This is a genomic window from Bradyrhizobium sp. USDA 4369 (assembly GCF_054056435.1).
Genome location: NZ_JBSRYH010000001.1, coordinates 3,799,887 through 4,030,572, shown reverse-complemented (window position 1 = coordinate 4,030,572; position 230,686 = coordinate 3,799,887). Strand labels below are relative to the sequence as shown.

Sequence of the window (230,686 nt, the reverse complement as noted above, 5' to 3'; positions counted from 1 at the left end):
CGTGATGGGCACGCTCGCGGTCGGCGGCACCGCCTATGCGCTGATGCCGCGCCAGCAGAACTGTCCGCAGCAGGATCCGGCCATCGACGGACAGCCGCTGAGCACCGAATGTACGCCCCGCCGCTCCGGCGGCGGCAGCAGTGGCGGCAGCGGCTCCGGACGCTGGGGCTTCTCCAGCAGCGACAGCGAGTCCAGAAGCGGCAGTTCGACCCATGTCGCCGACGCCTCCTCCGCCCACGTCTCGCGCGGCGGCTTCGGCGGCTTCGCACACGCCTTCGGCTTTGGACATGGCGGCTGATTGCCATGCAGCGCATTCCCTGCCCCGAGCGCGACGATTGGCGGGAGACGGCGGCGCGATGCGGGTTCGACTTCTACGAGCTCGACGGCGAGCGCTACTGGGACGAGCGCGCCTACTACGCGTTCACGCTGGCCGAGATCGAGCTCGGCCTCGAGGAGCCGACCGGCGAGATCGAGCAGATGTGCCTCGAACTCGTCAGCCGCGTGGTGACGGACGAGGCGCTGCTGCGCCGGCTGAAGATCCCGGATCCCGTCTGGCCGCTGCTGGCTTCGAGCTGGAAGCGGAACGACAACAGCCTCTATGGTCGCCTCGACCTCAGTTTCCAGGGCGGCCGCGCGCCAGCGAAGCTGCTCGAATATAATTCCGACACGCCCACCTCGATCTTCGAGGCTGCCGTGTTCCAATGGACCTGGCTCGAACAGGCGATCGAACGGCGCATCCTTCCTGGACGCGCGGATCAGTACAATTCGATCCATGAGCGCCTGATCGAACGCTGGCGCCTGCTTGGCAAAGGACGCCCGCTGCATCTGGCAGGACTCACCGACACAGCCGAGGATGCCGCCACGCTGGCCTATCTCGCCGACACGGCGACGCAAGCCGGCCTATCGACAACCATCCTTGACATGGCCGACATCGGCTGGCGTGAGGCCGGCGGCTTCGTCGATCTCGACAACAAGGATATTGCGCTCGCCTTCAAGCTCTATCCTTGGGAGTGGATGTTTCAGGATGCCTTTGGCGCGAAACTGGCGAGCGCGCCGACGCAATGGGTCGAGCCGCCCTGGAAGGCCATTCTCTCCAACAAGGGCATTCTGCCGCTGCTCTGGCAGATGTTCGAAGGCCACCCCAACCTGCTGCCGGCCTATTTCGAGGATGATCCGAAGGCCGCCAGCCTCGGTCCGAGCTTCGTGCGCAAGCCGATTTATTCGCGCGAGGGCGGCAATGTGAGCCTCGTCGCCGAGGGCGTTGCCGTATCAGAACAACAAGGGCCCTACGGGGCGGAAGGCTTTATCCGTCAGGCGCTCGCGCCGCTGCCGGATTTCGGCGGCGTATTCCCGGTCGTCGGCAGCTGGCTGGTGGCACATGCGCCGTGCGGCCTCTCCATCCGCGAGGATGTGACCCCGATCACAGGAAATCGCTCACGCTTCTTGCCGCACGCGATTCTGTAGTCCGTTAACGAGCCGGATCGAAAACGGCTCGACACTCCGTCCCGGATGGTTAGATAGAAAGGGGATCGGAACTCCCGGACGCGCTTGCGACCGGATGGAGGCCATGGCAACGGACAAATCTCAGCTCGAAGGCCTGCGAATCCTGGTCGCCGAGGACGAAGGACTGATCGCGCTCGAACTGGAAACCGTGCTGCAGGGATTCGGCTGCGAGGTCGTCGGCCCGGTCTCTCGCGTCGCCGAGGTTCTACGTCAGGCGGAGCGCGGCGACCTCGACGGCGCGCTGCTCGACGTCAACCTGCGCGGTGAGCAGATCTTCGACGTCCTGCCGCAACTCATTGCGCTCGGGCTGAAGATCATCATCACCTCGGGCTATGACGACGCCACCCTGTTTCCGCCGGAGTTCCGAAACCTGCCCCGGCTCGCCAAACCCTTCGACGAGCGCGCGTTGCGCGCGATGTGCGAGACGACCTTCCTGCGCAGCTCCACCAATTAGATCATGACCGTTTCGGAAAACCGGTTTCCGCTTTTCCGGATCTAAAGCGGGATGAGAATAGCCTGAATCGATTTGGGATTCCCAAATCAGCGTGTTTTCTGATTCACCGTGTTGGCTGGGAAGGAGGCCAGCACGGATGGGCGCACCATATTCTCTGGACCTTCGAAAGCGGGTTGTCGCCGCGATCAAGGGCGGGATGTCTCGCAATAAGGCGGCCAAGCAGTTTGGGGTCGCGATCAGCACAGCGATCAATTGGGCCAGGCTTGAGAAGGAGACAGGCAGCATCGAACCTGGCCAGATGGGCGGCCATAAGCCCAAGGCGATCTCGGGTGAGCATGCCACGTGGCTGCAACAGCGAATCAGAGCGAGCGACTTCACCTTAAGAGGGCTGGTGGCCGAGCTCGCCGAACGCGGGTTGAAAGTCGACTACCGTTCGGTCTGGGAATTCGTTCATGCCGAGAAGCTCAGCTTCAAAAAAAAGCGTGGAGGCTGGCGAACGCGATCGTCCTGACGTGGCGCGGCGACGAGAGCAATGGAGGAAATATCAAGATCGCATCGACGCCACGCGCCTTGTCTTTATCGACGAAACCTGGACCAGGACAGACATGGCGCCGTTGCGAGGATGGAGCCCGCGTGGTAGCAGGCTGACCGCCAAAGTCCCTCACGGACGGTGGAAAACAATGACCTTTCTGGCGGCACTGCGCCACGACCGCATTGATGCACCATGGTTCATTGAAGGGCCGATCAACGGCGAAAGCTTTCGCACCTATGTAGAGCACGTTCTTTTGCCGACCCTTCATCCGGGCGATATCGTGATCTTGGACAACCTCGGCAGCCACAAAAGCAAAGCCGTCCGCCAATTGATCCGCTCGGTAGGAGCCAGGATCTTCTTCTTGCCCAAATACTCGCCCGACCTGAACCCAATCGAACAGGTCTTTGCCAAGCTCAAGCACCTTCTACGCAAAGCCGCGGCGCGAACCGTCGACACGGTTTGCGCCGCAATTGCTGGTGCCCTCGACGCCTTCTCCGCAGAAGAGTGTGCCAACTACCTCAAAAACTCAGGATATCGAACTTAATCTCATCTCGCTTTAGTCTGGCTGCACGGCCGATGCCGGCAGATGTTCCGGTGTCGTCTCAGCCGTCAGGGCAAAGATCAGCTTGCAGCGAATTCCTTCGGGCTCGAATGCCAGCACGGCGTCACCATCGAGATCGAAGCGCACGACCCGATTGATCAGCGTGGTGCCGAAGCCGCGCGATCCACCGCCTTCCACCAGGGGACCGCCGCGCTCAAGCCAGATCAGTTCGAGCCGTTGCCGATCATCGCGCAGGCGCCATGAGATCGTGACTTGGCCGAGCGGCGCAGAGAGCGCGCCATATTTCGAGGCATTGGTTGCGAGCTCGTGCAGCACCATCGAGAGCGGCAACACCAGCCGGGCCTCGAGCAGCACCGGCGGCCCCTCGATGACGATACGGCCCTCCCCGACGCCATAGGGCGCCAGCACCGTCGTCAGCAGCTCGTTGAAGCCGATGCCGATCCAGCGCGTCTGGGTCAGGATGTCATGCGCGATCGACACCGCCTGAATGCGTCCGGAAAACGCCTTGTTGAAGGCCGGCAGCGAGGGCGCGGTGCGCAATGTCTGGCCGGCCACCGACTGCACGATGGCGAGGATGTTCTTGACCCGGTGATTGAGCTCCGCGACCAGCATCGTCTGCTGCTCCTCGGCGCGCTTGCGCTCGGTGATATCGGTCAAGGTCACGATCGAGCCGACAGCATCCTTGGCATCGTTCACCAGCGGCCCGGCCGAGAGCAGGAAGGAACGGCCGGACATCAAGGGATCGCGCAGCCGGACCTCGACGCCGTGAAACGGCTTGGTCGCCAGCGCCTGATCGAGACTTTCACGCGAGAACCGCGCCAGCGTACCTTGCTGACTGGCGCTTTCGGCGTCGAGCGCGAACGCCTCCGAGAACATATGTCCGACGGGGGATCGCCCTGCGAGCTGCTCAGCCACCCAGCTCGCATGGGTGATCCGCCCATCGAGCGCCAGCACGACGATGGCGTCGGTCGCCTGCTCCAGGATCGAGCGCGCGAAGCGCTCGGCCGTCGCGACCTCCTCGGCCCGGCGCTGGATCGACATGTCCGTCAGGGTCACAAGCGTGGCGACCACGCCCCCCATCGCCATCTGCCGCATCCAGACCGACACCGGCAGATCGCCGCCGTCAGCCCGGCGCAGCTGCGCGTCGCTCGCCGTGTCATCGGCGCGCTGCTGCGGCACGGCTCCGATAAACAGTGACGCGAAGCTGCGTCCGACCAGCTCCTGCGCGCCAAGTCCGGTCAGGGCGCAGAGTCGGGAATTGACATAGACGATGCAGCCGTCCGCATCGAGCGTCAGGGCGCCGTCGCTCATCCGCTCGACCAGGACATGGTAGGGGGCATCCGCGCCCTGCAGCATGATGACCTGAGGCCCGCTCGGGCCCTGCACCACCACGGCATCGACATTGCCGCGGTGAATGGCCTCGACCGTCTCCTCCGCCTCGTTGCGCGGCCGTGCCGCCTGCATCGCTTCGTTTGATGCCACGCGTCCTCCGTTCAGCTCGGGGCGATGTCCAGACCGACCAGGACCTTCTCCGCGTTGGAAAGATCACCGATGATGCGCTTGAGCGGCTCCGGCAATTGGCGGATCAGCGTCGGGATCGCGACGATCTGGTCGCGCTGCGCCAAGGCCGGGTCCTTCATCAGGTCGATGACCTCGATCGTATAGCGGCCGGGCAGATGGGTCTCGCAGAGCTTCTTGAGGTTGGCGAGCGCGGCCAGTGATTTCGGCGTCTGGCCCGCGACATAGAGCCGGAGATTGTAGCCATCCTGTTCCATCGGCGCGGCCGTCATTTGCCTGACGTCATCAGCTTCGACGACGAGCTCGCCGCCCGTCGCGACGCACGGCTCTGAGCCAAGGCGATACGATCGGCCGCGCGTTGATCCTCGCGGGCGCTGCCTTCCAGGTTCAGAAGCTCCATCTCCCCCTCCTCGCTCGCAAGCTGCGCCTGCAATGTTTCGATCTGCGCCGCGATCTCACGACGGCGACGCTCGATCTCCCGGGTGCGGCGCTCGACCTCCTGCGTCCGCAGCAGGCGGTCGGCGCGATCTTTAGCCTCCTGCGCTAGGCGCGCCGATCCCGTCAGCACGCCATCGGGACCGACATAGACCTCACGCAGCGAAATGCCCCCGGCGCCCATCAGGAACTCGCGAACCTGGTTGGAATGCGCCATGCCGCGGGATTTCAGCAGATAGAGCTGACGATTGTGCTCGCCATTGGTCTCGCGATTATAGAGCAGCAGCCAGGTATCGGTGAGCGAGGAGATCTGCATCTCCGTGGTCGCCGTCTCGGCGCTGCCTGCGCCGAGATTGGTGAACAGCGCCGTGACGCCACGCGATTTGAGAAAATCGATCAGCCGCAGGGTCATCGAATGCAAGTCGCCGGCGATGCCTGCGCCCATCAGCGCGGAGATCGGATCGAGCACCACGGCCGCCGGATCGAACTCCTTCACCTCGCGATGCATCGAGGCCAGATGCGTCTCCAGACCATAGAGATTGGGGCGCCGCGCCGAAAACCGAAGCAGCCCGCGATCCACCCATTGCTGCAGATCCAGACCGACCGATCGCATGTTGCGCACGATCTGCTGCGGCGATTCCTCCAGCGCGAAATAGATGCAGCGCTGCCCGGACTGGCAGATCGAGTTGGCGAAATGCGCCGACACTGTCGACTTTCCCGAGCCGGCCATCCCCGAGACCAGAATGCTCGAACCCTTGTAGTAGCCCTCGCCCTCGAGCATGTCGTCGAGATCGGCGATCCCGGTCGACACCCGTTCGGTCCAGGCATCATGGGCCAGTCCCGACGAGGTGATCGGCATCACCGTGATGCCTTCCTGGTCGATGATGAACGGATATTCGTTGGTGCCGTGCGCCGTGCCGCGATATTTCACGACACGCAGCCGGCGCGTGGACAACTGATCGTGCACGCGGTTGTCGAGCATGATCACGCAATCGGCAACATATTCCTCGAGCCCGTAGCGGGTCAGGGTGCCGTCGCCGCGTTCGCCGGTGATGATCGCGGTGACGCCCTTGCTCTTCAGCCATTCAAACAGCCGGCGCAGCTCGGAGCGCAAGACGGCCTGATTGTCGAGACCGCCGAACAGCGTCTCGATGGTGTCGATCACGACGCGCTTGGCACCGATGGAATCGATGGCAAATCCGATGCGGATGAACAGGCCGTCCAGATCATAATCACCGGCCTCCTCGATCTCGTTGCGGTCGAGATGAATGTGGTCGACGACGATCTTGTTCTGCTCGACCAGCCGCTCGATATCGTAGCTCAGCGAACCGACATTCTTGATCAAGTCCTCGGGCTGCTCCTCGAACGCGATGAAGACGCCCGGCTCATTGAAGGCAACCGCGCCATTGTAGAGAAAAGTCATGGCGAACAGCGTCTTGCCGCAGCCGGCGGCGCCGCACAAAAGGGTCGGCCGTCCCTGCGGAAGGCCGCCGAAAGTGACCTCGTCGAGGCCATCGATCCCGGTCGGCGATTTCGCGATGACTGGAAGATCCCGCGTCACAATCCGAGGACGCACACTCGTTTTCATAGATTCCCCCGCCGTCATCCGACCACGCACAGGCCCGCACCTGGGCGTGAGTAGACGCGCCGGGACCTCAAAGGTTCCAGCGCGTCCGGAAAAATTCGGCGATTTGGGAGTCTAAGCGCCAAAACGACGCAGGATGGCCCGTGCGGCGTCCGAGAGCGTCGCTTAAGGAACGGGCGGGCTCAGCGCGCCGCCACGACCTTGAGGCCCGGCAGGAGCGCTGCTCCGCCGCGCGGGCTGCGGACCGGATTGATCTGATACAGACCGCGCCGTTCCTGGTTGGGCCGGAATGCATCAGTGATGCCGACAACCGACTCGGCGGCGCCGAGGAACAGCGTGCCATCGGCCTCCAGCATCTTGGACATCCGCTCGAAGATCGCGGACTTGGTCTCCTGATCGAAGTAGATCAGCACGTTGCGGCAGAAGATCACGTCGAACTTGCCGAGATGTGAAAAGTCCTGCAGCAGATTGAGCTGGCGATGCTGAACCATGCCGCGGATATCGGCGCTCAGCTGCCAGAGCTCGCCCAGCTGCGTGAAGTACTTCACCAGCAGCTGGATCGGCAGGCCGCGCTGCACTTCGAACTGGCTGTACAGGCCCGCCTTCGATTTCTCCAGCACCTCCTGCGACAGATCGGTGGCGACGATCTCGATGCGCCAGCCGGCCAGCGCTGCGCCGTACTCACGCAGGCCCATCGCGATCGAATACGGCTCCTGACCGGTCGAGCAGGCCGCGGACCAGATCCGCAAGCTGCGGCGGCTTGCGCGCGCCTGGATCAGCGCCGGCAGCACATAGTCGCGCAGATGATCGAACGGGATCTTGTCGCGGAAGAAAAAGGTCTCGTTGGTGGTCATGGCCTCGACCACCTGGGTCGTGAGCTGATCACCGCCGCTTCTCAGCTTCTGGACCAGTTCGGGGATGCCCGCCAGATTGGCCCGGCGCGCCAGCGGCAGCAGCCGGCTTTCTCACCAGGTACTGCTTGTCCGCCGAGAGGTCGAGACCGGACCGATCCTTCAGGAGCTTACGCAAGAACTCATAATCCAGGGGGGTCACGAGCGGTCTCCTGCAAACAGACGCACCAGCTTCGGCGCGATCTGGTTCAAGGGAAGGATGGCAGCGCAAATGCCGGCATTGGCAGCCGCACCCGGCATGCCCCAGACGACACTGCTGGCCTCGTCCTGCGCAATGACGCTGCCACCGGCCGCGACGATATCCTTGCCGCCGCGCATGCCGTCGGAACCCATACCGGTCAGGATCACCGCCAGCGTGCCGCCTTGCCAGACGTCCACGGCGGAGGTGAACAGAGGATCGACCGCGGGTTTGCAGAAATTCACCGGCGGGCCGTTGTCGAGCGCGATGACGGCATCAGCGCCATGACGGGCGACGCGCATGTGGCGTCCGCCCGGAGCGAGATAGATCTGGCCCGGCTTGATGACTTCGCCATCGATCGCCTCGTGGGCCGGCCGGGCGGCTCGAACGCGCCAGATGTTCGGCGAGAATGGTGGTGAAGGTCGGCGGCATGTGCTGCGTGATCAGCACCGGGAAGCGATCGATGACCGCGCCGAGCTCGGTGACGACGGACATCAGGGCCTGCGGGCCTCCGGTCGACGAACCGATCAGCAACACTTTCGGCATCTGCGTGCTGAAGGACCGGCGCGTGAGCTGGACCGGGGCCGCCGGCGCGGCCGGCGCCGGAACGGGAGCAACGAGCGGGCGGAGCGCCTGGGGCTGAATGTGAGGCGCTGCCGGTGCCGCAGCCGGCGCGTGCGACCCAGGCGCAGACCGACGCGCCTTGGCGCCGAGGGTGCGGATCTTCTGAATCAGGTCGTGGTGGAAATTGTCGGCCGCCGACGCCTCGCGCGTGCTCTCGGGTTTCGGAATATAGTCGGCGGCGCCGAGCGACAGCGCCTTGAAGCTGATCTCGGCGTTGCGACGGGTGAGCGTCGACGCCATGATGACAGCCAGGTTCTTCTTCTTCGCAAGCAGCCTCGGCAGAGCGGCGATGCCATCCAGCTCAGGCATCTCGATGTCGAGCACGGCGACATCGGGATTGACCCGATCGATCTGGTTCACGGCCTCGAGGCCGGTGCGGAGCGACGCCGCCACGACCATGTCGGGCTCAGACGCGATCCAACGCGAGATCATGCCGCGGATGACGACGGAATCGTCCACGACCATCACCCGAAGAGGTTCCTGCCTGGTCGAACTTGGGATCGAAGAACTGGCCAACGCGACGCTCATAGTTCACCAACAGGACAGAGGCACAGGATGTCGGCAAGCCCGGGCAAGCACGGGCTATCCGAACCGACGGAGCTCAGATCAGCCCGACTTCCTGGAATTTCGCCGTGACGATGTCCTTGTCGAACGGCTTCATGATGTACTCATTGGCACCCGCATGCAGCGCCCGCGCGATGTGCGCGACATCGTTCTCGGTCGTACAGAACACGACCTTGGGCGCGTCGCCGCCAGGCATGCGGCGCAGGTTGCCGAGGAACTCATAACCGTCCATCACGGGCATGTTCCAGTCGAGCAGGACGGCGTCCGGCAGGGCGCGCTTGCAGATTTCCAGCGCCTGCTCACCGTCTTCCGCTTCGACGATCTGGAAATCCAGACCCTCAAGAATGCGCCGCGCCACTTTTCGAATGACGCTCGAATCGTCAACTACCAGACACGTTCTCATATCAGCCTCTCGAAGTCAGGGTCCAATCCACCTACGCGGTCTCGCGTAGGCGGGCTTACGCGGCAGCCGCTAGGCCGCCATCTTGTCGGCAGCGAGTTCGAGTACGCGATCGACATCGAGGATGACCATCAGCTGGCCATCGAGGCGGTGCACGCCGCCGGCGAGCTTCGCCATGCGCGGATCGAGGTTGACGGGATTTTCCTCCCGGCTTTCCTCGGGCAGCCGCAGCACCTCGCCGATCTGATCGATCAGCAGGCCATAGGACTCGCCGCGCAGGTCGACGCCGACCGCCATCGGCGGCTTGCCGTCGTCGGCCCTGGCGAGGCCGAGCCGCGCCCGCATGTCGATCACGGTGACGATGCGGCCGCGCAGGTTCAGCACGCCGGCGATCTCGACAGAGGACAGCGGCACCCGCGTCAGCCGCTCCGGCATGAACACGTCCTGCACCCGCGAGATCGGCAGGCCGAACAGCTGACCGCCGATCACGGCGGTGACGTATTCGGCGACTGCGCCGTCGGTTGTTTCAATCTTGCTGCTGCTCATCGCACGCTACTCCTGAGCCTTGCTGTCACGCCGCACGCTTGGCCGCGTCGGCGCGAGCCCGTTCCTCGATCTGTTCCTTCAGCGCCGCGATCAGACCGGGCCGATCGAACTTGGCGATGTAGTCGTAGAGCCCGGCCTGGCGGCCGCGCTCGATCGCTGCCGGCGACACCAGTGACGACACCGCAATGACCGGCAGCTGGTGCAGGTTCTGGTCTGCGCGGATCGCCTCGGCGAACTCGAAGCCGTTCATCTCCGGCATCTCGATGTCGGTGACGACGATGTCGAACGTATGCCCCGAGCGCAGCGTCGCGAGGCCTTCGATCGCGGAAGCCGCCGTGCGCACCTTGTAGCCGGCCGACTTCAGGACCGGCGCCAGCATGTTGCGGAAGAACGGCGAGTCATCGACCAGCAAGACCGATTGCGTTTGCGCCTCGGTGGCCATCTCCTTGCGGATGAACCAGTCGGCGAACGCCATCGGCAGGAAGTGGCCGACGTCGATGACTTCGGTCGCCTGGCCCTTGATCACCGCCGAGCCGAGGATACCGTCCTTGGCGCCGGACACCTGGATGTGGAGCCGCTCTTCCACGATATCGATGATCTCGTCGACGACGAGGCCCATCGCGCGGGTCTCGTCGGCAAACACCAGGATCGGCTGCGAGCCCGAGGTCTGCACCGAGACGCCTTCCATCTGCACCAGCGGCATCAGCTGATCGCGGTACTGCACCATGTAGCGGCCGTTGGAGATCTCGATCTTGTCGGCCGCGATCTCCTCCAGGCGCGTGACGAGCGCCAGCGGCACCGCCTTGGGATGCGCCGTGCCGGCGCGGAACACCAAGAGCGAGGTCAGCTGCTCGCCGCCGATGGCGTGATGCGCGGCATGCTCGTCGGCGACCGCCTGCGAGGCCGAGCCGGCGGCGCCGAGCGCCTTGGCGATGCCGTTCGGATCGATGATCATGATGACCGCGCCGTCACCGAGGATGGTGTTGCCCGAGAACATGTCGATGTGCCGCAGCTTGGTCGACATCGGCTTGACCACGATTTCCTCGGTGTGGAACACGCAGTCCACCACGATGCCGAAGGTCTGGTTGCCGACCTGCGTCACCACGATGAAGCCGTTCTCCGGATCGGACGACGAGCCGTCGTCGATCTTCAGGAGCTTCTTCAGATGCATCAGCGGCAAGAGCTTGTTGCGCAGGCGCAGGACGGCGGTGTCCTTGATGCGCTCGATGCGATGCTCGGAATTGGCGCGGGCGCGCACCAGCTCGACCACCGACAATTGCGGGATCGCGAAGCGGTCGCCGCCGGCTTCCACGATCAGCGCCGAGACGATGGCGAGCGTCAGCGGGATCTTGATGGTGACGGAGGTGCCCTCGCCGGCCACCGACTTGATATCGATGGTGCCGCCGATCTGGTCGATATTGGTGCGCACCACATCCATGCCGACGCCGCGGCCGGACACCGAGGTGACCGCGGCGGCCGTCGAGAAGCCCGGCTCGAAGATGAATTTGTGGATCTGCGCTTCCGTCATCTTCTCGAGTTCGGCCTCGGTGACGAGACCGTTCGCGACAGCCTTGGTCTTGATGCGCTCGGTGTTGAGGCCGCGGCCATTGTCGGCGATGCAGATGATGATGTGGCCGCCTTCATGATAGGCGGAGAGACGGATCGTGCCCTGCTCGGCCTTGCCGCTTGCGGCGCGCTCCGCCATCGTTTCCAGGCCGTGATCGGCGGAGTTGCGCACCATATGGGTGAGCGGGTCCTTGATCAGGTCGAGCACCTGGCGGTCGAGCTCGGTGTCGGCACCGTGCATCTCGAGCTCGATCTGCTTGCCGAGTTCGGTTGCGAGGTCGCGGACGATGCGCGGCAGCTTCTGCCAGGCATTGCCGATCGGCTGCATGCGCGTCTTCATGACGCCCTCCTGCAGCTCGGCGGTGACATTGGACAGCCGCTGCAGCGGTACCTTGAACTCGGTGTCCTCGTTGCGGCGGGCGATCTCGAGCAACTGGTTGCGCGTCAGCACCAGCTCGGAGACCATCGTCATCAGATGTTCGAGCGTGTCGACATTGACGCGGATCGACTGGTTGGCGACCTTGTCGTTCTCATGCACCTCGCCATCGGCATTGGCCTTGGCGCGCGCTGCCTTTTTCGGTGCTTCGGCTTTGGCCTCGGCCTTTGCCTCGACCTTGTTTTCGACCTTGGCCGGCTCGGCCTTCGGCGCAGGCGCGGCCGCTTTGGGCTCGGGCGCCTTCTCATGCGCGGGCGGCATCTCGATCGCGGTCTCGCGGAAGGCGCGCTCCAGCTCGTCGAGCGACACCTCGCCCGGACGCAGCGGACGCTCCAGGGTCTGGTCGATCAAGGAGCCCTGCGTCACCGCGGGCGCAGCCGGCGGCGCTGCGGGCGCGGCCGGCACCAGCGGCGGCGCAGCCTCGCCGGCGGCCATCGCGGCCATGCCGCGCTCGACCATCGCTTCGAGCTCGCTGATCAGATCGCGGTCTTCGCCTTCCGGCTCGGACTCATTGGCCTCGAGCTGCGCCAGCAGATCCTTGATGCGGTCGATGGTGGTGAGGATCAGCGTCACGGCCTCGCCGGTCACCGGCATGCCGTCACGGAATTTGCCCATCAGGGTTTCGGCGGCGTGCGCCAGCGCTTCGAGCCGCGGCAGGCCGAGGAAGCCGCAAGTCCCCTTGATCGTGTGCACCAGGCGGAAGATGTTATCGAGGATCTTGGCGTTGTTCGGCTCCTGCTCGAACCGCACCAACTGATTGTCGACGGTATCCAGGCTCTCGCTGGTCTCCGTCAGAAACTCACGCAACAGGTCATCCATGAAACTGGCCTTCGCACGCAACGGTACGCGACATGACGCGACCTTCAAACCGTGGCCAGTTTCGGTGCAAAGCGTTTAATATTAGTTGAGTAAGCGCAAATGAACGGACTCAACAAAGAGATAAGGCGTATCCGGACAAGTCCGGATACATCGGCAAGAGTTCATTAACCATGAAGAACGGTTCTGGCGCCGGACCGCACCGCAGCGATCGCAGCCAGGACGGGCGATGATCGCAGACTCCCGGCGCGCCGCAGCGCGCGTCTGACCATAAGCCCGTCGATCAGGCGGCCTGCACGACCATCGCTTCGCCATCGGCCGCGAGCGTCACCTTGAGGCCGCAGGCATCGGCCAGCAGGCGCGTGTAATAAGGCTGCACGGCGTGGGCATCGATGGTCGACTGCTGCGTACCGGCGAGCAGGTTGACGATGTTCTGCGGCAGCCGGGCATTGAGCCCGGTCGCGGCGACGCGGAAGCTCATCGTCTCGCCCTCGCCGATCGGATCGACCGTGAGGACGCCGCCGCGTGGAATGGTCTGCTGCGCCACTACCATCATGTTGAGCAGCAGCTTGACCCTGTTCTTGGGCAGCAGCAGCCGCGGCAGGTTCCAGGTGATCGAGGTCTTGGCGTCCTCGATATGGCCGCGCGCCATGGTCTGCGCATCGCCGAGATCGATCTGCGCGCCGGCCGAGCCGGCGGCCCCGAAGGCGAGCCGGCAGAACTGCAGGCGGGCCGAGGCGGTCTTGGCGCTCTTGCGGATCAGCTCGAGCGCAAAGTCGCGATCCTCGGGCTTCGGATTGTCGTCCAGCACCTCGAGCCCATTGACGATCGCGCCGACCGGACTAATCAGATCGTGGCAGACCTTCGAGCAGAGCAGCGCGGCAAGTTCGAGGGTGTCGGGAGCGGGAATCGGATCTGCGATCTCTGAAGACGAGGTGCCGGACATTCGGTGTTCCTGAAATCCGCGAACTTTGACGAATCATGCTTGCCTGTTGGCTTGATACACTGCGAGAGCATCAACCGCCACCGAGCTTAGAGCATGCCACGGGAAAGTACGTAGCGGTTTTCCAGGCAGTCACCGCTCAATAGAACGTCAGACGGCAGTATCCGGATGCGCCCCATGGGCGGTCCCAGACGAGGAATTCGACCATGCAAGCTGCTTATGGCCCGGACAGGGGGAGCGCACCGCGATGACGGCGGGTCCGACGCCAGGAACCGTCGACGTCGCGGCGGCCGCCGCCCTGATGGCGCCCTTGACCGAGCTCGTGGTGCAGGCCGCGCATGCGATCATGGCCATCAACCGCCGCGCGATGGCGGTGACCGACAAATCCGATGGTTCGCCGGTCACCGAGGCCGATCTCGCGGCCGATCGCGTCATCGCCGACGGGCTGGCGCGGCTTGCGCCCGACATCCCCGCTTTGTCGGAAGAGCGGGTCGGGGCGAGCGCGCCGCCGTTCAAGGGCAGCTTCTTCCTGATCGATCCGCTGGACGGCACCAAGGAGTTCGTGGCCGGCCGCGGCGAGTTCACGGTCAATCTGGCGCTGGTGAACAATGGCCGTCCGCTGCTCGGCATCGTCTGCGCCCCGGCGCTGGGCCTGATCTGGCGCGGGCTGGTGGGACGCGGCGCCGAGCGGCTGTCTTATGACGACACCGGACTGGGCGCCGCCGTGCCGATTCGCACCCGCCCGCTCCCGGCGGCCGGCGAGGCCTGGGTGGCGGCGGTCAGCCGGTCGCATGGCGATGCCCGCACCGAGGCCTTCATCGCCGCGCGCCCCGGCGCGGTGCGGCTGCCGCTCGGCTCCGCCGTGAAATTCGGCCGGCTGGCCGAAGGCATGGCCGACATCTATCCGCGGCTCGGCCCGACCTCGGAATGGGACGTGGCGGCGGGACATGCCGTGGTGACGGCCGCCGGCGGCACGGTGACCAGCGACACCGGCGCGCCGCTGCGCTTCGGCGAGCGCAAGGACGATTTCATCGTGCCCGCTTTCATTGCCTGGGGCGATCCTGCGGCCGTGCCCACGCCCTGAGGATGCGACCTTGCCGTGTCATTGCGGCAGATCCTGCTCGAGCGCCGGCCAGCGCGCCTCCGCGCGCGGCAGATAACGCGCCGGATCGGCCACGAAGGCATCCCGGCTGTCCTCGCGGTTGAACAGGAACAGCCGGTCCTCGATGACGGCAAAGAAGCGTGGATTGCCGGCCACGGTGACGCCGCGGGCGACATCGGTCGGGTCATAGCCGCCGAATTGCGGACCGTAGACCTCGGGATGAGCCAGGAACGAGGCGCGGTTGCCCTCGTTGCGGAACCGCCAGACCACGCCGCCCTGCGCCGCCTCGAAATCGGGCAGCCCGATCAGGGCCTGGCCGTCGACGAAATAGGAGACCGGGTCAAAGCCGTCGATCGCCAGCCCGCTGAAGCGGTTGGCGATGATTCGCTGGGTCGTGGCCGCGGGCGCCGCGAGCGGTGCCAACAGCAGCGGCGCGAGCGCGATCACGGCGATGGCACGGCGAAACAGCGGCTTTGACCAGCTCCAGTTCCATTGTTGCCGTTGTGCCGTCATAGTTGGTGCCGATAACATGGGAGTCCAAGGGCTGAGGCCCTTTCCCGACAATCGCCCGATGTGGTTGGCGTCAGGTTAAGGCGATGGTCGGACAGCCGTTAGCAGGGGATTTCCATCGATGAGTTTCGCATCACGCCTCGCCGCCACGACGCTCGCGGCCGTCCTGGCCATGACCGCGTCGGTCGCCGCGCAGCAGGCGCCCCCGCCCGCGGCGCCGCCCTACCAGGCTGCGCCGCCCTATCAGCAGCCAGCCCCGCCCTACCAGCAGCCGGCGCCGCCACCGCGCCCTGCTCCGAGCCCCGACAGCTTCAATCCGGACGAGCTCGTCAATGCCGGCCACCGCTTCTTCGGCAACGTGTCGCGCGGCCTCGCCTCGGTGATCGAGCGCGCGGTCAGCCAATGGGGCCTGCCGAACGGTTACGTTCTCGGCGAGGAGGGCGCCGGCGCCTTCGTCGCCGGCCTGCGCTATGGCGAAGGTACGCTCTACACCAAGAACGCCGGTGATCTGCGGGTGTACTGGCAGGGCCCGTCGCTCGGCTTCGATTGGGGCGGCGACGGCGCGCGCACCATGACCCTGGTCTACAACCTGCCCGCCACGAGCGCGATCTATCAGCGCTTCGTTGGCATCGACGGCTCCGCCTATATCGTCGGCGGCTTCGGCATGACGGCGCTGACCGCCAACAACATCGTGCTGGTGCCGATTCGCTCGGGCATCGGCCTGCGCCTCGGCGCCAATGTCGGCTACCTCAAATTCACGCCGACAGCGACCTGGAACCCGTTCTGAGACCGCCAGCTGATACCGCGGCGCCACGTTCTCCCGTGACGGATCAAGGTTAACACGGCAATGGGCTGGCTTTGAGCCGGCCCGCCGTGGCATTGTGATTCTGTTAATCATTCTGACCGGGAGTTGTGCGTCATGGTCGAGCCGATCATGTATTTCGCGATCGGTTTTCTGATCGCCATGCTGTGCGCCCTGATGGTCGTGCCGCTGGTGCACAATCGTGCGGTGCGGCTGACGACACGCCGGTTGGAGGCGGCCACGCCGCTGTCGATGGCCGAGATCCAGGCCGACAAGGACCAGCTGCGCGCCGAATTTGCGATGTCCGCGCGGCGGCTCGAGCTGAGCGTCGATGCGCTCAAGAACAAGGCCACCAGCCAGCTCGCCGATCTCGGCAAGAAGACCGACGCCATCAACCGCATGAAGATCGAGCTCGGCGAGAAGAACGCCGCAATCTTCGCGCTGGAGGCGCGCGAGAAGGCGCTGAAGGACCAGCTGCGCGCCACGGAGGAAGAATTCGCCGCCAAGACCGAGGCGCTGCGCGCCGCCGAGCAGGCGCTGAAGGACAAGCAGGCCGAGCTGGTCCGGCTCACCACCGAGCTGAACGACAAGTCGCTGCTGGCCGACAGCCGCCAGGTCGAGCTGGTGTCGGTGCGCGCCCAGGTCGAGGAGTTGCGGACCCGCGTTGCCGAGGCGGAGAAGGAATTCGCCGCGACCCAGGCCCGCTTGGCGCTGGAGCGCGACGAATCGGACACCGCGACCAAGGCGCTCAACGACGCCCGCGCGCGGGTCGAGAATCTCAGCCAGCGCGTCACCGAGCTCGATCGACAGCTGATCGTCCAGGTCAAGGAAGCCGAGATGCTGGCCACCCGCGTCGCCGACCTCGAAGGCCGGCTGGCGACCCAGGGCAAGCTGCTCGCCGAGCGGGAGTTCGAGAACAACCAGCTGCGCGAGACCAATGCCGCCGCCGACCGCGCGCTCAAGGAGCTGCGCGACGAGATCGCCGGGTTCGGCAGCGGCAAGCCGGCCGCGCTGGAGCGGCTCAAATCGGAGAAGGCGGCGCTGGAAGAGCAGCTGCAGGCGGCGCGCGACGAGCGCACCAAGCTGCAACGCGAGATGAATGCGATCCAGCAGCAGGCCGAAAGCACCTGGGCCCAGGAGCGCATGGAGAATGCGCTGCTGCGTGAGCGCATCAACGACATCGCCGCCGAGGTGGCCAAGCTCGCGATGCAGATCGAAGGCCCCAACTCGACCATCGAGGCCATGCTGGCCGCCGAACCGGTCTCCGCCAAGCCCGCCAACGCCAATGGCGCTCCGGCCCCCGCCGCGGCTGGCGCGCAAGGCGGCACGCTGGCCGACCGCATCCGCGCGCTGCAGTCCCACGCCTCGCGCGCCCGGCAGATCGGGGCTTAAAGCGAGACCGGTCGCGGCCGGACCTGCCTGTCGTCCCTCGGCAGGCAGGAGACGAACCAGAGAATGCACCGATTTCGACCGCGATCGAGGCTTTGCGGCCATCCGCAGCAGTTTTCCTCGCCCGGAACGCCGCAAATCCTTGACACCTACCGCCCGCGCTTCGTAAATCGCGGGCTCCGACGGACTGCTTCGGCGGCTGCCTCCAAGCCTCACGGCCAGCAGCCCCCAGGATCCGGGCGCATAGCTCAGCGGGAGAGCGTTCCCTTCACACGGGAGAGGTCCAAGGTTCGATCCCTTGTGCGCCCACCATCCAAGTCCCTGAAATCATTCATAAATTTGGACTGAGGCTGGGATACCAGAAGGCGTTTTTGTGCCTCTGAGGGGAGCTCAAAGTAAGAACATCCGTGCATATACGTGCATGGGACGTGCATGGTGTTCCGGCTGCGTTCTCACCTACGTGTTCCGTCGCCGCCTACTGTTAAAGGCGGCGGCGACCATACCGATCACGCCAAGCAGGCCGAAGAATAGGACCACCGGCCAATATTCGAACGCGTACCAGACGGCCAGAGCCAGCGCCGCAGCCACGTATTGCGTGTAGTCAGTCATCGCGCCTCCGCACTGCGGCATCCACCCGCACAGGTCTCCCCGGGGGGTCTTTAAGTGGCCGGACGCCTCTTCCATCCGGTCGGGGGCGGGAGCGCATCGTGCGCCTTCGCCAAAGTCTCAAGCCAAGCAGCGACGCTGGCGGGGATGTCCGCCTGATCGGACGCCCACCGGCGAATGAGACGATCATCGCATTCGAGGACCGCAGCGAGGCCCCGCTGCGTCCACCGCAGCGAGGCCAGACATTCGGTCAGGCGCGCTCCGGTCATGGCCCGAGCAACTTCGTGAAGGCCGCGCCCGCACCGAACAGAGCGGCAGTGAGATGCGAGACCAGATCGCACAAGATCACCCCAGCAACCAACAACCAAGACGCCATAGGCCCCAGCCACTCAGCAGAAGGCCAGCAGCCAAAGCCTTCGACGCTCGTAGGGTGACCTCACGGAACGTCACCTCGGCGGCTGCCGATCGAATGAGGCTTGTTCCAGAAGTACTGGCGATTGCCAGTGGCTGCCTCCGCATATTGGTCGATTGAAACGATGATCGCTTGCACATGATGATAGCACCAGCCTTCATGCGTCGCGATCCGACGCGCCTCACCCAAAGCCTTTAAGAACGGTGTCGCGTTTTCGCGTTCGTCATCAAAATATCGAATCGCCGGATTCACCATGAGCGCCCTCCAAGCACACGCCTTGGTGCTGGCTCCCGCAGCTCCAAGGCCTTCAGGCGGTTGCGCTCCCCTATTAGGGAGTCAACCCGATCGAGCATCACCTGCAAGTCGTGCTCGGCGGCTTTGGTTGGCCGACCGCCTCTTGTGTTCAGAAAGTCTGTCAGAATGTGCGAACGGGCGGTTCTCGCAAAACCGCCCGTCGCAGGATCTGAGCCCGTAACGCCCCAAACGCGGCAGAGCCTGTTTCAGAGCGAGGGACAGCTCCGGTGCGGATTCCGACGAAGTCGCCCAGGCGTACCGATATGAAGTCGCCCGTGGATTCCGAGACGATGTCGCCCACCTTTCCGATTTGATCTCGCCCAGCGGCGAGGCGTTCTGGCCGGCTGGTTCTCTGGCATCGGTCAAGCCGCGCGGTCAATCTGGAATCGCGACTTCAACCTTTTTTCTTCTTCTGCGGTTGCTGTGGGCATGTGGACAACGCGATTGCGTTGTCCAAGCGCAGCGGCATGTCCACGGCGCTCAGGTCTTTCGGGCGGATTGCCGAGTTCGGCGCAGGCTCTCACCGGTGAGGTCGAGCCGATGGGCATTGTGGACGAGGCGATCGAGCACGGCGTCGGCATAGGTGGGATCTCCAATGAGCAGATGCCACTGGTCCACGGGGAGCTGGCTGGTGACGATGGTGGAGCGATGACCGTAGCGATCTTCGAGGATTTCCAGGAGGTCGTGACGGGCGCCGGCATCGAGCGGCTCGAGCCCCCAATCATCGAGGATCAGCAGATCGACACGGCCAAGGCCGCGCAACAGGCGTGGGTGACGACCGTCGCCGCGGGCGAGCGCCAGATCGTCGAACAGGCGCGGGACGCGTTGATAGAGCACGGAGCGATTGTCGCGACAGGCCTTGTGGCCGAGCGCCGAGGCGAGCCAACTCTTGCCGACGCCTGCCGGGCCGCAGATCAGGAGATTGACGTGGTCGTCGATCCAACGGCCCTCGACAAGCTTGGCGAACAGCGGGCGGTCGAGACCGCGCGGGGTGCGGTAGTCGATGTCCTCGACGCATGCCTGCTGGCGCAGCTTGGCGTAGCGCAGGCGAGTGGCGAGCCGTTTGTCGTGCCGCAGCGAGGCTTCACGTTCGAGCAGCAGAGCAAGCCATTCGGCGTGACCGAGGCTGCCAGCCTCACCGGCGGCTTCGATGTCGGCGAAGGCCTTGGCCATGCCGTGGAGGCCGAGGGCGTTGAGGCGGTCGAGGGTCGGATGGGTGAGCAAGGGACGGTCTCCTAATTGTAGTAGCGCGGTCCGCGGATGTTGGCATGCAGGATCGGCGCATCGTCCGCGGAGCGCTGGTGAGCGGGACGCCGATCGAGATTGTTGGCGAGGATCGACTTGACCGAGCCATAGGTGCGCGCGCCCGATGTCGATCGCCCGCGCAGCCGCCGCGTCCAGCCGTTCGCGCCCATAGGAGGCGGCGAGCCTGAGGATGCCGAGGCAGGCGCGGAAGCCTTGTTCGGGGTGCGAGCGCTCGTCGAGAATGAGGTCGCACAATGCGCTGGTTGCCGGCCCGATCGCGGCGGCGTCCTGACGGATACGCCCGATAGTCCAGCCGGCGTAGCGCCGATGGCTGGAGGCCATGTGCTCCGGCACGGTGGTGTGCTTGTGATTGCCACTCATGCGCTGATGCGCGGCAATCCGCTCGCCCTTGTGGAAGATCTCGACGGTGCGGGCGGTGAACCGCACCTCGACCTCGGCACGCGCGAAGCGATGCGGAACGCTGTAATAATGCTTCTCCACCTCGACGTGGTAGTCGAGGCTGACGCGGCGGATCCGCCACTCGGCGAGCACGTAGGGGCTCGCCGGCAACGGCTTGAGCGCCGGCCGGTCGATCTCCTCGAGCAGCCGGCGGCGCGTCACGCCGAGCCGCCGGATCGGCCGCTCCTCGTTGAGCCTGGTGAGCAACTCGCCGATCGCTGCGTTGACCTCGGCGAGGCTGTAGAAGACGCGGTGGCGCAGGCGACCGAGCAGCCAGCGCTCGATGATGAGGACGGCCTGCTCGACCTTGGCCTTGTCGCGCGGCTTGCGAGGTCGCGCCGGCAAGACGGCCGTGCCGTAATGCGCGGCCATCTCCGCATAGGTGCGATTGATCTGCGGGTCGTAGAGGCTCGCCTTGATGACTGCGACTTTGGTGTTGTCAGGCACCAGGAGCGCCGGGACGCCGCCGATCGCCGCGAAGGCGCCAACATGGGCGCTGATCCAGTCGGCGAGCCCCTGCGTCCACGTCGCCTGCGCGTAGGTGAAGCTCGAGGCGCCGAGCACGGCGACGAAGATCTGCGCCGTCCTCCGCTCGCCGGTGAGGCGGTCGACCACCACCGGCACGCCGTCGCCCGCGTAGTCGACGAACAGCTTGTCACCGGCCGCGTGCGCCTGGCGCATCGTCACCGACAGGCGTCCCTCCCAGGCGCGGTAAAGCTCGCAGAAGCGCGAGTACCGGTATCCGCCGGGCTCGGCGCCGATGTACTCCTCCCACAGGATCGACAGCGTCACGTGCTTGCGCTTGAGCTCGCGGTGCACCGCCGCCCAATCGGGCTCGGCGATGCGGCGATGACCCTGCCGGTTACCGTTGCCGGTCTTGGCGAACAGGCGGGCCTCCAGGGCCGCGTCCGTGAGTTCGTCGGGCAACGGCCAGCTCAGGCCTGCGGCCTCGAACCGCCGGATGGTCAGCCGCACTGTCGAGGGCGCCGCGCCCATCCGCCGAGCAATCTCGCGGCTCGGCAGCCCAGCCGCCTTCATCCTGATCACATCGCGCACACGGCGCATCGCAAGCCTCTCCGTCGGCATCCAGGGTCCCCCTTCGCAAAGCCGAAAGGTTGACCCTATGGGAGCCAGAAGAGGTCTCGTCACCCCGGGTTCGCTCTTGCGATACCCGGGCGACATCATCCCGGAATCGTGGGCGACATCATCTCGGAACGGGTGGGCGACTTCAAATCGGAATGGTGGGCGAGATCATCTCGGAATCCTGGGCGACATCGATCGGAATCCGCACTCCGGTGATCTTCCTCAACCCGAACAGTTGCAAGGGCCTCGAGCCCATACAAGGCAAGGAAGGGAGTGGATGATGACACAGATCGCAAACGGTGTCGCCGGCATCGATGTGGCCAAGGACAAGGTGGACGGCTGCATTCGCGGTCTCGGACTACGGCAGACGTTCCCGAGCACTCCGCAAGGGCACCGCCAGCTGTTGGCCTTGCTTCGCAAGCACAAGGTGAACAAGGCCGTCATGGAGGCCACTGGCGGCTATGAGCGCGAATGGGCCAAGGTGTTGCGCCAGGCAGGCGTGGAGGTGCGGATCGTCGATCCCAAGCGGGTTCGCAACTTTGCCCTATCGGCCGGTCGACTGGCGAAGAACGACACGATCGATGCGGAGATGATCGCCTGGTTCGCCGAGACGTTCAACGACGCACCGAGCCAGACCTACGACGCTGCCCGCGAGGAACTGGCGGGACTGGTGAAAGCACGCAAGAACCTGATGGATCTGAAAACCCGTCTACAGAACCAGCACGAACATGTCGTGCCGGGATTGGCGCAGAAGGCCCATTCCCAGGTGTTGAAGACGCTCGCGGCACAGATTGCAAAGCTTGAGGCTGCGATCTCGGCCAAGGTCAAGGCCACACCGGAGTTTGCCGAGCGCGCCGAGATCATCGAAAGTGTTCCAGGGCTTGCCGGAACGACCTCCGCGATCCTCATTGCAGGAGCGCCGGAGCTCGGCAAGGTGAGCGACGAGATCGCCGCCGCCCTGATCGGGGTCGCTCCTTACGACGATGACAGTGGCAAGCGCCGAGGCGAGCGCCACATCAAGGGTGGCCGGCGCTGGGTGAGAAACGGCCTGTTTCTTCCCTGCCTCGGCGCAGCAACCCAGCATAATCCGGTGCTCAAGGCCTACTATGAGCGCCTCACCGCCAAGGGCAAGGAGCCGAAAGTTGCGCTCATCGCCTGCATGCGCAAGTTGATCATCATCCTCAACACGATGATCGCCCGCGGGGAGAAGTGGAATCCCAAGCCGCCACGCGTTGCGGTGAGCTGATCGAGCGCCACGCCGCGCTCGGTCCGCGACCGAGCGCATGCCAAGCCAACAGGACGGCGAGCGGACGGGGTCAAGGCCTTCAGCCGCCGAAGGCGGAGGCGCGTCTCGCGCCAGCCTTGAGGCCGGCCGATCGCCGGCCTACCTCAACAGCACAGTTGCTCTGAAGCGCAAGAAGGTCTCGGCGCATTCGGCTGACGTTTTTGCGCGCGCGCTCGATCTCCGCCCGAATAGACGCAAGGTCTGGCATGTCATTCTTCCCTTGAACGAATACATTAGAACAAAAGAAGAACAACGAGTCCAGCCCGGTGCGACGGTGCGGAATGCCGTCCAGCATTAATGTCGTACGAAATCCGGATTACAATTATTTACATCATCCGAAATCTGGATTATGTTTTCAGCATCGGTAACGGGGACAGACATGGGCAAGCTCTACCAGATCGGCAACGCAATCCTTCGGGTTTACGCCAACGATCATCTGCCCCCGCACTTCCACATTGTCTCGCCGGACGATCAGGCGCTTGTTGAAATCGAGACTCTGAACATTCTGAGGGGGACGCTCGGCAGCAATGGCCAAGCCGCCCTACGATGGGCATCGGAGAATATTGCGACGATCAAGGCTGAGTGGAATCGGGTCAATCAGAGATTTCCAATAGCGTGAGAGACAGAACATGGACACCGACATCAGGATCGACAAAGTTGAAGTGGCGGGACCGACTGATCTGCGCATCGTTTGGCGCGGAGAAAGCGCTGCGGAACGCGTGGAGCTGGCCGGATGGATCGCAACAGGCGGCAGCATCCTCTCCGCTTTGAACGACCCAGCAACCTTCGCAAAGGCTTCTATCGGCGACTTTGGTGCGTCTGTTGCGTGGGACGACGGAGAAGGCGATCTCGCTATCGACGCGGTCCACCTAAAGAAGATCGCGGAGGCGCAAAAACCCTTCGAAGCCTCTGACTTGTCAGACTGGCAAGGCCGGCTCGAACTATCGAACGCAGAAGCGGCCGATCTCGTCGGGGTTGGGTTGAGCACTTGGAATGACTACAAGGCGGGGTCGAATGTTCCCCGGCCGATTGGCATTCTACTTCGTGCCATCGAGCGCGACCCCCTTTTGTTGCAGGCATACTTTCGGCCGAGAAAGGCAGGCCGGCCGAGGAAGACGGCAACGATCTGAAGGCTTCACACCAAAAGCCCGCCGTCACTTGCGTGGACGGCGGGCTCAAGACCGTGTCGCCCACGGCTCCAATCATCGCCCTCTAAGGCTGTCTTACGCGGATCGCGGTCGTCGAAAACGGTTGCGACACTTTGCCGGGCCTTGCCATGATCTTTACGATTATGCAAATTCTCCAACATTGCTAAGCGCGCAAGCCTCGCACTGAATCGAACCAGACGCTCTGTTCTTGCGGCTGCACGCCGACTGAACGCCGCGCCCGCGCTTAGGAGCCTTGCCGAATGACGAAGATCCACATCGATCTTGTTGGCAATGAGATTGCCGATTTGACGACCTTTTTCGAAGAGACGGGAAACGTCGTTGCGGCATGGCGAGCTTACAGCCTAGCACGCCAACACTCGCGCGCCGTGCCGAATGCAATCCAGTCAGAGGTTGATCGCTTCGCGGCAGGCCTTGCGGTTGTCGCCGAACAAGCCATGCGGGCCGGAGTTGACGTGGCGAATCCCCTGACATTTCGGCCCGAAGAGCTTGGTGCAGTCTGGCGAGGCGACGGGAAAGCCGACCCGGTCGGAGCGCTTCAACGGGACTGGCGGAACGTGTCCATTGGCGCAGCGGTTGCCCGCCAAATCGAAAACGGAAAGAAGGTCGGCGCCGCTATCGAAGCTGTCGCGGAATCGTTGCCGTACCTCAACAGCGAGACAGTACGAAAGGCTTGGCAGAAGTTTCAGCGCAACGGATAGCGACGGACCATCCGTCGATTTGGGGTAAGGTCCGTCGGCTTCCTTTTACCTCGCAATCGAGTGGTAATTCTCGATACCTCTTGAGCCACCATCCAGTCTCAAGAGGTGTAGAATGAGACAACTGATCAAATCCGAAACCGTGCGGGAACGGCTGGACATGCCGAAGGCGACTTTCGAGCGGCACGTCAAGCAGCGAACCCAGGGGATGCCTGCGCCGATTTATATCGGCCGCGCGCGCTACTTCGATGCGGCGGAGATCGAGGCGTGGCTTACGAGCCTGGCGGCGGCCGGTTCTAACGATCGCGCGCCCGAGCGCTCGGCGTGAAAGCGATCTCGGCTTAGCCAGACCAGCCACCACCGCCACCGACCGATCCGAACACCGAATCCGCTGGCAAGGCAGCCAGCGAATGCGCCGACGCGCGCCTTCGCGTCAGATCGAGAAAGAAGCATCACCTTGAACATCAACGATTTCGAGATTGGCTCCCCCGAACATGCTCTCGCGCTCGCAGACCACCTTGAAGGCCGAGAGGAATCGACCCTGGGTCCGAGCGACATCGACCTTTGTGTAAAGGCGCTTCGCGGCCCTGTCCGTGCCCGTCGCACCCGCCCCTTCCGCAAGATTTCTGCCGATGAGCCGATCACAATCGATCTGCTCGAACGCTGCCTGGACCGGCTTGCCCTCGCCATGAAGCGAGCACCCCAGGGCGGTAAGGTTTACCTGCCGCTATCGGAGCGGCTCGAAGCCGAGATCGAGGCACGAAAGGCGAGCGAGAGGGATGCGCTCTGCGAACGGCAAGCGCATCCCAAGATCATCGCGCATTGGTCAAACTGGCCGGATGCTGGGATTGGCATCGCCACCGGCTTTAGCGGCATTGTCGCGATCGATATCGACGACGATGCCCTGATTGATCCGATCCTCGCCGTGCTCCCGCCGGTCATGGTCGCCAAAAGGGGGCGCAAGGGGTTGACCGCGTTCATGCGTGCCGCCGAGCCGTTGCCGTCGAAGAACTACCGCACCGCCGACAGGCGCGGCTTGCTCGACTTTCTGCGCGATGGAAAGCAATCGGTCCTACCGCCTAGCTGCCATCCTGACACGGGCCGTCCTTACGGGTGGGCCACCGAACGGACGCTGCTCGATACCCCCCTTGCTGATCTTCCTGCGCTCACGCGCAAGCACGTCACGGCGATGGAGGATATCCTTCGCGCCTACGGCTGGGACGCTCACGAGCACCCGGAACGACGTGGCGAGGCTATTGAGCGGCCCGCGCGGAGCGCGACGGCCGACGACATGCTGTGGCATGACGATGTGAATACGGTGGCGCTCTCGAACTTGGCCACCTGGGCTCCTGCGCTTTTGCCGGGGGGGCGCTGGCGCGGGCCGACGTACCGGGTGGTCGCACCTTGGCGTCCGTCCGGCTCGGGCCGCGAGATGTCGAAGCGCAATCCGAACCTGTCGTTTCATCCGAGCGGCATTCAGGACTTCGGCAGCATGGAGACCTTCACGCCGATCAGGGTAGTCGCCAAGGCGCGCGAGATCAGTTACGGCGAGGCGCGCGACTGGCTCCGCGACAAGCTCGGCCTCCCTGACGTGCCGCTAATCCATTTGCGCAATGGCACGTCGGCATCGGCGGTGGTGCCGAGCTATCCAGACCAGCGTGTCCCCCTTGACGAGGCAACCGCGCGTCTTCAGACGCTAACCGGTCCCGAGCTTGCCAACGCCATTTTGAACGGCATCGCTGTTCGGAATCAGGCGGCACTCAAACCGCCGCTGATCCTGCCGGTGCATCCGGTCACGGCGGTGCGGTCGGAAGCGGGTATCGGTAAAACCCACGCCGCGCGGGAGGGTGCCGCGAAGCAAGCTAGGCTCGGCCGTCGTATCGCCTATGTCGTGCCGCGCCACGATCTTGCGGAACAGATCGCGGCGGACTTCGCACCGGATTGTGTCAAGGCCGAAGTCTATCGCGGCTATGAACGCCCCGACCCGCTCGCGCCCGAGCATCTCATGTGCCGCAACATCCCGGCCCATAAAGCCGCGCGTGACCTTGGCGTCAGCATCCGGGACTCCGTGTGCGAGCGCCGGATCGACAACGAGATTATCCGGTGCCCGCTTGCGAAGGCGTGCGGCATGGAACGCCAGCGCGAGGCGCGTCCGTCCGTATGGGTTGTTCCGGCGGCTTTGCTGTACACGAAGCGACCGGACTTCATTTTCCCGCCCGACGCGGTCGTGATCGACGAATCGTTCATTGACGGCGCAATCGGCGATCCGGTGAAGGTCGATGTCGCGGCGCTGCTCGGATCAAAGATCGAAGGCTGTAGCGACGAAGACCACGACGCGGTTGAGCGATTGCGCCACCGCCTTGCCGCCGCGATCAAGGCGAACGGCGACGGCCCGTTGACCCGCGCCGCGCTGATCGACCACGGGATTGACGCCGAAGTCGCCAACGCGGTCGGTTGGCTAGAGCAACGCCGCGTCACTTCCACGATCTTGCGCCCCGACATGCGGGAAAGCGAACTCAAGACCGCCGCCTATCGCCATGCGGCCCGGAACAAGCTTGCGCGGGACGCCGGGACGCTTTGGCGGGAGATCGCGATCTTTCTTGAGGAATGGAAGATCGAGTCCACCATTGGCGGCCGATCGCAATCGGGGCGCATTACGGTCGAGGACGGCAAGGTGTCTGTGACGCCGCTGCGGACGGTGCATCCTTCATGGCGCGATGCGCCGACGCTGGTTCTCGACGCCACCGCGCCGCCGGCTTCGCTGATTGCGATTGCGCTTGGTGAAATCCAAGCCCCCGACCTTCCGCCGGTGGTGACCGAACAGCCGGTTGTTGCCGCCAAGTGGCCGGATCACGTTCGGGTGCGGCAGATCATCGGCGCCCCGGTCAGCATGTCGAAGCTAGGCTTATGGGAGGCGCCCAAGCCGCGCAACGTGCTGGACGTTGTCCGGTTCGTTCGGCTCCGGGCTGCCTTGGCCGCGCCCTCCCAGATCGGTGTCGTCACCTACAAGGGCGTGCTTGACCAGATCGCCGGGCAGCTTCCGGCCAACGTAATCGCTCGGCACTTTGGGGCACTCGCCGGCATGAACGACATGCAAGACGTTGCCGGGCTGATCGTGATCGGGCGTCCCGCCCCCAGGCGGTCCGCCGTTGAAGCCTTGGCGTCGGTCTTCGCTGGGCGTCCGGTATCCGGTGGCGAAGGTCACTTCTTCGATAAACATCTAGGCAGTATCCAGCTTGCTGACGGCTCCATCGTCGCGACTACGATTGATCGCCACCCTGAGCCGATTGCGGAGGCGCTGCGCTGGCGGATCACCGTGGGCGAACTGCTTCAGGCGGTTGGTCGATTGCGCCCCCACCGGCGCTCCGAACCGTGCTGGCTCGATATTGTGTGCGACGTGCCGCTGCCGGTCACCGTTCATGAAGTGACGCGGTGGGATGGGGTGGCCCCTGGAGCGACTGCCGACATGGCGGCGGAAGGCGTGATTCTTAAGAACAGCCGGGACGCCGGGTCGACGTTCGGCATCAAAGAATGGAGCGCCAGAGGAGTCGGTGGTTTCTCTATAGAGTCTCTTATTAGAGATTCCACCGACTCCTCCCCCGTCCGCAAGTTCACCTACCAGAAGGCAGGTCCGGGCCAGAAGCGTTACACCGGCTTCTATCTCCCTGGTGTCTTGCCGGGCGGCATCCCCGCCCTCCGCGGGTGGTTGGAGGACCGGTTGGGGCCGCTGGCCGGCCTTGAGGTTGAGCGGATGCCGTCTCGCGCCACCTTCGCCAAGATCGGTCGGGAGACGGCAGGTCGCTTGGAGTTCGTAAACGCACTTCCACCGGCACTGGAATCGATCGCGGCGTTCTTTGACGACCTCCAACAGAACACGTAGGGTCTTCGACCATGGACCTCCAAGAGCGGATTGCCCGCATCGACCGGGCGCAGGAAGAGACCCGCCAATTCGCAGCCGAACAGGACGCCCTAGTCGCAAAGGATGCTCGGACGCTCTGGCTGTTCCCTCTGGGTGGGATGGTCATTGGCGCAGCTCTGTTCGGGGCCGGCATGGTATTCGCGAAGCTGATCAGGGCGTGACCTCGACCTTATCTGTCGCCCGCTGGCAAGTTCTAGAGGGCACGCTCACGTGCATCGAAGCCGCCTGACGCGCCCGAAGGCCGGACCAACCATCTATCTTTAAGTGAAACCAAATCGAGTCCCCCGCGCAGGGCCTCGGAGGGGGGGGCCGATTCAGGGTACTCAAACTGCCAATGCTGACTGAGGCGAAGGAGGTAGTTGATGCCCAAGCGTAAGGACCGACTGTTGGTGCGGATCGGCGATCAGATCGAAGGGGTCGCCGAAGGGCCTTTGGCGATCTTGGCCTTGATCATCCTGATGGCAATCGTGGTGTGGAAGTTGAACTGGCCTTTTCCCGGAGGTCTCTGACATGCGTTGCAGCAAATGCCGTAGCCAAGAGACCACGAAAAACGGAGTCGTTCGCGGTACTCAGCGATACCGCTGCACGGCCTGTGGCTTCAACTTCACGCAAGAGCATCCGAAAGGGTGGCCCGCGTTATCCAAGCTTCTCATAGTAGTGAGCTACTGCTTCGGAGACTCGATTTCTGATCTCGCAGAGCAATCAGGGGCGACCGCCAACAGCGTGTCTAGATGGATTGAGGAGGCCCGTGAAGCGACCTTCGGCGAACATGAACTGCCGGGTTGGGTTCGAGAAGCGCTCTTCGAGACGGTCAGCTTCGAGATTAAGGCGACGAAGCGTCGCCCGACCGAAAAAGAGGTCATCGAACTCTTCGCCGAGCAGCTTCTTTGGCTGACCGAGTGTGTCGCCCAAAGGCGGGCCACGGATGGCAAGTTTGAGCCGAACTATGCAGCGCTGGGCTGGATCGATGGGAGCCGCAATCCCACCGATGCAGAGATTTCCGGCCTGCTCACCAAGCGCATTCGCGAAATCGAACGCAATGTCAGAGGGGCAGACGAGCAAGGTCCGGCGAATAGCTGATCAACCCGTCAAGGCGACCTGCTCGCAGCGATGGATCGGCCCGTAACTGCCTGGCTCGATGCCTCGAAGCGTCGGCTGTCGAGTGTGGTCCAGGAGCGGCTTGGCGCAGCGAAAACCCCGATACCCCAAGCCGACAGTCTCAGCTACGGCTAGATGAGTGGTTGGCCCGGCTTAAGGCCAAGGTCAGCCAAGCGCTTAGGATCATCTCCGACATAAATGTCCAACAAGATCATAACGGTGGCCAGAACATCGTGAAATCGATTCCGAGGTCCCGGACCTTGATGATTGTCTTGGATTATGTTCGTTGGGTTTCTCGGATCGATGAGCCTTAGCTCATCACACAGCGCTTTCACTTCAGGTGTTTCGAAGGTCAGGGGGACTTTGCCGTGCGCAAAGGCATTCCTGATATCCCGAATGATATCGAGGTTTCTCCGAGTGACCTTGCCGACGATCTTAAACGCATGAAGCAGTGCAATCTTCCGTGAGAAAGCGCCGGCTGGCCCATGGCTATCGAAAAACGTTTCACGCTCCTTCGACGACAAATGCGAAATCTGGACTGTCAGGACCTTATCGATCGCATTCTCAAGAAGCGACGACACGAGCAAGCAATACCCACGGTCATTCCCCGTCGCACTCATCTCCTTATTGAGTTCTGTATGGTAGGTGCTATCTGGAGCAAGGTTCGACAGTGCTTTCAAGTCTGTCCTTTTTGACACGAGATCATCATCCTGTTCCATGTGGAATGCCCATTGCGGTTGGCATGATTGCCAAATGACTCAACGGCTGCCCCAGCGTCATTAGTCGGCAATGAAAGGGATGACTGACTTGCGGATTGTTGTTCGCATGCCCACCGTGCCCTGCAAAGCATCGATTGCCGCCAGCTAACGGTGGTCCGTAGCCCATATCGACTTGCTCTCGATTGTCCCTTTCAACCCTGTCGCAGTAGTGTAGTGGAACCACGTCATATCCGCCCTCGCGCATTCTCTTTCCCGTTCGGCATTAGCAAACCCAAATGGGCGCGCATAGACGTTGAGCCCGTGATCGGCGGCGCGGGGACGCTGGATCACCCCCACGTAGGTTCTGGGACCCCCCAAGCGGATGACGCGCGCCCCCTCAACCTTCCTAAACACAAGTTGTTGCTTATAACTGCTGATGAAGGTGAAAGCGGCGCCTAGCAAACATCGCAACCTTTCGTGCTGATGGGCGCACTTAAGGGCCGCCCTCTGGGATACTTGCCGCAACGCCCTCAACCTGCTTTTCAAGCTCGTGGGCTTCTGCGATTCCCACTGCGACCAGTTGGCCAAAAACGCGGTCTATACGGGCCCTTTGTGGATGGGCAGGTCCCAAGAGGGCTGGGTCCTCAACCATGGCGGCCTCAAACCACCCGACCACCTTCCGACCGATTCCCAAAGTACTCCAGAGACCGGTATCGGACGGCATTCGCTCAAACCATGCCTCGACGGCCGCGAGTAAAAAATTCAAGTGCCTTGCCCGTGGCGCGACCATCAACATGTTCATCGTGCACAAGGCTACGAAGCTCGTCGGCCCTCCCGGCAAGAGTCGACGTATCGGATCAAGTAATGGGTCCAGCCTATCGGCGACCGCCGGTACGAGATAGCTGTGCGTACCCTGGAACGGATCATGTGTATTAAGGAGGACTTTCGCGACGAGGCCTCCCGTATCATAGTCGATCGATAGGTCCCCGGGCGCATAGTTGTACTGCCAACGCCTCAACGACATCGCTCGGGTCGCTATCCGCGTGCGCAACTCCACAGGCACTTTTGGCGCTCGCGATGGCTGGTTGAAGTAGAGGACATCGGCGGCATGCAGGAGTGTCTCAGCCACATGGCAGAAAGACTTGTCCGGGAGATTCGTGACCTGCCTCATAAGCTCATCAAAGTAATGCAGGTCCCCATCCAGCAACGCCTCAGCAAATAGCGCATAAAACACTGCGTTCCATTCGCTCGGCAAATGATCCACCTCGGCGTTCGCGGGCAGCCCTAAGCCGTTTATCCCACTGCTCCAGCCCGAGTAGGCCGTAACGATCTCGGTAGCCCACCCCAGGCTCTTAGCGGCCGGCTCGTTGATGAGCCGAAGCCAATTCGCCGCTGACTGGCTTTCGAGATGAATCTCTGCGCCGCCTTCGGCTCCTTCCTCGGCAGAGCCCTCGTCGAGCTCTCGCTCCGTTTCTCCCGGAGCTCGAATCCGATACAAGTTTTTTAAGATCGGCTTCTCGTCTGGAAAAGCCGGCCACGCCGGCTCCACCCCATCATCAAGCCAATCGATCTCGGCAGCTACAGCTGCCCTTGTGGTTGCGTCGCGCTCCTCCTCGAAGCGCTTCTGCACGGTATCGTCCTCATCGTAGGGATGCCAACGCCAAACGCGTCCAGTCAATCCCGCGCGCATTGCTGCCTTGAGTAGTCTGGCGTCCTTGCCCACAATCATGGAAACTGCTGCGGCAAATGCCGGCACGGCAGCCCCATCTCTGCGCGCGGCAATCAAAACCAACGCGTCGCGATCTGCTTTTAGATTTCGCCTGCGCCAGAGATTGAGGAGTGCGAGGGTCCCGAGCGCCGGACCGTTATATCGCAGGTTCTCGCGGGAGCCGGAATAGCGGTCAACTTCCTCCGCTAGCGCCAGTCTAATGACTTCCCGCACCCATACCTCATGTGCATCAAGAAGGTCATCGGCACCATCACGAGCGACAAGAAGCGCGGTTGCGATTAATCGGGTCGATCGAGATTTCAATGAGTCAGTATCACTACCGTCCGGCAGCATGCCGCTGGCATGCTCGACGGCGTCCCGCGCCGTCTCTGGCGTCGCATGCTCCGTGCCATCGACAGCGAGCGAAATGCGTGCTTCCATCTCGCGTTCACGCACTAGGCGCATTCGGCGGGCATTGAGCCTCTCAAGGTGCGCGGCTTCAGCCGGTGGCGATCGATAAATATGGCCTCCTTCAATCTTCTCCCAATTCTCGATATTCAGAACGTTCTGCGCGTAGCGCCCCATGAACTCCGGGGTAGCGAAATCAGCATGTTCATCATACGGCTCAAGCAGTTCGACTGCAGCACGTAAACGATCTCTCAACTTATGCGCCTCGGTATCAGCGGAGAGGAAGTATTGCAGCACGTCCTCAAGCGAGGCATTGCGCGACGGCTTGGCCTGCAAGTCCGCAAGCGTCACAGTCCCAGAGGGCTCGTCGCCTATCACGAAGCTCCCCCGACCTATTCCATCAAGGGCCCGGCGCTGCCGTTCGATGGCGAGAAGCTCGGGGCAGGCGAGGAAGGGCACCAAGGCCGACCGCGTCGCCGGGAAATGGGATAGCAAAACATCTACGGCAACTAGTAGGTACGCCGCGCAACTACCAACAGGGCCGAGAACGTCCGAGAGAACCGCTTCAACTGGCTCTCCTGAGTCGAGACGACGATGCCCCCACGCCTCAAGTGCCTTGAGGCCAGAGGCTGCCGAATACTCGCGCGCTTGGTCACGGGACCAAAAATAGGTTTGAGTCCAGGGAAAGAAACGCGGACCGTCATCGAATACAACCGTGAACCCGTTCCTGCCGGCTTCTCTCGCGTCACTGTGAGATTCTACCGCTGCGCTCACGAGGCGCCGCACCAGCGCGAGTCCGTGCTCGGGCGACGCGAGCAGGAGATTCAAGAACGGCGGCTGAGCCGGCGAAGGCGGCAGGTAGTCGCTGTCGGCATAGCTGAAGGCCCGATCACCTGCTGCCCCATAACGAGACTTACGGCCTCGCCTTTCGATGAGGCTATTGACTATCAGATCGGCCAATTCAGCCGGAGCAGCCGAGACTAACGTTGTACTGAACTGCCGTACCGCCTTAACTTTGTAAGTGTCACGCTCCGGGTCGATTTCGTGGAGGTAGGCTTTGGCTTGGTCCGGCGAATGCACGGACAACAGAAGTGCCATAGTTCGGAGATCTTCAACCATTCGACCTCGAACGTCGCCGTCAAATCGTCCAGCGGTCGGATCGGTCGGCATCGTGACTTTCGCACTCCGCACGTCGAGTTGACGCAGCCATTTGAACAGCATGGTCGCGGTTGGCGATGCCAGCCGCGGCACCGCCAAGAGCAACTGCATCTGAATCTTGACAAGATTGACGACGGCATCGATCGCCTGGATCGGTATGTTATTCGCGTGGGTCAACACCCAATGAAGCAGCCTGTAACCCGATCCGGTCGTATTTGTGCGAAGCGACTTTGGGAGGGGATTGTCGGTCACAACCTGCATCGAGGCATAGAACTCGGCTGTCGATATAGTCTCCACGGCACCGATCGCCGTGACGAGTTCAACGAAGAGCCCGCCACCGCGCCTGAGCAACTCTTTGCTGACCGTATCCAGGAGGTCTTTGGCAACTTCGGAGCGAACTATCGCGAGTAGTCCGTGCCTCCGCCAAGAGCTATGCGCTCCCGCCGGAGACAATCTGTCGAGCAGGTTTAGCCATTGGGCGCCGTCGCTCGACGTCTCTAGAGCAAAACGCGCGGCAAACTCAATACCACGCGCGACTCGCGGCGAGGCCGGCACGGTAAGATCCACCCGCGAAAGCTTTGCGTGATCCTCGTGGATAAGATGTCCAATCGCCCAATCTCGCAGGACATCATGATAGAATCCAAATTGATCGCGACGGACTTCGGTAAGCGTCAGCGATCTGGTGAGATGCGAGCGAGCAGCAGAATCCTCAGTTAACTCCATGAGAGATCCGCCGGCTAAGCTGATCTCCGCGAGATTGGCGATAATGCGCTGGCCAGCCCTTACGGATACGCTGGCCGAGTTATCTGCGGTCGACCACCAATGACTCGCAAGCTCTGCCTCCGTCCGGATGTCGCCGGACGCCGGTGCTTTGAGAAGTCGCGATAGCCTATAGAGGTTGCGTGCGATATTGCCAGCTGGATGTCCCGGCGCGAGGATTGACCGCAGTTCGGGTGCTTTCTCTGTCAGAGCTTTCACCTCTTCGTCGGTTAGCTCGCCGACAGCAACGGAATGAACCCCGCCGAACGATTCAATCACATCGTCGGCCACCCAGTCCCCCGCACCGACATCGTCACTTGCGCGTGTAGTTGTGAGGACTAGGAAGCCTGGAATGACTGCGGCATCGCGCAGAAGCTCGTTAACGGTACGTTGCCGACCAAGATCGGCGAACATCTCCACGCTGTCGATGACGATCAGGCTACCACCACTGGCGGCCAAGTCGTTGAAGAAAGCTCTTGCTAAGCCGGGGACGCCTAACGCCTGTGCAAACCCGAGCCATCCTCCAGTTGGAGTCGAGACTGGATCGAGAACGATCAGTTGGCCCTCTCGCCCGAAACGCTCAGCTACCAGCCTCAGGACGCCAGATTTGCCAACGCCTGGTCCTCCGCGCAATTGTACGAATCTATGCCCATCGAATGCCTCGTTTACACCTGCGACCGCTTGATGACGGGAAAGGCTGATTCCCCCCACTGTTGTTCCAATGCCGGCGAGCGTCATCCTAGCCAAATCCGCCAACCGCGCGCGTGCCGATCGATAGTCTCGATCTCCGGCAAGACGGTAGCCGCGCTCCACAAGCTTTAAGCGCAGGTCCTCTCGGATGATCGAACCGCCAACTTTGCCGATGGCGATCGAAATCTCAATGAGGTCGCTCCAAAGGCTCTCCGAGCGCGAGACATCCTCATCCGCGAGCACCTGTCTCGCCAACGCCAGAGCATGGAGGCGCGCAAGGGGCGCCGTCGACTCGAAGTCGAATACGAGGATCGCGAAGCGCCGGATCAACCTCCAGATGACATCGTCATCATCGGCTACGCCCGCGGCGAGAAGGTTTGCCTTAAACGTTGCGACGAAAGTGCGCATCGGATCGCTTCCGATGCCCTTGGCCTCAATTCTCTCAAAGAAATCGCTGCTGCTTTCTGCCGCGCGTGCCCAGATCAGAACGTCCTGATAGGGGCCTGTGATAGACTTGCTCTGTCGTTGCGTCGCGACGGCCAGCAGATGCCTGTCCTCCGGCACGTTCCTCGCTCGGCTGCGAGCGACCTGCGCCACCACTTCTGCGAATGTCGCATCTTTTGGGGAGAAGGTGATATCCCGCTTGGACTGAATTTCCAACAGCGCGTCGCCGGCCGACCCAGCTCCTTCAAGGATCAGGTCATCCATTGCGAAGCCCTGATCGACACCTTGGAAGCGCACGCCGGTTACCGTCGCACCAGGCATTCCGCGAGCTTCTGTGCCGGCCAACATCGCCAAGAGATAGTAGGCAGTAGGCACCGAGCTCGCCCTCGATGTATACTCCAGCGCCGCCGCGGGAGGCTGGGCTGGACCCTCGCGCGCCATCCTTTTCCTCTGCCTCTGCCATAGGTTGAATGTGAGAGCCGGCTGACCGTCTGTCAATGGATCGGCACCCTTGGCTCGCACTGCTCCGACTGAGAGGCAACGCTCGGGACGATTCGTTTCGCGTCGTCAGCAATCTCTGGAGGCGGTGCGACAACGAGAGAGCCTGCTCACCTGACCAGTTAAGGCATGCAATTTAGTGAGCTTTGGGTCCTTCCAGGGGTCTCCCCCATGCGGGTGACGCGCGACCGCCCAATCTGGCTAGATATAAAATTTCAAACGTGGCTTTCTGTTCTCGAATGGGCTTCTGCCTCCAAACCAAGGGCATGCGCAGCGGCTACTGGATTGGGCTGTAGCGGAATAGCCCATTATCCCACCCTAAAGGCAGTTCAATCGCCTTCAGGATAACCGAATGCCCGCTACTGCTCCGCTGTATCCGCCCGATTTCCGTGCTGTGCCAATTTCATCGCCCGACCGGAAAAGACGCAAAAACCCGCGCACCGTTTCGATACCCGAGCGTGTCGGGCCGTTCGCGAGACTCGTCTTCGCCGAGATGGCCCGCCGGCGAGTGACTTACGACTCGCTGGAAGAGCGCAGCGGCGTGCGCAGGGCTACGCTGAAGGCGTGGAGAAAGAAGAACCGCCCCGGCCTGGAGAGCATTGAAGCGGCCCTGGCAACGCTCGGATTCGGCCTTGTCCCCGTCGCCGCACTCGAAGCGCTCCCGCCCGCACTAGCGGGCGAACTCACCGCGCTCGCCCTCAAGATGCGAATGAATATCCCGCAGACCTGGGCTGCTCTGATCGACATCTGCGTCGAGCAGAAGCTTCTCCGCATGCGAGCGGACGAGCGCGCCACCATTCTGGCCGAGCATGAATCGCGGCTCGCTGGCGTCCCGCCAACGACAACCAGAAGCGCCGCCGTAAAGCGGCTTAAGGGATACCAAAACGGTCCCGACGAACGCCTCTGATCTTCCCATATTGATCCCGTTGCTTGGTTCTCCTCCTCACCAAGTAATGGGTGAAACCGAGGCCGGCGCGTTTGGTCGCCAGATGCGCCGGCCAGCTTTTCAGATGGGATGTCATGTCCAAAGTTTTCCTTAGCCGCACTCAGGCCGCAAAGCAGATCGGCCGATGCGCGAAGACCCTCCGCAACCTGGCCAAACGTGGCGATGGCCCCCCGTTTCTGTTGATCGGTGACCGACCTGCTTATCCGGCCGATCAGCTTCAAGTGTGGCTCGCAAGCGGTGGAGATGTCGCATGACCCGCCGCGAGGAACTTATGCGCGCCGTCCAAGACGCGACGGCGACCTACGCCGCCGCAAAGGAGCGTCATACTTACGCGCGCAAGATGGCCGCGCTCGGCATGGGCGCCGATGTCTTCGGCACCTGCAATCTTGAGGCGCGCGCCTACTCGGAATGGCTCCGCGCGACCGACGCTCTTCAGAATTATCGAGGCTAATCCAATGAATATGATCGCCAAGCTCTTCGCCCCTAAGACTGCTATCACTTCCGCAACGATCCGCGCCGAGATCGAACGGGCTGAATCTGAAATCACTGCACATAGTGCCAAACTTGAGGGCGTGCTTGCCGGCATTGCCGTCATGAATGATAGCCAGCACGCGCAAGCTGAGGCCGACGCCGCAGCGATCAAGCGTGCAATCATGCGACTTGAAGCGCGCGCCAATCATCTGGCCGCCGAGCTTCCGAACGTGATCGCGGCTGAGGAAGCCGACGCAAAGGCCGCCGCCGCCGACGCATTGCGCCAGCGTGCAGAAGCCGCGCGGAAGGCGAACACTAAGGAAGCCGCCAAGCTGCTCGCGGACTACGCCGTCCACGCCGCTCGGGTTGCGGAGGTGATCGCGAGGCTCGAAGCGCTCGACATCGAAACGACGGCCGTGAACGCCGCACTGCGATCCAGTCCCGTCGCCGAGAATGTCGCGGGATACGACGAAATCCACCGAAGGAGTCCCGACCGCCCGGCCGGCGAGCGACGCGCGGTGCGGAAGTGCTGGGTCTATCGTTACCCCGGTTCCCCGCGCGATACGGACAAAGCCAAGTTTCAGTACGAGGACCCGCACGAAGTAGTTCGGCAGGCGGACGTCGGCCGTGACGGCAAGGCAATCCCGGTTTCGGCAGTCCAGCACGACTACTATGGTCGCGTGCTTACCATCATCCCCACGCTTGAAGATCGCGAGGTGGTTACTGAGCGCGTGTCCTTCCGCCCCGGCCAGAGCGAAGCACCGCTGTCATCGGTGCGGCTTCCGCCCGCGTTCTCAGGTGAAGACCACATTTGGCCGCGAGGGTAAATCACATGCCCGCGCCGGCAGAGATCATGCTGAACGTCCCCATCGAAATCGACGGGGAGCGCCACGACAAGCTTGCGGTAGCGTCATTCAACGCTATTACGAGCTTCAGAACCAACTCGCCCGAGCAGGTCATCCGCTCACTGGCGAAGGTGTACGCTGTTCCGAGAAAAGTCATTCGGCACCTCGAACCGGCCGACGCGCAACGCGCTGGGGATTTGGTCGTTGCGCTGCTCGACGAAGCTACGCGCTCGTTTAGGTAAGAAACGTGGCCCAAGAATTTTCCGTATTCGTCAATATCGGCGGTAAGGTCAATCCGAGCCTCGGCGCTGCCGTCAATGCCACGAAGGCGCAAGTCAACAGCTTGGCCGCGACGGTCGCAAAGATCGGGCAAACCGTCTCAGCGCCGTTCGTCGCCGCGCAAAAGCATATCAATGCGACGGCGAAAAAGTTGGAGCGGGTCCAGAGCAAAGGTCGCAACCTTACCATGGGCGTCACCGCGCCCACGGGCTTCGCTGCCATCGGCATGATCCGGAGCGCTCTTGAGCGCGACAGGGCTGGTAACTTCACCGAAGCTCTTGGTGGCGTCTCGCATTCCGAACGTCTCGAAATCGAGAAATTTGCCGACACGATCGCGGCAAGGTATGGGAGCGCGACGAACACCTTGAAGGCCTTCAATGAGATGCTGAAGGCCGGCTTCTCAGTGCCGAGCGCCAAGGGATCGATTGCTTCGATCCTCGAAGGCTCCATTGTCGGCGACATGCCGGCCGCCGAAGTTGCCGGTGCTGTGAGCAAGATCGTGACGCAATACGGGCTGAGCATGAGGACCGTTGAGGATGCGTCGGCCAGTAGCCGCCGCATCGCGGACAATCTGGCCTATGGCGCGAACGCAACCAGCGCTTCCATGAAAGATATGATGGAGGCTTATAAATTCGTCGGAAGCTCCGCATCGGCCGCAGGCGAGTCGATTGAGTCCACCAACGCGCTGATCATCGCCTTGAATAAGGCCGGTCAACTGGGCCCGGAAGCTGGCGTTGCGCTTCGCTCGGCATATGTGCGGCTGCTCAAGCCGACGAAGGAAGGCCGAGCAGCGATGGCACGCCTTGGTCTCGACTACGGCGACTATGTATCCGGGGGCATGCGAAGCGGCGCCGGTGTCACGGCCGGGCTGAGCGCCAACGGCTTCGACATGGCCGGTAGTGAGAAGGACATGGACGCGGCGCTGGCCAACAACGATGGAAACACTGAGAAGCAGCGCAAGGCAATCTATGACGCGGTCGTTGCGAGGTTCGGATCGGAAGCGGCAAAGGACCGCGAGTCCGTGCTGCAAGCGGTGGACGCCGCTTTCACGATGGCCGGCAGCAAGGTGGACCTCACGAAGCTCCTGATCGACCTGAAAAAGAAAGGCGCGACGCAAGGCGACCTCGCCCGCATCTTCGAGGGGCGGCAGTCGGTTCGCATGCTCTCCCTTCTGAAGGCTAATCTCGAAGGCATCCTCAAAGACATCAATACTAACGCCCCCGGCTATAGCGCGAAGACGTTCGATATCGCGAATCAGGGCTTGTCGAGAGCGGTCCGCGAGCTTGATGCCTCCTGGCAATCGCTCAGCAACACTCTGATCCAAGCGGTGCTGCCGGAGATCTCCACCGTCTTCAAGAGCTTATCCGAAGGGCTCAAGTCTATCGCGCGGGCGAACCCTACCGTGCTGCGGCTGGGCATCGGTCTTGCGGCGGCTGCGGCAGCAGCCGGTCCGCTGGCATTTGCGCTCGGCGCCGTCGGCCGTGTCGGTGCGTTCGCGCTGACCGCCTTGCTCACTCCCATTGGCTTGGTTGCGCGTGGCCTCGTTTCGCTCGCCGGTGTGACCGCAGGCGTCGGGGCAGTCGCTGTAGGCCGTCTGGCGGCGATGGCGCTAGGCTTCCGAATGCTGACCGCTCTCGGGGCAGCGGCGACGCTGACGGCTCTCGGCGGCTCTCTGCTGGCCCTGGGGCGTTCGATCCTGCTCTTTCCGCTGATGGCGCTGCGGGCCATCGGCCTCGCCATGTGGGCGCTGGTTGCCAACCCCGTCGGTCTGATCATCACGGCGTTGGTCGTCGCGCTGACGGCGCTGGGCGTGTGGGTCTACAACAATTGGGCGGGCATCAAAGAGTTCTTCGCCGGGTTCGGAGCGGGGTTCATAGCGGGCCTTGGCCCGGCTGGCCCCGCCGTGAAGGCGCTCGCCGATGGCCTTGGCACCGTCTACAACTGGCTGTCTCAGTTGCTCGGTCCGCTCGACGCGACCGGCGCGAAGTGGCGTGAGTGGGGCGAGACGGTCGGCGGCGTCGCTGCGGCGGGCGTACAAAAGGTCGTCTCGGCGATCCAAAGCCTGATTGGCTTCTTTGGCACGGCCATCGACAAGGCGATCAGCCTGGGCAGCGCCATCAAGGGCATCTTTAGCAGCGGCGATAGCGCGCCGGCTGGGGGCGCGGCCCCGGCGCCCATCGCTGGCGCCCGCGCCATGGGCGGCCCCGTGAGCTTCGGCAAGCCGTACCTTGTCGGCGAGAACGGCCCCGAGCTTTTCGTCCCCGGCATGTCCGGCCGCATCGAGTCGAATGACAAGCTGCGCAGCCTGACTTCTGACGGCGCTGCGGCTGTCGCCACTTCAAGCGAGAGTACGACGACCCGAGGACCTGTTACCATTCAGAATCACTGGACGATCAATGGAGCCGACGATCCCCGCGCCGTGGCCAATCAGATTGACAACCGATTCGCCGTGCTCATGCGCCAGCTTGAAAGCGAGCAACGCGGTCTCCTGAGTGACTGAGGGCCAGATCAGGGATGGACGCGAAGCCGGCTGAAAAACTGCGGGGTGACCGCTTGCGCCGCTTCCATCATGCGTTGATTGCGTCACGTACCCCGGATGGGGCGAATCGCGCGTTCGTCAGCGACACTGCCACTCGGTTGGTCGCCTGCCTTCCGGTAACCCGCCAGAACAGCCGGTTAATCTTCGGTCGTAGCCGGAATAGCGGCATAAAATCGCGGCATCAAAAATATCCGCCTGTATCAGCGATGCCCAAAATGGCTTGAGTTTAATGTATGCCGAGCTAGCTTATCGCCCATGGATCAAACGTTTGCTAACTCTTTCACAGCTGCCCGGCCTTTGAAGCACGCCAACGACAACGTGCCCATGGACACGGTCCTCACGACCGCGGACGTGATGGCTCGCCTGCGCGTCTCGCGCAAGACGCTCTACACCTTGGTCGCGAGGCATCTGCCGAACGCCGCGCGCGTGGGCCGCGACTATCGGTTCATCGAAGCTGACATCGTCACTATCTTCAATGGAATGAGGTCATCATGCGACTCTATTTGTGGCGGCGGGAGGATCACCACAGTTGGATCATCCGGGGGACGGACGCCCAAGGCAACGAAATCAGGCAATCTACAAAAACTACTAACAAAGCGGCGGCCGAAGGTCTCCGCGTCAAACTAGAGAAGGAACTGCTCGACGAACAGGTCCACGGTAAGAAGGCCGTGGTGACGTTCGATCAGGCGGCGGAGTCCTATTTGGAGAACGGCGGGTCGCCGCGCTTCCTTGGCACCTTCGATGAAGAGACCGGAAAATGGTCCGGCCTCATGTCGCACCTTATGGGCGTGCCGCTGAAGAACATCACGCAAGCGCAGATGAACGAGATCGGCAAGACGCTCTATCCGAACGTCCGGCCCGACACACTCAACCGCCAGCTATGGACACCCTTCATCGCGATTTGGTCCCATGCCGAGCGGATGGAGTGGGCACAGCCGAAGCGCTGGATCAGGCCGAAGAAACCGAAGGGGACGAACGTCGTGAGCTTCGGGCCGAAGCGCGTCGGCTCCTATCCAGTGCCCTACGGGATCGCCTGGGAGTTCATTAAGGGCCTGGGTGTCGCGAACGCAACAGTCTTCACGATCCTGTTCTACAGTGGCATGCGGCCGATCGAACTGTTCACCATGGACACGTCGCAGGTCAATGTGCCGAACCGCTGGATCACGCTGCCGAAGTCCAAGATCGGCGAGCCGCGCGGCGTCCCGATGCATGAGGCGCTTGTCCCGATGCTGACCGACATGGTCGAGAACCGACCGGGGCGGCTGGTTCGGACTTGGGAGAATGAGCCCTTCACGGTCTACGACGATAACGGCGGGCAGATGAAGAAGGGGATCGCCGCCGCCCGGCTGCGGACCCATATCTTCGACGTAGCGCCGTACACCGCCCGGCACACCGTCTCAACGCAGCTAGTGATTGAGGGCGTCCACCCGCACAAAAAAGATCAGATTCTCGGCCACGCAGCCGACGACATGAGTCGACATTACACACACGTCCCGCAGGATCCACTGATCGAGGCCATCAACAAGCTGCCGACCATTCAAGAATGGCTCGACCAGGATTGGATGCGCGAGCCGGTGAAGCTGGTCAGCCGCCGAGCAAAGACGCTGAAGAAGATCGAGCGCGAGGCCGGGATGCGCGCCTATGAAGACTGGCAGGCGCGCCGAGTAGCTTAACCAGCCCATTCCTGCGCTTTGAGCCCGTTGATTTACGGTCTGGCGGTGACCGATAGGCCCTACGGTTTCGATATATGCTTGTCAGGCAATCGCGAGGCGACGGCCACGAGCTTTTCCTTCGTGAATAGCTCCTCCCAATAGCCGAAAGCCTGGATGAACCATCGGGTCGCATCCTGCCGATGGTCGCCGTCAACGATCGTAAGGCTTACAATGAAGTCGCCGACCTTCACATGCCCAGCCGGTTCGATGACAGGAAGCCATTCCGCCAAAGCCGTTACGTCGGGATCGACGCTGTTCTTGCGCATATGCTTTGAGCCGTTTGCAATCTCTCGGCACACGTACAAAAATCGGCAGTCCCTTGCGACTGCTTCCTGAAAGTCTTCCAGACCCTTTCGAAGAGCGGTTTTGCTGCCTTCGGTAAAATTGAGCTGATAACGCCGAGCCAGTATCACCCGCATCTCCGGGCTCGATTGCCAAAGCCAGTCGGTGATGTGCCAAGCGGTAACCGCAGCATTCCATACGATGAACAGTGGTTCTGGAAACTCAGTACGCTTCGTCCAGACCGAAAGTGATGTTGAAAGACGGTCGATCTCCCACAACAGCTTTGACAGCATATGCTGCGGTTTGTTGAGGGCGAAGACGTTTTGAATATCGCTCGGTTTTGGCGCTTCCATTTTCACTCCGGTGCGGTGATTGGCGCGCACGTGCCGTGCGATTGATCAGACCACGGCTTTCTTCTTCGGCTTGGCTCGCGCAGAGCAGGATGACGGCTTTGCCGCGCCGGGTGAAGACGGAGCCGGTGAAGCTGGTCGGCCGCCGGGCGAAGACTTTGAAGAAGGCCGAGCGCGAAGCGGGCATAGCCGCCTTCGAGGCGGGGGCAGCGGCGCGTGTGGCCTAATTATGGCGGAACTCTGGTCGAGTCCGATTACAGGTGGTAAACTGCTTCGAATCGACTTCGGGATGCATTTGGAACTCAACTTATGGTAATAAACGAGTATCACCACACGTATTATTACGCTTTAAAAAATCATTCCAGGGGCCTTGTTGTTAAGTCATTGAATAACAAGATAAAAGCTTATGGCGCCCGAGAAAATTGGGATGCCCTGACGCTCTGCTCCATCGATATGGACGCGGTCGCTTTCGCCCGGACAGAGTGGCCGAAGTTCTATGGTCCGGAGACCCACAACGGGTTCCAAGTGAGCTGGGAACGGCTTTACTATAAGTTTGCTCACAGACCATCCTACTTTGACTTGGCTATATGGCAAACCATTGGTGGAACACGAGTTTTGCAAGGATTGGCCCTTGGCCAGCCCTCGAACGGTAAAACTCACTTGGTCGTTAACTGGGTAGAAAGATCATTCGCGCCAACCTACTTTAAGGGAGGCATTCTGCTTCCGATATTGGCGTGCGCCGAAGAGTATGCGAAACTGCTTGGGTCTGAGCGCGTTCTGGTAAAGGATGCGGTTGACCCGGCAAAGTACGGACGATACGGGTACTCGGAATATAAACTAGCGAAGGCAAGAGCCAGCTATCTGGCGAAGGAGTTGTGACATGGCAAATCTTGAGCAAGGGGCGCTGTCAGTCGAAACGACTGACTTGATGACCAAGGCTATCCAAGATGCCATGGCTCGCATCAAGGAAGTCCCGGCCGCCGCCAATCTAGTTGACCAGATTTCTAAGGAAGAGTGGCTGGAATGGGATGCCTCGAAGGAACTCGCGCTTGTGGCGGATTCTGACGGCCTCGAAGACGAATGCGACATGGACGAGTCGCCTATGGCTGCGTGAAACTAGCGCACGTTTGAATTGAAAGAGGCCCGCGTTGCGGGCCTTTTTTATTGCCTGTTCACCCGTGCAGGTGCTCAAGCTTCCTCAAGCCGCCCGTAGTTCGTTCACATGCTCGTTGTGTGTCACACACAGGAATGGCCGTGCATAGGCCGTGCATCGTGCATAACGCCGCCATAAGACATTGATATTTCTGGGTGAAAAAATAGACCCGCAGCCTTCACACGGGAGAGGTCCAAGGTTCGATCCCTTGTGCGCCTGACCTTGCCCCTCAGGCATAATCCAGTTTGAAGTTCGTTCTGGCCCGCAACGAGGACCAGAGCATGAAGCGCAGCCGCTTTACGGAAGAGCAGATCATCGGGATTTTGAAGGAGCACGAGGCTGGCGTTCCGGTCGCCGATCTGTGCCGCAAGCATGGCGTGAGCGACGCCAGCATTTACAAATGGAAGGCCAAGTTTGGTGGAATGGACGTCTCGGAGGCCAAGCGGCTGAAGACGCTGGAGGACGAGAACACGCGGCTGAAGCGGCTGCTGGCAGACGCCATGCTGGACAATGCCGCGCTGAAGGATCTCCTGGGAAAGAAGTGGTGACGCCCGCGGCGAAGCGGAAAGCTGTCGCACATCTCGTGGGCGTTCATGGGATGAGCGAACGGCGGGCGTGTAAAGCCATCGGCTGCTGCCGCATGACGGTCAGATATCAGACGAGCCGGGTCGATGATGCCGGGCTGCGGCAGCGCATGAGGGCGATCGCCCACGAGCGCCGCCGCTTCGGCTATCGTCGCCTGCACGTCCTGCTCAAGCGAGAGGGCTACCTGGTCAATCACAAGAAGCTGTTCCGACTGTACCGGGAGGAGCGGCTCACGGTGCGCCGCAGAGGTGGCCGCAAGCGCGCCCTCGGGACACGAGCGCCGATGACGGCGCCGCTGCTCCTGAATGATCGCTGGTCGCTCGACTTCGTGTCGGATCAGATGACCGATGGCCGGCGCTTCCGCATCCTGACCGTGGTCGACGACTGCACTCGCGAGTGCCTGGCGCTGGTGGCCGACACCTCACTCTCGGGCGCCCGGGTCGCTCGGGAGCTGGACCGGCTGGTCGCCGAGCGCGGCAAGCCCAGGATGGTGGTGAGCGACAACGGCAGCGAGCTCACCAGCAATGCCATCCTGAGATGGACCGATCAGAGCCGTGTCGCCTGGCACTACATCGCGCCAGGCAAACCCATGCAGAACGCCTTCATCGAGAGCTTCAACGGCCGCCTGCGGGATGAACTGCTGAACGAGACGCTCTTCACCTCGCTCGCCCAGGCCCGCGTCGCGCTCCAATGCTGGCGGACCGACTACAATGATGAACGACCGCACTCGCAGCTCGGGTGGAAAACGCCGTCCGAGTTCGCCGCAACCTTCAATCCGCGTCGGGATCTGACGCTGCGCTATGTCGAGAGCTCCGTGCCAGCTCCCGCCGCTACCACCGCCCGAATGGGCACATCCAACCGCCCGAACGAACTCAGACCTGGATAAAACTTGGGGGCAAGCTCACGCCCACCATTCTGCTAGATAATTCCCCACATTATTCTACCGAGTCCCTGGCGACATGCCCCAACTTCGCCGGGGCCCAATCTGGGCACACAATAATTTCCAGCGATCGGCGTCATTTTCGTCAACCTCAGGTCACGAGAGCGCACCTGCTGCACGAACGACCGGATTGGCTCGACAAGATGCTGAAGTGAGCGATTGGGGGCGCTGGGCTCGGATGAAGTTCGTCGGATTTTCACATCGAGTGTGTCTAGGCGTCTTCCTGGGCGACACACAGAGCTTGTGGCCGGTTGGCCGCCACGACCACGTTGGAACAGCAATGAAATAGCCCGATGCCCCTGCAAGCGCGTCGAGTCACTCGGGAAGAACTTTATCAGATAGTCTGGGACAAACCGCTGATCCGGCGAGCCGAAGAATTTGGTGTGACCGGAAGCGACATAGCCAGGTTTTGCAGGAGCTGAACGTGCCGTATCCTCCGCGAGCCGAAGCCTAACCTTCCGCATCTCTGTTCGAAGCCGCTGTCGAGCGGCTGGACTCGCTACCATCTGAGGCCGAGCAACGAGCGGCGAAAGCCGCTTGCCTTGGCCTCCTTGCGGCAGACATAACTCCCGGTCGTGCCCTCACCATATCGCTTCTGCCCCTGCGCATAATAGCGCCCGCGCCGGAAGTCGAGCCACACGACTTCGTCGTCCGGACAATGACGCTGTGCCTGCGCCTCGTAGCGAAATGGCGTCAGCGGAATTGCCATTGCGCTTTGCGTTCCGCACAGCGTTGCGAGCGCCAGCAGCGGGACAGTACGACGACTGAAACATCCCATGGTTCTCGATGAGCCCTCAGGCGCCCTTTCACTTCAAGGATCTCGTGATCTGGCTAAATTTGGCGGCGACCTCCACGCCCGCTGCTCCACGCAGAACGACCGTGACGCGCTTGTCGTTGCCCAGATGACGCCGTTGACAGCTCCGATGAAGGCGAAGCCGCCCTCCACGGAGCTGTCGGTCCACGCAACCTGCGGACGGCGCTACCCAACACCGAAGTGAACAAACGAGCGGCGAATGCGCCCCGCGCAGCGCCGCGGCAGTTACGGCTTCTCCGCATTGACCTTCTTCCAGGTCTGGTCGGGGTTGAACAAGGTGGTCCGCTGGGCAATGTATTCGGTTCGCTCGCCGAGATCCTTTTGGTAGACGATGCCGGCATGATTGACCTGGAACGTCATGACACCGGAGTTTCCGTACTCCGCAGGCCAGGCGATCAGTGCAAAACCGCCAATCATCTTGCCCCAGACGAGGTAATTGAGCGCGCCGCCAGGCGCGTCGGAGCCCTGTCCCTTGAGGATACGGAAATAATAGCCGTGATAAGGCATTGGCTTGTCGTTCGCCTTGTAGCCTTCGGCAGCGGCCTGCGCCGCCAACGCCCCGAGCGGACTCGGATCGCTGTCATCTCTCCAGAACAAGCCATCCTTCTTGCCGGGCGTCGACGAGATACGCTGCGCATAGACACCCGCCCCCTGACCGCGGTCCTTGTCCGCGTACTCGTTCTCCGCATCGACAAACGCAAGGCAGGTCTGGATCGCGTCGAGTTCGTTGCGACCGATCCGCCGATAGAGCACCTCGGTGCGTCCTTTGGCCGCGTCGAACTCCCAGCCTGCCTTGGTATTGACCAGCGGAATTGGAAACGGAAACTCGTCCGCCCCGAGCAACAGCGTGGCCGTCTTGTTGCCCTCGACTTTCACCGCATGACGGACGTCATAGACTGACGTGAAGCGCTTGCGGAGTTCTGCATCGGCGACCTCGTCGCCTGACGAGACAAGATCGTCAGCGGCCCTGCCGAGCACCTTTAGAATGTCATTCGGACCGCGATTGGCCGCCGCGGCGAGCGCCGCCGCAGCCTCCTCCGGCGAGGGATAGGCCTTTTGAGCGAGCGCCGCTTGGCTCATCACCACGAGAGCCATGACCCCGAGCAGTGCCGCACGCGGACCCGGAACAAATCTGATCATGGCGACACCTCCGCGGGGATCCTCGCGCCGGCAGCAAGCCACGCGTCGTACGTCTGGAACTTGATGCCAAGCTTCTCGTAGTCGACGCGCAGATAACCATCGCGTCCGCGTGTGACGGCGTCCGGCACCACGTTCATCACGTCCTGCGCCATGACGCCGACATAGGCCTTGGGGTTGCCGATGTAGCTGAAGCGGTAGTAGCCGATGCCGTTGCCGAGACGGCCGAGCACGACAATGTCACGCTTCAGCGCGATGTCCGAGCGGCGGCCGCCACCGCCTCCGCCGCCACGGAAGCCGCCTCCTCCTCCTCCGGAAAAGCCGCCGCCGCCCCGGCCAGCAAAGGCCGCACCACCACCGCCACCACGCCCGACACTCGCCATGCTCTGGCGTCCGCGGGCAGACGCCGCAGCCGCCGACCGGGCAGACGATACGTCCATGGCTCCGCCGCGATTGCGTCCACCTCCGCCGCCCTGACTGACGGCCTTCGCTCGGTCGCCGCCCCCTTTGGCCCGATCGCCTCCGCCCTTGGCGCGCTCACCTCCACCCTTCGCGCTCTTGGCGCGGTCGCCGCCACTCTTGCCACGGTCGCCAGGACTGGCGACGTCGCGACGGTCTCCCGCACGATCGCCGACGGCATCGCCGCGACTTCCAGCGGAGCGACCTGCCCCCTCCCCGGGCTTCAAGACCTGTTGCCCGTCGCGACCGCGGAAATCCATCCGGTCGTTAGCGCCCGCCTTGAGGCTGCTATTGCCGAACCGTTGCGACACGTTCGAATTGCTGTAGCGGACGCCCTGGCGGTGCGCCGGATTATGCTGCCAGCCGGCGTTGCCTGCGACAGCGCGATGATTGACGTAGAGATTGCGGTTGCCCCAATTGACACCGCCTCCCCAATAATTGCCCCAGCGTCCAATCGCCCAGGCGGTTCCGAACGCCAGGCCGGCAGCAACGGCGCCAGCACCGATGTAGGACGGGTAGCCGAAGCCATACGGAGGATAGGCTTCATATGGCCAGCTGCCATAGACCGTCGCCGGATCGTAATAGGGTACATAGATGGCTTCCGGATCGGCCGATTGAATGACGACCACCTGCTTGTCCTGCTGCGTCTGCAAACTGACCTTCTGCTGCTTCGTCGTCGCCAGCTTCTTGTTGTCATAGGCCTTGACGCGCAGGCGCTGAATCGCATCCATCAGGTCCGGCTGCTGCGCGAGAAACGTATCACCAAGGTTCTTGGTCCATTCGACCTTGTCGCTCATCATGGCGAGAACATCGGCGGTGCTTGCCAGCGCCTTGACGCTGTCATCCCAGGGCTGCTTGTCGACCTCTGTCCTGAGCGCATCCTTCTTCAAGGCCTTGTGCTGTTTCAGCCAGCGATCGGCCTGCACCACTTCGAGCGGATAGGAAGAGGCTGCCAGGACATTGGCAAGGAGATCATCGGGATAAAGAGCGATCGGCGCCACCAGCGCCTCGAGCTGCTCGGGCTTCAGCAATTCCGCCGCTGGAACTGTCTGGCTCGCTGGTGACGCCGCTTCAACTGGTGGCGTCGGCGCGGCGCCCGTCTGTGCCATACCCGCACTGGGAACGGCCATCGTCAGCGCAAGCACGATCAGGGTCTTTCCACGACGAACCATTGCATCCTCCATCGACGATGGCGATTGCAAGCATCGGTTCGGCAGCCACCCGCTTCTTGATACATGTCAAGGAACACCGACCATACTTATCAGTCTGATCGGATGAGCGGACTGTCTCAGTGCACGGTCGGAAGTCGAATCCTGAACAGCGCACCGCCTGATGGCTGGTTCTCGGCGAAGATCTTCCCACCATGGGCTTGAACGATCGTCCTGACGATCGCAAGGCCCATCCCCATGCCATGCGACTTCGTCGTGAAGAAGGGGTCGAAGACATTCTCGACGTCGTCAGCAGCAATTCCTGGACCGCTATCGCAGACACGGATCTCCGCGCAGGCGCCTTGGCACGCCGTCGTCACATTGATCTCCCGCTCCGTCGAATTGGCGTGGGAGATCGCATCGATCGAATTGATGATGAGGTTGAGAATGACCTGCTGAAGCTGAATTGGGTCGCCCTTGACCCGCAATAGACTGGATGACGGCGCGAATTTCAACGCAATGTCGCGCCCCTCACTGACGGCGGACAAAAGCCTGATCGTTTCTCCCACGATGGCATTGAGGTCGATCTCGACGACCTCGAACGGCGTCTTCTTCAGAACGCTACGCAACCTGCGGATCACTTCGCTCGCGCGCTGATCATCACGTCGGATGTCCGCGAGAATCTCCGCGATCTCAGCCAGATCAGGAGGCTTGCTCTTCAACATGAGCTCAGCCGTCTCAGTATTGGTCAGGATGGCTCCGAGCGGTTGATTGAGCTCATGAGCGATCGAGGTGGTCAGTTCCCCCACGGCCGCATAGCGGCCGACATGGGCCAGCTCCGCGAGGCGCTGGCGGGACTCCACCTCGGCCACGAGCCTTCGGCGCCGTTCATAGAGCAACCCGCTGATCAAACCCGACTGAATCGCGATCACAATGGCGATCATCGCGATCTGCAGCCGATACGTCTGCCAGATCCCCGGCTGCCGAAAGAGAATCTCGCTTCCCGCGGGAAGGTCACTCTCGCTGATGCCCCAGCGCTGCATTTCACGCCAGTCAAACTTGGGCGTCCCAAGCTGGAGCGGCTCGAATCTGACCGCACTGGCCTTCTCACCCGCCAGGATCCGCAGCACGGCCTCGACGGTATTGTCGCTGGTCGCGCTGATCGAATGCATCGGGCCTCCGACCGTATAGCCGCTGAAGAAGGCCTCCTGGTAAGAGAAGATCGGTGCATTCGCCACGCCACGAAGACGCCGCAGCGCGAAATCACTCTCATGCGCGACGCCCGCACCGTCGACGGACATCAGCCCCCAGAACAGCACCGCGTGGGGGGGAAGTGCCGACGCCCTCTTGAGGATCTCTTCGAACGACAGATCGCTGTACCAGACGAACGCGACACGCTCCTCGAACGGCTTCAGCTCCCGCCTGATCTCCTCCAGCCAGAATTTTTCCAGACGCGAAGCGCCGATCACGACCGCGACCGTCTCCGTGTCCGGGAGGACTTTGAGGATGTTGTTCAATGTGGCGGTGAAATTGTTCTGGACCGAGATGATCGTGTCGTTGTCGGTCAGCTCGGCGCGGTTGACCAGCCGTTCTTCCACCACGGTCATAACCATGGGCGTATCCGGAAACAGCTGCTCGCGATATTTTCTCGCGAATGCCACAGCCGGCGCTCCGATGGTCACGACGACATCCGGCGGAGCCTGCGCGTAAAGCGAACGGAGATAGTTTACGAATGGCTCTTCGGGCCCGGGATTGTTGAAGCGCGCGGTCCGGAGGCTATGCTCCTGGATGTCCAATGGCCACTGGGCGCGCCCCTCGAGCCCGGCTTTGATGCTTCGGGCGTACTCACTCCAGGGCCGGAACTCCCGTCCGAATGAATGCAGCAGCAGGACCCGCTTGAACTCACTCTGCCCGGCCCCCGATGCCGAGCCCGACAGGTTCACGAGGAGCGTCAGCACGCATGCCGCGAGCCACATCGCACGGCCTGCACTGATGACGGCAGCAGCCAGAATGCGCCCGCTCATTCTCTCTCCGTGTGCCGGTGGCAGCGCGCTCATCCTCTGCGGCAGCTGCGACCGCGGCACGTCCGCGGCTGCGCGATGCAGACGCCGGCTGATATCGAAGATGTCAGCAGCGCGTCACGATGCGTCCATACGCATCCACGACCTGGACGCATGACGTGCCGTAATAAACCCCGGCTCCAGCTGCGGCCCCGACGGCGACCGCGCGACGCGTCGTCCTGCGAGCGACGCCCGCATAACTGACAGGCGTCAATGGACGCCCCACCCGCGCCTGCGCCTGCGCAAGCAGCCCTCCGTTGACCAGGCCACCGATGTCGCGACCGGACATCCCCGCGACAAAGGCGACAGTCGCGGCGGCCCACACAATGGTCTTTCGCGAGGCTCTCATTTCTTTTCTCCTGTCTTTTCTCCGGCCGGGGTCCCAGGGGGCAGCTCGTCGAATTCGGCCACGGCGGCGGCGGAGTCCAGATCGACCTTGGTGGCCCCGGACGGCGCAACGAACACGAAGCTGTCGCCCGCAGCAGCATCCGTCCGCCAATTCTTGATCCGAAGCGTGTATTGGGGGGCCCCAGCGAGCACCTTGCTGGTGATGACGTATTTATGCGGCACAGGCGTCGCGCCGGTCTCGATCCAGATCTGCCAATCCGTGTCCGGCGTACGGAACGCGAGATGCTCGCACTCGACGCTGTCGACCACGCCCTGGCCGATATGCTTGCTCTCGATCACGTCCGCCATCAGCACGCCGAACACGTCGGAGAGCAGAAGGTCGGCCCCTGGCAGGCCGGCTCCAGACCGCGCCTGAAGCGTGTCGATCATCGTATCCACGGAACCGGGCAAATTCGCCTGCACGTAGCTTCCGGTATTATTTCCGGAGATCGAGACCGTCTTGCCGTCATAGACGAGCTCGACATCGGCATAGCCGCCGGTACGCCTGACGCGTAGCTTGTCGGGGCGCCTCATCTTGAACTCGCCGGAGCTGGCGAACTGGATTTTCTGCAGCTCGGGCGTGATGATTTCGATGTCGCTGTCAAACGACGCCGAAAGCGTCTTCTGGCTGGCGAGATAGTCCGACATCGATTTGAGCAGCTTGGCTGGATCGCCAGCCTGGGCCGGGGCGCCGAAAAGCGCAAAGGCCGTTGCGACTCCGACGATCGTGCGGGCACGATTTCGGAAAAACATCTTCGGCTTCATGACCAACCTCCCGGCACCTACGTCATGGACACCCATCTGCAGCGACCTCGCTTGACCTGGGTCAAGCAACGCGAACATTTGCTACTTCAACGAACAGCGGTGGTACCTGATCTCCATCTCCTCCATGCCGGGGAACAGCCGGATAATGCTGCCCGGTTCCAACTCCCTCAAGCTGAACTGAACGCTCGAGAGCATGATGTCGGTCGCGCAAGAGGCGATCAGATTGACATTCGGACCGGTCTCTTTCCTCGCCGTGATCGTGCACCGCGCAAATCTTCCGATCAGCTGCTTGCCGTCGACGATGAAGCCGCCGCCATACACCTCCGACATCTCGGCGAAGCCGAGCTTTCCGCCCTCGCGGGTGAATACCTTCTCGCATTGGTCCGCGCTGGTCGCCCAGGCTCCGTTCAGTTCGACCGCATACGCGCGCTCTGCAGCCAAACAGGCCGAGAGCGAAAGCGCCGCCCCGACGAGCAGTTGTCTCGTGTAGCTCATCCTTCAGTCCTCATCCGTGACCGCCCCCGAACACCAGTGTCTTGAATGGCAGCAACAGCGCCTGTATGCGCAACAGCAATGCGTGCACGAAGCCGATACCGTCGATGACGTGAAGCGCCACCTTGCGGCCGGTTGAGGTCTCGGGCGCAACGATCTCGTCGTGATTGCTGGTGTAGGCGTTGACGATGCAACGGCTGCCGGGCGTGACGCCATCGAGGCCTCCGCTGTAGAGCGGCTCGAGAAACGCCAGAATCGTGCCGGGCTTGGCGATGTTCTGCGCTTCCACAAGCTGCTCGCCGGTTCGAAACTGACCGGCCGCGATGTAGTCCTGGACGTCCGTCACGACCAGCGGGATGATCACCCATGGCTTGGAGATGCACGTCGCTTCGGCCACCATGCCCTTTCGCATCACGCCCGCCTCGATCTGACCGAAGCCGGCCTGCAATTTTCCCTGGCCAGCGCCCTCTGGAATCAGAATGCCGGCGGCGCGCATCAACTGATTGACGACATCTCCGGTGCGGACAACGAATTGTTCGACCCGGCCGCTGACTCCGGCGCGCACAAAGGTTTTGTCGAGGTCCACCTGCGCCTCGGCGAGCGCCGCACTAGCGCTGGCTTTTTCGGCGGGCAATTGCGTCGAAACGCGCAAGATAGCGGATTGCTTGGCTGCTGTTGCAGCATCGATGGTGGCCTGCCGCTGATCGACAACGACCTGGAGTTTCTCGATATCGCGCTGAGCCACGATTCCAGGATTACGGCGCTGCAACTCCAGCTTCACGTCCAGCTCGTCCTTCGCCTGCTGATAATTCGCCTTGGCTTCCTGGATCTGCGCTTCGGTCTTGATTACGTCGGACTTCGCCGTCTCAAGAGTTGCATCGACTTCCGCAATCTTGCGCGCCGCTGTCTCGAGCGCAGCCCTCTGCTTCGAGCTGTCGAGCCTGAACAGCAGGTCGCCTTTCTTCACCGCCGCGCTGTAGCCGACATTGACTTCGGCAACACGCCCCGATCCCTCGGGCAGGATCGGAACGGTACGGAACAGCAGCGCGGCATTGTCCGTCGCCGGATGGAAGAAGAAGACGCTCGTGATCAGCGACACCGTGAGCATCAAGCAGCCGGTGATGCCCCACCGCAATTCGTACCAGACGGAAAACAGCGTGATTTCCTTTCCGAACCGCTTGCCCTGCACCAGCCGGCGATAGAGGTAATCCGGAAGGATCGTCAACAGTGAGCATATGGTCAGCTCAAGCATGGGTCGGCACCTTGCTGTTGGGGGCTGGTGTCAGCTCCTGCGCCTCGGGCGGCATATCCGCCGATGCGGAGTCATCGATGGTCGCCTGATCGTCGCTGCCGGGCGCGGCCGTGTCGGCCAGCCGCGCGAGTGATCCTGCGATGCTGCGCAAGGGCGTTCCGAAATCCGGCAACTCGATCATCGCGAGCAAGAGCGCCGCAATCCAGTAGATGTGCTCATGCGTGAACAGCGCGATCAGGCCGAGCACGGCAACGACATCGAACTGCAGCTTCTGGGTCTTGTGCGCCATCCGCTCGGGGAGACTGTGCAGATACCAATAGAACAGCCCGACGCAGAACACCGCGCCGATCAGGAACAGTCCGGTCCCCACCATCAACCAATCGGTCTCACCGGGCCCAACAATGTAGAAGGGCAAATGATGCGGGCTCATCGGATGCAGCTGCTCGCTCACCGTTCGCTCCTCACTCGGATCGTGTCTGTTTCTCGCGACCGAGGGTGGCGACGCGACAGCGCAATAGCTTGATTTGAATCAACAGAATGGACAGGCCCGAACCTAGCGTCCGTGATTACTGATGCTCATCATCACTCAGGAGCCGCCGCCATGCCCGGCATCGACGACCTCATCCCCAATGCCCTGGAAATCCGTAAGGAAGCCGCACTCAGGGAAGCCGAAAAGGCCGACGCCTATGTCAGGCTCGCCGCCGCTGCTGAAGCCGAAAAGCGCGCCCTGATCGAGCGCCTCAGCCAGCCCTCCGGCAAGTCCGAGGCGGAGAAGATTGAGCTCGCCTCGACAATCATCCAGCGCGCGGTGCGGAATGGTCTCACCGAAGTTCAGGTCTACCGGTTCCCCAACACGCTATGCACGGACAAGGGCCGCGCCATCAACCAGATGGAACCGGGCTGGGAAAAAACGCTGACGGGAATCCCCAAGGAGATCTTTCAGCTCTGGACAGACTATCTGAAGCCCCGGGGCTACCGGATCGCCTATCAGATCATCGACTTCCCGGGCGGCGTTCCCGGCGACATCGGGATCACGATCTCCTGGAGCGAGGACTAGCTGCTTCACGATGTCCGGAATTCAGCCTCGCGAGGAACGCATGGCAAAGCACGCACCTGCGGAACGCATGAAGCGCAAAGACTACGAGAAGCATCTCGACAAGCTGCAGATCGAGCTCTGCCATCTGCAGGACTTCGTCAAAGCAAGCAAGCTGCGGGTGATCGTGCTGTTCGAGGGCCGCGATGCGGCCGGCAAAGGCGGCACGATCAAGGCGATGACCGAAAAGGTCAGCCCACGGGTTTTCCGTGTCGTCGCCCTTCCGGCCCCATCGGATCGTGAAAAAACGCAGCTCTTCTTCCAACGCTACATGGAGCAATTCCCCGCAGGCGGCGAGGTCGTGATCTTCGATCGCAGCTGGTACAATCGCGCGGGTGTTGAACATGTGATGGGCTTCTGCACGGCCAAGGAGCACGATCGCTTCCTGACTCTCTGCCCGCAGATGGAGAAGTACGTGATCGACGGCGGGATCATTCTGATCAAGATCTGGCTCGAGGTCAGCATGGATGAACAGGAACGGCGCTTCAAGGCGAGGATCGACGATCCAGTGCGGCAGTGGAAGCTGAGCCCGATGGACCTCGAATCCTACCGTCGCTGGTACGACTACTCGCGCGCACGTGATCTCATGCTCGAGCAGACCAGCACGGACCATGCGCCATGGTTCATCGTCCGATCCGATGACAAGCGCCGGGCACGGCTGAATTGCATCGCACACCTGCTGAAAGCCATTCCGTATGAACGCATTCGCAAGGACAAGGTCAAGCTGCCGGCGCGGTCCGGGAAGCGACGTTACGACGATCAGGCCACGCTGAAGGGATTGAATTTCGTCGCCGAGCAATATTGAGGGCCGGACCGCGCGAATACGCGGCCCGGCCTTCGCCTACTTCAGTCGAATGGTAACGCCACCAACGGCGGCAGAGACTTCCGCGCCGACCTTGGGACCGCTGAGCTGCAGGATCACGCCATTCCCGTTCTGCAACTGGACCGCCCCGGCGCCCGCCGCCACGGCGCCTCCTGCGCCGCCGACGACATAGGATCCTTCGATGGAGGCCGGCCCTCTCAAGTTGAGAGCCCGGCCGACCAGCTTGGTGGTCGACGCGCCGATCGTGAACCCGACGCTCATGCCGGAGACCACGAACGGATATCTCTTGCCCCTGAGCAGCAGTACGCCCTCGCCGCCGCCGACGCCGACGATGAAGCCGCCCTTCGTGAAGACGACCGCGACCTGGCCGGTCTCGGCATGCGATGGCGTGCTGAAACCGGCAAGGATGGCGAGCAGGGCCGCGCAGACGACAGACTTTATCATGACTTTCATTCCCCTCTTGCTTTGAAGCCGGACTATTGAGCGAGCAGCATTGCGAAGTAGCCGAACACGGTGAGCAGGATGCCGGACACGGCATAGCCGACCGGGAAGCCGATCCAGGGCACCGAGCTCTGAATTTCCACCGCAGCCTCACGGCACGGACCGGAGTGCGAGCGCGCACCGGCAACGCCGCCCATCAGCACAGCCGGATTGATCCTGAAGATGTGGTAGCCGATCGCCCAGACGACGAACGGCGGGATCGTGCAGGCGATGAAGCCGGCAACGAAGATCTTCAGGGCGACCGCGCCTGTGAGCTGGGCCAACAGACCGGCGCCGGCATTGACGCCGACAATGGCGACGAAGACGACGAGACCGAGGTCCTCCAGCACGTTGCGCGCGGCGTTGGGCGTGTTGCCGAAGAACCGCAGACGCGACACCATGGAGGAGACGATCACACCTGACAGTAGCAGGCCGCCGGCATTTCCAAGCCCGATCTTGGCACCGAAGGCCGGGAACTCGATCATGCCGATCAGGAAGCCGAGGATCATGCCGGCCGCAAGCGTCAGCAGATCGGTCGACGTGTTGGTTCGGGCGATCCGCCCCCACATCTCGCCGAGCTCGTTAACGGCCGACTTCAGGCCCACGACCGAGATGATGTCCATCCGCTGCAGCTCGGTCTTCAGACCGGCCGGAAATGGCACGCCGCCACGTTCCACCTTGGTGACCTGCAACTGGCCGGCCAGCGCCGTGTCGCGGAAGGATTCGAACGTGCGGCCGACCATGTCCTTGTTGGTGACGAGGATGTCGGCCTGGTCCAGGGGAACGCCGAGCGCCTTGGCATCCGCAACTTCGGGCCCGATCAGCCCCATCTTGTCGGTGAGATGCTCGGTCGCGCCGCCGAGGGCAACGACATCCCCTCTTTGCAACACGAGATCATGATCGGCTCCAAGAGCCTCGCCGTTGCGCACCACATTGACAACGCGGTACTCTGGATTGGTCGCGCGAAACTTGGCGATGCTTGTGCCGACCTGCGCTGGATTGTCCAGCCGGTAGGCCCGCAGGCCAAATTGTCTGAAGCCGGTGAGCCCGCCACCTTCGAGATCCTTGACCCCGAACTTCTGCTCATACTGCTTCGCCGCCGTCTTGGCGTCGACTCCCCACCAGCGTGGCAGGTACTTGCAGATCAGGATGATGCCGACGGTCCCCCAAATGTAAGTAATGCCGTAGGACAGTGCGATCATGCCGGACGCATCCTCCGGCTTCATGCCCTCCGGCAGCTTGACGACCCCCGAAGTGATCGCCTGCTCCGCCGACCCGATTGCGGCCGACATCGTCTGCGATCCGGCCAGCATGCCTCCCGCGGCGCCGATCGGAAGCGCGAAGAGTCTCGACAACATGACCACGAGCGCCAACCCGAGCACGCTCGAGACCACGGCAAGGATGCAGAATTTCAAGCCGTCGCCCCGCAGGCTGTTGATGAAGGACGGTCCGACCCGCAACCCGACGCCGTACATGAACAGGTAGTAGAACAGGCTCTTGGCGAAGGTGTTGAGCTCGAGCTTGACGCCGTAGACCGATGCCCAGACCGACAGGCCCGCGCCCACCACGATGGCGCCGGCGACCATGCCGAGACCGTAGCCCTTGATGCTGGCCCGCCCTATCCAGACGGCCATGCCAACCACGAAGAACAGCAGCAGATAGGGATTTTGCTGCAGGAATGTGAAGAAGCTTTGCATGTTCGTCTCTCCGTTATGACGCTGCCTTGAGCTTCAAGGCCGCGCCAGGCTTCGGGCGACCGATCTTCGCGAGAGCTTCGGCACGTACCAGCTTCAAGCCTTCCTTGGCGTCGTAGCCATGAATCTCCTTCACATCGAGCTTGCGCATGAAATCGATCGTCTCCTGGGTAATCACCTGTCCGGGCACCATGATCGGGAAACCAGGCGGGTACGGGATCACGAAATTGGCCGAGACCAAATCCGGACCCGCCTTCAAACGGCGGTCGATCTCCGGGTCGGCCAGCCGGATGTACTCGCAGCCGGCGGCGTCATAGGCGGAGTAGAAGCCGCCGCGGATGTCGCCCTCGTTGGTCTTCGCCCCCGCATCGCCGCGGAAGCTCTGATGGAAATGCGAGAAGTTCGGCAGGTCGGGCACGTCGGTCATCAGGCTCTTGACGCGCGCTTCGAAGGTCTTCCCGGCATTGGCGCCGCCTTGCGTCAGACCGCGGTCGACCTCACCCGCGATCTCGGCGAGCACGCGCACCAGATGCGCGACGTCGCTGCGCGTGTTGTTGATGTTGGACTGGAACAGCACGGAATTACGGGACGTCTTGTTGACCTGGATCCCGTATTGATTGGCAAGAATGCCCTTGAATTGCGTGCCGTCGAATCCTGCGGTGCCGCACACCAGCGTCATGCGGGTCGGATCGAGACAGAACTCATCATCCTGCAGGCTCTTCCAGGCGACGGCCCAGTTGCTGCCCGGCGCCAGATAGTCGGTGAAGCCGGTCTGGCGATACTGCGCCGGCACCATGGCGTCCGCACCAAGAATCCGGAAGTATTTTGAGATGAGCGAATTGTTGTTGACCGCCTGGCGAATGGCCAATGCGATCTCCATCGCGTTGTTGACCAGGCCATAGCCTTCGAGCTCCATCTGCCGCCGCGCCACATCGAGGCTGGCAATCAGCTGCTGATTGGGACTGGTCGAGGCGTGCGTAAAGACAGCCTCATGGAACTGCGCCTCGACGGTATGGAACTCGACGTCCTTGACGAGCAGCATGGACCCCTGACGAAGTGCCGACATGGATTTGTGGGTCGAATTCGTCTGGTAGACGCGCAGCCGGATCTGCCGGGGATCCGGGATCAATCGCGTCTTGAGCAGCAGTTCGTCGGCGGGAGTCTTGCCCAGCTCGGCCTGCTGCTTCTCAAAGGCCGCGACCGACTTCGGATCGTGCATCCAGGCCTCGATGTCGTTGGCAGCCCCCATCGCGGTGCGCGGCCGCAGGAACGGCGAGAAGCGGGCAAAGCCGAACCAGGCCTCATCCCAGAGGAAGATCAGGTTGGGCTTGATCGCGAGGCATTCCTCCATCACCCGGCGCGTGTTGTAGATATGGCCGTCGAAGGTGCAGTTGGTCAGATCGACCATCTTGATTCGATCGAGCCGGCCGTCCGCCTTGGCGTTGAGCAGCGCCTGCTTGATGGTCCTCAGCGGCACCGCCCCATACATCGAGTATTCCGTCATCGGGAACGCTTCGACATAGAGCGGCTGCGCGCCGGCGAGCACCATGCCGTAGTGGTGCGACTTGTGGCAATTGCGATCGACGATGGCGATGTCGCCCGGACCGAGCAGGGCCTGCACGGCCATCTTGTTGGATGTCGACGTGCCATTGGTCACGAAGAAGACGTGGTCTGCACCAAAGGCGCGCGCCGCCTTGTCCTGCGCAACCTTGATGTTGCCGGTCGGCTCCAGCAGGCTGTCGAGGCCGCCGGTGGTCGCGCTGCTCTCGGCCAGGAACAGGTTGGGACCATAGAACTCGCCCATGTCGCGGATCCAGTCGGACTTGAAGATCGACTTGCCCCGGGCGATCGGCAGCGCATGGAATGTCCCGATCGGGCGCTGCGCATACTTCTTGAGATTGTCGAAGAACGGCGTGTCGTAGCGATCCTGGATGCCTTCGAGGATGCAGAGATGCAGTTCCAGGATCTCCTCGACCGAATAGAAGATGCGGCGCACGACCCCAGCATCCGGATTGCCGGCCATCTCCTCGACATTGCGATTGGACATCAGGTAGAGATCGAGCTCCGGACGCACCCGCTTCAGCGTATGGGCGAGCCGCAGCGCAGACGCATCGGCATCATCGTTCAGGCCGGCAGCCGCAGTCAGCGTGCGCAGCACCGGTGCATCGTGGCGTGAGCGCAACGCGAACCCTTCATTGATCACGACGGCCCCAAGATCGGGATTCAGCAGCGCGGCGCAGAACGCGTCCTCGAAGCTGCCGACGATGACCGGCTCGTAGATGAAGGAATCGATCGGGCGCCTCAGCTTGCGCCACTCGGTTGCGAGCGCCGGCCAGGCATTGGACGAAACTCCCGTCACGATCATCGTCTCGAAATACGGACGATGCGCCTGCTTGCCGCCGAAGGTCGGCGGCAGCATATCCGGGATATCGTCATTCCCCTCATCCTGCGCATTCCAGTCGCTGGCGTGCTGGCGGAAGGACTTCGTCGTCAGGGCTTGCGTGATCCGCGTTGCCAGAGCGACCGACATCGCGGCGTCACCGGAGGTCGCCGCCTCCCGCAACGCGGCCATCAACTGCAGACCAGGATAGCCATGGAACTCCTCGGTCACGCTGATGTCGGCCAGGGCCATGTCGTATTTGGCGCGGTCTCCGCCGCGAGCCCATTGCTTCGCGGCGTCCACGAGGTCGCGCCATTCGTCTGCGCGTCCTCCGGGACCCGAGAAGAACTGATCGATCCGCTTCTGAGTTGGCTTGCCGTCCTTGGACATCTGCATCTCCCCGATCATCATCCTATGGGTCGTTGACGATGGACCGTGGACGGCGGTCGGCATGCTCCGTTGATTCAAGTCAATGGTTGCGCGATATCGAAAACGCCGCGCGACCTAATCGCCTGAGCCTTGCGTCGCAGCAGAGGTCTCCATGGCTTGGGACTCGCCGAGGACGCTGTCGAGCGAGCGCATCCACTGCGAGACGTCGGTCTTCTCCGCGAGTCCCTCCGCCTGCAGCAGATCGCGCAACTGTGCGTGGGCGCCAACGATGCAGAAAGCGATCCGGCGGGACGCCAGCTCGTCGAACAGGTCTCGCAACATGCGGGCGCCGGCCAGGTCGATGTAGGGGGAGGCGGAGAGATCGCAGGCGACAAGCCTGATGCCTGTCGACGTCTTGACGGCGTCGAGAACCACCGCCTCAATCGTCTCGGCATTGATGTAAAGCAGCGACGCTTCCGGGCGGAACGCGATGACGCCGATGAGCGGCTCGACGCCGTCGTGCCTCGCCTGATCGGAGTAGCGGCCGGTCCGAGGAAGCCGACCGAGGAAAGCGACGTTCGGTTGCGAGGCGCGGGCCAACAACAGAAGGATCGACGCGATCGACGCGAGCAGCACACCCTGCAGGATGCCGAGCAGCAGGACGGCCGCGAGCGCGATCGCGGCAGCGTAGAAGTCAAGCCGACTCACCCGCCACATCCGCAGCAGCGCCCGGATGTCCACCAGCCGATACACGGCGGCAAGGACGATCGCAGCGAGGACCGCCTTGGGAAGATTGGTCAACCAGCCCGTGAAGAACAGGAGACAGGCGGCCAACGCGAGCGAGCAGATCAGCAGCGCCATCGGCGTGCGTGCTCCGGCGCTGTCGTTGACCGCCGATTGCGACAATCCGCCGGCCACGGGATAGCCATGGCCGAAGGCGGCGGCGAGATTTGCAGCTCCTAACCCGAGAAACTCCTGCCGCACGTCCAGAGCGTAGCCATGCTTGGCGGCAAAGCTCCGCGCGGCGGAAACGCCTTCGATATAGGCCAGCAGGACACATCCTGCGGCGAGCGGGAACAGGTCGGAGAACTCCAGCAGCCCGAATGTCGGCACAGCCAGGCTGGGCAATCCCTTGGGGATCTCGCCGGTCACCGGCAGACCGCGGGCCGGAAGGTCAAGCAGCGTGACGAGCACGATCGCCAGCGCAACGACGGTGATTCCAACGGGCTTGCCTGGGAGAACCTTCTCGCCAAGTAGAAGGCACAGCAACGCTACCGCGCCAATCGCCAGGATGACGAGATTGACGTCGCCGAGTTGGCTACCGAGCCGCAGAGCACGATCGAAGAACTGATGTCCGCCGCCGGCCACCCCGAACAGGTTGGGCAATTGACTCATGATGATGGTCAGTCCCGCGCCGGCCTTGAAGCCGACCAGAATGCTGTCGCTGACCAGGCGGACAAGAACGCTCAGCCTGAACAGCCAGCAGACGAAGCACAGCACCGCAACGGCGAAGGCCGTCAGGCTGGCGATCTGCGCATAGAGCACCGCGTCGCCGCCGGCGAGCGCTGCGACTGTCGACGCAATCATCAACGAGATCGCCGAAGTCGGACCGATCGCGAGCTGCCGCGACGAGCCAAGCAGGGCATAGCCGATGCCGCCAAGCATGTAGCCGTAGACCCCGACCTGCGGTGGCAGGCCCGCGAGCGTCGCATAAGCGAGCGATACCGGAATCGCATAGGCGGCCAGCGTCGTTCCAGCGACTGCGTCCGAGAGCAGCGATCCGCCACGATACGAGGCGAGCCAATGCGGGAAGGGAATGAACCGCAACCATGCTGCGCGGAAGGCCGACGGCGACGTCATGCGGGCACCTCGCTGCGTTCGGATCCGGCATGCAACAGAACAATCAGCAAGGCGAGCGCGGGTAAGCCAAGCGCCAGGTCGGGAATGCCCTTGGTCGCGAATGCGCCAATGGCGGCGCCGAGGCCGAAGCTGATGCATAGCCCGGCGAAGATGCCGGAGCGGCGAAGCATTCGGCGCGAACCGCCACCGGATACAACGAGGAAAACGCCCTCGATGGACTGTCGCAGGTTACCGGTAGCCATCACCGAGCTGTAGGCCACGCCGTCAACCTTGGTGAAGACCGCCGTCTGCATCGCAGCAACGAAAGAGATTCCGAGCGTTCCCGCGAGATCGGGCAGCCGATTGTGCAGGACGCCGACCGCGACCAGGAGCACAATCTCAACGAGCGCACAGATGTTGCTGGTGCGCCGTCCGGCGACCTTGCGCAGCCACGCCGCCAATACAATACCCGCTGCAAATGCCACGATCGGCGGAACGAAATGCAGTGCGTCGTCCCATTTTCCGGACGCCGCATAGACCCACAACAACACGAGATTCGCCGTCTGCGCATTGGCCATCACGCCGTGAATGATCCAGGTGTAGACGTCGAGGTAGCCGCCGACAAAGGCCAGCAGCAGAGCGATCGGAACCGTCTCTTCCTGAGATAGCGGTAAGCTTGGAAGATCCAATGAGCTCATGGTCAGGACAATGATGGGCGCGGGTGCAGCATCGCCTGATCAGCGCGCGGTCACGAACGAAAGGCTTGATTTGGATCAACCATCCACGCGACCGACCACCCCAGCTTGGCGCGACACAAAGCGCGGGGGGATCACGGCCATGGATTTCGCAAGGGGGATCATTTCGACCGCGCCTGAGATTTTCCTGCTGATGTCGATCGCGCTCGGCACCGTGCTCGGCGGCATCAAGATTCGCGGGTTCTCCCTTGGCACGACCGCATGCACGCTCATAGTCGCGGTGCTGATCGGTCAGCTCGGCAGCTTCACGTTCCCATCGGTGCTGCGGATCGTGTTGTTCAGCCTGTTCGTCTTCACCATCGGCTATCGCTCGGGGCCGGAGTTCTTTGCCTCGCTGAGTATTCGAACCTTGGCGCAGGTCGCGCTTGCGCTGGTGCTCGGCGGCACCGGCCTGATCATCGTGCTGATCTTCGCCTATAGCTTCGGGCTCGATCCCGGCACAGCATCCGGACTGGCCGCGGGCGCGTTGACGCAATCGTCCGTGATCGGCACGGCGTCGGGTGCGTTAGCCCAGCTCGGACTGCCAAAGGAGATGCTCGAGCAGCAGGAGGCCAATATCGCGGCCGGCTATGCCGTGACTTACGTTCTCGGCTATGTTCTCACACTGATCTACGTTCCGCTGCTTGCGCCAAAGGTCATGCGGATCGATCTCAAGGCCGAAGCAAAAAAGCTCGAAGCCGAGCTCGCGGGCGGTGAGCCGCCGAAGACCCAGAGTCTCCATTATCGCAAGTTCCAGGCCCGGGCCTATCGCGTTTCGGCCGCCGCAGGTCGGACGGTGAAGGCTGTCGAGGCTGAGATCGGCAGCCGCACAGTGATCGAGCGGATCGTCAGGCGGGCCGCTGATGTCGAGCCGCATGTGGACACAGTGCTCGAGACCGGAGACGACATCGTGATCGCCGGACCGACCGCCGCGATCGTCACAGCCCGCTCCGTGATCGGACCCGAGATCGATGCCGATGAGATCCTGAAGGCGATCCCTGGCAATGTCATTGATGTTCTGGTCGACAACCGCGAACTCCACGGCCGCTCTCTCCAGGAGGTCGTCGACCGGGTCGGCGATGACGCGCGCGGCGTCTTCCTGCGCACATTGACCCGAATGGGTCGCGAGGTCCCGTTGAGCCCCGACACGCGGCTCTATGTCGGAGACGTCATGACCCTGGTGGGTAGCACCCACAATATCGGACGCGCCGCCGCCCGGGTCGGACAAATGGTGCGGTCCGGCGATCGCACCGACATCGCCTTTCTTGCCGCGGGAATCGCTGTCGGACTGCTTGCCGGCTTGATCAGCTTCAAGGTGGGCGGCATTGCGCTGACGCTCGGCGGCGGAGGTGGCGCGCTGATCGCCGGGCTCATGTGTGGTTGGCTGCGCTCGCGCCGTCCGACCATGGGCGCCATTCCGCCCGCCGCGCAGCAGACCCTGAGCGACTTCGGCCTTGGCGGCTTCATCGCAGCGATCGGGCTGGCCAACGGCCATGCGGCGTGGCTCGCCATGCAGGCTCACGGCCTGCTCCTCGTCGGCATGGGCCTGGTCGTGACACTGGTACCGCTGATTGTGGCGACACTGTTCGCCTACCACATTCTTCGCATGAATCCCGTCATCACCTGCGGCGCGCTCGCGGGGGCCATGACAGTCGATGCAGCCGTCACGGGATGTTGCGACGTTGCCGAAAGCCAGACGCCTGTGCTCGGCGTCGCGGTGCCCTATGCGGTCGGCAACGTGGTCCTGACCGTGCTCGGGCCGATCATCGTCGCCTGCACGTTCTCGGGCTGAGGAGACGCCGATGACGCTCCGCCGTGACCGAGCCGCCTTGCCCGTCCTTCTGCTCCTGCTCGTGCTGGGCTGTACGGGCGCGCCATCGCATGCGGAAGACCCCAACGCATCACGCCGCATTCAGGAAGAGGTCTGGGCCCTGCCGCTGCCCCTGCCCTCCTTCGCCTATGTGGTGCGGCCGGTCGGAGACGGTCCGTTTCCGCTGGCCATCATGAACCACGGCGTGGCGCTCAACCCGACGGAGCGCAGCTTCTTTCCGCTCGTGGAATTCAGGGACGCCGCCCAATGGCTCGCACGCCGCGGCTATTTCGTGGTCGCGCCGGTCGGGACCGGCTATGGCGCCGCCGCGATCGACATTCCTGAACGCGGACTGTACGGCCCGTTCTTCTCCAAAGTCGGCAAATGCAGCCATCCGAATTTCCGCGATCCCGGCTTGGCCGTGGCACAGGCGGACCTCTGGATCATCGACTACATGACCACGGACAAACGCATCCTGCCGAGGGACGTCATCGTGGTCGGACAATCCGCCGGCGGCTGGGCGTCGATTGCCTTGTCGAGCCTGAACCCGCCGCAGATCCGGGCGATCATCACTTTTGCTGCAGGTCGCGGCGGCCATGTCGATGGCAAGCCGAACAACAATTGTGCCCCCGACAAGCTCGTCGAAGCCGCCGGCGAGTTCGGGCGCACCTCGCGCATCCCCATGCTCTGGATCTATGCCGAGAACGACACCTTCTTCGGCCCGGTCTTGTCGAAGCGCATACACGACGCCTTCACCGCGGCGGGCGGCATCGCCGATTATCGCATGCTGCCTCCGTTCGGCCAGGACGGACATTTTCTGATTGGCTCGCCCGACGCGATCCCACTCTGGTCACCGCTCGTAGCCGCTTTTCTGGACGCTCACACGCAATCGCACGAGGCGCCCCTCGGGAGGCCACGACCATGATGACCGGACGTCCTCGCCTCTCCGCTTCACTCGCTCTGGCGATCGTCGCAACCACACCCACCGGCCAAGCTTTCGCCGGCGAACGCAAGCCCACGGCTCAATCCGCCGAAGTCGCAATCCGCGGCCAGCGTGAGGCAACGGACATTACCTACGGAAGCTGGCGCAAGCTCTGCTTCCAGGCGGGTGGCGCTCCGCCCCTGTGCCGCACCTCGATCACCGGCCGTTTTCCCACGGGTCAGATGGCCGTGCGTCTCGACTTGATCGAGCGCGACGACGATCAAAAGGGCCGGCTGCAATTGTTCGTGCCGGTTGGCATGTATCTGCAGCATCCCGTCAAGTTGACCGTCGATCGCGGCCGTTCCTACCAGGTGCCGTACACCTGGTGCCTCAGCAATGCTTGCATCGCAAGCGACGTCGCGGATCACGCCCTCGTCAAGGAGATGGAGCTCGGCAAGACGCTCGTCCTCGAAGTGGTCGATGCCAACCTGCTGTCGCTGACGACGTCACTGCCGCTGCCTGAGTTCGGTCCGGCTCACCGAGGTCCCCCGCAGCAAACGTTCGAACAGGACATCGACGAGTGACCAGAGCTTTCCTCGCCCGCTCTCAAATCTCGAGCTGCGCAAGCCCGTCTCGATCGAGCAGAACGACCCGCCGTTGCGTCTGTCCCTCGAATCTCAGCATCTTCTCATCCCGCAGGGCCGACAAGGCGCGCGACACTGTCTCGAGCGTCAGCCCGAGATAGTCCGCGATGTCGCGGCGCGACATCGGCAGGCTGATCACGCCTGGATAGGCCTGCCGCTCATCCATTTCGAGCAGGAACGCCGCGACCTTTTCAAGCGCCGTCTTCCGCCCCAACAGCAGCATGTGGTTCTCGGCATGCTGTAGATTGCGCGTCACGAGGCCGAGCAGCCTGGTCCGGCCCGCCTCCTGATCCTCGATCGCATCGAACAAGCGGCGCCGGGACGTCACGCGGATCGCCGTCGCGGTCACCGCCTGGGCCGTGAAGCGATGCGTCCCGCCGTTCTCGAGCCCGAACATGTCGCCCGCCAGATGAAACGCGCTGATCTGCCGGCGGCCGTCCGCCAGTCGCTTATAGGCACGGACCGCCCCCGAGACGACCTGATAGACGTTATTCGCATCGTCTCCCTGACTGAAGACGAGCCCTCCCCTGCGATAGGTCAGCTCACGACACGACACCCGCTCGCCCGACAGGCTTGCGAGCTGCGCGTCAAGCGCCGAGCGACTGGCGATCCTCGTCAACATCGCAACACTCCCCACAGACCGAACCAAGTCTTCGGATGACCCTTAGGCAGTTTTGCAGCCGCATGATTGATCCAGCGCAACCTAATCAGCTGATGCTCAGTTCGTGGATCAGACGTCGCGTCCTGAAACGATCCATGTGTATGACATCACCCATATGGGAGTCGATGCCTGGCCCAGTCACGGTGGCGCCGGTTCCATCGTCACGATGGCGGCCAGGACTGAGGTAAGTAAGGAAGCTGTCGAACGGTCCGCAAGCGGCAAGCGTGCACGATCAGTCCGGATGCGGCAGACCAGGCTTCACCGTCCCGCCCGCGCGTGCAACAGCGCGCTCGATGGCATCGATCAACGCGTTCGCCGTGAACGGCTTGGTCAAGTACGCAATGCAATCCGACTCGATTGCTGCTGACCGGGTTGCATGGCTGTCATTCCCAGTGATGTAGATGACCGGTGCCACGACTCCCCTTTCCGAGAGCCGGTGCCGCAACGCGATTCCAGAGGCCTCGCTCAGATTGATGTCGATGATGATACACAAGACATCACCGTCCGCATCATGATCGAGCATCGCAGCCGCTGAGCCGAAGAGTAATGCAGAGAAGCCGCGCGCCCGGAGCAGCCGGCTGATGCTGATGCGCATCGATGCGTCATCGTCGACGACGAGAATGGGCCCGCGGACTGACACCTCGGCCGCCTTCCTTGACAAGCGTTCACTCGCCAGCGGATCCACGCCGATTCATCATTCAATCCGACTCTTGTCCGCGATCAGACCGTAACAGGCCGCCGCCGGCCGCGCTATTGTACTGTTGTGCAAGCCGCTGTGATGAGTGCGAGAACCGGTCGGTTCACTCTACGCCCGACGTTCGGTCTCGACATCGAGCAGGCCCAATCGCTCGGCAATCGAGACCAGTTCCGCCAGCGACTGCACCTGCATCTTTTCCATGACCTGGTGGCGATGTGCCTTGATCGTCCGTTCAGCGGTGCCAAGCTCATGGGCAATCTGCTTGTTGATCCTGCCACGAACGATCATGTCGAACACCTGGCGCTCGCGCGGGGTCAGTGAGTTCAGAAGCCCCTGGAGCGAGCTCAGCTTCTTACGATGGGCCTGCGCCGATTCTTGACGCGCCACCGCCCGCTGCACGGCGTCAAGCAGCTGCGCCGACGAAACCGGCTTTGTGAGAAAGTCCTCAGCCCCGGCCTTGATGGCGCGCACGGTGGTCGCAGTATCAGCATGACCGGTCAGAAACACGATCGGAAGTGTCGATCCCATTTCCGTCAAGCGGCTCTGAAGCTCTGGCCCAGACAGCCCCGGTATTCTGACATCGAGCAGGATGCACCCTGATTCCTCATTGCCGGGCAGGCGCTCCAGCAGATCCTGGGCGGATGCGTAGGCCGCGACGTCGTAACCAGCCATCCTGAGCCGCCGTTCGATGGCCACTCGGAATGACGCGTCATCGTCTACGACATGCACGACGCTACCCAACCGTCAGTCTCCTGAAATGTCGGCCGCACGGCCCTCCCGACACCGCGTCCTGCAGTCTCGGGAACTCCTCCGCGACCTCAACAAAGCCGACGACGCGACCTGCAAACAGATCGCATCTGCAACGTCCACAACCGCCGGTCGGCACGATAGTCGCTGATGCACCTTAGTACAATGGCCACAGGGACAATGGTCCATGGTCTGCGCCCCACCTAAATTGATGAAAATTTGAGACAGCAGGGCCTGCTCTCGGCAACCAGGCGTTCCGTCGCCTCCGACACGTCTTTTCGTGAATTAGTTTAGGAGTTGCCCATGTTCGTGCGTACATCCGCCGACAAATCCTCACGCCCAAATTCACTCCGCGACTTTGGAATGGCGAGCGCATCGAACCCGCTCGTCAGCTTGAGCGAGTTCACCTACAAGAAGAGCACCGAGATCTACGGTGAGAACGAGCCGGCCGAGTATGTCTATCAGGTCCGAACCGGCGCGATCCGAAGCTACAAGCTGCTGAGCGATGGCCGACGCCAGATCGGTGCGTTTCATCTTCCAGGCGACATCTTCGGGCTCGAGAATGGACCAGCTCATCGCTTCACGACCGAAGCGATCGTCGACACGACCGTCAACCTCATCAGGCGCCAAAGCCTCGAAGCCGTTGCGAAGAGCGACGCTGTCGTCGCCAAGAGCTTGTTTGGCATGACCACGGCCAATCTTCATCATGCCGAGGATCACATGCTTCTGCTTGGCCGAAAGACGTCACTCGAGCGGGTCGCGACATTCCTGGCCGAGATGGACAAGCGCCTCACCGCCGCCGATGTCATCGCGCTTCCCATGTCACGCCGAGACATAGCGGACTATCTTGGTCTCACGCTGGAGACCGTGTCCCGCGCCCTGTCGCGGCTGCATGACGTGGGCGTGCTCGACTTCGTTGGCAATACCCAGCGACAGATTGTGCTGACCGACCGCATCAAGCTCGCGAGCTTCGACCTGCAGAACTAGCTGTGGGAACTGCTGATTCGCTGCCCCCTGTCGCTCCACTGCGACGCGGGGAGTGTGATCATCTACCGCGAGAGTCCTCCGAACCACGCTCCGAAATATCCGGCGTAGAGCGGCGGCAGTTCGAGGTTCATCGCGTGTCCGATGCCGGGCGCGACAACGAGCCGGCAGTCCGGCATGGCCGCTGCCATGGTGCGCAGGTCAGCCAGCGGTATCCACCCGTCCTGCTCCCCCCATAGCACCAGATGCGGGTGTTTGATCTCGGCCATGCGGCGCGCGAGCTCTCTGCTCTCCCACTCGCGGGTCAGGTTGACGGGTGTTCCGATCCAGACGCCTTCGGACACTGTAAAGGTCTGGTCGACGATCCGCTCGAAATGAGCTTGGAACTCGCTCGGCACATTGCGGAAGCGTGGAAGCATGTTCGGTGCCAGGCTTTCGGGAACGAACAGCGAGGCTGCCGCCGTCGCCATGACGGTTCGCGTCAGCGCCTTGCTCGCCATCATCGCCCTGAACAGGCCGATCTGCTCTGCATTGAAGCTCATGCCGAGCGGGGTCACGGGGTCGAGGGCGAGCACGCGGCCAAACCGCTGCGGCTGCAGCAGAAGCATACGGGCCCCAATGATTCCCCCGGTGGAATGCGTCGCCAGATGGCAGAAGCCGACATCGAGCGAGTCCAGCGCAGCCAGCATGTCCTGCGCATGCTGCTGCATCGTGTAGTTGCCATAGTCGGCCGTGGGGCTGGGCCGATCGCTGTCGCCACACCCCCTCCAGTCGATCCCGATCACGCGCAATCCGGCTGGAAACAGCGGCGCGGCGAGCTCGATCCAGTCCTTGCTGGCGAGGTTGCCGTGGATGAAGACGATCGTGACATCGCCTTCTCCCCATTGCCGCCAGCCCAACCGGACCTCGCCCGCCTGCAACATGCCCATGGTCGCGCCTACTTGTTCAAGCCGGCCGTCGGGGCGGCGCCCGGCGGGGTCGGCGCCACCGGCAGTGCCGAGACGACCGAGCCCTTGATCATGCGGTCGGTCCCGAGCGGAGACGACGTGTCGACGGCACCTTTCATCACGAAATCCACCACGTCGACCGGAAACTCGACCGGATTGTCCGTATGGATGAAGTGCCCTGTCTCCGGATAGATCTTCAGGATCGGCCGATTGCCGGCATTCGTCATCCGTGACATGAACGGCGTGATGACGTCACGTCCCAGATCCGTCAGGCCGTTGAACGCCGGCGTTGGAATGAACGGCTCCTTGTCACCGAAGGTGAGGAAGATCGGCGCCTTGATCTGCGTCAGCCGCTGGTACAGATTCTTCGGATCGTCCTGCTGCAGCTCAGAGCCGATCGAATAGATGTCGTAGATGAAGACGTCGGCCCATTGCTCAAGCTCCTTCGGATTGCCCTTGATGAGCCCCACGCGCTGCTCGGTGTGAAAGCGCGCATATTCGCTGTCGCTGTAGAAATAGCCGCTCTTGGCCGCGGTCACCGCGTTCGTCTCAGGGTCACGCTTCTTGAAATAGAAGAAGTCGCGCACATTCTGCTCGGACCGTGCCATCTCCGCAGCGAGGATGCCTGTGGGACCCCAGGTCTCCTTCCACTTGTCGAAGTCGTGGTCGAAATCCGGATCGAACAGCCGCACCTTATTGTCCTTAGCGATCGTGATGTCGCGCGGATATTCCTCCAGGCCTGATGGCGCCTCGAGCGCAAGCCCTTGCACGACGTCCGGCCACGTCAGGGCATAGCCTGACACGATCTGGCCGCCCAGCGAGTGGCCGAGATAGTACGCTTTCTTGACGCCGAGCTGGTTGACGACGAGGTCATGAACCGCCTCGCGCATGTCCTGCATGGTCCGCGCCGGGCTCTTGTCGAGATTGCCGGGGCCGGACATGCCGTAATGCGGCAGGTCCGGAACGATCACGCGCAGGCCGCTGCGCAACGCGTATTGCATCACGTTGCCGTAGTGCCCGCCAAACGCGCCCTTGCCGTGGATGATGACGAGCACCTTCGGATCCCGCTCCGCCCCGGCATATTCGTCCATATATCCGATCTGCCACGAGATTCCCCGGTTGTCCTTGGCGGCGGCGTATTTGACGGGATAGGGATAGGTGACATAGTCCTTCCAGAACGACTTGCCTGGATCGATGTTCGCAGCCACGCCAGGCACGCGATAGTTCTTGTCGACGTATTTCTGCGCGCGATCGAGACTCGCGACATCGTCCATGAAAGCGACGAACTTCGGATCGTTCTTGCGATGGTTGACGATCGAGAACACGCCGTAATGCGCGACGGGACTTTCCTCGGCGATGATCTGCGCACCGGGCACCCGGTCGACCGCACGCTCGGCGAGCTTGAAATTCAGCCACTGGTCGTTGGTGATGTGCATCACCAGCGTGCGCGCCTGGATGCGGCCAAGATACGGATTGACGTTGTGCGTCTCTCCCACCCGGTTGCGCCAGACGAGATCGACCGCGTCATAGAGCTTGGCCCGCGAGATGACGCTGCTGGCAGCCGTCTCGTTCGGCGGCTCCCAGTAGAACACCTCCGGCTGAACCGCTGAGAAGCTCTGCGTGGTGCGGAAGGCGAAGTCGTAGCCGGTCAGCCCAAGCACCGACCACCCGAACGCCACCCCGAGCATCGGATGCTTCTCCTTGGGCAGGTTGTAATAGTCGCCCTTGGTCGCCAGCCACACCGGGTCGGCCTGGATGGCCGCGGTCATCAACTGGAAGGTCCAATTGCCGACCGGATCCTCCGCGTCCGATTGGGTGGTGCCACCGATCGGCATCAGCCCACCGATGAACTCCGGGTGCATGACGCCCCAGACATAGGTCTGCGTCCCGCCCATCGACACGCCGGTCACCAGGGCGGCGCGCGCGATCTTCAGGCTGTCGCGCAGCATGCGGTAGTTCGCCTGCACCATGTCGTAATAGCTGTATTGCGGAAACTTGATGCCGAGGCCGTCGGAGGGCTTGCTCGCGCCCCATGTGCCGAGCGGATCGACCATGACGACATAGTATCGGTCCGTATCGATCGGCCGGCCCGGTCCGATGATCGGCACGCCACCCGACAAGGCGGCGCCCTTGATCCACTGCTCGTACATGTCGGTGGAATCGCCCGAGTAATACGAGTTGATGATCACGGCATTGGTAATGTCGCCGGCGGCATTGCGCCGGGGCGTCCCGATCGCGATATAGGCGGAATGCAGCTTGCCGGCGCCAAGTGATTCAAGCGTCACGCCGCCTTCCCCGCCATTCTCCCATTTCGACGGGTCGGAAAGATCGTACTTTCCTCCCAGGCGGAAGTTGGGGATCTCGACCGTCTTCTTCAGCCCATCATGCTGCATCTGCGACGAGCGACGGCTGAACGGCTCTGCGGCCGCGAGCACCGTCGCCAGCAGCAGAAACAACAGGGTGACATAGCAATGTCGAACGACATTCTTCCCGGTCATGACGGCTTCCTCCTGGCTCTTTGCCAAAAGGCTGAGGTAGGCGACATCACCAACCCTTGATCTAACTCAATGGAATCCCGGTTTGATGACGGAGCATTCCGTCGTCATCCATCTGGTCCGGATCTTCGCGATGCCTTTCCTCCATCACGGCTCGTATCGCATCCGCTATGAGCTCGACGGGCCCGAGACCGCGCCGGCCTACGTGCTCGTCAATGGACTGACGCAATATGCCGAGCTTTGGGCCGCCTACCGCGACGCCCTCCTCGCGCGGCATTTCCGCGTCGCGACCTTCGACCTCCTGGGTCAGGGTGCATCCGACAAGCCTGCGCTGTTCATCAGCCAGGACGACCAGGTCGCCGCGCTGCATCTGCTGATCAGCGGGCTCGGCGACGGACCCATCTTTCTCGGCGGCATCAGCTTCGGAGGCCTGATCGCGCTGCGCTACGCGATCAACCATGGTGGGCGCCTGTCGGGTCTCGTGCCGATGAGCTGCTTTGCAGAGCTCCCACCGCAACTGCTCCTGCTCGGCAACGCGCTCCGCACGGCGCTGATCCTGGGAGGCACGAGCTACCTTCAGGACCTGCTGCTGCCGATGAACGTGTCGGACCAGTGGCTGTTGCCGGTCCTGGACAGGCTCGACAGCGTGAAACGGCAGGGGTGGCTGGTCAATGACGTCTACGCGCTGCAGAACCTGATGGAGTCGTTTCTCGACTTCCGTCCGCTCACGCCGCAGCTTTCGTCAATCCGCACGCCGACCATGATCTTGAATGGCGAGTTCGATTTTCTGACACCGCGTGCGCTGCATGAAACGCTGCGCGTCAACATCCCGAACAGCGCGCTGGTGATCATCCAGCGCGCCTATCATGCGTTCACCTTGGAGAAGCCGGTGCTGACGGCAGATCTGCTCGCCCGCTTCGCCGAGGATGTGCTGGGCGGGCGCTGGCACGGCAACAAGACGGTCTGGATTGCGCCGGAGGACGCCGGAGGCGAGCTGATCGCGTTTCCCGCCGGCTACGATCATTTGCGGGCCATTCCCATGCCGGCGGCGATGCCATGAGCGCTTTCTTCGGCCCACTCGATCCGCAAGGCCGCGTGCCCCCGCAACAGCAGACCCGCGTCGCGGCATTCCTGATCTCTGCGCACGGCGCCCTGGCCCGGCAACTGGCTCTTGCGCTACCGGCCAGGTTCGAATTCGCCTGGCAGACCGAGCTGAACGCGCAGCTCTACCACGAGGCGGAGATCGTCGCTCTGCTGCTGCGGTCGACCTCCTGGGTGGCCGATTTTGCGCTGGGCGCCCTTGCGATGACCTGGGAGACGGCCTGGTGTCCGGAGCCGGCCGACGGCATTCCGGACCAGCATTTGGCGCTCGCGGTTGGCCTTGCGACGCTGGCGCACGGCATTCATGCCGGGCTGCGGCCAGCCGCTTTGCTGCCGATGGAGGCCAACGCCAACGACCCGTTCGTGATGGCCTTACGCCGCATCGAATTCGAGAGCGGCCGGCTGCTGCAGGCGCAGATCCTGTTCCTGAAGGGAGAGTCACTGGCGGCGCATCGCGACGCCGTCAGCGCCGCGCTTGAACGCCGTCACGTCCAGATCCGCCGGCTCTGGGCGAACGCGCTCGACGGCGTGGGCATGACCGTCGACGAATAGCGAGAACTCTTGACGCAGATCAATGGAGCGCGAGGACGCGAAGCGAGCATTCGTCGACCTTCCTCTGCTCACTTCCGACGGGAGTCTCCACCATGAGGGCCGTTTCCATCGAAGAAGCCGTCGCGATGATCCCGGCGGGCGCAAGTCTCATGATCGGCGGCTTCATGGGAGTTGGAACGCCGGAGCGTCTGCTCGAGGAGCTGGTTCGCCAGCGCAAGTCGGGTCTCTCGATCATCAGCAACGACGCCGCGGTGCCAGGCAAGGGCGTCGGACGATTGTTCGATGCCGCCCTCGTCTCGCGTCTGACAGCGACGCATATCGGCCTCAACCCGAAAGCGCAGCAGCAGATGCTCGCCAGGGAGGTCGCGGTCGATCTGATTCCGCAGGGGACCTTCGTCGAACGCATCCGCGCCGGAGGCTGCGGTCTGGGCGGCATCCTCACGCCGACCGGCGTCGGCACGTTGGTCGCGGAAGGCAAGCGTCAGATCGAGGTGGATGGAAAGCCTTTCCTGCTCGAGACCGCGCTGCGGGCGCAGTTCGCGCTGGTTCACGCGTTTCTTGCCGACTATCTCGGCAATCTCTCCTATGCGCTGACCGCGCGCAACTTCAATCCCGTCATGGCGATGGCGGCGGATACCGTGATCGTGACGGCGGAGCACATCGTGCCCGTCGGCGTGATCGCGCCCGACCACGTCGTGACGCCCGCACCGCTGGTCGACTATCTCATCACAAACCCCAATGGGTGAACACATGGATCCGCAGGAGATGATCGCCCGACGTGTCGCCAAGGAACTCGTGAGCGGCGACCTCGTGAATCTCGGCATCGGCATCCCGACGCTCGTCGCCAACTACGTGCCCGCCGGCTTGAACGTGTTCTTCCAGTCCGAGAACGGCCTGATCGGCACCGGCCCGATTCCGGAGCAAGGATTGGCGCATCCGTTGCTGACGGACGCCGGCGGCCGCCCAATCAGCGCGCTGCCGGGCGCCAGCACCTTCGACAGCGCGATGTCGTTCGGGCTCATCCGAGGAGGTCATGTCGATGTCACCGTGCTCGGCGGGCTCCAGGTCGATGCCCGTGGGCGTCTCGCCAACTGGATGATCCCCGGCAAGATGGTTCCGGGCATGGGAGGTGCGATGGACCTCGTCAGCGGCGCCAGGCGGGTCATCGTCGCCATGCAGCACGCCGCCAAGGGCAAGTCCAAGATCGTCGCGCAATGCACGCTGCCCCTGACCTCGGTGCGGCCGGTGCATCTGGTCGTGACGGACATGGCCGTGATCGGCTTCCCCCGCGGCCAAGCCACGTTGCTGGAGATCGCGCCCGGCAGCAGCATCGGCGAGGTCATGGCGGCCACGGACGCGGAGCTCGTCATTCCGGACAACGTTCCTGAAATGAACATCTGAGCGGGCGACAACCATGCGGATCTTCTCAGGCTTCGACGATATCAAATCTGCGCTGCGGACCGAGATCGGCGTCAGCGACTGGTTCCAGGTGACGCAGGAGCGGATCAACCAGTTCGCGCAGGCGACCTGCGACGAGCAATGGATCCATGTCGATCAGGAACGCGCCAAGCGAGAAGCACCTGGCGGCACCACCATCGCGCATGGCCTGTTGTCTCTCTCGCTCGCTCCGCTCTTCATTCGCTCGGTGATGGGCCTGAAGGGTCTGCGCAACACGCTGAACTACGGCGCGGACCGAATCCGGTATCTTGCACCCGTGCCGGCCGGCGCGAGGCTGCGCGGCCGGATCACGATCGCCGAGGCGGAGGACGTGCCGCCGGACGGCCTGCGCGTCAACTACCATCTCGTGATCGAGATCGAGGGCGGCAAGAAACCCGCCTGCGTCGCCGAGCTGATTGCACTGCACTATTGCTAGATCTGCCGTCAACGCAGGCACGCAGTGATCGGGTGGATCGCCTCAGTCCAGCCGCGGGTATCTCCGGTCGCGTCCACGCGAGAGATCACGAGCGTGGTAGGGGTTCACCACACACATGGCAGCCCGGCCGGATGCCGTCGCCTGACACTGCGGGAGCGATGTGTAGCTGCAATCGATCCATTCGCCCCCGCCGAGAGACCCATCGTAAACCTTCATGCATATGGGAAACCGAGGATCATAGATCTGAGCCCCGGCCGACGTGACGATCAGCGGGAGCATGAGCAGATTCAACGCCAGGAACCGCACCTCAACCTCCTCGGCCGGTCAGTCGATGATGTGGTAGCCACCGTCAACATAGAGAACACCGCCGGTGATCAGCTTGGCGCCGTCTAGCGCCAGGAAGGCCGTGGCATTGCCGACATCCTCGATGCTCACCAGGCTGCGGGCCGGCGCGGTCGATTGCGCCTTGTCCATCAGATCGTCGAATTCCGGAATGCCCGATGCAGCGCGCGTGGCGAGCGGCCCAGGTGAGATCGCGTGAACACGGATGCCCTTCGGGCCGAGTTCCGCGGCAATGTAGCGGACCGCGGCTTCGAGCGCGGCCTTGGCCACTCCCATCACGTTGTAGTTCTTCACGACCATCTGGCTGCCGTAATAGGTCATGGTGAACATGGTACCGCCATTCTTCATCAGCGGCTCCGCCAGATGCGCCATCCGCATGAACGACCAGCACGAGACATCCATGGTCTTGAGGAAGCCGTCGCGTCCGACATCCACCACGCGGCCGTGGAGGGCTTCTTTGGGCGAAAACGCGATCGAATGCAGCAGGAAATCGAGCTGTCCCCATTCACTGGCAATCCGCTCGAACACGGCCTCGGTCTGCCCCTCGGCCATGACATCCAGCGGCATCACGATCGGCGCTTCCAGCGCCTGCGCCAGCGGCTCGACATACTTTCTGGCCCGATCGTTCAGGTAGGTGACCGCGAGCTCGGCCCCGAGCGCGCGGAACGCCCGCGCGCAGCCCCAGGCAATGGACTGGTCGTTGGCAATGCCGACGATGAGGCCCTTCTTGCCCTTCAGGGCAACCTTCGTATCGGGGAACACGGGAATCATGACGCCCTCTCTCGGTTGGTGGTGGCCGGCATCGGTCTCATCAGCAGTGACAGGGTATGCTGCGCAATCATCCGTTCCTCGTCGGTCGGCACGACGTAGACCGGAACGAGACTGTCAGCGCGCGAGATCAGGCGCGAATTGCCGATGTTTCGGGAGGGGTCCAGGCTGGCGCCAAGCCACCCGAGTTGCTCGACCACGCGAGCGCGGATGGTCGCGGAGTTCTCACCGATGCCGGCCGTGAAGACGAAGGCGTCCAGGCCCTGCAAAGCGGCCGCGAGCATGCCGGCATTGAGGCCGATCCGATACACGAAATAGTCGATCGCCAACTTCGCGTTGGCCTCATCGCTGGCTTCGAGCGCGCGCATGTCGCTGCTGATGCCGGAGAGACCTCTCAGCCCGCAATCGCGATAAAGCATGGTCTGAACGTTGGAGGCCGACATGCCCTTTTCTGAGATGAGGTACAGCACAACGCCGGGATCGAGCTGGCCGGGACGCGTGCCCATCGGCAGCCCGTCCAGCGCCGTGAAGCCCATCGTGCTTTCCACGCTCCGTCCCGCCTTGAGCGCACACATCGATGCGCCGCTGCCGAGGTGGGCGACGATGACCCGCCCACTCGCAATATCCGGCGCGATCTGCGGCAGGGACTTGGCGACGTATTCATAGGACAGCCCGTGGAAGCCGTAGCGGCGCACACCCTCGGCGTGCAGCGCATGCGGGATGGCGTAGTGGTCGGCGACGGCGCTGTGCCCGCGATGAAAAGCGGTATCGAAGCAGGCCACCTGCGGCAGAGCCGGGAAGGCGGCAAGCACCGATCGGATCGGGGCCAGATTGTGCGGCTGATGGAGCGGCGCCAGGCTGACGAAGCGCTCCAGGCGGGCCACCACGCCGTGGTCGATCAACGTCGGCCGGTCGAAGTCCGGACCACCATGGACGACCCGGTGTCCGATGGCGATGGGGTGGATACGAAGCTCGTCGCGCAACCAGTTCCCGGCAATCTCCATCGCCACGGGCACGTTGGCGACGGCATCGATCGGATACGCCCGCTCGGCCAGCGGCTCGCCGTCTGCACCGCTCGCTCTCAGCCGTGGACGGCTCCCGATGCCATCCACCTGGCCTTTGATCTGCCGCCGGAGCGTGCCCTCCCCCTCCACCGAGAAGACCTGGAACTTGACGCTCGATGAGCCGGCGTTGACGACGAGGATCGTGTCCATGGCGATCACGCTGCCACTGTCGGCGCATGCCGGCGGCGTGCGTTGGCATAGAGCGATGCCACCGCGCAGGACGCCATGCGCGCACGCGGCGTATCCGCGCGCGACGTCAGGACGACCGGCACCCGGGCGCCGAGCACGATGCCTGCGCCATCGGCCTTCGCGAAATAAGCGAGATTCTTCGCCAGCATGTTGCCGGCCTCGAGGTCGGGAACGACGAGGATCTGGGCCCGGCCGGCGACCTCCGACTTGATGCCCTTGATCCGCGCCGCCTCGGCGTCGATGGCATTGTCGAAGGCCAGCGGCCCGTCGAGCACGCCGCCGGTGATCTGCCCGCGGTCAGCCATCTTGCAGAGCGCCGCCGCCTCGATCGTCGACGGAATCTTGGAGGTCACGGTTTCCACGGCCGACAGGATCGCGACGCGCGGCGTCTTGCCAAAGCCGGCCTGATTGTAGAGATCGATCGCGTTCTGGATGATGTCGCGCTTGGCGTCGAGGTCCGGAAAGATGTTGATCGCCGCGTCCGTCACGAACAGCGTCTCGGCATAGGCCGGCACGTCCATCACGAAGACGTGGCTGATGCGGCGGTCGGTGCGCAGACCACCGGCCTTCGCGGTCACGGCGCGCATCAGCTCGTCGGTATGCAGGCTGCCTTTCATGAGCATCTCGCCCCGGGCAGCGTGGATCAGTTCGACGCTCCTGGCGGCCGCTTCTTCGCTGTGCGCGGCGTCGACGATCTCAAAGCCGGAGATATCGAGATCATGATTCTTCGCCGTCTCCTGGATCTTTCTTGCGGGCCCAACAAGGATCGGCCGGATGATGCCGGCCTTTGCGCTGTCGACGGCTCCGCGCAGCGACGTCTCATCGCAAGGATGCACCACCACGGTCGGAACCGGGGACACGCCCTGCGCCGCGGCGATCAAGCGATCATATTTGCTGGGAGACCGGGCTTGTCTTGGCTGTGCTGACATGGTGTCACTCCCCGTCCGTCCTTGAACCGTCACGACGCCCTCGCCTTTGGGTCGAAAGGGGCAATCTTGGATGCCCCCTCTTCCACCTCAACGCCGAACAGAGCCGCAATACGCTGCAGCCGGTTTGCTCGCTCGCCACTGAGCTCGCCGCTGGCGGAGAGCACGTCGCGCATCATCGCAAGTGCCGCGCGCCGCTGTGGAACATCGGCGGGCAGCATCGCCGGAATGGCGGCCAGCGCCTCCTCCTGGTCAAGCAGCAGCATGAAGAACTGCTCGCGCACCAGCATCTTGAACTCGGACAGGGTCATGCGCGCTCCCCCTGCATCGCGGCGCACTTGGCGCAGCGCTTCGATGCTCCGCTCGTCGACCATTCCGCGCGCCGACCCGATATAGAGCAGACTGCGAATCGTCGCTTCACGAAGTCCGCCTTCACGAACCCTCGACTTGAGGGCAGCGATCCGCTTCTCGAGCATCGCCCGGTGCTCGGGCGACATCTCGCGGCGGTGCGACGGCTCCCATTTCGGGTCGATTCCCACCGCCGCCTGCAGTGCAGGCGAGCCATAGACGTTCAGGAAGATCGTCTCGCTGAGGGCTTCCTGCGCGTCGCGCCAGCTGTCCAGCGCATGAACGATCTGTTTGGACATCTGCTCCTGGAACGCCAGGAACGGATTGTCCTTCGCGACCGGCCTGCGGTTCTCCTCGACCTGGTCGGCCGCCGACTTCACGGCGCCCATCCAGGGATTCAGGCTGCTGAAGATCTCGTATTGAAGCCGCAACGGATGCAGCCTGCGCATCGTCTCCGCCATCTGCGGCGTGGCCATTTTCCTGATCCACGGCTGAACGAACTTTCGGTATGCGGCGAGGTTCAGTGCCGAGACGCGCTTGGCAGCAGCGAAGCGCCGCTCGTCCTCCGGCGAGTTGCCACCCATCGCGCGAATGTCGTCAAGGGTTCGCGCCTCGCAGCGCATCACCCACTGCCCGACCACGAGATCGGAGTTCGTCGTCTCCTCGCCCTTGGCCTCGAAGGTGGCCTCGTAGAGCCCCGGAGGCAGAATATCGATCAGGTCGATGTTGCTCGAAAACTCCGCATGCTCCTTCTTCGCAACTCCGCCGGAGACGAAGATGCCGAGGTGACCGATGCTTTCGTGAACGGTGTAGACGATGGTCTGGCCATAAGCCCTGATCTCATCGACATCGGCATAGCAATCGAGAATCCAGTCCAGCGCCTGCTGTGGCGGGGTGACGTTGTCGCCCTTCGAGCAGAATACCACGATCGGCGACTTGATATTGCGCAGGTCGACTTTCTGCCCGTCCGACATTTCGATCCTGCCGGCGGCGAGATTGTTGCCGATGAAGAGCTCATCGACGATGAACTGGATCTCCTCGGCATTGAGGTTGACGTGCCCGCCCCACCAGCGCTCGAAATCCAGATAGCGATCGGCCTCGGTGTCGACTTTCGAGTAGACATTGTACTGTTTGGTCCAGAGCGTATTGGACGGGTTCTGCCCCTCGAAGTTCTGCACCAGCCAGGCGCCATCGAACTTCCCGGCCCCGAGATCGCTGCTCAGCGCAGTCAGCCAGCTGCCGCCCAACAGGCCGCCGGAATAGCGCATCGGATATTTGCCGTGCACGCCGGCCCAGTAGGCAAGCGGCGCGCCTGCGATGATCAGGGGCCCGAATAGCTCGGGCCGCAACGATGCCAGGATCATGACGGCCCAGCCGGCTTGGCAGTTGCCGATGACGCACGGCTTGCCATCGGCCTTCGGATGCAGGCTGATGACCTTCTCGATGAACATTGCTTCGGCGCGCGCGATCCGCTCGATGGTCTGCCCCGGCATCGGCTCCGGAAGGAAGCCTATGAAGTAGCAGGAATGTCCCGCCTTCATCGCGACGCCGATCTCGCTGTCCGCCTTGAATCCGCCAATTCCCGGACCGTGTCCCGCGCGTGGATCGACCACGATGAACGGCCGCCGCTGGAGATCGATCTCGACGCCCTTGGGTGGAATGATGCGCACCAGCGCGTAGTTGACGGGCTCGTCGAGCTTGCGCCCGTCGATGACCAGCTCAGCTGCGTACTGCAGGACATGCGGCGCCGTTTGCGCAACATGCTCGCGATACTGGTCTCCGCGCTGGCGCATGACGTCGAGGAACAGAACGCTCCGCTGCCCCGCATCGACCATGTATTCGATGGCCGCGGCCACCATCCCGGACATCGGACCACCCGGCAGGTTCAAGTTTTCCATTGTCGCGTCCTGATCTCGCTGGCGTACGCGTTCACAACGCGCTTCCGCCCCGCACCATGGTTGATTTAAGTCAACGTTCGACGACGGATTGGACTGCCGATCGATCAATCTTGATCCAGGCGACTGTCAGCTCCCACGCGACAGAAAGAATGACGGGACCTATGAACAGACCGACGATGCCATGACCCAGCGTTCCGCCGATGACTCCGATGAGGATGACGAGTGTCGGCGTGGTCAGGCCGCGTCCCATCACCAGTGGCTTCAACACGTTGTCGAGAATGCTCACGATCCCGAAGAAGAGTGTGAACAGCGACGCCGTCGTCAGGTCCTTCTCGGTCCAGATCCAGACGATCACGGGGAGCATGATGAGCGCAGCTCCGATCTGTACGATGGAGAGGAGCAGGATCAGCAGCGCCAGCAGGCCCGCAATGTGGATGCCGACGAGCTTGAAGCCGATACCGGCCAGCAAGGCCTGAATCACCGCGATCCCGATCACACCTTGTGAGACCGCGCGGATGGTTGCTCCCGCCAGGTCCAGGAAGTGCTCGCTCTGCTCGGGCACGATCCGCATCAGCAGACCGCGCCCCGCGGCGACGAATTGGGCTCCGTAAGGAAAGATGACCCCGGCAACGACGATCGAAAGCAGAAACTTGATGGCGCCCACGCCAGCATCCCCCGCCAGGCCCAGCAGCTTTCCTGCAAGCGGCTTCAGATAAGGCGCGATCTGATGCAAGGCCGATCGTAGATTGGTCGAGGCCTGATCCCAGAGCTCGTAAAGCGGCGTCCCGATCAGAGCCCACGACTTGAGCGATTGCGGCGGCACCGGAACTGTCAGGTCACCCGAGGCCAATTCGGCGGCAAAATGCCGGACGCTCTCAACCGCGCCGATGCCGAGCCAGGCTGCCGGACCAAGAAAGATCGCAAGATTGAATGCGGTGAAGATCGCTGCCGCGAGCTTCGGGCGCCCCCCGAGCAGCTTAGCGAGCAGAGCAAAGCCTGGATTGAGCGCCACGGCCAGCACGAGAGCCCAGACGATGATCGTCAAGAACGGGCGGACCAGATAGGACGTCCAAAAGATCAACAGAGCGAGCAATCCAAGCCTGATCAACAGCTGGATCGAATCCTCGCCTGTGAGCCGCTGGCGAAGTGTCTTCATGGCCGCTCCTCACCGCTCACCCGCAGCATGCTCGATGATGCTGACCGGGAGAGGACGGCCGGACCAGGCGACGGTTCGTCGGATGTGCCTACCCCCAACGGAGGCCCCGTCATGGATGTCGCCATCTGCAGCGTGCTCAGAGCAAAGCGCAAGACCCGCATTTGTCTTCGTCTCCCCTCGCTCCGCGACAGGCCAATCGATCCTTCCGCCGACCGGCGACGTTCAGCCTCGTCCCGGATCCGTCCGTTTCGTTGATCCTGATCAAGGGTCCGCAAACAGCGCGGGAGCTCGATGAGCGCTCTAAGTCACAGGACGGAGGTCATCATGAAGCTCGGCATGTTCGGAAAACTCTCCTTCGCGGCGGCTCTCGCCGGTTTCGCAATGGGCGGCTCGCTTGGCTGGTCGTCAGAGCAGGGTCTCTCTCTTTCGCTCGTCAAAGCCGAGGCCCGCGTCGGGCGCCCCTTGACGCCCGTCTCCGCTGCTGGTGTCGCACGCCGCACCACGAGGCGAGCCGTGGTCGGCGGGGCCGCCGTCGGCGCGGCGGCTGCGGGCACCGCATGCGTCCGCGTGCTGGTCAACGGAGCTTACGTCTGCCGCTGATGACTGGCGGGTTCGGCTGAGAGGTTGAGGCTCGGGCGGGCGAGGCGTCGATGCCGCGTTGTGATCGGTGCGGGGTTTGTGGACTGCGTCCGCATGCTGGCGGACTTCGGGAGTGCCGTTGCTCACAACGTTCATACACCCATGCCAGAGCAGGACGTATTTGCCGAACTGCGCAGGCTGTCCATCAAAAGTCCAGGCCTGAGGATATTCAATATTCACACCTACGACCACGATCTGCCGCAGCTGCGAAAGTTGGCCAGGGAGCTTATTACGCTGCTGGCTGAAGGGCGCATCAGTCCGAGTACCGGCGCCCGCCTCCCGATGACCGACATCGTCCAGGCCCACCGCATGTTCGAGGCAGGGAGCACACTCGGTAAAATCGTCATTCTACCATAGCCAACTGGACGAGAAAGTCACGAGCACGGTCACGGCGGCGCAGCTCCGACGTCCCTGAACTTGTACAATATGGGCCAAGCCCAGCTTGACCCGTGCCAAACATCACGAGTGCATCACGACAGGTCCCATTAGGAGCCCCCCGGCCCGCACCAACATAGGGGCGTGATCGCAGGCCCGGCTTCGACTTCAATGGCGTCCCCGGGGCCACTTCCTCACCGAAGTGCTTGCCAGATAGTTGCTAGCATTCCCAGCCACCGAATCGCGCGCGTCTCGGCTGGTCCCTGATTCCTCATCAGCAAACCCGACCGCCGCCGGTCGATCCCCTCCCGCCGACCGTCCGTTGTGCCCTGCGGTTCGAAGCCTCAGCCTGCCGCCTGCTGCTCCATCGCGCGCAGCTTGAAGCGCTGGATTTTTCCGGTGGCGGTCTTCGGCAGCTCGTCGACATATTCGATCATGCGGGGGTATTTGTAGGGCGCCAGCCGATCCTTGACGAACGCCTTGAGCTCGGCGTCGCTGGTGGTCGCGCCGTGCTTGAGCACCACGAACGCCTTGGTCTTGGTCAAGCCTTCCGCATCGGGCACGCCGATCACGGCCGCCTCAAGGATCGCGGGATGCTGGACCAGCGTCGCCTCGACCTCGAACGGGCTGACATAGATGCCGGACACCTTGAGCATGTCGTCGCTGCGGCCGGAATAGGTGTAGGTCCCGTCGGCATTGCGCACATATTTGTCGCCACTCTTGGTCCAGCCGCCCTGGAAGGTCTCGCGCGTCTTGGCACGGTTGCCCCAATACATCATCGCTGCCGAGGGACCGCGGATATAGAGGTCGCCCGGCTCGCCATCCGGCACGGTCCCGCCATCGTCACCGCGGAGCTCGATATCATAGCCCGGTACCGGCCAGCCGGTGGTGCCGTAACGAACATCGTCGGGGCGGTTCGAGATGAAGATGTGCAGCATCTCGGTCGAGCCGATGCCATCGACGATGTCGACGCCGAAATGCGCCTTGAAGCGCTTGCCGATATCGGCCGGAAGCGCCTCTCCCGCCGATGACACCAGCCGCAGCGCCACCTGATCGCGTGACGGCAGCGCCGGAGACGCCAGCATGCCGGCGAACCCGGTGGGCGCGCCATAGAAGACGGTCGGCTTGAAGCCGCCGACCGCGCCGGTCCAGCGCTTGAAGACCTCGTCCGGCGATGCACGGTCGGGCATCAGCAGCGTGGTGGCGCCGACCGACATCGGAAAGGTCAGCGCGTTGCCGAGGCCATAGGCAAAGAACAGCTTGGCTGCGGAGAAGCAGATGTCGGTCTCGGTCAGGTTGAGCACCGCTTTGCCGTAGAGCTCGGCGGTGAAATACGGGTTGGCGTGCGAATGCACCGTGCCTTTCGGACGCCCGGTCGAGCCCGAGGAATACAGCCAGAACGCCGGATCGTCGCAATGCGTGCGGGCCGGACGTGCCATCGGCGCGTGGGTTTCGACCACGGTTCCCAGCGCGATCTCGCCAAAATCGAGCGAGGCGATCGGATGCGACACGATCACCTTTCGGACCTCGTGATCGCTCTTGGTCAACGCGCCCTTGATCGCCGGCAAGACGTCCCCGCTGGTCAGCACGGCCTGGGCGCGCGAATGCTCCAGCATGTAGGCGTAGTCGTCCGCGGTCAGCAGCGTATTGACCGCGACCGGCACGATGCCGGCATAGATCGCGCCCAGGAACGCCGCCGGCCAGTCGGTGCAGTCCTGCATCGCCAGCAGCACGCGTTCCTCGCGCTTGATGCCGAGATCGCGCAAGGCGGAGGCGATGCGGCGGACGCGATCCTCCAGATCGCTGTAGCTCGACGTTCCGCGGTTGTCGACAAACGCGGCCTTCGTTCCGCGGCCGCTGTTCAGCGCCAGCAGATGCTCGGAAAAATTGAATGCCTCCGGCGGCACCGGCCCGTGCGGCGAGGACTTCTCCGTGATCTGATCCATGCTCCTCCCCCTGACGCGGCGACTTTTCCGCTTGCGATTCCCGCTCTTGCCGGCGGCTAACTAATAGGTCTCGACGTGGTAGCGCCCCTCGGCGCGCATCTGGCTGCGCAGCTCATGCCAGCGCAGTTCGGAGCCGCGACAGATGTCGTCGAGCGCCGCATCGACGCCCTGCTCCATGCCCTTGAGGCCGCAGACGTAGATATGGGTGGCGGCGGACGCGAGCAGGCCGGAGACGGCCGCCTCCTCGCGCCGCAGAAGATCCTGCACATAGACCTTCTTCTCGCCGGGCACGCGGGAATAGGCGAAATGCTTGCGCAGCAGACTCTCCGGCACCTTCTGCAGCGGCCCGAAATAAGGCAGGTCCTGTGGCCTTCGCGCGCCGAAGAACAGCATCATGCGGCCGGAGGCGCCGGGCATCGCGCGCCGCCGCCATTCGGTGAAGCCGCGGAACGGTGCCGAGCCGGTGCCGGTGCAGATCATGATGATGTTGGCCGCCGGATCGTTCGGCATCAGGAAGGTGGCGCCGAACGGGCCGGTGACCTGCACCTTGTCGCCCTTTTTCAGGTCGCAGATGTAGTTCGAGCATACGCCATGCGGCTCGCGCTTGACCGTGAGCGCGAGGTTGTTGGTGTTGGGCCGCTCGCCATGGCGCGGGCTTGCGATCGAGTAGAGCCGGATCCGATGCGGCTTGCCGTCGGCGTCGAGACCGGGCGGCACGATACCGATCGACTGGCCCTCCAGCACCGGAAACGGCAGGTCGGCGAAATCGAGAATGACGTGATGAACGTCGACGTCGGACTCGTCATGCGTCAGCCGGTAGTTGCCGGTGACGGTGGCGGCCGCCGCGGCGTCGCGGTTGTAGAGGTTGATCGCCGGCTTGGCCGCCGAAGCCGGTGCGACCGACTTGCCGCCGGCACCGGTATGGGCGGCATCGATCAACGCCAGCACCTCGGCATCGACCGCCTCGCCCTCCTCGCCCGACGCGAGCTCCGCCTGTTTCGGCAGCTCGTTCCAGGAGAACTGATCATCGATCGAATAGGCCTGCGCCACGATGCGCCAATTATCGATCGAGCCGGTCGGACAGGGCTGAATGCAATCCATGCAGAAATTGCACTTCGTCGCATCGACAACATAGTTGTTGTTGTCATGCGTGATCGCATCCTCCGGACAGGTCTCCTCGCACGTATTGCAGCGGATGCAGATTTCCGGGTCGATCAGGTGCTGCTTGAGAGGCGCGTTCATGGCTCACACCGCAGGGAAAAGGCGGCCGTCCCACGGAGGATGGGACGGCCTGATGTCGCGAGATCAGGCGGCGATCTGGACGTATTCGAAATCGCCGGGCTTGTTGTCGATGCCGACCTTCGGCGCGGCGATCCAGCTCGCATAGCGGCCGGGCTCGAAGCAGGGCTTCATCAGCGAGGTGATGTACTCGCCGTCGGCCAGCGACGGCAGGTATTGATCGCGGACCTTGGCCCAGTCGGCATCGGACAGGATGATGCCCTTCGGCGACACGTTGACATTGCGGAATTCGCCGATCTTGCGGTGGAACGCGACATGCGGCAGATCGAGCCGGAACTTGATGCCTTCCTTCTCGATGATCTTGTTCCAGCGCTCGACGCCGCGCGCGCAATCCTCCGAATAGTCGTCACGCAGCCGCATGTTCAATGCGGTCAGCGCGGGCTCGTCGACCTTGACGATCTGGCCGTCGACCAGCTTGAGCACCGGATAGGTCGCGTTGGTGAGCTCGTGGTCGTCGTCGATCTTGGTCTCCTGGAAGCGTCCCTTCAGTCCGGCATTGTAGAAATTGGCCGAATTGGTCGAGATCTCCGCGCCGAACAGATCGAGCGTCAGCGAATAATGCAGGTTGAGCTTCTTCTGGATCGTCGGCAGGTCGATGACCCCGAGCGCACGGATCTTCTCGATCGCATAGGGATCCTCGATGCCGGCCGCTTTCATCGCCTCGCAGGTGCGCTGCAGGGTGCGGCCGACGCCGGTCTCGCCGACGAACATGTGGTGCGCTTCCTCGGTCAGCATGAAGCGGCAGGTCCGCGACAGCGGATCGAAGCCGGACTGCGCCAGGCTTTCGAGCTGCATCTTGCCGTCGCGGTCGGTGAAGAAGGTGAACATGAAGAACGACAGCCAGTCCGGCGTCGCCTCGTTGAAGGCCCCGAGCATGCGCGGCGAATCCGCATCGCCCGAGCGGCGGCGCAGCAGTTCGTCCGCCTCGTCGCGGCCGTCGCGGCCGAAATATTTGTGCAACAGATAGACCATGGCCCAGAGGTGCCGGCCCTCCTCGACATTGACCTGGAACAGGTTGCGCATGTCGTAGAGCGATGGCGCGGTGGCCCCGAGATGGCGCTGCTGCTCGACCGAGGCCGGCTCGGTGTCGCCCTGGATCACGATCAGGCGGCGCAACATCGCGCGATATTCACCCGGCACGTCCTGCCAAGCGGGCTCGCCCTTGTGCTTGCCGAAATTCACCTTGCGGCCGTCCTCCTGCGGCGCGAGCAGCACGCCCCAGCGATATTCCGGCATCTTGACGTAATCGAACTTGGCCCATCCCTTCGGATCGACGGAGACGGCGGTGCGGAGATAGACCCGCGACTCCTGGAAGCCGATCGGTCCCATGTCCTTCCACCAGTCGATGTAGCCGGGGTGCCAGCCTTCGAGCGCGCGCAGCACCGTGCGGTCCTCGGCGAGCCCGACATTGTTGGGAATCCGCGTCGAGTAGTCGACATTCATGGTGTCCAGCATGGTTCCTCTCCCTCTCCGATATTGTCAAACCGCGCGCGTCAGACGCGCCTCAGATCGTAGGTCGGGCGCTGCCCGGTGCCGTAGCGTGCCAGCGCGCCCTCCTCGCCGACCGCATTGGGCCGCTGGAAGATCCAGTTCTGCCAGGCGGTGAGCCGCGCGAAGATCTTGGATTCCATCGTCTCGGGCCCGGCGAAGCGCAGATTGGCTTCAAGACCGGTCATCGCATCGGGCGAGAAGCTCGCGCGTTCTTCGAGGAACACACGCACCTCGTCCGCCCAGTCGATGTCGTCCAATGCAAAGGTCACGAGCCCCAGCGCCTCGGCCTCGTCGGCGTCCAGCGCCGTTGCGATCTTGGCTTCGAGCTGCGCCGGCTTGTCGGGCGTGGCCAGGAAGCGCGACTGCAAACGGGTGAGGCCATGCGACATCGGGTAGGCGCTGAAATTGGCGCGCGTCAGCTCGATCGTCGCCGCCGGGCGATTGTCGCCCTGGAACTGGCCGAGCAGCATGTAGCTGCGGTCGGCGGCGAAGGCGAGCTCGGCGAGCGTGCCGACGAAGCAGGAGCCGGGCTCGATCAGCGCCACCAGGGTCCGCGAGGTCACATCGATGCGCTTCAGGACGCGCTTCCAGTAATGGCGGATCTCGTGGATGAACCAATTGTCGCGATGCGCTTCGAGCAGATCATCATAGGCGCGGACGACCTCGGGATCGCCCTCGGTCTTGAAGATGACTGTTCCGATCTCATAGGCATTGTTGCGCAGATGAAGAATGGCGTCGTCGAGCTCGCGGGCGCATTGCAGCGGCCAGAACGCAGCTCCGAGCGCCACGATCTCCGCGGCGGACTTGGCTGGCGCCGCCTCGGCCACGCGAACCGTGATGGTCGCCAACCGCTGCTCCGCCTCGATGTCGAGCCGGACGAAGCCGTAATCGATGCCGTCGGCGCGGAATTTGCGGTCGAGCGGCGTGAGCTTCACGCCCTCGGCGGGACCGCTGCGCGGCGACTTCGTCGCCAGATCGGACGCCGTCGCCTTGACGCGCTCTTCGAGCTTCGACGGAGGCACCAATTCGTCGATCAGGCGCCATTGCACAGCGCGGCGCCCCTTGATCCCCTCCTCGATGGTGCAGAACACGTCGGCGTGGTCGCGGCGCACCATGCGCTTGTCGACGACGCGCGTCAGGCCTCCGGTGCCCGGCAGCACGGCGAGCAGCGGCACCTCCGGCAGCGACACCGCGGTCGAGCCGTCATCGACCATCATGATGTGGTCGGTCGCCAGCGCCAGCTCATAGCCGCCACCGGCGGCCGTGCCATTCACCACCGTGACGAAGCGCTGGCCGGAATATTGGCTCGCATCCTCCATCGCGTTGCGCGTCTCATTGGTGAACTTGCAGAAGTTGACCTTGTGCGGATGTTCCGAACCGGCCAGCATGCGGATGTTGGCGCCCGCGCAGAACACGCGGTCCTTGGCCGAGCGCAGCAGCACGACCTTGACGTTGGGATGCTCGAAGCGGAGCCGCATCAACGCGTCGGCAAGCTCGATGTCGACGCCGAGATCGTAGGAGTTCAGCTTGAGCTGATAGCCCTCGAACAGCCCGGCATTCTCGTCGACATCCATCGCGAGCGTCGCGGTCTCGCCCTGGACCGACAGCTTCCAGTGGCGGTAGCGCGACGGTTCCGTCTGGAAATCGATGAACGCTTTTCCGTTTGCGAGCTTCCGCGGTGCGCCAGCCATGGCCGTTTCCCCTGCATGATTTTGCATGTCTGAGCGCTCTTATAGTGCATTATTTTGCATTGTCTAGTTCTAATCTGCGCGAATATGCAAAATAACGCAAAGTTTTCGATCGACGAGCTTGCGACTATGTATTATTATGCATTTTCATGAGTAGGATCAGACCCCTTCAGCGCCGCTCGGCGCCGCCGCTGGACCAGCGCCAGGACAGCTTCCCCGCTGCAGGCGAGGCGATCCCCGATCGGTTCCTCAGCGAACTCGGCGCGCGCGTGCGCACAATGCGCGCGGTGCGAGGGATGTCCCGCAAGGTGCTGGCCCAGACCTCCGGCGTGTCAGAGCGCTACATCGCCCAGCTCGAAAGTGGCCAGGGCAATGTCTCGATCATGCTGCTGCGCCGGCTCGCCGAGGTCGCCGGCGTCCAGCTCGAGGATCTCGTCGCCGATCCCGCCGGCAGGCCGAAGGATTGGGTGCTGATCCGCGAACTGCTGATGCAGGCGCCGCCGGTCGTGATCGACGACGTCAAGGCGCTGCTGACGGGCCGCCCGCCCGATAGGCCAGCCCAAGCTGCCACCATCCAGGTCGATCGCGTCGCGCTGATCGGCCTGCGCGGCGCCGGCAAATCGACGCTCGGACGATTGCTGGCCGAGCAGCTCGGCTGGCGCTTTGTCGAGCTCAACCGCGAAATCGAGCGGGACGCCGGCTTCTCCGTCAGCGAGGTGTTCTCGCTCTACGGCCAGGACGCCTATCGGCGGTTCGAGCAGGCCGCACTGGCGCGCATCGTCGCCGAACCCGGGCCCATGGTGCTCGCCGTCGGCGGCGGCATCGTGTCGGATCCCGTCACCTTCGAGCGCCTGCTCGCCGAGTATTTCTGTATCTGGGTCAAGGCCAGCCCGACCGAGCACATGGAGCGGGTCCGCGCCCAGGGCGATGTCCGGCCGATGGCCGACGATAGCAGCGCGATGAGCGAGCTCGTCACCATCCTGAAAAGCCGCGAGGCCCTGTACGCGCGGGCCCGCGCCTCGCTCGACACATCGGGCGCCCGCATCGAGGACTCGGTGCAGGCGTTGCTTCGGATGGTCCGCAATTATTGTGCTGCCGGCTGCCCCTATGTGGCCCGCAATCGCATCGCGGCAGCGGGCGCGAACGGGCCGGTGTGCGAGGCGGCCGCGGAGCGCTAAGTCAGGCGTTTCCGTGGAAACGCAGCATGATTAGACGATGCCGAGCTTCGCGACGCTGTCGACCAGATCGCGCGTGCTTTCGTCCGGAGTCCGGCCGCTGGTATCCACCATGAGCTCCGCCTGCGCGTAGAGCTCTTCGCGGCTCGCGAGGATCGACTTCAGCTCGTCCATCGCCTGCGGATTGCCGCTCATCGGACGCAGGTCGCCCTGGGCGCGGACCCGCTCCATGTGCTCGTCGGCGCGGGCCTTGAGCCAGATCGTATGGAAGTGCCGCAGCAGGAACGCGAAGGTCTCGGGCTCCGCCACGATGCCGCCGGCCACCGCCAGTACGACCTCGTCGGAGGTCGCCACGACACGCTCGAGCGCGCGCCGCTCCAGATGGCGATATCCCTCCTGGCCATACAGCGCCAAGACCTCGTTGACGGGGATGCCGCTGACCTCCTCGATCTCCCTGTTCAACTCGACGAAGGGCAGCGCCAGCGCCTGGCCGAGACGCTTCCCCAATGTCGTCTTGCCGGCGCCGCGCAGACCGATCAGGCATAGCCGCTTCTGCCGGAGCTGCGCCGGCTGGCTCGGATCGAGGATCCGCATCACCTGCCGGCGCTGCTCGCGATTGGCTTCCCGAAACAGCTCGGCGCAGCGGACCACCTCGGAGGTCCAGGGATCGTCGGATCCCACGAGCCATTCCATGCGGTGATCGAGCGCTTCGGAAATCCGCCACAACAGCGCAATCGAGATGTTGCCGCTTCCGCTCTCGAGCTGAGCCAGGTAGCGCAGCGACACACGCGACAATTCGGCCAGCTTGTTCCGGGAGATGCCGCGGCGCTCGCGCGCCCTCCGCACCCGCTCTCCGACCAACGACAAGAATGCAGCCGCACGTCCGGACGTATCGGGGGACTTGTCGTCGGGGCTATCCACCGTTCCTCGGCTCGAGACGTCAGCAATCGCTGCGACACTAAGCCTTTATCTCGCCGATGTGAACCTTGCAGCAGCGCGCGGCGCCCGTCCTCAACAAGCGCGGTTCAGACGTGATCCTCCGCCACCCCACCGAGGTGCGGCGGAACCATCACTGTCGGGCGGATCACGAGGCCTTCGGCCTCGTCAGTGTCCGGCCGTCCTCCTGCGATTGCCGAAAGACCAGATAGTCGCTCGCGCAGCGGCCGGCCGCCTCCATCTGCGGGACATGCCCAACATTCTTCAGCAGGATCGAACGCGAGTTGGGGATCAGGCGCTTGAACGTCCGCAACGCTGCCGGCGGAACAAGCCGATCGGAATCCCCGAAGACGATGAGGGTCGGGGCCGTGATGTTGGGAAGCCGCCGTTCGAGATTGTAGCCGGAAATGTCCTGCATGATCCGGGCAAAAATGCGGGTATGGAGCGCATAGTTCGCCGCGGCGCGGCGCCCCAGGGCTTGCCAGACACAATACGGAAGCTTCGGCAGCTTGAACATCGCGAGGTGCATGACGCCGCGAAGCTCCGACGGTGTGCGACAACACAGGACGTACTCACCGCGCTTGAACGCCTCCATCGGCAGCGAATGATCGAGCTCAGACGTCCCCGCGGCGGAGATCAGCCACAGGCTCTCGACCATTTCCGGGCTGGATGCGGCCAACCCGGCACTGATCCAGCCTCCCATGGAGTGGCCGCCCAGATGCACTCGCTGCAGGCCAAGGGCTTTGATGATCTCGCGGAGATTGTCGACCTGAGCCGAGATGCCGTAGTCGGCCCGCTCCGGCTTGTCGCTGTCGCCAAACCCTGGGAGATCCGGAAGGATGACGCGGAAATGCCCCGTCAGCTTGCCGGCGACGTCGAGCATCGTGCCGCGATCGACGCCCATCCCGTGAAGCAGAACGAGCGGTTCCCCGCTGCCGGCCTCCCAATATGCGATGTTGACCCCGCGTATGCTCAGCCGCTTGTCGGCAAATCCCATGATCCTCAGACGCAATGCGAGGAGCTGTCTGGCGGTGAATTCGGGGACAATGAAATTAAGAAACGCGATGACAAGCAAAATCCCCGCGACGGCGGCAACGAAGACAACGATGAGCAATCTATCCTCCTGAATGGATCATGGTGTTGTAATCGCCGGCCCGGCAGCAGCGTGAATGACGATCTCGTCAGCTCGTCATTCACGCGATGGACTGCAGCCGGGCCCGATGGCACCGCGCCGAAGATGACGATCCGATCAGCTCATGCGCACGATCGGCTTGATGGTCTTGCCCGTCTCGGAGTCGTGGATGGCCTCGTTGATCTGGTCGAGGCTGTAGAACTTCACCAGCCGGTCGAACGGGAAGCGTCCTTGCGCGTTCAGCTCCGCCAGCATCGGGATGAAGACCTCCGGCACGCTCTCACCTTCCACGATGCCCATCAGGCGGCGGCCGCCGCTCATGAAGTGCACCTCATCGAGCGTGATTTCAGTTCCCATCGCCGAAGCGCCGAGAATGCCGCACGTGCCCATCGGCGCCAGGCTCATCACAGCTCCCCGGATGACTGCGGCGATGCCGGTCGTATCCAGCGCGAAGTTGACGCCGTAGCCGGTGATCTTCATGATCTCTTCGGTCGCGTCGACCCCGGTCGGATTGATGGTGTGGGTGGCGCCGAGCTCGCGGGCCATGGCCAGGCGATCGTCATTGGTGTCGACAGCGACGATCGTCGCCGCGCCCACCACCCGCGCCGCCATCAGTGCCGACAGACCGACCGAGCCCGCCCCGAACACGGCAAAGGATCTTCCGGCCGTGACCTTCAGCGCGTTCATCACGGCCCCGGCGCCGGTCTGGATGCCGCATGCCAGCGGCCCCAGCAATTCGAGATCGAACTTCGCATCGACCTTCACTACATTGGCCTCGTGGCAGATGGCGTGGCAGGCGAACGACGACTGGCCGAAGAAGTTGCCGTTCACGCGCTCGCCCTGCTTGGAAAGGGCACTCGTGCCATCGGCACGGGCAGCAAAGAAATTGCGCGGAAAGAACTCGTGGCAATAGCTCACATGATGGTCCTGACAGCTCGGGCAGCGGCCGCAGGAGTTGAAGGTCATGACGACGTGATCACCGACATCGACCTTGGAGATCGCGCGGCCGACCTTGGTCACGATGCCGGCGCCTTCATGGCCGAGCACCACGGGCAGCGGCGTCGGCAGCATGCCGTCGCGGACGACCAGGTCGGTGTGGCACACCCCGGTGGCCACGACCTTGATGAGAATTTCGTTGTCGCGGGGATCTTCGATGTCGAGCGCTTCGATGCTCAGGGGACCGCCCTGAACGCGGGCGACGGCGGCTTTGATCTGCATGATGGACTCCAGGACAGGAAACGGGATGCATCTCGCCAGCCGGTCCTGAATGCTCCCGGACCGGTTGCGGATTGTTCAGGGTCAGAACGGATAGGCCGAGGCCTGCGCCTTGGTGGAAATCCACTGCCATTGCGTGAATTCCTCGATGTCGGCGGGCCCGCCGATCCGACTGCCATTGCCGGACTTGCCGCGGCCGCCGAAGGGCGCAAACGGACCGCCATTCACCGTCTGATCATTGATATGGAGCTGGCCCACATTGAGCTGCTCGCCGATCGCCATGGCGCGTCCGAGATCCGACGAGATCACGCCCGCTGCCAGCCCGTAGTCGGATGCGTTGGCGAGCGCGACGGCCTCCGGGTCGGAGGAGAACGGGACGACGCACGCGACCGGACCGAAGATCTCCTCTTCGAAGGCCAGCATGCCCGGCTTCACGCCTGCCAGCACGGTCGCCGCGTAGAATCGTCCCTGATGGGTGCCGCCGGCCAGCAGCTTAGCTCCCTTGGCGACGGCGTCGTCGACGATCTTCTGGATCGACGCGACCTGATTGTCGCTGATGATGGGACCGAGCGCGACCTGTCCCGTGGACGGGTCACCGACGGGCAGGTGCGCCGCCTTGGAGACCAGCCGCTCCGTCAACGCATCCGCAACGCTGTGATGGGCGAGGATGAGGCCCGTCGCCATGCAGATCTGTCCCTGGTGTAGGAAGGCTCCCCAGGCGGCGTTCGACGCGGCGATATCCAGGTCGGCGTCATCGAGCACGACGAGCGCATTCTTGCCGCCCAGTTCGAGCTGCAACTTCTTGAGATGACGTCCTGCCACTTCACCGACTTTGGCGCCGGCGACGGCCGAGCCCGTGAAGGAGATCATGGCGATGTTCGGATCCCTGCACATCGCCTCGCCGGCCTCGGCCCCGCCAGGCACGACCTGCAGCACGCCTTTCGGAAGTCCCGCATCTTCGAAAATGCGGGCGATGATGATGCCGCCGGCGATGGGCGTGCGCGGATCCGGCTTGTGCACCACCGCGTTGCCGCATGCGAGCGCGGCCGCGATGGCGCGCACCGACAGCACCAGAGGGAAGTTGAAGGGAGAGATGACGCCGACCACGCCATGCGGCACGCGCCGCGCATGATTGATACGGCCGTCCATGGCCGGCAACATCACCCCCATGGGCTGCGTCGCCAGCGTCGCCGCATGACGAATGAACAGCGCGCCGTGCTCGATCTCGATCCCGGCCTTGGGCTGGATCGAGCCGGATTCGCGCATGATCCAAGGAATGAGCTCAGCGCTGTTGGCCTCAAGCAGGTCCGCGGCCTTGTTGAGAATGCGGGCTCGCTCGGCGGGCAGCGTCCTGGCCCAGGCCAGCTGGGCAGCGCGCGCCTGCTGCGCCGCGCGGGCAATGTCGTCCGCGCCGCCGACGCCGACCATGGCGATCACGGCGTCCGTTGCCGGATCGCGGACGTCGATGACGCCCGCGGATGTCCCGGCCCAGTCGGCAAAGAACGCCCGGCCTTCCCAGCGGCCCGCATCAAGAAAGGTGTCAGTCTGAATGCTCAACGTCCCATCCTCCGTTAGCTCGCGAACGACCATGGGGTACGCGAGAACGGAGAGGGCGGAGCTGTTCAACCAGGCACAACGTCGGTTCGACGCCGCGCCGGTGCCATCGCCTGGCCCGAGCCTCTGACTTCCTCCCGCGTCCGCTGTCGTCGCAGATCGCAAAACGTATTTGGCAAGGACCGTGCCAGGCCGCCGGGACTCTGTGGCGCACGTCGCCAAAACCGAAATTCTTTTCTTATCTTCAAAGGCTTCCCGGCACGCTTTCGCGGACACCAGGGCCTGGTTGCCTCAGCCGGGGATTCATGAAAACATGAATCCAGAGTTGGGATGATTAAGAAAACGATGAAACTTTAGATGGCGGGAAGGCGTCAGGATCGGAAGATCTCACTCGCGGAAGCCGCTCAACACCAGGGGCGCCGGCCGGACCGAGGCACCAGCCGCGCGCTTGAAGACGGCGCCAGTCCGACGCTGCGGGACCTGACCGAGGTGCTGCATTTTGCGCTCGGCGATGGTCGCATCTGGCTGAACGATCAACGCATGGTGTTGATGCAGTCGCTGGTGCTCGGACGCCTTCGCGCCGAGATCATCGATGCGTTCGGCTTCGAAACGGCGCGCGCCATCTTCATGCGGGTGGGCTTCATGCAAGGCGTCCGCGACGCCGAACTGATCAGCCAACGATTTCCGCAGGACGACCTGACCCGCGCGCTTGCGGCCGGTCCTCGCGTTCATACGCTGGAAGGTTTCGTCAAGGTGACGACGAAGCATTTCGAATTCGATCGGACCAAGGGCACCTATTACGGCGAATTCCACTGGGACGATTCCTCCGAGGCCGCCGAGCATGTTGCGGGCTACGGACTGGCGTCCGAACCGGTGTGCTGGATGCAGACCGGCTATCCCTCGGGCTACACGTCCAAGCTGCTCGGCCGCACCGTCATCTTTCGCGAGATGGAATGTGCCGGGATGGGTGCGCCGCGCTGCCTTGTAGTCGGGCGGGAGGCGGAGGCGTGGGGCAAGGACGCTCCCGAGCGCGAATATCTCGGACTCGAGTGGCGCGCACGCCGTCGATCCCCGGCGCCACCCCGAGCTCCGTCCCGGGCAACTCGGCCGGCGTCGGCAACGGATGGCGGCGTCGCGGTGGGCGTGTCGACAGGCTTTCTGCGCACACGGCTGATGATGGAAAAGGTGGCGCCGACCGACGCCACGGTGCTCGTCATCGGAGAATCCGGCGTCGGCAAGGAACTGTTTGCGAACCAGCTCCACGACATGAGCACCCGGCGAAGCGGTCCCTTCATCCCGATCAACTGTGCGGCAATCCCCGAAACACTCGTGGAATCGGAATTGTTCGGAGTCGAACGCGGCGCCTTCACCGGCGCAATTGCGTCCCGGCCCGGCTATTTCGAGCGCGCCTCGGGCGGCACGCTGTTTCTCGACGAGATCTCCTCGCTTGCCTATTCCGCGCAAGGCAAGCTGCTGCGTGCACTGCAGGAGCGCAAGATCGAGCGGGTCGGCGGAGGCAAGACGATCCCGGTCAATGTGCGCGTCGTGGCCGCGGCGAATGTGGATTTATCCGAGGAGGTTCAGGCCGGACGCTTCCGCCAGGATCTGTATTTCCGGCTCAGCGTGTTTCCGATCCTGATTCCGCCCCTGCGCGAGCGTCGCGACGACATTCCGCTTCTGATGTCGCATTTCCTGCGGCTGTTCAACGCGAAGCACGGGCGCAAGGTCCTCGGCTTCACCAGGGCTGCGACCGACGCGTTGCTCGGCTACGGCTTTCCGGGCAATATCCGTGAATTGCAGAACCTCGTCGAACGCGGTGTCATCTTCGCCGATGACGAGCGGCAGATCGACCAGCATCATCTTTTCATCGGCAATGAGCGCCTGTCATCGGCATTGCGGCTGACCGACATGGGACGCGTCGAGCAGGTTCCCGAGTCCGCAGCCGACGCGGGGCGGCGTCAGCCGTCGTCGCCAGGATCGGAGGTGGAGGCGCTCCGCCACGCGGAGCACGCGCTCTATGCGAGAGCGCTCGCCGCGGCCGACGGCAACGTCTCAGCTGCGGCACGCGCGCTCGGAATGAGTCGTGCCAAGCTCGAATATCGTCTCAGAAAACAGCGGTGAACAGCAATCGCCTGCGGATCAAAGCCCCTTGAGCTCGGCGAGCGATCCCGGCGTGATCCACCAGTCGTTCACTACGAGCGGCGGGTCTTTCTCCGGAGCGGCGTTGTCGAAACCTGCGACGGCAAGCCGCCTTCAATGTCACGACAAAACAGCGGCGAGAGAGCGGAGGCCTGCGCCCACCACGCCGCCAACTGTGCGTCGCCGTCCGGATCGCCGCGCCCTGCGCACGGAAAGATCTCGATCCCGCAGATCGTATCTGCTCGATATCCGCCTGGCGACCGTGCGATCTTGACCACCCGCCCCTGCCTGTCCGGCCGCGTCAATGGCACCAGGAGACGACCGGTCCGGCCGAGCGAATCGATCCACGATTGATGTGGATAGCCGAACCCGGCGTGGACGACGACGACATCGGCCGGCCCGGGTATCGCCTCGAACCCGTCGCCATGCACGACCTCGACATTTCGCCAATCGCGCAGATTGGCTTCGGCGCGCGCGACGAACGCCTCTTCACAGTCGATCGCAACGACCGTTCCGCGCGTGCCGACCAGCTCGGACAATATCGCTGCGTAGTAGCCCAGCCCACATCCGATCTGTACGACGCGCTCGCCTTCCTTGATGTCGAGCACGTCGAACACATGCGCCCACAGGCTCGGCAGCCCCGTATCGAGCTGGCGGCTCTCATCGATGGCGACGAGCACATCCGAATACAGATGGATCGGATCCGCGCTTTGCGTACTCCAATAGTCGCGCACCGTGCCGCTCCGGATACGCCACGGTCCCTGGTCCAGAAAGCGCTCGCGCGGAACGGTGGCCAAGGCCTGCACCAAGCGCGGCGATGTGATCTTCTCGTTGCGCGCAATATCATCGGCGTAACGCCGGCGGGCCGCCGCAACATCGCTCATCGAGCCGATCTCCTGATCACATCGACCTCAGCTCAGCCAGCAATGTCGACGCCTTTGTGACGTCGGCGGTGCTGACTCCTTCGTCGATCTTGCCGACGATCGGCGCGAGCAAGTCGAGCGCCAGCTGATGCTTGCCGATGTCGCGCCAAAGCATCGCCTGACTCACGGCGGTTCGGAGCTCCCACGCCACCGCGTTCTGCTTGCGGGCGATATCGAGCGCGAGCGCGTAACAATCCTCCGCATCCTGCAACGCCGTCGGGCTATCGAGGGTCTGGGTAATCTCGCCTTGCAGGCGATAGACCTCGGCGAGGAAGAATCTCTCTTCATTCCGCTTCGCGATTGAGAGCGCATCATCCAAGGCCCTCAATGCAGCGTCTGGACGGCCGGCGCCGAAATAGGCACTCGCGAGCATACTCTCGAACCATGATGTCGCAAGCCAGGAACCTGTTGCCTTATAGGCATCAAGGCCCGAGCGTATGAGGTTCAATCCCTCATCGATCTGACCGAATTGAGCGAGCGCCCACCCCTGCAGGATGGTCGCCTGGTGCCTCCAATGCAGAAATCCGTGTTCGGACGAGACCACCAGGGCCCTCTTGGCATAGTCCATCGTTCCTTGGACGTCCTTGAGGTGCTGGCACAGATAGGCGCCGAACTCCCAGGCGAACGCGAGCGAGAATGGATGCCGCTTCTGCTCCGCATAGGAGATCGCCTGCTCGATGGCGCGGCGCGCCGTCTCCGGGCGACCGAGAAACCACTCGACATATCCGCGATAGGCCAACAGAACGATGCCGGGATCGATCGCGTGGATTTCGGCCAGGTGATTATGCAGATTGGCGTCGTAGAGACGAATGCCCTGGTCGACGTGATCTCGCGCTTCGGCGAACCGCCCTTGGTAGAGCATGGTTTGCGCGGTCGCTCGTTGAGCTTCGATCAGATAACCCGTCTTCTCAAGAGCTTCCTCCGCGGTCTCGTCCGGGTCCATGCGCGTCGCGAAGGCCAGCAGATCGCCGCTCAGATTGTCAGCTCTCGCCAAATTGGCGCGAATGAAATGATAAACCCAGAGGCCGCGCATCGAAGCGAAGATGGTGGGCTTGTCGTTGCACTGCTGACCAAGCGCCAGCGCCCTTGTATAATTGTCCTCGACCTCCTGCACCGAATAGCCCTTGCCTGCGATCAAGGCCGCTCCCAACGCCACGCGCAGAGCGAGCTCGGATTCGTCGCGCTCCAGCATCTGCGGACTGCTCCGCACCACTTCGAGACCGCGTCGGAGGTGGCCGATCGCTTCAAGATTGGCACCGGCCTTCGCAGCCTGCTTGCCGGCCTTCAGCCACAGACCGACCGCGACCTCGCTCTGCCCCGATTCCGTGAAGTGATAGGCCAGAAGCTCGGGTTCGCGCTCGGAGCGCTCCGGGTACATCTCGGCAAGAACGACCGCGATCTTCGCGTGCAGCTTCTTCTTCTCGCTGTGCAACAGGCTCGAATGGGCCGCGTTCTGAATCATCACATGCTTGAAGAGGTAGACCGAATCCGGCGCCTGGGCCCGGCGCACGATCAGACCGGCATCTTCGAGGTGAACCAGCGCGGCGTTGAGCTGCTCCTCCGCCAGATCCGCCACAGCGCGAATGATGCTGTATGAGAACTCCCGGCCGATTGTTGCGCCGATTTGCGCGACGCGCTTGAACGGTCCCATGCGATCGAGCCGGGCCATCAGGGAGTCGGTCAGCGTGGCGGGAATGGCGAGCTGACGAAACGCACCGGAAGCGAGCTGCTGCCCGTCCTTCTCGCCCTCGGCACTCGACTCCAGCACCGCCTTCGTCAGCTCCTCGACGAACAGCGGGACCCCGTCGGTCTTGACGATGATTTCGTCGACGAGCTCCTTCGGCAGCGTCTTCGGACCGGCGACCCGCTCCACCAGGATCGTCCGCAGCTGCAGACTGAGCCGGTTGAGCGTCAATGTCGTAATGTGGGAATGCGCGGTCCAAGCCGGCTGAAACTCGGGCCGGGATGTGATGACGATCAGAACGGGTTCGTTCTGAATGCGATCGGCGAGCAGCTCGAGCGCTTCATGAGACGTCGGATCGATCCAATGCGCATCTTCGAGGACAACCAACAGCGGCTTGTCACGGGCCAGCCCGATAAAGTAGTCCGCCAGCGCACCGACCGTCGCGTCTCTCTGCTGTTGGGGAGAGAGCCCGAGGGGCGGGTAGCGATCATGCGTAGGGATCGACAATAAGGCCGCAAGCAGCGGGGTCACCCGAACCGTCTCAGTACCGCAAGCGAGGATTGCCGCTTCGAGCCGGGTCAGGACGTTCTCCGACGAATCGTCGTGATCGAGTCCGATCGCAAGCTTCAGGTGCTCAGCGAAAGGATAGAGCGCCGTGCTGGTGTAATAGGGAGAGCACTGAAACGAGACCTGTCCATGCGGCTCGCCGGCGATCTGCTCCCGCAGTTCCTGGACAATGCGCGATTTTCCGATTCCCGCTTCGCCCGACAGAATGACGACCTGACCACCGCCCCTTCTGGCCTCCTGCCAGCGCATGAGCAGCAGCGCGATTTCTTCCTCACGGTTCACGAGCGGCGTCAGCTTGGCTCCGACCGCCGCAGCGAACCGGCTCTCTACGCGCGACGGGCCGACCACTTTCCAAGCCTGGATTCGCTCCGAGATCCCCTTGAGCAGATGCCCACCGAGGCTTTCATAGTGAAACCTTGCATTCACGAGAGACTTGGTCGACGAGGCGATGATGACGCCGTTGGGCGGCGCCAGTCCCTGCAATCGGGCGGCGAGGTTGGGCGTTTCCCCGACCGCGGAGTCGCGCTCCTCGGTGCCCTTGCCGATCAGATCGCCGACGACGACCGGGCCGGTCGCGATCCCGATCCGGACGGCAAGTGCTCCCGTGAAGACGCGGTTCGGCTCCTCGGACTGCGCTGAAATCGCGCGCACGATCTCGAGCCCGGCGCGAACGCCGCGCTCGGCATCGTCCTCATGCGCATTCGGGTAGCCGAAATAGACGAGAATGCCGTCTCCGATGTAGCGGGCGACGAACCCCTCATAGCGTCCCAACACGGCGACACAGGTCTCGCGGTAGGCGGCGATGATGTCGCGGACGTCTTCGGGATCGAACCGTTCCGAGAGCGACGTCGACCCCACGAGGTCGCAGAACATCACGGTCAGCTGCCGCCGTTCAGCGCCGGACGTGACGCCTGAGGCTCTACGGCCATTGACCACAGGAGTGCTGCCGGCGCCATTGTTGAGAGCCGCGATCGCGCGCTGGAGCCGCCGGCGGTCCCCGATGGGCAGGCCGAGTTGTGCCAGATCGGATTCGGTGAGATCGGCGACGACATCCAGGTCGATGCACTGCCGCTCGAACAGGCCGACATATTGGCCAAGGCCAATACTCTCGAGCCAGTTTTTCAGACCGCTCTGGACTTCAACGCTTGGTTCTTCCTCAGCCATTACCAATCCGTGCGGCCGTATGATCGGACACCAAAAGATAGCACCGCAAGTACATTATGCAAAAGTTCAGAACTGTTTCTGTTTCGGACTAGACTTCATCGCTGGTGGACAGTCTGCGCGTCGCTCTTGATCTTGGATGCATTTGGCAACACCAGGCAGGTTACGCCATCCTATCGGATCACGCCGTCGAGGTCTTGGATTTCGGGCCGACGACAGAGCTTTTGGCGGCCCCCGCGGCGACGCCATGAAGGGAGATGGCAAGCTCCGGCCCGGCGCCATGCCTTCATCGACAGGCGGAGGCTCGCCTCGCCGGGCAGGAATATCGCTCCAGACCTGAGATATAGTAGGTCCAACGGAAATCGCCGTGCCCCGGCTCGCCCCGGCAACTCAAGCCGTGGCGCCACGTCAGAAGCTCAGATCGAGCTGATAGATCCCTGCTCCGCGCGCTCAAAGACTGAGCAGAACAATCCGCGCAACGGAGCACTGCCGCCGGGTCGTGCCCCGCCCAGGCAGCTCAACCATGCCGCGGTCGCCACATATGGCCAACCTCCATCTACACGTCGAGCAGTCGCTGCGGCATCACCAGCCGGCTTTTCGTTCTTTATTCGTTCCTGATGGCCATCGATCCCAGCCCAGACGCCGCCCGTCGCAGCGGGTCGCCACAGCGATCCTCCATTGACGTGCAGCCGCCGGTGCTCAGCGCGGCAGCGATCCCTCGGCTCGCCGCATCGGCGCTTCGGGCGGGCGGTCTCTCCGACAATGCGACGCTATCCTGCATCGTTGACCGGTCGTTCTTCGATGCACTGCACCTTCATAGCGTGATGCTGCTCATGACCGCCGATGCGCTGACAATGTCCGCTTTCAATGGCGGCGCCTGTCGCGATCGACGATCACAGCGGGACAGAACACGCTGGCCGCCGCCAGCAAAGACAGTTTGCAGCAGCGTCCGTTCGCAAAGGCCAGACGCGATATCGCGCCCGAAGCTCCGTGGCCGATGATGCCCAGGCAATCCAACGAAGATGAGTCAATCTCGTCTTGATTCTTTCCTCGACAGCAAGCAACGTCGCGCCGTTCATTAGGCTAGAATCGGTTCAAAAGGGAATTGCAATGGCCCTCAAATACCTAGACCCCAAACTTTTGAGCGAGAAGCAGAAGGCGGAGTTGAGAAAAGTCCTCAACACGCAACTCAAGGAGATCCAGGATAAGCTGAACGAAATCGATCAGTCGAGCGACAAGCCGAAAGCACCGAAGAAGACCAAGAAGACCAAACGGTAAGACCCTGCACAAGACGAGAGGCGGGGCGGCTTGACCGGCGCGGGTGGGACATTCGGAGCTGAGGCTTATCCCGACAAATCATGTTTGCTGAGGATGGCAGTCGCTGCCGAACACCCCCGTCCTCGCTGACTTTGGTTCGGTCTGGCTATGTTGTTCACGCACGGTCACGCCACGTGTCGGCCGATCAACCGCAAGTCTCTTCCGTCCTCGGCTTCGCACTCGCCAGGTTCATGGCTGGCCTTCTGGCCCCGCCTTGAGGCCGAGCTGCTGATCGCCGACGCGCTTGGCGGCCCATCGGCGGAGTTCGCGTGTCCGCTTTCCGGATGGTCGGCCGGAGTTCCCACAAACTCCTCTTCGGGCCGCTCGCCATCACCCGATCGTATCAATCGTCGGGCTGGATCTCGCGAGCCACCGCTTGTCGCAAATCGTCATCTGACGCGCGAGCGGGTTGTCACTCCTCTCGGCCATCTCGCTGATCGGCCAAGCAGGCATTGGCGAGGCCCATGATCGCCGGTGAGACCATGATGGCGTGACCGGCGTCCTGCTTGCGGGTTGCCTTCGGGCCCGTGCGCAGGGCGAATCGCAGCGGGCGGCTGCATCCTGACCATCGAACGGCCCTGCCAGTGTCGAGCGCACGGCGACATCACGCGAATTCATGTGCATAAGCCCCCTGCGTCCACCGCAGGCGCCACAGAATGCGCCTGCTGCTGTCCGTGGCGGCGGCGCAAGGCGGCTTTTGCAGGGCGGAACTCTCACGTTTTCCTGATTCCCGCGTCAGAACGCCGCGGGACGAATTCGCCTATGGTCCCGCGCGTTTCCAACCCACGGAGGTTTTCCGCATGCGTAAACTGATCATCGCCACCGCCGCGATCGCATTCGTCTCGTCGGCTGCTCTTGCCCAGTCGACCGAGAAGCCGATGACGACCACCGGCCAGGCGGCCAAGGGTGGCGACGCCATGAGCGGCGGCGACGACATGAAGATGAGCAAGACGAAGAAGAAGTCGGCCAAGAAGACGTCCGGCGACGGCATGTCGAAGTAGCCCTTCAGCGCGGGCGTGCCTCCCTTGGGCACGCCCGGCGCCCGCCGTCCCCCGCGGCAGATGCGCCGCTTCCATCGCTCCTGTTCGGTCTGATTCAGGCCGCGCTCGCTGCGCCACCTGTCGCGGCGCCATCGACCGATCCGGCCAGATCATGATGCGATCCACGGAATCGCGTCATGACATGAGCCCTTTGTCGGGGCGTGATCTCTCCGGGATCCGGTTGTCGCCTTCCCGGACCACGCTCTATGGTGCGGTCAGTCCGAGCTGCTGCAATCGTCCGGCGAACCAGGCGGACAACGGCGGATCGATCCGCGCTCCGACATAGACCTCGGGAGTCAGCACGCTGCGGCGGTCGAGAATCAGCAGCACGCCGATCCAATAGGCAAACCAGAGGTGCGGATCGGTGAGCGCCATCAGCTTGTGACGGTCATGCGCCAGCGGCTGATGATTGCCGGCCTTGCGTACCTCGATCGCGAGCAGATTGTCGGGGACGCCCCGCTTGTGCACCACGACGTCCGGGTAGATCGATTTGGCCAGTTCGTCGTCGGTCGAGACGATCGACCCCCGCGGCAGCAGCATGGCGCGGTCGCCGAGGCGATTGTAGTCACAGTCGACGTCCCAGCCCAGGAAGTTGCGCTCGATATGCACCGCCAGACGGTGCGTCAGGGTGCGTTCGCCGAGATCCCGATCGAGGATGAAGCGCTCGCGCGCGTAGAACTCCTGCAGCGCAGATATCAGCCGGTTCAATTCGCTGTGCATGCCGCCCAAACAGAACAAACGATGGAGACGCCCCCATCAACACGTGATCGGGCTGAGTCGCCAACCATCAAAATGCGGCAATGACGCTGCCATCAACCAGCGGCCGATTTGCGGCCGCCGATTGCGGGCGAGGACAGTTACATCTGCACTTCGATCAGGCGCGGGCCGGATTCCGCATTCGCCTCGGCCAGCGCCGCATTGAACTCCTCGGCCGTGGTGACGGCGCGGCCAGGAACGCCCATGCCCTTGGCCATGGCGACGAAGTCCAGCGTCGGACGATCGATCTTGAGCATGTCCTGGGCGCGCTGGCCGGGTTGGCCGGCACCGACGCCGTCGAACTCGCCGCGCAGGATCTGGTAGATCCTGTTGGCGAACACCACCGTGACGACGTTGAGGTTTTCGCGCGCCTGGGTCCACAACGACTGGATCGTGTACATCGCACTGCCGTCGCCGACCAGGCACATGACCTTCCGATCCGGACAGGCGACTGCCGCGCCGGTCGCGACCGGGGTCGAGAAGCCGATCGAGCCACCCATGTTCTGCAGCCAGTCATGCGGCTTGGCGGCCGCGGTCGGCGGGAAGAAGCCGCGCCCGGTGGTGATGGATTCGTCGACGACGATCGCATTCTCCGGGATCGCATAGGCGATCGCCTGGGCGATCGTCGTGTGATTGAGCGCGCCGGTCGGCTTGATCAGCTCGGCGAGCTGCTGCGGCTTCACGTCCTGGGCCTTGGCGCCGAGGTGGTCGGCGAGCGCCTCGAGCGCGGCGGCGGAGTTCTCGCCCCAGGCGGTCATGCGGTGCACCTCGGTGCCTTCGGCCTTCAGCACGCTCGGCTTGTTCGGATAGGCGAAGAAGGCCACGGGGTCGTTGGCCTCGACCAGCACGATGTGCTTGTAGTTCTTCAGGATCGGCAGCGCCTGCTCGATGACATAGGGAATGCGGTCGATCGAGAACCGCCCTGCCCCGCGTGCCATCCGCGGATGATAGGTCTGCCCCATCACGCGGCAGCCGGTCTTGCCGGCGATGCGCTGGGCGAAGGCGAGGCCCTGCTCGGTGAGCGCGCCGGCGGTCATCAGCACCAGCGTCTCCGGACCGTGGGCGTGCAGGATCTTGGCCGCCTTCTCGACGGCGTCGGCCGAATAGCTCGGACGCTGCGTCTCCGCCGGTACTTCGGCGATGCCGTCAGCCTCGTTCCAGGCGGTGTCGGCGGGCAGGATCAGGGTCGCGATCTGCGGCGGCGCACTCCGGGCGGCGGCGATCGCGGCGGCGCCGTCGGCGGCCACCGCCCTGGCGCTTGGCGACGTCCGCACCCAGTCGGACATCGGCCGCGCCAGGCCCTCGATGTCGGAGGTCAGCGGCGCGTTGAAGCCGATATGGTAGGTCGCGTGCTGGCCGACGATGTTGACGATGCCGGAACGTGCCTTCTTGGCATTGTGCAGGTTGGCAAGACCATTGGCCAAGCCCGGGCCGAGATGGAGCAAGGTGGAGGCCGGCGTTCCCTTCATGCGGAAATAGCCGTCGGCGGCGCCGGTGACCACGCCCTCGAACAGGCCGAGCACGCAGCGCATGCCCTCAACCCGGTCGAGCGCCGCGACGAAATGCATCTCGGAGGTGCCCGGATTGGTAAAGCAGACGTCAACGCCCCCCGCGACCAGGGTCCGCACCAGGCTTTCCGCACCGTTCATCATGTTCTCCCGTTGATCCCGCGCTCTGTGTTGCAAGGTGAGGCAGATCAATCATTGTTCGCCTGCGGCGTCAAAGGGCGCAGCCGCATTGCTGCCATCGCGACCATGCTCCCCCGCCGGGCCGGGCCGGCGGCAGCAACAAGGACGGGATCGCCGTGGGATCTGGGTCACGGGAGCAGCGCCGCCGACCAGCCTCACGGCGCCGTGGGTTGCGAAACACCGACGTTTATGGCCTGTCTGCGATGCAATTGGATTGATCTCAGGGGATGGAAATGAAGCGGTCTATTGCTTTTGGAATTGCTGCAGTCGCGTCGCTCGCGAGCACCGCGATGGCGCGTGCGGAGTTCTTCGATACGCGTGACGTCTTCGGCGGCGGGCCGAACTTCATCCAGGGGGGCGTCAGCCCGATTCCACGGCAGACGGTGATGTTCCAGAGCCAATACGCGCCCGGCACCATCGTCGTGAGCACGTCAGAGCGCCGGCTCTATCTGGTCCTGGGGAACGGCCAGGCACTGCGCTACGGCATCGGCGTCGGCCGTGACGGGTTCCGCTGGAGCGGCGTGCATCGCATCAGCGCCAAGAAGGAGTGGCCGGCCTGGACCCCGCCGGCCCAGATGCTGCGCCGCCGACCCGATCTGCCGCGCCACATGGCGGGCGGCATTGAAAACCCGCTCGGCGCCCGCGCGATGTATCTCGGCTCCACGCTGTACCGCATCCACGGCTCCAACGAGCCGGAGACGATCGGCCAGGCGGTATCGTCCGGCTGCTTCCGCATGACCAATGAGGACGTCGCCGACCTCTATGATCGCGTGGCGGTCGGCACGACCGTGATCGTCAAGAACTGAGAGCTGGACCCACCCGATGCCGCGCCGGCGGACCGCTGATGCCGACCACGGACCCGCCCGCTCCGAGCGGTCGTGCCTGCGGCTGGCGGCCGCCGCGCTGAGCTTGCTCACGGTGACGACGATGCCGCTGCCGGCCTCGACGTCGGAGATTCCGGCGATCGCGGCCCGCCAGCGTGCCGAGAAGAAGAGCTTCACCGACGCCGAGATCACCGACGGCTTCTTCAAGACCGCGTTCGGCGCCGAATATCATCTCGCCGGACGGGTCGACCGCATCAGGAAGTACAGCACGCCGGTCCGGGTGTTTGCCGACGGCCGCCGCGCCGACCGCAAGGCACAGCTCGCCAGGGTGGTCGGCGACATCGCCGCGCGCGTGCGCCATCTCGACATCGCAATGACCGAGACCGACGGCGACGCCAATGTCCGCGTCAAGCTGGTACGCGACCGCGACCTCTACCACACGATCAGCCAGTCCTATGGCAGCGAGCGCGCCCGCGAGATCAAGAGCTCGCTCGACCCTCAATGCCTCTCCGGCTTCCGCAAGAACGAGGCCTTCGAGATCGAGCATTCCGACGTCATTCTGACGGTCGACAACGGCGATTTCGTCTTTCTCGACTGCGCCTATGAGGAGCTGTTGCAGTCGCTCGGGCCGATCAACGACACCGCGAGCGTGCCCTGGACGATGTTCAATGACAACGTCTCGATGGGCTATTTCGACGTCTACGACCAGTACATCCTCAACGTCCTCTATGATCCGCGCGTCAAGGCCGGCATGACGCTCGCCGAAGTCAAGGCGGTACTGCCGGACGTGCTCATCGACGTCCGCGTCTGGGTGAAGAAGGTCAACAATCTTCCGGAGTGAGGCGCGCAGGGGCGTGGGGTGGAAGCGATCGGTTGTGAGGGTCGGACGCCACCTCGATCCACCATTGTCGTCCCGGGGAAGTCCGGGCTCGCGATCCGGCAGGCTGAGTGACAACTTCTTCCAGCGCCGCGCCAACTCAGGACGCCTTGCAAATCCCCTTCAGCGCGCGCCACTCCTCGGCGCTCAAGAGCGGCGGGCCGCTGGTCGGGCGGTTCTCGGCGCGCATGCGGGCCAGCCGGTCCTCACTGAGGGGATGGCTCGCCCATAGCGACAGCGTGCCGTCCTCCTTGCCAGTGATGCGAACCATCAGTTCACCCATCGGTCGCGTCGGACGTCCGAGCCTGTGCATCACCTCGATTGCAAAGCTGTCGGCGGCCTGCTCCGCCTCGCGCGAATAGGACGCATCGATCATGGCGCGCGAGGCGAAGATCGCGGCGCCGGCGCCGGTGACGTCGCCAAACAACAGGCCGATCAGGAACGAGCTGCCGCCATTGTGGATCAGCTGCCGCAGGTTGTCGCGGTGTTTCAGATGGCCGAGCTCATGGGCCAGGACGCCGGCGACCTCGTCCGGGTCGTTGGATTTGTCCAGCAGCCCGCGAAACAGGAAGATGCGTCCGCCCGGCAGCGCGAACGCATTGGGAATCGGCGTATCCAGCACCTGCGAGGCGATGCCGTCGTCGAGGCCCGCCGGCCTGCGCAGCGCCGTGACCAGCTTGGCGAACGCCGCCTGCCCAGCCGCCTCGCTGCAGAGCTTATCCCCGAACAGCGCCTGGATCTGCACCACGGCCGCCTCGCCGAGATGCCGCTCCATCCTCGGCGGCACCAGGGGTGTCAGCCGGTCGGCTGCAAAGGGCAGCACCACCAGAACCACCGCGACGATCGAGGCCGCGGCCGCCAGCGACCAGCCGACAATGCGCGCGATGGTCCCACGGGTGATCCGGTTCTCGTCGATTCGGCTGCAGCGCGCGCACAGCTCCGCCGCCAGCGCCGGGTCGCGGATTTCGAGGCGGGCCAGCGGCGACGCCGACAGGCAACTGACCCGCAGCGTGCCGCTTGGACCATCGACCCTGCGGATATCCTCGTAAGGCCAGGACACGAAATTGTCGGGGCTCCGCAACACCAGCTGGTTGGCCAAGCCGAGGATGACGGTTTGACGGCGGTTCGACAGTCCGTCGAAATAGGTCGCAGGGCCGCCCGGCGGAGCAGCGTCCTGCCCAGCCGGCGTGCCGTCGGCGGCACCATAAGCGGGGGCGGGCTCAGGATCAGAAGCCGGCGACGTCGAGCCCATCGGCAAACCCTTCGCCCAGCGCACTGGCCAGATCGCCCTTGGCGACGACGTTCGCCATGGCCTCGATGCCATACACCAGAACCGAGTCCAGCGCGACCGCCCACATGTCGCGCACCAGATACAGCCGCATCACGACGTTGACCGCCAGGATCAGCGCGATGTAGCCAGGCACCATCGCGACCACCAGGAGCATCTGAGTGGCCAGCGCCTGGGCCTGGGGCAGACCGTCTTTTCCCAGCCCGAGCAGGCTCGTGCCCAGCGCCAGCACGGCGCCCAGATAGACCAGGTAGACAAGCGACAGGAGAATGAACCAGCAGATCACCTTCCAATAGAGGCCGTGGAACGCATTCACGGGAAGGCTCGATTCCAGGCGCACGCCGCCGAACCGGATGCCCGACAGCCACCAGCGCCACTCCACGGCCTTGAACTGCGCATAGACGAAGGGCAACAGCGGAAACAGCACGATCGCGAATGGCGCAATCAGCCACAGATACCAGGCTCGCTTGAAGAACTCCCAACCGCGTCCTTCGAAATCACCGCGCAGATCGCCATAATGCGAATGCCGCATCTTGTAGCGTTCGAGCGCAGCCGCCCGCCACGGCCACGCCAGCCCGAGCGTCAGCACGGCCAGCAGCGTCCACAGCATCGCGCGCCCGGCATAGGCCCAGCCCGAGCCATCCATCCAGAACCGCACGCCGCGCCACACCGTGCGCGTCAGGCGGTAGCGGCGCGCGCGATAGATCGCGAACTGGCCGAACGCGTAGAACGAGATCAGCAGCGGAATGCTGGCGAAGCCCTCGTAACGCTCGGCCTCCACAGTGACGAGAAAGTAGGCAAGGTAGATCGGGACCAGGATCGCCATCGCGAACAGGAAGCCGATCAGGAGCTCTTTGCCGCGACCGGTATATTCGGCGGAATCGCCGTCGACCGATGTGTTGACCCACAGGTGCCGGCGAATGTCGGTGGCCAGCCAGAACCGGTAGAACCCCAGCGTAATCAGTTCGATGGCCGCACCGCGGCTGACCAGTCGAAAGAACTCGCTGCGCGCGCCGGAGAAAGTGACTGAGAGCGGCGGAAGCGGCGGAGGCTGCTGCGGAACGAAACTCATCTGGTTCACGGCTCACGCCTCCGACACACGCAATGACAGCAAAATACCTCGGAGATTCGTCGCCGCGGCGAATCCGAGGTTCGAGGTTTGGTGACGCATTTTGTACGCAAGTCGGCCGGAAAAAAACACCGGCCGGGGCGACGCGCGAATAAATATCTGCAGCCCAGCCGATGGCTGGACGCAGCGCCCGCAGTCGTTTCCGGCGGGCCGGCGGCTTATGACGTCTTGTCGAACAATTCCCGCCCGATCAGCATGCGGCGGATTTCGCTGGTGCCGGCGCCGATCTCGTACAGCTTGGCGTCCCGCAGCAGCCGACCGGTCGGATAGTCGTTGATATAGCCATTGCCGCCCAGCAGCTGGATCGCGTCGAGCGCACATTGCGTCGCCTTCTCTGCAGCAAACAGAATGGCGCCAGCGGCGTCCTCGCGCGTGGTCTCGCCGCGATCACAGGCTTTGGCGACTGCATAGACATAGGCGCGCGCGGCATTCATCGTCGTATACATGTCGGCGACCTTGCCCTGGACCAGCTGGAAGGTGCCGATCGGCTGGCCGAACTGCTTGCGCTCATGCACGTAGGGCAGGACCACGTCCATGCAGGCCTGCATGATGCCGAGGGGACCTGCCGCCAGCACCGCGCGCTCGTAGTCGAGCCCTGACATCAGCACGTTGACGCCGCGGCCGACCTGCCCGAGCACGTTCTCCTCCGGCACCTCGCAGTCCTCGAACACCAGCTCGCAAGTATCCGAACCGCGCATGCCGAGCTTGTCGAGCTTCTGCGCCGTGGAGAACCCCTTCATGCCCTTCTCGATGATGAAGGCGGTGATGCCGCGCGGCCCACCTTGCGGATCGGTCTTGGCATAGACCACCAGCGTCTCCGCCACGGGACCGTTGGTGATCCACATCTTGTTGCCGTTGAGCACGAAGCGGTCGCCGCGCTTGTCGGCGCGGGTCTTCATCGACACCACGTCGGAGCCGGCCTGCGGCTCCGACATCGCCAGCGAGCCGACATGCTCGCCGGAGATCAGCTTGGGCAGATATTTGCGCTTCTGCGCTTCGTTGCCGTTGCGGCGGATCTGATTGACGCAGAGATTGGAGTGGGCGCCGTAGGACAGGCCGACCGACGCCGAGGCGCGCGAGATCTCCTCCATGGCGATGCAGTGCTCGAGATAGCCCAGGCCGGCACCACCATACTGCTCCTCGACCGTGATGCCGTGCAGCCCGAGTTCGCCGATCTTGGGCCAGAGGTCGCGCGGAAACTGGTTGGAGCGGTCGATCTCGGCCGCGCGCGGGGCGATTTCGTTTTGCGAAAAACCGGCCACCGTGTCGCGGATCGCATCGGCGGTCTCGCCGAGGTCGAAATTGAACATGCGTTGCGCGTTGGCGATCATGACGGCGGCCTCCTGCTCATCTTCTGCTTTGCAACAAATCGGCGTAGCCATATTCCGTGACGTGGCGCTTGTCACGCCCGGCGTCCAGGAAACAGCAGCGCCGCAGCGCAAGATCCCTCCTTGGGGCCTCCGTCAAACTCCCCGCTTGCCCAGCGCGCCCGGGCAGGATGTAATCGCGCCCAATATCGTCGGACATCAAGAATCCGGCCAGGAGGAGACATCCATGCTCGGGACGACCATTACGGCCGACATCCGCAGGCCTGTCGCGACAGGCGAGCGCGCCATCGACGAAGCCAGTCGCCGCGCCGCGTCGCTGCCGCTCGACGCGTTCGATCCCGGCAATCCCGAGCTGTTCCGCAGCGACACGCACTGGCCCTATTTCGACCGGCTGCGCCGCGAAGATCCCGTGCATTACTGCAGGGACTCGATGTTCGGTCCGTATTGGTCGATTACCCGCTACGACGACATCATGGAGATCGAGACCAATCACGCCGTGTTCTCGTCGGCCTCGGCGCTGGGCGGCATCACCATCCGCGACATCGATCCGGAGCTGCGCCGCGAGAGCTTCATCGCGATGGACCCGCCGCGCCACGCCGCCCAGCGCAAGACGGTGGCGCCGATGTTCACGCCGACGCATCTCGACGAGCTCGCGATCAACATCCGCAAGCGCTCCGCCGAGTGCCTGGACAATCTGCCCCGCGGCGAAGTGTTCGACTGGGTCGATCGCGTGTCGATCGAGCTGACCACGCAGATGCTGGCGGTGCTGTTCGACTTCCCCTGGGAGGATCGCCGCAAGCTGACGCGCTGGTCGGACATCACGACCACGATCCCCGGACCGGACGGGCTGGTCGCCACCGAGGACGAGCGCCAGGCCGAACTGATGGAGTGCGCCCGCTATTTCGCACGGCTCTGGCAGGAGCGGCAGAACCAGCCGCCGAAGAGTGACCTGTTGTCCATGATGGCGCATAGCGACGCGACGCGGAACATGGACCCGAAGAATTTCCTCGGCAATCTCGTATTGCTGATCGTCGGCGGCAACGACACCACGCGCAACACCATGTCCGGCAGCATCTATGCGCTCAGCCAGAATCCCGATCAGTACCGCAAGCTGAAGGACAACCCGGCCCTCATCGACAGCTTCGTGCCCGAAGTGATCCGCTGGCAGACCCCGCTGGCCCATATGCGCCGCACGGCGCTCGAAGACATCGAGTTCCGCGGCAAGCAGATCAAAAAGGGCGACAAGGTGGTGATGTGGTACGTCTCGGGCAACCGCGACGAGACCGCCATCGCGCGTCCCTACGACTTCATCATCGATCGCGCCCGTCCGCGGCAGCATCTGTCATTCGGCTTCGGCATCCACCGCTGCGTCGGGCTGCGGCTTGCCGAGCTGCAGCTCAAGATCATCTGGGAAGAGATCCTGAAGCGCTTCGATCATATCGACGTGATGGACGAACCCAAGCGGGTCTATTCCAGCTTCGTCAAGGGATACGAGACATTGCCGGTCAGGATTGCGGCCTAGAGTCAACTCGACGATTTGAAACGATGACGATCCACGAATGTCCGTCAACATGAGGAGCCGAAGGCGACGACGTGTCCGCCATGGCCCAACGGGCGACGGCGGAAGCAATCCGGGCCCTTTTCCGGCCCCGGATTGCCTCGCTCGCAAGGACGGACGGCAGGCATTCTTGATGCATTGTTGAGGTTTGGAGCATTTCTCCAGAAAAGGACCACCCCATGACCGCCCAGGCCGCGCTTCGTTCCGACCATGCCGATCTGCTGCGCCAGGCGCGGCTGGAGGCCTATTCAACGCCGATCGAGGATTTCCATCCAGGAGCCCCGCGCCTGTTCCAAAGCGACACGATCTGGCCCTGGTTCGAGCGGCTGCGCAAGGAGGCGCCGGTGCATTACTGCACCAAGGCGCCGATCGAGCCTTATTGGTCCGTCACGCGCTACCACGACATCATGCATGTCGACACCAACCACGCGATATTCTCCTCCGATGTCAGCAATGGCGGCATCATGATCCGCGACGTGCCGCCCGGCTATGAATGGCCGAGCTTCATCGCGATGGACGAGCCCCGCCATGGCGAGCAGCGCAAGACGGTGTCGCCGATGTTCACGCCGGATCATCTCGACGAGATGGCGGTGCTGATCCGGCAGCGCTCGGCCAAGGTGCTGGATTCGCTGCCGCGCAACGAGACCTTCAACTGGGTCGAGAAGGTCTCGATCGAGCTGACGACGCAGATGCTCGCGACCCTGTTCGACTTCCCGTTCGAGGAGCGGCGCAAGCTGACGCGCTGGTCCGACGTGTCCACCGCGCTGCCCAAGAGCGGCATCGTGTCGTCGGAGGACGAGCGCCGCCGCGAGCTCGCCGACTGCGCCGAGACCTTCGGCCGGATGTGGAAGGAACGCCAGGCCACTCCCGGCCGCGACCTGATCTCGATGATGGCGCACAGCGAGGCAACGCGGCACATGACGCCGGACAATCTGATGGGCAACCTGATCCTGCTCATCGTCGGCGGCAACGACACCACGCGCAACACCATGACCGCCTCGGTGCTGGCGCTGCACGAGAACCCGGCCGAGTATCAGAAGCTGCGCGACAATCCGGCTTTGATCGACACCATGGTGCCCGAGGTGATCCGCTGGCAGACGCCGCTGGCGCATATGCGGCGCACCGCGCTGGTCGATACCGAACTCGGCGGCCAGAAGATCAGGAAGGGCGACCGTGTCGTGATGTGGTACGTCTCGGGCAACCGCGACGAGGAGGTGATCGATGATCCCGACGCCTTCATCATCGACCGCAAACGGCCACGCATCCACCTCTCCTTCGGCTTCGGCATCCATCGCTGCGTCGGGATGCGGCTGGCCGAACTGCAGCTGCGCATCGTCTGGCAGGAGATCCTGAAGCGCTTCGACCGCATCGAGGTGGTCGGCGAGCCGAAGCGGGTCTATTCCAGCTTCGTCCGCGGCTATGAGTCGCTGCCGGTGCGCATCCCGGGGTGAGCGCTTCCGCCCCTCCCCCCGGAGGAGCCCGCGCACAGGCGGGCGTCGCGAAGGGCGAGGCCCGGGACAGCGGCCTCGAGACGCGCCGCCAGCATTACTGTTTGTGTTGGCCCGCCTCTCGCGCGGCGCTCCTCACCATGAGGGTTTGGAGTTCCGCCTATTGGACGACGGCGCCCCTCATGACGAGGAGCCGCGTAGCGGCGTCTCGAACCATGAGGCCCCGGCTCCCTATAAGAATCCGGCATGGCCGGGTGAACGAGATTCAATGGGCTTCCGCGTTCGTTTCTGGCTAAATCATCCGCTGCACCATTGGTGCGCATGAACCGCAGGACGCCATGGCCGCTTCCGACACGCCGACGACAGGTCCCGACTGGCCGCTCGCAATCTACGAGGCGCTGAAGGCGGCCGATGTCCGGCAGCTCTGCTACGTGCCCGACGCCGGCCATTCCCGCCTCATTCGCCTGGCGCATGACGATCCCGCGATCGCCACCATTGTCCTGACCACCGAGGAGGAAGGCGTGGCGTTCTCCGCGGGCGCCTGGCTTGGCGGCCAGCGCGCGGTGCTCCTGATGCAGTCGAGCGGAGTCGGCAATTGCGTCAACATGCTGTCGCTGCTTTCGAGCTGCCGGTTCCCGTTCCTCACCTTCGTGACCATGCGCGGCGAATGGGCCGAGTTCAATCCGTGGCAGGTGCCGATGGGCAAGGCCACGCCGGCCGCGTTCGACATCATGGGAGTCACCGTGTTCCGGCTGGAGCGGCCCCACGACGCCGGTGAGATGGCGGCCGCAGCCGCAAGACTCGCCTTCGACAGCGATCAGCCCATTGCCGTGCTGATCTCCCAGCGCATGATCGGCGCCAAGAAGTGGACGGAGGGCAAGAGATGAACACAGCGCTCGACCGTCGCGCCGCCGTGCAGGCGCTGCTGCAGGATCGCGGCGACCTCCTGGTGGTCAGCGGCCTCGGCTCGTCCTCCTACGACGTGTTTGCCGCCGGCGATCATCCGGCGAATTTCTATCTCTGGGGTGCGATGGGCGGCGCGGCCATGATGGGACTGGGCCTCGCGCTGGCGCAACCGTCGCGGCCGGTGGCCGTCATCACCGGCGACGGCGAGCAGCTGATGGGGCTCGGCAGCCTCGCGACCGCGGCGGCGAAGAAGCCCAGCAATCTGTCGATCATCGTGCTCGACAATGCGCATTTCGGCGAGACCGGCATGCAGATGAGCCATTCCGGGCTCGGCACCAGGCTGGAGCTGATCGCCTCGGGCGCGGGCTTTCCCTCGGTGAGCACGATCGCCGATCTGGTTGCGCTCGACGCCTTCCGGCCGAAGCTGCACGACCGCGCAGGACCGCATTTTGCGCGCGTCGTGATCTCCACCGATCATTTCGACCGCGCGCTTCCGCCGCGCGATGGCGTGTTCCTGAAGAACCGCTTCCGCGGCCATCTCGGCTATCCGGTCAGCTAGACCATGGTTGCCACGCACCTTTCATATGTTGCAGCAGGCAAGGCTGACCAGCCGCAACGCTGGCATTCCAAGCTTGCCAAGCACCGCACGCTTCGTCATAGGCTATCATCAACACGCAGAGGGAGACCGCGGGACGTGTGATCACGGCCCGCGGAGCAAGGAATGACAGAACAGCATCAGCACGACGATTACGCAGACATCCGCGACGCAGTGGCGAAACTCTGCGCCCAGTTTCCCGGTGAATATTGGCGCAAGCTGGATCGCGAGATGGCCTATCCGTCGGCGTTCGTCGATGCGCTGACGCAGGCCGGCTATCTCTCCGTGCTGATCCCCGAGGAATATGGCGGCGCCGGTCTCAAACTTTCGGCCGCGGCCGCGATCCTCGAGGAGATCCAGCGCGCCGGCTGCAATGGCGGCGGCTGCCACGCCCAGATGTACACGATGGGCACCGTGCTGCGGCATGGCTCGGCCGAGCAGAAGGCGAAGTGGCTGCCGAAGGTCGCGAGCGGCGAATTGCGGCTGCAGGCGTTCGGCGTCACCGAGCCGACCTCGGGCACCGACACCTCCTCGCTGAAGACCTTCGCCAAGCGCGACGGCGACAGCTACATCGTCAACGGCCAGAAGATCTGGACCAGCCGCGCCGAATATTCCGACCTGATGATCCTGCTCGCGCGCACCACGCCGAAGGACCAGGCGCAGAAGCGCACCGACGGTCTCTCGGTCTTCATCGTCGACATGCGCGAGGCCAAAAAGGCCGGGCTCACCATCCGCCCGATCCGGACGATGATGAACCACGCCACGACGGAAGTGTTCTTCACCGACATGCGGGTGCCGGCGGAGAATTTGATCGGCGAGGAAGGCAAGGGCTTCCGCTACATCCTCTCCGGCATGAACGCCGAGCGGATCCTGATCGCTGCCGAATGCGTCGGTGATGCGAAATGGTTCATCGCCAAGGCGACGGCTTACGCCAAGGAGCGCGTCGTGTTCGGCCGTCCGATCGGCCAGAATCAAGGCATCCAGTTTCCGATCGCCAGGGCCTATGCGTCGATGCGCGCGGCCGAGCTGATGGTCAAGGAAGCCACCCGCAAATACGAGGCCGGGCAAGATTGCGGCGCCGAGGCCAACATGGCCAAGATGCTCGCGGCGGATGCGTCATTCGAGGCGGCCAATGCCTGCATCCAGACCCATGGCGGCTTCGGCTTCGCCGAGGAGTACGACGTCGAGCGCAAATTCCGCGAGACGCGGCTGTATCAGGTGGCGCCGATCTCGACCAACCTGATCCTGTCCTACGTCGCCGAGCACGTGCTCGGCATGCCCAGGTCGTACTGAGGTCCTGCGATGCTGCCGCTTGAAGGGATCACCGTCGTCGCCGTCGAGCAGGCGGTGGCCGCGCCGTTCTGCTCGTCGCGCCTGGCGGATGCCGGCGCCCATGTCATCAAGATCGAACGGCCCGAGGGTGACTTCGCCCGCGGCTATGACGCCGCCGCCAAGGGCCAGAGCAGCTACTTCGTCTGGCTCAACCGCGGCAAGGATTCCCTGGTCGTCGATCTCGCCAAGCCGGACGGCCGCGCCGAGCTGGAGAGGCTGATCGCAAGCGCCGACGTGCTGTTGCAGAACCTCAAGCCCGGCTCGATGGACCGAATGGGGTTCGCCCGCGAGCGGCTGCGCAAGGATTATCCGAAGCTGATCTGCTGCACGATCACAGGTTATGGCGACTCGGGCCCTTATGCCGACCGCAAGGCCTATGATCTCCTGATCCAGGCCGAGAGCGGGCTGGCCTCGATCACCGGCGGTCCGGACGGTCCGTCGCGGGTCGGCATGTCCATCGTCGATGTTGCCACCGGCGCGACCGCGCATGCCGCGATCCTGGAGGCGCTGATCAAGCGCGGCCGCACCGGCGAAGGCGCCGACATCCGGATCTCGATGTTCGACGTCATGGCCGACTGGCTGACGGTGCCGCTGCTCAATGCCGAAGCCGGCAATGCGCCGAAGCGCATCGGCCTCGCCCATCCCTCGATCGCGCCCTATGGCGTGTTCACCTCGCAGGACGGCAAGGACATCCTGATCTCGATCCAGAGCGAGCGCGAGTGGAAGACGCTGTGCGCCAAGGTGCTCGATCAGCCCGGCCTGCCCGACGATCCGCGCTTCGCCGACATGGTCGCGCGCGTGCGCAACCGCGCGCTGACGGATGGCATCGTGGCGGAGCGCTTCGCAGCGCTGACGCGTGCCGAGCTGCTGGCCAAGCTCGCCGCAGCCGATATCGCGTTTGCCGAGGTCAACAGCATGGCGGACCTCGCAGTGCATCCGCATCTGCGCCGGATCGAAGTCAACACGCCGAACGGCGTCGTCTCCTATCCGGCGCCGGCGGCGATCGTCGTCGGCGATGACAGGCATTATGGCGCCGTGCCGGGGATCGGCGAGGCGGCCTCGCCGCATCAACGAAAGGGATGATCATGACGGATGCGCTCGATCTCGATCACCTCCGGCAATGGATCGGCCGCAGCGCCGAGGCGACAGATATCGTCACCGCGCAGCTCACCAAGGGGCTGCGCGCCACGCTGTTCCAGGACATTGGCGCGCCCGCGAACGGCGAGCTCGCCCCCTTCACGGTGCATTGGTGCCTGGGCCAGCCGGTGTTTCCACATGACCAGCTCGGTCCCGACGGCCACCCGACCCGCGGCGGCTTCCTGCCGCCGGTGCCGCTGCCGCGGAGGATGTGGGCCGGCGGCGAGGTGCAGTTCATCGATCCCCTGCGCGTCGGCGACGTCGCCACCCGCGTCTCGACGATCACGGATGTCAGCCTGAAGAACGGCTCGACCGGACAGCTCTGCTTTGTCACCGTCGAGCATGTCGTCTCGACGCCGCGCGGCACAGCGATCCGCGAGCGCCAGGACATCGTCTACCGCGACATGGGCGGCGCGCAGCCTGCCTCGCCCAAGGCACCCCCGCCGCCACCGGTGGCGCAGCACAGCGAGAGCCACATCTCCGATCCCGTGCTGCTGTTCCGCTACTCGGCGCTGACCTTCAACGGCCATCGGATCCACTATGACCGCGACTACGTCACCAAGGTCGAGAGCTATCCGGGGCTGATCTTCCACGGCCCGCTGCAGGCCGCGCTGCTGGTGGAATTCGCCGCCAGGCTGAAGGGCAAGCCGCCGGCCAAGTTCGCCTATCGCGGCGTGCAGCCGCTGTTCGAGGGCGGCGAATTCTCCGTCAACGCCAACGACAAGGATGGCGGCCTGGAGCTGTGGATCGCCAACGCCGAGCGGCAGCCGACGATGAAGGGCACGGCGGTGTGGTGACATAGGTCTCGTCATTGCGAGCGAAGCGAAGCAATCCAGAGTTCCGCGGAGACCCTGGATTGCTTCGTCGCTTCGTTCCTCGCAAACACGGCAATCGAGGAAACGCCTTTGGCAAAGACAAACAAGACGACGACCAAGCCCGTCACCGTCAAGCAGGCGACGTTCGACCTGCTGCGCGCCTTCGGAATCAAGAAGGTGTTCGGCAATCCCGGCTCGACCGAGCTGCCGTTTCTCAGCGACTGGCCCGATGACATCGACTACGTGCTCGGCCTGCAGGAGGCCTCCGTCGTCGGCATGGCCGACGGCTATGCGCAGGCGACGCGCAATGCCGCCTTCGTCAATCTGCATTCGGCCGCCGGCGTCGGCAATGCGCTCGGCAACATCTACACCGCGCATCGCAACCAGACGCCGCTGGTGATCACCGCCGGCCAGCAGGCGCGCGCGATCCTGCCGCTGCAGGCGTTCCTCTATGCCGAGCGCGCCAGCGAGTTTCCGCGCCCTTACGTCAAATACAGCGTCGAGCCGGCGCGGCCCGCGGACGTGCCGGGCGCCATTGCACGTGCCTACTACACCGCGATGCAGCCGCCCTGCGGCCCGACCTTCGTCTCGATCCCGATCGACGACTGGATGCATCCGGCAGAGAAGGTGTCGGCGCGCAAGGTCAGCCGCGAGTTCGGCCCCGACCGCGCCGCGATCGAGGAGCTGGCAAGCGCGCTCGCGGCGGCGAAGACCCCGGCGCTCGTCGTCGGCCCCGGCATCGATCGCGCCGGCTGCGTCGGGCTGATGGTGCAGCTCGCCGAGAGGGCGAAAGCCGGCGTCTGGGTCAGCCCGTTCTCGGCCCGCTGCTCGTTCCCCGAGCGGCATCCGCTGTTCCAGGGTTTCCTGCACGCCTCGCCCGGGCAATTGTCGGACGCGCTCAAGCCGCATGACCTCGTGGTCGTGATCGGCGCGCCGGTCTTCACCTTCCATGTCGAGGGCCATGCCGCGATCTTCGACGGCGCCACGGCGATCTATCAGATCACCGACGACGCCGAAGGCGCGGCTGTGCCGCCGATCGGCACCAGCATCATCGCGACGATGCGGCCGGCGCTGTCGCTGCTGCTCGAGCTCCTGCCCGAGACCGGGCGCGCCGCGCCGCAGGGCCGCGTGCTGCCCGAGGCCCCCAAGCCATCCGATCCGATTCCAGTCGACTACCTGCTGCACACGCTGGGGCAGGCGCTGCCCGCCGGCGCCGCACTGGTCGAGGAGATCCCCTCGCATCGGCCGTTGATGCACAAATTCATGCCGATGCCCGGCGCGGATTCGTTCTACACGATGTCGAGCGGCGGCCTCGGCTACAGCCTGCCGGCGGCGGTCGGCATGGCGCTTGGGCGGCCGAAAGACCGCATTGTCTGCCTGATCGGCGATGGCTCGGCGATGTACTCGCTGCAGGCGCTATGGACCGCGGCACAGCGCCGGCTGCCGATGACAGTGGTTGTGATCAACAATTCCGGTTACGGCGCGATGCGCTCGTTCAGCCAGGTCATGCAGGTACGCAACGTCCCCGGGCTTGAATTGCCGGGGCTCGATTTCGTCAAGCTCGCCGAGGGCATGGGCTGCGACGCGGTCCGCGTCAGCCGCTCGGCGGAGCTTCCGGCTGCCCTCGCGCGCAGCCTCGCCCATGACGGCCCCAGCCTCGTCGAGGTGATGGTGGATTCCGCCGTCCCGCTGCTCTACGCGCAGAAGAGCTGACACGCGGTTCGAACAGCGGACAAAGAGTCAAGATATCGACCTTGCGACAATTCGCCTCAACGCGGATGTCGGCCGCGTGGTCTGCCGCCGAATGCGCATGATCGGGCCGCAACCGTGATGCTCGCTTTCGCCCGACAAGCGATTGTTTCGAAAGCTTTCCGACGCGCCGCGCCATCTCGCCGCAGCGCCGCTGCCGCAAAGGCCGCGAAATCCTGCCGTCAGCTGGCAGACAGCCGCCATGTTGGTTGCAAGGTCCGACCATTCTGCAAACCAAAATCATTACCAAAAGGTTCCGTCATCTGATCCAGCGTACCAATGGAGTTGAGCTGATGATGGATAAGAACATTCAAACCGCATCATCGAGGAAGGACCTCTATCGGCACGCCAGCGTGCTGGCTCTCATGGCCGCCCTGGCCGTGACCACGCTGCCGCGTGACGCCAGCGCCCAGGCGGCGATGACGACCGCGCTCGCGACCTCAGCCACGACGAAGGCGGCGCAGGACGCAGCCGCCAAGGCCGCTGCGACCGCCGCCGCGAAGGCGGCCCAGGATGCCGCCGCCAAATCTGCGGCCGCTGCCGCCGCCAAGGCGGCGCAGGATGCGGCTGCAAAGCAGGCCGCGAAGGCTGCAGCCGACGCTGCGGCCAAGGCCGCCGCAAACGCGGCTGCAAAGGCGGCGGCCAATGCCGCAGCCAGCAAGGCCGCGACCACGGCCGCCACGGCGGCAACGGCCGCGAACGCGGCCAAGACAACGGTCGCAGTTGCCACCACAGGCACCGCCGGGACCACGAACACCACGACGGCGACCGCCAAGAACGGCGCCGCGACCGCAACGGCGACAGCGACCGGCAACGGCACCGGATCCGGCTTCGGCACCGCCGCCGCCAAGCCCGCAGCCGCCACGACGGCCGCGGCGACGACCGGCACTGCAACGAAGGGCGCTGCAACGACCGGAACAGCGGCGGCCACCACCACGAAGACGGCAGTCGCGACCGCCACGAGCACGACGGCTGCGGCCGCCAAGCCGGCAGCGACCTCGTCGACGACAACCACGACGGTCGCCGTCGCGAAGACGACCGCCGCCCCGGCGGCAGCCGCGGCAACCCCCGCCAAGGCCGCAGCCGGATCGAGCAGCAACGACGCCGTCGCCAAGGCCAACGCCGCGGCGCAAGCTGCCGCGCAGACCGCAGCCACCGCCGAAGCTCAAGTCGCCGCCGATCGCAAGGCGATCGACGTCGCACGCCAGGCCGAGCAAAACGCGCGCGGCGCGGCGATCGAGGCGCAGGAACAGGCGGAGAAAAATCCGACCGCAGCCAATCAGGCTGCTGCCACCGCAGCTGCCGCGAAGCTGACTGCGGCCTCGGCGACGCTGCAGGCCGCCTTCCAGAAGCTCGACAAGGATATCGACGTCTCCAACGAGGCCAAGGAGGCCGCGAACGCCGCCAAGGATACGGCGCGCGAGACCGCCGAGGCGGCCGGCAAGGCCGCCCAGCAGGCCGGCCAGGCTGCAGGCAACGCCAACAATGGCGGCGCTGCGGCCAACAATGGCGGAGCCGCTGCCAACAATGGCGGAGCCGCGGCCAATAACGGCAACGGCAAGGCCAACAACAACCAGCAGAACCAGGAGGCCAAGGAAGCCGCCGAGCAGGCCGCGCTGCAGGCTGCGCTCAAGACTGGCGAGCAGGCCCGCGCGGTGGCGCAGCAGAAGACCCAGGCCGCGCAGGCCGCCGCGACCCAGAACCAGAAGACGGTCGAGGCCGCGCTGAACCAGAAGATCGGCGCGCTCGATGCGGCGGTCGAGGCGGCCGAGCAGAAAGTGAATGCGGACCGGCAGGCGCTGGAGCAGGCGCGGCAGGCTGCGCAGCAGGCCAAGCAGGATGCGCAGGAGGCGGCCGAGCAGGTTGAACGCGCCAACAACGCCGCCAACCAGGCCGCGCTGGCGGCTGCGAACGCCAAGGCGCAGACCACCGCGAACGCCTTCAACCAGGCCAACGCGACCCTGAACGCCGACAATCAAGCCCTGACCCAGGCGCGCGAAAGCGGCGAGCAGCAGGAGCAGGCGCTGCGGGCGGCGGCCCAGCAGCAGATCCAGGCCGGCTACACCGCTGCGCAGCAGGCGACACAGGCCGCCTGGGCCGAGGCACAGCAGGTCGGCAACGCCGCACTTGCCGCGCTCGAGCAATAAGGCCACTGCGCTCCGCGCCGCCTGCCCGGCGGCGCGGGCCAGATAAACGATAACAAGGCCGCAACCAGCCGCATGCCGACCCGGCCGGGGATGACGGTCACGCGTTGGGACTTAACCTCACCCCACCGCATGATCTGCCCCGGCCTCCCCCCATCCGCCGGACATGCATTGCCTTCAGGCCCCGCCCCCCTGCGGGGCTTTTTCTTGCGTCCGCCCCGCCAAAATCGCGACGGGAGCTCGCCCTGCTCAACGATATAGGCTGATCACGACGGCCCTCTTGCAGAGGAAGCCGGCTTGCGCGCCACGCGTTTCGGTTAGCGCGGGACGACCGCGCGACTGTTGGTCAGACGCCTTCACGCGGGCCCGACGCCGCCATCAGTACTGGAAGCGCACGCCGACGACGCCGACCACGGCCATGAAGTTGTTCATGACGATATTGGAGCGCGTCCATTCGGTGCGGACCTCGCTCTTGAGCTGGATGTTGCGGTTCATCTTGTAGGTGCCGCCGGCCGCCAGGAAGGTCCGCTGATCGGTCCGGCCGATGCCGACGAACTGATCCTGGCCGTAGCCGCCGCGCAGGGTGCCGATCAGCCACGGCTCGAACTGATGGTCGACCTGCAGGATCACGTCCCGCGACAGGATGCCCGAGACGTTCATTGCCGGCGTCTCCGAGGCCTGCGACCGCGCCACCAGCACGAACGTCGTCGTATCGGTCGCCGCCCAGGCCAGGGTCGCATCCGCGATCACGCCGTTGATGTTCGGCATCGCCGGCGAGTCCATGCGGCGCGTGAGATAGCCGACCGAAGCCTCGCCGGTCAGCGATCCCATGTTGACGACAGCACCCGCGCGCGCCGCAATACCGGTCGAATCGCGCCGCTGGCCGTTGAAATCGACTTGCAGATCGTGATTGCGGCGGTCGAAGCTCATATCGACGAAGGGTGAGATGTTCGGCGTCAGCACATAGGTCACGCGGACTTGCACACCTGGTTGAGTGTAGTTGCGGTCCTGTGTCCGCAACGGGATGTTGGTCGTGATCATTGCGTCGTTGAAGACGACCCGATCGAGCGCCCCCTTGAACGCGATCTCGCTCGAACCGAGCTTCTGCAGAACGCCCGCGCTGCCACCGAAGCTGGTGACGCGCGGCAGCTTGAGCAGTCCCGGGATCGTCAAGGCATCGTTGACGAACCGGGCCTCGCCGGTGATCGCCGTCCCCTCGATGACGTCATATCGCCCTTGGGCCCGCGCCTCGAAGGTCGGATGGCTGATGCCGCGGACATTGGTGTCATCGGTATAGGCGCCGCGGAAATCGGCGTTGAGCTGATGCCGCTCCCATTGCGAGCGGACCGCGACGTCGGTTGCCACGATGGCCACCGGCGATCCGGCTGCCCGGGCTCGCCTTGTCGGATTGCTGTCATAGCCGGCCAAGATCTCCACCGCCGGCTTCACGAGGAAGGATCCGACCGTCACGCCGGTCGGATCATAAGGTTTGGCGTCGGCCGCCACCGGTTGCGGCGTCACCGTGGCGAGGTTGCGATCGGGCAAGACGTCGCGGTTGCGGATCACTCCGACCGGCTGGGTTGCAGCGACGGTCGGCAAGGCCTGCGAGACCGCGACGGGCTCGGCCGACCCTGCTGCACCATTTGGTGCTGCATTTTGCGGCGAGGAGGGTTGCGCTGCCGCCAGCTGCACTCCGCGCGTGACGTCACGCCCCGCCACCGGCGCGCTCAGACCACGCGCCGGCTGGAACGCAGCGGATTTGAGTGTGAAGCTGCCCGGAGACGCGCCGGACTTGCCCGGAGCCGCGAGCGCCGGCGCCCCGGACTCGGGCACGGGACGCAATAACGCGCCCACATTGCGCGGGTCCTGGCGCATCGCCAGCATCCGGCTGTCATTTGCGATGCGCGGGACATTGTAGTAGATGCTGCGCGCGGTGACGTGACGGAAGAACAGCCGATCGGCCCGCCCGGGAACGACATCCGTCGGCTTGATCGTGATGGTCTGCTGCGCCGACGCGGCATCGGCCACCATGACCGTGAGCAGCAGCACCTCAACCAGCGTGAGCGTAACCCCGCGCTGTGATCGCGTCACCATCAGCCGCTTCGTCCGCACGGCGAACGCGCCGGTCTTGTGGGGTGAATGAGTTTGCACGGAAAGCCGAAAGATACACAGGTCTCGCGAGAACGTCGGGGTGCGCCCGACATCGTCCGCAGCATGTGCAGCCAACGCGCTCCCCTTGTGACCAGATGACTGGCAAAGGTCGGCGGAAATTTTGCCGAGCCGGGGAGATTTCATGTGGCAATGAGGAGCATTCGCAACATGCAGATTCGAAGCGATCTGCAGACTCCGTCGACGCTCGCGGAACGAACTAATTAGTCATTTTTTTGGTTCGGCCGCCCCGTCGGCGCCGTAAACCGGACAATGCGGACCGACCACGCGAATCGGAGCTCCTGCCGCCTGTTCTGCATGCAAAGGCGGATTCGATTCGGCAACGTCGTGACCGGCTGCGGGGCACGCAATGCGCCCGACGGGCATCGCACGCATGGGTGTGATGTAAAAACTGCCCGTCGCGTTGAGATGCCGCAGCGATTGCTCTTGCCTCGTCGGGCAAATCAGATCGATGTTCCCGCGCATCCCGCCTCATTCGAAGGGGCGTTGCGCGCGATCGTCACGACACGCGAGGCGGGGTGCGGTGGCCGCGAGACGTCGCAGCGCCTCTTCGGAGGTGCGGACGAACGATGCTGTTCGCGGACGTGAAGTCGCGTGGTCCTGGCGCCCCGATGCTGGCGCCAAGTTCGTGACGATGCTGACGTATCGTACGGACGACGGTGGCTACCAAGCCGGACACCGGGGAGAGCGTGTATAAGCGTGAAAACCATCGCGCAGGGAATGCCGGGCTGATCCGGCTGATCCTGTGGTACCTGCCGCCTGCATTTTTTTCCGCAGGCGGGCCATGGGTGAGGCCATCACCCGGCATTCCTTGCGCCCTTCGCCTGTTGAAGGGACGTGTTCGATCCACCACTCGGGCGTCGGGCGCCGCGAGAATGCGAGGTCGTGTCTTGAACTATCAGGACCGGCCACGCCGTCACGGCCAAGGCCGGTGTGCTTGTCAAGGGTCGCTGTCAGATCATCGACGACCATGATCGCGAAGCTACTTACCGAACTCTTCGCGCATCTTGGCCTGGATCTTGGCCATGCCGCCGAGCCAGCGATCGTAATTCTCGGTCTTCTTGCGCAGATAGCCGAGCACCTGCGGATGCGGCAAAATCAGAAATGTCTCTTCAGCGAGCCCATTCAGCGCATCCTGCGCCACCTGCTCGGGCGTCAGATCGCCGTCACCGGATTGCGGGCCCTTCGGGATCGACCGCAGCATGTCGGTGTCGACGCCCTGCGGGCACAGGATCGAGACCTTGATGTTGTCAGCCTTGTGCGAGATCGCGAGATTCTCGGCGAATCCCACCGCGGCGTGCTTGGTGGTGGAATAAGGCGCGCTGCCGACCTGCGACAGCAGGCCAGCCGCCGAGATCGTGTTGAGGAAATAGCCGCCACCGCGGGCCTTGTAACGCGGGATCAGGTGCCGCGCCGCGTAAACATGCGCCATCACATGGATCGCCCAGCTGCGCGCCCATGGCTCGTCGGACGTGCCTCCGACATTCACCGCGAGCGGATCGAATCCGCCGCCGATGCCGGCGTTGGAGCAGAACAGCGCGATCGGGCCGAACTGCCGCTCGGTCTCCTCGATCACACGGCTGATGTCGGCTTCCTGCGAGACATCGCATTTGAACGCCGCGCCCCCGACGCTCTCGGCAACCGCTTTCGCTGCAGTCTCGTCGAGGTCGGCCACGATTACCTTGGCCGCACCGGCCCGCGCAAAGGCCTCGCACAGCGCCTTGCCGATGCCCCGGGCTCCGCCGGTGACCACCACGATCTTGCCGGTCACCTGCATGCAAAGCCCTCCTCGCGGAATTTCTATGTCAAGACCAGATCGAGCACCGCGGTATAATGGAAGCCGGCGCCCAGCAAGACGAAACCATGCCAGATCGCGTTCTGAAAGCGCAAGCGCCGCCAGGAATGGAAGATCACGCCGAGGCTGTACAGAATGCCGCCGGCAAGCACGCAGGCGAGCACCGAGGTCGGCATGACCGCGATCACCCGGTCGTACATCATGATGCCGCTCCAGCCGAGCGCCAGATACAGCCCGATCGACAGCGTATCGAACCTGCCCGGCCAACGCAGCTTGAGCACAATGCCGAAGATGGCGACGCCCCAGACGCCGAGCAGCAGCGCGGCCGAGAACAGCGTATCCTTCAGCGCCGCGATGAACGGCGTATAGGTCGCGGCGATCAGCACATAGATCGCCGAATGATCGAACCGACGCAGCACCCATTTGGTCGGCGACACCGGCCACAGATTATAGGTCGCCGACAGAATCAACATCGACAGCAGGCCGGCGACGTAGACCGACACCACGACGATATCGACGGGGCTGGCGTAGATGGAGGTCAACACGACGAGCACGGTCGCAGCAACCAGGCCGAAGCTGATCCCGACCGCATGCACGATGCCGTCGGCAATCAGCTCCACCTTGTCGTAATTCCAGCGGACCGCGCCGGCGGCGGCGTGGACGGAGGTCGAGGCGAACTGTTTCAGTTGGAATACGGTCATGGAGGAACCTGGCGCTGGCTTGCCAAGACAAACTTGCCCGGACGATTATGGTTTCCAGAGGTCAACGATCCGTTCAATCGCTGTTTCTATCCGCAAATGCCGCGGAAAGGTGAGCTTGATTTCAGCGTTTTTCATCGCCACCTGTCAAAAATCGCTCACGCGCTTTTCAACTGGCGAATTCTTTCCTTCACATGGTGTCTTTTTCCGAAATCGTCGAGGAAGCGCGGCTCTCCGCCCGTGCCATGCTCGATTATGGCGAGAGTTTTTTCAACCCGACGATCCGGCTCGGCGTCACCGGATTGTCACGGGCCGGCAAGACCGTGTTCATCACGGCGCTGATTCACGGCCTCATTCGCGGCGGCCGGATGCCGGTGTTCGAGGCGCTGTCCTCTGGACGCATCGCGCGCGCTTTTCTGGCACCGCAACCTGACGATGGTGTGCCGCGCTTCGCCTATGAAAGCCATGTGCGGGCGCTGGTCGCCGAGCGGCGCTGGCCCAGTTCGACGGTCGACATCAGCGAGCTCCGGCTGGTGATCGAATTTCAACGCGGCAACGGCGCGGAGCGGACCCTCACGCTCGACATCGTCGACTATCCCGGCGAGTGGCTGCTCGACCTGCCGCTGCTCAACAAGAGCTACGAGCATTGGGCCCGCGAAAGCCTCGCGCTGTCGCGCAGCGAGCCGAGGTCGCACTTGGCCGGAGCGTGGCACGCGCATCTGGCGACGCTCTCGGCCGAAGGTCGTGAAGACGAGCCGGCGACGCTCGAGGCCGCACGCCTGTTTACCGACTACCTGCGCGCCTGCCGGGACGATCGCTTCGCGATGAGCCTGCTGCCGCCGGGGCGTTTTCTGATGCCCGGCAATCTCGCAGCATCGCCGGCGCTGACCTTTGCGCCGCTCGACGTGCCGGCGGACGGCCGTGCGCCGGATGGCTCGCTATGGGCCATGATGGTGCGCCGCTACGAGTCCTACAAGGATATCGTCGTCCGGCCGTTCTTCCGCGACCATTTCGCACGGCTCGATCGCCAGATCGTGCTGGTCGACGCGCTCGCGGCTTTCAACGCCGGACCGGAGGCGTTGCATGATCTCGAAGCCGCGCTGACCGGCATTCTCGATTGCTTCCGCGTCGGGCGCAGCTCGGTGCTGTCGGCACTGTTCCGGCCGCGCATCGACCGCATCCTGTTCGCGGCCACCAAGGCCGATCATCTGCACCACACCAGCCATGATCGGCTCGAGGCCGTGCTGCGGCGGGCCGTCAACCATGCGGTCGCCCGGGCGGAGAGCACCGGCGCCGAGATCGACGTGGTGGCGCTCGCCGCTGTCAGGGCGACGCGGGAGGCGCTGGTGGCGCGTGGCCGCGACAAGCTGCCGTCCCTGCTCGGCACCCCCGCGGCGGGCGAAAGCGCCAATGGCGAGATCTTCGACGGACAAACCGAGGTGGCGACGTTCCCGGGCGAGCTGCCCGCCGATGCCGAGGAGCTGTTCAAGGGCGGCGCCTATCGCGGCCTGTCGAGCGCCGGCGCCGACGGTACCGATTTCCGCTTCCTGCGCTTCCGCCCGCCGCTGCTGGAGCGCGAGGCTGGCAGCGAGCCGGCGCTGCCCCATATTCGTCTCGACCGCGCCCTTCAGTTCCTGATCGGAGACCGGCTGCAATGAGCGAACGCGCCAAGCCACGCCGTCCCCAGACATTCCGGCTCGACGATCCGGACGTCGTTGTCATCGATGCCGATGACGCCGCTCGGCCCGGCCGCGGCACGATTCAGATCACGCCGGAAGCCGACCCGGCGCAATTGCCCGTCCCGGTCGAACTCGCCCTGCCCGCGCGGCGCGGCTTCCGCTGGGGCGCCCTGTTTTGGGGATCGGTCGCCGGCCTCGTCTTGCTCGGCCTCGGCCTCGGGGTCACGCATCTGATCGAGGATCTGTTCGCGCGCAGCGAGGCGCTCGGCTATGTCGGCGCCAGCCTTGCCGCAGCCGCCGCGGTCGCACTTGCCGCCGTGATCGGCCGCGAGACCTACGGCCTGGTGCGCCTCGCCACGATCGAGAAGCTGCATCAGCGCGCGGCTGCTGTCCTGATTTCTGACGACCGTACCGAGAGCCGCGCCGTGGTGGCCGAGCTGTTGCGTATCGCCCACGCTAATCCGCGGCTGGCGCGTCCGCGCGCCGCGCTCACCGGCCATGCCGACGACATCATCGATGGCGCCGACATGATCAAGCTCGCCGAGCGCGAGCTGATGGCGCCGCTGGATGTCGAAGCCAGGCGTCTGGTCTCGCTGGCAGCGCAACGCGTCTCAGTCGTGACCGCGGTCAGCCCACGGGCACTGATCGATGTGCTGTTTGTCTTTGTGGCCAGCTTGCGGATGATCCGGCAGCTGGCGCGGCTCTATGGCGGCCGCCCCGGTGCGCTCGGCATGATCAGCCTGTTGCGCCATGTCATCGCTCATCTCGCCATCACCGGCGGCATGGCGGCAAGCGACAGCCTGATCCAGCAGGTGCTGGGTCATGGCATCGCCGCGAAGCTGTCACAGCGGCTTGGCGAAGGTGTGCTCAACGGCCTGCTCACGGCCCGGCTCGGCCTCGCCGCGATCGACGTGACCCGGCCGATGCCGTTTGCAGCCCTGCCGCGCCCGGCTCTCGCCGATCTCGCCAAGGATCTCCTGCGCAAGCAGGAGGAGGCGGAGTGATGCTCAGGCGCAGCTCGCGGCGTCGAGATCTCCGGCCAGCCATCGCCACTGGTACAAGGGGGAGTCCGGCGGCGGGGACAGATCCGGCGTCCACCCCGTCAGCTTCTTGATCGCGTAGGTCTCCATGACGGTGCCGCGCCACGACCGGATGACATTGCCGAGCGGCGCGAGGCGCGCCGTCGTGCCGGCCCAGAGCAGGCCGGAATCGTCCGGGCCGCGGACGACATAGAGGCCGGGATGTGCTGCGATCAGGTTCATGCCGGGATCCCGAAAGCCAAGGAAGCGGGCCCGCTCGTTGACCTGGACGACCGGAACACGCCCCCTGAAGAACCATCGCATCATCGCATAGGTGCGATAGTCGGAGGTGGCGATCCAGGTTGCGCCGGTTTCAGCCAGCTCATGCTCGACCTGCACCGCGACCTGCTGGTACCCAGCCTCGCTCCCGATCGGGTCGGCCCTGCCGAGAAAATTCCAGGGTGCTGCGACATAATAGAGGAAAATCAGTACGACCATCGCGACGCCGCTCGCGACTGCGATCCGCGCCCAGCGGACGGTCGAGCGGATCATCCATGCCGGCCAGCCCTCCTCCGAAAGTTTGACGATGTTGATCGCCACCGCGGCAAAGCCGATCGGCCACATGAACATCGGCCATGTGTCGCCGATCCGCAGAGTCAGCGACTTCCACAGGAAATACAGGAACGGCACGAGCACCGCGGTCGAAAGCAGAATTGCGATCGGCTCGCGGCTGCGATAACCGCGCGAAGCCGTCAGCATCAGCGCAGACAGCGTCACCGGCAGCAGGACGAAGCCGACCTGTCCGAGCTGCAATCCGATGTAGTCGCCGAGCGTCCGCCAGGAAAACTCGCGCGGCGCCGTGGCGCGAACGAGCTGGAACCGGAACGAGGCCCAATCATGCTGCACGTTCCAGATCAGCACCGGCGAAAACACCGCGAGCGCGATCAGTGCTCCGCACCATGGATAGGGGCTCGCGAGCCAACGGCTCCGCCACGCCGGAACGAGCAGGAAGGCCACCACGCCTGGCAGCAGCATCACGACGGTGAACTTGGACAGCAGCGCCAGACCGCCAAACAATCCGGCGACGAGCCACCAGCGGCCATCATCGCTCTCGACCAGGCGGACAAACGCCCAGATCATCGCCAGGGCAAAAGGGATCGCCGCAATATCGGGGGCCACCTTGGCCATCAGCAGCCCGTAATACAGCGCAGCCTCGGGCAGCAGCACGGCAAGAATCACGGCACGCGCATTGTGGGTGATGCGGCGAACGATGTCGGCGAGCAGAAGCTGCGATGCCGCCATCGCCACGATCCCCGCGAAGCGGACCCCGAGATTGGTGTCGCCAAACAGCACCGTTCCAAGCCGGACAAACCAGGCGATCATGGGCGGATGATCGAGGAAACAGAGCTGCAGTTCCTTCGACCAGGTCCAGTAATAGGCCTCGTCAGTGCGCAGATCCAGCACGCTCGCATAGACGATCCGGAGCACCGTCATGCCGGCGATGATCGCCGCAGCCATGAGCCACGCGGCGCGCAAGGAGCGGGAATCTGGACCTGCGATGCTGGGGGAAATGGCCGTCACGCGGTGCTTTTCCCCGACTCTGCCGGGCGAGTCAACGCTCCCCCACGCAGTCGGGATCGCAGGCCTTTGCCCATGCTCCGCCCCACTAGGCTACCAGGGAATAAATCTCTAGCATCACTGTTCATGACCACACGGGCCGCATGACCATCTCGATTTCTCATCATCTGCGAACAGCGCTGCGCGGCATCGGCCTGCGTCAGGTGCGGCTGATCTGCGGCATTATTCTCTTCAGCTACCTGCTCAGCCATTTCCTCAATCACGCGCTCGGCAATGTGTCGCTGCATGCGCTCGCCGCGGGGCTGTCCTATCACGTGGCATTCTGGCAATTCCTGCCGGTCGCGGTGCTGTTCTACGCGGCAGTTCTCATCCATGGCGGCCTCGGCCTGTGGGCGCTTTATCAGCGCCGGCAGTTCAGCCGCAGCCTCATCGAGCCGCTGCAGCTCGTGCTCGGTCTCAGCATCCCGGCACTAATCTTCACCCATATCGCCGGTGTCCGCCTCGGTCAGACGCTGTACGGGCACGAGAAGTTTTACCCGCAGGTCCTGTACTCCTATTGGGCCGGACCGCCCTGGCGGGTCGGACTGATGACCACGGCACTGCTGACATCCTGGACCCATGGCTGCATCGGCCTGCATGCCTGGCTCCGCCTCAAGCCGCTCTATGAGCGAGCCGCGCCCTGGCTTCTCGCCTGTGCCGTGCTGATCCCAACGCTGGCGCTGCTCGGCTTTTATCGAGGCGGCCGTGACGTGATCACTGCAAGCACGTCCATGGAATGGCGCGCCGAGAACCTGACCTCGCGACAGACCGGGATCCCCTCGGAGCAGGCCGCGCTCGAGACCATCATGAACGGCTTCGTGATCGGCTATATCGGCCTGATCGGCGCCGTGCTCGCGGCACGCGGCGTCAGGGCCATCAACGAACGCCGCGGCGGCATGATCACATTGTCCTACAACAATGGGCGGATTGTCCGGGTGCCCAAGGGGCTTTCGATTCTCGAGGCCAGTCAGCGCAACAACGTGCCGCATGCCAGCATGTGCGGCGGCCGCGCGCGCTGCTCGACCTGCCGAATCAGGGTGATCGGCGATCACACCGCGCTGCCGGCGCCGTCGCCTCGCGAGGCCTTCGTCCTGTCCCAAGTCGGTGCCGCCGATCCCTCGATCAGGCTGGCGTGTCAGCTGCGCCCGACGGCCGATCTCTCGTTCTTTCAGCTCTTCATGCCCAACCTGACCTCGGGCGAGCGCGGCAAGCCAAGGACCCGCATTGGACAGGAACGGTATCTCGTCAGCCTGTTCGTCGACATGCGCGGATCGACCAGCCTCGCCGAGAAACGATTGCCGTTCGACGTCGTGTTCATCGTCAACCGCTTTCTGGAAGCGGTTTCCCAGGCCGTGCTGCGCAATGGCGGCCAGCCCAATCAGTTCGTCGGCGACGGCATGCTCGCGCTGTTCGGACTATCGGCAGCCCCTCACCTCGCCTGCCGTCAGGCGATTCAGGCCGCCCGCGACATCGCGGCCAACATCGCCGCGCTCAACCAGGTCCTCAGCCATGACCTGCAGGATCCGCTGCGTTTTGGCATCGGCATTCACGGTGGCGAAGTGATCGTCGGCGAGATCGGTTACCGCGACCACATGGTCTTCACCGCGCTGGGAGATGCCGTGAACGTCGCCTCGCGGCTGCAGGACATGACCAAATCCCTCGGCTGCCAGTTCATTATTTCGGAGGATGTCTATACGCGGGCCGGCATTGCGCACGGCTCGCTGCCGCAGCAGGAGGTGGAGATCCGCGGCCGCGCCGAGCCGATGCGCGTCCGGATCGCGATGGAGGCCGCCGACATCGCGGCGTTGACGCCATCCGATGAAGGCGCGGTTGCGTAAGAGATCGCGTTGAACCTGTTTGCGCCACCGACTGTCATACGAAAATGGTTGCCGCGGTTGGGCGGCGGCTGGCGAAGCGGTGGGCGGCGCGGCAGCCAAAAGCCGCAAAGCCGCCACGATATCGATCAATTGGGGCCAGAAGCGCCCGCTGTTTGCGCTATCAAGGCCGTCCCAACCGCAGTATCCTTAATTCTGGGCCTGACGGTTTGCGGGGACCGCCGGCTCGATCTGGATTGATCCCGCGGAGGCAACGTATGGCTAAAGGTACGGTCAAGTGGTTCAACCCGACCAAGGGCTATGGTTTCATCCAGCCCGCGGCCGGGGGCAAAGACATTTTCGTCCACATCTCTGCAGTGCAGAAGGCCGGGCTCACGACCCTCAACGAAGGCCAGACGATCGAGTACGAAGAGATCGCCAATCGCGGCAGGAGTTCGGCCGAGAACCTGAAGGTGTAGTGGACGAGTTCGCGCGCCTTCTGCCTCATGGCCTCTGCCTCACGGCCCTTCGGCGCACATCGTGCCGCTTGCCGAGCAAGCACAACACGAGCCACGAGGAACCAGACAGGAGCGGTGTCCGCTCCTGATATTGTCATGCATCTTATCTCGCACTTGTTTGTAGTTTCAGCTCCCTCCCGCCATTGCCTTGCTGGCCCGACATGAGTCAAATGGGCATCAAACCGCATGAAGAACAGAATTCCAGTATGCGGAAAGCGATGAACGGGAGCAACGCCTCATGGATGAGAAGGGCATTTTTCACGGCCTGAAAGTGCTGGATTGTGCGAGCTTCATTGCTGCTCCCGCCGCGGCGACGGTGCTTTCCGATTTCGGCGCCGATGTGATCAAGATCGAACCGCCCGGCGCCGGCGATCCCTATCGCAACCTGCCGAACCTGCCCGGCTATCCGCGCAGCGAGCACAATTATGCCTGGTATCTCGAAGCCCGGAACAAGCGCAGCATCGCGCTCGATCTGGCAAAGCCAGAGGCCCAAACCGTCCTGCAGCGGCTTGTTGCGGAGGCCGACGTCTTCATCACGAACTTCCCCCCCTCGGTCCGGGCCAAGCTCGGCCTGACCTACGAGACCCTCGCGCCGCTCAATCCGCGCCTGATCTATGCGTCGTTCACCGGTTATGGCGAAAAGGGCGAGGAAGCCGACAAGCCCGGCTTCGACAGCAACGCCTATTGGGCGCGGTCCGGCCTGATGGATCTGGTGCGCGCCGACGGGAGTACGACACCGGCGCGCTCGGTGGCCGGAATGGGCGACCACCCTTGCGCGATGGCGTTCTACGGCGCGATCGTCACCGCGCTGTATCAGCGCGAGCGGACCGGCAAAGGCTGCCACGTCGCCTCCAACCTGATGGCGAACGGAGTTTGGGCAGCCTCGGTTCTGGCCCAGGCGAAGCTGTGCGGCGCGACTTTCGTCGAGCGGCGGCCGCGCGAGCGCGCATTGAACGCGGTGGCCAACCATTACAAATGCCAGGACGGCCGCTGGATCATGCTGTCGCTGCTCAACGAGGAGAAGCAGTGGCCGATTCTCGCCCGTTGCCTCGGCCGTGAGGATCTGATCGAGGATCCGCGCTTCGTCACCAAGACCGATCGCCACGCGCGCTCGGTCGAGCTGATCCAGGAGTTCGACGCGGTGTTCGCGACCAGGCCGCTGGCGGAGTGGCGCAGGATTCTCGATGGCAGCGGGCTGGTGTTCGGGGTGGTCGGCATTCTCGACGACATCCCGCATGACAGGCAGATGATCGAAAACGAGGTGCTGGTGCCGTTCGAGAACGACACCATGCTGACGGTCAACAGCCCGATCTGGATCGACGGCCAGCGCAAGGTCGTCCCCCGCAAGCCGCCGGGAATAGGCGAGCACAGCGACGACATTCTGCGGCAGGCCGGCTTCGACGACCAGGCCATCCGCGAATTGCGCGCGCGCGGCGCGGTCGCCTGACCTATCGCGTCGCGATGAAGCACATGCCGAAGCGCGTCGCGGGCCCGGTTTGGCAGGACAGATTCGCGGCGCAAGTCCAGGTCGAGAAACTCTTGTCATTCTCTGCAGGATCGGTGCGGCCCGCATAGCAATGCGCGCCCCAGCCGTCATGGTAGACGGTGCCGGCCAGCTCATCGCTGCCGCGCAACTGCGGACGGCTGGCGAAGCCGCGCGAGAAGTCCGGCGCGCGGCCTTCGGCAAAGGCGGTGACGATGTCGCGGCGGCGCACCTGATCGCCGAAAAAGTGCGGCGAGCCCGGCACCACAACGGTGTTGGACGGCTTCTCCGCCATCCAGTCGACGCCAGGGAAATGGAAGCCGCCGATGCCGCGCGTCTGATGGCAGCCGCCGCAGCTCGAATCGTTGAGACGGCGCTCGAAGCCCGCGACCGTCTGGATGTTCTGCAGCCTCACCCCCTGCGCGGCCGCCTGTTCGAGCGCGCCAACCACGTCGGCCTGGGTGAACAGCGGAGCAGGCCCGCTGGAGTCTCCCTGCACCAGGCCATAAGCGGGCAGCAGATCGGAATTGACGAAACCGACCGGCGTGGGCGCCACGGCGACCTTGGCCAGGAACTTGTCTGGGATCACCGCCGTGCCACGGTCGAGCTCGCCAAGATGCACGGGATCGAGCAGCCACGCCTTGAAATCGCGCGCGAGCGCGGCATCCGCCAGCAGCCGGTCGCGGTCGATCTGGTCCTCCAGCACCGCCTCCTCGAACGTGCCGCTGGCGGCCTGATAGTCGAACACCTTCATCATGTAGTCGGTGCGGAAATCGCGGACGGCCGATTTCGGCGCATGGGCGATCTGCAAATTGGTCTCGATGCGGTGGATGTTCTCCGGCCTGATCAGCGTCAGCGGCCCGTCGGGCGCGACAAGTTTTGCGGCCAGCTCGGCCCCCGTCAACTGAAGGTCCGAGGTCGCCAGCCAGCGCTTGGCAATGTCGGCGCAGCTCGGCGCGTTGCTCCGGGCCTGCTCATCGCTCCGCGCCTTGAGCACGATATTCAGCGTCATCGGCAGCCGCGGCGACGCCAACTCGCCGCCTTTTGCTTCCGGTGGCGTCGTCCGCGTCAGCCGGTAGAGCAGCCGCACCTCGCCGCAATGGTCGGGATCGATGAAGGCGCGATCCATCCGGTTGACGACGCCGGTCAGCACAAAGCGGGTATCGGGCGAATCCAGAACGGCGCGGTCAAACAGCTGGAATGCGTAGGACGTGCCGACCCCGATGCTCTCGTCCGGCAGCGTCGTCCTGTGCTTCTCGACATAGCGGTCGAACTCGGCATCGAGCGCCTTGCGAATGGGCTTCATCGCCGGCAGCGCGAACAGCGCCGCGCTGGTCAGGGTCGCATCGCTGCCGGCTGCGAGCATCCGGCGCAGGCCGAACGGGCCATTGTCGAGCTCACGCAGCGCGAACGGCTCGAGGATGGCGGTGCCGCGCTCGAGCGGCGCAGCCTCGTCGGCATGAGCGAGCGAGCTGCAACACAGCAGGCCCAGGCCAATCAGCAACGGTCGCAAGATGCGCCTCCTCGTTCGAACCGACCGCACGAACCGGGCCAGAGGCCCCGCCGCGCGCCGGCTTGCTACGAAACGAAGATAGCCGAAAGGCGGCGGCAACGCGCTCATATGCGGCAAGGCGCCTCACGTCGCGGTGAAGCGCCTCGCAATATTCGCTTCACGCAACAGAGATGGTCGATCAGCGCGAAACGACAAGTCCCTTGGTGGTGACGACCACCCAGCGGCCGTCCTGCTTTCGGATCGCATCCACCTTGCCGAGACCCGGCACCGGATCGCCCGCATAGACCTCGTACAGACCGCCGCGGCCCTCGATCAACGCGCCGCCACGACCGACATCGCGCAGGACCCAGCCATCGAGCACGCGCAGCTTGGCGGTGTCGGCGCGGTTGGCCTCGGCCCTCGGTGCCTCGGCGCGGGCGGCCTCGGCCCGGCTCGTGTCCGCTCTCGGCGCCTCGGCCCGGTTCGCCTCCTGGCGGCTCGCCACGCCGGCAGGCGGCGCGGCAGCATTGATGGCCCCGACAGCCTGCTGCCCCGGAGCCGTATTGTCGCGCGCTGCCGGCTGCGTGGTCGCCGATGCCTGCGCCGCGCGCAGCCGTTCGACGGCGTCGCTCAGCCGCTGCAGCTCGCTCGGCTTGCCCGTCGACTTGGTCGACAGCTCGCCCAGCACTTTCTCGAGCCGGTCCAGGCGCTCGGCGGATTTGTTCAGCTCGACGAGACTGGTCTGGTTGGTCTGCTCCAGGCTGGCCTTGAGCGCGGTGACATCATTGTCGATCCGCGACACCGTGGCTGCGAGCGTCGGATCCGACGCGGCGCCCGCCGTGTCCCCCGCGGTCGCAGCGTTGGGGCGGCTGATCAGGGTTGCAGTCACCAAGCCGCCGGCGACGCCGCCGACCACCATCGCCAGCAGCACCGTCGCGGCAATGGCCGGCAGGCCGAGCCTGCCAGCGGGGGCGAGCGGAGCGGATGCTGGCTTTCCCGATTGCGACAGGATCGCGATAGCGGGCGCCTCGGCCGGAGTCGGCGCTTTGGAGCTCGCATTGAATTTGAACGGCTCGGCCTTGAACTTCGACGCCAAGTTCGATTTGGCCCAGGCCGTCGCTTTGTCGAACACCGCGCCAGCCTTGGTGCTGGTTGGCTCCGCCTTTGCGTCACGCGGCCTATCCGGGCGCTGTGCCGCCGTGTCAGGCTTCCCCGCAGGCTCGGCGGACTTCGTCTCGACCTTGGCTGCAGGCTCCACCTTGGCCTCTGCCTTGGCGGAAACATCGGGCTTTGCAAACGGCTCGGTCTTGGCGGTCACCACTGGCGTGATGGAGGCGTCCGGCTTTGCGCCAGCCGCAGCCTTGACTTGGGTCTCAGGCTTCACTTGGGTTTCAGGCTTCGGCGCAGCGGCTGCCATCGATCCGATCTTCGGAGCGTTTGCAGCGAGCATGGACAGCTTGGGTGTCTCAACCTTGAGCAGCTCACCCGTGGCGGCGCTGGTCTTGATCGGCTCCGATTTGACAGGCTCGGTCCTGATCAGGTCCAGGATGGTCGCGGGTGACTTGGGAGCGCTCGCGTTGACGGGCGTCGGGGCGGCGTCGACCTTGACCGGCTCCAGCCTCGGCTTGTCGGATTTGACCAGATCCAGTCGCTTCGGCTCCGTCTTGCCGATTTCGGTCTTCGGCGGCTCGGTTTTGATGGCCTCGACCTTGAGAGCCTCAGCCTTGATCTCGACCGCCGGGCGGTCGGCGCTGGGGGCCTCGTGATCGGGCGCAATCATCGGCTGTGCGGCCGGAGCGATCGCCGGCACGGCGATGTCGACAACATCGGGGGACGCCGAGGTCTTCAGCGCCGGCTCAGCTCCGGCGACGCCAAGAGAGGCAATGCCAAGGCTGGTCTGTTCGGCCGTTTGCTCGCTCACGTTCAAGTCTCCAGATGACGTTCAGCCCTTGGTAACCATTGTTAGCGTTTGATTGATTGCCAAAATCTTACTTTTCCTGGGCTTACGTGAGTTTTAGGAATTCATCCGGGGCGGATTTGCGCCGATAAAGTGGAGCGGATGTGGCAAGCGGTGCTTGAATATTCATCGTTAACGGCCGCGCCCGCAGCAAACGCGTCCAGGACATCCACCATGGGCACAGCGCCGTAGGCTCCCGCGGCCGCCAGGCCCGAGGCATTGCCGTCGTCATCACCTCCATGTGTTCGGAGGGCGCAGGGAAGACCGAGTGCCGACTGGCACCCGCGGCCCCCGTGCGAACAAAAAGCACGGGGAAGGAACCACAGGCTCAGCCGGAACGACCCGGCCTTCCCTGCGCGATGGTTTAGCGGCTGCTTCGTAGTCTCCCCGGTGCGCCGGGCTTTCTGGTCACCGTTGCCTGCGCAGCACGTCAGCGCCGCCGCAAGCGTGGCATCGGCATCGGGATGCCAGGACCCTACGACTTGACCGTCCGCACCGGACTTGCTCGTCGGCCTGCTCGCGCAGAACCCCAAGCCCGATACGTCCACCGCTCCCCGCTGCTACGCCTCGTGACGATCGGCCGAAACGCCCTCTTCATTGCAGGCGGGATGGCCGGGATCATCGTGGTGATTTGCCCGACACAACAAGCCGCCAAGCATGCGACAAACTGGCTCGACGGGCAGTTTGTGCAGAGCGCGCATGCGGGAATTGCTCGTCGGGCTGGGAGACACGAAAAGAGAGGATGGCCTATGCACCGCGTCGTGCATGAGAAAGTTCGTCGTAGCTACGAGGCAGGCGCGGCCTCCTTCTGGACAGGTTTCGCGCTGCGCGATAGCCTCGCGGCATGTCTCCACTCCTGGACATACTTGCGAAAATTTGCCGACGATATCCGCTCTACAGCGGCAATTACCAACTGATCAATTCGTCGCCAATGTCTCGCCTGTTGCGTAGCTCATCGGGGTTCGGATGGTGTCCCTCTCCCGGCGGCAAACTGCTCGTCAGCCTCAATGACGCAATCGGCCGTTGCGTCTTCTTCACTGGCGACTACGACAGAAAGCTCACATGGCTTTGTCGACGAATCCTGCGGACCGGCGACACGGCCATCGACATCGGCGCCAATATCGGTCTTGTCTCGCTTACGATGGCGCGTTGTGTAGGACCTGAAGGGCGTATCCATGCCTTCGAACCGAATCCACGCCTTCAGGACCTGTTCAAGCAAAGCCTCCGGGAGAACCATTACCGGAACGTTTGTCTGCATGAATGCGCCCTGGGCAACCAGCCAGGCTTTCTCGACCTTCACGTTCCTCGCGGCAATTTCGGCCAGGGCTCATTCAAATACCACGCGAAAACCTCGAACGCCGAGCATTACCGTTGCCGCGTGGAGCGCCTCTCCGATCTGATCGAGAGAGACGGATTGGAACAGATCCGCTTGGTTAAGATCGACGTTGAAGGATTTGAATACGAGGTTCTTTCTGGCGCGGGGCTGCTACTACGATCAATTCGACCGGACGTGATCATTTTAGAGACGAACGAGCAGAACCAACCAAGATTCAGCGAGCGCGCCGTGATTAGGCTGCTGCGGCAATCGGACTTCACGTTTCTCGAAATTCCTCGCTCGCTTTTCAGCGTCAAGATCACAGAAATGAACCCCGACACCCTGGTCACGCCATCCCACGATGTGATCGCGGTTCCGACAGAGAAGTACGACGCCGTCTTGCGCCGGCTCTCGTAGCCGCGCGCCACAAATCGCTCGCTGGACAATGGAACGCAACGTCCACGGCCTTGCTCGATCTCGAGATCGGCCACGTTCTGCAGTCCTCACTTCCCAGCGCAGGTCAGCCGATGCCCGGACGCACCGAAGTCCAACAGGGCTTCCTGGCGCCTCACCAGAAAATTTCGACATCGGGACACCTCCCAGCCCCTTGCCCAATTCACCTTTGTACAGGTCCAGCGACCCGCGCCTTGCGCCGGCGGCCAATTATTAGACGTTGGCGGACGTCGAAACCTGACGTAGCTTGGCGCGATATTTCAGGCAGTGGCTTCCCGTGAAACGCACAGATTTCTACAGATCGGCCGTCGAAAGCCTCGGCATTTTCCCAACCATCAACTTCGTCATCCAGAAGCGACGACGTTCGGATGTCCTGCGTTTGACGTCCAAACACCTGGACCACGCGGTCATCGCGCGGCGCGGAACGAGCGACCTGGGCGTCTTCAACCAGATCCTTATCGAGCGCGAATATAGATGCCTGGACGATCTGCGAAATCCTGAAGTGATCCTCGATCTGGGCGCCAATGCCGGCTACTCGTCGGCCTATTTTCTGTCGAGATTTCCAAGCTGCACATTGATCGCGGTCGAACCCGACCCGGGCAATTTCGCGCTACTGCAGCGAAACCTTCAGCCTTATGGCGACCGATGCAAGACCCTGCAGGCCGCGATCTGGCCGCGCAAGGAACGGCTGTCTTTCGATCGCCAGACGATGATGCAGGGAGCGGAGTGGGGACGACGCATCGAAGCCAACAACGACTCCGTGCCTGTCACAGCCGTGACCATGCCGGAGCTGATCGCGCTCGCCGGGCAACAGCGCATCTCGCTGCTCAAGATCGATATCGAAGGCTCAGAGACCGCGCTGTTCAGCTCGGCTTGTGACGAATGGATCGATCATGTCGACAACATCGTCATCGAGCTCCACGGAGACCACGCCGAACGCACATTTCACGCGGCCATCGAACGACGGGGCTTTACCCTCTCGCACTGCGGCGAATTGACCGTGTGCCGCAGCGGTTGAGTCAACGATTGCGCTGCAGGATCAGGCCGAGCGCGAGGACTCAATCTGGCATGGATTCTTGTTTCCGGACGACTAAGGTTCCAACGGTGCAAATGCAGCGATCTGCTAATCCGACAGACATCTTGTCGCATTCACTGAGTTGGATCGATCTCGCCGAAAGCGTTGACCCGCGCAAACCCAGCCTGGCCAGTTGCTCAATCATGTCTCGCCCGGTGGATGCCGTGACTGCTCCGGACTGTCACGGCATCCACCGAACGGCGGACACGACCAGGCGCTATCAGCCCGCGCAGGCCGCCGCGTGCTGCGCGGCCATCTCGACATCGGCGGCGGTCACGCGCTGAAACGCGGCGCGCGCAGTGATGCGTTCGGCGTAGCGGACGAAGACATCGTTCCGCGGCACGACGCCGAACATCATCGTCCAGTTCAAGGCGATACCCCAGAGGATGTCGGCGGCGGTCATGCGTTCGCCGAGCAGATACGGCCAGGCGGCGAGCTGCTTTTCGAGCGCGCCGAGCATCGTGTCATAGTCGGCGTAAGGCGACTGCGTCACCGGCGCGGGATCGCGCTTCATGAAATGATCGATCACCGCGGGCTCGAACGACGAACCATAATAGGCGATCCAGCGCAGATAGGGCCCGCGCCTGATATCGTCGAGCGCCGGTGTCAACCCGGCCTGCGGAAAGAGATCGGCGAGGTAGATGAAGATCGCGACCTGCTCGGTCACGATCTGGCCGCGATGGCCGACCGTCGGCACCTTGCCGAGCGGATTGATGGCGAGAAATTCCGGCTTGCGCTGCTCGCCCGCCTTCATGTTGAGAACGTGCAGTTCGTAGGGCGCGCCGAGCTCCTCGAGCAGGACGCGGGCGCCGGCGGCGCGGGTCTGCGGCGAATAATACAGCGTGATCCTGTCGTCGGCGGACATGATGGTCTCCTCCCTGATCGGTTGCGATGGAGAGCTTGTCGCACAGGATACCTGACAATCCATGTCAGGTATGGTTTGATGACCTATGCGCGCCAGCCGTCTGCTCTCGATCCTCACGACCTTGCAGGCCAAGGGCCAGATCACCGCGCCCGCGCTCGCGGCGGCCTGCGAGGTGTCGGTGCGCACGATCTATCGCGACATCGACGCGCTCGCCGCCGCCGGCATCCCGGTCTATGCCGAGCGCGGCGCCGAAGGCGGCTTCCGCCTGCTCGACGGCTATCGCGTGCGGCTGAACGGGCTGTCGCCGGCGGAAACCGATGCGCTGTTCATGGCGGGGCTGCCAGGCCCGGCCGCGGCGCTCGGCCTCGACGGCGCGATGAACGCGGCGCAGACCAAGCTGGTCGCCGCGCTGCCGCAGAACCTGCGCGCCCATGCCGGACGGATGCAGGCGCGCTTCCATCTCGACGCGCCCGGCTGGTTCGGCGAGGCCGAGGAACCGCCGCATCTGCGCGCGATCGCCGACGCGCTGCTCGCCGATCGCCTGATCGACATCCGCTATCAGAGCTGGCGCGCCGAGAAGCGCCGCCGCGTCGCGCCGCTCGGCCTCGTGCTCAAGGGCGGCGGCTGGTATCTCGCCGGCCGAGTGGAGCGCAGCGTGCGCACCTATCGGGTCGCGCGCATTCTCGATTGCACCGCGACGTGCGAGACGTTCGATCGGCCAGCGGATTTCGATCTCCCCGCCTATTGGCGCGCCGCGACCGAGCGGCTGGAAGCGGAGCTGCATCCGAAGCAGGCCACGGTGCGGCTGTCGCCGCTCGGCGTGAAACTGCTGGAGGTGGTGAGCCAGCCCTATGTGCGAGCGCGCACGCGGCTCGCCGACGACGCCGATGCCGAGGGCTGGCGCATCGCGATCATCCCTACGGGGACGACGCTGTGGCACGCCGCCGGCGAATTGCTGCGCTTTGGTTCCGAGGCGGAGGTGCTCGATCCGCCCGAGCTCCGCGCCAAGATGGCCGAACTGGCGCAGGCCATGGCGAACCGTTACGCCAGCTCTGCGACGACGATGTAAGTTGCAGACCACCGCCTTCTCCGCGTCTTTGCGAGCGCAGCGAAGCAATCCAGGGCTCGGCAAGGACTCTGGAGTGCTTCGCTTCGCTCGCAATGACGGGGTGAGAGTGGAGCGCTCTGATGTCCAGTCAAAGCGAGCACGACTGGTAGGATCGGAGCTACAACACCACCGGGGCGTCGGGCAGCTCGTTTCGATCGCCGGCGTGCGGTGGATAGTGCTGCGCCAGCTCGGCGGACACGGCGGCGATGCCCTGCATCACGCCCTGCTCGAAGCGGCCGGCGCGAAACTCCGCTTCCATCATGCGGCAGATCGTCTCCCAGCGCGCGGCGCCGACCTTTGCGTGGATGCCGCGGTCGGCGATGATCTCGACATCGCGGTCGGCGAGCAGGAGATAGATCAGGACGCCATTGTTGTGCGCGGTGTCCCAGATGCGCAGATGCGAGAACAGGTCGAGCGCGCGCTCGCGCGGCGGCTGGTTGCGCCACAGCGGCCGGCCGTCGAGCGCGCCTTCGACCACGAAACGCAGTTGGCCGGCATGGCTGCGCTCGCCATCCTGGATCGCCTGCTCGATGCGCGCCAGCACGTCCGGCGTGAAGATGCGCTTGAGCTGCCAATGATGCTGCAGGAGATGCCGGCCGATCCGTGTGATGCTCATTGCGTCCGCCTCACCAGCTGCCCGAGGCGCCGCCGCCGCCGAAACTGCCGCCGCCGCCGGAGAAGCTGCCGCTGTCGCTCGAGCTGCCGCTGCTCCAGCCGCCCGAGGAGCCGCTCGTCCAGCCGCCGCGACGGGGGCTGCCCGGCGTGTTCATCCCGGCGAAACTGTCGGCAATAAAGGCGATGACGAAGCCGGCAATGGCTGAGAGCGCCGCGAGCCCGGCCGATCCCACCAGCAGCCAGGCGATCACGCCCATGGCGCCGCCGGTCGCAAGCGATCCGATCAGGCGGCCAAGCAGGGTCCGCAGGATGCCGCCGATCACCAGCGCGCCGAACAGCGCCACCGGCGCGAACGATGTGAGGGAGTCGAAATCGAGATCCGTGCCATGCGACGCCTGCGGCTGCGGCACCGGCAAGGTCTCGCCCTTGATCACGCCGATGATGCGATCGACACCGGCGTCGATGCCGCCGGCGAAATCACCCTGGCGGAACTTCGGCGTGATCACCTCGTCGATGATGCGTCGCGCGGTGACGTCGGTCAGACTGCCTTCGAGGCCGTAGCCGACCTCGATGCGCAGCTTGCGGTCGGTCTTGGCGATCACCAGCAGCGCGCCGTCATCGACCTTCTTGCGTCCGATCTTCCAGGTCTCGGCAACGCGGATGGAGAACTGCTCGATCGTCTCCGGCTGCGTCGTCGGCACGATCAGCACCGCGACCTGGCTGCCCTTGCGCGTCTCCAGATCCTTCAGCTTCTGCGTCAGGCCTGCGATGTCCGACGACGACAGCGTGCCGGTCTGATCGACGACGCGGCCGGTCAGCGGCGGCACCGCGACGTCGGCCAGCACCATCGTCGCGAGGCAGACCAGCAGCGTCGCAAGCAGCGCCTTGACGGCCGACAATGCGCGCAAGAGGAAGCGCTCCCGCTATTTCGAGGGCTGGGGCGACGGCGCGTTGAAGTCGACCTTCGGCGCGACCGAGATCTCGCGCTCGTTCTCGACCGTGAAGTTCGCCTTCTCCTTGTAGCCGAACGCCATCGCGGTCAGGTTGTTCGGGAAGGTGCGGATGCCGACGTTATACTCCTGCACCGCCTTGATGTAGCGGTTGCGCGCCACCGTGATGCGATTCTCGGTGCCTTCGAGCTGGGACATCAGGTCGCGGAACAGCGCATCCGATTTCAGCTGCGGATAGTTCTCGGTGACGACGAGGAGCCGCGACAGCGCGCCGGTCAGCTCGCTCTGTGCCGCCTGGAACTTCTGCAGCGCCGCGGGGTCGTTGACAACATCCGGCGTGGCCTGGACGCTGCCGACCTTGGCGCGGGCGTTGGTAACGCCGAGCAGCACGTCCTTTTCCTGCTGCGCAAAACCCTTCACGCTGTTGACGAGGTTGGGCACCAGATCGGCGCGGCGCTGATACTGGTTGACCACCTCCGACCAGGCTGCCTTGACCTGTTCGTCATTGGTCTGGATGGCGTTGTAGCCGCAATTGGTCAGGCTCAGCGTCATCAGCGCCGCCAGCACGGTCAGCAATTTCCGCATCGCGCGTCCCCCTGTTCGTCCGGTTGTGCCGCCCTCACACAGCACAGCTTTGGCGACGGCGCAATGACGGCACCGGCCGCCGGACATGTGTCTCGGCGGCCGGGGCGCGGGTTCAGGGAACCGGTGGGGCGCCGATTCGCCATGCGGATGCGTATCAGTCGCCCCGCAATAGGCCGTTCAGCTGCCGTTGCGGTCGCGCAATTGGGTCACGAACATGTCCTGCCAGCTCGCCGGCTTGACCTTGATCGAGCCGACGCTGTGCATGAACTCGGCGATCTTGAGTACACCCTCGGGCGTCGCGGAGAACCAGGTGTCCTTGTCCTGCAGCATCTCCAGCACCTCCTCCTTGGTGGTCTTCACCTTGGCGGTGCGGGCATAGATCTCGGCCGCGGCGGCCTTGTCATTGGCGATCAAGGTGCAGGCCTCGTCGAGCGCGTCGAGGAAGGCCTGCACGACCTTCGGATTGGCGTCCACGAAGCGCTTCGGCGCGAACACCACGTCCATTGTCAGCCGTCCGAGCACGTCGGCCGAATTGGCGACGCGATGGATCTTGGAATCCTTCAGCTCGATATAGGAGAATGGCGGCGAGGTGAAATGCGCTGATATCTCGGTCTTGCCCGAGATCAGCGCCGCCACCGCTTCCGGATGCGGCAGGCCGACCGTCATCGGATCGAGCTTGGCGTAGTTCTCCTTGCCGAACTCATGCGCCGCCATCATCTGCAGCATCACGGCCGACAGCGAGGTCTTGATGCCCGGCAGCGCGATCTTGTCGCCGGCCTTGAAGTCCTTCAGCGATTTGATCTCGGGATTGTTGGTGTTCATCCACAGCGAGGTCGAGCTGAGCCCGCTGACGCCGACCACCTCCACCGCGGGAATGCCCTTGGCCTTGGCCCACAGCGTGATGAAGCCGGGCGCGCCGGTGCCGGCGATGTCGAGCGAGCCGGCCATCATCGCGTCGTTGATGATGTTGCCGCCGTCGAGCAGCTGCCAGCTCACCTTGAACGGACCGAGCCCGGCTTTCTCGGCGTGCTTCTCCATCAGCTTCTGATCCTCCATCACGATCAGCGGCAGATAGAGGATGCCATAGCCCTTGGAGAGCCTGACCTCCTTGACCTCGGCCAGCGCCGCACCGGTGGCGCCGAACAGCGCAGCGACACCGATCGCGGCCGCCGCGAGTGATTTGCTCCAGGACATCTTCGTCTCCTTATCCCTTGTTGTTATGGTTATAGCCGAAATCAGTGCTGCATGCCCCAGCGCCGCACCGTCTTGCGCTCGATCGTGGCGAACACGACGTTCTCGACGACGAGGCCGATGAAGATCACGGTGAACAGGCCGGCGAAGACGTTCGCCGTCTCCAGCTGGTTGCGGTTCTCGAAGATGAACCAGCCGAGGCCACCCGCGCCGGAGGACACGCCGAACACCAGCTCGGCCGCGATCAAAGTGCGCCAGGCGAAGGCCCAGCCGACTTTCAGGCCGGTGAGGATGGCCGGGAAGGCGGCGGGGATCAGGATGAAGCGCACCAGCTTCAGCCCGCGCAGGCCGTAGTTCAGGCCGACCATGCGCAAGGTGTTGGAGACCGAGCGGAAGCCGGAATGGGTGTTGAGCGCGATCGCCCACAGCACCGAATGCACCAGCACGAAGATGATGCTGCCCTTGCCGAGGCCGAACCAGATCAGCGCCAGCGGCAGCAATGCGATCGCCGGCAGCGGATTGAACATCGACGTCAGCGCCTCCAGCATGTCGGCGCCGATCCGCGAGCCGATCGCGATTGTGGTCAGCACGGCCGCGAGCGCGATGCCGATGCCGTAGCCGATCAGCAGCGTCTCCAGAGACACCAGCGTCCGCGCCGGGATCACGCCATTGGCGATGTTCTCGAAGAACGCGGAGAGCGTGTCGGTGAAGGTCGGGAACAGCAAGGGGTTGCCGAGCCACAATCCATAGGCCTGCCACAGCGCGGCCAAGGCCACCAGGATGATGGCCTTGCGGACCGCACCGACGTGATAGATCCGCTCGATGATGGACAGGCTTGCCTCGACCTTGACGTCGCCGAGGGGCGTCTCCGCATTGACGATTTCGGGGCGCAGCGCCAGCGTCTCGCTCATGATGCTCTCCTGGTGTCTCAGTGCTGGCCGAACAGCATGTCGTTGATGCGGCCTTCGAGCGCGATCTGCTCGGGCGAGCCCATGGTGCCCGGCGGCACGCTGTTGAGCTCGGCGCGGACGCGGCCCGGATGCGGCGACAGCAAGAGGATGCGCGAGCCGATCTTGATCGCCTCCTCGATCGAATGCGTCACGAACAGCACCGTGAAGCGGGTGTCCTGCCAAAGCTGCAAGAGCTCGTCCTGCATCTTGCGCCGGGTCAGCGCGTCCAATGCGGCAAACGGCTCGTCCATCAGCAGCACGTCCGGCTCCATCGCCATGCCCCGGGCGATCGCCACGCGCTGCTTCATGCCGCCAGACAACATGTGCGGATAGGAATCGATGAACTTGGTCAGGCCGACCTTGTCGATATAGGACCTCGCCCGTTCATTGGCCTCGGCTGCGCCGAGCCGGCCGCTGGCGGTCAGCGCGAACACCACGTTCTCGCGCACCGTCTTCCAGGGCAACAGCTGGTCGAACTCCTGGAACACCATCATGCGGTCCGGCCCGGGCTCGGTGACGTCGTGGCCCTTGAGGCGGATACGGCCTTCGGTCGGCTTCAGATAACCGCCGATCGCCTTCAGCAGCGTCGACTTGCCGCAGCCGGAGGGGCCGAGCAGCACGAAGCGATCGGAATCGAAGACCTTGAAATCGACGCGATAGGTCGCCGTGACCAACGTGTCCGGCGTCTTGTACTGCAGCGTCACGCCCTCGACCAAGAGCAGCGGCTCGAACTGGGATTGCGATTGATGGACGGTCATGCGTCCTCCCCTCCTTTATATTGCAGTGCGAAATTTCGCCTAGTGCACTTCGGCGCCCTTATGCGAAGTGATAGAGGAGGAGACTGACGCGAACCTGACTCCGAGGCGGACAACGAGACCTTGCGTATCCTGCTGGTGGAAGACACGCCCGAGATCGGCGCCGCCGTGACCAGCCGGTTCGAACGGATCGGCTATGCCGTCGATTGGGAAAAGGACGGCCGGACCGCGAGCGAGCTGATCGAGGTGCAGACCTATGACCTGATCGTGCTCGACGTGATGCTGCCGAACATGGACGGCTTCGCCGTGCTCAAGCATCTGCGCAAGCGCGGCCTGCGCACGCCGGTGCTGGTGCTGACGGCGCGCTCGGCGGTCGACGACCGCATCGGCGCGCTCGACCTCGGCGCCGACGATTATCTGATCAAGCCGTTCGACTATCGCGAGCTGGAGGCGCGCGCCCGCGCGCTGCTGCGGCGCGCTGCCGGGCAGTCCGACAATCTGCTGACGCTCGGGCCGCTGGTGATCGACCGCGCCGGCCGCACCGCGAGCGTCGCCGGCCAACCGCTGGACCTGACCCGGCGCGAGCTGACCGTGCTGGAAATTCTCGCCGCGCGGCCGGGCCGCTACGTCGCCAAGGAGGAGTTGATCGAGCAGCTGTTCAGCTTCGACCAGGACCCGAGCCCGAACGCCGTCGAGCAGTTCATCGCGCGGCTCCGGCGCAAGCTGGCGGCGACCTCCGTCGAGATCAAGACCGAGCGCGGCCTTGGCTATCAGCTCCACGCTTCGTGACCTCAGGACGTCGCTGCGCGCGCGTCTGCTGATCGCGATCGGCGCGATCCTGGCCGTGGGCGCGGTCGTGCTCAGCCTCGCCGCCTGGCAATATGCCGCGACCGCGGCGCGCGACGCCTATGACAGGCTGCTCGCCGGCGGCGCCGTGCAGATCGCCGAGAACATCTACATGCAGGGTGGCGTGGTGACGCTCGATCCGCCGGCCGCGGCCTTCGCGACCTTGTCGGCCTATGACCTGGTGTTCTATCGCGTCACCGATCCGCGCGGCGTCGTGGTCGCCGGCTATGATGATCTCACCATCAGCGCGCCGGCTGCGGCGCTCCGGGAGGGCGTCGTGCTGCGCGACGGCGTCTATCGCGACCAGCCGGTGCGGATTGCCGCCGTGGCGCGCCGGCTCGACGGCGCGCCTGGCGACGGCTGGAGCGCGATCGTGCTGGCGCAGACCTTGCGCGCCCGCGACGGCCTGACCTGGGATCTGGCGTCGAAGGCCATCGGCCTGATCGCGGCGATGAGCCTGCTGGCGCTGGTCGCGACCGCGCTGTGTCTCCGGCTGGTGTTCGCCCCGCTGACGCGGATCGAGGCCGAGATCGTCAGGCGGCGCCCGGATGATCTCAGCCCCATCGCCATGACACCCCCGCGCGAGGTGCGCGCTTTGGTCGGCGCCATCGACGGCTTCATGCAGCGCCTGTCCGAGCGTATCACGCTGATGCAGCGCTTCATCGCCGACGCCACCCACCAATTGCGCACGCCGCTCGCCGCTGTCGATGCCGAGGTCGAGCTGCTGGCCGACCAGACCAGGGATCCCAAGGCGCTCGACCGGCTGCGCGGCCGCATCGCGGACCTCGCCCGACTCACCAGCCAATTGCTCGATCACGCGATGATCCAGCACCGCGCCCAGGCGCCGCGCTTCGCGGCGACCGACATCAACGCGCTGGCGAAGTCGGTGCTGTCGCAGAGCGTGCCCTTGTCGCTGGATCGCGAGGTCTCCGTCAGCTTCGTCGCGTCGCAGGATGACGCCGTGATCGCCGCAGATGCCATCAGCCTGCGCGAGGCGCTCGCCAATCTCATCCACAACGCTTTGGTGCATGGGGCGCGAACGAGGCTGATGGTGACGGTGGAGAGAGCGTCGACGCAGGTCGCGATCGTGGTGTGGGACGACGGACCAGGCATCGCTGTTGACGCGCAGCGGCGCCTGCTGGCGCCTTTCCAGAAAGGCGCTGGCTCGCACGGCTCAGGCCTCGGCCTCGCCATCGCAGCCGACGTCGCCCAGGCCCATGGCGGCGGCTTGCACTTTGCGGGCGGCGACGGCGATTTCAGCGTGCGGTTGGATATCCCGGCTTCGCTCTCCGATCGCCATCGCTAAACCTTTAGTTGTTTCATTACACGCGTTTTTTGAAATTCCCGATATTCGGTTGCCCTGCTTCGGGGAGCCGCGATGATCCGACCTGCCATTCGCCAATGTGTCGCAGCAATCGTCCTTCTGTCGTTCGCCACACCGGGATTAGCTGCCGCGCAGGACGCTGGCGCGTGTGCATCCTCGCAGCTCAGGAGCGATCCCGAGAGCGTCATCACGGCCTGCTCCAGACTCATCGCCGATGACGCCAAGCCGGCAGCCGAACGCGGCCGCGCCCTGTCGGTCCGCGGTTCGGGCTACTATTACACCAAGCGCTGGACCCTCGCGGCACAGGATTACGATGCGGCCATCGCGCTCCTCCCCACCGATGAGGAGCTGCTGCTGTCGCGCTCATCGACGGCGTCCCGCCTCGGCGACGGCACGTTGGGCAGATCACTCATCGAGAAGGTGCTGACGCTCAACCCCTCGAACCCGGACGCGATCTGGCGCGTCGGCGGCCTGTATGAGGACGCCGGTGATTATCGCACCGCGGACCGCTATTATGCCATGGCGCTAGCGATCGCGCCGAGGAACCCTTATGCGCTGCTGTTCAGCAGCACCAGCAATCAGGGCCTGCGCCGTTTCGACGTGGCGTTGAAGACAGCCGATGCGCTGGTTGCGCTCGGTCCCGACGAGATCAATCTCAAGCCTTATTTCGACCATCGCGGCAACCGGCTCGATTTCTACATCATGGCTCTGAAGAACCGCGCCCGCATCCACTGGACGCTCGGCCAGTTCGATCGCGCCGAGCAGGACTTGAACGCCGCCGTGACCTATCGCCGATCTGCCCTCTCGCTCACGGCGCGTGGGCATTTCCTGACCTACCGAGCCGGACGCGAGCAGGAGGCGTTTGCCGACCTGCAGGAAGCAAGATCGCTGGGATCCGAGCAATATGAGACATTTTTCGACCTCGGGCTCCTTCACGCCAAGCGCCAGCAATTTCGGGAAGCTCTCGCCGACTTCGATCGCGCCGCGAGAATCGATCCTCCGTCCGGTGAGGCCTTTCGCATGCGCGCATTGATGCACCGGGAGCTCGACGAGGCCGACCTCGCCTTCGACGACATGATCCAGGCCGTGACCACCGAGGAGTCCGTGCTCAAGCGGACAGTTCTGGCGCTACGCACCGCCGGCTACTGGCGCTCGAGCGAGGCGCCTGACGAACTGACGCCCGACTTCAAGGACGCAATCCGCGCCTGCATGCTCGACAAGCTCTGCAAGTGAGGGCGCCGATGACATTCCGCATGCGCTTCGCCATTCCGCTCATCCTGATTGCCGAGCTGATGAGCACGCCCTCGCGCGCGGAAGACGCGCTGGGCACGGCCGGCCCGATACGCTCGTTCAGTTTCGGAACATGCAAGCTCCCTTATCCGGCCAGAGCGCGCGGCGAATGCGATCCGCCGGAGGTTTCAGCAACTCTGCCCGCGGATGTCCGTTCGCGGCAGCGCGTTCTCCGCGCGCGGCAACTCACCGAGATCGCAAGGCTGCCGCAAGCGATCGCCGAGCTGGATACTGCGATCACCGAGCAGCCCGGTAACGTGTCCGCCCTGCTGCTCCGCGCCCGTTTGGGGATACCGGCCCAGCTCACCGAGGCCGCCCGCGATGTGACTGCGGCGCTGCAGGCCGATGGCGACAATGCCGATGCGCTGGCAACCATGGCCTTCATCCTGATCGGTCAGGACGATCAGGCTGGGCTCGAACTGGCCACCAAGGCCGTCACGCTCAATCCCTCGTCGGTCGATGCGCTCTGGATCCGCGCTCTCCTCTCGAACCGGAGCGGCAGACCGGAGCAGGCGGAAGCGGATCTCGATAGGGCCATCGCGCTCGAGCCCGACGAGCGGCGAACGCGCATGACCCGCGCTGAGATTCGGCTGCAGACCGGCAAGACGGCGGGCGCCAAGGAAGACCTCGATGCAATGCTCGCCGCGCAGTCCGATTTGCAAGCGCTGCAGATGCGGGCAACGATCCTGGCTGGCATGGGAGATGACGGCGGTGCGCTTGCCGACTTGAACAGGGTTCTCGGTCCGCCAGGGAAACGGGCCCTTCCAGGCCCAGTTCGGCCCGACCTCGTCAACATGTATGTTCAGCGTGCTCTGATCCTGACCCGGACCGGTCAGGAGCCGGAGGCGAAGCAGGACCTCGAAACCATCGTCACGCTGGGCGGCAATCGCGCCGTCCTGCAGATGCAGGTCTATCTGCGCGGCCACGGCTTTCCAGACCTCAGTCTGGACGGGAAGCGGTCCGACCAGCTCGACGACGCGCTACGCGCCTGCTTCATCAACAACGCTTGCGGCCGCGGCATCACCATTCGCGGATAGAATCTCATCTGCTGCCACGTGGTGACTGCCGCATCCGCACGCTGGCAAGCAGCGGACGGATGCGGCGCTATCACCGTTCCCCGTCAGGCAGCCGCCTTCTTCGCCTTCGCATCGCGGATCGCGGCCCACACCTTCTCCGGCGTCAGCGGCGTCTGCAGATTGGTGATGCCGAGTTCGAACAGCGCGTCCATCACGCCGTTGGTGACGCAGGGCGGGCCACCGATGGCGCCGGACTCGCCACAGCCTTTCGCGCCCAGCGGGTTGGTCTTGCAGGGCGCGGAATCATCGAGCGTGACGACGATCGGCGGCACGTCGTCGGCGCGCGGGATGCAGTAGTCCTGATAGGTCGCGGTCAGGAGCTGGCCGTCGGCGTCATAGGCGACGTTCTCATACAGCGCCTGGCCGATGCCCTGGGCAACGCCGCCATGGATCTGGCCGGCGACCAGCATCGGATTGACCGCGACGCCGACGTCATCGACCGTGGTGTAGCGCACCACGCGGCTGATGCCGGTCTCCGGATCGATCTCGACCTCGCAGATATGCGTGCCGTTCGGCCAGCTCGGCCCGTCGACCTCGCCCTCGCTGTCGACCGACAGCTTGGCGCCCTGCTCCTTGCCCGCGATCTCGAACAGGCTGATGCGGCGGTCGGTGCCGACCACGGTGAGGAAGCCATCGCGATATTCGATGTCCTCGACCGCGGTCTCCAGCAAGTTCGACGCCTTTTCCCGAGCCTTCGTAATCAGATCGTTCGACGATACCGCCACCGCCGTGCCGCCGACGAACAGCGAGCGCGAGCCGACGCTGCCGAAGCCGGTGGCCAGATCCGTGTCGCCCTGCACGACGTCGATCTTGTCCAAGGGAATGCCGAGCGTGTCGGAGATCATCTGGGTGTAGGTGGTCTGCAGCCCCTGCCCCATCGCCATGGTGCCGGAATGCAGGATCACGCGGCCCTCGGACGTCGCATGCAGCGACACCGTCTCGGTGTGGGCGCGGCCACCGGTCCATTCGATGTAGCTGGTGAGGCCGCGGCCATAGAGCATGCCGCGCTTCTTGGCCTCGCGCTTGCGCGCGTTGAAGCCGTCCCAGTCGGCGAGCTTGGACGCGCGCTCCAGCATGTGGGCGAAGGCACCGGAATCATACACCTGGCCGACCGCATTGGTGTAGGGTAGTTGCGCCGGCTTGATGTAGTTCACTTTCCGGATGGCGCGCGGATCGATGCCGATCTGGCGCGCGGCCGTGTCGAACAGCCGCTCGACGATGAACACCGCCTCGGGACGCCCGGCGCCGCGATAGGCGCCGACCGGCGCGGTGTGCGTCATCACTGTCTTCACCTCGAAATGCACCAGCGGCAGATCGTAGACGCCGGTCTGCACGAACGGCCCGAGCACCAGCGGGATGATATTGGCCGCGCCGGACGAATAGGCGCCGGTGGCGCCGATCGAGCGCACGCGATAGGCCAGCACCTTGCCCTTGGCGTCCAAGGCAAACTCGGCGGTCGAGGTGAGGTCGCGGCCATGGGTACCGCCGACGAACTCATCGGTACGCTCGGCGCGCCAGCGGATCTTCTTGGCCAGCTTGGTGGCGGCATAAGCGACGATGCCATCCTCCGGGTAGAGGTTGGTCTTCTGGCCGAAGCCGCCGCCGATGTCGCCGACCAGCACGCGCACGCTCTCCTTCGGCCGCTTCAGCACGGCTTCCGCCAGCACGTCGCGGGTCGAGGCCGGCGTCTGCGACTGCACATACAGCAGCAGCCGGCCGGTCTTCTTCTCGATCTCGGCGATCGTCGAGCGCGGCTCCATCGCCGAAGGCACCAGGCGCTGGCTGACGATGTCGAGCGAGACCTTGTGCGGGGCGCTGGCGAAGGCTTCTTCGACCTTGGCGGCATCGCCATAGCTCATCGCGGCGACGATGTTGTCGGGCGCCTCGGCCCAGACCACGGGCGCGCCCGGGCGCGAGCGCCTGCACCGGATCGGTGACTGCCGGCAGCACCTCATAGTCGACGACGATCGCTTCGGCGGCTTCCTGCGCGGTCACGCGCGAGGTGGCGACGACGGCAGCGACGGCCTCACCGGTGTAGCGGACGACCTCATGGGCGAGCAGGCGACGCGGCGGCACCGTCATCGGCTTGCCGTCGGGCCGCTTGAAGATCGCGAGCGTCGGGATGGTGCCGACGTCGTCGGCGACGAGATCGGCGCCGGTATAGATCGCCTGCACGCCCGCGATCTCGCGCGCCGCAGCGGTGTCGATCGACAGGATTTTCGCATGCGCATGCGGCGAGCGCAGCACGTAAAGCCACAGCGCGCCGTCATCCGGCTTGTCGTCGATGAACTGCCCCTTCCCGGTGAGCAGCCGCTGATCCTCCAGGCGCTTGACGGGCTGCCCCGCGCCGAACCGCATATTGTTGGGAAGAATGTTCATTCGTCAGTCCTTGGGTGAGTTCAAATGCAATTGCATGCTTTTTAGCGGATTTGCCGGTCGACACAACCGCTGCCGTCATTCCGGGACGGGCGTCAGCGCGAGCCCAAAATCCATAGCCACAAACAATGTTTTAGGGGGACGGCGTCGCCAAACCTGCCCGGCCGAGGCGCCGCGGAGACTGGATGCCGGGCTCAGCCCTTCGGGCTGCCCCGGAATGACACCGGAGAGAGCCGGGCCGTCATCCGAGTGTCACCCCAGGCTGTGCAGCACCTCTTCAACGACCTTGCGCTGCTGGGCAGTTAGTGCGGCCTGTGGCGGCACCGGGTCGCCGACGTCATAGCCCTGGATCGCCAGTCCGGCCTTGATGCAGGCGGCGAGATTGAAGCGCGCAAACGCCTCGTTGACGCGCCAGAGCTTCTTCTGCAGCCTGAGTGCATCGTCCCAACAGGACGCCCTGCACAGATTGTAGAGCTCGACGCTCTGGCGCGGGATGATGCAGGCGGGTCCGGCCATCCACCCTTCGCCGCCGATCAGCATGACGGATGCGGGAATGTGCGACGACGCCGCGAACACCTTCAGGGCGTCACCGCATCGGTTGATGATCGACAACAGCCGTCCCGTATTGGTCGAAGCGTCCTTGATGTAGTTGATGCGCGGATGCTCGGCGAGGCGCGAGATCACATCGAGCGACAGGTCGGACCGTTGAAATTGCGGATTGGTGTAGATGACGACAGGAACATCGACGGCATCGGCGATGGCACGAAAATAAGCCTCGATGCCCGCATCATTCACCGGAAAATAGGCCTCGAGCACCGCGAGAATGCCGTTGGCGCCGCGCTTCTGATAGGCCTTGGCCTGCGCCACCGCGTCGGCGATCGCGGTCGATGCCACACCGGCGACGACCGGGACGCGCCCCTGCGCAGCGTCGATGGTCGCCTCGACCACAGTCATGCGCTGGGTGCGGTCGAGATAGGCGAACTCGCCGGTCGAACCGAGCGGCGTCAGGCCATGCACGCCGGCATGGACCAGGTCATCGCAAAGCCGTCCCAGCACATCGGTGCGGATCGTACCGTCGGCGCTGATCGGTGAGGCGAGATAGGGAAAGACGCCGTGAAAATCGCTCATGCCACCGGTATAGCGGCCGGTCTGTCGCCCCCGCAAGCGGGCGACGTGCGCGCCTGCCGCGCGCAAAGGAGTGGTCCGCTGCCGGCAGGACATGTTCTTCAGCGGCCGGACAGGGCCGGCACCGGCCGATCCGGAGCCGTGCCGACGGCAACGACCGCAGCCGCGGCGCCGTCCCTCACGGGCCTCGCCCACGCGTCCACCAGGGTCGCATGACGGCCCTGCGGAGCCGCTCGCTGCACGCGGACACCGGCAGGTGACGCAAACGATGCAACCGCTGCGATTGTCCCAGCCGTCCTTCTCATGACATCACCTCGCCGATCGCGCGATCGCCCGTTGCATGCGGACCATAACGGCCGGGACGCCCCAGGGAATGTGCTGCACGTCACGCGATTTGATGAGGCCATGGGCCCTCGCGTTAAACGTCATTTCAAACTTTTTCTTCACCATCAACAGCGAGACCACAGACAGGTTCACGCGTTTCATGGTTCCAAACCCGGCAGAATTGGCTGCGAATTTCGCCATTTTCAGTCATTTTTCCGCCGAATTGGCCCAGCATCGTGCAAGGCGGAAAGTGTTAGTACGAGTGCTCCAGCGTAAATTCGCCGTGGGAATTTCGATCGGAGACGAGGGAAACCTGCAGCGAGATCGATCATGAAGACGCTTTACGATTTGCTCGGAGCTCTTCCGGACGATGACGCTGACGACATCAGGGCAGCGTTCCGCAAGGCGGTCAAGGAGAGCCATCCCGACCTCAACGCGGGAGATCCCGACACGGCGCTGCGGTTTCGGCAGATCGTCCGCGCTCACGACATCCTCGGCGACAAGGAGCAGCGTGCTGCTTATGACCGTCTGCTCGGGGCTGCGCAGGACGAGAGTCAGCAGGAGTCCAAGCTCGCCGTCGCGGCCAAGGTGCACAAGGTCGCATCGGGCGTGATGGCGTTGGCCGGCGCCTCTGCCGTGGCGCTGACCGGTTACCTCCTGTTCACCCATATGTCGGCGGCTTCGGTCGCGCCATTGAAGCCGATCGTGGTCGCGACCAACAAGCTCAAGCCGCATGAAGTGCCTGCCAAGCCGATCGAGACGGTTGCGGTGACGCCGGAGGCGACGACCGCCGCGGAGGCGCCGGCGGGAGCCGCCGTCGAGACGCCGGCCAATGCCGCCGCAAACACCGGTGCACCGGCAGCTGCCGAGACCCTGCCGCTTCGGGTCAGCAAGGTCGACGCCGTCTACTCGGCCGAGCAGGAGCGTTCGTTCTGCGCGCCGGGCGCGGCTGCCCCATGCAATGCGGACGCAGCCTTCCCCGGCAGCGCTCCGTCAAACGATGCGCGCGCCTTCCATGATCGCGGCATGGCTTCGTTCCAGAAAGGCGACCTCTCGGCGGCTCTGAGCGATCTGGACACCGCGATCCAGCTCGATCCGCGCTATCAGGAGGCCTATATCGATCGCGGCATCGTTTTCTATCGGATGCGCAAATTCGATCGTGCCTTCGCCGACGTCGCTGCAGCCAAGCGGCTGGAGAAGGCAAACCGGGCCGTGCTGGATGCGATGGCGAAGCGTCAGCCGCTCCGCCCCTTGAAGCTTGATCCGCCCAAAACGGAGGCTAAGGCGGAGCTGCCGAAGTCCGAGCCGCCGAAGTCCGAGCCGCCGAAGGTCGCAGCCGCGACCACCATGTCCCCGAGAATGGCAACAGCGACGCCGGTCTATGCCATCAGCGATCCAAGCCGCGCTCCGTGAGGCTTCGACGTTTGCGTTGACGAAGATTTAAGGTAATCACAAACCTCTTCGTCGCACGAGATGTGGCCGCCCATCAACTGTTAGGAAAGGTGTCTCATGGTGGTTCCATGGGACATGGGCAGCCTTCCAGATTCGTTGATCCGAACCCGGCGATCCGGCGCGAGCTGGTCGAGCTCCTGTACACGTCCCTGCCGCAGGTGATGTCGATCAACGCGGCCGCGATCACCGGATCGGTCGCGCTGGCCGTCCTGCATCGCGACCCCGGCTATATCGCGATCACGTTCGCGATCATCGTCAACGCGATCGGCCGCGTGGTCAGTCTGCTCCGCTACAAGCAGCGCAGCGCCCGCCTCTCCGACCGGGACGTGGTGCTCTGGGAAAAGGTCTATGCCGCCGGCGCAACCGCCTTTGGCCTCGCGCTCGGCGCCCTCACCTTCCGGGCCTTTCAGCTCAACGATGCGCCGGGCGCATGGATCGCGTTCGGACTATCGATGTCCTATTGCGTCGGCATGGTCTCGCGCGCGGCAATCCGCCCCTGGGTGGTGTTGACGGCAACCGCCGTGCTGTTCGCTCCCACGATGGTGGCCGGCTTGATGCGCCCGGAACTGCCCTACCAGCTCGGCGGCGCGATGCTCGTCCTGTTCTGGTTCACGATCCGCGAAGCATCGCGCCATCTCAGCACCGCGTTCATCGAGCGCCTCGAGGCCAAACATGCGTTGGCGCGCCAGGCCAACCACGATTTCCTGACCGGCCTGCCGAACCGGGCCGCGTTCCTCACCGCGCTGGAGCGCATCACGGGCAGCGTCGCGATCGTCGCCATCGATCTCGACGGCTTCAAGCCGGTCAACGATCGCCATGGTCACCATGCCGGCGACGAGCTGCTGCGCCAGGTCGCGACACGGCTGTCGGACTGCGTCGGCTCGGGCGGCCTTGCCGCACGCTTCGGCGGCGACGAGTTCATGCTGCTGAAGCCGGTGGCAGGCGGCGCCGAAGGGCGCGATGCAGCGATGGCGCTGGCGCGCGAGGCCGTCCGCACCTTGTCGATGCCGTTCCTGCTGTCCGATATCCCCATGGTGATCGGCGCCAGCGCCGGACTGCTCGTGAACGAGCGGCCGTTGACGGACGACACGATCGACGAGGTGCTGCGCCGGGTCGACGAGGCGCTTTATGCGGCCAAGCGCGCCGGTGGCGGCCGTTGTAGCTGGGCCGACGCCGACACGGCACAGCTGCGCCACGCCGGCTGAGAGCGCATGCTCGCCGACGCTACGACATCTCGATACTGTGCATCAACGCATCAATCTGGTCTGCTGCAATCTCCCCCTCGCGCCCGATCAGCACCAGTTGCGCCGTCAGCCCGTCGGCCGGCGGCAGCGGCGCGGGCGCCAGCGTGCCGCGCGTCGCCACCGACTGAAACAGGATCGGCTTCCCCGGATGCTCGGTGAACAGCAAGAGCCCCTTGATGCGCAGGGTCCGGGCCGCCAGCTGCCCGATCACCTGCTGAAAGCGAGCGAGCGACAACGGTGCGCGTGAGGTCCAGGTCACCGTTGCGAACGGCTCGGACATCACCGGCATCTGCCGCGTCACGGCCCGGGGCGCGCGCAGCTCGCGGCTGAACAGCAGATCGGGCGGCACGATGCCGTGCGCGACCTCGAAGATCGCCGATTGCGGCTTGTGCCGACCGACCACGGCACGGACCTCGTCAAGCGCCACGCGGTCGAGCAGATCGGCCTTCGTCAGCAATGCGAAATCGGCCGCGCGCAGCTGCGAGCGCCACAGCGCATCCTGCTCCAGCTCCGGCGCGTCGCGCAGCCGCTGCGGATCGACCAGCGTCACCACAGTCTCCAGCGGCGCGACCTTGAAGATCACAGGATCCATCATGTTGCGGATGATCTCGGCCGGATCCGAGATGCCTGAGGTCTCGATCACGATCGCATCCGGCGCCGGATCGCGCTTGATCACGGCCGACAATGTGCGCAGCAGGTCGCCCTGCAATGAGCAGCAGATGCAGCCGTTCTTCAGGCTGATCACCTCCTCGGTGACGGTGCCGAGCAGTTGCGCGTCGATATCGACCGCGCCGAAATCATTGACCACGGCCGCGATGCGCCGGCCATCTGGATTGGCCAGCAGATGATTCAGCAAGGTCGTCTTGCCGGCACCGAGCGCACCGGCCACCAGCAGAACGGGGACGATCATGACAGGACCGGCCGCCGCACCGGCCGGCCCGGTCGCGCGTCGCGGACGAGATGTCCACCGGCGATCACGGCGCGGCCATTGACGAGCAGATGTCTCACGCCTTCCGACGGCCGGTTCATGTTGAGGAAGTCGGCGCGGTCACGCAACGATGCCAGATCGAGCACGGCGATGTCCGCGTCGCATCCCGCCTGCAGCCTCCCCTTGCGCCGCATCGCCGGCGTCGATCGCTCCAGGGTCTGCGCCGGAATCAGTGTGCATTTGGCGAGGCCATCGAGCAGCGGCACCGCCTGGCGGTCCAGCACCCATTCGCGCAGGAACTTCACGAAGGTCGCCGACGAGCGCGGATGCGACACCGCATCGTCCGGCAGCGGCCACGCTTCGCCGGTGTAGTCGGTGCCGTTGGACAGGATCCACGGCATCGCGTCCGATGCGATGGCCCCGCCGGGAAACAACACGGAGACATCGAGCAGGTCGCGATGGCGCGGATTGACGGCGACGTCGAGGAAGTGGATCAGCACCAGCGCGCCGGGATCGGTCTGCTGCCGCTGCAGCAACTCATCGCGGCTGCCGAGACGATGCCTCTCCGCCACCATCTCGATGGCGTCATAACCGGTGCCCATGCGCTGGCAGAAGGCAGGATCGGCGAAGAAATCGGCCCCGACGACCGTCGAGCCGGTGCCATAGGGATAGGCCTCGACCGTGACCTTCAAGCCTTGCGCCTGCGCGGTCCGGACCAGCTCGGCACAGCGCTCGACATCCTGCAGGCTGGTGCTGTTGAAATGGCAGATATGCATATGGGCGCCGGTCGAGCCGGCCAGCCCGATCAGCCGCGTATAGGCATCGACCGAACTGCGCGGATCGACGTTGGACATATAGGCGATGTGAGTATAGGTCGGCACATCCTGGCTCGCGGCCAGGCTGCACAGCTCGGACAATTCCTTGATGCCGGTGCCGGGGGCGTAGGCATTCGGGAAGGCGATGCCAAGGCCGCCCTGGTCCAATCCCTGCCGCGTACGCTCGACGATCTCGGCGGTCTCCGCAGCCGTCGCGACCTCTTCGATCCAACGCTTGTCGCGCATCGCCTCGCCCATGCCAGCAATGCTCGATGCGGTCTGCTGCGTGGTCATCGTCGCGATGCGCGCAAACACCCAGCCCGCCGCCGCGCCGTAATTCAGTGTGCGGCCGATCGCTTCCTGCTCATCGTACCAGCGCGCCACCGGCATCACGCCGATCTCGAGCTCCAAGGTCGTGGTGACGCCATCGAAGGCCTGCATGCGATCGGCGGGCAGCGACTGGCCGTGCGCGTGCAGATCGATGAAGCCGGGCACGACGGCGAGCCCCGCCGCATCGATCACCTGATCCGCGCCGCCTGCGATATCGCCGACCGCAGCGATGGCCCCGTCCTTGACGGCGACGTCGGCCGTCGCATCGAGCTTGGTTTCGGGGTCGAGCACGCGACCGCCGCGAATGATCAGATCATAATGGGACATGCCGTCAGCAGGCTCGCAAAGTGGAACTGCGCGCAGGCCTAACACAGATGCGCCGCGATGAAAACGCGACAGGACAGATCGATGCCCTCCGCGGCATGCATGGCGCGCAACTATCAGTTCGGTCCGACAGCGATGCTCTTTCCCCGGCGCTTGGGATCGGTCAGGATGATTGGCGCCGGCCGCTCGGCCGCCGCCGTTCGACAGAAGAGAACCAGGATGAATTCACCCGCGCCGCGCATCGCTCCTTTCACCTGCGAGAAGCAGCCGGCAACGGGCTCGCGCGGCATGGTGGTGACCAACCATCCGCTCGCATCGAGCGCTGGCGCCGAGATGCTGATGCGCGGCGGCAATGCGATCGACGCGGCCGTGGCGGCGCTGTTTGCGCTGACGGTGGCCGAGCCGATGATGGTCGGCCTGCTCGGCGGCGGCCTGTCGCATATCCGCCTCGCCGATGGGCGCCACATCGTGCTCGATGGGCTGAGCACGGCTCCGCTGCGCGCGACGCCCGCAATGTATGACCCGGTGTCCGACGAGATCGCGCTCGCGCGCGAAACCCGCGACCGCCGCAACGTCGTCGGCGCGCTCGCCGTCGCCGTACCGGGCGCGTTGAAGGGCTGGTGCGAGGCGCTGACGCGCTATGGCCGGCTGCCGCTCGCCGAGGTGATGGCACCGGCGATCCGGCTCGCCGAGCATGGCTTCGTGGCGAGTGCGTATCTCAACGACTGCGTCCGGCTGGTCGCCTCCGACCTTGCGCAGGATCCAGCTCTGTCCGCGCTGTTCCTGCCCGGCGGCGAGCCGGTGCAGGCCGGCACGCGCGTCATCCAGGCCGACTACGCCGCATCGCTGCGGCTGATCGCCGAGCACGGGCCGGACGCGCTCTATCAAGGGCCGCTCGGCGCCGCGCTGGCCGACTATATGGCTCGGTCCGGCGCCTTGATCGACATGGCGGACCTGGCCGCCTACAGGGTGATCGAGCGCGCGCCGGTCCGCGGCACCTATCGCGGCCATGAGATCATCGGTCCGCCGCCGCCCTCCTCGGGCGGCGTGCACATCGTGCAGATGCTCAACATCCTCGAAGGTTTCGACATCGGCGCGCTCGGCTTCGGCTCGGCCGATGCCGCGCATCTGCTCGCCGAAGCGTTGAAGATCGCCTTTGCCGATCGCGCGGTCGCCACCGCCGATCCGGCGTTCGTCGACGTCCCGGTCGAGCGCCTGACATCGAAGACCTATGCCGACGAGCGGCGGGCCCAGATCGATATGGCCCGGGCAAAACGCTTCGGTCCGGGACTGTCCCCGACCGAATCCACGAACACCACGCATGTCACCGTCGCGGACTCCGAAGGCAATGTGGTCGCCTCGACCCAGACCATTAACGGCCTGTTCGGCGCCTGCGTGCAGATCCCCGGCACCGGCATGACGGCCAACAACTACATGTATAATTTCGATCCGCATCCCGGCCGCGCGTTGTCGATTGCGCCCGGCAAGCGCGTCTTCACCTCGATGGCGCCGATGATGGCGACCCGCGATGGGCGCTTGCGCTACGCGCTCGGCCTGCCCGGCGGCCTGCGCATCTTCCCTTCGGCGTTGCAGGCGCTGGTGAACCTCATCGACCACCGCATGTCCTTGCAGGAAGCGGTGGAGGCGCCGCGGCTGTGGACGCAAGGCGGCGAGCTCGAGTTCGAGCCGGCCTTTCCGGACAGAGTGGCGCAGGAGCTGGCCGCGCGCGGCCATGCGATCAAGCGCGAGCCGATCGTGGCCGGCGGCATGAATGCCATCGCCTTCGGTGATGACGGCGGCTTGACCGGTGCGGCGTGCTGGCGCGCCGATGGCACGCCGATCGCGATCTCCGGCGGGCGCGCCCGCGCCGGGCTTCGCTTCGCCATCGCCTGAGGCTTACACCTGCTTCCGCATCATCCGCGCGATCGCTTCGCCGATCACGACCGTGGTGAAATGCGTGTTGGCACGACAATCAGCCGGCATGATCGAGGCGTCGGCGACGCGCAGGCCGCCGATCCCCTTGACCGTCCCATCTGGATTGACGACGCCATCGGCGTCGGCAAAGCCGCTCATGCGACAGCTGCCGGCGGCATGCTGAATGTCGCCGGTCACCCGGCGCAGCAGCGCGTCGAGCTCGGCATCCGGCAGCGCGGCCGCCTGTGGCAGCGTGAGCTCGGTATCGCCGAGGCGGATCCAATCGGCGATGCCCTGCAGCGCCGGCTGCTGCGTGATCACGGCCAGCCGCTTCACCGCGTCGCGCATTCGCGCGATGTCGCGGGGATCGGCAAGCATGTTCTCGTCCACGATCGGATCGATGGAGGGATCGGGCGAGGCAAGCTTCAGGGTGCCGCGCGAGAAGGCGTTGAAGAGGCCGGCACCGATCGCACCGGGCACGCCGATGCCGCGGTGGTTGAACGCGACCAGAATCATGTCGCGCTTGCCGCCCTCGGCCAGGCCGGACGAATAGGTCACGCAGCAATTGGTGTGGCGCGTATCGCGATCGGTCGGACGCAATTCCTCGCGCAGCTGGATCGTGGCGCGAAACAGCGGATGGTCGAAGAAGTGCCGTCCCACCGGCAGATCACGCAACACGGCGATGCCCATGTGCCGCAGCTCCGCCGCGGGTCCAAGGCCCGAACGCAACAGGATCGCCGGGCTGTGGATGGCCCCGGCGCACAGCACGACCTCGCGCGCCGCGATATTCCTGGCGCCCTCGCCGTCGAGAAGCACGCGCACGCCGGTCGCGCGACCATCGCTGATCAGGACGCGATCGACCAGCGCGCGGCCGCGGATCTCCAGGTTCGAACGGCCTCGCGCCGGCTCCAGATAGGCTTCGTTGGTCGAGATGCGGCGGCCGTTGCGGCTGTTGATGGGATAGCAGGCGACACCCTCGCCATCGGGCCCGTTGAGGTCGTCGCACCAGGGATAGCCGCTCGCCAGCGCCGCATCGCGCAGGCCGCGGTCGATCGGCCCCCACTGGTCCGCCGGCGCCCGATAGACCGGCAGCGGACCGCCCTGGCCGTGCCCGTCGCGATCGCCATAAGTGAGATCGTCCTCAATCATGGAGAATAGCGGCATGATCTCGCGCGCCGACCATCCGGTGCAGCCCCGGGCGGCCCATTGGTCGAACGCATCGGCCACACCGCGGATCGCGATCTGGCCGTTCATCATCGAGCTGCCGCCGAGCCCCTTGCCGCGCCAATAGAAGCGCATCTCCTGGCCTGCCACCCGGCGCGACATCAGCTGCGGCCACTGCCATTTCTCCTGGAAGGCGCGATCATGAATGATCGGAATCGGATTGGGCGTCGCGATCTCCCAGGGCACCTCGTCCGCCCGCCAGTCCGCGCCGGCCTCCAGCAGCAGCACGCGCCGTTCCGGCTGTTCGGACAGACGCGCTGCGACCGCCGCTCCCGCGGAGCCGCCGCCGACGACAATGACGTCATACATCGAATGAGTTCTCACTTTTGATCGGGGCCTTCACCCGCAGGGCCGCAGCTTGCGCGAGCCGATGCGGGCCGTGAAGCCCCGGAAAACTCAGGCCACCAGCATTTCAACGCAGGGCTCGGCCGCATCCTCGGCCACCAGGCACGATGCGACAGCAATGACCTCGCGCGCCGATTTCCACGCGCCGCCGCCGCCCGCGGGACCATTCGTATAGAGCGTCTCGACCTCGTTGCCGATCCTGAGCGCATCAGCCATCGTCGCGGTGCGCCCAGCGACCCGAACGCGCACCTCATAGGGCTCGCCGGCTTGCGCGTGGCCATCGCCATGCAACGCGTTGACGCCGATCAGGTCACAGCGCAGCTCGCTGACCGGCACGCTGGTCAGCGCCAGCCGCTCGCGCACGATGTCGAGCGCGAGGCGGCCGCGCGCGACCGCACCTGGACCGGCATAGGAGATCTGGCCTTCCCCGACATAGGAGTCGAGATAGCCGACCGAGGTCTTCAGCAAGCCGGTCTTCGGCTTGCCACGGCCGCCGACCACTTTGACACGATCAGGGCCGAGCTCTTCGACGGTGACCTCGGAAAAATCCGCCACCACGTCCGGCTGGATATACTGCGTGGGATCGTGGATCTCGTAGAGCAACTGCTCCTTCACGGTCGCGGCGGTGACGCAGCCGCCAGAGCCGGCGACCTTGGTGACGATCAGCACGCCATCCTCGCGCACCTCGCCGATCGGAAACCCCAGCGAGGCGAGGCCCGCAACGTCCTTCACGCCGGGATCGGCAAAATAGCCGCCGGTGATCTGACCCGCGCATTCGAGCAGATGACCGACCACCGTGCCCTGGCCGAGTCGGTCCCAATCATCCATCGCCCAGCCGAACTCATGAATCAGCGGCCCGAGGAACAGCGCAGGATCCGCGGCGCGCCCGGTGATCACGACATCAGCGCCGGCCGCGAGCGCCTCGGCGATCGCGCGCGCACCGACATAGGCATTGGCCGAGACGACGCGATTGCCGAGCCCGGCCATCGTGTCGCCGGTGTCGAGCGCGACATTCGTCGTCTTCAGCCGCGCCAGCACGTCGTCACCGGTCACGGCTGCGATCTTCAGCCCGGCCAGGCCGAGCCTGCGGGCCAGCACGCGCGTCGCCTCGGCGGCACCGGTCGGATTGGCTGCGCCCATATTGGTGACGATGCGAATATTGTTGGCCCGGCAGATCGGCAGCACCGCCTGCATCCGCGCCGCCAGCAGCGGATCGTAGCCGGCGTTCGGATCCTTGATGCGCGCCTGCTGCGCCAGCGCGATGGTGCGCTCGGCGAGACATTCGAACACGAGATAGTTCAGCGCGCCGCTCGCGGCGAGCTCGATCGCGGGCTCGATGCGGTCGCCGGAATAGCCGGCGCCGGCGCCGATCCTGACGCTCCGCATGGGCCTCCTCCTGTCTTCTCTCGATAGGCTGAGGGCAGGAGTACGATGCGGCGGCGCGCTTGCCAAGGCGAACCGTGAACGCCGGCTCCCTGCCCCGCGATGGCGGCAACATCGCCGGCGATGCGCTCAGACTGCGGGCGCCAGCGCCGGGGTGTCGTCAGCCGGTGTCCATGCGGTCTCGGCGGGCTCCTCATCGGCCCAGCGCCATTGGTGCCCGCCGGCGCGTTTGGCGGCATAGAGCGCGCGATCGGCCTGGTCGACCAGCGACTCGGTTTCCGCTGTCCGATGCTCGGCGAGCAGAATGCCGGCGCTCGCGCCGATCTGCACGCGGGTTCCAGCCAGCACAAACGGATCGGCGAGCGAGCTCACAACCAGGCGCGCCAAGTCCCCGGCCGCATCGCGGCCCGGCTGCGCCGCCGCGACCGGAAGCAGCAGCATGAATTCGTCACCGCCGAACCGCGCCGCAAGGCCGCTTTCACCGAGGCATTGGCGCAGCCGCGCGCCGACCTGGCACAGCAGCTCGTCGCCGGCCTGGTGGCCGAACGCGTCATTGATGCTCTTGAAACCGTCGAGATCAATCGCGATGATCGCCGCAGGGCCATCGAGCCCACGCAATGCCGCGATGAAGGCGGCCCGGTTCGGCAGGCCGGTGAGGAAATCCTGATGAGCCTGACGGCGCAGCGCCAGCCGCGCCTCGATCCGCTCGGTGAACGCGGCGGTGAGCCGGTAGGATGTGCCGCGCAGGATGATCCAGAACAGGACCAGCATCGCAGCGCCCATGCGATAAACCGTCTCCGGCTGCAGCAGGCATGCGATCACGGTTGGGATCAGCAGCACCGCGGACGAACTCATCACGATCCACGGGCTGACGCGCGAGACGATGCCGACGCAGAACGCCATCGACAGGCCGAAGCACATCCAGATGCCGGGCCCGTCACCGATCTGAAAGGCGCGGGCGGACAAGCCGCCGATCGCAAGAGCGAACGCGGCGGCGCCGAGGCCATAGAGACGCTCCCAGCGGATGATGTCGGCGTCGTCGAGCCGATCGAAGCGCGTCGCGAACATCATCAGCTTGACGACGCGAAAGAGGCCGATCGCGAACAGCGCCACGGTGATGACGGCATAGCCCGGATCGCGGGCGACCCACGCCATCACGGCCCCGATCACGACGGACGCGGCCGAGATCGTCCCGACCAGCAGCATCGAGCTATACAGCAGATGCGCGAGCTCGCGACGAGTTTCCGGGTCCAGTCGTTGCATCACAGTTCCGTTCGCCAACGCGGCGCAATATCATCCCCGCGCCTTAACGAAACCTCGCTGCAACTGCGAGGAGCTGCCATGCAGCGATCTTGCTTAAGAGATCGCAAATCGCAGCGTGGCGATCTGACGCGCGGCTGTCTCGGGACGAGACAATACCGCGCGGTCAGCTCGCCCAATTGTCGCGGAATTCGCCGAACAGCGTGATCCCGCCGCAGGCATAGATCGTCTGCCCGGTGATGTAGCTGGCCTCGGACGAGGCCAGGAAGGCGAACACGCCGGCGATCTCCTCCGGGCTCGCGACCCGTCCCATCGGGATGTGGGATTCGACGACGCCGCGCTTGACGGGATCGCCGGTCCAGGCCGCATTGATCGGCGTGTCGACCGCACCTGGGCCGACGGAATTGACACGAATGCCGCGTCCGGCGAATTCCAGCGCCAAGGTGCGGGTCAGTCCGGCCATCGCGCTCTTGCTGATCGAATAAGCGAGATAGCCGGGCTTCGGAATGATCTGGTGAACGCTGGACGTGTTGATGATGTTGCCGCCGCCGCGCGCGACGAAATGCGCCAGCGCGTGGCGCGCACATAGCACGGCGCCGTTGAGGTTCACCTCGAGGATGGCGCGATAGGTGTCGACGTCGAGCGCCTCGCTCGGCGACTCCCGCTGGAAGCCGGCATTGTTGACCAGGCAGTCGAGCCGCGGCCAGCGCTCCAGCACCGTCGCGAACATCGCGGCGATATTGGCTTCGACTCCGATATCGGCCTTCACCGTGAAATGATCGCGCGCCCCATGGCCATGGGCTGCGGAGGCCGCCTGTACCAGGGCCAGGGTCTCGTCCCCCGACGGCGACGGCCCGCCGAAATTGATCGCGACATGGGCGCCTTCCTCGGCAAAGCGCACCGCGATCGCGCGACCGATGCCTTGCGCGGCGCCGGTCACCAGCGCGTAATGTCCGGCGAGGCGCGGCGCGCGTACGGTCGGCGGGGCGGATGGCTGCATGCTTCAACTCCTCGAATGATCTCGTCTGTCATGGATTGCAACGGCGCGTGCCCGGATGACAAAGCCGGCGGAACTCTGCTATCGCTCCCCGCCCTTCCATCACCCTGCACGCGGGCGTGAGACCTCATGTATCTCGGCATCGATCTCGGCACGTCGGCAGTCAAGACGATTCTTGTCGACGAAGCCCAGCGCGTGATCGCGAGCCGCAGCCACAGCCTCTCGATTGACGTTCCCCGGACGGGCTGGGCCGAGCAGGTTCCCGGCGCATGGATTGCGGCGGTGTTCGCGACCTTGGATGCGCTCAAAGCCGACCATGCCGGCGCACTGGCCGCTGTCGACGGCATCGGCCTGTCCGGCCAGATGCACGGCCCGGTGCTGCTCGACGCCGGTCTGACGCCGCTGCGGCCCTGCATTCTCTGGAACGACGGCCGCGCAACGGCCGAATGCGCCGTGCTGGAGCAGCGCTGGCCCGCTTTGCGGCAGGTCACCGGCAACAAGGCGATGCCCGGCTTCGCCGCCCCGAAGCTGGTATGGATCGCGGACCACGAGAAGGCGATCTTTGACGCCATCCACCTCGTGCTGCTGCCGAAGGCCTATGTCCGGCTCGTGCTCTCGGGCGAGGCGATCGAGGACGTCTCCGATGCTTCGGGCTCGCTGTGGCTCGATGTTTACACGCGGGATTGGTCGGACGAGGGGCTCGCGGCGACCGGCCTGTCACGCGCGCAGATGCCGCGCCTCGTCGAAGGCTGCGCGCCGGCAGGCCGGCTGCGCCCGGAACTCGCGGCCCGCTGGGGCATGACGAGGCGCCCGCTCATCGCCGGAGGCGCCGGCGACAATCCGGCGGGCGCGATCGGCATCGGCGCGATCCGGCCCGGCGCCACCTTCATCACGCTCGGCACTTCGGGCGCCGTGATCACGCCGGTCGAGACCGTCAAGGCCAATCCGGATCGCATCGTTCACACCTTCTGCCATGCCGTCCCGGCGCTGTGGCTGCAGGCCGGCGCGATGTTGTCGGCCGCCTCGTGCCTTGCCTGGATCGCGCGGCTGCTCGGCGCCTCTGAGGCCGATCTGCTGACGCCGCTCGGCACCTGCCCCGCCGCGCCGTCGCCGGTCAGCTTCCTACCCTATCTCGCCGGCGAGCGGACGCCGCATGACGATGCCAATGTGCGCGGACTGCTCGATGGGCTGAGCCATGCCACCGACCGCAGCGCGATCGTCCAGGCCGTGCTCGAAGGCGTCGCCTTCGCACTGGCCGATTGCCGCGACGCGCTGACCGATACGGGCCTGGCGATCGCGGAAGCGGATGCGATCGGCGGCGGCTCGCGCTCCGACCTCTGGCTCGCGATCCTGGCCAATGTGCTGAACATCCCGATTCATCGGCTTGCCGAAGGCGAGACCGGCGCGGCCTTCGGTGCGGCGCGGCTCGCGCGCCTCGCCGTCACCGGTGAGACGATCGCGAGCGTATGCACGCCGCCGGCGCGGGTGCGAAGCTTCGCGCCGTATCCCAGGCTCGCGGCAGACTATGCCGAGCGGCTGCCGCAGTGGCGCCGGCTCTATCGGCGCCACGGCTGATCCCAGTTCGCGAACACCACAGCTGATCGCATCAACCTGTGATAGCCCGTTGTCTTTGATATTGTATTCGGCAACAGCCTCTAGTTTAATGGCGACCCGCGCCTGCTATCAACGAGCCGCGGCAACGAAGTGTACGTGCGTTGGGAGGCACGATGAGCGGTCCGATCCTCGAGATGCGCGGGGTGTCGAAATCATTCTTCGGCATCAAGGCCCTGCAGAAGGTCGATCTGACCGTCTATGCCGGTGAAGTCCATGCTCTGATGGGCGAAAACGGCGCCGGCAAATCCACGCTCATGAAGATTCTCTCCGGCGCCTATCGGCCCGATCCGGGCGGCGAGATCCGGATCGACGGGCACCCGGTGCGCATCGAGGGACCGCTCGGCGGCCGCGCCGCGGGCATTTCCATCATCTACCAGGAGTTGTCACTGGCACCAAACTTGACGGTCGCGGAGAATATCTATCTCGGCCGCGAAGTGTCGCAATCGGGCCTGTTGGCACGCGGGGCGATGCGCGAGGGCGTCGGTCCGATCCTGACGCGGCTGGGAGCTGATTTTGCGGCCTCGACGCTGGTCGCCGAGCTATCGATGGGCCAGCGCCAGCTGGTCGAGATTGCCCGCGCACTGCATGCGCGCTCCAAGATCCTGATCATGGACGAGCCGACCACATCGCTCTCGGCCGGCGAGAGCGAGAAACTGTTCGCGCTGATCCGCCAGCTGCGCGCCGAAGGGCTCGCGATCATCTATATCTCGCACCGCATGGACGAGGTCTATGCGCTCGGCGACCGCGTCACCGTGCTGCGCGACGGCCGCCTCGTCGGCTCGCTGGACAAGCCAGAGATCCGCGCCGACAGCATCGTCCGCATGATGGTCGGACGCGACGTGTCGTCGTTCTACAAGAAGGATCACGATCCGCATGCGAAGCGCGACCGCCCGGTGCTCACCGCGGTCGATCTCGGCGACGGCCATCGCGTCAAGGGCTGCTCGCTCACCGTGCATGCCGGCGAGGTCGTCGGCCTCGCCGGGCTGATCGGCGCAGGGCGCACCGAGCTCGCTCATCTGATCATCGGCGCCACGCCGAAGACGACCGGCCATGTCACGCTCGACGGCGAGCGGATCGAGATCGAGACGCCGCGCGACGCGCTTGACGCCGGCATCGCCTATCTCACCGAGGACCGCAAGGCGCTCGGCCTGTTCCTCGACATGTCCTGCGCCGACAACATCAACCTCGCAGTGATCGGGCGCGACGCGCGGCTCGGCGGCGTTCTCGATCGCGACAAAGCGCGCCTGCGGGCCGACGAGGCGTTCAGCGCGCTTGGCATCCGGGCGCCCAATCCGGGCGTCACTGTCGGCGGCCTCTCGGGCGGCAACCAGCAGAAGGTGCTGCTGTCGCGCCTGCTCGCAACCGCGCCGAAAGTGCTGATCCTGGACGAGCCGACGCGCGGCGTCGACGTCGGCGCCAAGTCCGAGATCTATTCGATCATCGACAATCTCGCCAAATCGGGTACCGCGATCCTGGTGATCTCCTCCGACCTGCCCGAGATTCTCGGCATCTGCGACCGCGTGTTGGTGATGCGCTCCGGCCAACTCGCCGGCGAGCTGCAACAGAGCGCAACAACTCCCATCACCCAGGAAGACATCATGGCACTGGCCACCGGGACGGAGCACGTCCATGCCTGACAACAGCCCCGCTCAAGCCAAGGCGGCGACCGCAGGCGGCCTGCCGGCCGCGCCGGACAACAAGCAGCAGCGGCTGCGGCTGATGATCCGTGCCGCCGGCATGCTGCCGGTGCTGCTGATCCTGTGCATCGGCTTCCACATGCTGTCCGAAGGACGCTTCTTCACCGGGCAGAATCTCGGCATCGTGCTGCAGCAGGCCGCGGTCAACACCGTGCTCGCGGCCGGCATGACCTTCGTGATCCTGACCGGCGGCATCGATCTGTCGGTCGGCTCGATCCTGGCCGCCGCGGCCATGGCCGGCCTGACGCTGTCCAAGATGCCTGATCTCGGCACGCTGTGGCTTCCGGCCGCGGTGCTGACGGGGCTGGCCTTCGGCGTCGTCAACGGCGCGCTGATCGCGCTGCTCCGGCTGCCGCCCTTCATCGTGACGCTGGGCTCGCTGACGGCGGTGCGCGGTCTGGCCCGCCTGATGGGCAGCGACACCACCGTGTTCAATCCATCGATTCCTTATGCCTTCATCGGCAATGCGTCGTTGACGCTCATCCCCGGCGTGGTCTCGGTCCCATGGCTGTCGGTGATCGCACTGTTGGTGATCCTCGGCTCCTGGCTGATCCTCCGCCGCACCGTGCTCGGCGTGCATATCTATGCGGTGGGCGGCAATGAGAGCGCGGCGCGGCTCGCCGGCATCAAGGTCTGGGCGGTATTGATCTTCGTCTATGGCATGTCCGGCCTGCTCGCCGGGCTCGGCGGCGGCATGCAGGCGGCCCGGCTCTATGCGGCGAACGGCCTGCAGCTCGGCCAATCCTATGAGCTCGACGCGATCACCGCCGTCATCCTCGGCGGCACCTCGTTCGTCGGCGGCATCGGCTCGATCTGGGGCACCCTGGTCGGCGCGCTGATCATCGCGGTGCTGTCGAACGGGCTGATCTTGGTCGGCGTGTCCGACATCTGGCAATACGTCATCAAGGGGCTCGTGATCATCGGCGCCGTCGCGCTCGACCGCTATCGCCTGCAGGGCTCGGCCCGTACCTGAGAGTTATCCATCGGCGGCCGCCGCCGGCGCTCGCCTCACGCTTCTTCCACGGCTGCTGGTCCACCGTGCGCAGGGATTGAAGAAGGACCAGGGAGGAACACCATGTTGAAGTCCATTTCGCTCGCCGGTGCCGCACTGGCGCTTGTCATGAGCTCCGCGCCGTCCTCGGCCAAGGAGCTGAAATCGATCGGCGTGTCGCTCGGCTCGCTCGGCAACCCGTTCTTCGTCGCCCTGTCCAAGGGCGCGGAGTTCGAGGCCAAGAAGACCAATCCCAACGTCAAGATCACCGCGGTCGGCTTCGAATATGACCTCGGCAAGCAGGTCACGCAGATCGACAATTTCATCGCCGCGGGCGTCGACATGATCCTGCTCAACCCCGGCGATCCCAAGGCCATCGGCCCCGCGATCAAGAAGGCGCAGGCGGCCGGCATCCTCGTGGTCGCGGTCGACACCGCCGCCGAAGGCGCCGACGCCACCGTCACGACCAACAACGTGCAGGCCGGCGAGATTTCCTGCCAGTACATCGTCGACAAGCTCGGCGGCAAAGGCGATGTCATCATCCAGAACGGACCGCAGGTGTCGGCCGTGATCGACCGCGTCAATGGCTGCAAGAGCGTGTTCGCCAAGGCGCCCGGCATCAAGGTGCTGTCGAGCGACCAGGACGGCAAGGGCTCGCGCGAGGGCGGCCTCACCGTCGCGCAGGGCTATCTGACGCGCTTCCCGAAGATCGACGCGATCTTTGCCATCAACGATCCGCAGGCCATCGGCACCGACCTCGCCGCCCGCCAGCAGCAGCGCACCGGCATCATCATCACCTCGGTCGACGGCGCGCCTGACATCGAGACGGCGCTGAAGGACCCGGCCTCGCCGCAGATCCAGGCCTCGGCCTCGCAGGATCCGTTCTTCATGGCCCGCCGCGCCGTGCAGATCGGCGTCGGCCTGCTCAACGGCCAGAAGCCCGCCTCGACAGTCGAGCTTCTGCCCTCCAAGCTGATCACGCGCGACAATGTCGGCGACTATAAGGGCTGGACCTCGGAGCGGAAGGAATAGGTTCGCAGCCGCGTTGCGGTCGATAGCATCGAGAACGCCGCCTATCACGGGCGGCGTTCGTTTTTGGCTTTCACCATGTGAGCTGGTCGCGCCGCTCACGGTAAGCGAGACCCAGGCCCTGTCGCGTTTGCGACAAGGCGCACGCCCCATTTGGCTGTTTCCGCTGGTCCGGAACTTGCGTGGCCCTGCCTGACGTCACCAATCAGCAGGCGATCCGATGGCTTTCACCGCAATCTGTCCGACAAGCGCCATCTCCGAAGGTGGCATGGGCCTGTATCAGCTCGGCAAGAAGAGCGTGCTGCTGCTCTGGCCCGCGGGCGGCGAGCTCACGGCTTGGCGGGGCCGCTGCCCGCATGCCGACGTGCCGCTGACCGAGGCGAGCTTCGATGGCAAGACCATCACCTGCCCGCACCATCAATGGGGCTTCGACGGCGCAAGCGGCAAATGCGTCACGCATCTCGTGCGCAATGCGCTGCATTCCTATCCGCTGCAGGTCGCGGGCGATGAGATCCAGGTCGATGTCGGTCCGCTGAAGCCGGCCCGGACGCCGGCCTGAGCGGCTCATGCGCTCCGACGGCGCCGGGCTGCGCCGTTGAAGCGGGCGGCCGACCTAACGACGCATTGACGAGGGTGGCAGTATGCCCAGCGCCGCGGAATGGGTGATCTGGAACGGCGCGATCGGCCTCGTCGATGAGGTCCGCCTCGGCGCCATCCTCACCAATGCAACAGGACGGCTCGCGTCGCTGGCACCGCCCTATGACATTGTTGGGCCGTTCAGCCTCGATCAGTTGGAGACGGAGGGCCGCATCGCCTTCGGCGCCTGCCTGGTGATGTCATTGCAGCGCTGGCGCGAGGATCAGGACCGCTTGCGCGTCGCGGCGCGGGCGGCGCGGAGGGCCCTGCTGGATTCACTCGCAGTGCGTGAAGATGACAGCGCGTTTCGCATCATCCTCGAGCTGCCATTGGAAGGGCGCCTGACCGCGGCGGAGATCAAGGCCGCATTCCGCCGGCGGGCCAAGTCAGCCCATCCCGATGCCGGCGGCAGCAGCGAGCTGTATCGACGCATCTCCGAAGCCCGCGCGGCGCTGCTCGCCCAATTCGATTAGATCATATGTCTGCTGAGAGGCTGCGACCGCGGTTCCCGCTCGGCGAGACCGATGACGGTCTCGCCGAGCCGGATGCCGAGCAGGAGCTGAACGGCTGACGGGGCGCGGTCGCGGCGTCCCGTCCGCCACCGGCGGCAACGTGCCGTTGTCAGAAGAAGCCGAGCTTCTTCGGGCTGTAGCTGACCAGCATGTTCTTGGTCTGCTGATAGTGGTCGAGCATCACCTTGTGGGTTTCGCGTCCCACGCCGGACTGCTTGTAGCCGCCGAACGCCGCATGAGCGGGGTAGGCGTGATAGCAGTTGGTCCAGACGCGGCCGGCCTGGATGTTGCGGCCGAAGCGGTAGCAGGTATTGGCGTCGCGGCTCCACACGCCGGCTCCGAGGCCGTAGAGCGTGTCGTTGGCGATCGCGAGCGCCTCGTCCTCGGTCTTGAAGGTGGTGACCGATACGACCGGGCCGAAGATCTCCTCCTGGAACACGCGCATCTTGTTGTGGCCCTTGAACACCGTCGGCTTGACGTAATAGCCGCCGGCGAGATCGCCGCCGAGCACGTTGCGCTCGCCGCCGATCAGGAGCTGCGCCCCCTCCTGCTTGCCGATGTCGATGTAGGACAAAATCTTGGCGAGTTGCTCCGAAGAAGCCTGCGCGCCGATCATGGTCGCGGGATCGAGCGGGCTGCCCTGCACGATCGCACCGACGCGCTTCAAGGCGCGCTCCATGAAGCGCTCATAGATCGATTCATGGATCAGCGCGCGGCTCGGACAGGTGCAGACCTCGCCCTGATTGAGCGCGAACATCACGAAGCCTTCGATCGCCTTGTCGAGGAAATCATCATCCTCCGCGCAGACGTCCTTGAAGAAGATGTTGGGCGACTTGCCGCCGAGTTCGAGCGTCACCGGAATCAGGTTCTGCGAGGCATATTGCATGATCAGCCGCCCCGTCGAGGTCTCGCCGGTGAACGCGATCTTGGCGATGCGCGGCGATGACGCCAGCGGCTTGCCGGCCTCCAGCCCGAAGCCGTTGACGACGTTGAGCACGCCCGCCGGCAGGAGATCGCCGATCAGGTCCATGAGCACCAGGATCGAGGCCGGGGTCTGCTCGGCTGGCTTGAGCACGACGCAATTGCCCGCGGCAAGCGCGGGCGCCAGCTTCCACGCCGCCATCAGGATCGGGAAGTTCCACGGAATGATCTGGCCGACCACGCCGAGCGGCTCGTGGAAGTGATAGGCGATGGTGTCGTGATCGATCTCCGCGATCGAGCCCTCCTGGGCGCGGATGACGCCGGCGAAATAACGGAAATGGTCGATCGCGAGCGGAATGTCCGCCGCGGTGGTCTCGCGGATCGGCTTGCCATTGTCCCAGGTCTCGGCCAGCGCGAGCTGGGCGAGATTGGCCTCCATGCGGTCGGCGATCTTGTTCAGGATCTGCGCCCGCTCGGTGACGCTGGTGCGCGCCCAGCCATCCTTGGCGGCATGCGCGGCGTCGAGCGCGGCCTCGATATCGGAAGCATCGGAGCGCGCGATCTGGCACACCGGCTGGCCGGTGATAGGCGAGATGTTGTCGAAATATTTGCCGGCGCTGGGGGCCTTCCAGGCGCCGCCGATGAAATTGTCGTAACGCGCAGCGAAAGGCGGCTTGATCGCCGCATGGACGTCAACCTTGGTCATTTGTCTCTCCCATTCACGCCGATGCACACGGCGTTGAGGGAGAGGCTCCTTCAAACGGTGCCTGGAGACCAGGGGCCGCCATCAACCCGTCGGCTGAAGTGTCGCAGTCCTGCGACAGGTCGGCTGCGAATTGCGGATCGCCGCGCGATCACCGCTCGAGTCCGAGCCGCTTCATCTTCCGGTGCAAGGTGGCGCGCGACAGGTCCAGTTCCTTCGCGGCCTTCGAGACGTTGCCGCCGGCGCGCGCCAGCGCCCGCTTCAGCACGGCGCGTTCGGCAGCATCGATGTCGTCGCCTTCGGCACGCGCGCCCTTGATGAGATCGCCGGCGGGAACCGGGCGCGACAGCGCCGACGCCGACAGACCGAGCGCACGGCGCGCCGAACGCGTCGCACCGATCACCAGATCGTTGCGATCGACTGCAAGCAGCGAGTTGATCTCGCGCTCGCTGTCCGGTGTCAGCACGATGCGCGCGTGAGGAAAGGCCTGGCGAAAATTCTCCGCCTCGATCATGCGCGCGGCGTCCGCCACCGTCGTCGCGATCAGGCGGCCGAAGCCTTCGGTGAGATCGGTGCGGCAGGACGAGACATCGAGCGCCGCCTTGAGCTGGCCATGCTCGTCGAAGATCGGCGCCGTCGTACAGAACAGCCGCGTGTTGCGGGCAAGGTAATGCTGTTCGCGATCGATGGTGAGCGGCCGTTTCTCGACCAGGCAGGTACCGATCGCGTTGGTGCCCTCGTGTCGTTCGCTCCACACCGCGCCGGTCCACAGCCCCCAGGACTCGAAGGTCGAATCGTCGCCGCGGGCGCCGCGGCGGTCGATCACGATGCCCTCGGCATCCGCCAGCAGTACCGAGCAACCGACCCCACCGACCGCAAGGAACAGCCGTTCGAGGCTGGCCTGGGCAATCACGAGCAGGCGTCCGAGCCGCTCGCGCGCGGCGGCAATTTCGGCAGCGGTCAAGCGGCAGGATGGTGCATGAGTAGCCGGATCGAGCGCATGCAACTGGCCGGAGCGGCGCCATGACGCCGCCAGAGCTGACACCGCCTCCACTGCGCCCGGAACGTTCTTGGCGCTGTCTTTGACGTGGTGGTTCGGCTCAGCCTTGTCCTTTGGGTCAGCTTTTGGATCAGCTTTCCTGGGATCACCTTTGCCAACGGTGTCCAGCACGCGGTCGGCATGCGCACTCTCGGGCGAGCGCCCCATGTCCCTCCTCCTGGCCTTCTCCCATCGGATCGTTGGTCGTCATATTAAAGCGAATACAGCACCCCAATTTGACCGGCGTCAAGCAACGCCGCGAAACCCGTCGCCTGCGCGCAGCGGGGTGGCCCGTCGGCGAAGCGCTTCGCTGCACACGCCCCCGGGGCTGTTCAGCCACGTCGCGCCTGGCGTGCAAGACACACAGAACATCAATCTCCGCGTTTCCCGGAAGACTACTGGATGTCGCAGGGCTGCGACACTCTCGCGGCCGAAACGGCCGCAGAGGCCGCAACCAGGACGGGTTCCTTAAACCCCGTTAATTCGAATTCCGGATGGTTCCCGCACACGCGCATCACACTGCCGAGCCTTGGCGATGCGATGGCCACCGAGAGAGAGAAATATGCGCCTGACATCCTTTGCGGCAATACGCTCCATCCAGACCAAGATCGCCCTGATTGCAGGCGTGTGCCTCGCACTGACCTGCGTGATCCTGATCAGCTACGGCCTGTTCTCGACCCAGAGCATGAACCAGTACGTCAATCACGAGGTGATGCAGCTGGTCGATCGCCAGACCAAAGAAAGCCTGATGAACCGCGCGGCCGCCGAGGCCAACGTCATCAAGGCCGAGCTGGAGGTCGGGTTCGATGCGGCGCGCACCATGGCCCACTCGTTCGCGGTGCTGGCGGACGACAAGAGCGGCACGTCCGTCAGCGCCCGGCGCGCGCAGCTCAACGCCGTTCTGCGCCACGTGCTCGAGCTCAACCCGGCCTTCAACGGCACCTATTCGGCGTGGGAGCCTGATGCGTTGGATGGCAACGATACCGCGTTCAAGGCACGCAAGGATGTCGGGTCCGACCAGACCGGCCGTTTCCTGCCCTATTGGACGAGAAGCGCCGGCGGCGCCATCGCAGTCCAGCCGCTGGTCGAGTATGACAGCAGCGAACGACATCCGAATGGCCTTGTGAAGGGCGCCTGGTACATCAATCCGAGCACGACCGGGAAGGAGAACATTCTCGGGCCGCTGCCCTATATCGTTCAGGGCAAGCCGGTGTTTCTCGCCACCATGTCGGCCCCGGTGATGATCGACGGCAAATTCCGCGGTCTCGCCGGCGCCGACTACAATCTCGACTTTGTGCAGAAGCTCGCGGAGAAGATCAACGCCTCCTTGTTCGACGGCAAGGGCAAGGTCGTGATCCTGAACGACACCGGGCTCGTCGTCGCCAACAGCGCCAATCAGAGCGTCATCGGCAAGGCCGCCACGGCCGCCGATCCGCGCTGGGGTAACAGCGCCGCGATCGTTCGGGCCGGCAAAGGAGCGGTTCAGGACGATCCCAACGTGACCAATATCGACATCTACGCGCCGATCCAGTTCGGTCGCACCGATACGCCGTGGTCCATCGTCATCTCCGAGCCGCGCGACGTCGTGCTGGCGGCGGCGAGGCAGCTCGATGCCTCGCTCAGCGGCCGCTCGACCGCCAGCACGGTCTGGCAGCTCGGTGTCGGCGTGGTGATCACCGCGCTGGCGATCTTCCTCATTTCCGTTGCCGCCCGCAGCATCGCCCGTCCGATCCGCGACTGCGCCGAATTCGCCGACGGCATCGCCAAGGGCGACTTCAACCAGACGCTGACGATCGAGCAGGCCGACGAGGTGGGCGCGCTTGCGACCTCGCTGAAGGCCATGCAAGGCGACCTGAAGCGCAGCATCGCGCAGCGTGCGGAGGATCAGGCGACCGCCGACGCGGAGCGCCGCCGCGCGATGAACGTGATGGCCGATCAGTTCGAAGCCTCCGTCGGCGGCATCGTCGAGACCGTTTCCGCGGCGTCGAGCACGCTGGAAACGTCGGCGGGAACGCTGAGCAGGACCGCGGAACGGGCGGAGACGCTGGCCACGACCGTCGCGGTCGCGTCCGAGCAGGCGTCGACCAACGTGCAGTCGGTGGCCTCGGCGACCGAGGAGATGGCCTCTTCCGTGACCGAGATCAGCCGTCAGGTGCAGCAATCCGCCCGCATGGCCAACGAGGCCGTCAGCCAGGCGCGAACCACGACCGGCCGGGTCGGCGAGCTGTCCAAGGCCGCAGCACGGATCGGCGACGTCGTCGAGCTCATCAACACCATCGCCGGCCAGACCAACCTGCTCGCGCTCAACGCCACGATCGAGGCCGCGCGGGCGGGCGATGCCGGACGCGGCTTCGCCGTGGTCGCCACCGAGGTCAAGGCGCTCGCCGAGCAGACCGCCAAGGCGACCGGCGACATCGGCCAGCAGATCGCCGGCATCCAGGCGGCGACGCAGGAATCTGTCGGCGCCATCCGCGAGATCAGCGAGACCATCGAACGGCTGTCGGAAATCTCGGCCACCATCGCCGCCGCCGTCGAGGAGCAGGGTGCGGCGACGCAGGAGATCTCGCGCAACGTTCAGCAGGCCGCCCAGGGCACGCAGCAGGTCTCGTCGAACATCACCGATGTCCAGCGCGGGGCGACCCAGACCGGGACGGCCTCGTCCGAGGTGCTCTCGGCGGCGAAGTTGCTGTCGCGCGACAGCGGTCGCCTCAAGGAGGAGGTCGGGAAGTTCCTGGTCTCCGTCCGCGCGAGCTGAACAGGCGCGGGATCGTCGATCATGACTGGCTGTCGCGAGACCGCCGATACCCGCACCAGTGACGAAAAGGCCGCCTGCACCAGCCCAGGCGGCCTTGTCGTCTTCCCTCGATCGAAGCCGCGCGGCCTCAGCGGCCGGCGCGCGCCAGCATCTCGAACCGGTAGTTCACGCCGACCAGCGCGGTATGGATCTTGGTGTTCAGGCTGACGACATCGGGCCCGCCGGTCACCGCGGCCGCGCCCGGCAACCTGCCCGTCACCGTGCCGAAATCCGCATAATCATACTCGGCGAAGGCCGACCAGTTGCGGGCGAACATCCATTCGACGCCAGCACCGACCGTCCAGCCGCTGCGGTTGAACGCCACGCTTGCGGATTGGCCGTTGGCGGCGTTGACCGCCGTCACGCTGGTCCGCGTCCAGGCCGCACCGCCGCGCGCATAGAGCAGCACCTCCGGGGTCACCAGATAGCCGGCACGCACCGTCGCCGTATAGAGATTGCTGGTCCGCGCGTTCAAGGTCAGCTGCGGCGCCACCGCGCTGGAGGCGTTGACGATGCCGAGATCGGCCATCGCCTGGACGCCGAGCACGAAGCGGTCGATCTGATAGTCGCAGCCGAGCTGCACGCCGCCGATCACATCGCCGCCATTGCTCGTCACATTGGCTGGCGTCTGCAGCAGCGCCGCCTGTGGCAGCGGCGCGACGGCGCCGGCGACAGGCACCGGGTTCTGCGGCGCGGCGCCGCCATTATTGCCTTGATTGTTGTTGCCTTGATTATTGTTTCCTTGGACCGGCGGTTGCTGGGGCGGCTGGCCGGCATTGTTGTTGGCGGGCGGAGTCTTCGGCGGCCAGCCGGGCTTGTGCGGCGGCACCGGCTTCCAGGCGTAACCGCCGTGCTCATGCTTGCCGTCATCCTTGCCGTCATGCTTGGCCCAATCCTCCTTGAACCAATTGTCCTTGCTCCAATTGTCCTTGCCGCCATGGCTCTTCCAGACGTCGGCCTCGTGCTTGTCGGCGGCGGGCTGCGTCGACCAGCCATAGCCCGGCCGCTCGTGATCGTCGTGCCGCAGCCACGCCAGCCTGTCCGCATAGCCGCTCGCATGCAATTGCGACCAGCCCTCGCCGGCATGCTTGTCGTCTTTGTAGTTAGCGTCCTTGGTGGACGGCGCATGCCATCCCCAATCATGGTCGGCGTACTTGTTGCCGCCGTCCTTTGTCCCCCATTGCGGCCAATAATGACCATCATCACGGTCGGGCTTGCCATGCTTGTGATCGTGCTGCCACCCATCATGATGCTTGTCGCCGTGATCATGGTTCGACGGCTGCCACCATCCCTTGTCGCCATAGACGGGCGGCTTGTATGGCGGCTTGCCGCCGCCATTGTTCGGGTTGTTCGGCGGAGTGGGCACCGGCTTTGCGACGACCGGCGGATTGGCCGCCGGAGGGTTCGCTGGCGGAGGATTGCCGGCATTGCCGGCCGGCGGTGCGGCGGGCTGCATCACAGCCGGAACAGGCGCTGCGGCGGCGTTGGCGCTGCGGCTCCAGGTCTGCTGCTGACGCGACCAGGCATAGCCACCATTGGCGCCGGCATGACAGCCGCTCCACCTGTAGGCGACGATGTCGGGCGGTGGGAGTGGAGGAGGCAGAGCGAGATCGGTCGCCCAGACCGATGTCGTACTTCCCGCGAAAGTCGATAGGCAAAGACACACGCCAAATACGCGACGCATTGAACTCACAACTCCTGAACACATGCCGCAACAACGACGGCCGCATCAGGAGGATCAGAATGTGTCGCGAACTAATTGGAAAAATGTCAGCGCGGTGGAATGCGCGTCGCGCCGTTCCCGCGCGCAAAATTCGCCTCCGAGTGTTGCAAGGCCGCTGCAGAATTCTGGCGAAACCGCGCAGGCTGCAAACGATCATCACGCCGCTCCATCACGCAGGTGCGTCGGCGCGCATCAATACAGATGCGGCTGAGAGCGCTTGTGCGAAGGCACGAAGCGCGCGAGCGCCTGTCAGTCGTGCCGGCGAACTGATTGCCGCGCGGGACGAGGCCGGCTCACGACGTGCGACGCTGCGTCGTCGACGTGCGATCACTCGAAGCGGCGCGCGGGCTCCTGCAACTCACAACATCACGCGCTGACGCGCGTTCACGCGCGCCAATTCGGCCGTCAGCCCGCCCTGATGATGCGCGTGGTGTGGCGCAGCCGGCGCGAGGATTTGGCGATCATCGGTCAAGCGTGGTGAAAGCGTGTCGCGCCTCGGCGGCGGCCGATCCCGGCCATGATCATGGCGGCGCGCGGCGTGACGCAGGATCTGAGTCGAGCCTGCGTCACGGCGTGGAGCGAGATCAGGGATTGCGCCGGGAGAACGAGATGGCGTAGGCGCCGTTGCGGATGTCGATCATCGGATCGTCCGAGGCCTCGATGCCGTCGGTGAGCTGGCCCGGCAGGAACAGCAGCTTCTTCTGCGCGGCGTCGCTATCGCCGACCGCCTTGTCGATCGTCAGCGTGCCGAGCGCGACCAGCTTGCGATCGTCGGGCCACGGCTTGGCGGGATCCTTGGTGTCGTCGCCGGCGGCCGCGAGCTGCGCCATGAAGCGGAACGCGACCGGCCCCTGCTGCAGCCGCGCCGGCAGCTCGGTCATCAGGAAGTCCGGCGCGCGCTTGGCGGCGTCGGCCTTGTCGAGATGCACCACCTTCTCCGGCAGCATCTGCCAGCGCACCGCCTGCCTGGCGCCGGCCTTGTTGACGAGCACGAAGGCGTTGACGCCAAAATAGGCCTCGTTGGCAAAGCTGTCCGGCGTCGCGATGGTGCCGAGCGCCGCCGGCACCGACGGATGGCTGCCGATGAACTGTTCGAGCCTGGTCGGCTTGGCCGCGCCCGGCCCGCTGTCGGCGATCGCCAGGAACAGGTCGCGCAGCTCCGCACCGGTCGAGACGGGGAAGAATTTCAGCGAGTTGATCACGAGGTCCATGTCGGAGCCGTCGGCGAGATGAAACTTCACCGCCATGCCATGCGGATTGGCGTCGTCGGAGCCGTCGGGCAGGTTCGGCACGCCGGTGGAATCCGAGAACCGCACCGTCACCGGGATCTCGCCGCCGCTGAACAGCGACGCCTTGCTCAGGCCGGCCGCCTCGGCCGACGGCTTGAACTTGCCCTCGACCACCACGCCCTTGGCGTGATTGGCGCGAAAGCCGGCATGGACGCCGAACACCTTGTTCATGGCATCGACGAGCTGCTGCTCGACCGGTGCGTCCTGGGCAAAGGCTGCGACGGGCCAGGCGAGGCTGATCCCGGCGAGCGCGGCAACGAGCGTGCGTGTCTTCATGTGTGCATCTCCTGTGAGGTGATGCAGCATAGCAGTATCATTTGATGCGAGAACGACTTTCGGTTGCAGCGCTGTGCAGCGCACGTCGGGGCAAAAGCATGGAACTGCCGGGTCGCTTGCGGCCATGCTTCGCGCCCCCCCGCCTGCAGCGCCCCCAGACTGACGCCCTCGGCACGGCAGCCCCGAACGGTGACATCGCGCGCGCCTTGCGGTCCCCCGCGGAATGTCCCTATTGTATCCGCGCGTGCCCGCGTCTCCATCGCCTCCGCGATGCCTCGGTCCGGATCCGGCATCGTGACGATGTTCGACCGTGAGGTCGGACCGGCGCGCTCATGACGGAGTTCCAGCAGTGCCCGCACCGGAAAGCTTCCCCATCGACAAGATCCACGTGCCCGACAAGAAGCGCAAGGCGCTGAAGCCGGAGGCGGTCGAGGAGCTCGCCGAGAGCATCCTGGAGTCGGGCCAGCGCGAGCCCATCCTGATCCGCCGCGAGAAGGACCGTTTTGTGCTGGTCGAAGGCCTGCATCGCCTGGAGGCCTGCAAGGCGCTCGGCGAGCCCGCCATCAAGGGCCTGCTGATCTCAGCCGAGGAGGCCCGCTTGCGCGAGCTGCCGCCACCGCCGCCGGATCCGGAGCGCGAGAAGATGGAGCGCCTGCGCAAGCTGCGGCTGGAGAAGGAGGAAGCCGAGAAGCTTGCCGCAGCCGCCAGAGGCGGCTCGTCCGCCCACACCGCGACGCGCGCGCGCGGAGCGGCCGACACCACGAGCCGAACCGGCCGCGCGGGTGCCGCCAAGCCGGCGCGGGCCGCCGTCGCCGCGCCCAAGACGCTGTCCGACTGGATCAAGCAACAGGAGCGCAGCGGCGGCCGTTACTGACCGCGCCCCGCGCCGCCTCGTGAATGGTGGTCCGGCCTGCCGGCGCGCCTCAGATCGATCGATCGGCCTTCTGCGCCCGCCTCTCTCTCCCTCGACGCCACCCCCTGCCGTCATGCCCGGGCCCCGTCCCGGCCATGACGACGGGGATAGAGCCTGAGACCAACTTGCCGCAGCCCATGCCATCGTCTGCAGGCCGCGAGCTTCGTGGCCGCGCCGCGGCACCACGGTTCATTCTTCGCCCGTCAGCCGCTGACATCGAGAGGACATTGCGCGGCTCTTCCGCGCTGCAGCCTCGGTGACGTCGCGGAACGGCCGAGGTCAACCTTGGTTGAGAACAGACCCTCGTCCCTGCCCGCGGCATCGGACCAGGATTGCGCGGTTCCATTCCCGCCTTTATCCTCAGACACGATCCGCGCAGGCCCGCATCCAGAAGGAGCGCCCCATGCCGACCGCGAACCCGGCTCAGACTCTGGCTCCCCTGGACGAGACCATCACCATCGCGGAGCTGACGCGCGATCCCTATCCGATCTATCAGCGCCTGCGGCGCGAGGCGCCGGTGCTGCGGGTCAAGTCGGTGGGCCGGACGTTTCTCACCAAGGCGGCCGACACCAAATATGTGAAGGACAATGCGGCGCTGTTCTCGTCCGACGATCCGAACACGCCGATGAAGCGCGCCTTCCTGGCGCATACCCTGATGCGCAAGGACCATGACGAGCACCGCGCCGAGCGCATGGCGATGATGCCGGCCTTGATGCCGAAGACGATCGAAGCCGAGTGGGTGCCGCTCTACGCCAAATTCGCCGCTGATTATCTCGACCGGCTGCCGCGCGGCGAGGTGGTCGATCTCTTCCCCGCCCTCGCCGGACCGCTCGCCGCGCGCATCCTGGCGCATGTGATGGGCATTCCCGACGCGAGCGATGCCGACATGCAGCGCTGGTCGCAGACCCTGATCGACGGCGCCGGCAATTTCGGCTGGACGCCGGGGCCGTTCGACGCCACCGACATCGCCAATGCGGAGATGGACCGCTGCATCCGCGCAAACATGGCGCGCGTGCGGGCCGCACCGGATTCGTCGGCGCTCTCCTTCATGGTCAACGCGAAGAGCCCGATTCCGGACAGCCAGATCATCGCCAACATCAAGATCGCGATCGGCGGCGGCATCAACGAGCCGCGCGACGCGCTGCTGACGATCCTCTACGGCCTGCTGACCAACCCGGAGCAGCTCGAAGCCGTGCGCGCCCAGGACAAATGGCGCGCCGCCTTCGAGGAAGGCGTGCGCTGGGTGGCGCCGATCCAGGCGAGCTCACGCCTGGTGATGGAGGACACCGAGATCCGCGGCTGCCTGATCCCGAAGGGCGACACCGTGATGACCATCCAGGCCTCCGCCAACCGCGACGAGGACGTCTTCACCGACGGCGAGACCTACAACGCCCTGCGCGACCCGAACCCGCACCAATCCTTCGGCAACGGCCCCCACCACTGCGCCGGCGCCCACCTCTCCCGCCGCACCGTCGGCGCCATCCTGCTGCCGATGCTGTTCGAGCGGTTTCCGCGGATGGAGCTGGTGGATGCAGCCAGCGTGCGGTGGCATGGGTTTGGGTTTCGGGGGCCGCTGAATTTGGCGGTGAGGATGCAGTAGTCTAGCGCCACTCTGAGCGTAAGGCCCAGAGTGGCGTCACAACGGTCAGCATTGCTGGCATAAGAAAAAGCGGGCCGGGGGTGACTGCATGCGTGTCCCCGTTGACGTCAATATAGCTCTAGAGCTATATATTGGCATGGGTTCGCACGGAACCTATAGGCAGGTCATACCCTCAGGCGATGACCTACGATCACCAATTCTCGTCGGGGAAGAACAGCGAGATGGGTCGCGACCTCAACGACATCATTGCCGCCCTTCCTGATGAGGAGCAGGTCGCGATCAGAACGCGCCGTGACGAACTGAAACAAGAAATCGAAGGTTTGCGCGAGCTACGCCAGATTGTTGGGAAAGCGCAGGCAGATATTGCTTACGCCCTCAACATTACCCAGCCGTCGGTCTCAAAGATCGAGAAGCAGACCGACATGCACATTTCGACCCTTCGTAACTATGTGGAAGCTGTTGGCGGCGAACTGGAGCTCACCGTCAAGTTACCGAAGGGACCGGCACTGCGGCTTCATCACTTAGGTAATGATGCGCCGATGATTGCAAAGTCGATGCAGAAGAAGAGCAGAAATCGCTCTCCAAGGCGGCGTCATGGATGAGTTGCAACGGTCTATCTACGTTGATCGATTTCGGCTCGCGTTCCATACTAAGAAGGGCACAGCCTTTCAGGATTGGTTCGTACTTCTCGCAGGCCACGCTTTCGGTCCCGATTTCGAGGAGGTCCGACCCTACGGCCCTTATGGTGACTTGAAATGTGATGGCCGCCGGATCAGCTCCCGCTCCGTTTTCCAGTGTTACGCTCCTGATACCATGGAAGAATCCGACCTCATAGCAAAGATAGACGAGGACTTCCACGGTGCCCGCGCGCATTGGGGCAGCAATATGTGGGAGTGGGTCTTCGTTCACAATGATGGGCGCGGACTGCCGCCGAACGCGGTCCGGCATCTCGACACACTTCGCCAGGCGCATGCGCTGCTTCAGATCGCAACCTGGTCTGAGCCAGAACTGCTCGACCTTGCCATGACGCTCGACTTGTCTGCGCTTCAGGCTCTTTTCGGTCCGGCGGCTTCAATCGCGATCGTGGATCGTCTCGTCATGTCCGATCTGGTGCCGATCATCGAGGCGCTGCAGCGGCAGGAGCCAAATCCGAGCGATCCGCCCCTGACACCCCCGTCTCCGGAGAAGCTCGAAAAGAACGCCCTATCCGAGGATTCGGGCGTGTTACTACGAATGGGCCGCCGCAAGTCGGGGCTTGTCGATACCTTCTTCCGAAAAAGCCCGCGCCCTGATTTAGGGGAGCGCATCGCCGAGGCTTTCCGGCTGCGCTACGCCGAGTTGAAGGCTTTCGATCTTCCAGCCGATGCGATCTTCAAGCACCTTCAAGATTATGCCGGCTTCAATGGTGAACCAAAGCGGCAAGGTGCGGCGCTGGCAGTTCTCGCCTACTTCTTCGACAGCTGCGATATCTTCGAAGATCCAGAGATGATTTCCGGAGGGGCGTCGTGATCCTCCCAACGAAGCATGTCCGTCCCGATCGAGCCCTCATTGGCGTCGGCGCCGAGATTCTCGACATCCTTAAACAACCAATGACCATGTCGCGCCTATGGGACGAGATGCGCGGACGCCGCTCGCTCCATGCACCGAACGCCCCGATTGACTATCAGTGGTTCATTCTGTCACTCGACTTGCTCTTCACGATAGGTGCTGTCGATTTCGATAGGGGCTTAGTGCAGAGGGTTCAGTTGTGATCCGCCGTTTTGGCAGCGACCTAGCGTCGTTCAAGGCGCTCACCCTCAAGCCCGGCCTTAACATCCTGCTTGCCGACAAGAGCGAGGGCGCGAACGATCGTCAGTCGAGAAATGGCGCCGGCAAAACCAGCTTCGTTGAGTTAGTCCATTTTTTGTTTGGTGCCGATGCACGCAAAGACAGTATCTTCCGCTCTGATGCGCTCGCAGCCTGGACGTTTGACGTTGAATTCGATATCGCAAGCGAAATCATCTCGGCGGCACGCAGCGGTGCCAAGCCAAGCCGCGTTGTCGTCGATGGCTCGGTTGAGAGTTGGCCAATTCCGCCGCAGTTCGATAGCCGCACCGGGGCTTTCGAGTTGTCCAATGAAAACTGGAAAGCCGATCTCGGCCAACTTTGGTTCGGCTTGCCGATTTCGACCGGTGACGAAGCCGAACGCTTCCAGCCGTCGTTTAGGTCACTCTTCTCCTACTTTGTACGTCGTCAGAACAGCGGCGGCTTCCAGCAACCAATGCAACATTCAGGAATGCAGCAGGCATGGGATCAACAAGTCTCGATCTGCTATTTGCTTGGCCTAGACTGGAGTATCCCAGGCCGCTTTCAGGAATTGCGCGCGCAGGAGAAGGTGGCACAGGAACTGCGCAAGGCTGCCCGTAGTGGCGACCTTGGCCGGTTCTTCGGCAAGGCAGCCGATCTCAGGACGAAGCTGACCATCGCCGAATCCCGTGCAGCGCGGTTGCGCCAGCAGCTTGAGACGTTCGAGGTGGTGCCGGAATATAAGGCGCTGGAGCGCGAAGCGAACGAGATCACGCGCGATATTGATGATATGAACGTCGAGAACGTGGTGGACGGCGATCTCCTGCAACAGCTTCGCGCGTCTCTCGCCGACGAGGATGCACCCGATCTGGGCGACGTTACAAAGCTCTATGCCGAGGCTGGCGTCGTCTTGCCTGACATGGTGCGGCGACGTTTCTACGAGGTAGAGCGTTTCCACCGTAGCATCATCGAGAACCGTCGCGCGCACCTGGCTGCCGAGATCGCCTCTGCCGAGGCTCGTGTCGCAGAACGCGATCAGCGCACCGCCGAGCGGGATCGGCGGCGGCGGCAAATCATGGGCATCCTGCGCTCCGGCGGCGCGCTCGAACATTATACGTCGCTACGCGAGGAAGTCGGCCGAGCTGAAGCGGAGGTTGAGGGGCTTCGCCAGCGGCTTGACACCGCAGAGCGGATCGAGAGTACCAAGGCCGAACTGGATATCGAACGGGCCAACCTGACTAAGGCGCTACGTGACGACATTCACGAGAGGGCCGACATCATCCGCGAGGCGATCCTCGCCTTCGAGGCGCTGTCGGAATCCCTCTACGAGAAGGCAGGGAGCCTGACGATTTCCGAGTCCGCAAGCGGCCCTCAGTTCGAGGTTCACATCGACGGGCAGCGAAGCAAGGGTATTACCAACATGCAGATCTTCTGCTTTGATCTCATGTTGACCGAGATTAGCCTCAATAGCGGCCGCGGCCCCGGATTCCTGGTCCATGACAGCCATCTGTTTGATGGCGTAGATGAGCGACAAGTCGCCAAAGCCTTGCAACTTGGCGCCCAACGGGCTGAGGCCGCCGGCTTCCAGTACATCGTCACGATGAATTCCGACGCGCTACCGCGCGAGGGGTTTCAACGCGGCTTTGACGTCCAAGCGCATGTCCTCAGCCCCAAGCTGACCGATGCGACGGATATTGGTGGCTTGTTCGGGCTGCGCTTTGAGTAGATTACAGCGATAGTGCACTCATCCCCGGCAAGGGTTCGGCCTCGGAAAAATTGCATTCTTTGGCCCTACTAAGATGGCTCGATCCACGCCTCCGCATCGCTGCTCTGCCCAAACTGCCCGTCGTGCCAATCTGCCGCATTCCGTCGGGCAACTTCCCCCTTGCATCGTCGGGCAAATCACCTCGATCCTCCCCGCCGTCTCCTGCTCGGCTAGAAGGGGCGTTTCGCGATCGTCACGGACCGTGGAGCGGGGGATGCGGTGGCCGCCTGGGGTCGCAGTGCGCGTTTCGCGTGCGGACGAACGAACCGAGGCGGACGGTCAAGCCGTGTGGTCCCGACACCCCGACGCTGGTGTCTTGGTCGGCGACATCCCGATGACGGGGGCAAGCAAGCCCGGTCCCCTGGGAGAGCACGGAGCAGCCGTTCAACCCATCGCGCAGGGAAGGCCGGATGTCTCGGCCAATCCTGTGGTGACTGCCGCCTGCTTTTCTTTCTGCAGGCGGGCCATGGGTGCGGCCCGCACCCGGCCTTCCCTGCGCCCTTCTTCTGGAAGAGCGCCCCGGCCAGCAAAGCTCGGACGCAAAAACGCGCCGCGAGGCTGCGGAGCCGCGCTGACAGGTCAGAGATTTCGGGTTGAGCGCCGGGAATGGCGCTCCCTAGGGGAAACAGCGATCGATCAAGCACCGCGTTGAAAAGACTTGAGTTTTTACCACCCCACTATGGATTGTGTAGCACATGAAGCGACATTCGTCGAGTGCCTTCGACTGCGCCAAATCAACTGGAGGGAGTGCTTATCCACTTTTGACGCGCCGCGGCTTCGAGTTCGTCAACCAGTTCGGCGAGTTGAGTTGCTGTGTCGTTCATCAGCTTAACGCACTGCACGGTTTCGTCAGAGTGCCGATCCTCACCCGCCCAGTGCGGCCGACACCACTCACGTCCCGTGGGACTGGTGTTCTCGGCGATGAGCCGCACAAGCTGCCGATTCTTGGGGAATAGCTTTTCCCAAACTTTGGACATACCGGAATCGTCAAAGCTGTAGCGCGAGCCGACCCAAGAGGCGCTAATCTCGTCAAACACATTGAAGTATTTGCCAGAGAAACTACCGCCCCCAAAATCATGTGTTCGCAGGAAGTACATCACATCGTCGTCGAACAGGTTCCTGAACTTGGCGTATAGCTCTACGTCATGAGGATTGGGCGCTGGACGACGAGCTTCAGGCAGGTAACGGTCACCGAATAAGAGCAAGACGGCAAAGCCGACAAAGCTTACGCTGACCCAGTGCGGAGTTTCGGGAAATGCCAGTTCAATACCGTAGGCCTTGAAGGCTCCCTGGACGATCATTTGCGGCATATTTGCTTCGAGGGCCACCGCCGCGAGCACAAGATATCCAGCCCGACGGGCCATCGCCCGACCCTTTAAGCGATGCCAAAGATCGATAGCGGCCTCTAAGTTTTCTTTGCTTAACCAGCGCAGTTGCATGAACAAACTTCTCTAACAGGCGGAATGATTCAAGTTGATGAGGCGCGCAGTGAACCTCGTTCACAATCAGGGGCATTTATTGGCTCTCACGGCAATCGTTTCTCGGTCTCAGCGAGGAACGGCACCGTGGCCGCGGTCATGTGCAACACGTAGGAGACTAGTTCGCCCGACACCTCGGGGGCAGGGCCGGCCCCAGCACCGTGCCCCGCCTGTCTGTTGCGAGGGGTTGAAATTGACGACGCAAGCACACTCCGCAGCCCGCTCAAGTGATTTTGCCAGTACGCAGGTATGAGACCATTGGAGAGGCATACGTTCACGAGGTCCTTAGCGGCGGCCTTGGGATCAAATTGCCATTTTCGCTCGGTGCAGATGACCTTCATAGTGCTCTCGAAGCACTTGTAACAATCGACTAAGGCCTCCTGCTTCTTGCCATGCCTGAAGTGCTCATAGGCGCTAAGGAACTCATCCTGAGCATTCTTGAAGCTCTTGCCTCGCAGGACAGTAAGCGCCGGCACCACCACGTCTTTATGTATTAGCTGCGAGTCGACACAGACAATCTGCCCATCGCTGTATTGATAGCCTACTCCCGCCTCGCGGAATCGCGCATTGAGTTCTTCGATGGCCTGCGGGCCAATGGTGAGAACCTGCTCAAGATAACGGCCAGCGTAGCCAATTCTACTGCAGCGCCCCTCTATCATAGCGAACGAAAGCTCGATGGCGTCCAAGACCTTATCGGCATCTTTCTCGGTCAAAAACCAATTGACTAGTTCCTCATGCGGCCCATTTCGACTGGCTTTGTGTAATCGGAAAGTGCTATATTCACGACGCAGCGCGTCTACAATCATTCCATAAGTCTCTTCTATTTCGTGTACGTGTCTATTAGGAACTCCAACGCCATCGCCCCAGATGTAGACCACCTGTGTCCGAAGCCCCTCAGGAATGGCGTCGTAGATAAAAACGTCCGTGGCCTGGCCCAACGCACGCTTCTTTCGTTTGAAATAAAAGATCATAGACCGCCATTGCTCAGTTCCGCATCGAATCGGGCCTAACAGGTTACACACGCCTGAGAGGGATCGATTAAGCGTTACAACTCTGTGCACAGGTTTTGGGGTCAGAAATTTGAACGGTGCGCCGTGAAGGCAGCCGCGCGACTTCCCCCCGTATGCCGCTCGGCAGACCTGATCCGGGGAGCACTCCGAGCGCGGCCTACCAGGTCCAGAGGAAGTGGCTTACCAGATGCCTCACGCGACCTCCTCTTGACGTTTGGCGATCTTTGCAATCGTGGCGCGGCTGCACCCCGTGGCCCGCTGGATGGCGCTCCAGGATTGACCAGTAGCAAGCAAGCGAGCAATGCCGTCATTGCGCTCGGTGTCCTCAGGGCGACCCTTATAGCGACCTTCAGCCTTCGCCTTGGCTTGCCCTTGAGCCTGCCGGCGGCGGCGATCGTCATAGTCCTTGCGGGCAACAGCCGCGAGCATATCCAACAGCATGCCGTTGATGGCTTCGAACATGCGGCCTGTGAACTCGTCGGCGGCGTTGGTCGCCATCATCCACGACGTCGGCAGGTCCAGCGCCACCACCTTCAAGCGACGGGCCGTGAGTTCTCCCTTGAGCCGCTCCCAATCGGAGGCGGTGAGGCGGGATAGCCGATCTACCTGCTCAACAAGAAGAACGTCTCCAGGCGAGGCATCAGCCAGTAGCCGGAACAGCTCGGGGCGGGCCAGCTTCGCGCCGCTCTCGTTCTCGACGTACCAAGCCGCGATCTTTAGGCCGCGCTCAGAGGCAAAGGCCTGGAGTTGATCCTTGGCGCGGCGAGCGTCCTGCTCTGAGGTGGAAGCGCGAAGATAGGCGCGGACAAACATGACGAAACCCCTCCATGGTTCACTATGGATGGTTTCGATATAACAGGTTCATTTTGGTTGGTCAAACGGATTTCTTGAACCAAGCTTTGTGCGATTCGCTTTAGGCATGCCCTAAGTGAACCAGCCTCCTCCCGCCATTAGGTCAAGTGAGGCAACAGGGCTCACCTGTACGTGACAGTGAGGGACCCACCTTCCTGAGGCTTCTCCCTGCTTACCTTGCGTACCTCACAGTGGGGACGTTGAGTCAGCATGCACCTTCTGGAGCAACCATCGTGGGGTCGCATGAGGTTGAGTGACCATGGCTGCAGACGCAACCTTCTTCCGATTGGAGTGGCATGACCCACTCACCCGTCGCCCGAACTGTGGGGGTGGGTGACATACGTGCATGGCAACACTCAACTACATCCAAGGTGAGGCTTACATACTGACGCAGTAGGCATCACTCATGAAGCATGATGTAGCATTTAACTAATTCATTACGCGCGAGAAGGATTTGAATGCGAGGCTTGATTTTTGATAGCAAGGCGTGCATCCGTAGATAAATTTAGATCTCAAGATTGGAGTTGGCGATCTGCTTTTTCGTGCAGAAAATTAAAACGACTAAATCGATTATCAAGCGCGCACGAACAGCGCACCTTACCCAGACCAGAATCAAGCCAAGCTCAAGTGACCGAGCAGCGCGGGTTAGACCTATCGTCTGCCTTGTGGGCGAAAGGCTCTCTGGCGACCTCTATCTGGTTGACCTCAAAACCCATCAAACAAATTGATGGCCATTCTCTTGGAAACTTCTAGATTGGAATGCGATCCGATGAACGAAAAGAATACTAACTGGTGGCAAGAAGAAATGCACTTTCGTGTCAAGGCGATGGTGTCATACGAGGCGTGGATTTCGGCAACCGACAGACCCCAGGCAGATCACTCTGCTGGAAGATCTGCTTGTGCTTGGGAGCTGCGAGAAACATCAGGAACGAATGCCGTGGTCCACATGGACGCAAAGATAAGCGAAAGCAATGAGAGCGACGAACAGCGGGGGTATGTTGCTGCGGCGCTCGGAGTGATTTCTTGTCTCACTAATTCGGCCGTTACCATCTATGCAGCGAGCGATTACGTAGTCGAGGGACTTAACAGAAATGCCAAGCTCTGGCAGGCTCAAGGGTGGCTTGAGCCAAAAGGAAAGCGTCGAAAAAATGCGGAGCTTTGGGAGTTGATTCTGAAGTTGGAGGACGAGCGCGGACTTTCGATAAAGGCCGTCAGACGCTCTAGAAGTGACGATCAGATCCTTGATGCGGTTCACAACCGAGCTATAGCAGCACGGGACGCGAAAATCTTATGACCTTGGGCGTCCGAGCCGAATGGGCTATGGGCGATCCAGAGCAGAGATGCGCGATTCCGGGGTGCCATCAATCCACGATGCGATCGGCCGGACTTGGTCTAGCCTCATTCCACTGCAAGCGCCATGTCGAGCACAAAGCTCGGCACGGCAGCCATTGGCATAGGAGTTACAGCGCTCTCGACTTGAAGCCATACCTCAATGCTGCGATTTCCTATATCCGTCCGCGCCTTGAGACAGACCCTGAGATTAAGGAAGCCATTGCTCAGCTTGCGCTTCTCCTGGAGCAATCGCCTTACGAGATCGCAACGCGTCTTCGTGGCCTTTCTGCGAAGACCCGCGCGGACATCGCATTTGGCCGCCTCCGTAAGAAGGGCATCAAGCCCGAGCGTCTGCTTGCCATCCACCTCGCCATCACCGCCCTCATTGAGGAGGACCCCGGCTCGCATCGGGTCAAGGAATTCCGTTTGGTCCAGGTCGCAAAGGCAGTCCATCGGTTGGCCAGCGGTTATCATCGGGTGTGGCCGCAGCAGGACAAGAATGGTCGGACCTTCCGGATTGAGCTTCATGCCTACGCGAGGAGCACCGGAAGGGTCTTGAGGCTCATTGGGCAGATGATTGAGGAGCGGTGCGAATGGGCTACCGAGAAGCACTTGGCCGGGGTGTTGGCCCTGAAGGTCAAGCGCTACGGACGGCACCCCGCATTGCAGCTAGAGCCTAAGGAAAATCGACCGTGAGCATGTGTGATCGATCAGGTGCGCCAGATGACATCCGCCAAGGTTTGTCGGATATCCCGGTCACTCCGCGCCAGAAGAAAATGGCACTGGGGCCAAAGCCCGTGGCTCTCGAAACCAGATGGCTTGCGTCATCACCAAAGCTCAAGTCCGCCATTGAGGGGCTGACAGCGGACCTTCAGCGCTACGAGGATGAGCTGGGTGTACGTAACAGAGCGAGGAAACCGGCAGATCAGGAGAAGTTTGCCAGTGCGGTCGAAGCGATCTGCTGCAACTTTGCGGCGGTCGCGATGGCTGCTCCGGACCGGAGACTCGCGGTCAAATTCGGCAACTATGCCTCTGGGCACTCATCGGTCTACGGCGCCCACTTCAAGCGGGTCGTCGGATTGATGAAGGATCGTGGCCTTCTCACGGAAACGAAGGGGTACCGCATTCCTTCAGCGCGGCGGGCCGTCGTTCCCTCAACCATTCATCCGACATCGGCCTATTGGGACCGCATGCCGCAGCCGCGAGGTTGGACTGAGCTGCGCCTTGAGGACCACCGCGAGCTTGTCGTCATCAATGCCGGGGACGATGGGAGCAAGGTCTCCCCACCGCATGAATGGCTTGAAGCCCGCGTATCAGAGATGGTGCGGATCAACGAGCATCTGAAGGCTATGTCGGTCGAATATGCAGGCCTGGAGAGCATGCCGCCAGTCGAGCATACGAACAGACCGGCCGCGCTCATCATCACTCCCCATCACCGGACAGTCCGCAGGGTCTTTAAGGGCAGCATTGACCACGGTGGGCGGCTCTATGACGGCTTCTGGGAGACGATGCCGCGAGACCTGCGCTTTCGGCATCTCACCATCAATGGGGAGACGGTGGTCAACGTGGACTTTGGCCAGCTCTTCCTCCGGCTCGCCTATGCGCAATCCAACCGAGAGCCTCCGCAGGGGGACCTTTACGACTTGACTGGGAGCGACCACGAGCGGGCCGACTGGCCATCATTGCGCGATGGCTGCAAGCAGATGGTCAACGCGCTGATCACCGGCAAGACCAGCCTCAAGCAATGGCCGGGAGATACGAACTCAGACCGGGCCAAGATACGGGCGCTCTTTCCGGCCGGCACCAAGCCCAGCCAAGTGATCGCCGCCATCAAGGCCCGCCATGAAGCTGTCGCTCAGGAGTGGTTCGGACGCGGGCGGGGCCTGGAGCTGCACCGTCTAGAGAGCGATATTCTGGTTGCTGTACTGCTCCGCCTCATCGACCGCCGTATCGGTGCCCTGCCGATGCACGACAGCGTCATTGTGGCCCGCTCCGATGGCGAGGCGGCTCAAAGCATCATGCGCGAGGAAGCTCGGCGTTTGGTCGGGGTGGAGATTCCGGTGAAGATCGACGCGGGATAGACTCTAGGATTCTCAGGGGACGGCGCTGGGAGGCGTTTCGGATCTGGGTGGAACTCTCTCGCGACCAGAAGCGGGGCCTCTCTGCGGCCTCCTCTGAGGCACTGAGACATGCGACAAACTGTCCAATTCTTACGCTTCCACTATTGCAGCTTTAGGTCGGCTCAAAGGGTAAGGGGACCTTGAGATCATCCCTTATGGAGAGCCAACCCTATTGATGCCGATCCATCGTCATCCTCAACCACTGAAGAGGTGGGCATCAGGAAAGCACAGGGCCTAAGGCTCACAGGGTCTAAGGCTCAAAGTGACCGGGTAGGACCATCACCTCACATTACCGGACCAACTCAAGGGGGCATGCCTCATGCTTGATCCCTAAGGAAGGATGACGGTGGTAAGGGGAAACTGAGCATCATGGTAAGCGCATCGCGTGACGCCGCGCAGTTCTACCTCACGGAAGCAACATCCTGCTTGAACTAAGTCTCGTGATGACAAGCATCATCGCCAACATCATTCCCTAGCACCAGGGAACAGGCGGTTACTCTTTGCGATAGGCTAGAAGTGCCCCGGGGAAACGTCACCGAATCTTCCGGACCCACTTCAAGCCGGATCACCACGAGTGCATACCGCTGCGCCCCAGTGCCATCAACGGATTCTAGTTCGGTCAACAGATTCTGAAACGCGCTCCCGTATGGCGATTAGTCCGCCAGCACGTCTCACCGCGGTACTTGTGGGAATAGCTTCGATGATGATGATGTTGGCGAGAATGACTGTAGTGGCTGTGCCGTCCCCAAGCAGCGGCATCTGACGCCGTTACAAGGGATGCGACAGGAGCAGAAAGCGCAATGGCGATCGCGAGAGTTATGTTCGTGATTTTCATGGTGTGTCTCCGTTATTGTTTTTAGTGAGCGGCTTTCCGCCAACCAGCTGCTTCAGCCTCAGTTTCGGCACAGAACCACCGCTCCCCAAGGCCTTTATCCATATTGATCTTTGAGTAGTTCAATTGACCCGGCAGATGATAAATCCTCTCTCCTTTTCGATTGACATTACCTTTGATGACGCAGTTCGTGTCCGGAGCATCCGCAGACGAAGCCGCGCCCAGCAACAGCTTTTGGCTATCGACAGGTACTGAAATCGAGCCGAGGATGATCGTCTGCCTGTTGCGATGACGCCAATCCCAAGGCGCAATGAACGCGCCTCGCCACAAACCAGCGTGAGCATCCCGCGCAGCAACTTCATCAGCATCGTAAGAATGAGAATACCTAACAAAAGAAAGCGCCCATCCTTGGCGGACCATCCACGCGCCAACGTCCTGACCTTCCACAAGACAGACGCCTAGAGAGCGCCCGTAGCGATCGGCAGCGAAAATGTCGCAATCCCACGATCTTCCAGCTGAATAACGTATTAGTTCATCGCGGGCGGTGATTCCGCATTCCCAGGATTTTTCACGCGCATCCATGCAGAGTTGATCGGTTTCGGGAGCATCAATTCCCTGGATACGAATTTTGGTGTCGCCAATCTGGACAGTATCGCCGTCAACAATCTTCGGCACTCCCGATAAAGCGCCTCCAGCCAGCGAGTTCGAAGATAAGATTGCCACCGACACTAACGCCGCGAACGTTACCGCAGCGCGTAGACCACCTGTGGGGGAAGGAGGTTGCGCCGGTCGCGATTGGTAGATTTTTGGCGACTGCGCCCAGGCATTGAGGGACAACGAACGGACGAAAACATCTGCCGGTGCGGCAGAAGAAACTAAACGACTTCGCATTCCGAAAATTAGGCTCGTTTCTTGGCTCTGCGGATTCTTTGAGTCCGCTAAGAACTGCGGCTAGGTATTCGATGAAAATTCCAGCTCTGTGACAAAGAGCGCCGAATTAGTTTTTAACTCATTCCAAGTTCCAAAAATCTGCCCATCGTTATTTATCTTCTCACCATGCAGCTGCAGGCAAGCTCTAGCAGAATGAGGACGATGATCAAGACCTCAAAGGGAAGGCTCGGAAAAGGGAACAAGGCTCGAAACTGACGACGCTTGCGGACACCTCGGTGCTAGCCACCACGCAGCGTTCCGTTTCATGCAGGGATGTTGATGGTTAATGGTGGGGGAGATTATTCCGCCTCACGGCACCCGCCAAGCCAACCCCGACAAATCTACGGGCGCCTCTATCTGAGCCATCGCCTTGGTCAATGGCTTAATGGAGAACCCTTTGCCGTAGTCGCGACCAACGCTGTCCTTGTTAGCGTGCCCCGTGATAGCGTCGTGAAGCTCCTCATAGAGGCCCGCATCGCGCGTCATACGCTTGAAGGTGTGGCGGAAAGAATGAAACACCTTTGTGGCTTCTCCGATTCCGCATTCATTCCGAAGATAGCCATTGATCCACTTGGACCACGCGGGCGCCTTCAGGCCTGGCCAAAGCGGACCATCGAGGCGAGCACCAGCGTCGAGCAGCCACGAGCGATAGGTGAGCAGGCCTATGCGCTTCAGCTCCGGATGAACAGGAACGCGGCGAATCGATGAGACGGTCTTTGTGCTGCGCCCTCCGCTTCGACTCACATCGAAGAACCACACCCCGTCATCGTCGTCCTGTCGAAGATCGATGATCCTCAGGCGAGCAATTTCGTTCAGACGCATCCCGCTGAATAGACCGATGAGCGGAAGCCAGAAAGCAGCCTCCCCTTTGCCACCCTCCGAGCGCCGCCGTTCGGTATAGACGGGCGACGCGAAGATAATCTTTAGGTCTGCCTTCGAGAATATCTCGCGCTCTTCCGTCTCTCCATCGTCTACCTTGAACTTCACGGCCTTGCCGAACGGATTGACGAAGCCCTCCACCTCGTCCAATGCGCCCTCAGACTCCGCATGTGAGACGATGGCTCCGAGGAGTTGCACCGCCTTGTTGATGGTGGTCGCGCCCCGAGCCGGGTATTTCGATAGGTCGTCTCGTTCTAAGAGCTTCGGAAGCAGCAGCTTGCGTAGCGCTTCAGGCAGATTCTTGGGGACCTTGGCGATGGCATCGCGGAATTCTCTCGCAGTCCGCTTTGTGATATCAGCCACGCGCATGTCGCCGTGCAATTCTGTGAAGAACCTAACAGCCTGCCGCGCTTCAATCACCGTGTTCTCGCTCGGCTTCTTGGAGCCCCGCACAGAGCCACCACCGGCCTGCCATTGAGCGAAGGCTTCAGAGAGGAGAGGACCCCGAGCTTGCGGTATTGGCTCTGCGGGCGTCGGCAGGTCCTCGCCTTCATGCCGTTTGAGGATCGCTCCGTAAGCCCTCACATGCGCGGCAAGGACCTCAATAGCGACCGCCTGAAATTCGCTGGAGGATCGGTCCACCGCAGCTCCGCGCTTCTTCATCTCAATGGCGGTCTCAGCGAACACGATGGAGGCGTCGCGCCGCGCGTATGCCGTGCGGTACTCCTTCGCCAGCTCCGCAGTCTCCTCCTCATAGACGGCGGCATGATCCGGCTGCATGCCCAATCCGGAAGCCGGCTGGAGAGGCTCAAGGTGGGGCCATAGCTCGGCACGGTCTACGCCAATGAGCCTACGGTCATCGCCCAAAAGGCGCTCCGTCTCGTCATCCGCAAGAAGGCGCCGATAGACCGCCTCCCCCACTTCCTTTGCGTTCACGGTCTTTGCGGAAGTCGGCGTTGGCGGGGTGGCGATGGCTTGGGATGCCTCATCAATCCTCGCCGTCAAACGCAATGCAATCCGATGCGCCTGCCGTTTGGCGCCGGCGGCTTCCTTGGTGTCGAGCGACTGCACGAACTCGTGCTTGAACTTTCCGGTGGTGGCGTTGACCAGATCAGGAAAGCCAGCGCGGATATGCGGAGGGGCATCCTTGCCGGCGAGCGCCTGAGGCAGCCTGCGGATTCCGATCGATGTCGCCCAGGATTCCGAGATGATCTCGCCCACCATTCCGATTTGAAGTCGCCCACCCGTTCCGAGATGATGTCGCCCACGATTCCGGGATGATGTCGCCCGGGTATCGCAAGAGCGAACCCGGGGTGACGAGACCTCTTCTGGCTCCCATAGGGTCAACCTTTCGGCTTTGCGAAGGGGGACCCTGGATGCCGACGGAGAGGCTTGCGATGCGCCGTGTGCGCGATGTGATCAGGATGAAGGCGGCTGGGCTGCCGAGCCGCGAGATTGCTCGGCGGATGGGCGCGGCGCCCTCGACAGTGCGGCTGACCATCCGGCGGTTCGAGGCCGCAGGCCTGAGCTGGCCGTTGCCCGACGAACTCACGGACGCGGCCCTGGAGGCCCGCCTGTTCGCCAAGACCGGCAACGGTAACCGGCAGGGTCATCGCCGCATCGCCGAGCCCGATTGGGCGGCGGTGCACCGCGAGCTCAAGCGCAAGCACGTGACGCTGTCGATCCTGTGGGAGGAGTACATCGGCGCCGAGCCCGGCGGATACCGGTACTCGCGCTTCTGCGAGCTTTACCGCGCCTGGGAGGGACGCCTGTCGGTGACGATGCGCCAGGCGCACGCGGCCGGTGACAAGCTGTTCGTCGACTACGCGGGCGACGGCGTGCCGGTGGTGGTCGACCGCCTCACCGGCGAGCGGAGGACGGCGCAGATCTTCGTCGCCGTGCTCGGCGCCTCGAGCTTCACCTACGCGCAGGCGACGTGGACGCAGGGGCTCGCCGACTGGATCAGCGCCCATGTTGGCGCCTTCGCGGCGATCGGCGGCGTCCCGGCGCTCCTGGTGCCTGACAACACCAAAGTCGCAGTCATCAAGGCGAGCCTCTACGACCCGCAGATCAATCGCACCTATGCGGAGATGGCCGCGCATTACGGCACGGCCGTCTTGCCGGCGCGACCTCGCAAGCCGCGCGACAAGGCCAAGGTCGAGCAGGCCGTCCTCATCATCGAGCGCTGGCTGCTCGGTCGCCTGCGCCACCGCGTCTTCTACAGCCTCGCCGAGGTCAACGCAGCGATCGGCGAGTTGCTCACCAGGCTCAACGAGGAGCGGCCGATCCGGCGGCTCGGCGTGACGCGCCGCCGGCTGCTCGAGGAGATCGACCGGCCGGCGCTCAAGCCGTTGCCGGCGAGCCCCTACGTGCTCGCCGAGTGGCGGATCCGCCGCGTCAGCCTCGACTACCACGTCGAGGTGGAGAAGCATTATTACAGCGTTCCGCATCGCTTCGCGCGTGCCGAGGTCGAGGTGCGGTTCACCGCCCGCACCGTCGAGATCTTCCACAAGGGCGAGCGGATTGCCGCGCATCAGCGCATGAGTGGCAATCACAAGCACACCACCGTGCCGGAGCACATGGCCTCCAGCCATCGGCGCTACGCCGGCTGGACTATCGGGCGTATCCGTCAGGACGCCGCCGCGATCGGGCCGGCAACCAGCGCATTGTGCGACCTCATTCTCGACGAGCGCTCGCACCCCGAACAAGGCTTCCGCGCCTGCCTCGGCATCCTCAGGCTCGCCGCCTCCTATGGGCGCGAACGGCTGGACGCGGCGGCTGCGCGGGCGATCGACATCGGCGCGCGCACCTATGGCTCGGTCAAGTCGATCCTCGCCAACAATCTCGATCGGCGTCCCGCTCACCAGCGCTCCGCGGACGATGCGCCGATCCTGCATGCCAACATCCGCGGACCGCGCTACTACAATTAGGAGACCGTCCCTTGCTCACCCATCCGACCCTCGACCGCCTCAACGCCCTCGGCCTCCACGGCATGGCCAAGGCCTTCGCCGACATCGAAGCCGCCGGTGAGGCTGGCAGCCTCGGTCACGCCGAATGGCTTGCTCTGCTGCTCGAACGTGAAGCCTCGCTGCGGCACGACAAACGGCTCGCCACTCGCCTGCGCTACGCCAAGCTGCGCCAGCAGGCATGCGTCGAGGACATCGACTACCGCACCCCGCGCGGTCTCGACCGCCCGCTGTTCGCCAAGCTTGTCGAGGGCCGTTGGATCGACGACCACGTCAATCTCCTGATCTGCGGCCCGGCAGGCGTCGGCAAGAGTTGGCTCGCCTCGGCGCTCGGCCACAAGGCCTGTCGCGACAATCGCTCCGTGCTCTATCAACGCGTCCCGCGCCTGTTCGACGATCTGGCGCTCGCCCGCGGCGACGGTCGTCACCCACGCCTGTTGCGCGGCCTTGGCCGTGTCGATCTGCTGATCCTCGATGATTGGGGGCTCGAGCCGCTCGATGCCGGCGCCCGTCACGACCTCCTGGAAATCCTCGAAGATCGCTACGGTCATCGCTCCACCATCGTCACCAGCCAGCTCCCCGTGGACCAGTGGCATCTGCTCATTGGAGATCCCACCTATGCCGACGCCGTGCTCGATCGCCTCGTCCACAATGCCCATCGGCTCGACCTCACCGGTGAGAGCCTGCGCCGAACTCGGCAATCCGCCCGAAAGACCTGAGCGCCGTGGACATGCCGCTGCGCTTGGACAACGCAATCGCGTTGTCCACATGCCCACAGCAACCGCAGAAGAAGAAAAAAGGTTGAAGTCGCGATTCCAGATTGACCGCGCGGCTTGACCGATGCCAGAGAACCAGCCGGCCAGAACGCCTCGCCGCTGGGCGAGATCAAATCGGAAAGGTGGGCGACATCGTCTCGGAATCCACGGGCGACTTCATATCGGTACGCCTGGGCGACTTCGTCGGAATCCGCAGGCAGCCGCTTGCGGAATTCGTATACGCCTGAACGCCGTCGCTGAACGTAGCTCATCAATGCCATTGTGGACCACCCGTGTGGGCTACAGTTGTGTAGCAGGGCGGTCTCTCTAAGCTTATGATCGCTTAGAGTTTTCAGCTTTTCAATGGCTTGCTTGGGTACTGGCGCTCCCTAGGGGAATCGAACCCCTGTTTCAGCCTTGAGAGGGCCGCGTCCTAACCGCTAGACGAAGGGAGCGTGAGGTGAACCGCATAGCCTCGAAATCGCCGCGCCGCAAGACGGGTGGGGAAATTTTCGTGGGGTGGTTGGGTGGGGCGCGCTACGGAGGTCAAGTGCCCCGAGGCTCTTTCCCCGGGTGGGCCCCCTCCCCTAACCCCTCCCCACAAGGGGGAGGGGAACCGACTGCCTGGGCGGTGGGAATTCGAATTCCATGGGAGGGACAGGAGATGTTTCCCGATCCGCCCTGCCCTCACGGCTCCACGGCGAAGCGGAGGCGGCCGGTGGGTTTCAGGGTCTTGGCGTCGAAGGTGCGGATCTCGGTGGTGCCACCCACATCCAAGGTCACCGCCAGGCGGTCACCGGCGGTGCCGGTGGCGACGATGCGGGCGCCCTTCGGCAGCATGGCGGTGAGGTCCGGGCCAGAAGCTGTGCTTCCATCGCCGCGGAAAAGGCGATAGCCGATGGCGACCAGAAGCACTGCGATCGCGACCGAGGTGGTCACGCCCGCGATCATCATCATGCGCCGCAGCCGCGCCATCAGCTGGGCCTGCTCGGGCGAGGACGGCTCGGGCGCAACGGTAGTATTCATGGACATCTCGACTTCACAATCCCACAGTCTAATGACGGTCACGGTCGCCGGCGACGAGGGCTCGCCGCGGCTCGACCGCGTGCTGGCGGCCCGGCTGCCGGAGCTGTCGCGGTCCCGGCTGAAGGCGCTGATCCTGGCCGGACAGGTCAGCCTCGGATCGGGCGCCGTGCGCGACCCCGCTTATCACGTCGCCAGCGGCGACACGATCACAATCGACGTGCCCGAAGCGGCCCCGCCCGAGCCGAAGGCCGAGGCCATCCCGCTTCAGATCGTCTATGAGGACGACGACATCATCGTCATCGACAAGCCGGCCGGCCTGGTGGTGCATCCCGCCGCCGGGCACGAGACCGGGACATTGGTGAATGCGCTGATCGCGCATTGCGGGGCCAGTCTTTCGGGGATCGGCGGGGTCAAGCGGCCCGGCATCGTGCACCGGCTCGACAAGGACACCACCGGGCTGATGGTGGTGGCGAAGAACGACATGGCGCACGCCTCGCTGAGCGCGCAGTTCGCCGACCACGGCCGCACCGGCGCGATGGAGCGCGGCTATCTGGCGTTTGCCTGGGGGCTGCCGCACCGGCCGCATGGCACCATCAACGCCCCGCTCGACCGGCATCCGCATGCCCGCGACAAGATGGCGGTGCGGCCACGGGGCCGCGAGGCCGTCACCCATTACGAGGTGCAGGAGAGCTTTGCCGGCCGCGACGGCAAGCCGGTCGCGGCGCTGATCGCCTGCCATCTCGAAACCGGCCGCACCCACCAGATCCGGGTGCATCTGGCGCATCTCGGCCATCCGCTGCTCGGCGATGCCGTCTACGGCCCGCACTTCAAGACCAAGGCGAACCAGCTGGCGCCGGGCGCGCAAGCGGCGCTGGAGACGCTCGGGCGGCAGGCGCTGCATGCCTATCTGCTGGTGATCGAGCACCCCCGGACGGGAGAAATTCTGCGCTGGGAATCGGAGCTGCCGGAGGATCTTTCCCTCCTGCGGGAGGCGCTGCGAGCGGCGCTATGACGCAGGACCTTCAGAAAAGCGCAAGCATACCAAGAGGTTATAGCAGGGACACGGGGACGTGACCCCCGGAATCCTTCCACCTCGGGGCGAAAATGGTGTATGTTGCGCCTGCGTCGAATGGTCGACGCGTGGAACGTCGCAAACCGGTTGGCTTTAACCAAGCGACCGTTTTGCCTGGCCCGCCGCTATCGGGGGCCTGAACCAACTGGAGGGCGCTCAATGGCCCGTACAGCTACACTACCGGTTCTCAACGGAGAATCCGGACTTGCACGCTACCTCGCTGAGATCCGCAAGTTCCCGATGCTGGAACCGCAGGAGGAGTACATGCTCGCCAAGCGTTGGCGCGAGCATGACGACAGCGACGCAGCGCAGAAACTCGTCACCAGCCATCTCAGGCTCGTGGCCAAGATCGCCATGGGCTATCGCGGCTACGGCTTGCCGATATCCGAAGTCGTGTCGGAAGGCAATGTCGGCCTGATGCAGGCGGTGAAGAGGTTCGAGCCCGAGAAGGGCTTCCGCCTCGCCACCTACGCCATGTGGTGGATCAAGGCGTCGATACAAGAGTACATCCTGAGATCGTGGTCGCTCGTGAAGATGGGCACGACCGCGAACCAGAAGAAGCTGTTCTTCAACCTGCGCAAGGCCAAGAGCAAGATCTCGGCGCTGGATGAAGGCGATCTGCATCCGGATCAGGTCAAGCTGATCGCGAAGCGCCTCGGCGTGACCGATCAGGACGTGGTCGACATGAACCGCCGCCTCGGCGGCGACGCCTCGCTGAACGCGCCGATCCGCGACGACGGCGAAGCGGGCGAATGGCAGGACTGGCTGGTCGATACCTCGCCCAACCAGGAAGCCATCATGGCCGAGCACGAGGAATACGACCACCGCAGGCAGGCGCTGAACGGCGCGATCGGCGTGCTCAACGCACGCGAGCGCCGCATCTTCGAGGCGCGGCGCCTGGCCGACGAGCCGATGACGCTCGAGGACCTGGCCGCCGAGTTCGGCGTGTCGCGCGAGCGGGTGCGCCAGATCGAGGTGCGCGCGTTCGAGAAGGTGCAGTCCGCCGTCAAGGGCGCCATCGCCAAGCAGGAGGCGGCAGCCCTGGAGGCCGCGCATTGACGGCGCGGCTTCCAAGCTTAAGGTGGTTTTGATGCGATCGGAGCCGGCGGAGACGCCGGCTTCTTGTTAGCTGGGACTAATCAGGCGCGGCGCGGGCGAGCTCGGCGAGCGCGCAGCCCTCGCAATAGCGGGCGTCCTTATAGTCGATCCAGTTGTGCGCATAGATCCGCTCCCGCGGGATCTGATAGCGCAGCCGGAGCAGCTTGGAGAGCACGCGCCACGCGGCGATCTGGGCTTCCGTCGCCGGCTTGGTGACGTCGGGATAGTTGCCGGCGAACTCCACGCCGATGGAATTGTCGCGCACGACCTTGCGATAGGTGGATGCGTTGTCGATATAGCGGTTGTCGTTGCGGTTGGCGCCATCGCCATGCAGCGTGACCATGGTTTCCGGCACCGCCCAATACACCGTGCCGTCGGTTTCCACCCACAGGGTCACGCCGCGCCGTTTCGGGTTCTTGGCCTGCGCCAGCGCCCCCGTCCGCGCCGACCCCGCCGGCCCCTCGGTCTGGTGGACGATGATGTTGGTCCAGGGATGCGCCTTGGCCGGATCGCCCCACGGCGCCAGCCAGACGATTCTGAGGCCCGGAATATCCGGCGTGCCGGATGCGCGGGCCACCGCCGCGAGGTCATCCGCCGCGGCCGGCCGTGAGAGGAGGAGCAGCGCGAGCGCTGCGTGGCGGAAGAGCAGGATCGGCCTCATGGCCGAACACTAGCACCGCTACTCGGCGGCGGCATCCTGGCGCGGATGGTGCAGGGCCAGCGCGGCGATCTGCTCCGGGGCCAAGGCGGGCGCATCGACCTCGCTTTGATAGACGGCATAACGGTTCTTGCCGTCCTTCTTGGCCGCATACAGCGCCTGGTCCGCCCGCGCCATCACCCGGTCCGGGAATGCACCGAGGTCCCGCGTCCATTCGGCCACGCCGATCGACACCTCGATCGGCACGTCGGCCCCGGCACAGGCTTCTGCATCGTCGCGACAGACCTGCAGGATCCGTCGCGCGATCATCGCGCCCTCCCTCAAGGAAGACGACGGCAGCAGGATGCAGAATTCGTCGCCGCCGGTGCGCGCAAGCATGTCACCCGGCCTGAGCCTTGTCTGCGCCATCAGCGTGAAGTGCTGCAGGCAGGCATCGCCCGCCGCATGACCGTGATTGTCGTTGATGAGCTTGAAGCCGTCGAGATCGATCACCAGCAGCGCGAACGGCTTTCCGGACCGCTCCGCGCGCGCGCACTCCTCACCGAGCCGCCGCATCAGATGGCGCCGGTTGGCGACGCCGGTGAGATCGTCGAGCAGCGCGAGATCGGCGACCTCGTTGCGCAGGCGGTCGACGGCCATCAGCAGAAAACCGAAATTGAGCGACATCGACAGAAAAATCAGCAACAGCACCGCAGCCGCCTGGCCGCTGGTGGAATGACTGAAATCGAAGTCGGCGCCGAGGAAGGCGCCGATCGTCCGCGCCGCGAACACGGCGATGATCAGGACCGACAGCAATCCAGCGAGCCGCGCCCCCGGATTGATGGGCCCGTTTCTGGTGTCCAGCACCAGCCGCGCGATCACCGCCATCGGGACCGCCTGCCCGAGCGAGTAGCACAGGATCCGCAGCGGTCCGTGGTCGTAGACATAGAGAAAGAAGGCGATCGACGTGCAGGTCAGCGCGACCACGGCGAGGCTCAGTCGCCACGAGGCCGCACGGCCGTAGAAGCGCTGCACGCCCATCGCGGCGAGGCAGATCGCGAGCGTCATCAGCGAGGCGCCGGCGAGCAGGGGGATGAAGGAGCCGACATAGAACCGGCCCAGCGCGCACAAGGCGGCCGGCGGGCACATCAACGCAGAGGCGGTCCAATAGCGCGCCGATGCCAGATTGGGATAGCTGCGCATCACATAGGCCCAGATCAGGCCCAGTGCGAGGAAGTTGACCACGAAGGCGGTCCACAGCGTCGGAACATTCAACATCCCGATTGCAGGACGCGATCGATCCTACCCCCACTGTCTCGCAACGCCACGCTCATGACCATCCCTGTATTTTACGGACACCATGAGCGCGGTGCGCTTAACGTTTCCTCAAATCGGGATCCAAGATTGCGCCTTGGTTTTGAAACAATGAAGACACGATTAGTCCGGCGTTAACCCTCTCACGAAGCCCGCGCGAACGCCGCAGCGGGCCGCTGCCCACATCGAGCTGTGGATAAAGGCAAGTTGCCCAGGTGACAGGGTGAGGCAGAGCTTCGCGAATCTGCTGGGATCGTCTCCCGAGGCTGATGCATGGCTCCCCTGCGCCAGCGAGGCCTCGAAGTCGCGTTGCAATCCATCCACTCCTGACGAGGATTCCATGGCGAAGAAGGCGAAGAAGGCCGCGAAGGCGACCAAGAAAGCGGCGAAGAAGACCAAGAAGGCCGCCAAGAAGAAGTAGTCGTACTCCTCCGGGTGGGAGCGCGGCTTCCACCCGGTGTCACCGCCGTCGCGCTCCCGATCACCAAGCCTTCATCTCCCTCGCCACCCAGCCTCCCCGTTCGCGTTTCCAGAAATGGTGCGGCCGGGCCGGTCGGTCAAGGCGATCCGGCCATGCTACCGGCTCACTCTCCCCATCCGCGGGCCATGCCCGGCGCGCGTTCCAGCGTCACCTCGGCCTCGCGCAGCACGTCGAGCGGCGCCCACGGCTTGCTCCAGAATTTCGTGCCGCCCGGCAGCGGCTGCGACAGCGGCCGTCTCGACGTCACGACCACGTTGATATGCGGATGGCGCGCCCGCGCGATATGCGCGAGCTCCACGCCGCTCATCCGGCCGGCGAGATTGACGTCGGTCATCATCAGCACAATGCGATGACCGGGCTTGTTGAGGACCAGTTCCGCAGCCTCGGCACTCTCGCACGCGATCACGTCGTAGTCGCTCTCCTCGAGCAGCAGCGCGATCATCTCGCGCTGGGTCGGATCGTCCTCGACGATCAGTGCGGTCGCGCGGAACGGTTGCGACTGTCCCATGCCTGTACCTCCACGAAATTTGCCACGGCCCATTGCAATGTGAGTTAAAATCTGAACAGCAGGATGGTTCGGTTCCCATGCGAAAAACGGGCAGAAAATCCAGCTCGCTTGGGAGCGGTGATGCGAACGCGCGACGGAGGGGAAGCGGCGATGACGGCAATCAGCGGCGCGGCGGCGGCCGTGACGGGAGCATCCAGCGGCATCGGCCGCGCCTTGGCACTGGAACTTGCAGCGCGCGGCTGCGATCTCGCTGTGGCCGATCGCGATGAAGCGGGCCTTGCCAGCGTGGCAGGCGAGCTCGCCACGACAGGCCGCAAGGTCACCACGCATCGGCTCGACGTCAGCGACCGCCAGGCGATCGGCCAGTTCGCCGAGGATGCGACGCGCGCGCATCCCGACCTCAACATCGTCATCAACAATGCCGGTGTCGCGCTGTTCGGCAGCTTCGACGAGATCGACCAGGCCGAGATGGAGTGGCTGTTCAACATCAATTTCTGGGGCGTCGTGCACGGCACCCGTGCCTTCCTGCCGCATCTTGCGCGACGGCAGGAGGCGCATGTGGTCAACCTGTCCTCGATTTTCGGCATCATCGCCCCGCCCGGCCAGGCGGCCTATGCAGCGGCCAAATTCGCGGTGCGCGGCTTTTCCGAGAGCCTGCGTCATGAGCTCGCCGCCGCGAACAGCCCGATCAGGCTGTCGGTCGTGCATCCCGGCGGCGTCGCCACCGCGATCGCGCGCAATGCCCGCGCCGGCCACGGCATGACCGACAATGCGCGCCGCGTGCAAGCGATCGAACGCTTCGAGCGGCTCGCCAGGACCACGCCGCGCGAGGCGGCCCAGCGCATCATCCAGGGCATCGAACGCAACGAGCCGCGCATCCTGATCGGCGGCGATGCACGCATGATGGATCTGCTGCAGCGGTTCATGCCGGGCACCTATTGGAAGGTGATGGCCAAGCGGCTGGAGAAGGCGGCCGCGAAAGCAGGATGAGATCGCCGGTCAGGCGAAGATGATCTCGCGGCGCGCGGCGCGCCCGAGCCTTGTGCATTCGCCGCCCTCATCGGGATGGAGGGCGCAGGGAGAGCCAGGCCTCGGCTGAGGCCTGCGGCCCGCGTGCAACAAGACAAGCACGCGGCGGTTACCACAGGTTCAGCCGGATAGGCCCGGCCCTCCCTGCGCGATGGTCTGACGCCTTATACGTGGTCTCCCTGGTGCGCCGGGCGTGTTGGCCACCATTGCTCATGACATGCGAAGCAGTGTCACGCGCGTGATACCAGCATCGGGGTATCGGGACGCCACGATTTCGGCGTGCGCATCGCTCCGTTCGTCGGCGCGGCCAAGCCACGCTGCGGAGCTCTACGCCCATCGCATCCTGTCAGCCCGCGCCTCGTGACGATCGCGAAACGCCCCTTGTGTTCAGAAAGTCTGTCAGAATGTGCGAACGGGCGGTTCTCGCAAAACCGCCCGTCGCAGGATCTGAGCCCGTAACGCCCCAAACGCGGCAGAGCCTGTTTCAGAGCGAGGGACAGCTCCGGTGATCTTCCTCAACCCGAACAGTTGCAAGGGCCTCGAGCCCATACAAGGCAAGGAAGGGAGTGGATGATGACACAGATCGCAAACGGTGTCGCCGGCATCGATGTGGCCAAGGACAAGGTGGACGGCTGCATTCGCGGTCTCGGACTACGGCAGACGTTCCCGAGCACTCCGCAAGGGCACCGCCAGCTGTTGGCCTTGCTTCGCAAGCACAAGGTGAACAAGGCCGTCATGGAGGCCACTGGCGGCTATGAGCGCGAATGGGCCAAGGTGTTGCGCCAGGCAGGCGTGGAGGTGCGGATCGTCGATCCCAAGCGGGTTCGCAACTTTGCCCTATCGGCCGGTCGACTGGCGAAGAACGACACGATCGATGCGGAGATGATCGCCTGGTTCGCCGAGACGTTCAACGACGCACCGAGCCAGACCTACGACGCTGCCCGCGAGGAACTGGCGGGACTGGTGAAAGCACGCAAGAACCTGATGGATCTGAAAACCCGTCTACAGAACCAGCACGAACATGTCGTGCCGGGATTGGCGCAGAAGGCCCATTCCCAGGTGTTGAAGACGCTCGCGGCACAGATTGCAAAGCTTGAGGCTGCGATCTCGGCCAAGGTCAAGGCCACACCGGAGTTTGCCGAGCGCGCCGAGATCATCGAAAGTGTTCCAGGGCTTGCCGGAACGACCTCCGCGATCCTCATTGCAGGAGCGCCGGAGCTCGGCAAGGTGAGCGACGAGATCGCCGCCGCCCTGATCGGGGTCGCTCCTTACGACGATGACAGTGGCAAGCGCCGAGGCGAGCGCCACATCAAGGGTGGCCGGCGCTGGGTGAGAAACGGCCTGTTTCTTCCCTGCCTCGGCGCAGCAACCCAGCATAATCCGGTGCTCAAGGCCTACTATGAGCGCCTCACCGCCAAGGGCAAGGAGCCGAAAGTTGCGCTCATCGCCTGCATGCGCAAGTTGATCATCATCCTCAACACGATGATCGCCCGCGGGGAGAAGTGGAATCCCAAGCCGCCACGCGTTGCGGTGAGCTGATCGAGCGCCACGCCGCGCTCGGTCCGCGACCGAGCGCATGCCAAGCCAACAGGACGGCGAGCGGACGGGGTCAAGGCCTTCAGCCGCCGAAGGCGGAGGCGCGTCTCGCGCCAGCCTTGAGGCCGGCCGATCGCCGGCCTACCTCAACAGCACAGTTGCTCCGGCGGGCCGGGACGGCGGCAAATGTGCGGCTGATTTGCCCGACGACACAAGAGGTGTCGGTGCAACAAACCAACACGACGGGCAGTTTGCGCATGGCGGATATGCGCGATCTGTCGCCAGCACACTCTATCCGCAGTCATTCCGGGGCATCGCGCAGCGATGAGCCCGGAAGCCATAGCCACGCAACGTCGTGAGGAGAGAGATGGAGCAACAGCCGTGTCTCGCCGCTGCCGCCGTGGTTATGGATTCCGGTCTCGCGCTGCGCGCGCCCCGGAATGACAGCGGGACGCGTGGTGGGAGCCGAGATGACATCCACAGTCGTCATCGCCCGCAGCAGGCCTGCGATCCAGCAGACGCCGTGTGGCACGCTGGAGCCGAAGCGCTGCGGCGTACTGGATGCCCCGCCTGAGCGGGGCATGACAGCGACGCGGTGGCAAACAGTCGGCTACCGCCCCACCAGCTGATCGGCGAAATAGCCGATGGTCTTGCGGTAGATCACCGCCCTGTTCCACTCGCGCATCGCGTCGAAATTCGCGCTGCCTTCGTCGTAGGGCGCGCCCATCTTGAAGCCGTTGCTGTGCAGCAGATTGGCGGTCGAGGCCAGCACGTCGGCGGTGGAATGACGCAGATCGACACGGCCGTCGCCGTCGAAGTCGACGCCGTATTTGACGTAGGAGGACGGCAGGAACTGGGTCTGGCCGATCTCGCCGGCGAAGGCGCCGACGAGGTCGCGCAAGGTGAGATCGCCGCGCTGGACGATCTTGAGCGCGGCCAGCAATTCGCCCTGGAACAGCTCGGTGCGGCGGCAGTCATGTGCCAAGGTCGCAAGCGTTCGGATCACCGGCAGCTTGCCCATGTCGCCCTTGCCGAAATCGGTCTCCAGCCCCCAGATCGCGATCAGGATCTGGCGCGGCACGCCATATTGCTGCTCGATGCGCGACAGCAGCGCCGCATGCCGCAGCAGCATCGCGCGCCCGCCATTGATCCGGCCGGGGCCGACGCGGGTCGCGACATACTGCTCGAAGCTCTTGTTGAAGGTGTAGCGCTGCCGGCGGTCGAAGGCGAGCACAGCCGGATCGAGCGTCACGCCCGACAACGCCTGGCTGATCGTGCCGGCCGATACGCCGGCGCTCTGCGCCTCTGCCGAGAAGCTGGCAACGAACGTGTTGAAGTCGCCGCCGCAGCGCGCGGCCTGCGCGGAGCTGGCCACTGAGAGGGCCGAAAGCGAGGCCGCGAGCAGCACGGCAAGACGACGCAAGAGCATGCGGGATCCCCAGTGATTCCAGATCGAGGATGATGATGCCACGGCGGAAGGCGCGACGTCAAAATTGCGGCAGGCGACGATGCGGTCAAACGCGTCGCAGAACTGGTCTTGATGCGCAGAAGGGTCAACCAATTCGTCGCTTCTACGAAGCACCTGCCCCAATCGCTGCGAGCGAGCTCGTCGTGGACGATGTGTGAATCCGATAGCCCGCAAGGGGCAAGGGCACTGTATCGGGCAGCGATGGCGCGGAGGCAGAGGCGCGCAGCCCCCTACCCCGATTGATCCTCGTCAATACCGCGCCATCCTCACTTCCTAAGCTCAGCACAAAAGGAGACGACGCCATGATCGGGATTACGCTGACCGCCGACCAGATCCGCTCGGCCCCGCCGGAGGTGCGGCGCTGGATCGAGCATCAGGTGCTCGCCAGCCTCGGGCTCGGCGCGGAGGCGCCGCGGGCAGCGCCGGCGCTGCCGGTGCCGGGTGCGCATCTCGTCGCCTGCACCGCCGATGATGCGGCCAAGATCCTGGCGCAGATCGAGGGCGTGCTGCCGGCGGTCAACGTGTTCTTCGAGTTCAGCCGTCCCGGCATTTCGCTGGGGCAGCCACCGATCATGATGTTCCGCCTGATCGACATCCTGCATCACACGCGGCTGCAGAACATCGGCCAGGTGATGGCGTCGCTGGAGATGATCAACAAGGCGCTGATCGACGCCAGGCAAGATCCGTCAGCACGGTTCTGCGGCTTCGACAATGAAGGCCATTGCCTGATCGCCCCGGAGACCCAGCGTGCGATTGCCAGCGTCTGGCAGAGCGTCATCGCCAAGCAGCATGGCGTGGCCGAGGGGGAAGCGGCGTGAGGCGACGCGGCGCAGCGAATGGCGCTGCGCTTGTCCCAAAACGAAACACGGCCAGGGAAGCACGGTCAGGTCGGTTCAGCCATGCCTGTCCCGGGCCGCTCCGGCCTTGAGCCGGGCGGGATCGGTGCTACGATTCTGCCGTCGTTTTCGATCCCAACGGAGATCGCCGATGCCGCCCCGCCAGCGCCGACTGCTCCAGGTCCCCCTGTTCCGCCTGCTCGCGATCAACCTCGCGCTCGGCCTCGTCATGGCCGTGGTGCTGGTCGGCGGCCTCCTGGCGCTCGATCCCTTGGGCCTGCGTCACCTGATCTTCGCGGACCATTCGCCCGGCGTCGCCATCGGCCTGCTGCTCGGCTCGTTCTTCGTCACCTTCGGCTCGACCGCCATGGGCACTGCCATCATGGCGCTCGGCGGCAGCGACGAGGATGACACCCCGCGCGGCGGCACCCGGGCCCATGCGCGGGTGAAGGTGCGGCAGCGTTAGAAGGCAAACGCGCCGCGGCGGCGGTGCGCTCCCTCGCCCCGCTTGCGGGGAGAGGTGGAATGGAAGCCGGCGCGACACACTGGGTCTCATCACCGCCCTTACCAATGCCCCTTGCTCTTGTTCCAGGCGAACAACACGTCGGCGAAGCGGTCGTAGCCGAAGCGTGTCAGCGGCCGCACCAAGCGGTTGCCGAACAGGGTCGCCAGCCAGCCCTCGCCGGGCGTCAGCTTCCACAACAGCAGCGCCACGTCGGCGCCGGTGATCAGCTGGCCGTCCTCGTCGGTCGCATGCAGCCGGCGGCGGACGTCGTCGACATCGGCGCCGAAGGCACTCAGCGCCTCCGGCTCCGCGTTAATGTCCTTGAACGCGACGCGGCCGGACTTCACGAGCGCCAGCAGCTTGTTGCGCTGCCAGTCGATGCCGGCATCGCAGACCGGGCAGCGCGTGTTGTACCAGACGGTGAGTTGCGGCATCGACATCGGGGTCCAAGGTTTGCAGGATCTCAGGCTTGGTGGATCTCAGGCTGGCGTTCATCAAGCTGACATGGAATCGGGCGCATGGGGGCATGCCGATCCGGCAAAATCGAGGAGTCCGCATGCGGCCGCAGGGTCGAAAATCCGGCCCGTGATCACCATATCGATAGGGTCTCAGCGGGCCCGCACCGCGCCGCGCGATGCTCTCGTGACGGAGCCGGTTGCGGCAAGGCATCGCCGCCACGGCGGCTGCCGTACCCCGTTGCGCCCTTAACCATTCTCTTCAGCAAAATCGATGAGCAGATCGGCGTCCGTCCGCGTTGACGCGGCGCTTCTGATCCTGGAAAAGCCCCCCATGGCAAAGAAACCCGGCTCCAATCCCAAAGGCGAATTCGCCTTCTTCAACGTGACCTATGAGGACGGCTCGCAGCGCTCCAACCGGCGTGTCCCGGCCGAGCTGCTCGGCGGCCTCGACGGCGACGAACCCGCGCGCGGCTTCATCATGGAGCAGGACCGCGACATTGCCGAAAAATCCGGCCGCCCACCGCTTCAGATCAAGTCGCTGGAGCGCGTCGGAGCGAAGAAGAAGTAATTTGGCCGAGCTGCGGCTGCGCGGGCCAAGCACGCAGCGCGTGCCCACCATCAGGTGCTTGCCGCGAAGCCCGGTGGGTACGGCGCGCGACACCGGTGCCAGCCTCACCACCGTGCAGGCGCCTTTGCCCACCCTACGCCGCCTTCCACGGACCGCGCTGTGATTGGGTAACCCGTCATGGCCGGGCTTGTCCCGGCCATCCACGTCTTCAGACGTGGCACGACGTGGATGCCCGGGACAAGCCCGGGCATGACGACGCCGATAGATCTGAACCGACATCCGGCAATTATGCCGCCTCGCTGGCCTGCGATGCAGGCACAGCCGCCCTGTCCCGCTCCATCTCCCGCGGCCGGTTGATCAGGCTGACCAGCGTGTAGCTGACGATCAGCAGCAGGAACCACGAGCCGAGCTTGGCCGGCGAGACCATCGCCCAGCCATGGGCCTGGGCCGGATTAGATCCAGGTGCGCGACAGTGTGCCGATGTTCTCCGACAGCCAGATGAATAGCGACACCAGGATCAGCCCGAACAGCAGCGGCATCGATCGGTGGACCCGCCACACCTTGAAGTGGACGGCGGCCGGCGCGAACAGCAGCACGGCCCAGCCGAACAGCACCAGCCTGACATCGAGCCCGTAATGGTCGGTGAAGAAGTTGAGATAGACCGCAGCACTTAAGGCCATCAGCCAGCGCCGTGAGGGATGGCCGGTGAAGCGAAAATCGAACAGCCGCCAGACGCGGCACAGATAGCTGCCGATGCAGGAATACATGAAGCCCGAGAACAGCGGCACGCCGCCGAGCCTGATGAGGCTCGGCTCCGGATAGATCCACGAGCCGGTCGCGGTCTTGAACAGCTCCATCGCCGTGCCGACGAGATGATAGACCAGAATGACCTTGGCCTCTTCGACGGTCTCCAGCCTGGTGGCGAGCAGCACGGCTGGACGCCGAGCATGCAGAGGAAGAGGAAGTCGTAGCGCGCGAGCGGCGCGTGCGCCGGATAGAACCGCCACGTCAGCAGCATCAACGCCACCGCGATGCCGCCGAACAGACAGGCGTAAGCCTGCTTCACGCCGAAGCGGAGGAATTCGTAGAGGAAGGCGGTCCAGGGCTTGGCGGACGCGCGGGCGGCGAGGCGGGCTTCGGCGGCGATGAATGGGCGGAGGGGCGGCCAGAGGGACGCGGCGCTTCGCCTGTCGTTCGACGGTGATGATGAAAATCTGTCGTTTTGCATTGGAAAGCTGGACGGGCGCTAGTCCTCGTGCGTAGCAGCGCCATCACAGGCAGTGTCAGCGGAAAGTTCGGCCTTCTCCCGGAGCGACGCGGACAACTGCGGACACAGCGGCTGAGCGTCGGAGGCGTCGTCCTGACCACGAGCGCGGCGTGCATGACTGCGCCCTCCCCCCTTGTGGGAGAGGGCATGTCGGAAAGCGCTACAAGCTGGGTTGGGTGAGGGGTATGCCTCCACGAAAATCACTCGCGGAGAGATACCCCTCACCCAACCGAGCTTGCGGATAGGCCAGCGATGCCCTCTCCCGCAAGGGGAGAGGGCGCTGCATTTCACAGCTCCGAGCAATATCACTTAGTTCGCAGGGTGGGCAAAGCGGCGCCGCAGGCGGCGCGTGCCCACCATCAGCTTGGCGACATGCGGCCGGTGGGCACGGCGCACGCGATGGCAGCGCAAGCCGCTCCAGCGCGCCTGCGCCTTTGCCCACCCTACGCATCACCATCGTTTTCAGGGCTTGCAGAACTCACTCGACGAGGCATCATTCTGGACATGAGCATGACGACCTATATCCATGTGCGCTGGCTGCACGAGTTCGACGATGAGCCGGTCGAGCTTTGGAGCGAACTCGATGGCGAGCGCTTCGAGACCCGAAGGCTGGAGATCTTTCGGGACGGCAGCATAGGCTTCGCAAGCGCGACCGAGGCGACGGATCGGACGTGGCTCGGAGAGATCGCAGTTCCTCCCATCGACGAGATCTCGCAGAATCCTCAATTCGTGGCGCAAGAGATTTCGAAGGAGGAGTTCGAGCGGCGTTGGAATGCGAGGTCCGCTCGTTAGGCCCGGTCAAGAGACCGCCCACAAATCAGCCGGGCTTTCGTGAGCCACAAACAAAAACGGCGAACCTTTCGGTCCGCCGTCGCGTTCTGATGGATTGCCGGGTCAAGCCCGGCAATGACGGCTGATGCGGTGATTAGTTATCCAAAAAGCTCCGCAGCTTCCGCGACCGGCTCGGATGCTTCAGCTTGCGCAGCGCCTTGGCTTCGATCTGGCGGATGCGCTCTCTCGTCACCGAGAACTGCTGGCCGACTTCTTCCAGCGTGTGGTCGGTGTTCATGCCGATGCCGAAGCGCATGCGGAGCACGCGTTCTTCGCGCGGGGTGAGCGAGGCCAGCACCCGCGTCGTGGTTTCGCGCAGGTTGGACTGGATCGCGGCGTCGATCGGCAGGATCGCGTTCTTGTCCTCGATGAAGTCACCGAGATGGCTGTCCTCCTCGTCACCCACGGGGGTTTCGAGCGACAGCGGCTCCTTGGCGATCTTGAGGACCTTGCGCACCTTCTCGAGCGGCATGCCGAGCTTTTCGGCGAGCTCCTCCGGGGTCGGCTCGCGGCCGATCTCGTTCAGCATCTGGCGCGAGGTGCGGACGATCTTGTTGATCGTCTCGATCATGTGCACGGGGATGCGGATGGTGCGGGCCTGGTCGGCGATCGAGCGGGTGATCGCCTGCCGGATCCACCAGGTGGCGTAGGTCGAGAACTTGTAGCCGCGGCGGTACTCGAACTTGTCGACGGCCTTCATCAGGCCGATATTGCCTTCCTGGATCAGGTCGAGGAACTGCAGGCCGCGGTTGGTGTACTTCTTGGCGATCGAGATCACGAGACGGAGGTTGGCTTCCACCATCTCCTTCTTGGCCTGACGGGCTTCGCGCTCGCCCTTCTGCACCGAGTGCACGATCTTGCGGAATTCGCCGATCTCCAGTCCGGTCAGCGCAGCCATCGCCTGCACCTCCTGGCGCAGGTCCTTGATGCGGTCCTTCTCGTAATGGACGAAGTTCTTCCAGCCCTTGGCCGACAGCTTCGAGACACGGTTGAGCCAGCGCGGATCGAGCTCCGAGCCCTGGTAGTTGCGCAGGAAGTCCTCGCGCGCGACGCCGTGGGAGTCGGCCAGACGCATCAAGCGGCTCTCGAACGAGACCAGCTTCTTGTTGATGTCGTAGAGCTGCTCGACGAGGCTGTCGATACGCGCCTGGTTGAGGCGCAGCGACTTCACCTCGACGATGATCTCGTCCTTGAGCTTCTTGTACTTGCGCTCCTGCGAGGGCGACAGCGACTCGCTCTGCAGCTGGTTGGCGATGTCCTGCTCCTGCAGGCGGCGCAGCTTCTTGTACTCGGACGCAATCTTGTCGAAGGTCTCGACCACCTTCGGCTTCAGCTCGGCCTCGATGGCCGCGAGCGACATCTGGTTCTCGAACTCGTCGTCGTCCATGTCGGCTTCGGCCGCCGCCTCGCCGGGATCCTTCTCCTCGACAGGCGCGCCGTTCGGCGCGGCACGGAACGGGGTCGGCTGCGGCGGCGCGGCCGGCGGGGCGACCGCGGCCTGGACGTCGCCGCCATCGGCGACCTCACCCTCGCCATTCGCTGGCGCGGCGATCTGCGGGTTCATGCCGCCCTTGGAGTCCGGGCCGGCATAGGTGGCTTCGAGATCGATGATGTCGCGAAGGAAGATCTTGCCTTCGTTGAGCTCGTCGCGCCAGATGATGATGGCCTGGAACGTCAGCGGGCTTTCGCAGAGCCCTGCGATCATCGCCTCGCGGCCGGCCTCGATGCGCTTGGCGATCGCGATTTCGCCCTCGCGCGACAACAGCTCGACGGTGCCCATCTCGCGCAGATACATGCGCACGGGATCGTCGGTGCGTTCGCCCGGCTCGGACTTCTTGACCTCGGTGACGGCCTTCTGGGTGATCTCGACAAGCTCGTTGTCGGTCTCGTCGTCGCCGTCGTCCTTCTCCTCGGACTCGTCGGCCTCTTCGGCCTCGGTGACGTTGATCCCCATGTCGGACAGCATCGACATGATGTCTTCGATCTGTTCCGGCGAGGTGGTGTCGGAAGGCAGCACTTCATTGAGCTGATCAAAGGTCACGAAGCCGCGCTTCTTGGCCTGCTTGATCATCTTCTTGACGGCAGCGTCCGACAGGTCGAGCAACGGCGAGGGCGCGTCGGCAGAGTCCTTTTCGGGAGCATCCGCGGCCTTGTCGTCCTTTTCCTTGTCCTTCACCTGCAGCGTCTTTGCCTTCGTGGCCATTCATTGCTCCCGAAACGCGCCCGCTCCGCCTGTGGCATCTTCGCCCTTGGCATCGCGGCGCCCGCCTGCTCTACTCAAACTGTCCAGGACGCGGAAAGGGCGGCGCACATTCATCGTCGCCACCCCTTCGTTCCGCATCCCCGTGATCTCGTCCGCTGGTGTCGTCCCGTTTTGGACCGGCGCGCGTTTCTTGCAAAAGCGATACCGGTTTTGCAATCGCGTGCGGCGCGTAAATTTAAGACGCAGCGTCCGACGGCCAACCGACCCCTCACTTGCACAAAATGCCCTGGACCTCTTAAACTTCGATTAACCCTGTTTTTGCAGCCAAACCATGGATTTGGCGAGTCCTTTCGCATGGCCCGGAACCCGCTCGCGCGGACCGGACCAAAATGTGCTCCTCGACGCGAGCGGGCCGCGCGCCAGCCCTACACGTTACGGTTGGTGCGTCCGGACAGCTCCCCGAAGCCTTCGACCAGCGCTTCGGTGCCGTCGATCTCGGCCAGCCTGGCCTTCACGTCCCTCAACCAGCCCATATTCGGCTCGCTCGGCTCCTCGCCCAGCGCCAGCTCGGCATCCTTCAATTCCCTAAGTAATGAGTGCCATTGCCGATGCAAGGTAACGAGCTGGTGCCACGTCGCAAGAACGTCATCGCGCGCCGCGCCGGGCCGTGCCGCCCACACCGCAGCGGTCGTGATCGCCCGCTCAACCCGTTGAAGAAGCTCTGAAAAACCGGACTTCTCCAGATCGCCGCGCATCTTCTCGGCCTGCTCGTCCGGATCCGGTGAATGGTGATGATCATGGGCGAAGGCGGCGATGATCGCAGCCCGCAGCTTGTGCGCCTCGGGATGGGCGAGCTCCAGCGCGGCGACCTCCTCGAGATGGTCATGCAGCAGCCAGGGATGGTTAATGAGGCATTGCAGGATCAGCGCCTCGCGGCGCGAGATCGCCGAGCGCTGGCCGCGCATGATCGGGCTCATCGCGAGCTGCGGGCTCGCGGCCATATAGGGGCCGCGGCCCATCGCGGGGCCTGTGGATGGCGCGCCGCCGCGCCGGCCCTTGCCGCCGCCGCCTGTGGATAACCGGCCCGGCTGTCCGGAACCGGGACTGCGGGCGCCGAAGCGGCGTCCTGATTCGGCACCATAGCCGCGGCCGAAGCCGCGTCCGCCCTCGGGGGCGAACGCCCGGTACAGCCGCTCGGTCAGGTCCTGCTTGTAGTAGCGGCGCACCACCTCGTCGCGGATGCTGTTGGTGAGCTCGCCGATGCGCGCCTCCAGCGCGGCGCGGCGCTCCGGCGTGGTGAAGCCGCCGCCTTCGATCTCCCGCGACCAGATCACTTCGGCGAGCGGCTTGGCCACCGCCAGCACCTCCTCGACCGCGCCACGGCCGCCGGTGCGGACGAGGTCGTCGGGGTCCTGGCCCTCCGGCAGCAGCGCAAAGCGCAGGCTCTTGCCGGGCAGAAGATGCGGCAGCGCGAGGTCGGCGGCGCGGTAGGCGGCCTTCTGGCCGGCGCGGTCGCCGTCGAAGCACAGGATCGGCTCGTCGACCATCTTCCAGATCAGCGCCAATTGGCTCTCGGTCAGCGCGGTGCCGAGCGGCGCCACCGCGCCGGCAAAGCCGGCCGCCACCAGCGCGATGACGTCGACATAGCCCTCGACCACGATCATCGGCGCGCCATTATGCGCGGCCTGGCGGGCGGTCTGCAGATTGTAGAGGTTGTCGCCCTTGTGGAAGAGCGGCGTCTCCGGCGAGTTCAGATATTTCGCCGGCACGTCCTTCTGCAGCGCGCGGCCGCCAAAGGCGATGACGCGGCCGCGGAGATCGGCGATCGGGAACATCACACGGTCGCGGAACCGGTCATAGGGCACCGGGATGTCGTCGCCGCCGACCAGGAGGCCAGCTTCGACCATGTCGTTCACCGGCACGCCCTGCGCGCCGAGATATTCCTTCAGGGCGAAGCGGTCCGGCGGCGCGTAGCCGAGGCGGAACTGCAGCTGGGTCTGGGGCAGGATCGCGCGATCGGCGAGATAGCCCCGCGCCCGCGCGCCGTGGCGCGAGGCCAGGGTGTCGGTGAAGAACTTCACCGCCAGCTCCATCACATCATACAGCGTCTTGCGCTGCCGCTCCTGGCGCGCGGCGTCCGGTGTCACCGCCGGCAGCGGCAGGCCGGCCAGCGAGGCGAGCCGCTCGACGGCCTCGGGGAACGAGCAGCCCTCGGTCTCCATCACGAAGTCGAAGATGTTGCCGTGCTTGCCGGAGGAGAAGTCGTGATAAAAGCCCTTCTGGTCGTTGACGTAGAAGGACGGCGTCTTCTCCTGCTGGAACGGCGACAGCCCCTTCCACTCGCGCCCGGCCTTTTTGAGCTTCACGCGCTTGCCGACGACATCCGAGACCGGAAGCCGGGCGCGCAGCTCATCGAGAAATTGCGGCGTGAAGCGGGCCATCAGCGGGGTGATCGTCCTGTGCCAAACGGGTAGGCTTATATGGGCGAGCCCGGCCTGTCCGGCAATCGCGGCCTTGGTTCGGGCTTATCCGCCCTATGCACAGGCTCACGGCGCCAGAAAGCGTCCCGAGGCGATGCGGGAGGCCGCATCGACCGGCCAGTTATAGACATAGGTCCAGGCCTCGCGGGCCGTGCCGTCGGCGAGCGTGACCTCGAGGCGCTGCCGCAGATATTCGGTCGGCGGCGCAAAGCCCTCGCCGCAGGCCTCGTACATGTCGAATTCGCGCAGCATCGGCGCGGGCTGGCGCAGCCGGAACAGCTCGCCATGGACGAGATCGGCCGCGTCATCCGACAGCACCAGGCCGGGATAATGCTGGATGCGGTAGAGCCGGCCGCGGCAGCTGGCTTCACCAACGAAATCGGCATTGGCAGCGAGCAGCCGCGCCATCGGATGGTCGAAGCCGCGCATGAGCGTGCCGTAGACGAAGAGCAGGTCGGAGGTCATGGCCCCTGCATAGCCCCGCTCGCCGCACGAGGCCAGCGCCGCGTCGGTCGTGCCGCGCCCAGGTCACGCCGCGCCGCGGGCCGCCACGATCTCGTCGCTGACGACCTGGAATTTGGTCAGGATCATGCGCCCGAACGAGGTCGACAGCGCGACGTCGGCGGCGTCGCGTCCGGTCGCCATCAGGATGCGTCCGATCCGCGGGGTGTTGTGGCGGGCGTCGAACGTATACCAGCGGCCGGAAAGATAGACTTCGAACCACCCGGAGAAATCCATCGGCGCGGGGTCAGGCGGCACGCCGATATCGCCGAGATAGCCGGTGCAATAGCGCGCCGGGATGCCCATGCAGCGGCAGAAGGTCAGCGCCAGATGCGCAAAGTCGCGGCACACGCCGGCGCGCTGCTGATAGACGTCGTGCGCCGATTTCATCGCGTGCGCGTGCTCATAGCCGAAGCTGACATGGTTGTGGACGAAGCTGACGATGGCCTGCACCCGCGCCCAGCCGGGCGGCGTCGTGCCGAACAGCGACCAGGCGATGTCGGTGAGCTTGTCCGTCTCGCAATAGCGGCTCGGCATCAGATAGAGCAGCATCTCGTCGGGCAGCTGGTCGATCGGCATCTGCTGCGCGTCGGGCGCGATCACATCCGGCAGGCCGGAATCGTGCACAATGGCGCTGCCATGGAGCGTGACGCCGCCGGCCGGCGCCACCAGCCGGCCACAGATATTGCCGAAGCTGTCGCGATAGAAGCCGATCGGGACCGCCGGCTCGGCCGTGATGGTCTCGGTGCCGACGATGTCCTTGGCGCGCGACGGGTGGATCGACAGCATGATGACCATCGGCGTGGCCGCCGGGGCCGAATAGACAATCTCGAATCCTACCTTGATCAACATCACAGCCTCTCGCCTTCTCCGCGCAGCGTGGCGCGCTGGCCCAACGATCGCGGTGGACGGCATGACCAGCGCGAGATTCGGTCTTGTGGTCGATCGCCGGGATCGGCATCGTTCCCGATCATTATCGTGATTTGCAGCAACCGCGTCTCCACCTGTTTGTGCTCAATCGGAGATCGGTCTGCTGCTTCATGAAGCAACGAGTGGCCGTATGAGCGTTTCGAGCATGATCGACCTTCCTCTACTCCTTCAGCCGGACGAAGTTCCTCCGGTGCTCGAGCAGAATGCCGACGGCGCGTCGGCCTTCCTGTTCACCTGCGACCATTACGGCCGGCTGCTGCCGCGCGCGCTCGGCGATCTCGGCCTCGATGCGAGCGAGCTGGAGCGGCACATCGCCTGGGACATCGGCATCGCCGGGGTGGCGGAAGCCGTGTCGCGCGCGCTCGATGCGCATCTGGTGGCGCAGCGTTATTCGCGCCTGGTGATCGACTGCAACCGCTCGCCCGGCGCACCGAACGCGATTCCGATGATCAGCGAGCGCACCACGATTCCGGGCAATGAGGGCCTGACGCATGAGGACGCCGAGCTGCGGCGGCGCGCGATCTTCGATCCCTATCACGACCGCATCACCGCCGTGCTCGATGCCCGCAAGGCCGCCGGGCGGCCGACCGTGCTGGTCGCCCTGCACAGCTTCACGCCGGTCTATGCCGGCATTGCGCGGCCCTGGCACATCGGCACGCTGTATCAGCACGACCACGTGCTGCCGCCGCTGCTGTTGAAGGCGCTGCGCGCCGAGCCGGATCTCGTGGTCGGCGACAACCAGCCTTATGCGGTCGGCAACGGCACCGACTACACCATCCCCGTCCATGGCGAGGGGCGCGGCCTGATCACATCCGGCATCGAGATCCGGCAGAATGAGATTGCCGACCCCGAGGGGCAGCAGCGCTGGGCCGAGCGGCTCATCCGCATCCTCGGCGAAATCGAATCCGAGCTGCGCAACAAGGGCCTCGTTTAACCCTACTCCGTCATGTCCGAGGCATCATGGTGTGACAGCAGGCCTGCCAGCCGCCACAGCGCCGTCCGGAGATCGTCATGGCTCGGCAGGCCGAGCGCCAGCCGCACCGCATTGGGTGAATGGCCATGCGCCACCGCAAAGGCGCTCGCCGGGGTGATGGCGATGCCGGCCCGCGCCGCCGCCGCCGTCAAGGCCTCGGCGCGCCAGCCCTCCGGCAGATGCAGCCAGACATGATAGGAGCGCGGGTCCGCGTCGATCCGAAGCCCAGCGAGGCACTCGGCGACGATCGCCTGCCGCACCAAAGCGTCGGCGCGCTTGCGCCGCGTGATCTCGGCCGCCGTGCCGTCGGCGAGCAGCCCCATACCGGCCGCCAGCGCCAGCGACGTGACCGACCAGGCCCCGGTGCGCACCGTCGCGGCGAATTTCTCACGCATCGCTGACGGCACGTAGAGGAAGCCGACCGCGATGCCCGGCGCGAGGCGCTTGGCCAGGCTGTCGACGATGACGACGCGCTCCTCGGCCTGCGCGGCCAGCGACACCTGATCGCTGAGGAAGCCGTAGACGAGATCCTCGATGATCATCAGTTCGTGCTTGCGCACGAGCCGCACGATCTCGTCACGCCGGACCTCGCTCATGGTGAGCCCGAGCGGGTTCTGCATCACCGGCTGGATATAGATCGCGTTCAGCGCGCTGGCGCGATGCGCCTTGGTCAGCGCATCCGGACGAATGCCTTCGCTGTCCATCGCGAGCGGCACCAGGGTGACGCCGAGCCGCGCCGCGATGCCCTTGATCATCGGATAGGTGACCGCCTCGACGCCGAGGCGGCCGCCGACCGGCACCAGGGTCGAAATCGCCGCCGCCAGCGACTGCCGGCCGCTGCCGGCGAAGACGAAGTTCTCCGGGCGCGGACGCCAGCGCTCGCTCGCGAAGAAGGCAGCCGCGGTGCGCCCGGCCTCGACCAGCCGCCGCTGCGTGGTCGGCGCCAGCACCGGCGCGAGCTTCTCCGGCCGCAACCAGGCCGCCAGCGACTTGGCAATCAGCGCCGCCTGGTCGGGCAACGTCGGAAAATTGAACTCGAGATCAATGCGCCCGTCGAACGGCTCGAGCCGCAATGCGGGTAGCACCGGTGCCACCTCTCCGGCGACGAACGTGCCCCGCCCCACCTCGCCCACCACCAGGCCCCTGCGCAACAATTCGGCATAGACGCGGGCTGCCGTGGATGCGGCAATTCCCCGCTCATAGGCGAACTGGCGCTGCGGCGGCAGACGGTCGCCGGCCTTGAGCTTGCCGTTGGCGATGTCCTCGGCAATGTCGTCCACCAGGGTCGTATACGAAACATTCATGCTATATTGCACCGAGAGCAATGTTTCAATTGCACCGAGATATGTACTGCGCGATTGCTCTTCGAACAACGCAATTGAAGAGCAATAGGTGACACATGGCTTATTCCCTGGCGCAGCGTTGGGCAACTCCGCAAGTTGCCCACGGAAAGAGCAATTTGCTCCAGGTCCCGCAACTGTGGCTGCAGCGCCTGTTCTGGCGGTCCGAACTCGCGATGCTGGACGTCGAGCAGATGCACGACTGCGGCCTCGATCCGGCAGTCGTGCGGGAAGAGGCTGACAAGCCGTTCTGGCGCGATTGATCACGATCGAGGAGAACACCGAATGCCGACGCTTCCGTTTCATCAGGTCGACGTGTTCTCCACGGCGCCGTTCAAGGGCAACCCGCTTGCCGTGATCGCCGAGGCCGACGGTCTCGACGACGCGGCGATGCAGGCGATCGCCAACTGGACCAATCTGTCCGAGACAACGTTCCTGTCGCGTGCTCAGAATCCGGGCGCCGATTATCGCGTACGCATCTTCACGCCGCAGC

197 protein-coding genes, 2 tRNA genes and 6 pseudogenes (2 of these 205 only partly in view) are annotated in these 230,686 nt (G+C 64.1%); 103 read left to right on the top strand and 102 right to left on the bottom strand.

Annotated features, from left to right (window positions below):
- The 4 genes from ACVIJ6_RS18210 to ACVIJ6_RS18195 form a co-directional block, all read left to right on the top strand.
- Positions 1–298: the 3' portion of a hypothetical protein gene (locus ACVIJ6_RS18210; protein WP_456773802.1), read on the top strand. The gene continues 95 nt to the left of window position 1, outside the view; 298 of the gene's 393 nt are visible here — the last part of the coding sequence; its start codon lies beyond the left edge, outside the window; the stop codon is at positions 296–298.
- A gap of 5 nt (positions 299–303) precedes the next feature.
- Entirely contained in the window at positions 304–1,464 is a 1,161-nt protein-coding gene (locus ACVIJ6_RS18205; RefSeq protein ID WP_456773801.1) for a glutathionylspermidine synthase family protein, read from the top strand.
- Positions 1,465–1,567: 103 nt separating this feature from the next.
- Positions 1,568–1,957 (top strand): response regulator, encoded by a 390-nt coding sequence (locus ACVIJ6_RS18200; RefSeq protein WP_456773800.1) that lies wholly within the window; start codon positions 1,568–1,570, stop codon positions 1,955–1,957.
- Between the two features lie 136 nt (positions 1,958–2,093).
- A protein-coding gene (locus ACVIJ6_RS18195; RefSeq protein ID WP_456771184.1) for an IS630 family transposase occupies positions 2,094–3,033 on the top strand; the annotation gives its coding sequence in 2 pieces (ribosomal slippage) (positions 2,094–2,429 and positions 2,431–3,033; 939 coding nt in all).
- Between the two features lie 12 nt (positions 3,034–3,045).
- Here ACVIJ6_RS18195 and ACVIJ6_RS18190 read toward each other — a convergent pair.
- From ACVIJ6_RS18190 to chpT, 9 genes and pseudogenes are all read right to left on the bottom strand, one after another.
- Positions 3,046–4,533 (bottom strand): HWE histidine kinase domain-containing protein, encoded by a 1,488-nt coding sequence (locus tag ACVIJ6_RS18190; protein ID WP_456773799.1) that lies wholly within the window; start codon positions 4,531–4,533, stop codon positions 3,046–3,048.
- Between the two features lie 11 nt (positions 4,534–4,544).
- Positions 4,545–4,841, bottom strand: coding sequence for a circadian clock KaiB family protein (locus tag ACVIJ6_RS18185; RefSeq protein ID WP_012046401.1), 297 nt, complete (start codon positions 4,839–4,841; stop codon positions 4,545–4,547).
- Complete coding sequence (gene kaiC / locus ACVIJ6_RS18180; RefSeq protein WP_456773798.1) at positions 4,838–6,592, bottom strand: circadian clock protein KaiC; 1,755 nt, start codon at positions 6,590–6,592, stop codon at positions 4,838–4,840. The genes ACVIJ6_RS18185 and kaiC overlap by 4 nt, the downstream gene beginning before the upstream one ends.
- Positions 6,593–6,771: 179 nt before the next feature.
- Positions 6,772–7,642, bottom strand: a pseudogene (locus ACVIJ6_RS18175) (CheR family methyltransferase).
- Positions 7,639–8,830: pseudogene (locus ACVIJ6_RS18170) on the bottom strand (protein-glutamate methylesterase/protein-glutamine glutaminase). Before ACVIJ6_RS18170 ends, ACVIJ6_RS18175 begins: the two co-directional pseudogenes overlap by 4 nt.
- A 73-nt stretch (positions 8,831–8,903) precedes the next feature.
- Positions 8,904–9,269: a response regulator gene (locus ACVIJ6_RS18165; protein ID WP_456773797.1), complete on the bottom strand. Its 366-nt coding sequence runs from the start codon at positions 9,267–9,269 to the stop codon at positions 8,904–8,906.
- A 69-nt stretch (positions 9,270–9,338) separates the two neighbouring features.
- Positions 9,339–9,812 (bottom strand): chemotaxis protein CheW, encoded by a 474-nt coding sequence (locus ACVIJ6_RS18160; protein WP_012046405.1) that lies wholly within the window; start codon positions 9,810–9,812, stop codon positions 9,339–9,341.
- Positions 9,813–9,837: 25 nt separating this feature from the next.
- Positions 9,838–12,633, bottom strand: a complete 2,796-nt coding sequence (locus tag ACVIJ6_RS18155) for a hybrid sensor histidine kinase/response regulator (RefSeq protein WP_456773796.1) — start codon at positions 12,631–12,633, stop codon at positions 9,838–9,840.
- A gap of 280 nt (positions 12,634–12,913) precedes the next feature.
- Positions 12,914–13,576: a histidine phosphotransferase ChpT gene (gene chpT / locus ACVIJ6_RS18150; protein ID WP_456773795.1), complete on the bottom strand. Its 663-nt coding sequence runs from the start codon at positions 13,574–13,576 to the stop codon at positions 12,914–12,916.
- A 244-nt stretch (positions 13,577–13,820) separates the two neighbouring features.
- Between chpT and cysQ the strand changes: the two genes are divergently transcribed.
- Positions 13,821–14,657, top strand: coding sequence for a 3'(2'),5'-bisphosphate nucleotidase CysQ (gene cysQ / locus ACVIJ6_RS18145; RefSeq protein ID WP_456773794.1), 837 nt, complete (start codon positions 13,821–13,823; stop codon positions 14,655–14,657).
- Between the two features lie 18 nt (positions 14,658–14,675).
- On the opposite strand, the gene ACVIJ6_RS18140 is transcribed toward cysQ, so the two are convergent.
- On the bottom strand, positions 14,676–15,188 hold the full coding sequence (locus tag ACVIJ6_RS18140) for a YHS domain-containing (seleno)protein (protein WP_456777019.1): 513 nt from the start codon (positions 15,186–15,188) through the stop codon (positions 14,676–14,678).
- Between the two features lie 118 nt (positions 15,189–15,306).
- Between ACVIJ6_RS18140 and ACVIJ6_RS18135 the strand changes: the two genes are divergently transcribed.
- The 3 genes from ACVIJ6_RS18135 (at position 15,307) to ACVIJ6_RS18125 (ending at position 17,688) form a co-directional block, all read left to right on the top strand.
- On the top strand, positions 15,307–15,972 hold the full coding sequence (locus ACVIJ6_RS18135) for a DUF1134 domain-containing protein (protein WP_041750983.1): 666 nt from the start codon (positions 15,307–15,309) through the stop codon (positions 15,970–15,972).
- A gap of 132 nt (positions 15,973–16,104) precedes the next feature.
- Positions 16,105–17,379, top strand: coding sequence for a hypothetical protein (locus ACVIJ6_RS18130; RefSeq protein WP_456773793.1), 1,275 nt, complete (start codon positions 16,105–16,107; stop codon positions 17,377–17,379).
- Between the two features lie 234 nt (positions 17,380–17,613).
- Positions 17,614–17,688 (top strand) — tRNA-Val (locus tag ACVIJ6_RS18125).
- Positions 17,689–17,832: 144 nt separating this feature from the next.
- Here ACVIJ6_RS18125 and ACVIJ6_RS18120 read toward each other — a convergent pair.
- The 4 genes and pseudogenes from ACVIJ6_RS18120 to istA (ACVIJ6_RS18105) all read right to left on the bottom strand — a co-directional run bounded on the left by ACVIJ6_RS18120 (position 17,833) and on the right by istA (ACVIJ6_RS18105) (position 21,457).
- On the bottom strand, positions 17,833–17,985 hold the full coding sequence (locus tag ACVIJ6_RS18120; protein WP_456773792.1) for a hypothetical protein: 153 nt from the start codon (positions 17,983–17,985) through the stop codon (positions 17,833–17,835).
- Positions 17,986–18,418: 433 nt separating this feature from the next.
- Positions 18,419–18,649, bottom strand: a complete 231-nt coding sequence (locus ACVIJ6_RS18115; RefSeq protein WP_456773791.1) for a hypothetical protein — start codon at positions 18,647–18,649, stop codon at positions 18,419–18,421.
- A gap of 519 nt (positions 18,650–19,168) precedes the next feature.
- Positions 19,169–19,912: an IS21-like element helper ATPase IstB gene (istB, locus tag ACVIJ6_RS18110; protein WP_012041725.1), complete on the bottom strand. Its 744-nt coding sequence runs from the start codon at positions 19,910–19,912 to the stop codon at positions 19,169–19,171.
- An 11-nt stretch (positions 19,913–19,923) separates the two neighbouring features.
- Positions 19,924–21,457: pseudogene (gene istA, locus ACVIJ6_RS18105) on the bottom strand (IS21 family transposase).
- Between the two features lie 298 nt (positions 21,458–21,755).
- Between istA (ACVIJ6_RS18105) and ACVIJ6_RS18100 the strand changes: the two are divergent.
- From ACVIJ6_RS18100 to ACVIJ6_RS18060, 9 genes are all read left to right on the top strand, one after another.
- Positions 21,756–22,721, top strand: a complete 966-nt coding sequence (locus ACVIJ6_RS18100; RefSeq protein ID WP_456772807.1) for an IS110 family RNA-guided transposase — start codon at positions 21,756–21,758, stop codon at positions 22,719–22,721.
- 418 nt (positions 22,722–23,139) lie between these two features.
- Positions 23,140–23,379, top strand: coding sequence for a DUF4160 domain-containing protein (locus tag ACVIJ6_RS18095; protein WP_456773790.1), 240 nt, complete (start codon positions 23,140–23,142; stop codon positions 23,377–23,379).
- A gap of 10 nt (positions 23,380–23,389) precedes the next feature.
- The gene (locus ACVIJ6_RS18090; RefSeq protein WP_456773789.1) at positions 23,390–23,890 is read left to right on the top strand and encodes a hypothetical protein; all 501 of its coding nucleotides are present in this window, start codon (positions 23,390–23,392) and stop codon (positions 23,888–23,890) included.
- 278 nt (positions 23,891–24,168) lie between these two features.
- Positions 24,169–24,627, top strand: a complete 459-nt coding sequence (locus ACVIJ6_RS18085) for a hypothetical protein (protein WP_456773788.1) — start codon at positions 24,169–24,171, stop codon at positions 24,625–24,627.
- Between the two features lie 112 nt (positions 24,628–24,739).
- Positions 24,740–24,952 carry a helix-turn-helix transcriptional regulator gene (locus ACVIJ6_RS18080; RefSeq protein WP_456773787.1) on the top strand — a complete coding sequence of 71 codons (213 nt, stop codon included), beginning with the start codon at positions 24,740–24,742 and terminating at the stop codon, positions 24,950–24,952.
- 129 nt (positions 24,953–25,081) lie between these two features.
- A complete protein-coding gene (locus ACVIJ6_RS18075) occupies positions 25,082–28,504 on the top strand; it encodes a bifunctional DNA primase/polymerase (protein ID WP_456773786.1) in 3,423 nt (1,140 codons plus the stop codon).
- Between the two features lie 11 nt (positions 28,505–28,515).
- On the top strand, positions 28,516–28,704 hold the full coding sequence (locus ACVIJ6_RS18070; RefSeq protein ID WP_456773785.1) for a hypothetical protein: 189 nt from the start codon (positions 28,516–28,518) through the stop codon (positions 28,702–28,704).
- A gap of 201 nt (positions 28,705–28,905) precedes the next feature.
- A complete protein-coding gene (locus tag ACVIJ6_RS18065; RefSeq protein ID WP_456773784.1) occupies positions 28,906–29,052 on the top strand; it encodes a hypothetical protein in 147 nt (48 codons plus the stop codon).
- Position 29,053: 1 nt separating this feature from the next.
- Positions 29,054–29,623, top strand: a complete 570-nt coding sequence (locus tag ACVIJ6_RS18060) for a transposase (RefSeq protein WP_456773783.1) — start codon at positions 29,054–29,056, stop codon at positions 29,621–29,623.
- Positions 29,624–29,772: 149 nt separating this feature from the next.
- Here ACVIJ6_RS18060 and ACVIJ6_RS18055 read toward each other — a convergent pair whose 3' ends face one another.
- Both ACVIJ6_RS18055 and ACVIJ6_RS18050 read right to left on the bottom strand, forming a co-directional pair.
- Positions 29,773–30,360 carry a hypothetical protein gene (locus tag ACVIJ6_RS18055; RefSeq protein WP_456773782.1) on the bottom strand — a complete coding sequence of 196 codons (588 nt, stop codon included), beginning with the start codon at positions 30,358–30,360 and terminating at the stop codon, positions 29,773–29,775.
- A 472-nt stretch (positions 30,361–30,832) separates the two neighbouring features.
- On the bottom strand, positions 30,833–35,827 hold the full coding sequence (locus ACVIJ6_RS18050) for a hypothetical protein (RefSeq protein WP_456773781.1): 4,995 nt from the start codon (positions 35,825–35,827) through the stop codon (positions 30,833–30,835).
- A 529-nt stretch (positions 35,828–36,356) separates the two neighbouring features.
- Here ACVIJ6_RS18050 and ACVIJ6_RS18045 point away from each other — a divergent pair.
- The 7 genes from ACVIJ6_RS18045 (at position 36,357) to ACVIJ6_RS18015 (ending at position 42,757) form a co-directional block, all read left to right on the top strand.
- Entirely contained in the window at positions 36,357–36,911 is a 555-nt protein-coding gene (locus ACVIJ6_RS18045) for a hypothetical protein (protein ID WP_456773780.1), read from the top strand.
- Positions 36,912–37,200: 289 nt separating this feature from the next.
- A complete protein-coding gene (locus tag ACVIJ6_RS18040) occupies positions 37,201–37,401 on the top strand; it encodes a hypothetical protein (RefSeq protein ID WP_456773779.1) in 201 nt (66 codons plus the stop codon).
- A 4-nt stretch (positions 37,402–37,405) separates the two neighbouring features.
- A complete protein-coding gene (locus ACVIJ6_RS18035) occupies positions 37,406–38,248 on the top strand; it encodes a hypothetical protein (protein ID WP_456773778.1) in 843 nt (280 codons plus the stop codon).
- 5 nt (positions 38,249–38,253) lie between these two features.
- On the top strand, positions 38,254–38,508 hold the full coding sequence (locus tag ACVIJ6_RS18030; protein WP_456773777.1) for a hypothetical protein: 255 nt from the start codon (positions 38,254–38,256) through the stop codon (positions 38,506–38,508).
- Positions 38,509–38,513: 5 nt separating this feature from the next.
- On the top strand, positions 38,514–41,045 hold the full coding sequence (locus ACVIJ6_RS18025; RefSeq protein WP_456773776.1) for a phage tail tape measure protein: 2,532 nt from the start codon (positions 38,514–38,516) through the stop codon (positions 41,043–41,045).
- A gap of 294 nt (positions 41,046–41,339) precedes the next feature.
- Complete coding sequence (locus tag ACVIJ6_RS18020) at positions 41,340–41,711, top strand: helix-turn-helix domain-containing protein (protein WP_456773775.1); 372 nt, start codon at positions 41,340–41,342, stop codon at positions 41,709–41,711.
- Complete coding sequence (locus ACVIJ6_RS18015; RefSeq protein WP_456777018.1) at positions 41,618–42,757, top strand: tyrosine-type recombinase/integrase; 1,140 nt, start codon at positions 41,618–41,620, stop codon at positions 42,755–42,757. Before ACVIJ6_RS18020 ends, ACVIJ6_RS18015 begins: the two co-directional genes overlap by 94 nt.
- A 59-nt stretch (positions 42,758–42,816) precedes the next feature.
- Here ACVIJ6_RS18015 and ACVIJ6_RS18010 read toward each other — a convergent pair whose 3' ends face one another.
- Positions 42,817–43,431 (bottom strand): hypothetical protein, encoded by a 615-nt coding sequence (locus ACVIJ6_RS18010; protein ID WP_456773774.1) that lies wholly within the window; start codon positions 43,429–43,431, stop codon positions 42,817–42,819.
- An 89-nt stretch (positions 43,432–43,520) separates the two neighbouring features.
- Between ACVIJ6_RS18010 and ACVIJ6_RS18005 the strand changes: the two genes are divergently transcribed.
- The 5 genes and pseudogenes from ACVIJ6_RS18005 to ACVIJ6_RS17985 all read left to right on the top strand — a co-directional run bounded on the left by ACVIJ6_RS18005 (position 43,521) and on the right by ACVIJ6_RS17985 (position 46,052).
- Entirely contained in the window at positions 43,521–43,655 is a 135-nt protein-coding gene (locus ACVIJ6_RS18005) for a hypothetical protein (protein WP_456773773.1), read from the top strand.
- Between the two features lie 82 nt (positions 43,656–43,737).
- Complete coding sequence (locus tag ACVIJ6_RS18000) at positions 43,738–44,307, top strand: hypothetical protein (RefSeq protein ID WP_456773772.1); 570 nt, start codon at positions 43,738–43,740, stop codon at positions 44,305–44,307.
- Position 44,308: 1 nt separating this feature from the next.
- Entirely contained in the window at positions 44,309–44,542 is a 234-nt protein-coding gene (locus ACVIJ6_RS17995) for a hypothetical protein (RefSeq protein WP_456773771.1), read from the top strand.
- Between the two features lie 320 nt (positions 44,543–44,862).
- Positions 44,863–45,015: pseudogene (locus ACVIJ6_RS17990) on the top strand (transposase); the annotation flags it as partial.
- Positions 44,982–46,052: an IS3 family transposase gene (locus ACVIJ6_RS17985; protein WP_456773770.1), complete on the top strand. Its 1,071-nt coding sequence runs from the start codon at positions 44,982–44,984 to the stop codon at positions 46,050–46,052. The pseudogene ACVIJ6_RS17990 and the gene ACVIJ6_RS17985, both read left to right, overlap by 34 nt.
- 553 nt (positions 46,053–46,605) lie before the next feature.
- Here ACVIJ6_RS17985 and ACVIJ6_RS17980 read toward each other — a convergent pair.
- The 9 genes from ACVIJ6_RS17980 to ACVIJ6_RS17940 all read right to left on the bottom strand — a co-directional run bounded on the left by ACVIJ6_RS17980 (position 46,606) and on the right by ACVIJ6_RS17940 (position 55,050).
- Positions 46,606–46,884 carry a hypothetical protein gene (locus ACVIJ6_RS17980; protein ID WP_456773769.1) on the bottom strand — a complete coding sequence of 93 codons (279 nt, stop codon included), beginning with the start codon at positions 46,882–46,884 and terminating at the stop codon, positions 46,606–46,608.
- Between the two features lie 261 nt (positions 46,885–47,145).
- Complete coding sequence (locus ACVIJ6_RS17975) at positions 47,146–48,060, bottom strand: DUF2950 domain-containing protein (RefSeq protein WP_456773768.1); 915 nt, start codon at positions 48,058–48,060, stop codon at positions 47,146–47,148.
- Entirely contained in the window at positions 48,057–49,688 is a 1,632-nt protein-coding gene (locus ACVIJ6_RS17970; RefSeq protein WP_456773767.1) for a DUF3300 domain-containing protein, read from the bottom strand. The genes ACVIJ6_RS17975 and ACVIJ6_RS17970 overlap by 4 nt, the downstream gene beginning before the upstream one ends.
- A 116-nt stretch (positions 49,689–49,804) precedes the next feature.
- A complete protein-coding gene (locus ACVIJ6_RS17965; protein ID WP_456773766.1) occupies positions 49,805–51,688 on the bottom strand; it encodes a sensor histidine kinase in 1,884 nt (627 codons plus the stop codon).
- A gap of 103 nt (positions 51,689–51,791) precedes the next feature.
- Entirely contained in the window at positions 51,792–52,073 is a 282-nt protein-coding gene (locus tag ACVIJ6_RS17960) for a hypothetical protein (RefSeq protein ID WP_456773765.1), read from the bottom strand.
- On the bottom strand, positions 52,070–52,876 hold the full coding sequence (locus tag ACVIJ6_RS17955; RefSeq protein ID WP_456773764.1) for a DUF2092 domain-containing protein: 807 nt from the start codon (positions 52,874–52,876) through the stop codon (positions 52,070–52,072). The genes ACVIJ6_RS17960 and ACVIJ6_RS17955 overlap by 4 nt, the downstream gene beginning before the upstream one ends.
- 81 nt (positions 52,877–52,957) lie before the next feature.
- Complete coding sequence (locus ACVIJ6_RS17950; protein ID WP_456773763.1) at positions 52,958–53,371, bottom strand: hypothetical protein; 414 nt, start codon at positions 53,369–53,371, stop codon at positions 52,958–52,960.
- A 10-nt stretch (positions 53,372–53,381) separates the two neighbouring features.
- Positions 53,382–54,620 carry an HlyD family secretion protein gene (locus ACVIJ6_RS17945; RefSeq protein WP_456773762.1) on the bottom strand — a complete coding sequence of 413 codons (1,239 nt, stop codon included), beginning with the start codon at positions 54,618–54,620 and terminating at the stop codon, positions 53,382–53,384.
- Entirely contained in the window at positions 54,613–55,050 is a 438-nt protein-coding gene (locus ACVIJ6_RS17940) for a hypothetical protein (protein ID WP_456777017.1), read from the bottom strand. The genes ACVIJ6_RS17945 and ACVIJ6_RS17940 overlap by 8 nt, the downstream gene beginning before the upstream one ends.
- A 171-nt stretch (positions 55,051–55,221) precedes the next feature.
- Here ACVIJ6_RS17940 and ACVIJ6_RS17935 point away from each other — a divergent pair, with 171 nt between their 5' ends.
- Both ACVIJ6_RS17935 and ppk2 read left to right on the top strand, forming a co-directional pair.
- A complete protein-coding gene (locus ACVIJ6_RS17935; protein WP_456773761.1) occupies positions 55,222–55,677 on the top strand; it encodes a hypothetical protein in 456 nt (151 codons plus the stop codon).
- A 40-nt stretch (positions 55,678–55,717) separates the two neighbouring features.
- The gene (ppk2, locus tag ACVIJ6_RS17930; RefSeq protein ID WP_456773760.1) at positions 55,718–56,518 is read left to right on the top strand and encodes a polyphosphate kinase 2; all 801 of its coding nucleotides are present in this window, start codon (positions 55,718–55,720) and stop codon (positions 56,516–56,518) included.
- 36 nt (positions 56,519–56,554) lie between these two features.
- On the opposite strand, the gene ACVIJ6_RS17925 is transcribed toward ppk2, so the two are convergent.
- From ACVIJ6_RS17925 to ACVIJ6_RS17905, 5 genes are all read right to left on the bottom strand, one after another.
- Complete coding sequence (locus tag ACVIJ6_RS17925) at positions 56,555–56,980, bottom strand: hypothetical protein (protein WP_456773759.1); 426 nt, start codon at positions 56,978–56,980, stop codon at positions 56,555–56,557.
- 32 nt (positions 56,981–57,012) lie between these two features.
- On the bottom strand, positions 57,013–58,713 hold the full coding sequence (locus ACVIJ6_RS17920) for an aspartate:alanine exchanger family transporter (RefSeq protein ID WP_456773758.1): 1,701 nt from the start codon (positions 58,711–58,713) through the stop codon (positions 57,013–57,015).
- 13 nt (positions 58,714–58,726) lie between these two features.
- On the bottom strand, positions 58,727–61,480 hold the full coding sequence (locus ACVIJ6_RS17915; protein WP_456773757.1) for a decarboxylase: 2,754 nt from the start codon (positions 61,478–61,480) through the stop codon (positions 58,727–58,729).
- A gap of 114 nt (positions 61,481–61,594) precedes the next feature.
- Entirely contained in the window at positions 61,595–63,319 is a 1,725-nt protein-coding gene (locus ACVIJ6_RS17910) for a SulP family inorganic anion transporter (RefSeq protein ID WP_456773756.1), read from the bottom strand.
- Positions 63,316–63,996 carry a YoaK family protein gene (locus ACVIJ6_RS17905; protein ID WP_456773755.1) on the bottom strand — a complete coding sequence of 227 codons (681 nt, stop codon included), beginning with the start codon at positions 63,994–63,996 and terminating at the stop codon, positions 63,316–63,318. Before ACVIJ6_RS17905 ends, ACVIJ6_RS17910 begins: the two co-directional genes overlap by 4 nt.
- A 139-nt stretch (positions 63,997–64,135) precedes the next feature.
- Between ACVIJ6_RS17905 and ACVIJ6_RS17900 the strand changes: the two genes are divergently transcribed.
- From ACVIJ6_RS17900 to ACVIJ6_RS17890, 3 genes are read left to right on the top strand one after another with little or no spacing between them, the layout of a single operon-like run.
- The gene (locus ACVIJ6_RS17900; RefSeq protein ID WP_456773754.1) at positions 64,136–65,824 is read left to right on the top strand and encodes an aspartate-alanine antiporter-like transporter; all 1,689 of its coding nucleotides are present in this window, start codon (positions 64,136–64,138) and stop codon (positions 65,822–65,824) included.
- A 10-nt stretch (positions 65,825–65,834) separates the two neighbouring features.
- Positions 65,835–66,767, top strand: coding sequence for an alpha/beta hydrolase family protein (locus tag ACVIJ6_RS17895; RefSeq protein WP_456773753.1), 933 nt, complete (start codon positions 65,835–65,837; stop codon positions 66,765–66,767).
- Entirely contained in the window at positions 66,764–67,348 is a 585-nt protein-coding gene (locus tag ACVIJ6_RS17890) for an invasion associated locus B family protein (RefSeq protein WP_456773752.1), read from the top strand. The genes ACVIJ6_RS17895 and ACVIJ6_RS17890 overlap by 4 nt, the downstream gene beginning before the upstream one ends.
- A gap of 22 nt (positions 67,349–67,370) precedes the next feature.
- Here ACVIJ6_RS17890 and ACVIJ6_RS17885 read toward each other — a convergent pair whose 3' ends face one another.
- The 3 genes from ACVIJ6_RS17885 to ACVIJ6_RS17875 form a co-directional block, all read right to left on the bottom strand.
- Complete coding sequence (locus ACVIJ6_RS17885) at positions 67,371–68,030, bottom strand: helix-turn-helix domain-containing protein (RefSeq protein WP_456773751.1); 660 nt, start codon at positions 68,028–68,030, stop codon at positions 67,371–67,373.
- A 271-nt stretch (positions 68,031–68,301) separates the two neighbouring features.
- A complete protein-coding gene (locus tag ACVIJ6_RS17880) occupies positions 68,302–68,754 on the bottom strand; it encodes a response regulator transcription factor (RefSeq protein WP_456773750.1) in 453 nt (150 codons plus the stop codon).
- A gap of 120 nt (positions 68,755–68,874) precedes the next feature.
- Positions 68,875–69,507: a response regulator transcription factor gene (locus tag ACVIJ6_RS17875; protein ID WP_456773749.1), complete on the bottom strand. Its 633-nt coding sequence runs from the start codon at positions 69,505–69,507 to the stop codon at positions 68,875–68,877.
- A gap of 309 nt (positions 69,508–69,816) precedes the next feature.
- On the opposite strand from ACVIJ6_RS17875, the gene ACVIJ6_RS17870 reads away from it, so the two are divergent.
- Entirely contained in the window at positions 69,817–70,500 is a 684-nt protein-coding gene (locus ACVIJ6_RS17870; RefSeq protein ID WP_456773748.1) for a helix-turn-helix domain-containing protein, read from the top strand.
- A gap of 62 nt (positions 70,501–70,562) precedes the next feature.
- On the opposite strand, the gene ACVIJ6_RS17865 is transcribed toward ACVIJ6_RS17870, so the two are convergent.
- Together ACVIJ6_RS17865 and ACVIJ6_RS17860 are read right to left on the bottom strand one after the other, a co-directional pair.
- On the bottom strand, positions 70,563–71,426 hold the full coding sequence (locus tag ACVIJ6_RS17865) for an alpha/beta fold hydrolase (RefSeq protein ID WP_456773747.1): 864 nt from the start codon (positions 71,424–71,426) through the stop codon (positions 70,563–70,565).
- Positions 71,427–71,434: 8 nt separating this feature from the next.
- A complete protein-coding gene (locus ACVIJ6_RS17860; RefSeq protein ID WP_456773746.1) occupies positions 71,435–73,942 on the bottom strand; it encodes an alpha/beta hydrolase in 2,508 nt (835 codons plus the stop codon).
- Positions 73,943–74,072: 130 nt separating this feature from the next.
- On the opposite strand from ACVIJ6_RS17860, the gene ACVIJ6_RS17855 reads away from it, so the two are divergent.
- The 5 genes from ACVIJ6_RS17855 (at position 74,073) to ACVIJ6_RS17835 (ending at position 77,465) form a co-directional block, all read left to right on the top strand.
- Positions 74,073–74,999, top strand: a complete 927-nt coding sequence (locus ACVIJ6_RS17855; RefSeq protein WP_456777016.1) for an alpha/beta fold hydrolase — start codon at positions 74,073–74,075, stop codon at positions 74,997–74,999.
- A complete protein-coding gene (locus ACVIJ6_RS17850; protein ID WP_456773745.1) occupies positions 74,996–75,592 on the top strand; it encodes a hypothetical protein in 597 nt (198 codons plus the stop codon). The genes ACVIJ6_RS17855 and ACVIJ6_RS17850 overlap by 4 nt, the downstream gene beginning before the upstream one ends.
- Positions 75,593–75,684: 92 nt before the next feature.
- Positions 75,685–76,338 carry a CoA transferase subunit A gene (locus ACVIJ6_RS17845; protein WP_456773744.1) on the top strand — a complete coding sequence of 218 codons (654 nt, stop codon included), beginning with the start codon at positions 75,685–75,687 and terminating at the stop codon, positions 76,336–76,338.
- Between the two features lie 4 nt (positions 76,339–76,342).
- Positions 76,343–76,993: a 3-oxoacid CoA-transferase subunit B gene (locus ACVIJ6_RS17840; RefSeq protein WP_456773743.1), complete on the top strand. Its 651-nt coding sequence runs from the start codon at positions 76,343–76,345 to the stop codon at positions 76,991–76,993.
- Between the two features lie 13 nt (positions 76,994–77,006).
- Positions 77,007–77,465, top strand: coding sequence for a MaoC family dehydratase (locus ACVIJ6_RS17835; RefSeq protein ID WP_456773742.1), 459 nt, complete (start codon positions 77,007–77,009; stop codon positions 77,463–77,465).
- A gap of 42 nt (positions 77,466–77,507) precedes the next feature.
- Here the strand turns inward: ACVIJ6_RS17835 and ACVIJ6_RS17830 are convergent, their stop codons facing one another.
- The 6 genes from ACVIJ6_RS17830 to ACVIJ6_RS17805 form a co-directional block, all read right to left on the bottom strand.
- Positions 77,508–77,744 carry a DUF3551 domain-containing protein gene (locus ACVIJ6_RS17830; RefSeq protein ID WP_456777015.1) on the bottom strand — a complete coding sequence of 79 codons (237 nt, stop codon included), beginning with the start codon at positions 77,742–77,744 and terminating at the stop codon, positions 77,508–77,510.
- Positions 77,745–77,789: 45 nt separating this feature from the next.
- On the bottom strand, positions 77,790–78,578 hold the full coding sequence (fabI, locus tag ACVIJ6_RS17825) for an enoyl-ACP reductase FabI (RefSeq protein WP_456773741.1): 789 nt from the start codon (positions 78,576–78,578) through the stop codon (positions 77,790–77,792).
- Positions 78,575–79,789: an acetate/propionate family kinase gene (locus tag ACVIJ6_RS17820; protein ID WP_456773740.1), complete on the bottom strand. Its 1,215-nt coding sequence runs from the start codon at positions 79,787–79,789 to the stop codon at positions 78,575–78,577. Before ACVIJ6_RS17820 ends, fabI begins: the two co-directional genes overlap by 4 nt.
- A gap of 5 nt (positions 79,790–79,794) precedes the next feature.
- Positions 79,795–80,757 (bottom strand): phosphate acetyltransferase, encoded by a 963-nt coding sequence (locus ACVIJ6_RS17815; protein ID WP_456773739.1) that lies wholly within the window; start codon positions 80,755–80,757, stop codon positions 79,795–79,797.
- Between the two features lie 29 nt (positions 80,758–80,786).
- On the bottom strand, positions 80,787–83,000 hold the full coding sequence (locus ACVIJ6_RS17810; RefSeq protein ID WP_456773738.1) for a DUF3141 domain-containing protein: 2,214 nt from the start codon (positions 82,998–83,000) through the stop codon (positions 80,787–80,789).
- Positions 83,001–83,070: 70 nt separating this feature from the next.
- Entirely contained in the window at positions 83,071–84,156 is a 1,086-nt protein-coding gene (locus ACVIJ6_RS17805) for an AI-2E family transporter (protein ID WP_456773737.1), read from the bottom strand.
- A 324-nt stretch (positions 84,157–84,480) separates the two neighbouring features.
- On the opposite strand from ACVIJ6_RS17805, the gene ACVIJ6_RS17800 reads away from it, so the two are divergent.
- Positions 84,481–84,756 (top strand): hypothetical protein, encoded by a 276-nt coding sequence (locus ACVIJ6_RS17800; protein ID WP_456773736.1) that lies wholly within the window; start codon positions 84,481–84,483, stop codon positions 84,754–84,756.
- 60 nt (positions 84,757–84,816) lie between these two features.
- The gene (locus ACVIJ6_RS17795) at positions 84,817–85,152 is read left to right on the top strand and encodes a zinc-binding dehydrogenase (RefSeq protein ID WP_456773735.1); all 336 of its coding nucleotides are present in this window, start codon (positions 84,817–84,819) and stop codon (positions 85,150–85,152) included.
- Between the two features lie 362 nt (positions 85,153–85,514).
- On the opposite strand, the gene ACVIJ6_RS17790 is transcribed toward ACVIJ6_RS17795, so the two are convergent.
- The 4 genes from ACVIJ6_RS17790 to boxC all read right to left on the bottom strand — a co-directional run bounded on the left by ACVIJ6_RS17790 (position 85,515) and on the right by boxC (position 91,597).
- Entirely contained in the window at positions 85,515–87,116 is a 1,602-nt protein-coding gene (locus tag ACVIJ6_RS17790) for a benzoate-CoA ligase family protein (RefSeq protein WP_456773734.1), read from the bottom strand.
- Between the two features lie 60 nt (positions 87,117–87,176).
- Positions 87,177–88,358 carry a benzoyl-CoA 2,3-epoxidase subunit BoxA gene (boxA, locus tag ACVIJ6_RS17785; RefSeq protein WP_456773733.1) on the bottom strand — a complete coding sequence of 394 codons (1,182 nt, stop codon included), beginning with the start codon at positions 88,356–88,358 and terminating at the stop codon, positions 87,177–87,179.
- A gap of 63 nt (positions 88,359–88,421) precedes the next feature.
- Positions 88,422–89,858, bottom strand: coding sequence for a benzoyl-CoA 2,3-epoxidase subunit BoxB (gene boxB, locus ACVIJ6_RS17780; protein ID WP_456777014.1), 1,437 nt, complete (start codon positions 89,856–89,858; stop codon positions 88,422–88,424).
- Between the two features lie 50 nt (positions 89,859–89,908).
- A complete protein-coding gene (gene boxC, locus ACVIJ6_RS17775; protein WP_456773732.1) occupies positions 89,909–91,597 on the bottom strand; it encodes a 2,3-epoxybenzoyl-CoA dihydrolase in 1,689 nt (562 codons plus the stop codon).
- A 146-nt stretch (positions 91,598–91,743) separates the two neighbouring features.
- Between boxC and ACVIJ6_RS17770 the strand changes: the two genes are divergently transcribed.
- Positions 91,744–92,772, top strand: coding sequence for a helix-turn-helix transcriptional regulator (locus tag ACVIJ6_RS17770; RefSeq protein WP_456773731.1), 1,029 nt, complete (start codon positions 91,744–91,746; stop codon positions 92,770–92,772).
- Between the two features lie 30 nt (positions 92,773–92,802).
- On the opposite strand, the gene ACVIJ6_RS17765 is transcribed toward ACVIJ6_RS17770, so the two are convergent.
- The 4 genes from ACVIJ6_RS17765 to ACVIJ6_RS17750 all read right to left on the bottom strand — a co-directional run bounded on the left by ACVIJ6_RS17765 (position 92,803) and on the right by ACVIJ6_RS17750 (position 97,882).
- Complete coding sequence (locus ACVIJ6_RS17765) at positions 92,803–93,690, bottom strand: helix-turn-helix transcriptional regulator (protein ID WP_456773730.1); 888 nt, start codon at positions 93,688–93,690, stop codon at positions 92,803–92,805.
- A gap of 163 nt (positions 93,691–93,853) precedes the next feature.
- Positions 93,854–94,819 carry an alpha/beta fold hydrolase gene (locus ACVIJ6_RS17760; RefSeq protein ID WP_456773729.1) on the bottom strand — a complete coding sequence of 322 codons (966 nt, stop codon included), beginning with the start codon at positions 94,817–94,819 and terminating at the stop codon, positions 93,854–93,856.
- Positions 94,820–94,954: 135 nt separating this feature from the next.
- Positions 94,955–96,055 (bottom strand): NAD(P)-dependent alcohol dehydrogenase, encoded by a 1,101-nt coding sequence (locus ACVIJ6_RS17755; RefSeq protein ID WP_456773728.1) that lies wholly within the window; start codon positions 96,053–96,055, stop codon positions 94,955–94,957.
- An 81-nt stretch (positions 96,056–96,136) separates the two neighbouring features.
- Positions 96,137–97,882, bottom strand: coding sequence for a benzaldehyde dehydrogenase (locus ACVIJ6_RS17750; protein WP_456773727.1), 1,746 nt, complete (start codon positions 97,880–97,882; stop codon positions 96,137–96,139).
- An 81-nt stretch (positions 97,883–97,963) separates the two neighbouring features.
- On the opposite strand from ACVIJ6_RS17750, the gene ACVIJ6_RS17745 reads away from it, so the two are divergent.
- Positions 97,964–99,727, top strand: coding sequence for a sigma 54-interacting transcriptional regulator (locus ACVIJ6_RS17745; protein ID WP_456773726.1), 1,764 nt, complete (start codon positions 97,964–97,966; stop codon positions 99,725–99,727).
- Between the two features lie 71 nt (positions 99,728–99,798).
- Here ACVIJ6_RS17745 and ACVIJ6_RS17740 read toward each other — a convergent pair whose 3' ends face one another.
- The gene (locus ACVIJ6_RS17740; protein WP_456773725.1) at positions 99,799–100,629 is read right to left on the bottom strand and encodes a protein-L-isoaspartate O-methyltransferase family protein; all 831 of its coding nucleotides are present in this window, start codon (positions 100,627–100,629) and stop codon (positions 99,799–99,801) included.
- 16 nt (positions 100,630–100,645) lie between these two features.
- Positions 100,646–104,083, bottom strand: coding sequence for an AAA family ATPase (locus ACVIJ6_RS17735; protein WP_456773724.1), 3,438 nt, complete (start codon positions 104,081–104,083; stop codon positions 100,646–100,648).
- Between the two features lie 1,107 nt (positions 104,084–105,190).
- Between ACVIJ6_RS17735 and ACVIJ6_RS17730 the strand changes: the two genes are divergently transcribed.
- Both ACVIJ6_RS17730 and ACVIJ6_RS17725 read left to right on the top strand, forming a co-directional pair.
- A complete protein-coding gene (locus ACVIJ6_RS17730; protein WP_456773723.1) occupies positions 105,191–105,358 on the top strand; it encodes a hypothetical protein in 168 nt (55 codons plus the stop codon).
- Between the two features lie 695 nt (positions 105,359–106,053).
- Entirely contained in the window at positions 106,054–106,398 is a 345-nt protein-coding gene (locus ACVIJ6_RS17725) for a hypothetical protein (RefSeq protein WP_456773722.1), read from the top strand.
- Between the two features lie 243 nt (positions 106,399–106,641).
- Here the strand turns inward: ACVIJ6_RS17725 and ACVIJ6_RS17720 are convergent, their stop codons facing one another.
- A complete protein-coding gene (locus ACVIJ6_RS17720; protein WP_456773721.1) occupies positions 106,642–107,157 on the bottom strand; it encodes a hypothetical protein in 516 nt (171 codons plus the stop codon).
- A gap of 137 nt (positions 107,158–107,294) precedes the next feature.
- Positions 107,295–108,842, bottom strand: a complete 1,548-nt coding sequence (locus ACVIJ6_RS17715; RefSeq protein ID WP_456773720.1) for an acetolactate synthase large subunit — start codon at positions 108,840–108,842, stop codon at positions 107,295–107,297.
- Between the two features lie 272 nt (positions 108,843–109,114).
- On the opposite strand from ACVIJ6_RS17715, the gene ACVIJ6_RS17710 reads away from it, so the two are divergent.
- On the top strand, positions 109,115–109,687 hold the full coding sequence (locus tag ACVIJ6_RS17710) for a L,D-transpeptidase (RefSeq protein ID WP_456773719.1): 573 nt from the start codon (positions 109,115–109,117) through the stop codon (positions 109,685–109,687).
- Between the two features lie 16 nt (positions 109,688–109,703).
- Complete coding sequence (locus tag ACVIJ6_RS17705) at positions 109,704–110,546, top strand: DUF2927 domain-containing protein (protein WP_456773718.1); 843 nt, start codon at positions 109,704–109,706, stop codon at positions 110,544–110,546.
- Positions 110,547–110,682: 136 nt separating this feature from the next.
- On the opposite strand, the gene ACVIJ6_RS17700 is transcribed toward ACVIJ6_RS17705, so the two are convergent.
- The 3 genes from ACVIJ6_RS17700 to ACVIJ6_RS17690 form a co-directional block, all read right to left on the bottom strand.
- On the bottom strand, positions 110,683–111,834 hold the full coding sequence (locus ACVIJ6_RS17700) for a M48 family metallopeptidase (RefSeq protein WP_456773717.1): 1,152 nt from the start codon (positions 111,832–111,834) through the stop codon (positions 110,683–110,685).
- Positions 111,809–112,942: a DUF898 family protein gene (locus tag ACVIJ6_RS17695; RefSeq protein ID WP_456777013.1), complete on the bottom strand. Its 1,134-nt coding sequence runs from the start codon at positions 112,940–112,942 to the stop codon at positions 111,809–111,811. Before ACVIJ6_RS17695 ends, ACVIJ6_RS17700 begins: the two co-directional genes overlap by 26 nt.
- A gap of 215 nt (positions 112,943–113,157) precedes the next feature.
- A complete protein-coding gene (locus tag ACVIJ6_RS17690) occupies positions 113,158–114,330 on the bottom strand; it encodes an isovaleryl-CoA dehydrogenase (RefSeq protein WP_456773716.1) in 1,173 nt (390 codons plus the stop codon).
- A gap of 223 nt (positions 114,331–114,553) precedes the next feature.
- Here ACVIJ6_RS17690 and ACVIJ6_RS17685 point away from each other — a divergent pair, with 223 nt between their 5' ends.
- The 9 genes from ACVIJ6_RS17685 (at position 114,554) to ACVIJ6_RS17645 (ending at position 126,014) form a co-directional block, all read left to right on the top strand.
- Positions 114,554–115,849, top strand: coding sequence for a cytochrome P450 (locus tag ACVIJ6_RS17685; RefSeq protein WP_012046498.1), 1,296 nt, complete (start codon positions 114,554–114,556; stop codon positions 115,847–115,849).
- 215 nt (positions 115,850–116,064) lie between these two features.
- Positions 116,065–117,336, top strand: a complete 1,272-nt coding sequence (locus tag ACVIJ6_RS17680; RefSeq protein WP_456773715.1) for a cytochrome P450 — start codon at positions 116,065–116,067, stop codon at positions 117,334–117,336.
- Positions 117,337–117,671: 335 nt separating this feature from the next.
- Positions 117,672–118,220: a phosphonopyruvate decarboxylase gene (locus ACVIJ6_RS17675; RefSeq protein ID WP_456773714.1), complete on the top strand. Its 549-nt coding sequence runs from the start codon at positions 117,672–117,674 to the stop codon at positions 118,218–118,220.
- Complete coding sequence (locus ACVIJ6_RS17670; RefSeq protein ID WP_456773713.1) at positions 118,217–118,798, top strand: thiamine pyrophosphate-dependent enzyme; 582 nt, start codon at positions 118,217–118,219, stop codon at positions 118,796–118,798. The genes ACVIJ6_RS17675 and ACVIJ6_RS17670 overlap by 4 nt, the downstream gene beginning before the upstream one ends.
- Before the next feature lie 162 nt (positions 118,799–118,960).
- Positions 118,961–120,127 carry an acyl-CoA dehydrogenase family protein gene (locus ACVIJ6_RS17665; protein ID WP_456773712.1) on the top strand — a complete coding sequence of 389 codons (1,167 nt, stop codon included), beginning with the start codon at positions 118,961–118,963 and terminating at the stop codon, positions 120,125–120,127.
- A gap of 9 nt (positions 120,128–120,136) precedes the next feature.
- Positions 120,137–121,249, top strand: coding sequence for a CaiB/BaiF CoA transferase family protein (locus ACVIJ6_RS17660; protein WP_456773711.1), 1,113 nt, complete (start codon positions 120,137–120,139; stop codon positions 121,247–121,249).
- A gap of 2 nt (positions 121,250–121,251) precedes the next feature.
- On the top strand, positions 121,252–122,100 hold the full coding sequence (locus tag ACVIJ6_RS17655; RefSeq protein ID WP_456777012.1) for an FAS1-like dehydratase domain-containing protein: 849 nt from the start codon (positions 121,252–121,254) through the stop codon (positions 122,098–122,100).
- Positions 122,101–122,208: 108 nt separating this feature from the next.
- Positions 122,209–123,831: a benzoylformate decarboxylase gene (mdlC, locus tag ACVIJ6_RS17650; RefSeq protein ID WP_456773710.1), complete on the top strand. Its 1,623-nt coding sequence runs from the start codon at positions 122,209–122,211 to the stop codon at positions 123,829–123,831.
- A 329-nt stretch (positions 123,832–124,160) separates the two neighbouring features.
- The gene (locus ACVIJ6_RS17645; protein WP_456773709.1) at positions 124,161–126,014 is read left to right on the top strand and encodes a hypothetical protein; all 1,854 of its coding nucleotides are present in this window, start codon (positions 124,161–124,163) and stop codon (positions 126,012–126,014) included.
- A gap of 375 nt (positions 126,015–126,389) precedes the next feature.
- Here ACVIJ6_RS17645 and ACVIJ6_RS17640 read toward each other — a convergent pair whose 3' ends face one another.
- The 4 genes from ACVIJ6_RS17640 to trhA form a co-directional block, all read right to left on the bottom strand.
- Positions 126,390–128,105, bottom strand: a complete 1,716-nt coding sequence (locus tag ACVIJ6_RS17640; RefSeq protein ID WP_456773708.1) for an outer membrane beta-barrel protein — start codon at positions 128,103–128,105, stop codon at positions 126,390–126,392.
- Positions 128,106–128,387: 282 nt separating this feature from the next.
- On the bottom strand, positions 128,388–128,645 hold the full coding sequence (locus ACVIJ6_RS17635) for a hypothetical protein (RefSeq protein WP_456773707.1): 258 nt from the start codon (positions 128,643–128,645) through the stop codon (positions 128,388–128,390).
- Between the two features lie 517 nt (positions 128,646–129,162).
- On the bottom strand, positions 129,163–129,957 hold the full coding sequence (locus ACVIJ6_RS17630; protein ID WP_456773706.1) for an SDR family oxidoreductase: 795 nt from the start codon (positions 129,955–129,957) through the stop codon (positions 129,163–129,165).
- A gap of 23 nt (positions 129,958–129,980) precedes the next feature.
- Entirely contained in the window at positions 129,981–130,676 is a 696-nt protein-coding gene (trhA, locus tag ACVIJ6_RS17625; protein WP_456773705.1) for a PAQR family membrane homeostasis protein TrhA, read from the bottom strand.
- A gap of 191 nt (positions 130,677–130,867) precedes the next feature.
- On the opposite strand from trhA, the gene ACVIJ6_RS17620 reads away from it, so the two are divergent.
- Positions 130,868–132,331 carry a YcjX family protein gene (locus ACVIJ6_RS17620; RefSeq protein WP_456773704.1) on the top strand — a complete coding sequence of 488 codons (1,464 nt, stop codon included), beginning with the start codon at positions 130,868–130,870 and terminating at the stop codon, positions 132,329–132,331.
- Positions 132,328–133,356 (top strand): YcjF family protein, encoded by a 1,029-nt coding sequence (locus ACVIJ6_RS17615; RefSeq protein WP_456773703.1) that lies wholly within the window; start codon positions 132,328–132,330, stop codon positions 133,354–133,356. Before ACVIJ6_RS17620 ends, ACVIJ6_RS17615 begins: the two co-directional genes overlap by 4 nt.
- 3 nt (positions 133,357–133,359) lie before the next feature.
- Here ACVIJ6_RS17615 and ACVIJ6_RS17610 read toward each other — a convergent pair whose 3' ends face one another.
- Complete coding sequence (locus tag ACVIJ6_RS17610; protein ID WP_456773702.1) at positions 133,360–134,889, bottom strand: glycosyltransferase family 39 protein; 1,530 nt, start codon at positions 134,887–134,889, stop codon at positions 133,360–133,362.
- Between the two features lie 203 nt (positions 134,890–135,092).
- On the opposite strand from ACVIJ6_RS17610, the gene ACVIJ6_RS17605 reads away from it, so the two are divergent.
- From ACVIJ6_RS17605 to ACVIJ6_RS17595, 3 genes are all read left to right on the top strand, one after another.
- Positions 135,093–136,826 (top strand): adenylate/guanylate cyclase domain-containing protein, encoded by a 1,734-nt coding sequence (locus ACVIJ6_RS17605; RefSeq protein ID WP_456773701.1) that lies wholly within the window; start codon positions 135,093–135,095, stop codon positions 136,824–136,826.
- A gap of 254 nt (positions 136,827–137,080) precedes the next feature.
- Positions 137,081–137,281: a cold-shock protein gene (locus ACVIJ6_RS17600; RefSeq protein WP_006609369.1), complete on the top strand. Its 201-nt coding sequence runs from the start codon at positions 137,081–137,083 to the stop codon at positions 137,279–137,281.
- 277 nt (positions 137,282–137,558) lie between these two features.
- Positions 137,559–138,767 carry a CaiB/BaiF CoA transferase family protein gene (locus tag ACVIJ6_RS17595; protein ID WP_456773700.1) on the top strand — a complete coding sequence of 403 codons (1,209 nt, stop codon included), beginning with the start codon at positions 137,559–137,561 and terminating at the stop codon, positions 138,765–138,767.
- Position 138,768: 1 nt separating this feature from the next.
- On the opposite strand, the gene ACVIJ6_RS17590 is transcribed toward ACVIJ6_RS17595, so the two are convergent.
- Positions 138,769–140,307, bottom strand: a complete 1,539-nt coding sequence (locus ACVIJ6_RS17590) for a hypothetical protein (protein ID WP_456777011.1) — start codon at positions 140,305–140,307, stop codon at positions 138,769–138,771.
- Positions 140,308–140,494: 187 nt separating this feature from the next.
- Positions 140,495–142,216: a hypothetical protein gene (locus tag ACVIJ6_RS17585; RefSeq protein ID WP_456773699.1), complete on the bottom strand. Its 1,722-nt coding sequence runs from the start codon at positions 142,214–142,216 to the stop codon at positions 140,495–140,497.
- Between the two features lie 644 nt (positions 142,217–142,860).
- On the opposite strand from ACVIJ6_RS17585, the gene ACVIJ6_RS17580 reads away from it, so the two are divergent.
- From ACVIJ6_RS17580 to ACVIJ6_RS17570, 3 genes are all read left to right on the top strand, one after another.
- Positions 142,861–143,169, top strand: a complete 309-nt coding sequence (locus ACVIJ6_RS17580) for a hypothetical protein (RefSeq protein ID WP_456773698.1) — start codon at positions 142,861–142,863, stop codon at positions 143,167–143,169.
- Positions 143,170–143,183: 14 nt separating this feature from the next.
- Positions 143,184–143,984, top strand: a complete 801-nt coding sequence (locus ACVIJ6_RS17575; protein ID WP_456773697.1) for an FkbM family methyltransferase — start codon at positions 143,184–143,186, stop codon at positions 143,982–143,984.
- A 313-nt stretch (positions 143,985–144,297) separates the two neighbouring features.
- Entirely contained in the window at positions 144,298–145,038 is a 741-nt protein-coding gene (locus ACVIJ6_RS17570) for an FkbM family methyltransferase (RefSeq protein WP_456773696.1), read from the top strand.
- A 277-nt stretch (positions 145,039–145,315) separates the two neighbouring features.
- Here the strand turns inward: ACVIJ6_RS17570 and ACVIJ6_RS17565 are convergent, their stop codons facing one another.
- Positions 145,316–145,960 carry a glutathione S-transferase family protein gene (locus ACVIJ6_RS17565; RefSeq protein WP_456773695.1) on the bottom strand — a complete coding sequence of 215 codons (645 nt, stop codon included), beginning with the start codon at positions 145,958–145,960 and terminating at the stop codon, positions 145,316–145,318.
- A gap of 85 nt (positions 145,961–146,045) precedes the next feature.
- Between ACVIJ6_RS17565 and ACVIJ6_RS17560 the strand changes: the two genes are divergently transcribed.
- Entirely contained in the window at positions 146,046–147,029 is a 984-nt protein-coding gene (locus tag ACVIJ6_RS17560) for a helix-turn-helix transcriptional regulator (RefSeq protein ID WP_456773694.1), read from the top strand.
- A gap of 157 nt (positions 147,030–147,186) precedes the next feature.
- On the opposite strand, the gene ACVIJ6_RS17555 is transcribed toward ACVIJ6_RS17560, so the two are convergent.
- The 6 genes from ACVIJ6_RS17555 to ACVIJ6_RS17530 all read right to left on the bottom strand — a co-directional run bounded on the left by ACVIJ6_RS17555 (position 147,187) and on the right by ACVIJ6_RS17530 (position 152,117).
- Positions 147,187–147,684 carry a TPM domain-containing protein gene (locus ACVIJ6_RS17555; protein ID WP_456773693.1) on the bottom strand — a complete coding sequence of 166 codons (498 nt, stop codon included), beginning with the start codon at positions 147,682–147,684 and terminating at the stop codon, positions 147,187–147,189.
- 10 nt (positions 147,685–147,694) lie between these two features.
- On the bottom strand, positions 147,695–148,591 hold the full coding sequence (locus ACVIJ6_RS17550; RefSeq protein WP_456773692.1) for a TPM domain-containing protein: 897 nt from the start codon (positions 148,589–148,591) through the stop codon (positions 147,695–147,697).
- 15 nt (positions 148,592–148,606) lie between these two features.
- A complete protein-coding gene (locus ACVIJ6_RS17545; RefSeq protein ID WP_012046524.1) occupies positions 148,607–149,218 on the bottom strand; it encodes a LemA family protein in 612 nt (203 codons plus the stop codon).
- Between the two features lie 177 nt (positions 149,219–149,395).
- On the bottom strand, positions 149,396–150,412 hold the full coding sequence (locus ACVIJ6_RS17540) for an ABC transporter substrate-binding protein (RefSeq protein ID WP_456773691.1): 1,017 nt from the start codon (positions 150,410–150,412) through the stop codon (positions 149,396–149,398).
- Between the two features lie 41 nt (positions 150,413–150,453).
- Positions 150,454–151,320, bottom strand: a complete 867-nt coding sequence (locus ACVIJ6_RS17535; protein ID WP_456773690.1) for an ABC transporter permease — start codon at positions 151,318–151,320, stop codon at positions 150,454–150,456.
- A gap of 17 nt (positions 151,321–151,337) precedes the next feature.
- The gene (locus tag ACVIJ6_RS17530) at positions 151,338–152,117 is read right to left on the bottom strand and encodes an ABC transporter ATP-binding protein (RefSeq protein WP_456773689.1); all 780 of its coding nucleotides are present in this window, start codon (positions 152,115–152,117) and stop codon (positions 151,338–151,340) included.
- A gap of 120 nt (positions 152,118–152,237) precedes the next feature.
- Between ACVIJ6_RS17530 and ACVIJ6_RS17525 the strand changes: the two genes are divergently transcribed.
- From ACVIJ6_RS17525 to ACVIJ6_RS17510, 4 genes are all read left to right on the top strand, one after another.
- Positions 152,238–152,903 carry a response regulator gene (locus ACVIJ6_RS17525; RefSeq protein WP_456773688.1) on the top strand — a complete coding sequence of 222 codons (666 nt, stop codon included), beginning with the start codon at positions 152,238–152,240 and terminating at the stop codon, positions 152,901–152,903.
- Positions 152,878–154,266, top strand: coding sequence for a sensor histidine kinase (locus tag ACVIJ6_RS17520; RefSeq protein ID WP_456773687.1), 1,389 nt, complete (start codon positions 152,878–152,880; stop codon positions 154,264–154,266). Before ACVIJ6_RS17525 ends, ACVIJ6_RS17520 begins: the two co-directional genes overlap by 26 nt.
- Before the next feature lie 72 nt (positions 154,267–154,338).
- A complete protein-coding gene (locus tag ACVIJ6_RS17515; RefSeq protein WP_456773686.1) occupies positions 154,339–155,517 on the top strand; it encodes a tetratricopeptide repeat protein in 1,179 nt (392 codons plus the stop codon).
- A gap of 8 nt (positions 155,518–155,525) precedes the next feature.
- Positions 155,526–156,611, top strand: coding sequence for a tetratricopeptide repeat protein (locus ACVIJ6_RS17510; RefSeq protein ID WP_456773685.1), 1,086 nt, complete (start codon positions 155,526–155,528; stop codon positions 156,609–156,611).
- Between the two features lie 83 nt (positions 156,612–156,694).
- On the opposite strand, the pseudogene ACVIJ6_RS17505 reads toward ACVIJ6_RS17510, so the two are convergent.
- The 3 genes and pseudogenes from ACVIJ6_RS17505 to ACVIJ6_RS17495 all read right to left on the bottom strand — a co-directional run bounded on the left by ACVIJ6_RS17505 (position 156,695) and on the right by ACVIJ6_RS17495 (position 160,676).
- Positions 156,695–159,029: pseudogene (locus tag ACVIJ6_RS17505) on the bottom strand (xanthine dehydrogenase family protein molybdopterin-binding subunit).
- A gap of 249 nt (positions 159,030–159,278) precedes the next feature.
- Positions 159,279–160,154, bottom strand: a complete 876-nt coding sequence (locus ACVIJ6_RS17500) for a dihydrodipicolinate synthase family protein (RefSeq protein ID WP_456773684.1) — start codon at positions 160,152–160,154, stop codon at positions 159,279–159,281.
- A 306-nt stretch (positions 160,155–160,460) separates the two neighbouring features.
- Positions 160,461–160,676, bottom strand: coding sequence for a hypothetical protein (locus ACVIJ6_RS17495; protein WP_456773683.1), 216 nt, complete (start codon positions 160,674–160,676; stop codon positions 160,461–160,463).
- A 129-nt stretch (positions 160,677–160,805) separates the two neighbouring features.
- Here ACVIJ6_RS17495 and ACVIJ6_RS17490 point away from each other — a divergent pair, with 129 nt between their 5' ends.
- The gene (locus tag ACVIJ6_RS17490; RefSeq protein WP_456773682.1) at positions 160,806–161,888 is read left to right on the top strand and encodes a DnaJ domain-containing protein; all 1,083 of its coding nucleotides are present in this window, start codon (positions 160,806–160,808) and stop codon (positions 161,886–161,888) included.
- Between the two features lie 107 nt (positions 161,889–161,995).
- A complete protein-coding gene (locus ACVIJ6_RS17485; protein ID WP_456773681.1) occupies positions 161,996–163,132 on the top strand; it encodes a diguanylate cyclase domain-containing protein in 1,137 nt (378 codons plus the stop codon).
- A gap of 19 nt (positions 163,133–163,151) precedes the next feature.
- On the opposite strand, the gene ACVIJ6_RS17480 is transcribed toward ACVIJ6_RS17485, so the two are convergent.
- A complete protein-coding gene (locus ACVIJ6_RS17480; protein ID WP_456773680.1) occupies positions 163,152–164,081 on the bottom strand; it encodes a CobW family GTP-binding protein in 930 nt (309 codons plus the stop codon).
- Complete coding sequence (locus tag ACVIJ6_RS17475) at positions 164,078–165,571, bottom strand: amidohydrolase family protein (RefSeq protein WP_456773679.1); 1,494 nt, start codon at positions 165,569–165,571, stop codon at positions 164,078–164,080. The genes ACVIJ6_RS17480 and ACVIJ6_RS17475 overlap by 4 nt, the downstream gene beginning before the upstream one ends.
- Before the next feature lie 216 nt (positions 165,572–165,787).
- On the opposite strand from ACVIJ6_RS17475, the gene ggt reads away from it, so the two are divergent.
- Positions 165,788–167,461 carry a gamma-glutamyltransferase gene (gene ggt, locus ACVIJ6_RS17470; RefSeq protein ID WP_456773678.1) on the top strand — a complete coding sequence of 558 codons (1,674 nt, stop codon included), beginning with the start codon at positions 165,788–165,790 and terminating at the stop codon, positions 167,459–167,461.
- 3 nt (positions 167,462–167,464) lie between these two features.
- On the opposite strand, the gene ACVIJ6_RS17465 is transcribed toward ggt, so the two are convergent.
- The 4 genes from ACVIJ6_RS17465 to ACVIJ6_RS17450 form a co-directional block, all read right to left on the bottom strand.
- Positions 167,465–169,015 carry a GMC family oxidoreductase gene (locus ACVIJ6_RS17465; RefSeq protein WP_456773677.1) on the bottom strand — a complete coding sequence of 517 codons (1,551 nt, stop codon included), beginning with the start codon at positions 169,013–169,015 and terminating at the stop codon, positions 167,465–167,467.
- 87 nt (positions 169,016–169,102) lie between these two features.
- The gene (locus ACVIJ6_RS17460) at positions 169,103–170,437 is read right to left on the bottom strand and encodes an acyclic terpene utilization AtuA family protein (RefSeq protein ID WP_456773676.1); all 1,335 of its coding nucleotides are present in this window, start codon (positions 170,435–170,437) and stop codon (positions 169,103–169,105) included.
- Positions 170,438–170,563: 126 nt separating this feature from the next.
- Complete coding sequence (locus tag ACVIJ6_RS17455) at positions 170,564–171,697, bottom strand: diguanylate cyclase domain-containing protein (RefSeq protein ID WP_456773675.1); 1,134 nt, start codon at positions 171,695–171,697, stop codon at positions 170,564–170,566.
- 163 nt (positions 171,698–171,860) lie between these two features.
- Positions 171,861–172,694 (bottom strand): SDR family oxidoreductase, encoded by an 834-nt coding sequence (locus ACVIJ6_RS17450; RefSeq protein WP_456773674.1) that lies wholly within the window; start codon positions 172,692–172,694, stop codon positions 171,861–171,863.
- Positions 172,695–172,820: 126 nt separating this feature from the next.
- Here ACVIJ6_RS17450 and xylB point away from each other — a divergent pair, with 126 nt between their 5' ends.
- The 6 genes from xylB (at position 172,821) to ACVIJ6_RS17420 (ending at position 179,131) form a co-directional block, all read left to right on the top strand.
- Positions 172,821–174,266, top strand: a complete 1,446-nt coding sequence (gene xylB / locus ACVIJ6_RS17445; protein WP_456773673.1) for a xylulokinase — start codon at positions 172,821–172,823, stop codon at positions 174,264–174,266.
- A 152-nt stretch (positions 174,267–174,418) separates the two neighbouring features.
- Positions 174,419–175,942, top strand: a complete 1,524-nt coding sequence (locus tag ACVIJ6_RS17440; protein WP_172240930.1) for a sugar ABC transporter ATP-binding protein — start codon at positions 174,419–174,421, stop codon at positions 175,940–175,942.
- Complete coding sequence (locus ACVIJ6_RS17435; protein WP_456773672.1) at positions 175,935–176,975, top strand: ABC transporter permease subunit; 1,041 nt, start codon at positions 175,935–175,937, stop codon at positions 176,973–176,975. The genes ACVIJ6_RS17440 and ACVIJ6_RS17435 overlap by 8 nt, the downstream gene beginning before the upstream one ends.
- A gap of 102 nt (positions 176,976–177,077) precedes the next feature.
- A complete protein-coding gene (locus ACVIJ6_RS17430) occupies positions 177,078–178,025 on the top strand; it encodes an ABC transporter substrate-binding protein (protein WP_456773671.1) in 948 nt (315 codons plus the stop codon).
- A 217-nt stretch (positions 178,026–178,242) separates the two neighbouring features.
- Entirely contained in the window at positions 178,243–178,581 is a 339-nt protein-coding gene (locus ACVIJ6_RS17425) for a Rieske (2Fe-2S) protein (protein WP_456773670.1), read from the top strand.
- Positions 178,582–178,663: 82 nt separating this feature from the next.
- The gene (locus ACVIJ6_RS17420; protein WP_456773669.1) at positions 178,664–179,131 is read left to right on the top strand and encodes a J domain-containing protein; all 468 of its coding nucleotides are present in this window, start codon (positions 178,664–178,666) and stop codon (positions 179,129–179,131) included.
- A 148-nt stretch (positions 179,132–179,279) separates the two neighbouring features.
- Here the strand turns inward: ACVIJ6_RS17420 and adh are convergent, their stop codons facing one another.
- Together adh and ACVIJ6_RS17410 are read right to left on the bottom strand one after the other, a co-directional pair.
- Complete coding sequence (gene adh / locus ACVIJ6_RS17415) at positions 179,280–180,797, bottom strand: aldehyde dehydrogenase (protein ID WP_456773668.1); 1,518 nt, start codon at positions 180,795–180,797, stop codon at positions 179,280–179,282.
- A 148-nt stretch (positions 180,798–180,945) separates the two neighbouring features.
- Positions 180,946–182,001, bottom strand: a complete 1,056-nt coding sequence (locus ACVIJ6_RS17410) for a helix-turn-helix domain-containing protein (protein WP_456773667.1) — start codon at positions 181,999–182,001, stop codon at positions 180,946–180,948.
- A 394-nt stretch (positions 182,002–182,395) separates the two neighbouring features.
- On the opposite strand from ACVIJ6_RS17410, the gene ACVIJ6_RS17405 reads away from it, so the two are divergent.
- Complete coding sequence (locus tag ACVIJ6_RS17405) at positions 182,396–184,588, top strand: methyl-accepting chemotaxis protein (protein WP_456773666.1); 2,193 nt, start codon at positions 182,396–182,398, stop codon at positions 184,586–184,588.
- Positions 184,589–184,715: 127 nt separating this feature from the next.
- Here ACVIJ6_RS17405 and ACVIJ6_RS17400 read toward each other — a convergent pair whose 3' ends face one another.
- The gene (locus tag ACVIJ6_RS17400) at positions 184,716–186,311 is read right to left on the bottom strand and encodes an outer membrane protein (protein ID WP_456773665.1); all 1,596 of its coding nucleotides are present in this window, start codon (positions 186,309–186,311) and stop codon (positions 184,716–184,718) included.
- Between the two features lie 623 nt (positions 186,312–186,934).
- On the bottom strand, positions 186,935–187,915 hold the full coding sequence (locus ACVIJ6_RS17395) for a catalase family peroxidase (protein WP_456773664.1): 981 nt from the start codon (positions 187,913–187,915) through the stop codon (positions 186,935–186,937).
- 349 nt (positions 187,916–188,264) lie between these two features.
- Between ACVIJ6_RS17395 and ACVIJ6_RS17390 the strand changes: the two genes are divergently transcribed.
- From ACVIJ6_RS17390 to ACVIJ6_RS17365, 6 genes are all read left to right on the top strand, one after another.
- Positions 188,265–188,789, top strand: a complete 525-nt coding sequence (locus tag ACVIJ6_RS17390; protein WP_456773663.1) for a ParB N-terminal domain-containing protein — start codon at positions 188,265–188,267, stop codon at positions 188,787–188,789.
- 442 nt (positions 188,790–189,231) lie between these two features.
- A complete protein-coding gene (locus ACVIJ6_RS17385) occupies positions 189,232–190,428 on the top strand; it encodes a cytochrome P450 (protein WP_456773662.1) in 1,197 nt (398 codons plus the stop codon).
- Between the two features lie 221 nt (positions 190,429–190,649).
- Entirely contained in the window at positions 190,650–191,030 is a 381-nt protein-coding gene (locus ACVIJ6_RS17380) for an XRE family transcriptional regulator (RefSeq protein ID WP_456773661.1), read from the top strand.
- Complete coding sequence (locus ACVIJ6_RS17375; RefSeq protein WP_456773660.1) at positions 191,023–191,937, top strand: ABC-three component system protein; 915 nt, start codon at positions 191,023–191,025, stop codon at positions 191,935–191,937. Before ACVIJ6_RS17380 ends, ACVIJ6_RS17375 begins: the two co-directional genes overlap by 8 nt.
- Positions 191,934–192,179 carry an ABC-three component system middle component 6 gene (locus ACVIJ6_RS17370; RefSeq protein ID WP_456773659.1) on the top strand — a complete coding sequence of 82 codons (246 nt, stop codon included), beginning with the start codon at positions 191,934–191,936 and terminating at the stop codon, positions 192,177–192,179. The genes ACVIJ6_RS17375 and ACVIJ6_RS17370 overlap by 4 nt, the downstream gene beginning before the upstream one ends.
- Positions 192,176–193,939, top strand: a complete 1,764-nt coding sequence (locus ACVIJ6_RS17365; protein ID WP_456773658.1) for an ABC-three component system protein — start codon at positions 192,176–192,178, stop codon at positions 193,937–193,939. Before ACVIJ6_RS17370 ends, ACVIJ6_RS17365 begins: the two co-directional genes overlap by 4 nt.
- Positions 193,940–194,712: 773 nt before the next feature.
- On the opposite strand, the gene ACVIJ6_RS17360 is transcribed toward ACVIJ6_RS17365, so the two are convergent.
- The 3 genes from ACVIJ6_RS17360 to ACVIJ6_RS17350 form a co-directional block, all read right to left on the bottom strand.
- Entirely contained in the window at positions 194,713–195,417 is a 705-nt protein-coding gene (locus ACVIJ6_RS17360) for a hypothetical protein (protein ID WP_456773657.1), read from the bottom strand.
- An 86-nt stretch (positions 195,418–195,503) separates the two neighbouring features.
- Positions 195,504–196,427 (bottom strand): STM4504/CBY_0614 family protein, encoded by a 924-nt coding sequence (locus ACVIJ6_RS17355; protein ID WP_456773656.1) that lies wholly within the window; start codon positions 196,425–196,427, stop codon positions 195,504–195,506.
- A gap of 231 nt (positions 196,428–196,658) precedes the next feature.
- Complete coding sequence (locus tag ACVIJ6_RS17350) at positions 196,659–197,279, bottom strand: recombinase family protein (RefSeq protein WP_456773655.1); 621 nt, start codon at positions 197,277–197,279, stop codon at positions 196,659–196,661.
- A gap of 808 nt (positions 197,280–198,087) precedes the next feature.
- Here ACVIJ6_RS17350 and ACVIJ6_RS17345 point away from each other — a divergent pair.
- The 3 genes from ACVIJ6_RS17345 (at position 198,088) to ACVIJ6_RS17335 (ending at position 200,731) form a co-directional block, all read left to right on the top strand.
- Positions 198,088–198,612 (top strand): RNase H family protein, encoded by a 525-nt coding sequence (locus ACVIJ6_RS17345; RefSeq protein ID WP_456773654.1) that lies wholly within the window; start codon positions 198,088–198,090, stop codon positions 198,610–198,612.
- A gap of 182 nt (positions 198,613–198,794) precedes the next feature.
- Positions 198,795–199,346 carry a hypothetical protein gene (locus ACVIJ6_RS17340; RefSeq protein WP_456773653.1) on the top strand — a complete coding sequence of 184 codons (552 nt, stop codon included), beginning with the start codon at positions 198,795–198,797 and terminating at the stop codon, positions 199,344–199,346.
- Positions 199,343–200,731, top strand: a complete 1,389-nt coding sequence (locus tag ACVIJ6_RS17335; protein WP_456773652.1) for a hypothetical protein — start codon at positions 199,343–199,345, stop codon at positions 200,729–200,731. The genes ACVIJ6_RS17340 and ACVIJ6_RS17335 overlap by 4 nt, the downstream gene beginning before the upstream one ends.
- Before the next feature lie 895 nt (positions 200,732–201,626).
- Here the strand turns inward: ACVIJ6_RS17335 and ACVIJ6_RS17330 are convergent.
- Together ACVIJ6_RS17330 and ACVIJ6_RS17325 are read right to left on the bottom strand one after the other, a co-directional pair.
- On the bottom strand, positions 201,627–202,277 hold the full coding sequence (locus ACVIJ6_RS17330; RefSeq protein WP_456773651.1) for a thermonuclease family protein: 651 nt from the start codon (positions 202,275–202,277) through the stop codon (positions 201,627–201,629).
- 564 nt (positions 202,278–202,841) lie between these two features.
- Positions 202,842–204,635, bottom strand: coding sequence for a site-specific integrase (locus ACVIJ6_RS17325; RefSeq protein WP_456773650.1), 1,794 nt, complete (start codon positions 204,633–204,635; stop codon positions 202,842–202,844).
- Between the two features lie 173 nt (positions 204,636–204,808).
- Between ACVIJ6_RS17325 and istA (ACVIJ6_RS17320) the strand changes: the two genes are divergently transcribed.
- Positions 204,809–206,341: an IS21 family transposase gene (gene istA, locus ACVIJ6_RS17320; RefSeq protein WP_083780767.1), complete on the top strand. Its 1,533-nt coding sequence runs from the start codon at positions 204,809–204,811 to the stop codon at positions 206,339–206,341.
- Between the two features lie 11 nt (positions 206,342–206,352).
- The gene (gene istB, locus ACVIJ6_RS17315; protein ID WP_012041725.1) at positions 206,353–207,096 is read left to right on the top strand and encodes an IS21-like element helper ATPase IstB; all 744 of its coding nucleotides are present in this window, start codon (positions 206,353–206,355) and stop codon (positions 207,094–207,096) included.
- 416 nt (positions 207,097–207,512) lie between these two features.
- Here the strand turns inward: istB (ACVIJ6_RS17315) and ACVIJ6_RS17310 are convergent.
- Together ACVIJ6_RS17310 and ACVIJ6_RS17305 are read right to left on the bottom strand one after the other, a co-directional pair.
- A tRNA-Glu gene (locus ACVIJ6_RS17310) sits at positions 207,513–207,587 on the bottom strand.
- A gap of 232 nt (positions 207,588–207,819) precedes the next feature.
- Positions 207,820–208,158, bottom strand: a complete 339-nt coding sequence (locus tag ACVIJ6_RS17305) for a hypothetical protein (RefSeq protein WP_434865858.1) — start codon at positions 208,156–208,158, stop codon at positions 207,820–207,822.
- 31 nt (positions 208,159–208,189) lie between these two features.
- Here ACVIJ6_RS17305 and ACVIJ6_RS17300 point away from each other — a divergent pair, with 31 nt between their 5' ends.
- The gene (locus tag ACVIJ6_RS17300) at positions 208,190–209,170 is read left to right on the top strand and encodes an RluA family pseudouridine synthase (protein WP_456777010.1); all 981 of its coding nucleotides are present in this window, start codon (positions 208,190–208,192) and stop codon (positions 209,168–209,170) included.
- Positions 209,171–209,389: 219 nt separating this feature from the next.
- Positions 209,390–210,289: an RNA polymerase sigma factor RpoH gene (gene rpoH, locus ACVIJ6_RS17295; RefSeq protein WP_008962266.1), complete on the top strand. Its 900-nt coding sequence runs from the start codon at positions 209,390–209,392 to the stop codon at positions 210,287–210,289.
- 76 nt (positions 210,290–210,365) lie between these two features.
- Here the strand turns inward: rpoH and ACVIJ6_RS17290 are convergent, their stop codons facing one another.
- Both ACVIJ6_RS17290 and ACVIJ6_RS17285 read right to left on the bottom strand, forming a co-directional pair.
- Positions 210,366–210,989 (bottom strand): peptidoglycan recognition protein family protein, encoded by a 624-nt coding sequence (locus ACVIJ6_RS17290; protein ID WP_456773649.1) that lies wholly within the window; start codon positions 210,987–210,989, stop codon positions 210,366–210,368.
- An 18-nt stretch (positions 210,990–211,007) separates the two neighbouring features.
- Positions 211,008–212,243: a GGDEF domain-containing protein gene (locus ACVIJ6_RS17285; protein WP_456773648.1), complete on the bottom strand. Its 1,236-nt coding sequence runs from the start codon at positions 212,241–212,243 to the stop codon at positions 211,008–211,010.
- 259 nt (positions 212,244–212,502) lie between these two features.
- On the opposite strand from ACVIJ6_RS17285, the gene ACVIJ6_RS17280 reads away from it, so the two are divergent.
- The gene (locus ACVIJ6_RS17280; protein ID WP_456773647.1) at positions 212,503–212,700 is read left to right on the top strand and encodes a hypothetical protein; all 198 of its coding nucleotides are present in this window, start codon (positions 212,503–212,505) and stop codon (positions 212,698–212,700) included.
- Between the two features lie 163 nt (positions 212,701–212,863).
- Here ACVIJ6_RS17280 and ACVIJ6_RS17275 read toward each other — a convergent pair whose 3' ends face one another.
- Positions 212,864–213,268, bottom strand: a complete 405-nt coding sequence (locus ACVIJ6_RS17275; RefSeq protein WP_456773646.1) for a response regulator — start codon at positions 213,266–213,268, stop codon at positions 212,864–212,866.
- Between the two features lie 150 nt (positions 213,269–213,418).
- Between ACVIJ6_RS17275 and ACVIJ6_RS17270 the strand changes: the two genes are divergently transcribed.
- Together ACVIJ6_RS17270 and ACVIJ6_RS17265 are read left to right on the top strand one after the other, a co-directional pair.
- Complete coding sequence (locus ACVIJ6_RS17270) at positions 213,419–214,258, top strand: SDR family NAD(P)-dependent oxidoreductase (protein ID WP_456773645.1); 840 nt, start codon at positions 213,419–213,421, stop codon at positions 214,256–214,258.
- Between the two features lie 612 nt (positions 214,259–214,870).
- Positions 214,871–215,836: an IS110 family RNA-guided transposase gene (locus ACVIJ6_RS17265; protein ID WP_456772807.1), complete on the top strand. Its 966-nt coding sequence runs from the start codon at positions 214,871–214,873 to the stop codon at positions 215,834–215,836.
- 607 nt (positions 215,837–216,443) lie between these two features.
- On the opposite strand, the gene ACVIJ6_RS17260 is transcribed toward ACVIJ6_RS17265, so the two are convergent.
- Positions 216,444–217,262: a lytic murein transglycosylase gene (locus tag ACVIJ6_RS17260; protein WP_456773644.1), complete on the bottom strand. Its 819-nt coding sequence runs from the start codon at positions 217,260–217,262 to the stop codon at positions 216,444–216,446.
- 341 nt (positions 217,263–217,603) lie between these two features.
- On the opposite strand from ACVIJ6_RS17260, the gene ACVIJ6_RS17255 reads away from it, so the two are divergent.
- Positions 217,604–218,119, top strand: a complete 516-nt coding sequence (locus ACVIJ6_RS17255) for a hypothetical protein (protein WP_456773643.1) — start codon at positions 217,604–217,606, stop codon at positions 218,117–218,119.
- A gap of 169 nt (positions 218,120–218,288) precedes the next feature.
- A complete protein-coding gene (locus ACVIJ6_RS17250; RefSeq protein WP_456773642.1) occupies positions 218,289–218,603 on the top strand; it encodes a hypothetical protein in 315 nt (104 codons plus the stop codon).
- A 98-nt stretch (positions 218,604–218,701) separates the two neighbouring features.
- Here the strand turns inward: ACVIJ6_RS17250 and ACVIJ6_RS17245 are convergent, their stop codons facing one another.
- On the bottom strand, positions 218,702–219,076 hold the full coding sequence (locus ACVIJ6_RS17245; protein WP_456773641.1) for a thiol-disulfide oxidoreductase DCC family protein: 375 nt from the start codon (positions 219,074–219,076) through the stop codon (positions 218,702–218,704).
- Between the two features lie 355 nt (positions 219,077–219,431).
- Here ACVIJ6_RS17245 and ACVIJ6_RS17240 point away from each other — a divergent pair, with 355 nt between their 5' ends.
- On the top strand, positions 219,432–219,668 hold the full coding sequence (locus tag ACVIJ6_RS17240) for a hypothetical protein (RefSeq protein WP_008963614.1): 237 nt from the start codon (positions 219,432–219,434) through the stop codon (positions 219,666–219,668).
- Between the two features lie 286 nt (positions 219,669–219,954).
- Here the strand turns inward: ACVIJ6_RS17240 and ACVIJ6_RS17235 are convergent.
- A pseudogene (locus ACVIJ6_RS17235) lies at positions 219,955–220,896 on the bottom strand (DUF817 domain-containing protein).
- Between the two features lie 291 nt (positions 220,897–221,187).
- On the opposite strand from ACVIJ6_RS17235, the gene ACVIJ6_RS17230 reads away from it, so the two are divergent.
- A complete protein-coding gene (locus ACVIJ6_RS17230) occupies positions 221,188–221,727 on the top strand; it encodes a DUF6881 domain-containing protein (protein ID WP_456773640.1) in 540 nt (179 codons plus the stop codon).
- 133 nt (positions 221,728–221,860) lie between these two features.
- Here ACVIJ6_RS17230 and rpoD read toward each other — a convergent pair whose 3' ends face one another.
- From rpoD to ACVIJ6_RS17210, 4 genes are all read right to left on the bottom strand, one after another.
- Positions 221,861–223,969: an RNA polymerase sigma factor RpoD gene (rpoD, locus tag ACVIJ6_RS17225; RefSeq protein WP_456773639.1), complete on the bottom strand. Its 2,109-nt coding sequence runs from the start codon at positions 223,967–223,969 to the stop codon at positions 221,861–221,863.
- A gap of 425 nt (positions 223,970–224,394) precedes the next feature.
- A complete protein-coding gene (gene dnaG, locus ACVIJ6_RS17220) occupies positions 224,395–226,410 on the bottom strand; it encodes a DNA primase (protein WP_456773638.1) in 2,016 nt (671 codons plus the stop codon).
- Between the two features lie 105 nt (positions 226,411–226,515).
- Positions 226,516–226,914 carry a gamma-glutamylcyclotransferase family protein gene (locus ACVIJ6_RS17215; RefSeq protein ID WP_456773637.1) on the bottom strand — a complete coding sequence of 133 codons (399 nt, stop codon included), beginning with the start codon at positions 226,912–226,914 and terminating at the stop codon, positions 226,516–226,518.
- A 63-nt stretch (positions 226,915–226,977) separates the two neighbouring features.
- On the bottom strand, positions 226,978–227,802 hold the full coding sequence (locus tag ACVIJ6_RS17210; protein ID WP_456773636.1) for a transglutaminase-like domain-containing protein: 825 nt from the start codon (positions 227,800–227,802) through the stop codon (positions 226,978–226,980).
- A gap of 208 nt (positions 227,803–228,010) precedes the next feature.
- On the opposite strand from ACVIJ6_RS17210, the gene ACVIJ6_RS17205 reads away from it, so the two are divergent.
- A complete protein-coding gene (locus tag ACVIJ6_RS17205; protein ID WP_456773635.1) occupies positions 228,011–228,814 on the top strand; it encodes an N-formylglutamate amidohydrolase in 804 nt (267 codons plus the stop codon).
- A 2-nt stretch (positions 228,815–228,816) separates the two neighbouring features.
- On the opposite strand, the gene ACVIJ6_RS17200 is transcribed toward ACVIJ6_RS17205, so the two are convergent.
- Positions 228,817–230,226: an aminotransferase-like domain-containing protein gene (locus tag ACVIJ6_RS17200; RefSeq protein ID WP_456773634.1), complete on the bottom strand. Its 1,410-nt coding sequence runs from the start codon at positions 230,224–230,226 to the stop codon at positions 228,817–228,819.
- 26 nt (positions 230,227–230,252) lie between these two features.
- Here ACVIJ6_RS17200 and ACVIJ6_RS17195 point away from each other — a divergent pair, with 26 nt between their 5' ends.
- Positions 230,253–230,456: a DUF1127 domain-containing protein gene (locus tag ACVIJ6_RS17195; protein WP_456773633.1), complete on the top strand. Its 204-nt coding sequence runs from the start codon at positions 230,253–230,255 to the stop codon at positions 230,454–230,456.
- 22 nt (positions 230,457–230,478) lie between these two features.
- On the top strand, positions 230,479–230,686 hold the 5' portion of the coding sequence (locus ACVIJ6_RS17190) for a PhzF family phenazine biosynthesis protein (RefSeq protein WP_456773632.1). It continues 626 nt past the right edge of the window; the window shows 208 of its 834 coding nt (coding positions 1–208); it begins with the start codon at positions 230,479–230,481; the stop codon falls past the right edge of the window.

Coding starts and splice junctions, on each gene's coding strand:
- ACVIJ6_RS17255 (WP_456773643.1), top strand. CDS start 217,604: ATGATCGGGATTACGCTGACCGCCGACCAGATCCGCTCGGCCCCGCCG.
- ACVIJ6_RS17900 (WP_456773754.1), top strand. CDS start 64,136: ATGGATTTCGCAAGGGGGATCATTTCGACCGCGCCTGAGATTTTCCTG.
- ACVIJ6_RS17735 (WP_456773724.1), bottom strand. CDS start 104,083: ATGGCTGAGGAAGAACCAAGCGTTGAAGTCCAGAGCGGTCTGAAAAAC.
- ACVIJ6_RS17275 (WP_456773646.1), bottom strand. CDS start 213,268: ATGGGACAGTCGCAACCGTTCCGCGCGACCGCACTGATCGTCGAGGAC.
- ACVIJ6_RS17555 (WP_456773693.1), bottom strand. CDS start 147,684: ATGAGCATCACACGGATCGGCCGGCATCTCCTGCAGCATCATTGGCAG.
- ACVIJ6_RS17970 (WP_456773767.1), bottom strand. CDS start 49,688: ATGGTTCGTCGTGGAAAGACCCTGATCGTGCTTGCGCTGACGATGGCC.
- fabI (WP_456773741.1), bottom strand. CDS start 78,578: ATGATTCCCGTGTTCCCCGATACGAAGGTTGCCCTGAAGGGCAAGAAG.
- ACVIJ6_RS17755 (WP_456773728.1), bottom strand. CDS start 96,055: ATGCAGATCAAAGCCGCCGTCGCCCGCGTTCAGGGCGGTCCCCTGAGC.
- kaiC (WP_456773798.1), bottom strand. CDS start 6,592: ATGAAAACGAGTGTGCGTCCTCGGATTGTGACGCGGGATCTTCCAGTC.
- ACVIJ6_RS17820 (WP_456773740.1), bottom strand. CDS start 79,789: ATGGACACGATCCTCGTCGTCAACGCCGGCTCATCGAGCGTCAAGTTC.
- ACVIJ6_RS17345 (WP_456773654.1), top strand. CDS start 198,088: ATGAACGAAAAGAATACTAACTGGTGGCAAGAAGAAATGCACTTTCGT.
- ACVIJ6_RS17575 (WP_456773697.1), top strand. CDS start 143,184: ATGTCTCGCCTGTTGCGTAGCTCATCGGGGTTCGGATGGTGTCCCTCT.
- ACVIJ6_RS17450 (WP_456773674.1), bottom strand. CDS start 172,694: ATGCAGCCATCCGCCCCGCCGACCGTACGCGCGCCGCGCCTCGCCGGA.
- ACVIJ6_RS17205 (WP_456773635.1), top strand. CDS start 228,011: ATGAGCGTTTCGAGCATGATCGACCTTCCTCTACTCCTTCAGCCGGAC.
- ACVIJ6_RS17515 (WP_456773686.1), top strand. CDS start 154,339: ATGATCCGACCTGCCATTCGCCAATGTGTCGCAGCAATCGTCCTTCTG.
- ACVIJ6_RS17660 (WP_456773711.1), top strand. CDS start 120,137: ATGCTGCCGCTTGAAGGGATCACCGTCGTCGCCGTCGAGCAGGCGGTG.
- ACVIJ6_RS17695 (WP_456777013.1), bottom strand. CDS start 112,942: ATGAGTTTCGTTCCGCAGCAGCCTCCGCCGCTTCCGCCGCTCTCAGTC.
- ACVIJ6_RS17530 (WP_456773689.1), bottom strand. CDS start 152,117: ATGACCGTCCATCAATCGCAATCCCAGTTCGAGCCGCTGCTCTTGGTC.
- ACVIJ6_RS17400 (WP_456773665.1), bottom strand. CDS start 186,311: ATGCGTCGCGTATTTGGCGTGTGTCTTTGCCTATCGACTTTCGCGGGA.
- xylB (WP_456773673.1), top strand. CDS start 172,821: ATGTATCTCGGCATCGATCTCGGCACGTCGGCAGTCAAGACGATTCTT.
- adh (WP_456773668.1), bottom strand. CDS start 180,797: ATGACCAAGGTTGACGTCCATGCGGCGATCAAGCCGCCTTTCGCTGCG.
- ACVIJ6_RS18035 (WP_456773778.1), top strand. CDS start 37,406: ATGAATATGATCGCCAAGCTCTTCGCCCCTAAGACTGCTATCACTTCC.
- rpoH (WP_008962266.1), top strand. CDS start 209,390: ATGGCCCGTACAGCTACACTACCGGTTCTCAACGGAGAATCCGGACTT.
- ACVIJ6_RS17730 (WP_456773723.1), top strand. CDS start 105,191: ATGGCCCTCAAATACCTAGACCCCAAACTTTTGAGCGAGAAGCAGAAG.
- ACVIJ6_RS17195 (WP_456773633.1), top strand. CDS start 230,253: ATGGCTTATTCCCTGGCGCAGCGTTGGGCAACTCCGCAAGTTGCCCAC.
- ACVIJ6_RS17455 (WP_456773675.1), bottom strand. CDS start 171,697: ATGCAACGACTGGACCCGGAAACTCGTCGCGAGCTCGCGCATCTGCTG.
- ACVIJ6_RS17490 (WP_456773682.1), top strand. CDS start 160,806: ATGAAGACGCTTTACGATTTGCTCGGAGCTCTTCCGGACGATGACGCT.
- ACVIJ6_RS17465 (WP_456773677.1), bottom strand. CDS start 169,015: ATGTATGACGTCATTGTCGTCGGCGGCGGCTCCGCGGGAGCGGCGGTC.
- ACVIJ6_RS17705 (WP_456773718.1), top strand. CDS start 109,704: ATGCCGCGCCGGCGGACCGCTGATGCCGACCACGGACCCGCCCGCTCC.
- ACVIJ6_RS17655 (WP_456777012.1), top strand. CDS start 121,252: ATGACGGATGCGCTCGATCTCGATCACCTCCGGCAATGGATCGGCCGC.
- ACVIJ6_RS18080 (WP_456773787.1), top strand. CDS start 24,740: ATGAGACAACTGATCAAATCCGAAACCGTGCGGGAACGGCTGGACATG.
- ACVIJ6_RS17670 (WP_456773713.1), top strand. CDS start 118,217: ATGAACACAGCGCTCGACCGTCGCGCCGCCGTGCAGGCGCTGCTGCAG.
- ACVIJ6_RS17720 (WP_456773721.1), bottom strand. CDS start 107,157: ATGCACAGCGAATTGAACCGGCTGATATCTGCGCTGCAGGAGTTCTAC.
- ACVIJ6_RS17690 (WP_456773716.1), bottom strand. CDS start 114,330: ATGATCGCCAACGCGCAACGCATGTTCAATTTCGACCTCGGCGAGACC.
- ACVIJ6_RS17395 (WP_456773664.1), bottom strand. CDS start 187,915: ATGAAGACACGCACGCTCGTTGCCGCGCTCGCCGGGATCAGCCTCGCC.
- ACVIJ6_RS17770 (WP_456773731.1), top strand. CDS start 91,744: ATGAGTAGGATCAGACCCCTTCAGCGCCGCTCGGCGCCGCCGCTGGAC.
- ACVIJ6_RS17305 (WP_434865858.1), bottom strand. CDS start 208,158: ATGAATACTACCGTTGCGCCCGAGCCGTCCTCGCCCGAGCAGGCCCAG.
- ACVIJ6_RS17965 (WP_456773766.1), bottom strand. CDS start 51,688: ATGAGCGGGCGCATTCTGGCTGCTGCCGTCATCAGTGCAGGCCGTGCG.
- istA (WP_083780767.1), top strand. CDS start 204,809: ATGCGCCGTGTGCGCGATGTGATCAGGATGAAGGCGGCTGGGCTGCCG.
- cysQ (WP_456773794.1), top strand. CDS start 13,821: ATGACGGCGGGTCCGACGCCAGGAACCGTCGACGTCGCGGCGGCCGCC.
- ACVIJ6_RS18165 (WP_456773797.1), bottom strand. CDS start 9,269: ATGAGAACGTGTCTGGTAGTTGACGATTCGAGCGTCATTCGAAAAGTG.
- ACVIJ6_RS18020 (WP_456773775.1), top strand. CDS start 41,340: ATGGATCAAACGTTTGCTAACTCTTTCACAGCTGCCCGGCCTTTGAAG.
- ACVIJ6_RS17980 (WP_456773769.1), bottom strand. CDS start 46,884: ATGGGATGTTTCAGTCGTCGTACTGTCCCGCTGCTGGCGCTCGCAACG.
- ACVIJ6_RS17260 (WP_456773644.1), bottom strand. CDS start 217,262: ATGCTCTTGCGTCGTCTTGCCGTGCTGCTCGCGGCCTCGCTTTCGGCC.
- ACVIJ6_RS17265 (WP_456772807.1), top strand. CDS start 214,871: ATGACACAGATCGCAAACGGTGTCGCCGGCATCGATGTGGCCAAGGAC.
- ACVIJ6_RS18045 (WP_456773780.1), top strand. CDS start 36,357: ATGCCCGCTACTGCTCCGCTGTATCCGCCCGATTTCCGTGCTGTGCCA.
- ACVIJ6_RS17375 (WP_456773660.1), top strand. CDS start 191,023: ATGGATGAGTTGCAACGGTCTATCTACGTTGATCGATTTCGGCTCGCG.
- ACVIJ6_RS17985 (WP_456773770.1), top strand. CDS start 44,982: ATGGAAGGCCAAGTTTGGTGGAATGGACGTCTCGGAGGCCAAGCGGCT.
- ACVIJ6_RS17675 (WP_456773714.1), top strand. CDS start 117,672: ATGGCCGCTTCCGACACGCCGACGACAGGTCCCGACTGGCCGCTCGCA.
- ggt (WP_456773678.1), top strand. CDS start 165,788: ATGAATTCACCCGCGCCGCGCATCGCTCCTTTCACCTGCGAGAAGCAG.
- ACVIJ6_RS17885 (WP_456773751.1), bottom strand. CDS start 68,030: ATGTTGACGAGGATCGCCAGTCGCTCGGCGCTTGACGCGCAGCTCGCA.
- ACVIJ6_RS17740 (WP_456773725.1), bottom strand. CDS start 100,629: ATGAGCGATGTTGCGGCGGCCCGCCGGCGTTACGCCGATGATATTGCG.
- ACVIJ6_RS17955 (WP_456773764.1), bottom strand. CDS start 52,876: ATGAAGCCGAAGATGTTTTTCCGAAATCGTGCCCGCACGATCGTCGGA.
- ACVIJ6_RS18000 (WP_456773772.1), top strand. CDS start 43,738: ATGGTAATAAACGAGTATCACCACACGTATTATTACGCTTTAAAAAAT.
- ACVIJ6_RS17685 (WP_012046498.1), top strand. CDS start 114,554: ATGCTCGGGACGACCATTACGGCCGACATCCGCAGGCCTGTCGCGACA.
- ACVIJ6_RS17725 (WP_456773722.1), top strand. CDS start 106,054: ATGCGCCTGCTGCTGTCCGTGGCGGCGGCGCAAGGCGGCTTTTGCAGG.
- rpoD (WP_456773639.1), bottom strand. CDS start 223,969: ATGGCCACGAAGGCAAAGACGCTGCAGGTGAAGGACAAGGAAAAGGAC.
- ACVIJ6_RS17240 (WP_008963614.1), top strand. CDS start 219,432: ATGGCAAAGAAACCCGGCTCCAATCCCAAAGGCGAATTCGCCTTCTTC.
- ACVIJ6_RS17475 (WP_456773679.1), bottom strand. CDS start 165,571: ATGTCCCATTATGATCTGATCATTCGCGGCGGTCGCGTGCTCGACCCC.
- ACVIJ6_RS17285 (WP_456773648.1), bottom strand. CDS start 212,243: ATGTTGAATGTTCCGACGCTGTGGACCGCCTTCGTGGTCAACTTCCTC.
- ACVIJ6_RS17425 (WP_456773670.1), top strand. CDS start 178,243: ATGGCTTTCACCGCAATCTGTCCGACAAGCGCCATCTCCGAAGGTGGC.
- ACVIJ6_RS17915 (WP_456773757.1), bottom strand. CDS start 61,480: ATGTCCAAGGACGGCAAGCCAACTCAGAAGCGGATCGATCAGTTCTTC.
- ACVIJ6_RS17600 (WP_006609369.1), top strand. CDS start 137,081: ATGGCTAAAGGTACGGTCAAGTGGTTCAACCCGACCAAGGGCTATGGT.
- ACVIJ6_RS18040 (WP_456773779.1), top strand. CDS start 37,201: ATGACCCGCCGCGAGGAACTTATGCGCGCCGTCCAAGACGCGACGGCG.
- ppk2 (WP_456773760.1), top strand. CDS start 55,718: ATGGCAAAGCACGCACCTGCGGAACGCATGAAGCGCAAAGACTACGAG.
- ACVIJ6_RS18200 (WP_456773800.1), top strand. CDS start 1,568: ATGGCAACGGACAAATCTCAGCTCGAAGGCCTGCGAATCCTGGTCGCC.
- ACVIJ6_RS18185 (WP_012046401.1), bottom strand. CDS start 4,841: ATGACGGCCGCGCCGATGGAACAGGATGGCTACAATCTCCGGCTCTAT.
- ACVIJ6_RS17605 (WP_456773701.1), top strand. CDS start 135,093: ATGACCATCTCGATTTCTCATCATCTGCGAACAGCGCTGCGCGGCATC.
- dnaG (WP_456773638.1), bottom strand. CDS start 226,410: ATGGCCCGCTTCACGCCGCAATTTCTCGATGAGCTGCGCGCCCGGCTT.
- ACVIJ6_RS17230 (WP_456773640.1), top strand. CDS start 221,188: ATGCCCTCTCCCGCAAGGGGAGAGGGCGCTGCATTTCACAGCTCCGAG.
- ACVIJ6_RS17565 (WP_456773695.1), bottom strand. CDS start 145,960: ATGTCCGCCGACGACAGGATCACGCTGTATTATTCGCCGCAGACCCGC.
- ACVIJ6_RS17920 (WP_456773758.1), bottom strand. CDS start 58,713: ATGCAAAGCTTCTTCACATTCCTGCAGCAAAATCCCTATCTGCTGCTG.
- ACVIJ6_RS18030 (WP_456773777.1), top strand. CDS start 38,254: ATGCCCGCGCCGGCAGAGATCATGCTGAACGTCCCCATCGAAATCGAC.
- ACVIJ6_RS17960 (WP_456773765.1), bottom strand. CDS start 52,073: ATGAGAGCCTCGCGAAAGACCATTGTGTGGGCCGCCGCGACTGTCGCC.
- ACVIJ6_RS17715 (WP_456773720.1), bottom strand. CDS start 108,842: ATGAACGGTGCGGAAAGCCTGGTGCGGACCCTGGTCGCGGGGGGCGTT.
- ACVIJ6_RS17790 (WP_456773734.1), bottom strand. CDS start 87,116: ATGGATCAGATCACGGAGAAGTCCTCGCCGCACGGGCCGGTGCCGCCG.
- ACVIJ6_RS17905 (WP_456773755.1), bottom strand. CDS start 63,996: ATGAGCTCATTGGATCTTCCAAGCTTACCGCTATCTCAGGAAGAGACG.
- ACVIJ6_RS18070 (WP_456773785.1), top strand. CDS start 28,516: ATGGACCTCCAAGAGCGGATTGCCCGCATCGACCGGGCGCAGGAAGAG.
- ACVIJ6_RS17435 (WP_456773672.1), top strand. CDS start 175,935: ATGCCTGACAACAGCCCCGCTCAAGCCAAGGCGGCGACCGCAGGCGGC.
- ACVIJ6_RS17840 (WP_456773743.1), top strand. CDS start 76,343: ATGGATCCGCAGGAGATGATCGCCCGACGTGTCGCCAAGGAACTCGTG.
- ACVIJ6_RS18010 (WP_456773774.1), bottom strand. CDS start 43,431: ATGGAAGCGCCAAAACCGAGCGATATTCAAAACGTCTTCGCCCTCAAC.
- ACVIJ6_RS17615 (WP_456773703.1), top strand. CDS start 132,328: ATGAGCGAACGCGCCAAGCCACGCCGTCCCCAGACATTCCGGCTCGAC.
- ACVIJ6_RS17485 (WP_456773681.1), top strand. CDS start 161,996: ATGGGACATGGGCAGCCTTCCAGATTCGTTGATCCGAACCCGGCGATC.
- ACVIJ6_RS17430 (WP_456773671.1), top strand. CDS start 177,078: ATGTTGAAGTCCATTTCGCTCGCCGGTGCCGCACTGGCGCTTGTCATG.
- boxC (WP_456773732.1), bottom strand. CDS start 91,597: ATGGCTGGCGCACCGCGGAAGCTCGCAAACGGAAAAGCGTTCATCGAT.
- ACVIJ6_RS17300 (WP_456777010.1), top strand. CDS start 208,190: ATGACGGTCACGGTCGCCGGCGACGAGGGCTCGCCGCGGCTCGACCGC.
- ACVIJ6_RS17215 (WP_456773637.1), bottom strand. CDS start 226,914: ATGACCTCCGACCTGCTCTTCGTCTACGGCACGCTCATGCGCGGCTTC.
- ACVIJ6_RS17250 (WP_456773642.1), top strand. CDS start 218,289: ATGCCGCCCCGCCAGCGCCGACTGCTCCAGGTCCCCCTGTTCCGCCTG.
- ACVIJ6_RS17635 (WP_456773707.1), bottom strand. CDS start 128,645: ATGCGCGGGAACATCGATCTGATTTGCCCGACGAGGCAAGAGCAATCG.
- chpT (WP_456773795.1), bottom strand. CDS start 13,576: ATGTCCGGCACCTCGTCTTCAGAGATCGCAGATCCGATTCCCGCTCCC.
- ACVIJ6_RS17910 (WP_456773756.1), bottom strand. CDS start 63,319: ATGACGTCGCCGTCGGCCTTCCGCGCAGCATGGTTGCGGTTCATTCCC.
- trhA (WP_456773705.1), bottom strand. CDS start 130,676: ATGACCGTATTCCAACTGAAACAGTTCGCCTCGACCTCCGTCCACGCC.
- ACVIJ6_RS18120 (WP_456773792.1), bottom strand. CDS start 17,985: ATGACTGACTACACGCAATACGTGGCTGCGGCGCTGGCTCTGGCCGTC.
- ACVIJ6_RS17385 (WP_456773662.1), top strand. CDS start 189,232: ATGCCGACCGCGAACCCGGCTCAGACTCTGGCTCCCCTGGACGAGACC.
- ACVIJ6_RS17830 (WP_456777015.1), bottom strand. CDS start 77,744: ATGCTCCCGCTGATCGTCACGTCGGCCGGGGCTCAGATCTATGATCCT.
- ACVIJ6_RS18085 (WP_456773788.1), top strand. CDS start 24,169: ATGACGAAGATCCACATCGATCTTGTTGGCAATGAGATTGCCGATTTG.
- ACVIJ6_RS17835 (WP_456773742.1), top strand. CDS start 77,007: ATGCGGATCTTCTCAGGCTTCGACGATATCAAATCTGCGCTGCGGACC.
- ACVIJ6_RS17495 (WP_456773683.1), bottom strand. CDS start 160,676: ATGGCGAAATTCGCAGCCAATTCTGCCGGGTTTGGAACCATGAAACGC.
- ACVIJ6_RS17210 (WP_456773636.1), bottom strand. CDS start 227,802: ATGTTGATCAAGGTAGGATTCGAGATTGTCTATTCGGCCCCGGCGGCC.
- boxB (WP_456777014.1), bottom strand. CDS start 89,858: ATGAATGTCGACTACTCGACGCGGATTCCCAACAATGTCGGGCTCGCC.
- ACVIJ6_RS17940 (WP_456777017.1), bottom strand. CDS start 55,050: ATGAGCCCGCATCATTTGCCCTTCTACATTGTTGGGCCCGGTGAGACC.
- ACVIJ6_RS18115 (WP_456773791.1), bottom strand. CDS start 18,649: ATGGTGAATCCGGCGATTCGATATTTTGATGACGAACGCGAAAACGCG.
- ACVIJ6_RS17545 (WP_012046524.1), bottom strand. CDS start 149,218: ATGCGGAAATTGCTGACCGTGCTGGCGGCGCTGATGACGCTGAGCCTG.
- ACVIJ6_RS18160 (WP_012046405.1), bottom strand. CDS start 9,812: ATGAGCAGCAGCAAGATTGAAACAACCGACGGCGCAGTCGCCGAATAC.
- ACVIJ6_RS17680 (WP_456773715.1), top strand. CDS start 116,065: ATGACCGCCCAGGCCGCGCTTCGTTCCGACCATGCCGATCTGCTGCGC.
- ACVIJ6_RS17935 (WP_456773761.1), top strand. CDS start 55,222: ATGCCCGGCATCGACGACCTCATCCCCAATGCCCTGGAAATCCGTAAG.
- ACVIJ6_RS17870 (WP_456773748.1), top strand. CDS start 69,817: ATGTTCGTGCGTACATCCGCCGACAAATCCTCACGCCCAAATTCACTC.
- ACVIJ6_RS17560 (WP_456773694.1), top strand. CDS start 146,046: ATGCGCGCCAGCCGTCTGCTCTCGATCCTCACGACCTTGCAGGCCAAG.
- ACVIJ6_RS17890 (WP_456773752.1), top strand. CDS start 66,764: ATGATGACCGGACGTCCTCGCCTCTCCGCTTCACTCGCTCTGGCGATC.
- ACVIJ6_RS17350 (WP_456773655.1), bottom strand. CDS start 197,279: ATGTTTGTCCGCGCCTATCTTCGCGCTTCCACCTCAGAGCAGGACGCT.
- ACVIJ6_RS17270 (WP_456773645.1), top strand. CDS start 213,419: ATGACGGCAATCAGCGGCGCGGCGGCGGCCGTGACGGGAGCATCCAGC.
- ACVIJ6_RS17645 (WP_456773709.1), top strand. CDS start 124,161: ATGATGGATAAGAACATTCAAACCGCATCATCGAGGAAGGACCTCTAT.
- ACVIJ6_RS17850 (WP_456773745.1), top strand. CDS start 74,996: ATGAGCGCTTTCTTCGGCCCACTCGATCCGCAAGGCCGCGTGCCCCCG.
- ACVIJ6_RS17865 (WP_456773747.1), bottom strand. CDS start 71,426: ATGGGCATGTTGCAGGCGGGCGAGGTCCGGTTGGGCTGGCGGCAATGG.
- ACVIJ6_RS17325 (WP_456773650.1), bottom strand. CDS start 204,635: ATGGTGGGCGAGATCATCTCGGAATCCTGGGCGACATCGATCGGAATC.
- ACVIJ6_RS17640 (WP_456773708.1), bottom strand. CDS start 128,105: ATGGTGACGCGATCACAGCGCGGGGTTACGCTCACGCTGGTTGAGGTG.
- ACVIJ6_RS18155 (WP_456773796.1), bottom strand. CDS start 12,633: ATGGATGACCTGTTGCGTGAGTTTCTGACGGAGACCAGCGAGAGCCTG.
- ACVIJ6_RS17580 (WP_456773698.1), top strand. CDS start 142,861: ATGGCCGGGATCATCGTGGTGATTTGCCCGACACAACAAGCCGCCAAG.
- ACVIJ6_RS17630 (WP_456773706.1), bottom strand. CDS start 129,957: ATGCAGGTGACCGGCAAGATCGTGGTGGTCACCGGCGGAGCCCGGGGC.
- ACVIJ6_RS17620 (WP_456773704.1), top strand. CDS start 130,868: ATGGTGTCTTTTTCCGAAATCGTCGAGGAAGCGCGGCTCTCCGCCCGT.
- ACVIJ6_RS18065 (WP_456773784.1), top strand. CDS start 28,906: ATGCCCAAGCGTAAGGACCGACTGTTGGTGCGGATCGGCGATCAGATC.
- ACVIJ6_RS17855 (WP_456777016.1), top strand. CDS start 74,073: ATGCCTTTCCTCCATCACGGCTCGTATCGCATCCGCTATGAGCTCGAC.
- ACVIJ6_RS17995 (WP_456773771.1), top strand. CDS start 44,309: ATGGCAAATCTTGAGCAAGGGGCGCTGTCAGTCGAAACGACTGACTTG.
- ACVIJ6_RS17800 (WP_456773736.1), top strand. CDS start 84,481: ATGAAGCTCGGCATGTTCGGAAAACTCTCCTTCGCGGCGGCTCTCGCC.
- ACVIJ6_RS17290 (WP_456773649.1), bottom strand. CDS start 210,989: ATGAGGCCGATCCTGCTCTTCCGCCACGCAGCGCTCGCGCTGCTCCTC.
- ACVIJ6_RS18140 (WP_456777019.1), bottom strand. CDS start 15,188: ATGACGGCACAACGGCAACAATGGAACTGGAGCTGGTCAAAGCCGCTG.
- ACVIJ6_RS17405 (WP_456773666.1), top strand. CDS start 182,396: ATGCGCCTGACATCCTTTGCGGCAATACGCTCCATCCAGACCAAGATC.
- ACVIJ6_RS17710 (WP_456773719.1), top strand. CDS start 109,115: ATGAAGCGGTCTATTGCTTTTGGAATTGCTGCAGTCGCGTCGCTCGCG.
- ACVIJ6_RS17440 (WP_172240930.1), top strand. CDS start 174,419: ATGAGCGGTCCGATCCTCGAGATGCGCGGGGTGTCGAAATCATTCTTC.
- ACVIJ6_RS17925 (WP_456773759.1), bottom strand. CDS start 56,980: ATGATAAAGTCTGTCGTCTGCGCGGCCCTGCTCGCCATCCTTGCCGGT.
- ACVIJ6_RS17975 (WP_456773768.1), bottom strand. CDS start 48,060: ATGATCAGATTTGTTCCGGGTCCGCGTGCGGCACTGCTCGGGGTCATG.
- ACVIJ6_RS17540 (WP_456773691.1), bottom strand. CDS start 150,412: ATGTCCTGGAGCAAATCACTCGCGGCGGCCGCGATCGGTGTCGCTGCG.
- ACVIJ6_RS17845 (WP_456773744.1), top strand. CDS start 75,685: ATGAGGGCCGTTTCCATCGAAGAAGCCGTCGCGATGATCCCGGCGGGC.
- ACVIJ6_RS17480 (WP_456773680.1), bottom strand. CDS start 164,081: ATGATCGTCCCCGTTCTGCTGGTGGCCGGTGCGCTCGGTGCCGGCAAG.
- ACVIJ6_RS18095 (WP_456773790.1), top strand. CDS start 23,140: ATGGGCAAGCTCTACCAGATCGGCAACGCAATCCTTCGGGTTTACGCC.
- ACVIJ6_RS18135 (WP_041750983.1), top strand. CDS start 15,307: ATGAGTTTCGCATCACGCCTCGCCGCCACGACGCTCGCGGCCGTCCTG.
- ACVIJ6_RS18005 (WP_456773773.1), top strand. CDS start 43,521: ATGACGGCTTTGCCGCGCCGGGTGAAGACGGAGCCGGTGAAGCTGGTC.
- ACVIJ6_RS17860 (WP_456773746.1), bottom strand. CDS start 73,942: ATGACCGGGAAGAATGTCGTTCGACATTGCTATGTCACCCTGTTGTTT.
- boxA (WP_456773733.1), bottom strand. CDS start 88,358: ATGAACGCGCCTCTCAAGCAGCACCTGATCGACCCGGAAATCTGCATC.
- ACVIJ6_RS17510 (WP_456773685.1), top strand. CDS start 155,526: ATGACATTCCGCATGCGCTTCGCCATTCCGCTCATCCTGATTGCCGAG.
- ACVIJ6_RS18090 (WP_456773789.1), top strand. CDS start 23,390: ATGGACACCGACATCAGGATCGACAAAGTTGAAGTGGCGGGACCGACT.
- ACVIJ6_RS17360 (WP_456773657.1), bottom strand. CDS start 195,417: ATGCAACTGCGCTGGTTAAGCAAAGAAAACTTAGAGGCCGCTATCGAT.
- ACVIJ6_RS17950 (WP_456773763.1), bottom strand. CDS start 53,371: ATGAGCTACACGAGACAACTGCTCGTCGGGGCGGCGCTTTCGCTCTCG.
- ACVIJ6_RS17665 (WP_456773712.1), top strand. CDS start 118,961: ATGACAGAACAGCATCAGCACGACGATTACGCAGACATCCGCGACGCA.
- ACVIJ6_RS17500 (WP_456773684.1), bottom strand. CDS start 160,154: ATGAGCGATTTTCACGGCGTCTTTCCCTATCTCGCCTCACCGATCAGC.
- ACVIJ6_RS17535 (WP_456773690.1), bottom strand. CDS start 151,320: ATGAGCGAGACGCTGGCGCTGCGCCCCGAAATCGTCAATGCGGAGACG.
- ACVIJ6_RS17945 (WP_456773762.1), bottom strand. CDS start 54,620: ATGCTTGAGCTGACCATATGCTCACTGTTGACGATCCTTCCGGATTAC.
- ACVIJ6_RS17805 (WP_456773737.1), bottom strand. CDS start 84,156: ATGAAGACACTTCGCCAGCGGCTCACAGGCGAGGATTCGATCCAGCTG.
- ACVIJ6_RS18130 (WP_456773793.1), top strand. CDS start 16,105: ATGGTCGAGCCGATCATGTATTTCGCGATCGGTTTTCTGATCGCCATG.
- ACVIJ6_RS17745 (WP_456773726.1), top strand. CDS start 97,964: ATGGCGGGAAGGCGTCAGGATCGGAAGATCTCACTCGCGGAAGCCGCT.
- ACVIJ6_RS18205 (WP_456773801.1), top strand. CDS start 304: ATGCAGCGCATTCCCTGCCCCGAGCGCGACGATTGGCGGGAGACGGCG.
- ACVIJ6_RS17355 (WP_456773656.1), bottom strand. CDS start 196,427: ATGATCTTTTATTTCAAACGAAAGAAGCGTGCGTTGGGCCAGGCCACG.
- ACVIJ6_RS18060 (WP_456773783.1), top strand. CDS start 29,054: ATGCGTTGCAGCAAATGCCGTAGCCAAGAGACCACGAAAAACGGAGTC.
- ACVIJ6_RS18100 (WP_456772807.1), top strand. CDS start 21,756: ATGACACAGATCGCAAACGGTGTCGCCGGCATCGATGTGGCCAAGGAC.
- ACVIJ6_RS17815 (WP_456773739.1), bottom strand. CDS start 80,757: ATGTCAGCACAGCCAAGACAAGCCCGGTCTCCCAGCAAATATGATCGC.
- ACVIJ6_RS17380 (WP_456773661.1), top strand. CDS start 190,650: ATGGGTCGCGACCTCAACGACATCATTGCCGCCCTTCCTGATGAGGAG.
- ACVIJ6_RS17410 (WP_456773667.1), bottom strand. CDS start 182,001: ATGGGGCGCTCGCCCGAGAGTGCGCATGCCGACCGCGTGCTGGACACC.
- ACVIJ6_RS18055 (WP_456773782.1), bottom strand. CDS start 30,360: ATGGAACAGGATGATGATCTCGTGTCAAAAAGGACAGACTTGAAAGCA.
- ACVIJ6_RS17810 (WP_456773738.1), bottom strand. CDS start 83,000: ATGGAAAACTTGAACCTGCCGGGTGGTCCGATGTCCGGGATGGTGGCC.
- ACVIJ6_RS17460 (WP_456773676.1), bottom strand. CDS start 170,437: ATGCGGAGCGTCAGGATCGGCGCCGGCGCCGGCTATTCCGGCGACCGC.
- ACVIJ6_RS17595 (WP_456773700.1), top strand. CDS start 137,559: ATGGATGAGAAGGGCATTTTTCACGGCCTGAAAGTGCTGGATTGTGCG.
- ACVIJ6_RS17610 (WP_456773702.1), bottom strand. CDS start 134,889: ATGGCTGCGGCGATCATCGCCGGCATGACGGTGCTCCGGATCGTCTAT.
- ACVIJ6_RS17895 (WP_456773753.1), top strand. CDS start 65,835: ATGACGCTCCGCCGTGACCGAGCCGCCTTGCCCGTCCTTCTGCTCCTG.
- ACVIJ6_RS18050 (WP_456773781.1), bottom strand. CDS start 35,827: ATGCCTGGTGCGACGGTAACCGGCGTGCGCTTCCAAGGTGTCGATCAG.
- ACVIJ6_RS17420 (WP_456773669.1), top strand. CDS start 178,664: ATGCCCAGCGCCGCGGAATGGGTGATCTGGAACGGCGCGATCGGCCTC.
- ACVIJ6_RS17245 (WP_456773641.1), bottom strand. CDS start 219,076: ATGCCGCAACTCACCGTCTGGTACAACACGCGCTGCCCGGTCTGCGAT.
- ACVIJ6_RS17700 (WP_456773717.1), bottom strand. CDS start 111,834: ATGGGCTCGACGTCGCCGGCTTCTGATCCTGAGCCCGCCCCCGCTTAT.